The sequence below is a fragment of the Frankia casuarinae genome, from assembly GCF_000013345.1.
Classification (GTDB): Bacteria; Actinomycetota; Actinomycetes; order Frankiales; family Frankiaceae; genus Frankia; species Frankia casuarinae.
Genome location: NC_007777.1, coordinates 4,475,493 through 4,706,178 on the forward strand (window position 1 = coordinate 4,475,493; position 230,686 = coordinate 4,706,178).

The 230,686-nt window shown below is 70.6% G+C and carries 191 protein-coding genes, 2 tRNA genes and 3 pseudogenes (2 of these 196 only partly in view); 86 read left to right on the forward strand and 110 right to left on the reverse strand.

What is annotated here, in order from left to right:
- Positions 1-2,332, forward strand: the 3' portion of a protein-coding gene (locus FRANCCI3_RS18890; RefSeq protein WP_011438115.1) for a putative bifunctional diguanylate cyclase/phosphodiesterase. 50 nt of this gene lie to the left of the window's left edge; only the last 2,332 of its 2,382 coding nucleotides appear in the window; its start codon lies beyond the left edge, outside the window; it ends in the stop codon at positions 2,330-2,332.
- Positions 2,323-3,225 carry a leucyl/phenylalanyl-tRNA--protein transferase gene (gene aat, locus FRANCCI3_RS18895; RefSeq protein WP_023842058.1) on the forward strand — a complete coding sequence of 301 codons (903 nt, stop codon included), beginning with the start codon at positions 2,323-2,325 and terminating at the stop codon, positions 3,223-3,225. The genes FRANCCI3_RS18890 and aat overlap by 10 nt, the downstream gene beginning before the upstream one ends.
- Before the next feature lie 209 nt (positions 3,226-3,434).
- Here aat and FRANCCI3_RS18900 read toward each other — a convergent pair whose 3' ends face one another.
- Positions 3,435-4,658, reverse strand: a complete 1,224-nt coding sequence (locus FRANCCI3_RS18900) for an aminotransferase class I/II-fold pyridoxal phosphate-dependent enzyme (protein WP_308726830.1) — start codon at positions 4,656-4,658, stop codon at positions 3,435-3,437.
- A 785-nt stretch (positions 4,659-5,443) separates the two neighbouring features.
- Here FRANCCI3_RS18900 and FRANCCI3_RS18905 point away from each other — a divergent pair.
- Positions 5,444-6,181, forward strand: coding sequence for a class I SAM-dependent methyltransferase (locus FRANCCI3_RS18905; RefSeq protein ID WP_035729926.1), 738 nt, complete (start codon positions 5,444-5,446; stop codon positions 6,179-6,181).
- 47 nt (positions 6,182-6,228) lie between these two features.
- Here the strand turns inward: FRANCCI3_RS18905 and FRANCCI3_RS18910 are convergent, their stop codons facing one another.
- Complete coding sequence (locus tag FRANCCI3_RS18910) at positions 6,229-9,603, reverse strand: UvrD-helicase domain-containing protein (protein ID WP_011438119.1); 3,375 nt, start codon at positions 9,601-9,603, stop codon at positions 6,229-6,231.
- A gap of 325 nt (positions 9,604-9,928) precedes the next feature.
- Between FRANCCI3_RS18910 and FRANCCI3_RS18915 the strand changes: the two genes are divergently transcribed.
- Positions 9,929-15,013 carry an AAA domain-containing protein gene (locus FRANCCI3_RS18915; RefSeq protein ID WP_011438120.1) on the forward strand — a complete coding sequence of 1,695 codons (5,085 nt, stop codon included), beginning with the start codon at positions 9,929-9,931 and terminating at the stop codon, positions 15,011-15,013.
- Positions 15,014-15,055: 42 nt separating this feature from the next.
- Here FRANCCI3_RS18915 and FRANCCI3_RS18920 read toward each other — a convergent pair whose 3' ends face one another.
- Positions 15,056-16,387: an acetamidase/formamidase family protein gene (locus FRANCCI3_RS18920; RefSeq protein ID WP_011438121.1), complete on the reverse strand. Its 1,332-nt coding sequence runs from the start codon at positions 16,385-16,387 to the stop codon at positions 15,056-15,058.
- A 392-nt stretch (positions 16,388-16,779) separates the two neighbouring features.
- On the opposite strand from FRANCCI3_RS18920, the gene FRANCCI3_RS18925 reads away from it, so the two are divergent.
- The 3 genes from FRANCCI3_RS18925 (at position 16,780) to FRANCCI3_RS18935 (ending at position 22,331) form a co-directional block, all read left to right on the forward strand.
- Complete coding sequence (locus FRANCCI3_RS18925; protein WP_011438122.1) at positions 16,780-17,814, forward strand: thiamine-phosphate kinase; 1,035 nt, start codon at positions 16,780-16,782, stop codon at positions 17,812-17,814.
- A 457-nt stretch (positions 17,815-18,271) separates the two neighbouring features.
- Positions 18,272-22,006 carry a multifunctional oxoglutarate decarboxylase/oxoglutarate dehydrogenase thiamine pyrophosphate-binding subunit/dihydrolipoyllysine-residue succinyltransferase subunit gene (locus FRANCCI3_RS18930; RefSeq protein ID WP_011438123.1) on the forward strand — a complete coding sequence of 1,245 codons (3,735 nt, stop codon included), beginning with the start codon at positions 18,272-18,274 and terminating at the stop codon, positions 22,004-22,006.
- A gap of 145 nt (positions 22,007-22,151) precedes the next feature.
- A complete protein-coding gene (locus tag FRANCCI3_RS18935) occupies positions 22,152-22,331 on the forward strand; it encodes a DUF6104 family protein (RefSeq protein WP_011438124.1) in 180 nt (59 codons plus the stop codon).
- Between the two features lie 45 nt (positions 22,332-22,376).
- On the opposite strand, the gene FRANCCI3_RS18940 is transcribed toward FRANCCI3_RS18935, so the two are convergent.
- A complete protein-coding gene (locus FRANCCI3_RS18940) occupies positions 22,377-23,357 on the reverse strand; it encodes a zinc-binding dehydrogenase (protein WP_011438125.1) in 981 nt (326 codons plus the stop codon).
- Between FRANCCI3_RS18940 and FRANCCI3_RS28360 the strand changes: the two genes are divergently transcribed.
- On the forward strand, positions 23,338-23,793 hold the full coding sequence (locus tag FRANCCI3_RS28360; RefSeq protein ID WP_232234865.1) for a hypothetical protein: 456 nt from the start codon (positions 23,338-23,340) through the stop codon (positions 23,791-23,793). The two genes, FRANCCI3_RS18940 and FRANCCI3_RS28360, sit on opposite strands and share 20 nt — an antisense overlap.
- 205 nt (positions 23,794-23,998) lie before the next feature.
- Here FRANCCI3_RS28360 and FRANCCI3_RS18950 read toward each other — a convergent pair whose 3' ends face one another.
- The gene (locus tag FRANCCI3_RS18950) at positions 23,999-25,225 is read right to left on the reverse strand and encodes an NAD(P)-dependent malic enzyme (RefSeq protein WP_011438126.1); all 1,227 of its coding nucleotides are present in this window, start codon (positions 25,223-25,225) and stop codon (positions 23,999-24,001) included.
- Positions 25,226-26,175: 950 nt separating this feature from the next.
- On the opposite strand from FRANCCI3_RS18950, the gene FRANCCI3_RS18955 reads away from it, so the two are divergent.
- From FRANCCI3_RS18955 to FRANCCI3_RS18970, 4 genes are all read left to right on the forward strand, one after another.
- Positions 26,176-26,799: a dTDP-4-dehydrorhamnose 3,5-epimerase family protein gene (locus tag FRANCCI3_RS18955; RefSeq protein ID WP_011438127.1), complete on the forward strand. Its 624-nt coding sequence runs from the start codon at positions 26,176-26,178 to the stop codon at positions 26,797-26,799.
- The gene (locus FRANCCI3_RS18960) at positions 26,796-27,371 is read left to right on the forward strand and encodes a GNAT family N-acetyltransferase (protein ID WP_011438128.1); all 576 of its coding nucleotides are present in this window, start codon (positions 26,796-26,798) and stop codon (positions 27,369-27,371) included. The genes FRANCCI3_RS18955 and FRANCCI3_RS18960 overlap by 4 nt, the downstream gene beginning before the upstream one ends.
- Before the next feature lie 280 nt (positions 27,372-27,651).
- The gene (locus tag FRANCCI3_RS18965; RefSeq protein ID WP_011438129.1) at positions 27,652-28,188 is read left to right on the forward strand and encodes an anti-sigma factor; all 537 of its coding nucleotides are present in this window, start codon (positions 27,652-27,654) and stop codon (positions 28,186-28,188) included.
- The gene (locus FRANCCI3_RS18970; protein ID WP_011438130.1) at positions 28,185-29,201 is read left to right on the forward strand and encodes a SigB/SigF/SigG family RNA polymerase sigma factor; all 1,017 of its coding nucleotides are present in this window, start codon (positions 28,185-28,187) and stop codon (positions 29,199-29,201) included. Before FRANCCI3_RS18965 ends, FRANCCI3_RS18970 begins: the two co-directional genes overlap by 4 nt.
- A gap of 9 nt (positions 29,202-29,210) precedes the next feature.
- Here FRANCCI3_RS18970 and FRANCCI3_RS18975 read toward each other — a convergent pair whose 3' ends face one another.
- Positions 29,211-29,672 carry a hypothetical protein gene (locus tag FRANCCI3_RS18975; protein WP_023841776.1) on the reverse strand — a complete coding sequence of 154 codons (462 nt, stop codon included), beginning with the start codon at positions 29,670-29,672 and terminating at the stop codon, positions 29,211-29,213.
- A gap of 188 nt (positions 29,673-29,860) precedes the next feature.
- Between FRANCCI3_RS18975 and FRANCCI3_RS18980 the strand changes: the two genes are divergently transcribed.
- Positions 29,861-30,838 carry a diacylglycerol/lipid kinase family protein gene (locus FRANCCI3_RS18980; protein WP_011438132.1) on the forward strand — a complete coding sequence of 326 codons (978 nt, stop codon included), beginning with the start codon at positions 29,861-29,863 and terminating at the stop codon, positions 30,836-30,838.
- Between the two features lie 27 nt (positions 30,839-30,865).
- Here FRANCCI3_RS18980 and FRANCCI3_RS18985 read toward each other — a convergent pair whose 3' ends face one another.
- Positions 30,866-31,639 (reverse strand): glycerophosphodiester phosphodiesterase, encoded by a 774-nt coding sequence (locus FRANCCI3_RS18985; RefSeq protein WP_011438133.1) that lies wholly within the window; start codon positions 31,637-31,639, stop codon positions 30,866-30,868.
- 547 nt (positions 31,640-32,186) lie between these two features.
- Here FRANCCI3_RS18985 and FRANCCI3_RS18990 point away from each other — a divergent pair.
- Positions 32,187-32,435 carry a WhiB family transcriptional regulator gene (locus FRANCCI3_RS18990; RefSeq protein WP_011438134.1) on the forward strand — a complete coding sequence of 83 codons (249 nt, stop codon included), beginning with the start codon at positions 32,187-32,189 and terminating at the stop codon, positions 32,433-32,435.
- A 426-nt stretch (positions 32,436-32,861) separates the two neighbouring features.
- Here FRANCCI3_RS18990 and FRANCCI3_RS18995 read toward each other — a convergent pair whose 3' ends face one another.
- A complete protein-coding gene (locus tag FRANCCI3_RS18995; protein WP_173645812.1) occupies positions 32,862-34,325 on the reverse strand; it encodes a sensor histidine kinase in 1,464 nt (487 codons plus the stop codon).
- Between the two features lie 100 nt (positions 34,326-34,425).
- Between FRANCCI3_RS18995 and FRANCCI3_RS19000 the strand changes: the two genes are divergently transcribed.
- The 4 genes and pseudogenes from FRANCCI3_RS19000 to FRANCCI3_RS19015 all read left to right on the forward strand — a co-directional run.
- Positions 34,426-35,592, forward strand: a complete 1,167-nt coding sequence (locus FRANCCI3_RS19000; protein WP_035729930.1) for an 8-amino-7-oxononanoate synthase — start codon at positions 34,426-34,428, stop codon at positions 35,590-35,592.
- A gap of 30 nt (positions 35,593-35,622) precedes the next feature.
- Positions 35,623-36,339, forward strand: coding sequence for a dethiobiotin synthase (gene bioD, locus FRANCCI3_RS19005; RefSeq protein ID WP_011438137.1), 717 nt, complete (start codon positions 35,623-35,625; stop codon positions 36,337-36,339).
- A gap of 184 nt (positions 36,340-36,523) precedes the next feature.
- Positions 36,524-37,600: a biotin synthase BioB gene (gene bioB / locus FRANCCI3_RS19010; protein WP_011438138.1), complete on the forward strand. Its 1,077-nt coding sequence runs from the start codon at positions 36,524-36,526 to the stop codon at positions 37,598-37,600.
- Positions 37,601-37,758: 158 nt separating this feature from the next.
- Positions 37,759-39,564, forward strand: a pseudogene (locus FRANCCI3_RS19015) (SpoIIE family protein phosphatase); the annotation flags it as partial.
- Positions 39,565-39,596: 32 nt separating this feature from the next.
- Here FRANCCI3_RS19015 and FRANCCI3_RS29180 read toward each other — a convergent pair.
- Together FRANCCI3_RS29180 and FRANCCI3_RS19020 are read right to left on the reverse strand one after the other, a co-directional pair.
- Entirely contained in the window at positions 39,597-39,782 is a 186-nt protein-coding gene (locus FRANCCI3_RS29180; RefSeq protein WP_083503449.1) for a hypothetical protein, read from the reverse strand.
- Positions 39,783-39,850: 68 nt separating this feature from the next.
- Positions 39,851-40,081 carry a biotin/lipoyl-binding carrier protein gene (locus FRANCCI3_RS19020; protein WP_011438140.1) on the reverse strand — a complete coding sequence of 77 codons (231 nt, stop codon included), beginning with the start codon at positions 40,079-40,081 and terminating at the stop codon, positions 39,851-39,853.
- 157 nt (positions 40,082-40,238) lie between these two features.
- Here FRANCCI3_RS19020 and FRANCCI3_RS19025 point away from each other — a divergent pair, with 157 nt between their 5' ends.
- Both FRANCCI3_RS19025 and FRANCCI3_RS29185 read left to right on the forward strand, forming a co-directional pair.
- Entirely contained in the window at positions 40,239-40,946 is a 708-nt protein-coding gene (locus FRANCCI3_RS19025) for a DUF5317 domain-containing protein (protein ID WP_236701520.1), read from the forward strand.
- Positions 40,946-41,020: a 50S ribosomal protein bL37 gene (locus tag FRANCCI3_RS29185; protein WP_369807823.1), complete on the forward strand. Its 75-nt coding sequence runs from the start codon at positions 40,946-40,948 to the stop codon at positions 41,018-41,020. Before FRANCCI3_RS19025 ends, FRANCCI3_RS29185 begins: the two co-directional genes overlap by 1 nt.
- A gap of 104 nt (positions 41,021-41,124) precedes the next feature.
- On the opposite strand, the gene rsrA is transcribed toward FRANCCI3_RS29185, so the two are convergent.
- The 3 genes from rsrA to FRANCCI3_RS19040 form a co-directional block, all read right to left on the reverse strand.
- The gene (gene rsrA, locus FRANCCI3_RS19030) at positions 41,125-41,409 is read right to left on the reverse strand and encodes a mycothiol system anti-sigma-R factor (protein WP_011438142.1); all 285 of its coding nucleotides are present in this window, start codon (positions 41,407-41,409) and stop codon (positions 41,125-41,127) included.
- The gene (locus FRANCCI3_RS19035; protein ID WP_011438143.1) at positions 41,406-42,215 is read right to left on the reverse strand and encodes a sigma-70 family RNA polymerase sigma factor; all 810 of its coding nucleotides are present in this window, start codon (positions 42,213-42,215) and stop codon (positions 41,406-41,408) included. The genes rsrA and FRANCCI3_RS19035 overlap by 4 nt, the downstream gene beginning before the upstream one ends.
- Positions 42,216-42,277: 62 nt before the next feature.
- Positions 42,278-42,907, reverse strand: a complete 630-nt coding sequence (locus tag FRANCCI3_RS19040) for an alpha/beta hydrolase family protein (RefSeq protein WP_308726831.1) — start codon at positions 42,905-42,907, stop codon at positions 42,278-42,280.
- 185 nt (positions 42,908-43,092) lie between these two features.
- On the opposite strand from FRANCCI3_RS19040, the gene FRANCCI3_RS19045 reads away from it, so the two are divergent.
- The 5 genes from FRANCCI3_RS19045 to FRANCCI3_RS19065 all read left to right on the forward strand — a co-directional run bounded on the left by FRANCCI3_RS19045 (position 43,093) and on the right by FRANCCI3_RS19065 (position 48,157).
- The gene (locus FRANCCI3_RS19045; RefSeq protein ID WP_011438145.1) at positions 43,093-43,881 is read left to right on the forward strand and encodes a methyltransferase domain-containing protein; all 789 of its coding nucleotides are present in this window, start codon (positions 43,093-43,095) and stop codon (positions 43,879-43,881) included.
- 210 nt (positions 43,882-44,091) lie between these two features.
- Complete coding sequence (aroA, locus tag FRANCCI3_RS19050) at positions 44,092-45,432, forward strand: 3-phosphoshikimate 1-carboxyvinyltransferase (protein ID WP_011438146.1); 1,341 nt, start codon at positions 44,092-44,094, stop codon at positions 45,430-45,432.
- Between the two features lie 75 nt (positions 45,433-45,507).
- Positions 45,508-46,494 carry a ribosome small subunit-dependent GTPase A gene (rsgA, locus tag FRANCCI3_RS19055; protein ID WP_011438147.1) on the forward strand — a complete coding sequence of 329 codons (987 nt, stop codon included), beginning with the start codon at positions 45,508-45,510 and terminating at the stop codon, positions 46,492-46,494.
- Between the two features lie 101 nt (positions 46,495-46,595).
- Positions 46,596-47,441, forward strand: coding sequence for a histidinol-phosphatase (gene hisN / locus FRANCCI3_RS19060; RefSeq protein WP_035729794.1), 846 nt, complete (start codon positions 46,596-46,598; stop codon positions 47,439-47,441).
- Positions 47,438-48,157, forward strand: a complete 720-nt coding sequence (locus tag FRANCCI3_RS19065) for a glycerophosphodiester phosphodiesterase (protein WP_011438149.1) — start codon at positions 47,438-47,440, stop codon at positions 48,155-48,157. Before hisN ends, FRANCCI3_RS19065 begins: the two co-directional genes overlap by 4 nt.
- A 308-nt stretch (positions 48,158-48,465) precedes the next feature.
- Here FRANCCI3_RS19065 and FRANCCI3_RS24975 read toward each other — a convergent pair whose 3' ends face one another.
- The 4 genes from FRANCCI3_RS24975 to FRANCCI3_RS19080 all read right to left on the reverse strand — a co-directional run bounded on the left by FRANCCI3_RS24975 (position 48,466) and on the right by FRANCCI3_RS19080 (position 53,177).
- Positions 48,466-48,663, reverse strand: a complete 198-nt coding sequence (locus FRANCCI3_RS24975) for a hypothetical protein (RefSeq protein WP_035729797.1) — start codon at positions 48,661-48,663, stop codon at positions 48,466-48,468.
- A gap of 418 nt (positions 48,664-49,081) precedes the next feature.
- Complete coding sequence (locus FRANCCI3_RS19070; RefSeq protein WP_200923112.1) at positions 49,082-50,143, reverse strand: alpha/beta fold hydrolase; 1,062 nt, start codon at positions 50,141-50,143, stop codon at positions 49,082-49,084.
- 177 nt (positions 50,144-50,320) lie between these two features.
- The gene (locus FRANCCI3_RS19075) at positions 50,321-51,751 is read right to left on the reverse strand and encodes a gamma-aminobutyraldehyde dehydrogenase (protein WP_011438152.1); all 1,431 of its coding nucleotides are present in this window, start codon (positions 51,749-51,751) and stop codon (positions 50,321-50,323) included.
- A gap of 31 nt (positions 51,752-51,782) precedes the next feature.
- On the reverse strand, positions 51,783-53,177 hold the full coding sequence (locus tag FRANCCI3_RS19080) for an aspartate aminotransferase family protein (RefSeq protein ID WP_173645826.1): 1,395 nt from the start codon (positions 53,175-53,177) through the stop codon (positions 51,783-51,785).
- Between the two features lie 204 nt (positions 53,178-53,381).
- On the opposite strand from FRANCCI3_RS19080, the gene FRANCCI3_RS19085 reads away from it, so the two are divergent.
- Both FRANCCI3_RS19085 and FRANCCI3_RS19090 read left to right on the forward strand, forming a co-directional pair.
- Entirely contained in the window at positions 53,382-53,870 is a 489-nt protein-coding gene (locus tag FRANCCI3_RS19085) for an Lrp/AsnC family transcriptional regulator (RefSeq protein WP_011438154.1), read from the forward strand.
- Between the two features lie 190 nt (positions 53,871-54,060).
- Complete coding sequence (locus tag FRANCCI3_RS19090) at positions 54,061-54,375, forward strand: DUF6907 domain-containing protein (protein ID WP_023841369.1); 315 nt, start codon at positions 54,061-54,063, stop codon at positions 54,373-54,375.
- Positions 54,376-54,657: 282 nt separating this feature from the next.
- On the opposite strand, the gene FRANCCI3_RS19095 is transcribed toward FRANCCI3_RS19090, so the two are convergent.
- Together FRANCCI3_RS19095 and FRANCCI3_RS19100 are read right to left on the reverse strand one after the other, a co-directional pair.
- Positions 54,658-54,734, reverse strand: a tRNA-Met gene (locus tag FRANCCI3_RS19095).
- 78 nt (positions 54,735-54,812) lie between these two features.
- The gene (locus FRANCCI3_RS19100; RefSeq protein WP_011438156.1) at positions 54,813-57,869 is read right to left on the reverse strand and encodes a UPF0182 family membrane protein; all 3,057 of its coding nucleotides are present in this window, start codon (positions 57,867-57,869) and stop codon (positions 54,813-54,815) included.
- A 102-nt stretch (positions 57,870-57,971) separates the two neighbouring features.
- Between FRANCCI3_RS19100 and FRANCCI3_RS19105 the strand changes: the two genes are divergently transcribed.
- Positions 57,972-58,478, forward strand: a complete 507-nt coding sequence (locus FRANCCI3_RS19105) for a PPA1309 family protein (protein WP_011438157.1) — start codon at positions 57,972-57,974, stop codon at positions 58,476-58,478.
- Between the two features lie 112 nt (positions 58,479-58,590).
- On the opposite strand, the gene FRANCCI3_RS19110 is transcribed toward FRANCCI3_RS19105, so the two are convergent.
- The 3 genes from FRANCCI3_RS19110 to FRANCCI3_RS19120 all read right to left on the reverse strand — a co-directional run bounded on the left by FRANCCI3_RS19110 (position 58,591) and on the right by FRANCCI3_RS19120 (position 60,696).
- A complete protein-coding gene (locus FRANCCI3_RS19110) occupies positions 58,591-59,628 on the reverse strand; it encodes a YlbL family protein (protein WP_011438158.1) in 1,038 nt (345 codons plus the stop codon).
- A gap of 282 nt (positions 59,629-59,910) precedes the next feature.
- On the reverse strand, positions 59,911-60,186 hold the full coding sequence (locus FRANCCI3_RS19115) for a hypothetical protein (RefSeq protein ID WP_011438159.1): 276 nt from the start codon (positions 60,184-60,186) through the stop codon (positions 59,911-59,913).
- Positions 60,187-60,246: 60 nt separating this feature from the next.
- Positions 60,247-60,696, reverse strand: coding sequence for a molybdenum cofactor biosynthesis protein MoaE (locus FRANCCI3_RS19120; RefSeq protein WP_369807822.1), 450 nt, complete (start codon positions 60,694-60,696; stop codon positions 60,247-60,249).
- 228 nt (positions 60,697-60,924) lie between these two features.
- Here FRANCCI3_RS19120 and FRANCCI3_RS19125 point away from each other — a divergent pair, with 228 nt between their 5' ends.
- From FRANCCI3_RS19125 to FRANCCI3_RS19135, 3 genes are all read left to right on the forward strand, one after another.
- Positions 60,925-62,292, forward strand: a complete 1,368-nt coding sequence (locus FRANCCI3_RS19125; protein WP_011438161.1) for a zinc-dependent metalloprotease — start codon at positions 60,925-60,927, stop codon at positions 62,290-62,292.
- A gap of 177 nt (positions 62,293-62,469) precedes the next feature.
- Positions 62,470-63,750 (forward strand): ThiF family adenylyltransferase, encoded by a 1,281-nt coding sequence (locus FRANCCI3_RS19130; protein ID WP_011438162.1) that lies wholly within the window; start codon positions 62,470-62,472, stop codon positions 63,748-63,750.
- Positions 63,751-63,863: 113 nt separating this feature from the next.
- Positions 63,864-65,588, forward strand: coding sequence for an ABC1 kinase family protein (locus FRANCCI3_RS19135; protein WP_011438163.1), 1,725 nt, complete (start codon positions 63,864-63,866; stop codon positions 65,586-65,588).
- Positions 65,589-65,605: 17 nt separating this feature from the next.
- On the opposite strand, the gene FRANCCI3_RS28805 is transcribed toward FRANCCI3_RS19135, so the two are convergent.
- The gene (locus FRANCCI3_RS28805; RefSeq protein ID WP_308726832.1) at positions 65,606-66,559 is read right to left on the reverse strand and encodes an alkaline phosphatase family protein; all 954 of its coding nucleotides are present in this window, start codon (positions 66,557-66,559) and stop codon (positions 65,606-65,608) included.
- A gap of 43 nt (positions 66,560-66,602) precedes the next feature.
- Between FRANCCI3_RS28805 and FRANCCI3_RS28810 the strand changes: the two genes are divergently transcribed.
- Positions 66,603-66,737: a hypothetical protein gene (locus FRANCCI3_RS28810; protein ID WP_023841362.1), complete on the forward strand. Its 135-nt coding sequence runs from the start codon at positions 66,603-66,605 to the stop codon at positions 66,735-66,737.
- A gap of 527 nt (positions 66,738-67,264) precedes the next feature.
- Here FRANCCI3_RS28810 and FRANCCI3_RS19145 read toward each other — a convergent pair.
- The 3 genes from FRANCCI3_RS19145 to FRANCCI3_RS19155 all read right to left on the reverse strand — a co-directional run bounded on the left by FRANCCI3_RS19145 (position 67,265) and on the right by FRANCCI3_RS19155 (position 70,336).
- Positions 67,265-67,555 (reverse strand): WhiB family transcriptional regulator, encoded by a 291-nt coding sequence (locus FRANCCI3_RS19145; RefSeq protein ID WP_011438164.1) that lies wholly within the window; start codon positions 67,553-67,555, stop codon positions 67,265-67,267.
- 110 nt (positions 67,556-67,665) lie between these two features.
- Positions 67,666-67,941, reverse strand: a complete 276-nt coding sequence (locus FRANCCI3_RS19150; RefSeq protein ID WP_011438165.1) for a hypothetical protein — start codon at positions 67,939-67,941, stop codon at positions 67,666-67,668.
- 184 nt (positions 67,942-68,125) lie between these two features.
- Positions 68,126-70,336 carry an ATP-dependent DNA helicase UvrD2 gene (locus FRANCCI3_RS19155; RefSeq protein ID WP_011438166.1) on the reverse strand — a complete coding sequence of 737 codons (2,211 nt, stop codon included), beginning with the start codon at positions 70,334-70,336 and terminating at the stop codon, positions 68,126-68,128.
- Positions 70,337-70,430: 94 nt separating this feature from the next.
- Between FRANCCI3_RS19155 and FRANCCI3_RS19160 the strand changes: the two genes are divergently transcribed.
- Positions 70,431-70,670 carry a mycoredoxin gene (locus tag FRANCCI3_RS19160; RefSeq protein WP_011438167.1) on the forward strand — a complete coding sequence of 80 codons (240 nt, stop codon included), beginning with the start codon at positions 70,431-70,433 and terminating at the stop codon, positions 70,668-70,670.
- A 113-nt stretch (positions 70,671-70,783) separates the two neighbouring features.
- Complete coding sequence (locus FRANCCI3_RS19165) at positions 70,784-71,947, forward strand: GAF and ANTAR domain-containing protein (protein WP_011438168.1); 1,164 nt, start codon at positions 70,784-70,786, stop codon at positions 71,945-71,947.
- Positions 71,948-72,011: 64 nt separating this feature from the next.
- Here the strand turns inward: FRANCCI3_RS19165 and FRANCCI3_RS19170 are convergent, their stop codons facing one another.
- Both FRANCCI3_RS19170 and FRANCCI3_RS19175 read right to left on the reverse strand, forming a co-directional pair.
- The gene (locus FRANCCI3_RS19170; protein ID WP_011438169.1) at positions 72,012-73,358 is read right to left on the reverse strand and encodes a M16 family metallopeptidase; all 1,347 of its coding nucleotides are present in this window, start codon (positions 73,356-73,358) and stop codon (positions 72,012-72,014) included.
- Positions 73,355-74,656 (reverse strand): M16 family metallopeptidase, encoded by a 1,302-nt coding sequence (locus tag FRANCCI3_RS19175; protein ID WP_011438170.1) that lies wholly within the window; start codon positions 74,654-74,656, stop codon positions 73,355-73,357. Before FRANCCI3_RS19175 ends, FRANCCI3_RS19170 begins: the two co-directional genes overlap by 4 nt.
- A gap of 104 nt (positions 74,657-74,760) precedes the next feature.
- Here FRANCCI3_RS19175 and FRANCCI3_RS19180 point away from each other — a divergent pair, with 104 nt between their 5' ends.
- The gene (locus FRANCCI3_RS19180) at positions 74,761-76,248 is read left to right on the forward strand and encodes a helix-turn-helix domain-containing protein (protein WP_011438171.1); all 1,488 of its coding nucleotides are present in this window, start codon (positions 74,761-74,763) and stop codon (positions 76,246-76,248) included.
- 28 nt (positions 76,249-76,276) lie between these two features.
- Positions 76,277-77,068, forward strand: a complete 792-nt coding sequence (locus FRANCCI3_RS19185; protein ID WP_011438172.1) for an endonuclease/exonuclease/phosphatase family protein — start codon at positions 76,277-76,279, stop codon at positions 77,066-77,068.
- Here FRANCCI3_RS19185 and FRANCCI3_RS19190 read toward each other — a convergent pair.
- Positions 77,026-80,418, reverse strand: a complete 3,393-nt coding sequence (locus FRANCCI3_RS19190) for an ATP-dependent helicase (protein ID WP_011438173.1) — start codon at positions 80,416-80,418, stop codon at positions 77,026-77,028. The genes FRANCCI3_RS19185 and FRANCCI3_RS19190 overlap by 43 nt on opposite strands.
- Positions 80,415-83,726 carry an ATP-dependent helicase gene (locus FRANCCI3_RS19195; protein WP_011438174.1) on the reverse strand — a complete coding sequence of 1,104 codons (3,312 nt, stop codon included), beginning with the start codon at positions 83,724-83,726 and terminating at the stop codon, positions 80,415-80,417. The genes FRANCCI3_RS19190 and FRANCCI3_RS19195 overlap by 4 nt, the downstream gene beginning before the upstream one ends.
- Positions 83,727-83,922: 196 nt before the next feature.
- Between FRANCCI3_RS19195 and FRANCCI3_RS19200 the strand changes: the two genes are divergently transcribed.
- Entirely contained in the window at positions 83,923-84,669 is a 747-nt protein-coding gene (locus FRANCCI3_RS19200; protein ID WP_035729824.1) for an SDR family NAD(P)-dependent oxidoreductase, read from the forward strand.
- Positions 84,670-84,684: 15 nt separating this feature from the next.
- Here the strand turns inward: FRANCCI3_RS19200 and FRANCCI3_RS19205 are convergent, their stop codons facing one another.
- A complete protein-coding gene (locus tag FRANCCI3_RS19205) occupies positions 84,685-85,071 on the reverse strand; it encodes an MGMT family protein (protein ID WP_011438176.1) in 387 nt (128 codons plus the stop codon).
- Positions 85,072-85,115: 44 nt separating this feature from the next.
- On the reverse strand, positions 85,116-86,288 hold the full coding sequence (moeZ, locus tag FRANCCI3_RS19210) for an adenylyltransferase/sulfurtransferase MoeZ (RefSeq protein WP_011438177.1): 1,173 nt from the start codon (positions 86,286-86,288) through the stop codon (positions 85,116-85,118).
- Positions 86,289-86,509: 221 nt separating this feature from the next.
- Between moeZ and FRANCCI3_RS19215 the strand changes: the two genes are divergently transcribed.
- The gene (locus tag FRANCCI3_RS19215; protein ID WP_023841357.1) at positions 86,510-86,683 is read left to right on the forward strand and encodes a CsbD family protein; all 174 of its coding nucleotides are present in this window, start codon (positions 86,510-86,512) and stop codon (positions 86,681-86,683) included.
- Positions 86,684-86,804: 121 nt separating this feature from the next.
- Here the strand turns inward: FRANCCI3_RS19215 and FRANCCI3_RS19220 are convergent, their stop codons facing one another.
- Positions 86,805-87,995 (reverse strand): Ku protein, encoded by a 1,191-nt coding sequence (locus FRANCCI3_RS19220; RefSeq protein WP_011438179.1) that lies wholly within the window; start codon positions 87,993-87,995, stop codon positions 86,805-86,807.
- Positions 87,996-88,414: 419 nt separating this feature from the next.
- On the opposite strand from FRANCCI3_RS19220, the gene FRANCCI3_RS19225 reads away from it, so the two are divergent.
- The 3 genes from FRANCCI3_RS19225 (at position 88,415) to FRANCCI3_RS19235 (ending at position 89,993) form a co-directional block, all read left to right on the forward strand.
- Positions 88,415-88,618: a hypothetical protein gene (locus FRANCCI3_RS19225; RefSeq protein ID WP_023841356.1), complete on the forward strand. Its 204-nt coding sequence runs from the start codon at positions 88,415-88,417 to the stop codon at positions 88,616-88,618.
- A gap of 206 nt (positions 88,619-88,824) precedes the next feature.
- The gene (locus FRANCCI3_RS19230) at positions 88,825-89,514 is read left to right on the forward strand and encodes a TetR/AcrR family transcriptional regulator (protein ID WP_023841355.1); all 690 of its coding nucleotides are present in this window, start codon (positions 88,825-88,827) and stop codon (positions 89,512-89,514) included.
- 251 nt (positions 89,515-89,765) lie between these two features.
- Complete coding sequence (locus tag FRANCCI3_RS19235; RefSeq protein WP_011438181.1) at positions 89,766-89,993, forward strand: DUF3107 domain-containing protein; 228 nt, start codon at positions 89,766-89,768, stop codon at positions 89,991-89,993.
- Between the two features lie 84 nt (positions 89,994-90,077).
- Here the strand turns inward: FRANCCI3_RS19235 and FRANCCI3_RS19240 are convergent, their stop codons facing one another.
- Complete coding sequence (locus tag FRANCCI3_RS19240) at positions 90,078-90,866, reverse strand: ferritin-like fold-containing protein (protein WP_369807819.1); 789 nt, start codon at positions 90,864-90,866, stop codon at positions 90,078-90,080.
- Positions 90,867-90,971: 105 nt separating this feature from the next.
- On the opposite strand from FRANCCI3_RS19240, the gene FRANCCI3_RS19245 reads away from it, so the two are divergent.
- Positions 90,972-92,921, forward strand: coding sequence for a DEAD/DEAH box helicase (locus FRANCCI3_RS19245; protein ID WP_011438183.1), 1,950 nt, complete (start codon positions 90,972-90,974; stop codon positions 92,919-92,921).
- A 54-nt stretch (positions 92,922-92,975) separates the two neighbouring features.
- On the opposite strand, the gene FRANCCI3_RS19250 is transcribed toward FRANCCI3_RS19245, so the two are convergent.
- The 3 genes from FRANCCI3_RS19250 to FRANCCI3_RS19260 all read right to left on the reverse strand — a co-directional run bounded on the left by FRANCCI3_RS19250 (position 92,976) and on the right by FRANCCI3_RS19260 (position 94,909).
- Positions 92,976-93,371 carry a hypothetical protein gene (locus FRANCCI3_RS19250; RefSeq protein ID WP_023841352.1) on the reverse strand — a complete coding sequence of 132 codons (396 nt, stop codon included), beginning with the start codon at positions 93,369-93,371 and terminating at the stop codon, positions 92,976-92,978.
- Positions 93,372-93,378: 7 nt separating this feature from the next.
- Positions 93,379-94,359 (reverse strand): ParA family protein, encoded by a 981-nt coding sequence (locus FRANCCI3_RS19255; protein ID WP_011438184.1) that lies wholly within the window; start codon positions 94,357-94,359, stop codon positions 93,379-93,381.
- Positions 94,360-94,534: 175 nt separating this feature from the next.
- Complete coding sequence (locus tag FRANCCI3_RS19260; protein WP_011438185.1) at positions 94,535-94,909, reverse strand: antibiotic biosynthesis monooxygenase; 375 nt, start codon at positions 94,907-94,909, stop codon at positions 94,535-94,537.
- 53 nt (positions 94,910-94,962) lie between these two features.
- On the opposite strand from FRANCCI3_RS19260, the gene FRANCCI3_RS19265 reads away from it, so the two are divergent.
- Positions 94,963-95,595 (forward strand): hypothetical protein, encoded by a 633-nt coding sequence (locus FRANCCI3_RS19265; RefSeq protein WP_011438186.1) that lies wholly within the window; start codon positions 94,963-94,965, stop codon positions 95,593-95,595.
- Here FRANCCI3_RS19265 and FRANCCI3_RS19270 read toward each other — a convergent pair.
- Positions 95,582-96,799 carry a pyridoxal phosphate-dependent aminotransferase gene (locus tag FRANCCI3_RS19270; RefSeq protein WP_011438187.1) on the reverse strand — a complete coding sequence of 406 codons (1,218 nt, stop codon included), beginning with the start codon at positions 96,797-96,799 and terminating at the stop codon, positions 95,582-95,584. The two genes, FRANCCI3_RS19265 and FRANCCI3_RS19270, sit on opposite strands and share 14 nt — an antisense overlap.
- A 126-nt stretch (positions 96,800-96,925) precedes the next feature.
- Positions 96,926-97,773: pseudogene (locus tag FRANCCI3_RS19275) on the reverse strand (RecB family exonuclease).
- A 403-nt stretch (positions 97,774-98,176) separates the two neighbouring features.
- On the opposite strand from FRANCCI3_RS19275, the gene FRANCCI3_RS19280 reads away from it, so the two are divergent.
- The gene (locus FRANCCI3_RS19280) at positions 98,177-98,458 is read left to right on the forward strand and encodes a chorismate mutase (RefSeq protein WP_011438189.1); all 282 of its coding nucleotides are present in this window, start codon (positions 98,177-98,179) and stop codon (positions 98,456-98,458) included.
- A 68-nt stretch (positions 98,459-98,526) separates the two neighbouring features.
- Here the strand turns inward: FRANCCI3_RS19280 and FRANCCI3_RS19285 are convergent, their stop codons facing one another.
- The 3 genes from FRANCCI3_RS19285 to FRANCCI3_RS19295 all read right to left on the reverse strand — a co-directional run bounded on the left by FRANCCI3_RS19285 (position 98,527) and on the right by FRANCCI3_RS19295 (position 102,153).
- Complete coding sequence (locus FRANCCI3_RS19285; protein WP_011438190.1) at positions 98,527-99,138, reverse strand: DUF1003 domain-containing protein; 612 nt, start codon at positions 99,136-99,138, stop codon at positions 98,527-98,529.
- Positions 99,135-100,478 (reverse strand): magnesium transporter MgtE N-terminal domain-containing protein, encoded by a 1,344-nt coding sequence (locus FRANCCI3_RS19290; RefSeq protein ID WP_011438191.1) that lies wholly within the window; start codon positions 100,476-100,478, stop codon positions 99,135-99,137. Before FRANCCI3_RS19290 ends, FRANCCI3_RS19285 begins: the two co-directional genes overlap by 4 nt.
- Positions 100,479-100,671: 193 nt before the next feature.
- A complete protein-coding gene (locus FRANCCI3_RS19295; protein ID WP_011438192.1) occupies positions 100,672-102,153 on the reverse strand; it encodes a TerD family protein in 1,482 nt (493 codons plus the stop codon).
- A gap of 113 nt (positions 102,154-102,266) precedes the next feature.
- Between FRANCCI3_RS19295 and FRANCCI3_RS19300 the strand changes: the two genes are divergently transcribed.
- The 3 genes from FRANCCI3_RS19300 (at position 102,267) to ctaD (ending at position 106,871) form a co-directional block, all read left to right on the forward strand.
- Positions 102,267-102,845, forward strand: coding sequence for a suppressor of fused domain protein (locus FRANCCI3_RS19300; RefSeq protein WP_011438193.1), 579 nt, complete (start codon positions 102,267-102,269; stop codon positions 102,843-102,845).
- 70 nt (positions 102,846-102,915) lie between these two features.
- The gene (locus tag FRANCCI3_RS19305) at positions 102,916-104,772 is read left to right on the forward strand and encodes an alkaline phosphatase D family protein (protein ID WP_011438194.1); all 1,857 of its coding nucleotides are present in this window, start codon (positions 102,916-102,918) and stop codon (positions 104,770-104,772) included.
- Positions 104,773-105,041: 269 nt separating this feature from the next.
- Positions 105,042-106,871 (forward strand): aa3-type cytochrome oxidase subunit I, encoded by a 1,830-nt coding sequence (gene ctaD / locus FRANCCI3_RS19310; protein ID WP_011438195.1) that lies wholly within the window; start codon positions 105,042-105,044, stop codon positions 106,869-106,871.
- Here the strand turns inward: ctaD and FRANCCI3_RS19315 are convergent.
- The 3 genes from FRANCCI3_RS19315 to gabT form a co-directional block, all read right to left on the reverse strand.
- The gene (locus FRANCCI3_RS19315; protein WP_108913333.1) at positions 106,855-107,835 is read right to left on the reverse strand and encodes a diacylglycerol/lipid kinase family protein; all 981 of its coding nucleotides are present in this window, start codon (positions 107,833-107,835) and stop codon (positions 106,855-106,857) included. The two genes, ctaD and FRANCCI3_RS19315, sit on opposite strands and share 17 nt — an antisense overlap.
- Positions 107,836-107,943: 108 nt before the next feature.
- Entirely contained in the window at positions 107,944-108,588 is a 645-nt protein-coding gene (locus FRANCCI3_RS19320; RefSeq protein WP_035941931.1) for a DUF6758 family protein, read from the reverse strand.
- 157 nt (positions 108,589-108,745) lie between these two features.
- Positions 108,746-110,173: a 4-aminobutyrate--2-oxoglutarate transaminase gene (gene gabT, locus FRANCCI3_RS19325; protein WP_011438198.1), complete on the reverse strand. Its 1,428-nt coding sequence runs from the start codon at positions 110,171-110,173 to the stop codon at positions 108,746-108,748.
- A 277-nt stretch (positions 110,174-110,450) separates the two neighbouring features.
- On the opposite strand from gabT, the gene FRANCCI3_RS19330 reads away from it, so the two are divergent.
- Both FRANCCI3_RS19330 and FRANCCI3_RS19335 read left to right on the forward strand, forming a co-directional pair.
- Complete coding sequence (locus tag FRANCCI3_RS19330; RefSeq protein WP_011438199.1) at positions 110,451-111,893, forward strand: aldehyde dehydrogenase family protein; 1,443 nt, start codon at positions 110,451-110,453, stop codon at positions 111,891-111,893.
- A 123-nt stretch (positions 111,894-112,016) separates the two neighbouring features.
- Entirely contained in the window at positions 112,017-112,886 is an 870-nt protein-coding gene (locus FRANCCI3_RS19335) for a PHP domain-containing protein (RefSeq protein WP_011438200.1), read from the forward strand.
- A 58-nt stretch (positions 112,887-112,944) separates the two neighbouring features.
- Here FRANCCI3_RS19335 and FRANCCI3_RS19340 read toward each other — a convergent pair whose 3' ends face one another.
- Positions 112,945-113,463 (reverse strand): MarR family winged helix-turn-helix transcriptional regulator, encoded by a 519-nt coding sequence (locus FRANCCI3_RS19340; protein WP_011438201.1) that lies wholly within the window; start codon positions 113,461-113,463, stop codon positions 112,945-112,947.
- Positions 113,464-113,768: 305 nt separating this feature from the next.
- Here FRANCCI3_RS19340 and FRANCCI3_RS19345 point away from each other — a divergent pair, with 305 nt between their 5' ends.
- On the forward strand, positions 113,769-114,911 hold the full coding sequence (locus tag FRANCCI3_RS19345; protein ID WP_011438202.1) for an Mrp/NBP35 family ATP-binding protein: 1,143 nt from the start codon (positions 113,769-113,771) through the stop codon (positions 114,909-114,911).
- A gap of 128 nt (positions 114,912-115,039) precedes the next feature.
- On the opposite strand, the gene tatB is transcribed toward FRANCCI3_RS19345, so the two are convergent.
- From tatB to sigE, 4 genes are all read right to left on the reverse strand, one after another.
- The gene (gene tatB / locus FRANCCI3_RS19350) at positions 115,040-115,579 is read right to left on the reverse strand and encodes a Sec-independent protein translocase protein TatB (protein ID WP_011438203.1); all 540 of its coding nucleotides are present in this window, start codon (positions 115,577-115,579) and stop codon (positions 115,040-115,042) included.
- Positions 115,580-115,646: 67 nt separating this feature from the next.
- Positions 115,647-117,008 carry a S1C family serine protease gene (locus FRANCCI3_RS27585; RefSeq protein WP_236701545.1) on the reverse strand — a complete coding sequence of 454 codons (1,362 nt, stop codon included), beginning with the start codon at positions 117,006-117,008 and terminating at the stop codon, positions 115,647-115,649.
- Between the two features lie 1,419 nt (positions 117,009-118,427).
- Positions 118,428-119,261: an anti-sigma factor family protein gene (locus FRANCCI3_RS24980; RefSeq protein WP_011438206.1), complete on the reverse strand. Its 834-nt coding sequence runs from the start codon at positions 119,259-119,261 to the stop codon at positions 118,428-118,430.
- A complete protein-coding gene (gene sigE / locus FRANCCI3_RS19370) occupies positions 119,258-120,067 on the reverse strand; it encodes an RNA polymerase sigma factor SigE (RefSeq protein WP_023841759.1) in 810 nt (269 codons plus the stop codon). The genes FRANCCI3_RS24980 and sigE overlap by 4 nt, the downstream gene beginning before the upstream one ends.
- A gap of 165 nt (positions 120,068-120,232) precedes the next feature.
- Here sigE and FRANCCI3_RS19375 point away from each other — a divergent pair, with 165 nt between their 5' ends.
- Positions 120,233-120,886: an O-methyltransferase gene (locus FRANCCI3_RS19375; protein WP_011438208.1), complete on the forward strand. Its 654-nt coding sequence runs from the start codon at positions 120,233-120,235 to the stop codon at positions 120,884-120,886.
- Between the two features lie 152 nt (positions 120,887-121,038).
- Positions 121,039-121,785 carry a hypothetical protein gene (locus tag FRANCCI3_RS23665; RefSeq protein ID WP_011438209.1) on the forward strand — a complete coding sequence of 249 codons (747 nt, stop codon included), beginning with the start codon at positions 121,039-121,041 and terminating at the stop codon, positions 121,783-121,785.
- A gap of 101 nt (positions 121,786-121,886) precedes the next feature.
- Here FRANCCI3_RS23665 and FRANCCI3_RS19385 read toward each other — a convergent pair whose 3' ends face one another.
- The 3 genes from FRANCCI3_RS19385 to FRANCCI3_RS23670 all read right to left on the reverse strand — a co-directional run bounded on the left by FRANCCI3_RS19385 (position 121,887) and on the right by FRANCCI3_RS23670 (position 124,491).
- Positions 121,887-123,614, reverse strand: a complete 1,728-nt coding sequence (locus FRANCCI3_RS19385) for a leucyl aminopeptidase family protein (protein ID WP_011438210.1) — start codon at positions 123,612-123,614, stop codon at positions 121,887-121,889.
- Between the two features lie 124 nt (positions 123,615-123,738).
- The gene (locus tag FRANCCI3_RS24985; protein WP_011438211.1) at positions 123,739-123,906 is read right to left on the reverse strand and encodes a DUF3117 domain-containing protein; all 168 of its coding nucleotides are present in this window, start codon (positions 123,904-123,906) and stop codon (positions 123,739-123,741) included.
- 222 nt (positions 123,907-124,128) lie between these two features.
- The gene (locus FRANCCI3_RS23670) at positions 124,129-124,491 is read right to left on the reverse strand and encodes a DivIVA domain-containing protein (protein WP_063579555.1); all 363 of its coding nucleotides are present in this window, start codon (positions 124,489-124,491) and stop codon (positions 124,129-124,131) included.
- Between FRANCCI3_RS23670 and FRANCCI3_RS26435 the strand changes: the two genes are divergently transcribed.
- A complete protein-coding gene (locus FRANCCI3_RS26435) occupies positions 124,478-124,675 on the forward strand; it encodes a hypothetical protein (RefSeq protein WP_148214919.1) in 198 nt (65 codons plus the stop codon). The genes FRANCCI3_RS23670 and FRANCCI3_RS26435 overlap by 14 nt on opposite strands.
- A gap of 5 nt (positions 124,676-124,680) precedes the next feature.
- Complete coding sequence (folP, locus tag FRANCCI3_RS19395) at positions 124,681-125,493, forward strand: dihydropteroate synthase (protein ID WP_011438213.1); 813 nt, start codon at positions 124,681-124,683, stop codon at positions 125,491-125,493.
- A 15-nt stretch (positions 125,494-125,508) separates the two neighbouring features.
- Here folP and FRANCCI3_RS19400 read toward each other — a convergent pair whose 3' ends face one another.
- The 18 genes and pseudogenes from FRANCCI3_RS19400 to fdxA form a co-directional block, all read right to left on the reverse strand.
- Positions 125,509-126,114 carry a TIGR00730 family Rossman fold protein gene (locus tag FRANCCI3_RS19400; protein WP_011438214.1) on the reverse strand — a complete coding sequence of 202 codons (606 nt, stop codon included), beginning with the start codon at positions 126,112-126,114 and terminating at the stop codon, positions 125,509-125,511.
- Entirely contained in the window at positions 126,111-126,887 is a 777-nt protein-coding gene (locus FRANCCI3_RS19405; protein WP_011438215.1) for a TIGR00730 family Rossman fold protein, read from the reverse strand. The genes FRANCCI3_RS19400 and FRANCCI3_RS19405 overlap by 4 nt, the downstream gene beginning before the upstream one ends.
- Positions 126,888-127,172: 285 nt before the next feature.
- Positions 127,173-127,820, reverse strand: coding sequence for a serine O-acetyltransferase (locus FRANCCI3_RS19410; protein WP_011438216.1), 648 nt, complete (start codon positions 127,818-127,820; stop codon positions 127,173-127,175).
- 150 nt (positions 127,821-127,970) lie between these two features.
- The gene (locus FRANCCI3_RS19415) at positions 127,971-128,723 is read right to left on the reverse strand and encodes a glycoside hydrolase family 16 protein (RefSeq protein ID WP_023841754.1); all 753 of its coding nucleotides are present in this window, start codon (positions 128,721-128,723) and stop codon (positions 127,971-127,973) included.
- A 765-nt stretch (positions 128,724-129,488) separates the two neighbouring features.
- Positions 129,489-130,346 (reverse strand): NAD-dependent epimerase/dehydratase family protein, encoded by an 858-nt coding sequence (locus FRANCCI3_RS19420; protein WP_011438218.1) that lies wholly within the window; start codon positions 130,344-130,346, stop codon positions 129,489-129,491.
- On the reverse strand, positions 130,343-131,641 hold the full coding sequence (locus FRANCCI3_RS19425; RefSeq protein ID WP_237704591.1) for a 4Fe-4S ferredoxin: 1,299 nt from the start codon (positions 131,639-131,641) through the stop codon (positions 130,343-130,345). Before FRANCCI3_RS19425 ends, FRANCCI3_RS19420 begins: the two co-directional genes overlap by 4 nt.
- 354 nt (positions 131,642-131,995) lie before the next feature.
- Positions 131,996-132,970, reverse strand: coding sequence for a glycosyltransferase (locus FRANCCI3_RS19430; protein WP_023841752.1), 975 nt, complete (start codon positions 132,968-132,970; stop codon positions 131,996-131,998).
- A 116-nt stretch (positions 132,971-133,086) separates the two neighbouring features.
- Entirely contained in the window at positions 133,087-134,484 is a 1,398-nt protein-coding gene (locus tag FRANCCI3_RS19435; RefSeq protein WP_011438221.1) for a lipopolysaccharide biosynthesis protein, read from the reverse strand.
- A complete protein-coding gene (locus FRANCCI3_RS19440; protein WP_235463206.1) occupies positions 134,471-135,571 on the reverse strand; it encodes a glycosyltransferase family 4 protein in 1,101 nt (366 codons plus the stop codon). The genes FRANCCI3_RS19435 and FRANCCI3_RS19440 overlap by 14 nt, the downstream gene beginning before the upstream one ends.
- A 98-nt stretch (positions 135,572-135,669) precedes the next feature.
- Positions 135,670-136,314: a hypothetical protein gene (locus FRANCCI3_RS19445; protein ID WP_011438223.1), complete on the reverse strand. Its 645-nt coding sequence runs from the start codon at positions 136,312-136,314 to the stop codon at positions 135,670-135,672.
- Positions 136,311-138,095 (reverse strand): glycosyltransferase, encoded by a 1,785-nt coding sequence (locus FRANCCI3_RS19450; protein ID WP_193359372.1) that lies wholly within the window; start codon positions 138,093-138,095, stop codon positions 136,311-136,313. Before FRANCCI3_RS19450 ends, FRANCCI3_RS19445 begins: the two co-directional genes overlap by 4 nt.
- 271 nt (positions 138,096-138,366) lie before the next feature.
- Complete coding sequence (locus FRANCCI3_RS19455; RefSeq protein WP_023841750.1) at positions 138,367-139,584, reverse strand: glycosyltransferase family 4 protein; 1,218 nt, start codon at positions 139,582-139,584, stop codon at positions 138,367-138,369.
- 208 nt (positions 139,585-139,792) lie between these two features.
- The gene (locus tag FRANCCI3_RS19460; protein WP_011438226.1) at positions 139,793-140,608 is read right to left on the reverse strand and encodes a glycosyltransferase family 2 protein; all 816 of its coding nucleotides are present in this window, start codon (positions 140,606-140,608) and stop codon (positions 139,793-139,795) included.
- Between the two features lie 995 nt (positions 140,609-141,603).
- Positions 141,604-143,217, reverse strand: a complete 1,614-nt coding sequence (locus FRANCCI3_RS19465) for a sugar transferase (protein ID WP_011438228.1) — start codon at positions 143,215-143,217, stop codon at positions 141,604-141,606.
- Between the two features lie 311 nt (positions 143,218-143,528).
- On the reverse strand, positions 143,529-144,608 hold the full coding sequence (dapE, locus tag FRANCCI3_RS19470; RefSeq protein ID WP_011438229.1) for a succinyl-diaminopimelate desuccinylase: 1,080 nt from the start codon (positions 144,606-144,608) through the stop codon (positions 143,529-143,531).
- A gap of 92 nt (positions 144,609-144,700) precedes the next feature.
- Positions 144,701-145,543 carry a 2,3,4,5-tetrahydropyridine-2,6-dicarboxylate N-succinyltransferase gene (locus tag FRANCCI3_RS19475; protein ID WP_011438230.1) on the reverse strand — a complete coding sequence of 281 codons (843 nt, stop codon included), beginning with the start codon at positions 145,541-145,543 and terminating at the stop codon, positions 144,701-144,703.
- A 205-nt stretch (positions 145,544-145,748) separates the two neighbouring features.
- Positions 145,749-146,847 (reverse strand): annotated as a pseudogene (dapC, locus tag FRANCCI3_RS19480) (succinyldiaminopimelate transaminase); the annotation flags it as partial.
- Positions 146,848-146,906: 59 nt separating this feature from the next.
- Positions 146,907-147,230 (reverse strand): ferredoxin, encoded by a 324-nt coding sequence (gene fdxA, locus FRANCCI3_RS19485; RefSeq protein ID WP_011438232.1) that lies wholly within the window; start codon positions 147,228-147,230, stop codon positions 146,907-146,909.
- A 545-nt stretch (positions 147,231-147,775) separates the two neighbouring features.
- On the opposite strand from fdxA, the gene FRANCCI3_RS19490 reads away from it, so the two are divergent.
- Positions 147,776-148,762 (forward strand): transglutaminase-like domain-containing protein, encoded by a 987-nt coding sequence (locus tag FRANCCI3_RS19490; protein WP_011438234.1) that lies wholly within the window; start codon positions 147,776-147,778, stop codon positions 148,760-148,762.
- 55 nt (positions 148,763-148,817) lie between these two features.
- Here FRANCCI3_RS19490 and FRANCCI3_RS19495 read toward each other — a convergent pair whose 3' ends face one another.
- The 6 genes from FRANCCI3_RS19495 to FRANCCI3_RS19520 all read right to left on the reverse strand — a co-directional run bounded on the left by FRANCCI3_RS19495 (position 148,818) and on the right by FRANCCI3_RS19520 (position 155,092).
- Entirely contained in the window at positions 148,818-149,462 is a 645-nt protein-coding gene (locus FRANCCI3_RS19495; RefSeq protein WP_011438235.1) for a flavin reductase family protein, read from the reverse strand.
- Between the two features lie 152 nt (positions 149,463-149,614).
- Complete coding sequence (locus FRANCCI3_RS19500) at positions 149,615-150,055, reverse strand: DUF6113 family protein (RefSeq protein WP_108913429.1); 441 nt, start codon at positions 150,053-150,055, stop codon at positions 149,615-149,617.
- Positions 150,056-150,211: 156 nt separating this feature from the next.
- Complete coding sequence (locus FRANCCI3_RS19505; RefSeq protein WP_011438237.1) at positions 150,212-151,216, reverse strand: S1C family serine protease; 1,005 nt, start codon at positions 151,214-151,216, stop codon at positions 150,212-150,214.
- Between the two features lie 232 nt (positions 151,217-151,448).
- Positions 151,449-152,336, reverse strand: a complete 888-nt coding sequence (gene mshB / locus FRANCCI3_RS19510; RefSeq protein ID WP_023840098.1) for an N-acetyl-1-D-myo-inositol-2-amino-2-deoxy-alpha-D-glucopyranoside deacetylase — start codon at positions 152,334-152,336, stop codon at positions 151,449-151,451.
- 100 nt (positions 152,337-152,436) lie between these two features.
- The gene (gene typA / locus FRANCCI3_RS19515) at positions 152,437-154,299 is read right to left on the reverse strand and encodes a translational GTPase TypA (protein WP_011438239.1); all 1,863 of its coding nucleotides are present in this window, start codon (positions 154,297-154,299) and stop codon (positions 152,437-152,439) included.
- A 289-nt stretch (positions 154,300-154,588) separates the two neighbouring features.
- On the reverse strand, positions 154,589-155,092 hold the full coding sequence (locus FRANCCI3_RS19520) for a (deoxy)nucleoside triphosphate pyrophosphohydrolase (RefSeq protein ID WP_011438240.1): 504 nt from the start codon (positions 155,090-155,092) through the stop codon (positions 154,589-154,591).
- A gap of 173 nt (positions 155,093-155,265) precedes the next feature.
- On the opposite strand from FRANCCI3_RS19520, the gene FRANCCI3_RS19525 reads away from it, so the two are divergent.
- Positions 155,266-155,565 carry a 4a-hydroxytetrahydrobiopterin dehydratase gene (locus tag FRANCCI3_RS19525; RefSeq protein WP_011438241.1) on the forward strand — a complete coding sequence of 100 codons (300 nt, stop codon included), beginning with the start codon at positions 155,266-155,268 and terminating at the stop codon, positions 155,563-155,565.
- Positions 155,566-155,663: 98 nt separating this feature from the next.
- Here FRANCCI3_RS19525 and FRANCCI3_RS19530 read toward each other — a convergent pair whose 3' ends face one another.
- Positions 155,664-156,038, reverse strand: a complete 375-nt coding sequence (locus FRANCCI3_RS19530) for a DUF952 domain-containing protein (RefSeq protein ID WP_011438242.1) — start codon at positions 156,036-156,038, stop codon at positions 155,664-155,666.
- A gap of 140 nt (positions 156,039-156,178) precedes the next feature.
- Between FRANCCI3_RS19530 and FRANCCI3_RS19535 the strand changes: the two genes are divergently transcribed.
- The gene (locus tag FRANCCI3_RS19535; RefSeq protein WP_011438243.1) at positions 156,179-157,336 is read left to right on the forward strand and encodes a heparan-alpha-glucosaminide N-acetyltransferase domain-containing protein; all 1,158 of its coding nucleotides are present in this window, start codon (positions 156,179-156,181) and stop codon (positions 157,334-157,336) included.
- A 150-nt stretch (positions 157,337-157,486) separates the two neighbouring features.
- The gene (locus tag FRANCCI3_RS19540; RefSeq protein ID WP_011438244.1) at positions 157,487-157,816 is read left to right on the forward strand and encodes a DUF6247 family protein; all 330 of its coding nucleotides are present in this window, start codon (positions 157,487-157,489) and stop codon (positions 157,814-157,816) included.
- Positions 157,817-158,004: 188 nt separating this feature from the next.
- Here the strand turns inward: FRANCCI3_RS19540 and ychF are convergent, their stop codons facing one another.
- Positions 158,005-159,081 (reverse strand): redox-regulated ATPase YchF, encoded by a 1,077-nt coding sequence (gene ychF, locus FRANCCI3_RS19545; protein ID WP_011438245.1) that lies wholly within the window; start codon positions 159,079-159,081, stop codon positions 158,005-158,007.
- Positions 159,082-159,269: 188 nt separating this feature from the next.
- On the opposite strand from ychF, the gene rmuC reads away from it, so the two are divergent.
- The 3 genes from rmuC (at position 159,270) to FRANCCI3_RS19560 (ending at position 162,654) form a co-directional block, all read left to right on the forward strand.
- Positions 159,270-160,751, forward strand: coding sequence for a DNA recombination protein RmuC (rmuC, locus tag FRANCCI3_RS19550; protein WP_011438246.1), 1,482 nt, complete (start codon positions 159,270-159,272; stop codon positions 160,749-160,751).
- Positions 160,752-160,867: 116 nt separating this feature from the next.
- On the forward strand, positions 160,868-161,437 hold the full coding sequence (locus tag FRANCCI3_RS19555; RefSeq protein ID WP_369808124.1) for a DUF6542 domain-containing protein: 570 nt from the start codon (positions 160,868-160,870) through the stop codon (positions 161,435-161,437).
- 371 nt (positions 161,438-161,808) lie between these two features.
- Entirely contained in the window at positions 161,809-162,654 is an 846-nt protein-coding gene (locus tag FRANCCI3_RS19560) for a polysaccharide deacetylase family protein (RefSeq protein ID WP_011438248.1), read from the forward strand.
- On the opposite strand, the gene FRANCCI3_RS19565 is transcribed toward FRANCCI3_RS19560, so the two are convergent.
- Together FRANCCI3_RS19565 and glpX are read right to left on the reverse strand one after the other, a co-directional pair.
- Positions 162,558-163,421 (reverse strand): sterol desaturase family protein, encoded by an 864-nt coding sequence (locus FRANCCI3_RS19565; protein WP_011438249.1) that lies wholly within the window; start codon positions 163,419-163,421, stop codon positions 162,558-162,560. The two genes, FRANCCI3_RS19560 and FRANCCI3_RS19565, sit on opposite strands and share 97 nt — an antisense overlap.
- 137 nt (positions 163,422-163,558) lie before the next feature.
- The gene (glpX, locus tag FRANCCI3_RS19570) at positions 163,559-164,614 is read right to left on the reverse strand and encodes a class II fructose-bisphosphatase (protein WP_011438250.1); all 1,056 of its coding nucleotides are present in this window, start codon (positions 164,612-164,614) and stop codon (positions 163,559-163,561) included.
- 386 nt (positions 164,615-165,000) lie between these two features.
- On the opposite strand from glpX, the gene FRANCCI3_RS19575 reads away from it, so the two are divergent.
- Positions 165,001-165,576 (forward strand): DUF4245 domain-containing protein, encoded by a 576-nt coding sequence (locus tag FRANCCI3_RS19575; RefSeq protein ID WP_076804920.1) that lies wholly within the window; start codon positions 165,001-165,003, stop codon positions 165,574-165,576.
- 56 nt (positions 165,577-165,632) lie between these two features.
- On the opposite strand, the gene FRANCCI3_RS23675 is transcribed toward FRANCCI3_RS19575, so the two are convergent.
- Positions 165,633-165,839, reverse strand: coding sequence for a hypothetical protein (locus FRANCCI3_RS23675; RefSeq protein WP_049760991.1), 207 nt, complete (start codon positions 165,837-165,839; stop codon positions 165,633-165,635).
- 434 nt (positions 165,840-166,273) lie between these two features.
- Here FRANCCI3_RS23675 and FRANCCI3_RS19585 point away from each other — a divergent pair, with 434 nt between their 5' ends.
- Positions 166,274-166,543 carry an exodeoxyribonuclease VII small subunit gene (locus tag FRANCCI3_RS19585; protein ID WP_011438253.1) on the forward strand — a complete coding sequence of 90 codons (270 nt, stop codon included), beginning with the start codon at positions 166,274-166,276 and terminating at the stop codon, positions 166,541-166,543.
- Positions 166,544-166,628: 85 nt separating this feature from the next.
- Here FRANCCI3_RS19585 and xseA read toward each other — a convergent pair whose 3' ends face one another.
- Positions 166,629-167,843 (reverse strand): exodeoxyribonuclease VII large subunit, encoded by a 1,215-nt coding sequence (xseA, locus tag FRANCCI3_RS19590; RefSeq protein WP_035940986.1) that lies wholly within the window; start codon positions 167,841-167,843, stop codon positions 166,629-166,631.
- A 193-nt stretch (positions 167,844-168,036) separates the two neighbouring features.
- On the opposite strand from xseA, the gene FRANCCI3_RS19595 reads away from it, so the two are divergent.
- The 4 genes from FRANCCI3_RS19595 to FRANCCI3_RS19610 all read left to right on the forward strand — a co-directional run bounded on the left by FRANCCI3_RS19595 (position 168,037) and on the right by FRANCCI3_RS19610 (position 173,097).
- Positions 168,037-168,996 carry a 4-hydroxy-3-methylbut-2-enyl diphosphate reductase gene (locus FRANCCI3_RS19595; protein WP_035729888.1) on the forward strand — a complete coding sequence of 320 codons (960 nt, stop codon included), beginning with the start codon at positions 168,037-168,039 and terminating at the stop codon, positions 168,994-168,996.
- Positions 168,997-169,274: 278 nt separating this feature from the next.
- Positions 169,275-170,666: a class II fumarate hydratase gene (locus tag FRANCCI3_RS19600; RefSeq protein WP_011438256.1), complete on the forward strand. Its 1,392-nt coding sequence runs from the start codon at positions 169,275-169,277 to the stop codon at positions 170,664-170,666.
- Positions 170,667-171,221: 555 nt separating this feature from the next.
- Positions 171,222-172,634 carry a Si-specific NAD(P)(+) transhydrogenase gene (gene sthA / locus FRANCCI3_RS19605; RefSeq protein ID WP_011438257.1) on the forward strand — a complete coding sequence of 471 codons (1,413 nt, stop codon included), beginning with the start codon at positions 171,222-171,224 and terminating at the stop codon, positions 172,632-172,634.
- Between the two features lie 139 nt (positions 172,635-172,773).
- Complete coding sequence (locus tag FRANCCI3_RS19610; protein ID WP_236701422.1) at positions 172,774-173,097, forward strand: winged helix-turn-helix transcriptional regulator; 324 nt, start codon at positions 172,774-172,776, stop codon at positions 173,095-173,097.
- Between the two features lie 86 nt (positions 173,098-173,183).
- Here FRANCCI3_RS19610 and FRANCCI3_RS19615 read toward each other — a convergent pair whose 3' ends face one another.
- Positions 173,184-173,762 (reverse strand): NUDIX hydrolase, encoded by a 579-nt coding sequence (locus tag FRANCCI3_RS19615; protein WP_011438259.1) that lies wholly within the window; start codon positions 173,760-173,762, stop codon positions 173,184-173,186.
- Positions 173,763-174,333: 571 nt separating this feature from the next.
- Here FRANCCI3_RS19615 and FRANCCI3_RS19620 point away from each other — a divergent pair.
- On the forward strand, positions 174,334-174,894 hold the full coding sequence (locus tag FRANCCI3_RS19620) for a hypothetical protein (protein WP_035958074.1): 561 nt from the start codon (positions 174,334-174,336) through the stop codon (positions 174,892-174,894).
- A gap of 25 nt (positions 174,895-174,919) precedes the next feature.
- On the opposite strand, the gene FRANCCI3_RS19625 is transcribed toward FRANCCI3_RS19620, so the two are convergent.
- The gene (locus tag FRANCCI3_RS19625) at positions 174,920-175,606 is read right to left on the reverse strand and encodes an adenylate kinase family protein (protein ID WP_011438261.1); all 687 of its coding nucleotides are present in this window, start codon (positions 175,604-175,606) and stop codon (positions 174,920-174,922) included.
- A gap of 311 nt (positions 175,607-175,917) precedes the next feature.
- On the opposite strand from FRANCCI3_RS19625, the gene FRANCCI3_RS19630 reads away from it, so the two are divergent.
- The gene (locus FRANCCI3_RS19630; RefSeq protein WP_011438262.1) at positions 175,918-177,366 is read left to right on the forward strand and encodes a hypothetical protein; all 1,449 of its coding nucleotides are present in this window, start codon (positions 175,918-175,920) and stop codon (positions 177,364-177,366) included.
- 35 nt (positions 177,367-177,401) lie between these two features.
- On the opposite strand, the gene FRANCCI3_RS19635 is transcribed toward FRANCCI3_RS19630, so the two are convergent.
- Together FRANCCI3_RS19635 and FRANCCI3_RS19640 are read right to left on the reverse strand one after the other, a co-directional pair.
- Positions 177,402-178,307, reverse strand: a complete 906-nt coding sequence (locus FRANCCI3_RS19635; RefSeq protein WP_011438263.1) for an HAD-IIA family hydrolase — start codon at positions 178,305-178,307, stop codon at positions 177,402-177,404.
- A gap of 141 nt (positions 178,308-178,448) precedes the next feature.
- The gene (locus tag FRANCCI3_RS19640) at positions 178,449-178,697 is read right to left on the reverse strand and encodes a hypothetical protein (RefSeq protein ID WP_011438264.1); all 249 of its coding nucleotides are present in this window, start codon (positions 178,695-178,697) and stop codon (positions 178,449-178,451) included.
- A gap of 698 nt (positions 178,698-179,395) precedes the next feature.
- Between FRANCCI3_RS19640 and FRANCCI3_RS19645 the strand changes: the two genes are divergently transcribed.
- Positions 179,396-179,959 (forward strand): hypothetical protein, encoded by a 564-nt coding sequence (locus FRANCCI3_RS19645; RefSeq protein WP_011438265.1) that lies wholly within the window; start codon positions 179,396-179,398, stop codon positions 179,957-179,959.
- A gap of 366 nt (positions 179,960-180,325) precedes the next feature.
- Here the strand turns inward: FRANCCI3_RS19645 and FRANCCI3_RS23685 are convergent, their stop codons facing one another.
- The 5 genes from FRANCCI3_RS23685 to FRANCCI3_RS19665 all read right to left on the reverse strand — a co-directional run bounded on the left by FRANCCI3_RS23685 (position 180,326) and on the right by FRANCCI3_RS19665 (position 187,442).
- Positions 180,326-180,766: a hypothetical protein gene (locus tag FRANCCI3_RS23685; protein ID WP_023840087.1), complete on the reverse strand. Its 441-nt coding sequence runs from the start codon at positions 180,764-180,766 to the stop codon at positions 180,326-180,328.
- Between the two features lie 1,071 nt (positions 180,767-181,837).
- Complete coding sequence (locus tag FRANCCI3_RS29190) at positions 181,838-182,290, reverse strand: recombinase family protein (RefSeq protein WP_349256624.1); 453 nt, start codon at positions 182,288-182,290, stop codon at positions 181,838-181,840.
- Positions 182,205-182,906, reverse strand: coding sequence for a peptide-methionine (S)-S-oxide reductase MsrA (msrA, locus tag FRANCCI3_RS19655; protein WP_011438269.1), 702 nt, complete (start codon positions 182,904-182,906; stop codon positions 182,205-182,207). The genes FRANCCI3_RS29190 and msrA overlap by 86 nt, the downstream gene beginning before the upstream one ends.
- A gap of 180 nt (positions 182,907-183,086) precedes the next feature.
- Positions 183,087-184,379, reverse strand: coding sequence for a PhoH family protein (locus FRANCCI3_RS19660; RefSeq protein WP_011438270.1), 1,293 nt, complete (start codon positions 184,377-184,379; stop codon positions 183,087-183,089).
- A 1,233-nt stretch (positions 184,380-185,612) separates the two neighbouring features.
- On the reverse strand, positions 185,613-187,442 hold the full coding sequence (locus tag FRANCCI3_RS19665) for a phosphoenolpyruvate carboxykinase (GTP) (protein ID WP_011438271.1): 1,830 nt from the start codon (positions 187,440-187,442) through the stop codon (positions 185,613-185,615).
- Positions 187,443-187,805: 363 nt separating this feature from the next.
- Between FRANCCI3_RS19665 and FRANCCI3_RS19670 the strand changes: the two genes are divergently transcribed.
- Positions 187,806-188,420, forward strand: a complete 615-nt coding sequence (locus FRANCCI3_RS19670) for a PAQR family membrane homeostasis protein TrhA (protein ID WP_041258009.1) — start codon at positions 187,806-187,808, stop codon at positions 188,418-188,420.
- A 40-nt stretch (positions 188,421-188,460) separates the two neighbouring features.
- Here the strand turns inward: FRANCCI3_RS19670 and FRANCCI3_RS19675 are convergent, their stop codons facing one another.
- Positions 188,461-189,012: a hypothetical protein gene (locus FRANCCI3_RS19675; RefSeq protein ID WP_011438273.1), complete on the reverse strand. Its 552-nt coding sequence runs from the start codon at positions 189,010-189,012 to the stop codon at positions 188,461-188,463.
- 216 nt (positions 189,013-189,228) lie between these two features.
- A complete protein-coding gene (locus tag FRANCCI3_RS19680; RefSeq protein ID WP_011438274.1) occupies positions 189,229-191,250 on the reverse strand; it encodes a thioredoxin domain-containing protein in 2,022 nt (673 codons plus the stop codon).
- 275 nt (positions 191,251-191,525) lie between these two features.
- Here FRANCCI3_RS19680 and FRANCCI3_RS19685 point away from each other — a divergent pair, with 275 nt between their 5' ends.
- Positions 191,526-194,720 carry a leucine--tRNA ligase gene (locus tag FRANCCI3_RS19685; protein ID WP_011438275.1) on the forward strand — a complete coding sequence of 1,065 codons (3,195 nt, stop codon included), beginning with the start codon at positions 191,526-191,528 and terminating at the stop codon, positions 194,718-194,720.
- 20 nt (positions 194,721-194,740) lie between these two features.
- Here the strand turns inward: FRANCCI3_RS19685 and FRANCCI3_RS19690 are convergent, their stop codons facing one another.
- Positions 194,741-195,103, reverse strand: a complete 363-nt coding sequence (locus FRANCCI3_RS19690) for a hypothetical protein (RefSeq protein ID WP_023840081.1) — start codon at positions 195,101-195,103, stop codon at positions 194,741-194,743.
- A 222-nt stretch (positions 195,104-195,325) separates the two neighbouring features.
- Complete coding sequence (gene mca, locus FRANCCI3_RS19695) at positions 195,326-196,228, reverse strand: mycothiol conjugate amidase Mca (RefSeq protein ID WP_011438277.1); 903 nt, start codon at positions 196,226-196,228, stop codon at positions 195,326-195,328.
- A 456-nt stretch (positions 196,229-196,684) separates the two neighbouring features.
- Here mca and greA point away from each other — a divergent pair, with 456 nt between their 5' ends.
- The 3 genes from greA (at position 196,685) to FRANCCI3_RS19710 (ending at position 200,769) form a co-directional block, all read left to right on the forward strand.
- The gene (gene greA / locus FRANCCI3_RS19700; protein WP_011438278.1) at positions 196,685-197,167 is read left to right on the forward strand and encodes a transcription elongation factor GreA; all 483 of its coding nucleotides are present in this window, start codon (positions 196,685-196,687) and stop codon (positions 197,165-197,167) included.
- A gap of 123 nt (positions 197,168-197,290) precedes the next feature.
- Positions 197,291-198,730 (forward strand): magnesium chelatase, encoded by a 1,440-nt coding sequence (locus tag FRANCCI3_RS19705; RefSeq protein WP_173645785.1) that lies wholly within the window; start codon positions 197,291-197,293, stop codon positions 198,728-198,730.
- A gap of 44 nt (positions 198,731-198,774) precedes the next feature.
- Positions 198,775-200,769 carry a vWA domain-containing protein gene (locus tag FRANCCI3_RS19710; RefSeq protein ID WP_011438280.1) on the forward strand — a complete coding sequence of 665 codons (1,995 nt, stop codon included), beginning with the start codon at positions 198,775-198,777 and terminating at the stop codon, positions 200,767-200,769.
- On the opposite strand, the gene FRANCCI3_RS19715 is transcribed toward FRANCCI3_RS19710, so the two are convergent.
- Positions 200,689-201,312: a PadR family transcriptional regulator gene (locus FRANCCI3_RS19715; protein WP_011438281.1), complete on the reverse strand. Its 624-nt coding sequence runs from the start codon at positions 201,310-201,312 to the stop codon at positions 200,689-200,691. The two genes, FRANCCI3_RS19710 and FRANCCI3_RS19715, sit on opposite strands and share 81 nt — an antisense overlap.
- A 224-nt stretch (positions 201,313-201,536) precedes the next feature.
- Between FRANCCI3_RS19715 and FRANCCI3_RS19720 the strand changes: the two genes are divergently transcribed.
- Positions 201,537-202,688, forward strand: a complete 1,152-nt coding sequence (locus FRANCCI3_RS19720) for a trypsin-like serine peptidase (protein ID WP_011438282.1) — start codon at positions 201,537-201,539, stop codon at positions 202,686-202,688.
- Between the two features lie 55 nt (positions 202,689-202,743).
- Positions 202,744-203,205: a membrane protein gene (locus FRANCCI3_RS19725; RefSeq protein ID WP_011438283.1), complete on the forward strand. Its 462-nt coding sequence runs from the start codon at positions 202,744-202,746 to the stop codon at positions 203,203-203,205.
- Between the two features lie 43 nt (positions 203,206-203,248).
- Here the strand turns inward: FRANCCI3_RS19725 and FRANCCI3_RS19730 are convergent, their stop codons facing one another.
- Positions 203,249-204,151, reverse strand: coding sequence for an alpha/beta fold hydrolase (locus FRANCCI3_RS19730; protein ID WP_011438284.1), 903 nt, complete (start codon positions 204,149-204,151; stop codon positions 203,249-203,251).
- Between the two features lie 196 nt (positions 204,152-204,347).
- On the opposite strand from FRANCCI3_RS19730, the gene FRANCCI3_RS19735 reads away from it, so the two are divergent.
- Together FRANCCI3_RS19735 and FRANCCI3_RS19740 are read left to right on the forward strand one after the other, a co-directional pair.
- Complete coding sequence (locus tag FRANCCI3_RS19735) at positions 204,348-206,042, forward strand: MBOAT family O-acyltransferase (protein ID WP_011438285.1); 1,695 nt, start codon at positions 204,348-204,350, stop codon at positions 206,040-206,042.
- Between the two features lie 187 nt (positions 206,043-206,229).
- A complete protein-coding gene (locus FRANCCI3_RS19740) occupies positions 206,230-207,279 on the forward strand; it encodes a DUF459 domain-containing protein (protein ID WP_011438286.1) in 1,050 nt (349 codons plus the stop codon).
- Between the two features lie 50 nt (positions 207,280-207,329).
- Here the strand turns inward: FRANCCI3_RS19740 and FRANCCI3_RS19745 are convergent, their stop codons facing one another.
- On the reverse strand, positions 207,330-207,620 hold the full coding sequence (locus tag FRANCCI3_RS19745) for a hypothetical protein (protein WP_236701423.1): 291 nt from the start codon (positions 207,618-207,620) through the stop codon (positions 207,330-207,332).
- Between the two features lie 199 nt (positions 207,621-207,819).
- Here FRANCCI3_RS19745 and FRANCCI3_RS19750 point away from each other — a divergent pair, with 199 nt between their 5' ends.
- Together FRANCCI3_RS19750 and FRANCCI3_RS19755 are read left to right on the forward strand one after the other, a co-directional pair.
- Positions 207,820-208,047, forward strand: coding sequence for a DUF4287 domain-containing protein (locus tag FRANCCI3_RS19750; protein WP_011438288.1), 228 nt, complete (start codon positions 207,820-207,822; stop codon positions 208,045-208,047).
- 173 nt (positions 208,048-208,220) lie between these two features.
- On the forward strand, positions 208,221-208,631 hold the full coding sequence (locus FRANCCI3_RS19755) for a PPOX class F420-dependent oxidoreductase (RefSeq protein ID WP_023840079.1): 411 nt from the start codon (positions 208,221-208,223) through the stop codon (positions 208,629-208,631).
- A gap of 111 nt (positions 208,632-208,742) precedes the next feature.
- Here FRANCCI3_RS19755 and FRANCCI3_RS19760 read toward each other — a convergent pair whose 3' ends face one another.
- From FRANCCI3_RS19760 to FRANCCI3_RS19805, 10 genes are all read right to left on the reverse strand, one after another.
- Positions 208,743-209,501: a Bax inhibitor-1/YccA family protein gene (locus FRANCCI3_RS19760; RefSeq protein ID WP_011438290.1), complete on the reverse strand. Its 759-nt coding sequence runs from the start codon at positions 209,499-209,501 to the stop codon at positions 208,743-208,745.
- Between the two features lie 242 nt (positions 209,502-209,743).
- Positions 209,744-209,818, reverse strand: a tRNA-Leu gene (locus tag FRANCCI3_RS19765).
- A gap of 351 nt (positions 209,819-210,169) precedes the next feature.
- On the reverse strand, positions 210,170-211,717 hold the full coding sequence (locus FRANCCI3_RS19770; protein WP_011438292.1) for an NAD(P)/FAD-dependent oxidoreductase: 1,548 nt from the start codon (positions 211,715-211,717) through the stop codon (positions 210,170-210,172).
- 168 nt (positions 211,718-211,885) lie between these two features.
- Positions 211,886-212,683: a uracil-DNA glycosylase gene (locus tag FRANCCI3_RS19775; protein WP_023840076.1), complete on the reverse strand. Its 798-nt coding sequence runs from the start codon at positions 212,681-212,683 to the stop codon at positions 211,886-211,888.
- A gap of 91 nt (positions 212,684-212,774) precedes the next feature.
- Positions 212,775-213,836, reverse strand: a complete 1,062-nt coding sequence (locus FRANCCI3_RS19780; protein WP_011438294.1) for a Ppx/GppA family phosphatase — start codon at positions 213,834-213,836, stop codon at positions 212,775-212,777.
- 25 nt (positions 213,837-213,861) lie between these two features.
- The gene (locus tag FRANCCI3_RS19785; RefSeq protein ID WP_035941014.1) at positions 213,862-214,488 is read right to left on the reverse strand and encodes a DUF501 domain-containing protein; all 627 of its coding nucleotides are present in this window, start codon (positions 214,486-214,488) and stop codon (positions 213,862-213,864) included.
- 89 nt (positions 214,489-214,577) lie between these two features.
- The gene (locus FRANCCI3_RS19790; protein WP_011438296.1) at positions 214,578-214,952 is read right to left on the reverse strand and encodes an FtsB family cell division protein; all 375 of its coding nucleotides are present in this window, start codon (positions 214,950-214,952) and stop codon (positions 214,578-214,580) included.
- Between the two features lie 4 nt (positions 214,953-214,956).
- Entirely contained in the window at positions 214,957-216,240 is a 1,284-nt protein-coding gene (eno, locus tag FRANCCI3_RS19795; RefSeq protein ID WP_011438297.1) for a phosphopyruvate hydratase, read from the reverse strand.
- Positions 216,241-216,631: 391 nt separating this feature from the next.
- Positions 216,632-218,680 (reverse strand): S49 family peptidase, encoded by a 2,049-nt coding sequence (locus tag FRANCCI3_RS19800; protein WP_011438298.1) that lies wholly within the window; start codon positions 218,678-218,680, stop codon positions 216,632-216,634.
- Between the two features lie 411 nt (positions 218,681-219,091).
- On the reverse strand, positions 219,092-219,535 hold the full coding sequence (locus FRANCCI3_RS19805; protein WP_011438299.1) for a MerR family transcriptional regulator: 444 nt from the start codon (positions 219,533-219,535) through the stop codon (positions 219,092-219,094).
- A 658-nt stretch (positions 219,536-220,193) separates the two neighbouring features.
- On the opposite strand from FRANCCI3_RS19805, the gene mfd reads away from it, so the two are divergent.
- From mfd to mazG, 3 genes are read left to right on the forward strand one after another with little or no spacing between them, the layout of a single operon-like run.
- Positions 220,194-223,820 (forward strand): transcription-repair coupling factor, encoded by a 3,627-nt coding sequence (mfd, locus tag FRANCCI3_RS19810; RefSeq protein ID WP_011438300.1) that lies wholly within the window; start codon positions 220,194-220,196, stop codon positions 223,818-223,820.
- A 56-nt stretch (positions 223,821-223,876) separates the two neighbouring features.
- Complete coding sequence (locus tag FRANCCI3_RS19815) at positions 223,877-224,635, forward strand: SurA N-terminal domain-containing protein (RefSeq protein ID WP_023840073.1); 759 nt, start codon at positions 223,877-223,879, stop codon at positions 224,633-224,635.
- 12 nt (positions 224,636-224,647) lie between these two features.
- A complete protein-coding gene (gene mazG, locus FRANCCI3_RS19820) occupies positions 224,648-225,832 on the forward strand; it encodes a nucleoside triphosphate pyrophosphohydrolase (protein ID WP_011438302.1) in 1,185 nt (394 codons plus the stop codon).
- Positions 225,833-226,127: 295 nt separating this feature from the next.
- Here the strand turns inward: mazG and FRANCCI3_RS19825 are convergent, their stop codons facing one another.
- Positions 226,128-227,711: a glycoside hydrolase family 26 protein gene (locus tag FRANCCI3_RS19825; RefSeq protein ID WP_023840071.1), complete on the reverse strand. Its 1,584-nt coding sequence runs from the start codon at positions 227,709-227,711 to the stop codon at positions 226,128-226,130.
- Positions 227,712-228,520: 809 nt separating this feature from the next.
- Between FRANCCI3_RS19825 and FRANCCI3_RS19830 the strand changes: the two genes are divergently transcribed.
- Positions 228,521-229,375: a sugar phosphate nucleotidyltransferase gene (locus FRANCCI3_RS19830; RefSeq protein WP_011438304.1), complete on the forward strand. Its 855-nt coding sequence runs from the start codon at positions 228,521-228,523 to the stop codon at positions 229,373-229,375.
- Positions 229,376-229,395: 20 nt separating this feature from the next.
- On the forward strand, positions 229,396-230,686 hold the 5' portion of the coding sequence (locus FRANCCI3_RS19835) for a DUF4910 domain-containing protein (RefSeq protein ID WP_011438305.1). Its footprint extends 158 nt past the window's final position; 1,291 of the gene's 1,449 nt are visible here — the first part of the coding sequence; it begins with the start codon at positions 229,396-229,398; its stop codon lies off the right edge, out of view.

Here is a 230,686-nt window from a genome sequence, read left to right on the forward strand (position 1 = left end):
CCAGCTCGTCCTGATTGTCGCCACGGTCTACCTGTCCGTTTCCGCGTTCGTCACCGTGCCCCACATCGGCAACGAGACCGGGTCGCTGCGTTACGGCGTCGCCCTCGGCTCGGGCCTGATCTGCCTGGCGCGGGCGGTGTTGATCCGCGGCGAACGCCTCCCCTGGGCCCTGCTCGGTACCGGGCTCATCAGCTACGGAGGCGCGACGATCTACTACAACGCGGCGGTCGCCGGCCGGCAGGACGACGACCTCGGGCCGTCGCTGGCCGATCTCGGCTGGCTGCTCTTCTATCCGGCGTGCTATGTCGCCGTCATCCTCCTGCTACGCAGAAGAGTGCTCCGGCTGCACACGAGCGTCTGGATGGACGCGCTCGTCGGCCTGCTCGGCGTGGCCGCGCTGACCAGCGGCATCGGCGTGGCGATGGCGAACGCGTATCCGCGCTACAGCGCGTGGACGATGACGGTGAACCTGATCTATCCGCTCGCCGACCTGCTGCTGATCCTGCTGATCGTCACGGTGTTCAGCCTGCTGGGCTGGCATCCCGGCCGGGTGTGGTGGCTGCTGGGCATCGGGCTGGTGGGCTTCGCGATAGCCGACTCGCTCCTGCTGGTCATCGTCACCACGGACAAGGACCCCGGGTCCGGCCTCCTCGGCACGCTGTGGCTGTTCTCGGTGCTCATGCCGGCCCTGGCCGCCTGGCTGCGACCGCGCTGGCACCCACCGGCCAAGATGTCCGGCTGGGGCGTCATCGCGGTCCCACTGGTGCTCACCGTGATCGCGCTCGGTCTGCTCGTCCTCGGCGCCACGGTCCAGCTGCCAAAGGTCACCGTCGGACTCGCCGCGGCCACGGTGCTGACGGCCCTGGCCCGCGCCGCGTTCACCTTCATCGAGGTCCAGCAGCTCGCCGAAAGCAAGGTGCTGGCCCGCACTGACGAGCTGACGGGCCTGGCAAACCGGCGTGGCTTCATCGAACGGCTGACGAAGGCCGAGCAGCGCGCCACCGGGGTGGGCACCTTCGCCCTCCTCCTGCTGGACCTTGACCGGTTCAAGGAGATCAACGACTCGCTGGGGCATCAGGTGGGCGACGCGCTACTGGCGCAGGTCGGAACCCGTATCTCCGACGCCCTGCGTCCCGGCGACCTGCATGCCCGCCTGGGCGGCGACGAGTTCGCGGTCCTGCTCGAACACGCGGACATCGAGGCCGCGAAACGCGTCGCCGACCGGGTGCTGGCCGTGCTCGGCGATCCCTTCGACGTCGGCGGGGTGACCCTGCACGTCGGCGCGAGCATCGGCGCCGCCGTGTACCCCGACCACGCCGAGGACGCCCACATCCTGTTGCAGCGTGCGGACGTGGCCATGTATGCCGCGAAGTCGGGCCGCACCGGCGTGGAGTCCTACCGTCCCGGCTCCGACGTGAACAGCCTCGTCCGCCTCGACATGATCGAGTCCCTGCGCGCGGCGCTCGGCACCGGCCAGCTGGAGGTGCACTACCAGGTCAAGGTCGACCTCGATTCCGGGCAGGCAAATGCCGTGGAGGCCCTGGTCCGCTGGCGGCATCCCAGCCGCGGCCTGCTCGGGCCAGAGGAATTCGTCCCCCTGGCCGAACAGGCCGGTTTCATCCGGATGCTGACCATCGAGGTGCTGGAGACCGCCCTGGGCCAGTGCCGGCAGTGGCACTCCGCCGGATTCGACGTAGCGGTGGCGGTGAACCTGTCCGCCTCGGACCTGCTGGACCGTGGCTTTCCCGAACAGGTCAGCGGCATGCTCTCCGGCTTCGGGCTGAGCCCGACGGCACTCGAGCTGGAGATCACCGAGACCACGTTGATGCTCGACCGGGTCCGCACGGCCGCCGTACTCGGGGAGCTGCGCGACCTGGGGATCGGAATCGCCGTCGACGACTACGGCACCGGGTACTCCTCCCTGGCCAGGCTCTGGGAGCTGCCCGTTGACGTGCTGAAGCTGGACAAGTCATTCATCCAACGCATGGAGGTCGATGGCCGGGCCGAGGCGATCGTCCGTTCGACGGTCGGGCTCGCCCACGCGCTCGGCCTGCGCATCGTCGTCGAGGGCGTGGAGACCGCTGGAGCGATGCGGATGCTGCGGGATTTCGGCTGCGACCTGGCTCAGGGCTACTTCCTCGGCCATCCGGGCCCATCCGAGCAGGTGACCGAGCAACTGCGGCGACGGGCGCCGTCGGCTGGCATGATCGATCCGGAGACGATCGGCCGGACGGAGGAATGTCCCGGCGATCTCTCCCCGACGATGGAGAGTGCCGTGCTGAACGCCCCAGTCGCCCCGGATCGGACGCCGGCGGTCAAGTCGTGGCGCTGACGGCGCCGCCCCGCGATCTCGGCCCCACCGTATGGGACGGGTTCTCGCTGCTGAGCAGCCCCCGCCAGGCCCCGGTCGCCGTCGGCGGTGAGCTGGATCCGGCGACGTTGATCGGCGCCTACCGGGCCGGCGCCTTCCCCTGGCCGGCGAGCGAGGCCGACGGCGGCAAGGTCCATGAGGACGACGAGGCCCACGGGGACGACAGCGACGACGCGAGCAGCGGGACCCGCGGGGGCGGGGGGTGGCTGCGCGAGATCCTGCGGGCGGCGGTGGCCGCCCGACGCATCCCCCATCTGCCCCCGCACCGTCCCGGTGGGCTGGACCTGCCCTGGTGGAGCCCCGACCCCCGGGCGGTGATCCCGATCGGCCGGCTGCGGGTCAACCGGACACTGCGCAAGCGGCTACGTAACTGCGGGTGGACCACCACCGTCGACGAGCGCTTCGTCGACGTCGTCCGCGGCTGCCGCCGCGGCGGTACCTCCGAATGGATCACTCCCCAACTGGTCGAGGGCTACGCCGAGCTGCACGCCCTGGGCTGGGCGCACAGCATCGAGGTCTGGGAGGGCGACGAGCTGGTCGGCGGCATGTACGGAGTGGGCGTCGGCGGCGTGTTCGTCGGTGAATCGATGTTCCGCACCCGGACCGACGCCTCCAAGGTGGCTCTGGCCGACTTCGACGCCCGGTTCACCGCGGCCGGCGGGGTGCTGCTGGACGTGCAGATCGCGACCCCGCATCTGATCGACCTGGGTGCGGTGGAGATTCCACGGGCCGATTTCCTCGCCGTTCTGGCCCGCGTCCGGGATGCCGACGTCCGCCTCGACCGCGACCGGTATCCGGTCGCCCGCCTTGCCCCGCATGGCGCCTCCGGCGCAATGCGGGGACCCCTGGCCTAGGGCGCCGTCCGGGGTCTCCGTCACCTCGCCTCCGGCGAGCTTCCTGGGAGAGCCGTCGGGCGCCTCCGGCGCAATGCGGGGACCCCTGGCCTAGGGCGCCGTCCGGGGTCTCCGTCACCTCGCCTCCGGCGAGCTTCCTGGGAGAGCCGTCGGGCGCCTCCGGCGCAATGCGGGGGCCCCGGTAGGAGCCTGTCTCGGCGAGGTGGGGTTCAGTCGCCGGCGCGGGCCTGCGGGACCGACACCAGGGGAAACCGCTCGACCGCCTCGGCCAGGACGGCCAGCAGATGATCGATCTCGGCGTTGGTGTTGGCCGCGGTGACCTGGATGCGCACCCCGACCTGCTCACGGGGAACGACCGGGAACGGCACCACACTCGCGAAGATCCCCCGTTCGAACAGAAACCGGCCCAACGGCTCGGCCTGCGCGGCGTCGACCAGGGGAATCTCTATGATCGGAAAGCCGCTGGCGTTGAGCGTGAACAGACCGAGCCCGCGCAGGCCGTCGAGGAACCGGCTGGTCAGGCGGTGCAGCCGGGCCCGGATGGCGTCCCCGCGTTCCGCGTTGACCCGCAGCCCGACCAGCCCGGTCGCCAGGGACGCCACCGGCGACGGGCCGGAGAAGACGTACGGGCCCGCGGTGGACTTCAGATACTCCTTCACCTCCGTGGGGCAGGCGACGAAGGCGAGCAGCGACGAGTACGCCTTCGAGAAACCGCCGACCAGGACGAGATCGTCGTAGGTCTCGCCGAGATGGCGGACGATTCCGTTGCCGCGGCTGCCGTAGGGGCTCGACGCGGCGGGATCACGCTCGCCGACGACACCGAACCCGTGGGCGTCGTCAACGTAGAGCAGGGCGTCGTGCGCACGGGTGAGCGCCGCGAGTTCGGCGAGCGGCGGGCCGTTTCCGGTCATGCTGTGGACGCCGTCGACGCACACCACCCGGGGGTGAGGGCTCGTCCGCAGCCGGCGTTCCAGCCGGTCGAGCCGGTCCTCGCGGAAGCGCGCCACGGCGGCGCCATGGGCCGCGGCCACGACCGCGCCGTCATGTGCCGTCTGATGGGCGTGCACCTCGACGAAGAGGGCCCCCTTGCCCACGAGGGCGGGCAGCACCGACAGCTGGATGTGGGTGATGGTCGGGAGCAGCAGCGCGTCCTCGGCACCGAGGAGAGCTGCGAGCGTGTGCTCGATGTCGTCGTACATCCGCGGGCTGGCGATCAGCCTCGACCAGCTCGGGTGGGTGCCCCAGCGGTCCAGGTACTCCGGGACCGCCTCGATGATCTCCTGGTCGAGATCGAGGCCAAGGTAGTTGCACGACGCGAAATCGGTGAGCCAATGATCACCGATCCGTATCCGGCGGCCGTCGATCTCGTCCACCGTCGCGTCGTAAAAGGGCGCGTGGCGGCGCAGGCGGTCCAGTTCGGCCCGCATACCCATAGGCTGATCAAGAACGTGTCGCCAGGCCGGCGATAACGCCGAGACAGGGGACGAAGGCAAGTCGGGACTTTCGTAGGTCTGCGACATCCCCGCGGCCTAGCCCATGCCCTGGGCCACGGCGATCGGCCGGGCGGGCAGGATGATCACTAGCATCCCAAACAGTCCAGATAGTCCAGATAGTCCAGATTCTCGGAAGGCAGTCGGCCCTGCCAGCGGAACCGGGTGCACTACCACCATCACCAGCCCTCAGGATCGCCGGGAACACACGTCGCCGGGTTCAGGGAACGAAGAAGCACCAACGGACCAAAGGAGTATTCAACACGTAAACAATAAACCTCAGGGCCCGGATAATTCCACAACAAGCGTGGTATGCCCCTGATCCGCGCAGCGGAGCCGGGAGATCGGGCGGACGCCGAGGCCACTGCGGACCGGGCGTCCACGCCACGGCCGGGGCGGATCCGACTGGCGGCCCGGGCGGCTCCCGCCGCCCACCGAAGGCCCGCCGCCGTGGTGTTATCGTCCCCGGCATGTCTGACACGGCGGCATCCGCGGCGACCTCCACCGCGTCCACGGCTGCGGCTTCCACGGCTCCCCCCGCAGGCTCGAGGCAGGCCCCGACACCCTCCGCGGCGACCCCGGAACCGGGTGGCGAGTCCCGGGCCGCGGCTTTCGGGACCGCGCCGCCGGCCGGCCCGTCCGGCCCGGTGCCGGCGAGCGGAGCGGGCACGGCGAGCGGAGCGCAGGCGGCGGCCACTCCCCGCGAGCGGACCAAGGAGGGTCCGCTGGTGCGCGCCCTGCCCTATTCCGGGTTCGGACTGTCGCGCTCGAAGACGCTGTTCCTCGCGCACCGCAAGGAGCCCGTCGACCCGGCTGGCTTCTACTCGCTGATCGCCGCGGACTCCGTGCGCCAGCTGATGCGGTACACATCCCTGACCGGCCAGCTCGTCCTCGACGTCGGCGGCGGCCCGGGTTACTTCCGCTCGGCCTTCCTCGACGCCGGCGCCCGGTACGTGTGGGTCGAGCCGGACGTCTCGGAGATGGAGGCCGGTGGCATCGAGGTTCCCGGCCGGGTCCGGGGCAGCGCCTTGGACCTGCCGTTCCTCTCCGGAAGCGTTGATCTCTGCTACACGTCAAACGTGCTCGAACACGTCCCCGACCCGTGGCGGATGTGCTCCGAACTGGCCCGGGTGACCCGCCCTGGCGGGCTCATCTTCCTGAGCTACACGAACTGGCTGTCCCCCTGGGGCGGCCACGAGACCGCACCCTGGCACTATCTGGGTGGTGACCGGGCGGCGGCGAGGTTCGAACGCCGCAAGGGCAAGGCGCCGAAAAACATCTACGGCAAGACTCTATTTCCGGTGTCGGTGGCCGACACCCTCGCCTGGGCGAAGCGGCGGTCCGACGTCGAGATCCTCGACGCGATGCCGCGCTATCTGCCCGACTGGGCGAAGGTGATCATCAGGATTCCCGGTGCCCGCGAGATTGTGACCTGGAACCTCGCGATGGTGTTGCGCAAGCGCTGAGCCGCCGGGCCGCGCGAGTGTCGGTCCAGCGGCTCCGGCCCGGTGGCTCAGAGGAGTCGCAACTGCTTGCCCGGTGCCGGCCGGCGCGACCGGCGCCGCCCGCCCTCGGCCGGGACGCCCTCGGCCGGGACAGAGGACAGCAAAGCCGGCCTGATGTCCGCAAGAAACGGTGAGGGACGGGTCGTCACGACCGACCCGGCGCGCCGCCGGCTGGCCGCCGAGGTGAGGACCAACCGATGCCTGGCCCGGGTGACGCCGACGAAGAAGAGTCGGCGCTCCTCCGCCTCGGCGTCCTTCGTGCCGGCGTCGGCGGTTCCGTCGGCGGTTCCGTTGACGCCACCGCCCGGGATCCCACCGCCCGGCGCCTCACCGGCCGGACCGAAGCGCATCGGCAGCAGCCCGTCCTCACAACCGACGATGATGACCAGGCCGTATTCCAGACCCTTGCTCGCGTGCAGGGTCAGCAGCGAGATCCGGTCCGCCCTCGGGTCCAGCCCGTCGACCTCGGCGGCGAGCGTGACCGACGTGAGGAAACCCGCCAGGTCGTTGCCTGCCGCTGCGGCGGCCGGTGCGAGCAGCTCCACCGCCAGGCGCAGCTCGGCCTCGGTCGGCACCCGTCCGCCGGAGAAGCCGGGAAACCCGTCGGACGGCACGGCGCCGAGCTCGCTTCTCCTCGCCTCGGCGAGATCGGTGGCCCGTGCCGCCGCGTCGCGCAGCAGACCCGACACCGGACGCGGGACGCCGGGACCCGAGGGATCCGTGGTCGTCAGGTCCTGCAGCAGGGCGAGCAGGTCGGCGACCGCGGGAGCGTCCGCGAGCGGGAGATGAGAGCGCCGCTGGAACGGGAAACCGCGGGTGGCCAGCGCTTCCATGATCGGCTCGGCCTGGCGGGCGGTCCGGTAGAGCACGGCGATGTCCGCGAAGGAGAACCCCGCGTCGACCGATCCGTCCACCCCCGAGTCCAACGCGTGGAACGAGGTACCGCCGAGCGCCGCGTCGATCGTGTCGACGACGGCGATCGCCTCCTCGGCCTCACTGCGGTAGCGCCGCAGCAGCACCGGGCCGTCGCCCTCGGCGCCCCGCACGGCGGTCAGGGTCCGGTCCGGGACCAGACTCGTGGGCGCGATCACATCGAGCGCCGTCCGCACGATGGTGCGGGTGGATCGGTAGCCGCGGGTCAGGGCGACCGGGCGGGCACTCGGGTAGTCCTGCTCGAACCGCAGGAAGAACCGGACGTCCGCACCCCGGAAGCTGTAGATAGCCTGGTCCGGGTCGCCGATCACGCACAGGTTGGCCGTGGGGGGACACAACAGCCCCAGCAGGCGGTACTGGAGTTCGTCGGTGTCCTGGTACTCGTCGACCCAGACGTGGCGCCACCGCCGCTGGTAGTGCTCGGCGAGATCCGGGGACGACCGCAGCAGGGTCAGCGGCAGGGTGATCAGATCGTCGAGATCGACCATGTCCCGATCGCGCAGCGCGGCGTCGTAACGGGCGAGCGCCCCGACCAGGTCGTGGTCGCGGATCGCCTGGCCGAGCGCTCGGTGCCGCTTGAGCTCGGCGACACCGGCCGCCACCCGCCGGCGCGTTCGGGCGTCGCCCTCACCGTGCAGTGCCGCGGCGATTAGCTCCACGCGCACCGCGTCGTCCGCGACCTGGACCTGCGGGCCCCGGGCGAGTTTCGCGTGCTGCTCACGGATGATCGTAAGCCCGAGGCCGTGGAAGGTCGTCGCGAGCACCCGTCCCGCGGCGTCACCCAGCAGGCCGGCTAGCCGTTCGGCGAGCTCCCCGGCCGCACGCCGGGTGAAGGTGACCGCCAGGCACTCCCCGGCCGGCACCCCGTGCTCAGCGACCCGGTGTGCGATCGCGTGGACCAGCGTACGGGTCTTGCCCGTTCCCGGTCCGGCGAGGACGAGCAGCGGACCGGACAGGTGCGAGGCTGCCAGCCGCTGCTCGGGATCCAGCCCGTCAAGCACCGACGGGGTATCGCCGGAAACCGGCGTGAACAGCTGGCTGTCGGCCACCGCGGCATCCCCCGGCACCACCGCGGCATCGGGTGCCGGACGCGCCCGCGCCGCGAGCGCCTCGTCGAGGGAGGGTCCCGCATCGATCCGGTCCTGCCCACCAGCCGCGCCGGACCCCAGGTCGAACAGGGTGCCACCGTCCCGGGCGAGCTCCCGGGGTTCGAACAACCGGATGACGCCGTATTCGCCGTCGAACCCGGCCTGCCGGATCACCTCCCCGCGGCGCAGGCGACTGATTGCCTCGACCAGCTCCGGCGATCCGACCCCAGCGATGTCCGTGAGCGGTACGTCGCCGAGGATGTCGAGCTCCGGGCCCAGACGGGAGACCAACGACGTCACCTGGCCCGCGACCGCCTTGCTCTTCGGGCCCACGCCGAGAATCTCCCCGACGACCTCCGGCAACGGAACCAGCGAGGTGACGTCGGGCGCCGTGACGGGGCGGTGGCCGGGCCGCCGGTCGGCCAGCGCCTCGACCCGGTTGAGGACCCCGACGGTGAGGCCACCGCCGCAGGTGGGGCAGCGTCCGCCGACCTCCCGGGTCTGGTCCGGCGTGAGGACCACCCCGCACTTGCGATGCCCGTCGAGGTGGTACTTGCCCTCTTCCGGGAAGAACTCGACGGTCCCCGCGAAGCCGTCCCCGCCGCGCAGCGCGGCCTCGATGGAGAAGTAGTCGAGGTCGCAGGTGAACGCGGTCGCCTCCCGGCCGAGCATCGGCGGGGAGTGGGCGTCAGAGTTGCTCACCAGCCGGTAGCGGTCGAGACCGGAGATCCGCCAGAACATCTCCGGGTCCGCCGAAAGCCCCGTCTCCAGGGCGAAGACCTCGTCGGCGAGGTCGCCGTAGCAGTCCTCGACGGCGTCGAACCCGGACTTCGAACCGAGAACCGCGAACCAGGGCGTCCACACGTGCGCCGGGACCAGATAGCAGCCCGCCCCGCCACCAAGGGTGATCTCCAGCAGATCGCGGGAGTCCAGGCCCAGGATGGGACGCCCGTCCGCGGCGAGGTTGCCGATCCGAGCCAGCGCCGCCGTGATCCGTCCGGCGGCCTCCCGGTCGGGAGCGTAGAGAAGATGATGGACCTTACGGGTCCGGTCGCCCCTCTTGTAGATCGTCGAGATCTCACTAGAGATCATGAAGCGGGTCGCCGTCCGGCAGGAGGCCGGTAACGTGCGCAGCACCTCATGCTCAAGATCGGACCGCAGCCGGAACAGGCCGGGCTCGGCCGGGACCAGCTTCGTCGCGATCTCCTGAGACCAGGCCGGATGGGTGAAGTCGCCGGTGCCGACGACGGCGATGCCCTTGCGTGCCGCCCACCAGGCCAGGTGCTCCAGATCGCAGTCACGACTGCAGGCACGCGAGTACCGGGAGTGAATGTGCACATCAGCGTAGAACCGTGACCTCACGGATGCGTATGTTGTCGCACCCGCCTCACCATGCCGCCGGCGGCACGCCGCAACCTCACCCGAACCCGCACCCGCACCCGCACCCGGCGCACCCCGCGGACGGGCTACCCCCTCCTGTCGCTCCGTCGGAGAGGGGCACGTCATTATGCGTAGGATGCCGGCATCCTGCCGACCTCGCGGACGGGGCGTCACAGATCGGTGGCGCCACGGATCGGGAGAGCGGATCGGGAGAACAGCGCCGACGGGAGGAAAGTCACGTGTCGACAACCGACGGACGGCGTTTCCCTCCCGGCGCGGGCGCCGGGATCTCCAGAGCGAGGTCCTGATGACGACGCAGACCGCCGGCCCCGAGCGGCATGCCGCCCTCGCGGACCGCTGTCACCGGCTGGTGCGGTTCCTCCATGAGGTCGCGGCGGCCCGGTCGGGCCGGATCCGGACCATCGAGGAGCATCCGCTCACGGTGTGGCTCGCCGACATCCCGGCCGGCGTGCCGCTGTCCGAGCACGCCGGGGCCGGCGAGGTGCTGCTGACCGCCCCCGCCGCCACCGTCCTACCCCCACCGCCGCCACCGCCCGCGATCCTCGCCGGCCAGATCGTGCTGCCCGACGCGGCCGGCGCCGATCCCGACCAGCCGCCGGTGTGGAACGGCGCCGCCGCCGAGCAGACCGCCGCCGAGCAGACCGCCGCGGCGGCGGCCTACCAGGCCTGGTTGCCGCGATGGCAGCTCTGGGCGACACGCGCGCGCGTTGACGCGGAGCGACGCAATCTGCACAACACGCTGCACGCGGTCGCGGCCCGGGTGGCCCAGGAGGGTGACGCGCTGGAACTCGTGCTGGCGACCGGCCTGCTGACCTGGCAGCCACCGGGCGGCCCCACCGTCCGCGAGCACCTGCTGACCACCCGGCTGACCTGCGACATCGACCCGGTCACCTCCGATATCAGGGTGCGGGTCCCGGCGGGGGCCACCACGCGCCTCGCCGACGGCCCGCTACTCGACGGCATCGCCGGCTTCCGCCGGGAACGGACGAACGCGCTGCACGAGCGCCTGCGGGGACGACCGTCGGCGCCACTGGGTCCGGACGACATCCGGCTGCTGCGGGACTGGCTGGCGCTGGCGCTCGACGTGCCGACGGACGGCTTCGAACCCGACCTCGCGCCGCCCGCGCCCGACAGCGCGTCACGCCCGCGGGTGACCTTCGCCCCGGCCTTCGTCCTGCGCACCCGTGACCAGGCCGCCCTGCTGACCTACTACGAGCGGATGCTCGACGTCCTGCGGGGTGACGGACCTCCGCCGCTCGGCCTCGTCCAGCTGGTGGAGACCCTCGACGCCGCCGACCGGTTGGCCTGGCTCGAGGCAGAGGGAGCGACGAGCGGCGCCGAACTCGGTGCGGACCCGCTGCTCCCGCTCCCGGCCAGTCCCGAGCAGGCCCGGGTGCTGGAGCGGCTTCGCCACGACAACGGCGTCGTCGTCGAGGGCCCGCCCGGCACCGGCAAGACGCACACGATCGCCAACCTGGTCTGCGCCTTGCTGGCGGAGGGGCAACGGGTTCTGGTCACCAGCCAGAAGTCGCAAGCCCTGCGGGTCCTGCGGGAGAAACTGCCCCCGGACCTGCAGCGGCTGTGCGTGTCGTTCACCGATACCGAGGAGGCGCGCGACGCACCGGTCGACCAGGCCGGGAACGCGGGGGCGGACCTGGACGGCCGGCCCGACGCAGTCTTCGACCCCGCCCCGGCCGGGGCCGAAGACGAAGCGGACGAGCTTGGCGGCATCGGCGTGGGTTCCCCCGAGCTCGCCGCGAGCGTGAGCGCCCTGGCCGCGGAGAAGGCCACCTATCACCCCGAGGCGCTCGACCGGCGGATCGTGCGGGCCGCCGCGCGCCGGCAGGAGGCGATCCGCGCCCGCGATGTCCTGGCGGACCGGGCCCGCGCCCTGCGGTTGGCCGAGCACACGGTGCATCCGGACAGCGAGGTGGCCGCGGGCTGGGGCGGGACGCGGGCGAGCATCGCGGCGCGGGTCCGGGCCGAGGCCGACGCGTCGCGGTGGCTGCCGCGGCCCGTGCCCCGGAGCGCGGCAGCCACCACCACCGCGAGGACCACGGCGACGGGGTCCGGGTCTGTCGGCCCTGCGCCGGTTCCCCCGCCGTTGACCGACGCCGAGGCGCTGGAGCTCCACGCCCTGCTGCGATCCGGTCAGGTGCGATCCGGTCAGGTGCGATCCGGTCAGGACGTCGGCGCGGACCGGTCCGCCGGCCCGGTGGTCGAGATGAGCCGATTCCTACCCGCCGAGCGGTTCGCGGACCTGGTGGCCACCGCCCGCGCGGCCGACGAGGCGGTCCGCCTTGCCCGCGCGGCCGTCCGTCCCGCGACCCGGGGTCTCCTCGACACGCTCGCCGCCGTCGATCCCGCGGTGGTCTCCCTCGATCCGCTACAGCAGGCGGTCGCCAGCCTCTCCCGCGCGCTCGAGGAGCTCGACGGGCGCGGGCAGCGGTCGAACAGACGGCACTGGGTTCCGGCGGCCCTCGACGACGCCCTCGCCGGCCGGGACCGGGTCCTCTGGGCGAAGGTGGCCGCGGCCACGCCGATGATCGCCGAGGCGACGCGGCACGTGACCGAGCTCGGTCTGCACGCGGTCGCCCTTCCGACCTCCGCCTCCCCGGACGGCTCCGCCTCGGCGGCCGACGCCGGCTCCCCGGCGGATCCGGGCTTCGACCCCGCCGCCCTGCTCGCCCGGGGGGAGGCGCTGCGCGAGTACCTCGACGCCGGGGGCGAGCTACGGCGCAGGTTCCGGCCGAAGGTCCAGAAGGAGGCGGACACGCTGCTGACCCGGACGCTGGTGGACGGCGTCGCGCCGACCACCCCGGAGCTGCTCGATCTCGTGCTCGTCCGGCTCCGGGCGGAGGTCGCGGTCGAGGCCGCGACCCGCGGATGGGTCCTGGTCGGGATCGCGCCGCGGCCCACCGATCCCTTCGAGGTACGCCTGTCCCGGCTGGTTGAGGCGCAGGAGGCCGTCACGGAGATCCAGGCGATCGTGGCGGCGCGGAACCGGGTCGTGGCAATCCTGGAGGACATCGTGCCCGGCCGGGCACCGGCGATGGACTCCGCCGAGCGCGTCCGGGATCTCGCGGCCGTCATGGCCGCGCTGCGCCCGATGGCAGCCGCCACCGACGCCGAGCGGGCGCTGGGGGAACTGCGGGAGGGCTACGCCGGGCTTGCCACCGCGGCGGGCACGCCGTCCGAGGTCGCCGAGCTGGCCGGCGCGGTAGCGGCCCGCAATGTGGCCGCGTACACGCGGACCCGGGCCGCGCTCGCCACCACCATGGCTGCCCGGGAGGTGGCGCTGCGCCGGGACGAGCTGCTCGGCCGGCTGCGCGCGGCGCATCCCGACCTCGCCGATCTCCTCGTCTCGACGGCCGGCGCGACCCGGCCCAATGGAGCGGAGATCTGGCCGGCCAGGCTCGCGGCGTTCACGACCGCCTGGTCCTGGGCGGTGGCCGCGAGCTGGCTGACCGCCACGGCCCCCGGCGCCGCCACGGCCCCCGGCGGCCCGGCTGGACCACCTGTCGATCTGGACGCCGAGCTGGACGCGGCGGAGGACATGGTCGCCGCGGCCACCGCGGAGCTGGCCGGCGCCCGCGCGTGGAAACACTGCCTCGAACGGATGGGCGCCGAGCAGTCGGCCGCGCTGCGCGCCTATGCCGACGCGGTGGCGGCCAGCGGCACCTTCGGCGGCCGCCACGCCGAGCGTTTCCGCCAGGCCGCCCGGGAGGCGATGGAGATCGCCCAGACGGCGGTGCCGGCCTGGGTCATGCCGATCCGGGAGGTGCTGTCGACGATCCCGGCGGTGCGCGACAGCTTCGACGTCGTGATCGTCGACGAAGGCAGTCAGGCCGGGCTCGACAGCCTGTTCCTGCTCTGGCTCGCCCCACGGGTGATCGTCGTGGGCGACGACCGGCAGTGCACGCCGCCGGTGGAGGTCACGGACGAGCTCGACCGGGTCTTCGACCGGCTGGAGGCCCTGCTGCCGGAGGTGCCGGCGTGGCTACGCGTCGGGTTCACCCCCCGGTCGAGCCTGTTCACGCTGTTGCGAACCCGCTTCGGCGAGGTGATCCGGCTGCGGGAGCACTTCCGGTGCATGCCGGAGATCATCGAGTGGTCGTCGGCCATGTTCTACCGGGACGCGCCGCTGCTTCCCCTGCGCCAGTTTGGCGCCGACCGGCTGCCGCCGCTGGTGGCCCGGTTCGTTCCCCACGGTTTCACCACGGACGCGGGCCTCGGTCCACGCAATCCGGCCGAGGCCGATGCCCTGGTCGCACAGGTGCTCTCCTGCGCCGAGGATCCCCGGTACGCCCGGCTCTCCTTCGGCGTCGTCGTCCCACAGGGCACCGCACAGGCGGCGCTGATCCGCGACCAGCTGGCCGACCGGATGTCCGCCGCCGAGCACCAGCGTCGACGGCTGCGGGTGGGCGTCCCCGCCGACTTCCAGGGTGACGAGCGCGACGTCGTCTTCCTGTCCCTGGTGGTGGCGCCCGACTCGCGCATCACCCCGCTGACCCGGCTGGAGTACCAGCGGCGGTTCAACGTCGCGGCCTCCCGGGCCCGCGACCAGGTCTGGCTGTTCCACTCCGTACCGGTCACCAATCTTGACCCTCGCGATCTGCGGCACAACTATCTGAGCTACGTGCTGTCCACGACGCACCCGGCGGCCGGCGGCCGCGGCGAGGAGCCCCCGGCACTCGCCGAAGTGCCGACCAACCGTCCGCATCCGGCCTTCGGATCCCTGTTCGAACAGCGGGTCTTCCGGGAGATCGTCGGCCGCGGCTACCTGGTCACCCCGCAGGTGGAGATCAACGGTCGGCGGGTCGACCTGGTCGTCTCCGGCGGTCGGGCCCGGCTCGCCGTCGAGTGCGACGGGGACGTCGGCTCCGGTCCGGACGAGATCGCGCACGAGTTCGCCCGGGAGCGCGAGCTGCGCCGGGCGGGCTGGCGGTTCTGGCGGGTCCGCCAGTCCGAGTTCGAACTCGACGCCGACGCCGCGTTGGCCTCGTTGTGGCCGCGGCTGGCGAGGGCCGGTATCGCGCCCGTGAACACCGGGGCGCGAGGACTGCGGGACGAGGCCGCCACCGGCCTCCCCCGCGTCGAACATTCCACCGTCCGGGCGAGCGCCGACGAGGCGCTGCACCGGTGGCGGCCCATCGCCCTGTCCGATCTGGAGGGCCTCGACGACGCACCGCCGGACGCCGATCCGCGCGGTTCGGCCCGTGATTCGGCCCCTGCCCTCCGGCGAGGCACGGGCACGGCCCCGGGCGCCGGTGGGGGAGACTGCTCCCCGCGTGCCGAACGGGTCGGTCAGGCCGGCGGCCCGGTCACCCCGTCCGGTTCGAACGGCGCCGGCAGGACGTCGGGATCGTGATCGTCGTGGGATGCCTCGACACCTGCTCCGGCGCCCGGCCGGTCACGGGGTGTCCGGGCCGCCGGCTTCCGCGTCGATCGGGGGTGAGGCACCGGCCGGCTCGGCCCAGTGAATCCGCACCGCGCGACCGATCTTCTCGTCGGCCCGATCCGGCGTCTTCTCCGCGGCGTGTTCCGGATCCGTCGGGTCCTCGGTCTCCGAGTCGCCCACGCCGACGATCCGCACGAGTCCGGATCGCGGCAGTCGCGGCTTCGCGATCGGCAGTTCGGTGAAGTCCGCCCGACGGATGCGGCAGAACGCGCTCTGGGTGCCGGTGCCGAGCTGGCAGGCCCCGAAGTCGGCCGCGGCGGACAGGTAGGCGAGCGCCTCGGTCCGGTCGAGCCCGACCCGGCTCTGCAGGAAGACCACCGCCGACCGCGCCGCGCGGCGGACGGACTCGGCGAGGTCAACGTCGAGCCCCAGGGTGACCCAGGCCGTGTCGGTCTCGATGAACGGTTCCCGCAGCGCGCCGAGAACCGACCGGGCCGCCGTGTCACGCAGCACGGTCAGCCGCAGCGTCGCCCGTAGCGGGCCATCCAGGGCGGTGGCACCGATCTTCCCGTCCCCGAGGGCGTAATGCGGATCGCCGACGGCGAACAACGCGCCGCTCACCTGGACCGGCAGGAACAGCCGCGCGCCCGCGCCGAGTTCCCGGCAGTCCAGGGCGCCGCCGTGCAGACCGATCGAGGTGGAGGGGACGATCTTGGTGGTAGTGTCCACGCCGACCGCCATGATGCCCAGGAACGGCGCCAACGGAAACCGGGTCCTGCTGCCGTTCACGCTGGTCAGGGCGCCGAACAGGCGGCCCCGCCGGCGCTCCACCGCACAGAAGGTGGTAACGGTGCGGAAGCGTCGCCAATGGCGGGCGTCGGCGTCCGCGTCCGGCGGCCCCCCCTCGGGGAACTCCCCTGCAAGCAGGCCCGCGCCATGGCGGGTCGAGACGATCCCATACCGTGCGCGGGGATGCAGCGAGACCACCTCAACCCGCAGCACGTCCCCCGGTTCCGCGCCCCGGATGAACACCGGTCCGGTGACGATGTGGGGACCGTCCACCCCGAACCGGTGCGGGATACCCGAAGCGGCGATCGCCCGGGCGTCGGCCAGCACCTCCGACGGCGCGACCCCGAAACCGGCGAAGAAGGCGTCGGGATCGCGCCCCTGGTCGCAGAGGATCCCCTCTTGGCTGACCGTGTCGAAGGTGACCGTGGCGCCGGAGTCGATACTGAGAACCGGCCTGGTCAGGGCGTTCGGCAGCTCACCCCATCTGATGGTCTCGGGGGTGGAGGGCAGGTAGTGCCGTCCCTCGATCCTTCCTCGGCCAGGCTGCAGCGCCACCCGACCCTACCTGGACCGATGCCTGGTCAGCGGACCTCCGCTGGGCCGGATCGCCTGGGCGCGCGGCTGACCGACCCCACGGATCACGGCAGGCCGCGGACAACATACACGCGGACAGGTCTGGCTTCGCACGCGCGTCAGATTTCCAGCAGCATATGTCGGGAAGGTGACGCAGACGTTGCGATCACGGTCATTCCGCTGTTTCCGGGTAGGCGGTGCGGCCAGGGCCGCATCCGGCACGCCCCGGACTCGCCACCATCCACCCGTCGGTGCCGCCTCCGGCCGGAAGCCGCGGGACCGGTTGGTCCGGTCGGTCCGGCGGGCGGCGGGGTCGGGAAACTCCGCCTGAGGATGGAATATCTAGATCATCTAGATATTGGAGGATATGGCGAATGGGAAGTCACGGGAGACCCCCGGCGGGGGCGACGCTGCGCGATCTGGGCGAGTTCGGCTTGATCGAGGCCGTGACGGCGCGTTTCTCCCATGGACGGGACGTGCTGGTCGGCCCCGGGGACGACGCGGCGGTGCTGGCCGCCCCGGACGGTCGGGTGGTCGTCACCACCGACCTGCTGCTCGAAGGACGCCACTTCCGCCGGGACTGGTCGTCCGCGGTGGATGTCGGGCACAAGGCCGCCGCGCAGAACCTCGCCGACGTGGCGTCGATGGGGGCGAGGCCCACCGGCCTGTTCCTCGGCTTCGCCGCACCCGGCGACCTCGCGGTCGACTGGGCCCTGGCGATGGCCGACGGAATGGCCGAGGAATGCGCGCAGGCCGGTGCCTCCGTGTCCGGCGGGGACGTCAGCTCCGCGGATTCGATCATGCTCGGGGTGACCGCGCTCGGTGACCTGCAGGGCCGGCCGCCGGTCCTGCGCTCGGGCGCCCGGCCCGGCGATGCCGTGGTGCTCGCTGGTCGTCTCGGGTGGGCCCAGGCGGGGCTGGCCCTACTCACGGCGGGTTCGGCAGCCGGCGACTCCCGATGGGTCGACGACCCGAGATGGAAGGAACTGATCGCGGCGCACCGCCGGCCCCGGCCGCCCTACGCGCTCGGGCCGGTGCTCGCCGCCGCGGGCGCGCACGCCATGTGCGACGTCTCGGACGGTCTCGTGGCGGATCTCGGTCACATCGCCGTGGCCTCGGGGGTGTCCATCGATCTCGCGTCGGAAGCCTTCCTGATCGACGAGGCGATGCGGTCGGCCGGGGCCGCCCTTGATGTGGACCCGTTGCGCTGGGTACTCGGCGGCGGCGAGGATCACCCGCTGGTCGCCTGCCTTCCCCCAGGAGTGACCCCGCCGGCCGGGTGCATCGTGATCGGTTCGGTCCTGAGCGGCGCGGGATCGGCCGGCGCGGGGGTGACAGTGGACGGGGAGCGCCCCGTAGGCAGCGATGGGTGGGATCACTACGGGCAGTCCGCGACGGACGCATCCTGACTCCGGACACACCAAGGGACAACGACACCAAGGGACAACGACACCAAGAGACAACGACACCAAGGGAGAAAAGACACCGAGGAGCAGAAACATCAGGAGGCAGACGCCGGCCCGCCAGGTCGCCTCACGGGCGTAGGTCGCTCGAAGCGACATTTATTGGGTCCGGGGGCCATGATGCGGGCCGGCGTCACCGAAGCATAACCGACGGCCCGCCCGGGAGTATCCCCACCGCGCGGTGAACGATGGAACGATCTCGCTCTCGCCCTGATTGGCTGTAGCTACCGGACGTTCCCGGCGCCGGTCCGCCCATCCCGGAGAACACGCCGAGCAATCTACTCGTAACCGATCATGGACGGGCCAGGCCGGGATGCCCAGAGCGGGTAGGATAGGCAGACGGTGGCGGAAGGGCCTTATCGGAGGCCGAGAAGCGAGACCGTGGATAGAGGCGAATGGCCCCGTGACAGCACCGACGGTACCTGCGTCAGGACCTGACTTCGGACCCAACGAATGGCTGGTCTTCGAGATCTACCAACAGTTTCTCGAAGATCCGCAGAGCGTGTCGCCGGAGTGGCGCGAGTTCCTCTCCGATTACCACCCCGGCGCGCCGCCCGCCGCCGCGGGCGGCGCCGGGCAGGCCGCCACGGCGGCACCTAACGGGGAGGTTTCGCCGGATGGTGAGGTCTTCCACACTACGCCTGTTCCGGTGAAGCCGAGCGCGGCCGCGCCGTCTACTCCGGCCGCGCCGGTCCCGGCGTCGGCACAGCCCGCCGGGCCCCCGAAGCAGGCGGCACCCGCCGACAGGCAGGCTCCGGAGGCGGCCACGCCGCTGCGCGGCGCCGCCGCCCGCGTGGTCAGCAACATGGAGACCTCGCTGCACATCCCGACGGCGACCTCGGTGCGGGCGGTGCCGGCCAAGCTGCTCGCGGACAACCGCATCGTGATCAACCGGCACCTGGCCCGCTCCAGCGGCGGCAAGGTGTCCTTCACGCACATCATCGGCTACGCGATGGTCAAGGCGCTGGCCGCGCATCCCGTCATGAACGCCTCCTACACGGAGGTGGGCGGCAAGCCGGCCGTCGTCCAGCCGGAGCACATCAACCTGGGCCTCGCCATCGACCTGGTGACCCCGAAGGGCCGCCAGCTCGTTGTCGCCGCCGTCAAGAAGGCCGAGACGCTGGACTTCACCCAGTTCTGGCAGGCCTACGAGGACCTCGTGCGCCGGGCCCGGACGAACAAGCTGACCACCGACGACTTCACCGGCGTCACCATCAGCCTGACCAACCCCGGCGGCATCGGCACCGTGCACTCGGTGCCCCGCCTGATGGAGGGCCAGGGCACGATCATCGGCGTCGGGGCGATGGAGTACCCGGCCGAGTTCTCCGGCGCGTCGGCGAACACCCTGGCGAAGCTCGCGATCTCCAAGATCATCACTCTGACCAGCACCTACGACCACCGCATCATCCAGGGCGCCCAGTCGGGTGAGTACCTGCGCCGGATGCATCAGCTGCTCCTCGGCGAGGAGGGCTTCTACGACGAGATCTTCCAGTCGCTGCGGGTGCCCTACGAGCCCGTGCGCTGGGTCGCCGACATGCCGGTCGTGCACGAGGGCGACCTCGACCACAACGCCCGGGTGCTGGAACTGATCCACGCCTACCGGGTGCGCGGCCACCTCATGGCGGACACGAACCCGCTCGAGTTCGCCATCCGCAGCCATCCCGACCTCGACATCATCAGCCACGGGCTGACCCTGTGGGACCTCGACCGCGAGTTCGCCGTCGGCGGCTTCGCCGGGCACCGGACGATGTCCCTGCGCGACGTCCTGGGGGTCCTGCGCGACTCGTACTGCCGTCGGGTCGGCATCGAGTACATGCACATCCAGGAACCGGATGAGCGTGCCTGGATCCAGGCCCGGGTCGAGCGGGCCGCGGAGCGGCCGGACCCGGCCGAGCAGCTGCACGTGCTGGAGCGGCTCGGGGCCGCGGAGGCGTTCGAATCTTTCCTGCAGACCAAGTACGTCGGCCAGCGCCGGTTCTCCCTCGAGGGCGCCGAGTCGACGATCCCCGCCCTCGACGAGGTTCTCTCGCGTGCCGCCGGCGCGGGGATGGACGAGGTCGTCATCGGCATGGCCCATCGCGGCCGGCTGAACGTGCTCGCCAACATCGTCGGCAAGTCCTACCGGCAGATCTTCGCCGAGTTCGAGGGCTACCTCGACCCGCAGACGGCGCACGGCTCCGGCGACGTGAAGTACCACCTCGGCGCCGAGGGCGTCTACACCGGCCAGGACGGCCGCACGGTACCGGTTTCGGTGGTCGCGAACCCGTCGCACCTCGAGGCGGTCGACCCGGTCACCGAGGGCGTCGTCCGCGCCAAGCAGGACATTCTGGACAAGGGCTCGGCGGGTTTCACCGTTCTGCCGGTACTCGTCCACGGCGATGCCGCGTTCGCCGGGCAGGGGGTCGTCGCCGAGACCCTCAACCTGTCCCAGCTGCGGGGATACCGCACCGGTGGCACCGTGCACCTGGTCATCAACAACCAGGTCGGATTCACCACCTCGCCGGACTCCGGCCGGTCGTCGGTGTACGCCACCGACGTCGCCCGGATGGTCCAGGCACCGATCTTCCACGTGAACGGGGACGACCCGGAGGCGTGTGTCCGGGTTGCGGCGCTGGCGTTCGAGTACCGCCAGGCGTTCCACAAGGACGTCGTCATCGATCTGGTCTGCTACCGGCGGCGCGGGCACAACGAGATGGACGAGCCCTCGTTCACCCAGCCGTTGATGTACGACACCATCGCCAGCAAGCGTTCGGTGCGCAAGCTCTACACCGAGGCGCTGATCGGCCGCGGGGACATCACCCGCGAGGAGGCCGAGCAAGCGATGAAGAGCTACCGCGCGGAGCTCGAGAAGGCCTTCGCGCAGACCCGGGACACCACCCCGGCGAGCTCGTCGCCGCAGCCACGCATCATCACCACCCCGGAGGAGGCCGCCGCGGCGGCCGCGGTCAGCACCGCCGTGTCCGACGAGGCCGTGAAGAAGGTCATCGAGACCCAGGTCAACCTGCCGGAGGGCTTCACCGTCCATCCACGGCTGCGTCCCCAGGTCGAGCGGCGGGCCCAGATGGTGGAGACCGGCTTGATCGACTGGGCGCTGGCGGAGACCCTGGCCTTCGGAACGCTCCTGCTCGACGGCCGCTCGGTGCGGCTGACCGGTCAGGACAGCCGGCGGGGCACCTTCGGCCAGCGGCACGCCGTGCTGGTCGACCGGCACAGCGCCGCGGACCACACCCCGCTGCGGACCCTGCGCCACGGCCTCGACGGCACCATCGTGAACGACGGTGTCGGCACCTTCTACGTCTACGACTCGCTGTTGAGCGAGTTCGCGGCGATGGGCTTCGAGTACGGCTACGCGGTCGCCCGGCCGGACATGCTGGTGCTCTGGGAGGCGCAGTTCGGCGACTTCGCCAACGGCGCCCAGTCGATCATTGACGAGTTCATCACCGCCGGTGAGGCCAAGTGGGGCCAGCGGTCGGCGGTCACCCTGCTGCTGCCGCACGGCTACGAGGGTCAGGGTCCCGACCACTCCTCCGCCCGCATCGAGCGCTTCTTGTCGCTGTGCGCGGACAACAACATGACGGTCTCCGCACCCTCGTCCCCCGCCAGCTACTTCCACCTGCTGCGCCGGCAGGCCCTCTCGCCGGTCCGGCGTCCGCTGGTGGTCTTCACCCCCAAGTCGATGCTGCGGCTGAAGGCCGCAACGTCCACCGTGGCCGAGCTGACCGGCGGCGGCTGGCAGCCGGTGATCGACGACGGGTCCGTCACGGACCCGTCGGCCGTGCGCCGGATACTGCTCACGGCGGGCAAGGTCTACTACGATCTCGCCGCCGCCCGGGGGAAGCACGACGACGCCGAGCGATTCGCCCTGTTGCGCGTCGAACAGCTCTACCCGACGCCCGGGCCGGAGCTCGCGCAGGTCCTGGAGCGTTACCCGAACGTGACGGACATCGTCTGGCTCCAGGAGGAGCCGGCGAACCAGGGCGCCTACCCGCACATGGCCCTCAACCTGACCGAGTTCCTGCCCGGCGACATCCGGCTGCGTCGCATCTCCCGGCGCGCCGCCGCGGCCCCGGCCTCGGGGTCGTCGAAGGTGCACGAGCGCGAGCAGCAGGCCCTGGTCGAGGCGGCGTTCGAGAACTGAGCACGCGGCCGGCGGAGCGTCGCCCGATCCGAGGACCGTCCCGCCGCACCGGTGGTGTTCCCGGGCCGCCGTGCCCGGCAGCGCCACCGGCGTGCGGCGGCCGGTCCGGCTCGCCAGCCATCCGCTCGCCAGACAGGGGGCAGCGATGTACTTCACCGACCGGGGGATCGAGGAACTCGCCGCGCGGCGCGGCCCGGAGAGCCTGACCTACGAGGGTCTTGCCGACTCGCTGCGCGTCTTCGTGGACCTGTATCCCGACTTCGAGGACGCGATCGACCGGCTCGCCACCTGGCTGGCCCGCCCCGAGGAGGACCCGGATCTCTAGCCCGCCCAGCCCCGAGCCAGGAGTCCCCGCACCACGACGAAGGGGCTAGGCGGGGGGGCGGAGTATCAACTTGCCGAAGAACTCACCGCCGAGCAGCTGCTCGAAGGCGGCCCGGGCATCGGCCAACGGGCGCACCTCGTGGATCAGCGGCCGCACCCCGGTCCGTTCCACGAATGCAACGAGATCGACTAGCTCGTCCCGGCTCCCCATGGTGGAACCGATCACCGACAGCTGGAGAAAGAAGATCCGGGTGAGGTCCGCCGGCGGGTTCGGACCACTGGTGGCGCCCGAGACCACGATGCGCCCGCCGGGGCGCACTGCCTTCACCGAGTGACCCCAGGTGGCGGCGCCGACGGTCTCGATGACCGCGTCGACCCGGCGCGGCAGCCGGGCACCGGGTTCGAGAACCTCGTCGGCGCCGAGGGCGGCCGCCCGCTTCCGCTTGGTCTCGTCCCGCGAGGTCACGAAAACGGTGTGCCCGGCGGCCTTGGCGATCAGCAGCGCCGCGGTGGCCACCCCCCCACCGGCTCCCTGGATGAGCACGGTGCCGCCGCCCCCGGCGGGCAGCCCCGCCCGGGAGACGACCATCCGGTAGGCGGTGAGCCAGGCGGTCGGCAGGCAGGCGGCCTCCTCCCACGACAACCCTGCGGGCTTCGGGATCAGGTTGCGCCGCGGCACGGCGACCCGCTCGGCAAGGGTTCCCGGGTACAGCTCGGACAGCAGGGTCCGCTTCGGGTCCAGCGTCTCGTCCCCCCCGCCCGCTGCCGGATCACCGATCACGCTGTGGACGATGACCTCCTGCCCGTCGGGGGTCACCCCGGCGGCGTCACAGCCGAGGATCATCGGGAGCCGATCCGCCGGCAGGCCCACTCCACGCAGGCTGAACAGGTCGTGATGGTTGAGCGAGGCGGCCCGCACCGTGACGGTGACCCACCCGTCGAGCGGCGCGGGTTCGGGCTGCTCCCCGATGGCCAGGCCGTCGAGCGGGGAATCGGGGTGGAGGGACATGGCGGCGGCGGCTAGCACCCTTCGAACCTACGGCTACTGGCGTGCAGACGCGAGCGAGGCCGACCGGCGCGGATCCACTCAGGACAACCGACAGGCGACGCCACGGACGAAGGGGACCATCCGGGCCGGCAACCGCGCCTGCCAGGCCGGTGTGCTGAACTCGACACCGTGGGAACAACAAGGGTGGACACCCAATGGTAAACAGGCCGTGGTGACCCACGAGGACATGCCCGACTCGCCACGCAGAAACGGGTCGAGCCGGCGGCTGGGCTGGCGCCGCCGACACCCCGCGCCCGTCCCGGAGGCACCCGCGACGGTCATCGTGGACGGCATACCGGTCATCACGGTGGCTCCCGCCGACTTCGTGTGCTGCTCTTACAAGGGATGTGGGACCCTGCGCCCGCTCGCGGAGGCGGTGGAGAACCGGCCCTGCCCGGGATGCGGCCGGGTCTGAGACCCACGCGGGCTGAGACCACGCGGGCTCGCGAACGGCCCGGGAACGCGGCTCAGGACCCGTAGCGGGACTCGGGGGACTCGACCGTCAAGGGGGGGGACCCCGCGTGGCACGGGCCCCGTGGAGGCGTCCAGGGACCCCGGAGAAGGTGCACCGGGATCCCTGGACGCCCTTGGCTGGCACGACGGCGATCAGCCGGCCCTCGTCAGCGGCGGGCCACCCCGTCCGCCCGCGCGGCCGCGGCCGTCGCCGCGGCGACGGCCGGGGCGACCCGGTCGTCGAACACGCTCGGGATGATGAGATCCTCGGCCAGCTCGTCCGCGATCACCGCGGCGAGCGCCCTCGCGGCGGCGAGCTTCATGCCCTCCGTCACGCGGCTGGCCCGGACATCGAGCGCTCCCCGGAAGATTCCGGGGAAGGCGAGGACGTTGTTGATCTGGTTCGGGTAGTCGCTGCGACCGGTCGCCACGATCCGCGCGTACTTGTGGGCGACCGCCGGGTCGATCTCGGGATCGGGGTTGGCCATCGCGAAAATGATCGCCTCCGGCGCCATGGTGGCGACCGCCTCCTCCGGGACCTGCCCGGCGGACAGCCCGAGGAAGACATCGGCGCCGGCGAGCGCGTCGGTGATGGACCCGGCCAGGCCGGCACGGTTGGTCTCGGCGGCGAGCGCGGCCTTGCTCGGGGTGAGGTTGTCCCGACCGGCGTAGAGGATGCCGCGGCTGTCGCCAACCGCGATGTCCCCGATGCCGGCGGCCAGCAGGATGCGGGCCACGGCGGCGCCGGCAGCGCCCGCGCCGGACACCACGGCACGCAGATCACCGAGGGTGCGTCCGGTGAGCTTCGCCGCATTCTCCAGCGCGGCCAGCGCGACGATGGCCGTTCCGTGCTGGTCGTCGTGGAAGACCGGGATGTCGACGCGGTCCTGCAGGAGGCGCTCGATGGCGAAGCAGCGCGGTGCCGAGATGTCCTCGAGGTTGATCCCGCCGAAGCTCGGAGCGAGGCGCGCGACGGTGTCGACGATCTCCTCGACGTCCGTGCAGGCAAGGGCCAGTGGCACCGCGTCCACACCACCGAAGCGCTTGAACAACGCGGCCTTGCCCTCCATCACCGGCAGGGAGGCCGCGGGGCCGATGTCACCGAGGCCGAGCACGGCCGTCCCATCCGTGACCACGGCAACGGTGTTAGACCGCCAGGTGTAGTCGTCGGCAAGGGCCGGAGTCCCGGCGATGGCGGTACACACCCGCGCGACTCCGGGCGTATAGGCCAGGGACAGGTCTTCCCGACTGTTCAATGGAGCGGTAGCGTTGATGTTGATCTTTCCTCCGCGGTGCAGGGCGAACGCGGGATCGTCGTCGGACGGCCGCGGGCTGAGCCCGGCGAAGTCCGACGTGGTGGAACCGAGAGTCGGCTGGTCAGTGGTTGCGGTCACGGAGGTTGCTCCTCGAACGAGCCGCCGGCGGACCCCGCGACGATCGCGGTCTCACCTGGGCTGCGGCTACAACGTACTCATACTCCCGTGCGGTGCGTGTTTCGCGGAAGAACAAGCCTGAGCGGTACCGCCTCATCGTGTAAGGCGGGCGATCGACCGGGTGTCGCCCGGGGTTGCTTCCAATATGGCACGCGCGGCCGCCCCTGCTCCCGACGGCGCTTCGCCGACGGCGAACCGACAACGAACGTATCGGCAACGGAAACGAAACATACCGCCACGGAGAGGATGCCGACGCCCGAGGGAAGCATCACGTGATCAGAAGCGGGGGTCTCCCCCGGCTACCGGCAACCCACCGACACGCCCGCCCGGGCCCAAAAGGTAATCCGTGCACAGCGATGCTTTCCGTCGTACTCGGGCGATGCCCATTCCGGCAATGACGGTAGCACTCCTGATGATTTCCGTCGGTGACCGGAACGACGGCTCCGGTGCCCCGGCGACGGCGATCTCCGGCATCCTCCGTCGACGGCTCCGTCCCTGGTCAGCTGCCCAAGGAGGTGCACGACAAGGGCACTCCGACGGTGTGACGACCAACAGTTCTGACGGTATGGCGACCGACAGTTCGTACGCGCTGAACGAATTCGTCGACACCGACGGAAGAACCATCGTCAGCATGGATATCGACCTGGCCTGGTCGCTCGCCGGCCTCCTGGCGGGCGAAGGTGCAACGCGCCCGGATCGCCTTCAATTCGGTTCCGCTATGGCCCGCGTCCGGTTGTTACGACATCGCTATGTCCTCGTTAACCGACACCAAGGAGCGGGAGAAACGGGTGGAATTTGTCACCTGCTTCGCCGCGGCCCCTCCGTCACGACCGGAGTCCGGGGCCGGCTCGGGTCCGACGCGTGGTCCGGCGTCCTGGGAGACGCGGGACCGAACCGGTACCTTCGCACACGTGGAGATCAGCGAACTATCGGTTCCGGACGCCTGGGTGTTCACCCCGCGCCAGCACTCCGACAGCCGCGGGACCTTCCTGGAGTGGTTCCGCTCGGACGCTCTCGCCGAGGCGGTGGGGCATCCGCTCACCCTGTCGCAGGCCAACCACAGCGTGAGCCGGGCCGGCACGCTGCGCGGGGTGCACTACGCGCAGGTCCCCCCCAGCCAGGCGAAGTACGTGACGTGCGTGCACGGCCGGGTGCTGGACTGCGTCGTCGACATCAGGGTCGGCTCACCGACCTACGGGACGTTCGCGGCGGTCGTCCTCGACGACGTCGACCGGCGGGGCCTGTACGTCGCGGAGGGTCTCGGGCATGCCTTCATGGCGCTCACCGACGACGCCGCGATCTCCTACCTGTGCTCGACTCCGTATACCCCCGGGCGCGAGTACGGGGTCCACCCACTCGATCCCGATCTCGCGCTGCCCTGGCCCGACGATCTCGCGCCGTTGCTGTCCGACAAGGACACCGCGGCGCCGTCGCTCAAGGAGGCGGAGGCGGCTGGCCTGCTGCCCGACTATCGCGCCTGCCGGGCCCTGTACGCCGAGCTCCGCTCGGCGAGCGCCGCCGGGGACATCCGGTGATCCGGGTGGCCGGCCCCGGAGACGTCGAGGTCGTCCACCGCCTGGTCACCGAACTCGCCGCGTACGAGAAGGAGCCGGCCGCCGTCGCCATGACGCCCGCCGATCTCGACACGGCCCTGTTCGGACCGGTGCCAGCCGCGCACTGTCTGGTGGCCACCACAGACCACCTTGCCGGCGACCCCACCCCACCACAGGTCGCCGCCCCACCACAGGTCGTCGGCTTCGCGCTCTGGCACCCGACCTTCTCCACCTGGACCGGCCAGACCGGGATGTACCTCGTCGATCTGTTCGTCCGGCCGAACCACCGCCGCCGTGGCTACGGGCAGGCCCTGCTCACCACCCTCGCGACGATCTGCGCCGACCGCGGCTACCGGCGCATGGAATGGGCCGTACTGGACTGGAACGCCCCGGCGCAGGCGTTCTACCGCTCCCTCGGCGCGGGGCCGATCGAGGGCTGGACGACCTGGCGCATGGACGCCGACGCCATCACCACCCTGGCCGGCGTCGGGACCGGCAGCGCCGCGGCCGACGACCGCCTAAGCCGACGACCGCCTAAGCCGACGACCGCCTAAGCCGACGACGGCCAGACAGGCCGGATGCAACAGCTTACGATCACCCGACCTGCGGTACCCAGCGGCGGCTGGGTACGGTGGAGTCGGTGGCCGCCGCCCGGCCGCCGACGGAGCGGAAACCGTCCGCCCATGCGGGACGTCATGGTCGGGAGCGGAATACTCGACCCGTCGACGGGTGGGAGAGGAACCGCCGGCAATATCATTATCTAATCGACCTTGGTCGGCAGGACACCCGCGAGGCGCCGTCCTCGCGCGACGCAGGCTCTTTGGGGGTAGGAACGTGGATCCGACGCCTTCGACCGGCGGCGCGGAGAGCTCCGACACCATCGACAGCCAAACCGCCCACTCGGGCGGCCTACGCGACGTGGTTGCGCTCACCCTGCCCGCCGCGAGCGCCTACCTCACCGTCCTGCGCACGGCGACGGCCTCGCTGGCGGCCCGCCTCGACTTCACTCTCGACGACATCGAGGATCTCCGGATCGCCGTGGACGAGGCGTGCGCCCTGCTGCTCGTCTCGGCCGTGCCGGGTTCCTCGCTGGACTGCACGTTCACCCTCTCGCCGGGGGTGATGCACGTCCTGGTGACGGTCGAGAGCCTGGACGGCGAGCAGCCCTCCGAGGACACCTTCGCCTGGACCGTGCTCAAGGCGCTGGCGGGCGACGTGCAGACCTCGACGGGCCCAGGGTCGCGGGTGAGCATCGCCCTGCAGAAACGCAGGGGCGTGCGCGCCGACCTCGGCGGGCCTCCGGCCGGCCACGTCCGAGGGTCGGGCGCGTCCAGAGAGACTCCACTGGGCGACACGGTAGGTACGTCGTGACGTCGACCGGGAGGACGCCGACCCCACCGCGCACGGTACCTGATCGCGACGTAGCCGATCGCAACGTAGCCGATCGCGACCCGGTGTCCACGGTGGACCCGGTAGCGGCGTTGAGCCAACGGGGATCCGGGCTCGACGACCAGCCGGGGATCGACAGCGATCTCGGCCCCGAGGTGACGACCCAGGCGCCACCGAACCCGGCGGTGGACGGTCCGGCGATCGACGGGGAGAGCGATCGGCCCGAGCGCGCGCACTCGCCCGACCGGGCCCTGGCCCGCACGCTGTTCGTCCGCCTCGCCGAGCTACCCGAGGACGATCCCGAACGCTCCGCCGTCCGCGATCAGCTCGTCCGGATGCACCTACCGCTGGTGGAGTACCTCGCCCGCCGCTTCCGTAACCGGGGCGAGCCGCTCGACGACCTCGTCCAGGTGGCCACCATCGGATTGATCAAATCGGTGGACCGGTTCGATCCGGAACGTGGGGTGGAGTTCTCGACCTACGCCACCCCGACCATTGTCGGTGAGATCAAGCGGCACTTCCGGGACAAGGGCTGGGCCATCCGGGTCCCCCGCCGCCTTCAGGAGCTCAAACTCTCCCTGACGAAGGCGACCTCCGAGCTCTCCCAGACGCTGGGCCGCTCCCCCACGGTGAGCGAGATCGCCCGGCATCTGCAGATGAGCGAAGATGACGTCCTCGAGGGGCTGGAGTCGGCGAACGCCTACTCGGCGGTCTCCCTCGACGCGCCGGACTCCGGCGACGACGAGGCGCCCGCCGTCGCGGACACCCTCGGCGTCCAGGACGAGTCCCTGGAGGGCGTCGAGTACCGCGAGTCCCTCAAGCCGCTGTTGGAGAAGCTCCCTGCGCGGGAGAAGCGCATCCTGCTGCTGCGGTTCTTCGGCAACATGACCCAGTCCCAGATCGCGACCGAGCTCGGCATCTCCCAGATGCACGTTTCCCGGCTCCTGGCCCGGACCCTGGCCCAGCTGCGGCGCGGCCTGCTCGAGGACGGCTGAGCGGATTCGTCACCCGGTCCCGCCGCCGCGCCGAGGCGGGACCACCGGCCCGAGCCCACCGGCCAGCAGCAACGCGACGACGATGACAAGGGGCACGACGAGCAGCGGGATGCCGTAGCCGTAGCGGCCGGACTGCACCAGCCCCCACGCCACCGGCAGGCACAGGATCTGCACGACCAAGGTGGGCGAGCGGAAGGATGCGCCGTTGCGCAGCACGCCCCCCGCGAGGACCGCCACACCGAGCCCGCCGACGATGGCGAGCACCCCACCGCTCTCGGCACGACCCACGTCGTCGATGTCCGGCCCGAAGCCGCGCAGCACCTGCAGGATTCCGAGGGCCAGCAGGGTCAGCGCCTCGATGGCGAGCAGGACGGACGCCACCCGAGTGGGCACGGACGCCGCGCGAGCAGCCTGCCGCAGCGTGCCGAAGCGGCCGGCCGCCGGCTGATCGGGATGACTCGTGGATCCCATATCCCTGACACTACGTTCCCGGGGCCGTCGGCGTTCCCGGGGCCGTCGACCGGTGCCCCCGGGGACCCTCCGGACGGTGTCCACCGCGCCATCACCCGTCGCACTTCGCGAGGTGCCCGCCGGATTCCACCGGTGTGAGAGTTTTCCCAGCCGGCGACCCGGATGACCGGGCGGACTACGGTGGAGGCATGCGAGGGCTGTTGGTCGTCAACCCCGTCGCCACTGCTACGACCGAACGTGTTCGTGACGTCCTCGCCAGCGCGCTCGCCGCGGACCTCGCTCTGGAGACTGTGGTCACCAAGGGGCGGGGGCACGGGGTGGAGCTGGGGGCCAGAGCGGCCGAACTCGGCGTCGACGTGGTGCTTGCGCTCGGTGGGGACGGTACCGTCAACGAGATCATCAACGGACTGCTCCAGAACGGTCCGGTACCGGGCGGCCCAGCGTTCGCCGTGGTCCCGGGTGGCAGCACCAACGTCTTCGCTCGCGCGCTAGGCTACTCCGCGTCACCGGTGGAGGCGACCGGCGAGCTGCTGAGCGCGCTCCGCGAGGGCCGCACCCGGCGGATCAGCCTCGGCCGGGCTCAGTACGGCGACGAACGGCGCTGGTTCACGTTCTGTTTCGGTATCGGCCTGGATGCCCGGGTCGTCGCGCGGGTCGAGGAGAAGCGTGGCAAGGGCAGGCGCAACACCGCCGGCCTGTTCCTGCGGACCGCGGCGGGTCAGATCCTCCACGGCACCGACCGCCGCGGTTCGCCCATCACCCTGACGACCGCCGACGCCGGCTCGGCCCCCGCCCCCGGGACCACCGACCCGGCGGGCGGGCGGGCCGAGGAGCACATCGCCTTCTGCATCGTCTGCAACACCCGCCCGTGGACCTACCTCAACTCCCGTCCCGTCCTCGCCTGCCCGGACGCGTCCTTCGACACCGGTCTGGACCTCCTCGCGCTGCGGCGGGTACGGTTGCCCAGCGTGCTGCGGGCCGCCTCGCGGATACTCACCGACGGCGAGGGTCCGCGCGGTCGCAACGTGGTGCGCCGCCACAACACGTCGCGTATCCGCTTCTCCACGGATACGCCCCTGCCGGTGCAGATGGACGGCGAGTATCTCGGGATGTTCTCCGAGGTGCTGCTGACCCACCAGCCGCACGCGCTGCGCGTCGTCGCCTGACGGCTGCCCGCCCAGGAGAGTGTCCGCTCAGGCGTCGAGCGCCGTGGTGGGGGTCCCGTCCGGCCGGGACAGCGCCTGGTGGATCTCCATGGGGTCGTCGCAGATCGCCCCGGTGACGCCCGCGTCGCGGATCCGCCGGGCGTCCTCGAGACTGGTCACCGTCCAGGTGATCAACCGGATGCCGGCTTCGCGCGCCCGTCCCGCCGCGTCGGAGGTGCCGAGCACCGCGCTGGTGTGCACATGCAGTTCGGTGTGGCCCGCCGACCGTGCGTAGGCGAGGCCGCCGCTCACCGACATCCGGGGCATGGTGAGGAACGCCGTCGTGACCGCGAGGTCGGCGTCACGCACCGCCTCGATGGCAAACCAGTCGAACGACGACACCGTGATGCCGCCGGCACCGGCGTCAAGGTCGGCGGCGTCCGGCCGGCGGCCGGTCCATCCCCGGGCACGCAGCGTCTCGGCGAGCCGGCGCGCGGTCTGCTCCCGGGGGGCGTCGAAGTCCGGCTGCCCGGGCTGGTTCTTGATCTCACAGATGAGCCGACCGCGGCCATCCCACACGTCGAGGATCTCATCGAGCAGAGGGATGCCCCGGGCCCGCAGCGCCACCGTGGTCTGCCGGACCACGGCCCGGCCGGCGGGACGGGACAGCCGCGCGTCGTGCACGCAGACCAGGTCGCCGTCCGCGCTGCGCCGCACGTCGACCTCGACACCGTCGGCGCCCACCCGCAACGCGGCATCCACCGCCTCGACCGTGTTCTCCGGGCCGGGAACCCTGCTGCCACGATGACCGAGAACCTCCATGCCCCAACCCTGCCATCTCCGGCGACGCGAGCGGGTCAGATCGGGCCGGGATGACGGCGCGCACCGGCGCCGGAGCAGCCCTCAGGCAGCCCTCAGGCACCACAGAACGGATCCATGACCGACTGGCATGACACCGGCGGCTTGATCGCCGAGGATCCGGGCCGCCCACCGGCCGCACCGGTGACGATCGATGCAACGGAGCGTAACATCCCCTGGCAATCGGGACTCCCGTGGCACTTCGGCCATCCAGGGAGACGGTCGCCCCCCGTGGTCCGTCTGTGTCCTTGCCGGACAAGTGCAGGCCAGCCAGGCTGTGAAGAGGCTTGCAGGTTCTTGCGCCGCTGCCTGTTCGGGTGGGAGGGTGGCGAATGTCCGAGGTGGATGCACGTGCACCCGGGCTTACCGACACCCGGCAACCCGCTCTACGGCCGCCGTCGAGGCCGAGCAGACATCCTGCTCAATTTATTTTTCACCTCGGCACAACCGTAGCGGCTCACAAAGCGTCTCATGTGCAGTGTGGCCCGAGACGAGAGAGGGAGTTGTACGCATGGACTGGCGCCACAGAGCGCTCTGCCGTGACGAGGATCCCGAGCTCTTCTTCCCGATCGGTACAACCGGTCCGGCGGAACGCCAGGTCGAAGAGGCAAAGGCCGTTTGCGCGCGGTGCGCAGTCACGAGTGACTGCCTCAACTGGGCACTGGACACCGGGCAGGACTCCGGTGTCTGGGGCGGGATGAGCGAGGACGAACGCCGGGCGCTCAAGCGCCAGGTCCGACTCCGGGTTCGAACCGCCTGACCGCAGGACCGTCCCCGACGGCGGGCCGACAGCACCCGAGGAACCGGCACCACGTCCCGGGTCCGAACAACAACACCCGCTCGCGGCAGACCCTGCCCGCCGGAACCGGCACCACCGGATCCACCGGCGGACCGCAGTGGTCGCCGCATGAGGTCATGCCACAACCCGTACCGCGGCACAGGGGTGGCTGGCAGCAGCATCGGCCGTTCTGTCCGCGCGTCCGCCGCAGCAATGCGGCGCGACGCGGACGGGGCGGCCGTAATGTTTTCCGCCCCCGACCACACCTTCCGGCGATCGGGCCCGCTCAGGCGAACCACCGCCCGGGACGGTCCCGATCCGGCCCCCCACGAGCACGCCACATCGGCACGACGGCCATGGACGAGGGACACATCCTGGGGGATACCCCCTCCCGGGCACCCTAAACACTCAACTTTCAGAAAGTGGGATCGACAGGAGCGCCTCCGTCCCGTGCTCTGGACCGGCCTGGAGCCGGATGGTGCCGTGCATCTCGCCCAGCACCAGCTGGCGGACGATCTGCAGCCCCAGCCTTGGCGAGTGCTCGAGCTGGAAGTCCTCGGGCAGCCCGGCACCGTCGTCGGCCACGACCACGTCAAGCCGGTCCGCCAGGCGGCTGACCCGGATCTCGATGGAACCCGCCGAACCGTCGAACGCATGTTCTACAGCATTCTGCAGAAGTTCGGAAAGCACAAGAGCCAACGGGGTGGCGAGTTCGCCGGGAAGCCGCCCGAACGACCCGGTCCGGCGGGTGTTCGCCCGGGCCCCGGTGGAGGCCAGATCCACCGTGACCGAGGTGATCTGGTCGGCGATCTCGTCGAACGGCACGCTCTCCCCCAAACTCTGGGACAGCGTCTCGTGCACGACCGCGATCGAGGTGACCCGGCGCACCGACTCCCGCAGCGCCGAGCGCGCCTCGTCGACCTTCGTCCGCCGCATCTGCAACCGCAGCAGGGCTGCTACGGTCTGTAGATTGTTCTTGACCCTGTGATGAATCTCACGGATCGTCGCGTCCTTACTCAGCAGCAGCGCCTCGCGGCGACGCAGTTCGGAGACGTCCCGGACGAGCACCAGCACCTCCCGGGTCGCCCCGGGGAAGAGCGGGATCGCCCGCAGAAGTACCACCGTGCTCCCGACCGCGGCTTCCACCTCCACCGGCCGGCGCCGGCCGAGCGCGTGCCAGACCGCCGGGGTCGTGGCGGACAGGTTCAGCGCCCGGTGCACGGAGCGGAGGTCCTCGCCCGTGACATTGCCGGTGTAGCCAAGCCGGCGGTACGCCGAGAGCGCGTTCGGACTCGCGAAGATCACCTTCCCGGCGCCGTCGAGCCGCATCATGCCGTCGCCCACCCGGGGGGACTCGGGAAGCTCCGCCGAGCTGCCGCGGAACGGAAAGGCGCCCTCGGCGATCATCAGGGCCAGGTTGTTGGCACCCTGCAGATAAGCCGACTCCAGCGCGCTCGGCGTCCGGGTGGTCGCGAGGTTGGTGTCCCGGGCAAGGACGGCGATCACCTCGTCACCCCGCCGGACCGGGATCGCCTCCGTCCGCACCGGGACCCCACCGTCCCACTCGGGCTCGCCCTCCCGCGCGATCCGGTGTTCCCGCCAGGCGTTCTGGACCACCCAGCGATTGATCACGACGCTGCCGACCTCGTCGTTGTGGTACGCGGTCGGACCGGTGGTGGGACGGACCTGGGCCACGACGAGGAATTCGGCTCCGCTGGCGTGGCCGCCCCGGCTGGCCCCCGAGCCGGAGCGGACAGGCACGAGCAGCAACAGATCAGCGAAGGAGAGGTCGGCGAGCAGAGCCCAGTCCGCGACGAGCGCGTGCAGGTGGTCGATGCCGTCGTCGCTGAGATCCGTGCTCGCGCGCAGCATGTCGGCGAGGGTTCCCACGGCTCGCAGACTGCCAGACCGGCCGGGTTCGTGAGGTGGCGGGCACCCCATCACAGTGGCCGATACCCGTACGCTGGCCGTCGTGACCGTCGATGACGTCGAGGCTGCCGCGCCGCTCGCCTGGCTCACGGACCACGCCCGGGCCCGGGCCGCCGCCGGGCTGCGCCGCGAGCTACGCCCGCGGGGCGGCCCGGATAAACCGGGCGCAAGCGTGCTCGTCGATCTCGCGGGCAACGACTACCTCGGGCTCGGCCGTCATCCGGCGGTCGTCGGCGGCGGGATCCGCGCCCTGCGCGCCTGGGGTGCCGGGGCCACCGGGAGTCGGCTCATGACCGGGACGACCACGTTGCACGGGGAGCTGGAGAACGCGCTCGCCGCGCACGCCGGATTCGCCTCGGCCCTGGTCTTCTCCTCCGGCTACACGGCGAACCTCGCGGTGGTCACCGCCCTGGCCGGCCCCGGCGACCTGGTCGTCTCGGACGCGCTGAACCACGCCTCGATCGTGGACGCCTGCCGGCTGTCCCGGGCGGACGTCGTCGTGACACCGCATGCCGATGTGGCCGCGGTCGCGGCGGCCCTCGCCGGACGCCCCTGGCGACGGGCACTCGTCGTGACCGAGTCGGTGTTCTCCGCGGACGGCGATCTCGCCCCGCTGACCGAACTGCACGAGGCCGCCCGGGCCCACGGAGCGGTCCTGGTCGTTGACGAGGCCCATGCGCTCGGGGTGGTCGGGCCCGCCGGTCGGGGGGCACTCGCCGCCACGGGCCTTGCCGGGGAGCCGGACGTGGTGGCGACGGCCACCCTGTCCAAGGCGCTGGGCGGCCAGGGCGGCGCGGTGCTGGGCGAGGCGGCCGTGCGCGATCACCTCATCGACACCGCCCGCAGCTTCATCTTCGATACCGGCCTCGCCCCGGCGAACGTGGGCAGCGCGCTGGCCGCCCTGGAGTTTCTGGGGGCCCACCCGGAGCTGCCCGGCACCGTCCGGCGCCGGGCCCGTCAGCTCGCCGGCCTGACCGGCGCGCCGGATCCCGCCGGGGCCGTCGTTTCAGTGATCATTGGGGATCCCGAACCCGCGATCGCGGCCGCGACGACCTGCCGCGGGCACGGGGTGGCCGTCGGCTGCTTCCGGCCACCGACGGTGCCGGTCGGGACCAGCCGGCTGCGCCTCGCCGCCCGGGCCGATCTCACCGATGCCGACCTCGCGATCGTCACCAACGCGCTGGCCGCCGCCGGGGTCCTGGCCCGATGACAGCCCTGGCCCGATGACAGCCCTGGCCCGATGACAGCCCTGGTGGTGACCGGGACCGGCACCGGGGTCGGCAAGACGGTGGTGACGGCCGCGATCGGCGCGCTCGCGCACGACCGACACCACGCGGTCGCGGTGGTGAAACCGGCCCAGACCGGTGTCGGCCCCGGCGAGTTGGGTGACGTCGACCTCGTCCGCGATCTGACCGGGATCACCGACGTCCACGAGCTGGCCCGCTACCCCGACCCGCTCGCTCCGGCCACCGCCGCCCGCAGGTCCGGGCACCGGGCCGTCGACCTCGACGAGCTCGCCGCCCGGATCGGCACCCTCGCCGACAGCCGCGATCTCGTCCTCGTCGAGGGCGCCGGCGGCCTGCTGGTCCGCTACGACGCGGGCGGCGCCACCCTCGCCGACCTCGCCCGGGTGCTGCGGGCGCCGGTGCTCGTCGTGACCGCCGCGGGCCTGGGCGCTCTGAACGACACGGCGCTGACCCTGGAGGCGCTGGCGCACCGCGGCCTGGACCTCGCCGGCGTGGTGGTCGGGTCCTGGCCGGCCGAACCGGATCTGGCCTGCCGGTGCAACCTCATCGACCTGGAAAGCCTGGCCGCCCGGCCGCTGGCCGGCGTCCTTCCGGCGGGAGCCGGCCTGCTGGCCCGGCTCGAGTTCCTGGCCGTGGCGCGTGCCTCGCTGCAACCGGCACTTGGCGGCACGTTCCGTGCCCAGGAGTTCAGAGCTCGCTACGAGACGTAACCACCATGCTCGATAGTCTTCGGGGCTCGATGGTGTTCGGGAATCCGGCCCCACATCCGCGCGCCGGTTCGACAATGGATGCGCATGCACCTGGGTGCATGCGCATCAGTCCCGACCACGATGCCCACCGCACCCACGCACCCACGCACCCACCGCACCCGTCGACCCTTGTCTGGAGACCCCTGTGACTGCATCCGTGACCACGTCCGTGACCGCGCACCCCACCGCACCTGCACCTGCGTCGCAGCGGCCGCCGGCGGACCAGGACGGTGCCGACATCCTCACCGTGGCACGGCGCGAGGTCCTCGATGGCGGACGGGGGCTGGACGAGGCCGGCGTGCTCGCCGTGCTCCGGCTCCCGGACGAGACGCTGACCGATCTGCTCGCCCTGGCCCACGAGGTGCGGATGCGCTGGTGTGGTCCGGAGGTCGAGGTGGAGGGGATCGTCAGCCTCAAGACCGGCGGATGCCCGGAAGATTGTCACTTCTGCTCGCAGTCCGGCAAGTTCGACTCGCCGGTGCGGTCCGCCTGGCTGGACGTGCCCTCGCTCGTCGACGCCGCCCGGCAGACCGCGGCGACAGGCGCCACCGAGTTCTGCATCGTCGCGGCCGTGCGGGGCCCGGACGCCCGGCTCATGGCGCAGGTGCGGGAGGGGGTCGCCGCCATCCGTGCGGCGGTCGACATCAACGTCGCCTGCTCGCTGGGCATGCTGACCTCCGAGCAGGTCGACGAACTCACGGCGATGGGTGTGCACCGTTACAACCACAATCTGGAGACGGCCCGCTCGCACTTCCCGAACGTGGTCACCACCCACAGTTGGGAGGAGCGGTGGGAGACCTGTGAGATGGTGCGGGCCGCGGGGATGGAGCTGTGCTGCGGCGCCATTCTGGGCGTCGGCGAGAGCCTCGAGCAGCGTGCCGAGCTCGCCACCCAGCTTGCGGCCCTGGAGCCCGACGAGGTTCCGCTGAACTTCCTCAACCCGCGGCCGGGAACGCCCTTCGGGGATCTTCCGCTGGTCGAGCCGCGTGACGCGCTGCGCGCGATCGCGGCGTTCCGCCTCGCCATGCCGCGCACGATCCTGCGCTACTCCGGCGGACGCGAGATCACCCTGGGCGATCTCGACGTGCAGGGGATGCTCGGTGGCATCAACGCCATGATCGTCGGAAACTATCTGACGACGCTGGGCCGCTCCGCGGAGGCCGACCTGAAGATGCTGGCCGAGCTGAGCATGCCGATCAAGTCCCTGCAGGCCACTCTCTAAGCCGTTTTGACGCTGGTTCGTGCCCGGCTGGTTCGTGCCCGGTGCTGATGCTCCCGTTCGCGCAGGAGGTGGACCTGCTTCACACTTGGATGCGTCTCTACCCGCCCGAGTCTCCGACGGTGACCGGCGGCTCCGGCCCCGGCAGGACTGGTCCCGAGATGAACCCGACGCCGCAGCCCGATGGTCAGGTACGCAGCGACATCTGCGGGCCTCGGCCCGGCCTGCCGGACCCGCCGGCACTCGCCCGGTGGGAAGAGGCGCTGCTGTGTCTGCGGGTGTTCGACACGGCGCCGATCATATTCGCGGTCTTCGACCGCGGCCTGCGCTACCGGGCGGTGAACCAGGCGGCTGCCAGGGCCTCCGGCCTGTCCGCCGAGGAGATGATCGGTGGGTATGGCCCGGAGGTGCTCCCGGGCATAGACCCTCTCGGCTGGGAGCGGCTCCGCCGGGTGTTGGCGACCGGTGAGGCGATCCTCGACGAGGAGATCATCGGAGCGACCCCGGCGGACCCGTCGAATCCGCGCATCTGGCGGGCCTCCTACTATCCCCTGCATGACTCGACCGGGGCCAGAATCGCGGTCGGCGTGACGGCGGTGGACGTGACCGACGAGCGTCGCGCGCAGGCCGAACGTGACCTGGTACTGCGGCGGTTGCGGCTGCTGAGCCGGGCGAGCGGGCTGCTCGGCGCGTCGCTGGACCTGTCGGCCACCTTGCGGGAGATGGTCACGCTGGTCGTCCCGGAATTCGCCGACGCCTGCGAGCTGTACCTCGCCGACGAGCCCTGCCCCCCGGGGGCCGAACCCGACCCGCCGCTGCTTCGCCGAGCCGTGTGGGCACACTCCCCCGACCTGCCCCGACCATCCCCCGACCTGCCCCTCCCCCCACCAGACACAAGAAGCAACCTGACCGGACGCCAGGTCGGACGGGTATTCCTCACCCGCCAACCGGTCCGCCTCGACCTGGACGAACGGCTCCCCGACGCACCCGACGCACCCGACGCACCCGACGCACCCGACGCACCCGACGCACCCGACGCACCCGACGCACCCGACGCACCCGACGCACCCGACGCACCCGCGAGCAGCGTGGCCGCCCTGTTCCGGCATTCCCACCTTCGATCCGCGATCATCGTCCCGCTGCTGGTCGGCCCGCACTGCCTGGGAACCGTCGGGTTCGCCGTCACCGCGGCCCGCCCCTACCGCGAGCAGGACACCCAGACCGCCACCGAACTGGGCAGCCGGATCGCAACCGCGATCGCGAACGCCCACGCCTTCGACCACCAGCGGACCGCCGCCCTGACCCTGCAACGCGCCCTGCTGCCCCGCGACATCCCCACCCTGGACGACCTCGACCTGGCCTGGCGCTACCAGCCCGGCACCAGCGGCACCGAGGTCGGCGGCGACTGGTTCGACGTCATCCCCCTGCCGGCCGGACGGGTCGCGCTGGTCATCGGCGACGTCATGGGCCGCGGCCTGAACGCCGCCGCCGCCATGGGCCAGCTACGCACCGCCGCCCGCACCCTCGCCCGCCTCGACCTGCCCCCCGCCGCCCTGCTGACCGAACTCGACGCCGTCACCCGCAGCATCGACACCATCGCCAGCGTCGCCTACGTCATCCAGGACCCGGCCACCAGCACCCTGACCGTGGCCAACGGCGGCCACCTCCCCCCCGCCCTGCGCCACCCCGACGGCACCGCCGACCTCCTCGACGACCCCCACGGGATCATCCTCGGCGTCACCGAACAGACCTTCACCGAAACCCGCCACCGCTTCCCCCCCGGCTCCACCCTCGCCCTCTACACCGACGGCCTCGTCGAATCCCCCACCGTCGACATCGGCGAGGGCTGCCGACGCCTGCTGCGCATCCTCACCGAAACAGCCGACCTGCCCACCACCGCGGACCGGCTACTGACCCTCCTCAACCGCAACGACGGCAACGACGGCTACGACGACGACGTCACCCTCCTCCTCGCCCACGCCCGGCGGGGTCGGCGAGCTCAGACCGAGAGCAGCCCATGCTCCGCGCACCGGGCCGACCAACCCACCGGGGTGACCTGGACGACCATCCGCCGCCGGCAGGCTCGACAGTAGCGGGGTGGCTCCAGATCGCGGGCCCGCCGGCAGGCCTCGTGGCTGCCCACACTGGCCAACTGACCGCAACGGTCACAAAACGCGGCGTCCATAATGGGCAGCTTAGGACATCGCCCGAGGCATCGGATCTCTCAGCCGCTACCCCGCCGAACAAGGACGATCAGGCGGCGGGGAGCGGCTCGACCACGGCGATCAGGTCACCGTCCTGGACGACGTCGCCCTCCTGCACCGCGATCCGGGCGACCGTCCCGCCGTCCTCGCTGATCACGGGGATCTCCATCTTCATCGAGTCGAGGATCACCAGGGCGTCACCGGCGCTCACCGGGTCTCCCACACCGACGACGACCTTCCAGACGTTGGCCACCATCTCAGCGCGGACTTCCTCGGCCATCAGGCTCCCTTCAGCGGCGGTGAATCTGGCAAGAGCGTAGTGCGCCGAGGCTGTCCGACCAACGTCCCTGGGCCCCGGATGTATCCGGGCCGGCACGCTGGGGCGACGCGACCGCCCGGTGCTGGGACTGTCGCTCATAACACCGCACACTACGCATGTGCTCGTACTTCTGGTGCTGACCCTGCTATGCGGTCTGGGCGTCGGCCTCGCCCGCGGCGGAACTCTCGGCGCCCTCGCCCGCATCGATGTCTCCCGACCATGGCTGCTCGCCGCGGCGGTCCTGGTGCTCGCGATCGGCCGACTCGTGCCCGCCCTGCACAGCCCGGCGTGGATCGCGGCCGCCGTGGTCACAGCCCTGTTCGCCAGCGCGAACAACCGCCTGCCCGGACTCGGTCTCCTGGTCACCGGTCTCATCTCCAACGCCGCCGTCATCACCGCGAACGGCGGCCAGATGCCGGTGTCGCGGTGGGGGGCCGACCACGCCGGTGTACCGATTTCCGACATCTTGACCTCGGCATTTCACACGCCGGCCGGGGATGGTACGGTCCTGCGCCTGCTCAGTGACATCATCCCGCTGCCCCTGCCCTGGACGCCCGCGGTCGTCAGCGTCGGCGACGTGGCGATCGCCGCGGCGCTGGGACTGTTCGGAACGCTGGCCCCCGTGCGGGCGTGGCGCACGTTGCAGGCCCGCCGCCACGCCAGGGCGGTACAGTCTCCGGCCCAGGGGAACCTCGGCGATGGCTCACCGGATGGGTTCGGCGGCGCCGACGAGGACGACGGCCTCGACGGACCCGCCGGTCACCTCCCGTCGGTGCGGACTGGCACGATGACTGCACGTCGAAGCAGAACGGAGGGAGATTCCTGATGGCGAAGAAGAAGCGCAAGCGGCGCGCACGGGCGAAGAACAAGGCCAACCACGGCAAGCGCCCGAACACCTGAGCCACCCGGCGGGCCGTGGCAGCCACGGCCCGCCCCCGGGCTGCCCGATACTCCGTCCGGCCCCAGCTACTCCGGCCGGCCCCAGCTACTCCGTCCGGCCCCAGCTACTCCGGCCGGTACTCGGCGGCGTCGATCTCCACCCGGGCGGCCCGCAGCCGGGCGAGCAGGCTCGCCCGCAGCGACTCGGGCGCCCGCTCCCCGCCGCACTTACGGGCGACGAGCATCTTCACCTCGTGCTCCACCCCGAACTCGCGCAGGCAGGGGGAGCATTCGTCAAGGTGGGCCCGAATCAGATTCTGCTGCCCGCCCTCACACTCACCGTCGAGATACAGAAAAACCGCGTCGAGCACTTTCCGGCAATCGATCTCGTGTGGACCGCCGCAGCTCACGACGCACCGCCCTCGCCGTCGGCGGAACCGGCCGCCACGAGCCCACGGTCCAAGGCGTACTTCTCCAGGGACTTCCGCAGACCCCGGCGACCGCGGTGCAACCGGGACATCACGGTCCCAATCGGCGTACCCATGATCTCCGCGATCTCCTTGTAGGCGAAGCCCTCGACGTCGGCGAGGTACACCGCCATGCGGAAGTCCTCGGGCAGGGCCTGCAGGGCGTCCTTGATGTCACTGTCCGGCAGGTGTTCCAACGCCTCGGTCTCCGCGCTCTTGAGCCCACTGGACGTATGCGACCCCGCCTCGGCGAGCTGCCAGTCCTCCACCTGCTCGGTGGGGCTCTGCAACGGCTGGCGCTGCCGCTTGCGGTACGTGTTGATGAACGTGTTCGTCAGAATCCGGTAGAGCCAGGCCTTGAGATTCGTGCCCGCCTGAAACTGGTGGAAGGCCGCGAACGCCTTGACGAAGGTCTCCTGCACGAGATCCTCCGCGTCGGCGGGATTACGGGTCATGCGCAGGGCTGCCGCATACAGCTGGTCGAGGTAGGGAAGGGCGTCCTGCTCGAAACGGGCGCCTCGCTCCTCGGTGGTCTCGTCGACCAGGATCACTTCCTCACCGTCATGCTCCCCGGCGGCCCACCCCGCGTCCACCACACCTGACCGGGCGACACGCGACCGTCCTTCCAGAGCGGACGATACCCCGGCCAAAGCCGGAGCGCGCATCGGCGCAACGCTCGGCAAAGGCCGGCCGGCGGCGGTCCGCGCCTGCGCGGACCGCCGCCGGCCGGTGCTGCTCCCAGGAGTCATGAAGCCTCCGTGACGTCATCTGGCTGCCGGTTAGCTGTCGGCTGACTGCCCACACAACCGGATCAGCCCGCGGATGATTCCCGCAGCCGGCCCCGCAGCCAGAATGCGCCGACCCGGGCCGCTTCGGCCACGCCCTCGCCGGGCGGACGCGCATCCCGTCGGCGGGTCTGGAAGGAGTGGTCGGCTCCCGCGACGAGATGGATCTCGCGGCCGAGTTCCGGATCGGGCCGCGGTCGCCCGAAGGAGTCCCGCTCACCCTGGACGACGAGCACCGGGACGCCCGCGCCGTCGAGTTCGTCCTGCCGCGACGGCCTGGTTTTGCCTGCCGGCGTGGTTCCCGGTGGCTGGAGCGGGAAGCCGAGGGCGAGCACGCCGCACGCCTCGAGCCCGGCCGCGACCCGCATAGCCACCCGCGATCCCATCGAGGCGCCGGCGAAGGCCAACGGGCGCGGCGGGCCCAGCGCCTCGACCGCGGCGATCGCGACCGCGTCGAGCCGGGCCGGCCGGTCCGGCGCCCGCCGCCCGGCGACGCGGTACGGCATCTCCAGCCGCGCCACCTGCACCCCGACAGAGGTGAGATATGCCGCAAGTTGGACGAAAAGCGGCGTGTCCGTGCCAGTCCCGGCTCCGTGCAGGAAGAGCACCGTCGACTCCGCCGTGCCGGGAACCACCAGCAGCCGTCCGCCGTCCACAGCTGTGGGCGCTCCATCACCCGGGACCTGCCCGGGGTCGGCGGCGGTGGACGGCGAATCCGGTGCGCATCTATCCGCGCGAACAGGGAAGGACACGGCGTGGTCGAGCCTGGAATCTGTCAGACTTCCGCCTTGAGTGTGTGACTTACCTCGCATCATCGCCCCTCGAAGGGTAGGAACGTTTCATGCCGCCTGGCCCCGACGCCGATCCGGGTCCGTCTCGCGGACGAGCGAACACCCTGGTCTGCGAGGCTCCAGCCAACAGTGACGACCCATACTGGGCGTTCTACGAAGAGGTCGCGGCGGTCCAGCTCCGCGAATGGCTGCCGTCCCGGCCCGCGCGGGTGCTCGACGTCTCCGGCCCGCGGGCCCGCTTCGCCCGCCAGATGGTGAGCACCGGCCATCAGGTCGTCCGGGTGGTCACCAGCGCCCTGCCACCCGATCCGGCAAGCGGTCCCGGAACGCTTCTGCCGGTGGTGGGGGACCCCCGCTCGCTGGACTGGTTCGCTCCCGGTTCCTTTGACGCCGTCCTCGCCGAGGCTCGGGCGCTGTCGTTCTGCCTCGCCACCGAGACCATCCTGGAGGAGATCCATCGGATGCTGCGGCCGGGCGGCCAGCTGCTGCTCTGCGTCGATTCCCTGCTGCTCGGACTCGCCCGGCTCGCCGAACAGCACCGCTGGGCGGAGCTGTCCGACGTCCCGCGGGCGGACGTGGTACTCGTGCCGGCGGAAGACGGAACGATCACCCGGTGTTTCTGGCCCGAGGAACTTCGGGCACTGCTGACCAGCGCAGGGCTCGACGTGGACTGGATCCGCCCGCGCACCGTGCTCTCCGCGGAGGCGGTCAAGCGCGCGGTCGCCGAGGACGTCTCGTGCTTCCCCACCCTGGTACGCACGGAGGTGGAACTCTCCGCCGAGCGTGAGGGTGAGTCCATCGGCATCCATCTCATCGCCTCGGCCCGCCGGTCCGCCTAAGATCCGGCGCGGCGGTCGGTCCACGCGGGCCAGGGGGCGAGGCGTTCGAGGACGGCCGCGATTCCCAGGAGCCGGGCCTCGTCCCCGTGCCGGCCGGCGGGAATCGGGTGTCGGGAATCAGGTGGCGGGAATCAGGTGTCGGGAATCAGGTGTCGGCCGGCGCATGTCACGAGGACGCGGTTGACCCGGGCCGTCGTCCGGCATGCTGTCATGGTGAGCATCCTGACGGGTAGCGAAGCCACCGGAACGCAGTCCGATCCGTGGCCGGCTCCACTCGCACGGCAACCGGTCGAGGCCGTCGTCGCGGTGCCCGGCTCGAAGTCCGGCACAAACCGGGCACTCGTGCTCGCCGCGCTGGCGAACGGAACCTCCCGGCTGCGGGGTGCGCTGCGCTCCCGCGACACCCTGCTGATGGCCGGGGTGCTGAGGACGTTGGGTATCGAAGTATCCACCGAGGGTCCCGACTGGGTCGTCCACGGCCACCCGACACCGAGCGCCGCACCCACCGCGCGCGCGGAGTGCGGAAACGCGGGCACCGTGGCGCGCTTCACCCCGGCACTGGCCACGCTGACCCGCGGCGACGTCGTCTTTGACGGAGACGCGCGGATGCGCGAGCGTCCGCTCACCCCGCTGCTCGGCGCGCTGCGCGAGCTCGGCGCCGAGATCGACGGCGACCGAATGCCCTTCACCGTGCACGGCCGAGGGCGGCTGCGTGGCGGCGAGGTGATCGTGGATGCCTCCCACTCCAGCCAGCTTGTCTCGGGGCTGCTCCTCGCCTCCCCGCACTACGACACCGGGGTGACGGTCGTCCACCGCGGGTCCCGGCTGCCATCGGCTCCCTACCTGGACATGACCGTCGCGGATCTACGGGCCGCCGGTGCCACGGTCGAGGTCGACGCCGTGTGCTCCCCCGCGGCCGGCCCGGTGGCGGACACCCGGCGCTGGCGCGTCGAACCGGGCCGGCCGACCGCCGCGGACCGGACCATCGAACCGGACATGAACAGCGCGGCGGCCTTCCTCGCGGCGGCGGTCGCCACCGGCGGGCGGGTGATGATCTCGGACTGGCCGGAGTCGACCGAGCAGCCCGGCCGGCTGCTGCCCGATCTGCTGGTGGCGATGGGAGGCACGGCCCGGCGCACGTCGGCGGGCCTGGAGATCACCGGCGCCGGTGCCGTCCACGGGATCGACGTCGATCTGTCCGACTTCGGGGAAGCCGCTCCGATACTGACCGCCCTCGCCGTGCTCGCCGACTCGCCGTCACGGCTACGGGGCATCGCGCACCTGCGGCTGCAGGAGACCGACCGGCTGGCCGCCCTGGCCCTCGAACTCGGTCGCCTGGGCGCACGGATCACCGTCGCCGACGACGGGCTGGCGATCAGTCCGGCGCCCCTGCACGGCGCCCGGCTCGACCCGCACGCCGATCATCGGCTGGCGATGGCCTACGCGGTGGTCGGCCTCGTGGTGCCCGGGATCGTCATCGACGACATCGCGACGACCGGCAAGACGGTGCCGGACTTCCCCGAGATGTGGACGGCGATGCTGGACCAATGAGCGGCGCGACGCGACGCCCCCCAGGCCAGGCCGGCTGCCCCCCGGGTCCGACCGACAGCGCCGGCGGCTAGTCCGATGGCCCGCGAGCTGGACGAGGACGACGTCCGGGTCCGGCCGAGCCGGGGATCGCGCCCCCGGACCCGGGACCGGCCCGACCATGCCGAGGCGGTCGCGGCGGTGGTAGTGGGTGTCGACCGCGGCCGGTACACCTGCCGGCTCGACACGATGGCCGACCGCCTGGTCGCGGCCGTGCGCGGTGGGTCGATGCGCCGGACCTCCGTGATAGTCGGTGACCGGGTGGCCCTCGTGGGAGATGTCTCCGGGGCGGCGGGCCTCTTGGCGCGCATCGTCCGCCGCGAGGAACGCACGAGCGTCCTGCGGCGCACCCCCGACGACAGCGATCCGGTGGAACGCCCGATCGTCGCGAACGCCGACGTCCTGGTCATCGTCTGCGCGGTCACCGATCCGCCGCCGCGGCCCGGCCTGATCGACCGATGCCTGGTCGCCGCCTACGACGGCGGGCTCTCCCCGGTCCTGTGCCTGACCAAGACGGATCTCGCGGATCCGGCAGCGCTGGTGGACCTGTACCGCCCACTCGGACTCCCCGTCGTGACCACGCGCCCCGGTGGGGACCTGCGCGCGCTGCTGGAGCTGCTGACCAATCGGGTCAGTGTGCTGTTCGGGCACAGCGGGGTCGGCAAGTCCACCCTGGTGAACCGGCTGGTGCCGGCGGCGGACCGGGCGATCGGCGAGGTCAACGCCGTGACCGGCCGCGGCCGGCACACCTCGTCGGCCGCTGTCGCACTGCGGCTGCCCCAGGGGGGCACTGTCGTGGACACCCCGGGTGTCCGGTCGTTCGGGCTCGGCGCGGTGTCCCCGGACCGCGTGCTGCGCGCCTTCGAGGACCTCGCCGCGGCCGCCGCGCACTGTCAGCCCGGATGCCAGCACCTGGCGCCGTCCCCCGACTGCGCCCTGGACTCGGCGGTGCGGGACGGCCATGCCGACGCCGCCCGGCTGGCGAGCCTGCGCCGGCTGCTCGGCACCCGCGGAGCCTCACCTTGATCGCAATAGATCGGGAGATTGGTCACACTAACCCCGCCACCTGGTGTCCGGCGCCCGGGACCACCGACGCGCGGTGGGGCTCGGCTCGTAGTCTCGCAGGCGTGACCCCGCCTAACCCCGCATCCGTGAGCATCGAACCGACCGCGGACTCCGACACCGTCGCCATCGCCGACGATCTGGCCCTCGCGCTCAGCCTCGCGGACGCCGCCGACCGGATCACTCTTTCCCGATTCCAGGCAGTAGACCTGCACGTCGAGTCGAAGCCGGACAACACCCCGGTCTCCGACGCCGACACCGCCGTCGAGTCCATGATCCGCAAACGGCTCGCCGTGGCCCGGCCGGGCGACGCCGTGCTCGGCGAGGAGGAGGGTCTCGTCGGATCGGGCGCCCGCCGGCGCTGGATCCTGGACCCCGTTGACGGCACCAAGAACTTCGTGCGCGGCGTGCCCGTCTGGGGCACCCTGCTCGGACTCGAGGTGGACGGCGAGATGGTCGTCGGGGTCGCGAGCGCCCCGGCGATGAGCCGACGGTGGTGGGGAGCCCGGGGCACCGGCGCCTTCACTCGCGACGCCACCGGCGACACCCGTGCCCTGAAGGTCTCCTCGGTCACCAGCCTGGGTGACGCCTTCCTGTCCTTCGCCTCCGTCGAGGGCTGGCAGACCGCCGACCGGCTGGAGGAGTTCCTCCACCTCGCCGGCCAGGTCTGGCGGACCCGCGCCTACGGCGACTTCTGGTCGCACATGATGGTCGCCGAGGGCGCCGTGGACCTCGCCTGCGAGCCCGAGGTGTCGCTCTGGGACATGGCCGCGCTCCAGGTCATCGTCGAGGAGGCCGGTGGCCGGTTCACCGACCTGGGCGGGCGCCGGGGGCCGGGACACGGCACGGTGCTCACCACCAACGGGCATCTCCACAACGTCGCGCTGCAGTCGTTCAACGGCTCTTCATGATCGGTTTTGCGCATCGTGGTTCTCCCGCCCCCGGCCAGCGGGAGAACTCCCTGCCCGCGTTCCGTCGCGCTCTGGCCGGCGGGGCGAGTGGGCTGGAGTCGGACGTCTGGCTCGCCGCCGACGGCGTTCCGGTCCTGCATCATGACGGTGTGTTCGGCCCGCCCGGGCGGCGTCGGCGGATTCCCGACCTGACCGCCGACCGCCTGCCGGGGTGGCTGCCAACCCTCGCGGAGTTCTACGCGCAGCTGGGTACGTCCTTCGAGTTCAGTCTTGATCTGAAGGGCCCGCCGGGCAGCTGGGCGGACGCGGCGGCGGCCGTCGTCACCGTCGCCCGCGAGGCCGGTGGCGGCGAGGCCGCGAGGCGGCTGTGGCTGTGCGGCGGGCTCACGGACCTAGCGAAATACCGACCGCTGGATGACGACGTCCGGCTGGTGAACTCGACGTCGATCCGCGACATCGTCACCGGCGGCGGAATGACCGCGTACGGCGATGAACTCCGGGCCGTCGGAGTCACCGCCCTCAACCTGCGCGCGCGTGAATGGACCCCACCACGGGCCGGCATCGTCGGTGTTCTCCACGACCTGGGTATCGCCGTGTTCGGGTGGGATGCGCAACGAACAACCACACTGACCCGGCTAGCCGGCTACGGGCTCGATGCGGTCTACAGTGACCATCTACGCCGGCTGGTACGCGTGACGGGTGCCACCCGGGCATAGCCAGCAGAGGTGCCCGGTGACGCGACTGTCGTAGGTGCGCCAAGGTCAGACGAATTGGGTAGTCAACCAGGCGAAGTCGTTGATTCAGTTGTGCGCAGCGTGACGCGACTCCGGCACACCGTCATATCACTGCTGGTTAGGATAGCGCCGTGCAAGCTATAGCCGGCGTCGCCCTCGATCACCAGGGAAAGATCGGTTCCCCGAACCTGCGGATTGACCACGAAAGGGATAACACTCACTCCCGCGCCGGCAGCCGACGATGGCGCATCGTGGCACTTTCTTGACACCGGGATGGCGGGAGGCTGCACTCAGTCCTCCTCGGCGACTTTCAGCATCTGCTCCGGAAACCCGGTGCGTTCCGCCACATGCTCGACGGAGTATCCCTGTCGTAGCAGGTCACGAGCCTGTTCCAGGGTCCAGCCCCGACCGGGGTCGACCCGACGGACAACTACCTCACTCGCCTGGCGCCGTTCCTGGGGCCAGCTGAGTCGTGCACGGCGTGCCAAGGGTCGACCTCCGAGATTTGAGAGGACTTTGGTGTTACGCCACCAAGGATAGGCCATATTGACGTCGGCCTGCCCGTTGAACTCCACGATAGCGGGTGCCGACCAGTTAATGCAGACCCGCGCCGGAAGACAGCGCATCACGCGAAGACTCTGGCCCGAACAGGCGGCACGCCAAGAGGTACGAGAGTCCTTGATCCTCGGCTGGCCGGATCCATCGGTGACCGGGAAGACCTTCCGCGAGAGCGGTTCAGCCGAGAACGGCACCGACGCATCTCACCGGGTGACTTCCCGCAAGGCATGGCTATGGATGGCCAACCGGGTCGTGGATGCATAGCGGCTCCGCTCCGATGCGACGGGTCACCTCGGTGAACGTATAACGGCGGATCCCGGCCCCGCGGTGGCCGGCAGCCGTGCCCGTTTATCGGCTCCGGGTGAGGCCACGACCCGCGGCTTCCGCCGGGGCCGAACGCGCGCCCGACGGCTGGACGGCGGGCGCGGACACTTCCGTGGTCCTGGTCGAGCGGCCGTGCTCACGCAGCATCGTCCGCCACTGCTGCGGGGAGTGACTCGCCGGCCGGGTGGTCGCCAGAAAATCCTCGAGAACCGCCCGGAAGCGTTCGGGGTCAGTGTGATGGGGGAAATGCCCGGCACCGGAAAAGATCTCCAGGCGGCTCCCCGGCATCGCCTCGTGCGCCATCCACGCGTGCTCAACCGGGATGACGGCATCCCGGTCACCCCAGACGATCAGCGAGGGCATCCCGGCGGCGAGGTAGCACCGGTCCAGCATCGTGATGGACTGCCCACGCCCGTCCACCGCCGACCGTAGCGTGCGCAGGAACGCCGCCCGCGCGGTGGGTACGCCCAGCGAGTCGAAGACGTTCAGGAGATCGTCGGCGTCCCGCCCGAGATCGGTGTGCAGCAGGCGCAGCGCGTGCATTCCGGCCCAGCCGGCGACCCGCACCGGCGGCATGCCGATCAGGGAAAGCACCGCCCCGGCTCCGGGCACGGCCGCCGCCCGCAGCGCGGGATGCAGGTGCGGCCCGACCCCGCCGGTGGCGACCAGCACCAACCGCTCGCAGCGCTCCGGGAACTGGTAGGCGAACTGCATGGCCACCCCGCCGCCCAGCGAGTGTCCGACGACCGTGGCGCGCTCGACTCCGAGGATGGTGAGCAGGTCACGCATGCCGCACGCGTAGCCGGCCACCGAGTAGTCACCGCGCGGTTTGTCCGACTCGCCGTGTCCCAGCAGGTCGGGAGCGATGACGGTGTGCCGGCGGGCCAACTTCGGGATGATCGAGGCCCAGGTGCGCGCGTTGTCCCCGATGCCGTGGATGAGCAGTAGAACCGGCCCGCGCCCGGCCCGCAGATAGCACCGCCGGTACCCGTGGACCGTGACGAAGCGGGAGGTCAGCGGGCCCACCCGGGGCACGCCATGGGCACGGCCGCCCCCGGTGCTCGTCGTCCCGTCTGCCGATGCCACGACCGAGGCTGGATTCTTCCTCACTCGCCACCACCCACCCGCGACTCGCCGCCACCCACCTGCCCCCGCTCGAAGCACACCATCCTACTTCCACGGCCTACCCCGGGAGCCGGCCCGGGACTCGTACCCGCCTCCCCGCGCCCGACCGCTTCTGACCTGGTGGTCAGAACCTGATGGTCAGAATTCGATGTTGCTCATCACATGCTTGATCCTGGTGTAGTCCTCCAGGCCGTAGACCGACAGATCCTTGCCGTACCCGCTCTTCTTGAACCCACCGTGCGGCATCTCCGCCACGAGCCGGATGTGCGTGTTGATCCATACGCAGCCGAAGTCCAGCCGGCGGGCGACCCGCAGGGCCCGGCCGTGATCGCGGGTCCAGACGCTGGAGGCCAGGCCGTATTCGACCCCGTTGGCCCAGGCAACCGCGGTGTCCTCCGAGTCAAACCGCTGCACCGTGATGATCGGGCCGAACACCTCGGACTGGATGAGCTCGTCGTCCTGGCGCAGACCCGAGACGACCGTGGCCGGGTAGAAGTAGCCCGCCCGGTCCAGCGGAGCACCGCCGGCGAGCACCTCGGCATGTTCAGGTGCCCGCTCCACGAAACCGCTCACCCGGGCCAGTTGGCCCGCGTTGTTGAGGGGCCCGTAGTCGACGTCGGGCTCCTCCGGCGATCCAGTCGCGGTCTTCCCGGCCGCCTCGGCCAGGGCGGCTGCGAGCTCGTCGTGGACGCCCGGCGCGGCCAGCACCCTGGTCGCCGCCGTGCAGTCCTGGCCGGCGTTGAAGTACGCGGCCTCGGCGATCTGCCGCGCCACCACCGCCGGATCCACGTCGTCGAAGACGATGACCGGCGCCTTGCCCCCGAGTTCGAGGTGCACCCTCTTCAAGGAGTCCGCCGCGGCCCGGGCGATCTCCATCCCGGCCCGCACGCTGCCGGTCACCGAGACCATCGCCGGGCCCGGATGGGCCACCAGCGCGCGTCCGGTGTCACGATCACCACACACCACGTTGAGCACGCCGGGCGGGAGGAACTCCGCGGCGATCTCGGCAAGCAGCAGGCTGGACGCCGGGGTGGTGTCGGAGGGCTTGAGCACGACGGTGTTGCCCGCCGCGATCGCCGGCGCGACCTTCCAGACCGCCATCATCAGCGGGTAGTTCCAGGGCGTGACCTGGGCACAGACCCCGATGGGCTCGCGGCGGACATAACTGGTGTACCCCGCCAGGTACTCGCCGGCCGACCGGCCCTCGAGCAGCCGCGCGGCCCCGGCGAAGAACCGGATCTGGTCGGCGGACGGCCCGACCTCCTCGTCCACGGTGAGCCGCAGCGGTTTGCCGGTGTTCGCGCTCTCCACCGCCGCGACCTCGTCGGCCCGGTCCTCCAGCGCGTCGGCCACCCGCAGCAGTGCCCGGGACCGCTGCGCGGGCGTGGTGTCCCGCCAGCCCTCGAACGCCGCGCTCGCGGCCGCCACGGCCGCGTCGACGTCGGCCGGCCCCGACCGGGGTGCCTGCGCCAGCAGGTCCGCCGTCGACGGGTTCAGGATGGACATTGTCTCGCCATCGACGGCCGGGGTGGAGACGCCACCGATGAGATTGGCGAAGATCGCATCCATGTCTCTGTCCCTCCTGGGGGATCGGGCCGGCTCAGCCGACGAGGTCCCGGGCCATCTGGTCGAGGCTGTCGAGGTAGCGGTCGACATCGGCGTCGGTGTGCTGCACCGACAACGTCCACTCCTCCTCGCGCCCGGGCGCCATGAGGACGTTGCGGTTGGCGTTGTAGAGCCAGGCCAGTTCGGGCAACTCGGCGTTCTGGTGCGCCATGAACGAGGTGTAGTCACGGATCGGGGCGTCGGTGAAGTGCACGCATCCCTTCGAGCTGATGCCGACGGTGTAGCCGGGAATGCCGTGCCGGGTCAGGATCTCGTCGCAGCCGGCGGTCAACCGGCCACCCAGCCGATCGAGGTGGGTGTAGGCGTCGGGAGTGAGCACCTCGAACAGGCTCGCCCGGGCGGCGGCCATGGTCAGCGGGTTGCCGTTGTACGTGCCGACCTGTTTCACCCGGTCCGAGGCCACGGCCTCCATCAGTTCCGCCGTCGCGCCGATCGCCCCGGACGGCAGCCCGCCACCGAGCGCCTTGGCCAGGGTCACCAGGTCCGGGCGCACGCCGAACCTCTCGGTGGCCCCACCGGCCGCCACGCACAGCCCCGTCTTGACCTCGTCGAAGATCAGGATAACCCCGTACCGGGAGGTGATCTCCCGGACCGCCGCCAGGTAACCGGGCTCCGGCAGGACGACGCCGAGGTTCATCATCGCCGGCTCCATGATCACACAGGCGGGCAGGCGTCCCTCGGCGGCGAGCGCGGCGATCCGCCGCTCCATCGCCGGAGCGTCGTTGAAGGGGACCGGCACCGTGAGGTCGACGACCACCCGGGGGATCCCGGCACCGTAACCCAACGAGTTCATGTTCTCGGCCGGACCGATGTCGTCGTACGGGGTCCCGATCGACACCATCACGTAGTCGTGGTGCCCGTGGTACGAACCGAAGATCTTGACGATCGTGTCGCGGCCGGTGACGCCGCGGGCGATGCGGATCGCGTCCATCGTCGCCTCGGAGCCGGAGTTGACATAGCGCCACTGCGGCAGGCCGAAGCGGCGGGCCAACTCCTCGCTGACCACCACGCAGTCCTCGGTGGGCATCGCGAAGTGCGTACCGAGCGCCACCCGCTCGGTCACGGCCCGCACGATCGCCGGGTGGGCGTGCCCCTGCACCATCGAACCGAACCCGTTGTGGAAGTCGGAGTACTCGTTGCCGTCGACGTCCCAGACCTTCGACCCGAGACCGCGGGTGAGGTAGATCGGCCAGGGATCACGCACCTGGTAGGACGACGGCACCCCGGAGGTCATCGACCGCACCGCCCGCGCATGCAGCGCCTCCGAGCCCCGGGTGCGGACGTCGAGGCGGGCGGACTCGCGCGCGGCCAGCTCCGCGACCCTGGCCCGCGCAACGACCCGGGTCACACCGCTCCCGGAGGCAGTCATATTCGACACTAGCCACGCATCCTTTCCACCGATCAGCCACTGAAAGCGTAGCCTGATCGGCAGCTTGACGATGGAATCCGTCGAAGATTGCGTGGATAAGGATCGCTTCCCAGTTCACTCATCGACGGCCATACGATGGCAGCAGGGGCAGGCCAGCGTGAACGGGCGTGGGGAACCGCCACGGAGGACCGAGGAGGACGCCGGGTGCAGTCGCGACGGTCGCCCGGCCAGCGACTTAGCTCCGATACCCTGCTGGACGATGTCAACAAGGCCATCATCGAGCAGCTGCAGCAGGACGGCCGGCGGTCCTACGCGGCCATGGCGGCGGCGGTCGGGCTCTCCGAGGCGGCCGTGCGCCAACGGGTGCAGCGTCTACTCGACGCCGGCATCATGCAGATCGTCGCCGTCACCGACCCGCTCCGGGTGGGCTTCCACCGGGAGGCGATGATCGGGGTGCGGGTCACCGGGGACACCCGCGTCGTCGCCGACACGATTGCCGCGCTGCCCGAGGTCGATTACGTCGTCCTGACGGCCGGATCCTTCGATCTCATCGTGGAGATCGTCGCCGAGAACGACGAGCACCTGCTCGAACTGATCAACGAGCAGATCCGCGCCCTGCCACAGGTCCTCGCCACCGAGACGTTCGTCTACCTGCGGCTGGTCAAGCAGACCTACACGTGGGGAGCACGCTGAAACGTCCGGACGCCGACAGCGCGGGCCGCCGGGCGCGGAGGGGAAGCCGGGCCGGGTCGAACATCGATAGGGCGCAGAACCTGCCGACGGGCCGACGGGCGCGGCGACGCGGGCGGGCATGCGGTTCGGGGGTGTCACCGTTTGTACCGCCGACGGGAACAACCAAGCGGCCACAACAAGAGTCCAACATATGCAACGAACGTCAAATATCTCGGCCCGGACACACGATGGGGTGAACATGGCGCTGGTCCACCATGACCCGCAGGACGGCATTATGGTTACCCGGATCGGGCAGGCGGAGATAACGGTACGTCCCGAGCCACCGGCGAGCGCCGGGAAGGCTCCGGTCATCCTGCTCCGGTTGGATGCGCCCATGCTCGACACCCTTGCCGCGGCCTACCTGGATCCGGACGAGGCCCGCCGGCTGGCCCAAGCGCTGATGCGGGCGGCCGAGGCGGTGCGTCCGGCAAGCCCGTGGCGAACCCCGGGAACCACCCCCCGCTGATCCCGGAACGGGCCCCGCCGCGGGAGAACCCGCCGCCGACGGCCGCCATGCCGGGGCGGCTCCCGGGCCACCACTGTGCGTCCCGGGCTCGGACGACCGCCAATCCGGGCCCCGCGCCGCCGGGCGTCGGCGCGCATCCCGGCCGGGCGCCCGGGTCGCCAACCGGCGGAAGGAGCGGACGGATTCCGATGAAAACGGCCCGTGATACGGCCCGTGATAATGATGCATGCCTGCCTAAATGCGAAAGTACCCTCGGAAAAACTTTCCGAGGGTACTTTCGACTGGTAGCGGGGACAGGATTTGAACCTGTGACCTCTGGGTTATGAGCCCAGCGAGCTACCGAGCTGCTCCACCCCGCGTCGGTGTGTCTTCACTATACAGGGCCGCCATCGGCGGCTGTCAAATCGATGGCGGCCCCAATTTCGGAACTTTCGGGACTAGCCGGGCGCCGGGGCGGCCCGGGCCCCCGGTGGACCGGGAGTGTCGCCGCCGGCCACGGTCGCCGAAGGAGACGGAGCCGGTGGTTTGGCTGCCGGTGACGCGGGGACCGGTGACGCGGGCACCGACGCACCGGCCCGTGTCGCCGTGGCAGCGGGCGGTGTCGCCGCCGGACTCGACAGAGTACGCAGGCGACCCAGCGCATCAGCCAGCTCGCTCTGGGCCTTCCCGTAGGCGGTGAAGTCCGGCGGGCTCTTGCGCAGGGCGTCCTGCCCCGCCTGGTAGGCGCGGTCGGCGTCGCCCACGGCGTCCTGCAGCGCGGTCTGCCCCGGCGGCGGGACGCCGGCCCCGCCCTGCCCGGATCTGGGAGCCGGCGTGCCGTCCTGACCGGCGTCCGTGGTCGTGGCCCCGATGCCGGCCCCGGCCGCCGCGGCACCGGCACCGGCACCGAAGACCTTGTCCAGGGCCTCACCCAGCGAGGCACCGAAACCGATGCGGTCGCCGAAGGCCGTGGCGACCCCCTGCAGGGTCGGGTAGCCGGTGCTCCCTCTGGCCTGGACGTAGTAGGGCTCGACGTAGAGCAGGCCGCCGGCCAGGGGCAGGGTCAGCAGGTTGCCCTCGATCGTGGTCGCTCCCCCGCTGCGCCATAGCGACAGCTGTTTGGCCACGTCGCCGTTGCCCTCGATGGCGTTCTGCACCTGGACCGGACCGTTGATCGTGTTCCCCGCCGGCAGTTTGAGCAGGGTGAACCGGCCGTAGTTGGCGGGGTCACTGGACACCGCCATGTACGCCGCGAGCTTCGAGGACCGGGCGGAGATCAACGGTGAGGTGAGGTTGTAGGACGGGTCTTTGCGCCCGGGAAGCTGGCTGTAGACGTAGAACGGCGGCTGGGGTTGCCCGCTTCCATCCGGCGAGTCGGACACATCCCAGAAGTCCTCCTGGGAGTAGAAGTCCCGCGGGTTGGAGATGTGGTACTGCCCGATCAGATCGCGCTGGACCTTGAACAGGTCCTCCGGATAACGCAAGTGTGCTCGGAGGGACGGCGGGATGTCACTCTTCGGCTTCACCGTGTCCGGGAACGCCTTCATCCAGGTCCGTAGCACCGGGTCGGACTCGTCCCAGGCGTAGAGGGTGACGGTGCCGTTGTAGGCGTCCACCGTCGCCTTCACCGAGTTACGGATGTAGTTGACCTGGTTCGAGGCCTGCCGGGTGCGGTTGCCACTCTGGGTGGTCACCGAGTCGGCGGTCACGTCACCCAGGGTGCGCCGGGCGGAGTAAGGATAGCCGTCGGAGGTTGTGTAACCATCGAGAATCCAGGTCACCCGGCCATTGACGATCGCCGGGTACGGGTCTCCGTCGAGGGTGAGCCAGGGCGCTGCCTTGCTCACCCGGTCCCGCGGGTTTCGCTCGTCCAGGATCCGGGAGTTCTTCGTGATGTCACCGGAGAGCAGGATGTTCTTCTCCCCGAACCGCAGCGCGAACAGCGCCCGACGGAAGGTCGAGCCGATCGAGACCCCACCGTCGCCCTGGTAGGTCGTGGTGACCTGGGTTTCTCCCGGCCCCGGCCCATCGATCTCCATCTGCCTGGTGCCGACGATGGAATACGACGGCGACATCTCCCCGAAGTAGACCCGGTTCTCCTTGATACCGAAGGTACCGTCCTGCGGGAAACCGCTCACGCCGTGATCGAAGTCGGGGCGCCCCACGTCGACGGTGTTCGACGGCGCCGCGACAAATCCCTTGCCGTGGGTATAGGTCAGGTGCTCGTTGATCCAGTTGCGCTGCTGCGTTCCCAGCCCGGCCTGGTTCAGCTCCCGCACCGATACCACGTAGTCCTGGGTCGTCGACTTCTTGTCCGCCCCTGTGACGGTGTACCGGTCGACGTCGAGCGTCGGCGGGAAACCATAGTAGCCGCGGAACTGCTGGAGCTGCTGGAACGTCCGGGAGAGTTTGCTGGGGTCGAGTAGACGGATGTTGGGGACCGTGCCGGTGTCGGCGGCGACCTGCTGGGCGGTGACGTCGGTGCTGGCGGCATAGTCCTGCGGCTCGACGTCCTGGATGCCGTAGGCGGCCCGGGTCGCCGCGATGTTGCGCGCGATGTAGGGCTCCTCGCGGGTCGCCTCGTTCGGCCGGACCTGGAACTGCTGGACGATCGCCGGGTAGATCCCGCCGATCACCACCGAGGACAGGACAAGGATGCCCGCGCCGAGCAGCGGCAGCGTCCAGCCCCGCTGGAAGATGTTGTAGATGAACAGCACCGCGCAGGCCAGCGAGATGAACAGCAGGATCAGCTTCGCCGGCAGCACGGCGTGCACATCGGTGTAGGACGCACCGGTCCCCACCCCGCGCGAGGAGAACACCGAGCCGAACCGGTCGAGGTAGTACGCCCACGCCTTAAGCAGGGCGAGCAGCCCGAGTAGCACCGAGATGTGCGCCTTCGCCGCCGGGGTCACCCGTTCCCCCGTGGTCTGCATCCGGATTCCGCCGAACAGGTAGTGGGTCAGCAGGGTGACGAGCAACGACAGCAGCACCGCGGTCAGCAGGAAGCCGAGCAGGAACCGCTGGAAGGGATAGCTGAACGCGTAATAGCTGATATCCCGGTGAAACTGCAGATCAGGGGTCCCGAAAGACTCGCCGTTCACCCACAGCAGCCACGTCCGCCACTGGCCGGCGGCGGACAGGCCCGCGGCCAGGCCGAACAGCGTCGTGACCGCGAGCAGGATCAGCAGCATATACGGCTCGATCACCGACCGGTAGCGTTCCAGGTTCTGCTGCTCGGTCGACAACGGCCGAAGCGGCGGCCGTAGCCGGTACGCAAGTACGATGTTGGTCCCGACGATGATCGCCATTACCACGCCGAAGAGGACGAACAGCAAAATCCGGGTGTAGAGGACAGTGGTGAACACCCTGCTGAAGTCGATCGAGCGGTAGAACAGCAGGTCAGTGTATAGCCGGGTGAAGATGGCGATGATCGTAATCGCGAGGACGATGACAAGCAGCACCGGCACGAGCACCTTGGTGCGGGTCAGCACCGGGCGGCGACTGGTGGTTGCCACAGGTTCCTCCGTGCGTCGGTGATTCGGTGATTCGGGGCGCGTACCGCCCTAGTACGGCAACCTACGCCAGGGGCTCTGGGGGAGATCGGAGAGGATGGGTCGGTGAACAGCCCGAACATCACGGAGTTGACCTCCGTCGTACTCGAGGTCGAGCGGCACGTCGCCGATTCCGGGTGGGATCAGCCCAGCCAGGTCTACGCGCTGGCCGACACCGCCGACCTGCTGGCGCGAGAACCCGCGCTGGCCCCCCACATCGGAGACTCCCCGCCTGGGTCGCTGACCCCGGTCGAGCAGGAACCGCTGCCGGTGGGGCGGCTCGACGAGGTGCTGGCGGGGATCGGATGGCCGCCGGAGGTGCTCGGATGCGTGCTGGTCACCGAGCTTGTCGTCCTGCCGCCCAGCGCGGAGGAGGAGGCTCCGTACTCCGATCACGAGATCGAGTACTGGGCGGCGAACCATCCCGAACGCCAGGACGTCCGCCTCGCCGTCGGGGTCACCCGCAGCGGGCTGCACGCGTCCTGCCTGCGAGTCCGCGGGGACGACGAACTCGTCATCGATCCGGATCTGGCCGACAACCTCGTCGACGGACTGCTCGCGACCTTCCAGTGAGTCGACCCGGCGGGCGGCGGCGCACGGCAGCCGCCCGCCCTCTTCCGGCGCCACCGGGCACAACGGCGCCACCGGGCACGCGGATGGCGCATGGCACGCGGATGGGGCGCGCTCAGCAGGAGGGCACCGCCGCGGCCGGATTCGTCCGGAGGGCGTCGACGGCCTTCAGCGCGCCCGCCAGCGATTCCACCTTCACCAGGCGCGGACCGCCGGAGCCGATCGCGCGGGCGTCACCGCAGTTCCCCGCGGGGACCAGGAAGATCGATGCCCCGGACGCCCTGGCCCCGAGGATCTTCTGCTGGATACCGCCGATCGGTCCCACCTCACCGGCGGAGGTGATCGTCCCGGTGCCAGCAATGATCTTTCCTCCGGTCAACGCGCCGGGGGTGAGAAGGTCCACGATGCCCATCGCGAACATCAGCCCGGCACTCGGCCCGCCGACATCGGAGATGCGGATACGAACCGTGAACGGGTAGGTCCGCTTCTCCGTCGTGGTGACACCGATCATGGCACGAGCGGGGTCGTCGGTGGCGGCCCGGGTCGTGACGGTGGCCGTGGCCGTCTTTCCGTCGCGCCGATAGGTGACCGTCACAGGATGGCCCGGAGCCACCTTCCCGATCTGCCGGCGCAGCTCCTCCTGGTTGGCCACGGCCATCCCACCGACCTGCACGATCACATCGCCCGGCATCAGCTTGCCGGTGGCCGGGGAGCCCGTGGGGACCCCGGCGACCGCGACCGAACGGCCGGTGGGCGCGATACCGAGCTGCGCGAGCGCTGCCGCGGTCGCCTGGTCCTGTGAGTCGAGCATCGCCTGCGCGTTCTCCTGCTGGATCTGCTCCTGGCTCGAACCGGGCGGCCTGATCAGCTCGCTGGGGACCACCGCCCGGTCGGAGTCGGACCAGTCCCGCAGCGCGGTGACGAGGTTGAGCCGGGGCGTCTCCTCGACCGTGGTCAGTTCGAGCTTGCCGGCGGTCGGATAGGTCCGCCGGCCGTCCACGGTGATCAAGGACGTCCCGTCAACGCTGCCGAGGGTGTCGGTGACCGGCCCGGGGGCCAAGGTGACGAACGGTACCGGCATCCACAGCCCCGCGACCACGAGAACCAAGGCCAGTACCGACGCGACCACGAGGGTCTGGGTGCGCCGGACCATGCTCGCAGTCTATGTATCAGGGCTCACGACCCTCGTCCCGGCGTCCGGGAACCGAGGTTCGCCACGACGGTCCGGGGTTGCGATGATCGACACCGAAAGGCATTCGGTGGCCCGAAAGGCGCGGCGGAAGGCCGTGGCAGAGTCCGGAAGGCCGCGCGGCGGGCCGGGAGGTGGGGAGTAAAGAACGAGATCGAAAGCACGGCCGAGGGACTCGAAGGACCACTCGGTCCTGAACCGCCGTCCGGCGGCCGGTGAGACGCCCCGGCCGCCGGACGGAAACGGTCAGATGGACTCGGGCGGCGGCGCCGTGTGTCTCGCGGACAACGGCGCCCCGGCCGAGGCGGACCGCCCGGGATGACCGGGATGACCGGGTTCGTCAAGGGCGGTAACGGTACGAACCTCGTGCTGGGCGGGGATCGGTCGGGCCAGCGCGGCCATACTGCGCCGATAGCCCTCAATCGTGATCATGGCTTCGGAGGTGCGGTCGGGACGGCTGCGTAGGGTGACCCACGCAAGAGTTATGAGCACGGCGACGGGGGGGATCAACAGGAACCACATGGGAGCCTCGACGTCGAGACGGGCAAGAAGATGACTTATTTCTATCGTAGGGTGCCCCGATCAGCAGGCGCCTACCCATTCCGCCGCGCCATCCGCAAAAATCTGGTGTTTCCAAATGGGAACCTGCTCCTTGATGTCATCGATCAGACGACGACAGGCGGCAAAAGCCTCCGCCCGGTGGGCCGCGCCGACCGCCACGATCACGGCGGTGTCCCCGACGGCGAGGTGACCGGTACGGTGGACCACCGCGACGGCCAGCACCGGTGCGGTCGCGGCGACGTCGCCGGCGACCCGGGCGATCTCCGTGCCGGCCCGGGGATGCGCCTGATACGTCAGGTCGGTCACCCCGCGGCCCTGGTCATGGCCCCGGACAGTGCCCACAAACAGGGCAATCCCCCCCACGCCAGGGGACCGCACAGCGGCCATGCACTCGTCCACCGACAGGACGCCGTCCCGGATCTCCGCGAGCGTCACCCGCGCGACCGGGTCCGGGTCCGGCACGGACGGCACGGACGGCACGGACGGCACGGACGGCACGGACGGCACGGACGACGGAGGTGGCGCGGGCGGGGCGGGCGCGATCGGCGGGGCCCCCGCCGGAGAACACGTCGGTTCCACAGCTACGACCGTAACGGTCGGGGCCAGCGCCGTTTCGCCCGTCGGGCAGAAAACGCATTACCGTGGGTTCATGTGCCAACCGTGCGTGCGACTGCCCGCCTCCCGAGGAGGCTACGGCCGATGAGTGGCAACTTCCCGTTCGGCTTCACGCCCGCTGGCGGCGGCGACGAGCCCCGGCCCCCCTTCGGTGGCGGCGCCCCGTTCTTTGCCGAGCTCGAACGGCTGCTGTCCTGGCATGGCGGTCCGGTCAACTGGGAGCTGGCCCGCCAGGTGGCCGTCAGGTCCCTCGGCGACACCGACTCCGCGGTGTCCACGGCCCAGCGGGAGCCGGTGAGCGAGGCGATACGGATCGCCGACGTCTGGCTCGACGCGGTGACCTCGCTGCCGGCCGGAGCCACGGCGGCGCAGGCCTGGTCGCGGCAGGAGTGGATCGAGAAGACCCTGCCGGTCTGGCAGACCCTCTGCGACCCGATCGCCACGAAGGTCGCCGAGGCGATGCGCACTGGGATCTCCAGCGGGCTGAACCACCTCGGTGGTGGCGGGATCGAGCTGCCGAGTGAGCTGCGCGGCGCGCTGCCCCCGGGACTCGACCTCAGCGGGCTGATGGCCACCGGCGGCCCGATCATGCAGATGATGGACCGGGTCGGCGGGATGCTGTTCGGCGCCCAGGTGGGGCAGGCGATCGGCACCCTGGCCGCCGAGGTCGTCTCCTCCACTGAGGTCGGGCTGCCACTCGGACCGGTCGGGACCGCCGCCCTGATCCCGGCGGGTGTCGTCGCCTTCGGTCAGGGCCTGGAGATCCCCGAGGACGAGGTCCGCATCTACCTGGCGCTGCGGGAGGCCGCGTCCAGCCGGCTGTTCGCGCACGTCCCCTGGCTACGCGCCCACGTCCTGGGCGCGGTGGAGGAGTACGCCCGCGGCATCGCGGTGGATACCGAGGCCGTCGGACGGGTGATGCGGATGGTCGACCCGACGGCGTTGATGAACCCTGAACGGCTGTCGGAGGCGCTCGGCGAGGACGTGTTCAGCGACGCCACCACCCCCGAGCAGAAGGCCGCGCTCGCCCGTCTCGAACTGATCCTCGCGCTGATCGAGGGCTGGGTCGATCATGTGACGGACGCCGCGGCCACCGGTCATCTGCCGGCCGCGGGCAAACTGCGCGAGATGGTGCGGCGCCGTCGCGCCGAAGGCGGTCCGGGCGAGCAGACCTTCGCCACGCTGGTCGGTCTCTCCCTGCGGCCACGCAAGCTGCGGGAGGCCGCCGCCCTGTGGGAGGCGGTACGGGAGGCCCGGGGTCACGAGGGTCGCGACGCGCTGTGGGCGCATCCCGATCTGCTGCCCACCGCGGCAGATCTCGCCGCCCCGGAGGCGTTCGTGTCCGGCGCGTCGTCGAGCGCGCTCGACGACCCGATCGGTGAAATCGAGAAACTCCGCGGCGCCCCACCCGCCGATGGCGGATCCGACGGGCCGGACAACCCGGACAGGTAACCCGGACGGACCAGTGATGATCCACAGTTTCGTCCACAGCACGTCCACAGCGATCCACGGGTGTTCATCCTTCGCCGGTCGGACGTGCCACGCTGAGGATCCGCCGGTCGCCGTGACCGGCCCGTCCTGGTCCGATTCCCCGGCCTCAACCGGCCGGCGGGAACACCCGGAGGATCCATGCGCCCGATCCTCAAGCCGGGCCTGCGCCGGCTCTGGCACAACAGCTCCACCCTGCAGCTCGGTATCGACACCGCACGCGCCGTCATCCTCGCCGACCTGGCCCCGTCGGACGCCGCCCTGCTCGACGCCCTCGACGGCAGCCGCACGCTGGAGCAGCTGCGTCTCGATGGCACTCCCGCCGGCCGGGTCCTGCTCGACCTGCTCGCCGAGGCCGGTCTGCTGGACGACGCCACGGCGCCTCCCGGTGCGGCACCGCTGCCCGCGGTCGAGCATGACCGTCTGTCGCCCGACCTGGCGGCGCTGTCCCTGGTGTCGGAGGATCCGGCCGGTGCCCGCCGGGTCCTCGCCACCCGCCGGGCGATGCGGGTCCTCGTGCGCGGCGCCGGTCGCGTCGGTGCTCAGGTCGCGGCCCTGCTCGCCGCGGCCGGGATCGGTCGGGTCGTCATCGACGATCCCGAGGTGACGACCGCCGCCGACGTCTCCCCGGGCGGCCTGCGCCTCGACGACGTGGGGCGTCCCCGGTCCCTGGCCACCGGCGCGGCGGTGACCCGGGCCAGCCGGCAGGGCGCCGGGCACCGTCGGCCCGACGAGGACCGGTTCGCCGCGGATCTGATCGTGCTGGCTCCGGTCGGTCTGCCGATGATCCACCCTGGGGAGTGCCTCGATCTGGAAGGCCGAGGCACCGCCCATCTCGTGGCCGGAGTGCGGGAGACCACGGGGATCGTCGGTCCGCTCGTCGTGCCGACCGTGACCGCGTGCCTGCACTGCCAGCACCTCCACCGGTACTCCCGGAACCCGGTCTGGCCGGTGCTCGCCATGCAGATGGTCCACCGCCCGGCCACCGGGCCGGACGCCTGCGAGATCACCCTGGCGGGTCTTGTCGCCGCGCTCACCGCCATGCAGGCCCTGGCCTTTCTGGACCTCGCCGCCTCGCCTCCACCCGACCTATCCGCCCTATCTGCCCTATCTGCCCTATCTGCCCCACCCGACCTGTCCGGCGTCACGGGACCCGCCCCGGGCCAACATCCCGATAACTCGGACCATCTGCCACCGACAGCAAGCAGCCATAATGAGACCTTCATTACATTGACTTCCCCGCGCACGGTCCTACCGGTGACCGCGGTCCTACCGGTGACCGCCGACGGCACGCTGGAGTTCACCGTTCCCGGCTGGCGGATTCGCCGACGCACCTGGCCGGTCCACCCCAACTGTCCCTGCCGCACCGCCCGATCGGCGGCCGCGTCGGCGGAGGCCTCTGCGCCGGTGGCACCCGCGTGACCGTTCCACCCCGCGGGCGGTCGCCGCGCCGGCGTCCTGGAGTCATTTGGCGTCCTGGAGTCATTACGCCTGGCCGGCACCCGTGACGACGCGGAACAGGGCACGATGGAGCAGTGTCCGAGATCCCACGGCGGGCCGTCGTCCGCACCGCCAAGCTGGCCACGCTTCCCATCGGAATAGCCGGCCGAGCCACCCTCGGCGTCGGCAAACGCATCGGTGGTCGCCCCGCCGAGGCCGTCGCCTCCGAGCTCCAGCAGCGCACCGCCGCGCAGATCTTCCGGGTGCTCGGGGAGCTCAAGGGTGGCGCCATGAAACTGGGCCAGGCGCTGTCCGTCTTCGAGGCGGTGCTTCCCGACGACGTCGCCGGGCCATACCGGGCGGCGCTGACCAGGCTGCAGGAGGCGGCGCCCCCGCTGCCGGCGGCAGTGGTGCACCGCGTGCTCGCCGAGGAGCTCGGAGCGGACTGGCGCTCGCTGTTCACGAGCTTCGACGACGTTCCGGCGGCGGCGGCCAGCATCGGCCAGGTGCATCGGGCGGTCTGGGCTGACGGCCGAGCCGTCGCGGTGAAGGTGCAGTATCCGGGAGCGGGTCCCGCTCTGCTCGCCGATCTCACCCAGCTCGGCCGGGCCGCTCGGCTGTTCGGCGCGGTCACTCCCGGATTGGACATCAAGCCGCTGGTCGAGGAGCTCAAGGCCCGAATCGCCGAGGAGCTCGACTATCGGTTGGAGGCCGCCTGGCAGGGGGCCTTCGCCGAGGCGTACGCGGACGAGCCGGACGTCGTCATCCCCCGGCCGCTGGCCGGTTCTGGCCGGGTGCTCGTGAGCGAGTGGATCGAGGGAATACCCCTGTCCGTCATCATCGCGGACGGTACCCCGCAGCAGCGCGACACCGCCGGCCTGCTGCTCGTGCGGTTTCTCTATTCCTGCCCGGGTCGCGCCGGTCTGCTGCACGCTGATCCGCATCCCGGCAACTTCCGCCTGCTGTCCGACGGGCGGCTCGGCGTCCTGGACTTCGGCGCCGTGAACCGCCTGCCGGACGGCCTGCCGGCGCCGATCGGCCGGCTGGCTCGACAGACCCTGGCCGGGGACGCCGACGCCGTCGAGCAGGGACTGCGCCGCGAGGGCTTCATCCCGCCGTCGGCCGAAATCCGAGCCGAGGACCTGCTGGATTATCTGGCCCCGATGCTGGAGCCGATCGCGGTGGAGGAGTTCACCTTCTCCCGAGGCTGGCTGCGCAAGGAGGCCGCCAGGCTCGGAGACTGGCGGTCGGCGGCGGCACAGCTCGGTCGCCAGCTCAATCTGCCGCCGTCGTACCTGCTCATCCACCGGGTGACACTCGGCGCGATCGGCATCCTGTGCCAGCTGGGCAGCACCGGCCGCTTCCGGGACGAGATGGAGCGCTGGCAACCCGGGTTCGCCGAACCGGGGACGGCGACCGCCCGCGCGGCCGAGGACGCCAACCGGCCCGGTCGTCCCCTGCCCGCTCTCCCCGTCCAGGACGAGGCCGGAATCGTCCGGCCGCTGGACGGCCCGGTCGTTCTGGCCGGCGGGTTGCCCGGCCCGCGCAAACCCCGCAGACCAGGACGGACCGGCAGGACGACCAAGGCCCGCAAGGCCGGGAGGTCGGCGGCCGACACCGCTCCGGCGACTGCCGACGACCGGGCCACCGCCCCCGCGGCGCTGCCCCTACAGGCCGAGCCGGCCGAACCGAGCCGGCCCTCTACCCCGGCGAACCGCTCCGCCGCGGCTCGACCCGGGTCGGGCCGCAAGGCCGCCCCGCGCCGGGCACCGGACGAGGAGTCGTTCTCCGACCCCGCAACCGTGACCGACGCTTATTGACGGGCTGGCCCGGCGGGTCAACCCCCCGGCTGCTCGACGATGTCAACGATGTCGACGCCGAGGTACAGGAAGCCGTATCCCTCGTCCCGGAAACGCACCCCGGCGGCGCGCAGCGCAGCCCCCCAGTCGCCCTGGCAGGTGGGATCCGCCGCCTCCGAGCCGTGGTCGGCGGTCAGCAGGATCGCGGTCTCGGCCAGCAGATCCCGCTCGGCGAGCAGGTCGAGGAAGGCGCACAACCGGGCGTCCGCGTCCCGCAGCGCGGCGCGGGCCTGCTCGGAGTACGGGCCGCCCCCGTGATGCCCGGTGTCGGTGATGGTGGTGTTCCACCACATCAGGTCCGGGGGCACCGCGTCCGCCGCCCAGAGCTGCTGGACCTGCGCGAGGCCGAGCGCGTCCACCCGGGTGGACCAGGCATAGTCGGCGTTCTCCCCTACCCAGCGGGCGGTGGCGTGCGGGTCGCCGTCGGCCGCAGGCAGGTAGTCCCCCATATCGCCGGCCCCGCCGTGGTTACCGGCGGCCCGCACGAGCCCGAAGGTCGAGTAGTCCGCACCCCGGTCGACCGGTTCGTTCACGCAGGCGCTGGTCGCCCCGGGTCGGTCGCGCGCGAGGGCCTCGAACAGCGTCTCCACCCCGTCCCGAAGCTGATCGCACGCGGAATGCCAGGTCCGCACGTCGTTGACGATGACCTGCTCGCCGGTCGCCCGGTCGAAGTACACGTTGTGCAGGATGCCGTGCCGGCCCGGCCCGACTCCGGTGAGCGCGGAGGTGTGGTTGGTCAACGTGACGCTGGGGAACTCGGCGATCGCGCCGCCGGTCAGGGCCGTCCCGGTGGCAAGCAGACGCGCGACCCCCGGCAGCTCGCCGGCGTGCGCGAGGTGCAGGACGTCGTTGCTGTTGGCCCCGTCCCAGAGCAGGCCGACGACGTGCCGGGCCCCTGGCCCCACCAGATCGGTGAGCGGCGTCCCCTCCACATCCGCCATGGTCACGCCGGCGAGGGCCGCGAGGGTGGGTCCGATGTCGATGACCCGCGCCGGACAGGATCAGCGGAGCCCGGGACTGGCCGGCATCCAACGATCCGTGCTCACCCAGGTGGCCGCCGCGGTCGGGCCAGTAGTGCCGGGGGGTGTGTACGACGATCAGATCGGGTGAACGGCTGGGATCGGCGAAGGCGGACAGCAGTCGCCGTCCGGCGAACGGGTAGGAGTTGCGCTCGTTCGGTGGTGACGGGTCGGCGAGCGCCGCCGCGAGCGGCACGCCGTGCATCGGATCCTCCGACCCGAGCGGATCACGCCCGAAGCGAAGTTCCCGGGGACCGTCCGGATCGGCCACCGGCAACCGCGACGAACCGATCGCGTTCGCCACGTAGAGCCAGCCGGAATCGACCCAGGCCACGAGATCCACGATCGCGGCCAGCTCGGGACCGGTGAGGATGGCAACGGCCAGAGAAAGATCGTCGGATGCGGCCAGTCCCGGCGCTCCGGCCGGACCCGCACCTGTGGACACCGGGTAGACACGCTCGCTGCTGGGCACGCCGGAACAGTACCGGGGCCGCAGGCACCAGCGGAAGAAAAGCGCGGCAACACCGGTGGGCGGAACACCGACGATCCGGTGTCCCGCCCGTGCTGGTGCGGCGATGCCACCGCCGCCCCCGTGTGATCAACGGGTGGCACGGGGGCTCAGGCGGCGACCTCTTCTTCCTTGCGCTCCTTGCGCGGACGGCCGCGGGGCCGCTTACGCGGGACGACGCTGCCGGTCACCAGCAGTTCGCCGCCCCACACTCCCCAGGGCTCGGCACGGTCCAGCGCGGCGGACAGGCACGCCGCCCGGATGGGACAGGTCCGGCAGACGGCCTTGGCGGTCTCCACGTCCGCCGGGGACTCAGCGAAGAACATGTCAGGATCTACGTCCCAGCAGGGCAGGACGAGACGATCCCGCTCGATCCGGGAAACGACCGAGGGGTCGAACACCGATGTCACCTCCGAGACAGGTTGGTCTTCGGGTGGGATGAAGGAAGCGAAACGACAAAGGCCGCAGTCCCCATCGGGATCCGCGGCCTCGGATTCGGCTCCAGTCGGCGCTAGTCCAGGAGCGGATCGTGGGCGGATCCCCGGAAGGTGAAGTGACGGTGTGCATAGCCGGACGCCAGCGCCACGCCCCCCGCCGGGTTCGGGAACGCGGACTCCTGGGCCGACAGATCATCGGCTTGGACCGTGGGGACGGCGGCGGACGTGCCACGGCCTGCGGACGCACCGACGACGGCACCGATGGCGGCACTCATCAATGCCGCGCCGTGCCGGTTCTCCCACGGACGGGTGATCTCGGCGACAGCTCTGTCCATCACGATGCTGAACACGACGAAATCACCTCCTTCTCTGTGGGCTCGGGAGTCCGTGGGCTCGGGAGTCCGTGGGACCCGGAGTCCGTGGGACCCGGACGGGTGTCACTCCACATGCCCGCTTCAGGCGTCCTCGGTAACGGTAGAAGCTCGCCGCGCGAACCACAACATATTTTCTGTGTTGCGCCGCGAACACTTCCAGTTACGAAGCGTCGGGCGGCGTGTCGGACCCCAGTGACTCCACCACCGGCGGCGACCCGACCGGCGGCGTGCGCCCCGCGACGAGGGCGAGTACCTCCTCCCCGTAACGGTCGAGTTTGGCCTGTCCGATGCCGGGCAGCCGCACGAGCTCGGCCACCGTGCCCGGCCGGCTCTCGGCGATCGCCTGCAGCGTGGCGTCGGTGAAGACGACGAAGGCCGGTGCCCCCTGTTCCTTCGCCCGCGCCGAACGCCACACCCGCAGGCGCTCGAACAGCGCGGCGTCGACGTCGCCGGGGCAGCCCTCGCAGCGCCCGACCCGCGCGTGCACACCCGTCAACGACCGGCCGCACGTCCGGCACCGCACCGCCGACCTGCTCCGGGACCGACCCGGGCCGGTCTCCTCCGCCCCGGCCACGGGCCTCGTGCCCTCGCCTCGCCCCCCGTGGCGGACGCCGGCCGCGGACTCCCGGCGCATCGGACGCAGATCGTCGAGGAAGCGAGACGGCCGCCTCGACCGCCGGCCGCCCTCCGCCCGGGACAGCGCCCAGGACAGGACGAGGTGCCTACGGGCCCTGGTCACCCCGACGTAGAGCAGGCGACGTTCCTCGGCGATCTGCTCGGCGGTCCTGGCATGGACGAGGGGAAGCGTGCCCTCGGTCAGCCCGACGAGGAACACCGCATCCCATTCCAGGCCCTTGGCGGTGTGCAGGGTCGACAGGGTCACCCCCTGCACCGTCGGCTGATGCTCGTGGGTCGCGCGGTCGCCGAGCTCGGCGACGAAGGCCTCGAGGTCGGCCTCGGGCGAACGGGCGGCGAGATCGCCGGCCAGCCGGTGCAGCGCGGCGAGGTTCTCCCACTGTTCCCGCTCGGCGCCCGAGCCCACCGTCGGCTGGTCCGCCCGCCAGCCGAGCGCCGCGAGGATGTCGGCGACAGCGGCCGTGAGTCCCTCCGGGCGGTCGGTGTCGGCGGAGCGCACCGCGGCCCGCAGCAACCTCATGGCCGCGACGACCTCGGTCCGCTCGAAGAACTTCTCCCCGCCCCGGAGCAGGTAGGCGATACCGGCCCCGCCGATCGCCGCCTCATACGCCTCGGACTGGGCATTCGTGCGGTACAGCACGGCGATCTCACTCGCCGGCACGCCCTGGTCGAGCAGCCGGCGGATCCGGGACGCCACCGCGGCGGCTTCCGCCGGCTCGCTGTCGCACTCCAGCCACACCGGGGCGGGACCGTCCGGGCGAGCGGCGACGAGGCGGGCCGCCGGGGCCGCCCGCATCAGGGTGTTCGCGAGTCCGACCACCTGGGGGGTGGACCGGTAGTCTCGGATCAGACGCACCACGGCCGCGTCCGGGAACCGGCGCGGGAATCCGAGCAGGTGCTCGGGCGACGCCCCGGTGAACGAATAGATCGTCTGATGGGGGTCCCCGACGACACAGAGGCTGTCGCGCTCCCCCAGCCAGGCGTCGAGGACACGCTGTTGCAGGTCGTTGACATCCTGATACTCGTCAACGACGAAATGGCGGTATCTGGCCCTCACCTCGGCCGCGACCCAGCTGTGCTCCTCGATCATCGCCGCGGTCAGCAGCAGCAGATCCTCCATGTCGATCACACCGGCGTCGCGCTTGACCTCCTCGTACGCGGCGTAGAGCCGGGCGACCGTCTCGGGGGGAGCGGCGGTCTCCCGCCCGCTCGCCGCCGCCATCCGGGCGTAGTCCGCCGGGGTCACAAGCGTCGTCTTCGCCCACTCGACCTCCGAGGTGAGGTCGCGCAGCTCGGCCCGGTCCGGCCGCAGGTGCAGGCGGGCGGCCGCCCGCACCACGTACGGGATCTTGCTCTTCTCCACCTTGGGCAGCGCGACCCCGGCGACCGACGGCCAGAAGTACAACAGTTGCTTGAGAGCCGCGGAATGGAACGTCCTGGCCTGCACTCCATCGACACCCATGGCCCGCAACCGGCCGCGCAGCTCTCCCGCAGCCCTGGCCGTGAAGGTCACCGCCAGGATCTGGCCCGGCCCGACCCCCCCCTGCGCGACCATGTGCGCGACTCGATGGGTGATGGTGCGTGTCTTACCTGTACCGGCGCCGGCGAGGATGCAGACCGGTCCGAGCGGGGCTCCGGCCGCGGCCCGCTGTTCGGGATCGAGCGCGGCGAGCAGATCGTTGCCCGATCGCACACGGGCGGCCTGGGCGGCGAGGGCAGGCGGTCCGGACATCATCCGATACGGTAGTCCCCGCCGCGCGGCGGGAACCGACGGCGCCGCGGTGGGGTTACATGAACCGTTGTGTCACCAGCGGCTTGGAGGCCCTTTCGTGCTCACGATCTACACGACTTCCTGGTGTGGCTACTGTGTTCGGCTGAAGCGCCAACTCGACCATGCCGGCATCGAGTACACGACCGTTGATATCGAGCAGGACCCGACAGCAGAGCAACGTGTCCGCGATGCGAACAACGGGAACGCGACCGTGCCGACCGTGCTCTTTCCCGATGGCACTGTGATGACGAACCCGAGCCTTCGCCAAGTCACAGAGAAGGCCACTTCTGCCGCATAACGGATACGTAGAGCAACGACATCTCGGGAGTTCTTACCTTCCCACTGCACACGCGGCCGGCTCGTGGGACGGTGTCCGTTACTGCCCGTGAAGTTTGTGGGAGAGTTCGGCCTGTGTCGTCAGCACCTTCAGAACAGGCGTGGAGCACCGTCGATGCCGCGCTGCGGGCCGCCAGTGCCCTTCACCGGATGGAGACGGCCTGTTTCGTCGTGGTATCGACGACGACCGCGAGCTATCTCCGGGTAACAGGTCCCTCCCCTGGTCTCGACGAGGGAACGCACTATCCCCGGGGGGACAGCCTGGTCGCCCGCGTGCTCGACGGCACGCCCGCCACGGCGTCCGGTCTTGACCCGACGCACGCCGGATCCGACACGGCCGAATACCGCCAGCTCGGGATACGCAGCCATGTCACGATGCCGGTGGTCCGCACGGACGGTCGGCTGGTGGGCCTCCTCGTCGGCCTGGACCGTAGCAAGGTGATCGTATCGGCCGACATCCTGGCCCTGCTGCGCGGGGTAGCCGATGCACTCGCGGTCACCGGGGACGTTCCCGCGCCGAGCCCGCCGACGGTCTCCGCGAACGGTCCCCGCCCGCCCGGCGGCCCGCCCCCGCCGGGCCCACCGGCGACCCCGCGCCCACCGGGGCGGATACCCACCCCGCAGACCATCGCGCGGGCGGCCCGGCCCGGACCGCCGGGCCGGGCCGGGCCGGACCGGCCCGGACCGCCGTCCGCGGCGGGCGGAACCGGGGCGGGAACCGGCCCCCGCCGGACCCCCTCGGACATGCGCCTTCGACGTACTCCCGCCGGGTGGGTCGTGGAGGGCCCCGGAGCCGAGATCCGGCCGGTCGGCGACCTCCTCTCGGCAATGGTGCTCGCCGATCTGCTGGCCGAGGATCTCGCCCCGCCCGGCCGACCCCGCCGCCCCGATCGTGACCTGAGCGAGGTCGAGCAGCTCCGGCTGTCCGTCGTCCAGCTGGAACACGCGCTGGCCTCCCGCGTAATCGTGGAACAGGCCATCGGGGTCCTCGCCGAACGTAACCACATCCGCCCGCGGGAGGCCTTCGAGCGGCTGCGGCGCACCGCTCGCGGAATGGGACGCAGGGTGCACGATCTGGCTCGGCAGGTGGTCGATTCGGTTGGCGACCCACGCGCCGTGCTACCGGGCGAGCTCGGTGGGCGGGGCGGCAATCCACCGGGCGGTGGACCACCGGCACCGGGCCCCGGCGGCGGCGCGCCCCGCCCCGCGCCCCCGCGTCCCACCTCCACCAGGCGCTGAGCACGCCCCGCCGGGAGCGGGACCCCCGGGAGCGGGACCCCCGGGAGCGGGACGGGCCCGGTGCTCAGGTCGCGACGATGCCCAGTGCCCCCACGGTCGCGGAAATCCTGGCCGCGTCCCCGACGAGCACCGTGATCAGCTTTGCCGGGGCAAGCAGGTCCGCGGACACCGCCTGGATGTCGCCCACGCCGACCTCGGCGAGGGCGCGCGGGTGATCACGCAGGTACTCGACCCCGATCCCGGCCCCGGCCAGCGCCGACAGCGTCGAGGCGAGACCGGCGGCGGTCGCGCTGCCCAGTGCCAACGTGCCAACGGCGTATTGGCGGGCGGCGTCGAGCTCCTCCTCGCTGGGCGGTAGAACCGCCATCCGCCCGAGCTCGTAGAAGATCTCCAGCAACGCGGGCCCGGTCACCTCGGTGGCGACGTCCGCTGCGACGGTGAACCGTGACCCTGCCTGGTAGTGATCGATCGAGCTGCGCGGGGAGTAGGTGTAGCCCTTGTCCTCGCGGATGTTGTTGACCAGCCGGGAACTGAAGTAACCACCGAAGATGGTGCTCGCCAGCCGCTGCGCCGGGTATCCGGCCGCGGAACGGCCCAGGGCCGGTCCGCCCAGCCTGATGTTGGTCTGCACGGCACCCGGACGGTCGACGATGACGATCGGGCCGGTGGTGAGGGCTGGGACCGGCGGGACGGTCCGCGCGGGCCCGCCCGTCCAACCGCCGAGCGCGGCGGAGACCGCCGCGAGAGCACGCGGCGCCGGCACGTCCCCGACCAGGGTGAGGATCGCGCCGGCCGGGGAGATCAGTTCGGCGTGCAGGGCCCGTACGTCCTCGGGGCCGACCTGTCCGACGGTCTCCGGCTCGGCGATGCCGGTGGCGTAGGGGTGGTCACCGAAGAGCCGGCCGAGCAGCGCCTCCCGGGCGATGACCGCGGGCTGGCTACAGGCGATCGCCGTGTCCTCGACGATCCGGTCGCGTTCGCCGGTGACCTCGTCGTCCGGGTAGGTGGCGCTGAGGAGCACCTCGGCCATGATTCCCAACAAGGGTTCGAGGTTCACCGCAAGGGCGGAACCGACGATGGCCAGCCGGTCGGCGTCAACCCCCGTCGACAACGATCCGCCCAGGCGCTGGACCTCGGTGGCCAGGCCCACCCGGTCGAAGCGGTGTGATCCGGTGAACAGCGTCTCCGCGAGCACCTCGGCCCGGGCCTGGTGCACGGCGCCGACGCCGGCGAAGGGGATCCGCAGCCGCACCTCGACCAGGGGCACACTGGCCCGCTCCACCACCAGCACCCGCAGACCGTTGTCGAGAGTGTGGTCGGTGACGGCCGGCAACTCCGCCGGGACGGTCGGGCGCACGGCCGGGATGACCGCCGCCCGGGTGGTCGTCGAGCTCAGCGCGCTGCCGCTCATGAGGCGGCGCCGGCACGCAGCTCCAGGACCGAGCGGCCCTGGTCGAGAAGCGTCCGGGCGGCCGCGGCGACGGCCTGCCCGGTCACCGCGGACAGTTCCGCGGGCAGTTCGTTCACCAACTCGGGACGTCCCCGTTGCAGCTCATGCACGGCCATGGCGAGTGCCCGTCCCAGCGCGTCGTCGGACTCACGCAGCAGCGAGGACGCCACCCGCGCCTGCACCCGCTCCAGCTCGCCGTCCGCCAGGCCCTCGCCCGCCAGCCGCGCCAGTTCCTCGTCGACGGCGGCGAGGACGGCGTCCGCGCTCGCGTCCTCGGACTGGCGGGCCTCCAGGGTCAGCAGCAGCGGGTCACGCTGCTCGAACGGATCCCCGAAGGTGCCAAGGTAGGTGCTCACACCGATGACCGAGCGATCCTTCTGCACCAGGCGGCGTTCGAGCCGGCTGGCGTCGCCGTCGCTGAGGATCTCGGTGAGCAGGTAGTAGGACAGGTAGGTGGACAGGTCTCCGATCGGGTCGGGCACCCGGTAGCCGACCGCCAGGGCGGCGCGCGGCGCGAGCGGGTCGGTCAGCACCGCCCGGCGCTCGGTACTCGGCACCGGCTCGGCGAAACTCACCCGCGTCGGCACCGAGCGGGCGGGGATGTCACCGAAGTACCGGTGGACGAAGGTGAGCGTCTCCTCCGGGTCGATGTCGCCGACGATGGTCAGCACGGCGTTGCCCGGTGCGTAGTACTTGTCGAAGAAGTCCTCGGCGTCGTCCAAGCTCGCGGCCTCGAGCTCGGAGAAATCCCCGTAGCCGTTGTGGGCGTTCGGAAAGGTGTCGAACGCGACCGGCGGCAGCTTGATCCAGGGAAATCCCCCGTAGGGGCGGTTCAGGACGTTGACCCGGATCTCCTCCTGCACCACGGCGATCTGGTTGTCCAGGTTCTGGCGGGTGATCTTCGGCGCCCGCATCCGGTCCGCCTCCAGGAACAGGGCCAGTTCGAGCGCCCCGGCCGGGAGCAGCTCGAAATAGTCCGTGTAGTCCGGGTGCGTCGATCCGTTGAAGATTCCGCCGGCGGCCTGGACGTGCTTCGGATGCTCGGCCTTACCGACGTTCTCGCTGCCCTGGAACATCAGGTGCTCGAACAGGTGAGCGAATCCGGTACGGCCCTCGGGCTCGGATCGAAACCCGACGTCGTAGTGCACCGAGACGGCCACCACCGGCGCGGTGTGGTCGGGGGCGAGCAGCACGCGCAGGCCGTTACCGAGCCGGGTCCGCTCGATCGGATAGGAGGATGCCGGCAGGGCCGACTTCACCGCGGTGGACGCGGCCGGGCCGGGTTCTCTAGGCGGGGACACAGTTGCCAACGCTACTGCCCGGCGGGCCGCGCCGGTGGCGAAGAGGACGCCCATCCCAAGTCATGGCCACGGGAGGCCGTGCCCCGACCCGCCCGGGACCGATTCCGCCGGCCGTCGGCGACGACCACGGGCGGCCCCGCCCAGACGACGAGGTGCGGGAGATTGCGACGGTCGGGCGGCAAACTGTCCTCATGGGACAGTTTCCAGCCGGGCTGAGCGAGATCCTCGCTGCCGAGTTCGACGCTCTGGGTGAAGAGATTATCGCCGCGATCGCCCGGGAGGTTCCCGCCTACGCGCGCCCGCTGGAGGGCAAGTTCGGCCATGGGGTGCGCCGCGGAGTCGACGAGGCGTTGTTCCGCTTCCTCAGCCTGGTCGAGGCCGGTCCCCACTGCACTGTCGACCTCGCCGCCAGCCGGGAGGTTTATGTCCGTCTCGGCCGCGGCGAGGTGTACGCGGGACGGTCGTTGGACAACCTGCTGAGCGCCTACCGGGTGGGCGCCCGCGTCTCCTGGCGGCGCCTCGGGGAGGCGGCGGCCCGCCGCGGCGGGCTGGACGGCCCGGCGCTGGTGTCCCTCGCCGAGATGATGTTCGCCTACATCGACGGCATCTCCGCGGCCTCCGCCGAGGGCTACGCCTCCGAGCAGTACACCGCGGCCGGTGAACTGGAGCGGCTGTGGGACCGGCTGGGCGAGATGCTGCTGTCCGGCGCGGCCGGCGGGGCGATCGCGCAGGTCGCCCGTTCCGGCAACGTGCGGCTGCCCGGCCGGCTGGCCGCCGTGCTCGTCCCCGCCCCGACCGGCTCCGCGGCCACCCACCCGGCTGACGGCGAAGCCGACCACGAGGCCGACCACGAGGCCGACCACGAGGCCGACCCCTGGGCAGGCTCGCTCCCCTCCCGGTTGCCCTCGGGCTGCCCCCGCGCCGTGCAGGGGGCAGACATCTGGGTGTTCGTCGGCTCAACCGAGCGGGCGGCCACCCGGGCGGCACTGGCGAAACAGCTCGCCGGGCTCGCCGCGGTGGTGGGACCGGCCGTGCCGTGGGGTCAGGCGGCGGCGAGCGCGGCGCGGGCGAGGTTCGCCTGCGATGCCCGCAGCGCCGGGCGGCTTCGCGGTATCGCCGCGGCCGACCCCCTGTTCACCGACGAACATCTCAGCGCCCTGCTGCTGGCCAGCGACCCCGGGCTCATCACCGACCTCGCGTCCCGCCGGCTCGCCCCCCTTGACGGGCTGCCCGACCGGACCAGGGAACGGCTGGCCGAGACCCTCCTGCACTGGCTGACCCTGCGGGGGCAGCGCGGGCTGATCGCCGAGCGGTTGCACATCCATCCGCAGACCGTCCGCTACCGGGTCAACCAGCTTCGCGAGCTGTTCGGACCATGTCTGGAGGACCCTGACACCCGCTTCGATCTCGAACTGGTGCTGCGCGCCGGGGGCGCCGAGGACGTGGCCACCGACCCGGTGAGCGCCGCGGTCCGCGAGGACACGGACGAGGGCCGGGGCCCGGGCTCCCGCCGTCCCGCGGCGGTGCGGGGTCGGCCACTCGGGCCGTGACGGACCCCGCATCCGATACGGTCCAGGCGTGCGGCTGGGCTCCTTCAACATCATGCACGGCCTGTCGCTCACGGATGGGACGGTCGAGCCCGCCCGCTTCGCCGCGGCCGTCTCCGCTCTCGGCGTGGACGTCCTCGGGCTCCAGGAGGTCGATCTCGACCAGCCACGATCGGGTGGGCTGGACCTCGCCGCGGAGGCGGCGGCGATGATCGGAGCCGGCGACGACGACTGGCGGTTCGTCCCCACCGTCTTCGGCACGCCCGGCGTGGGCTGGCGGCCGGCTGACGGGCAGCGCCGGGACGACGAGCCGGCGTACGGCATCGCTCTGATCAGCCGGCTGCCCGTCCGTGAGTGGCGAGTGATCGACCTCGGCCGGGCGCCGGTGCGGTCCCCGATCGCGATACCGGGGGGTCCGGACAGGCGGGGACGTCTGATCATGCTCGACGACGAGCCGCGGGCCGCGATCGCCGCGCGGGTGGAGTCGGCCGGGGGCCCGCTGACGGTGGTCAACACCCATCTGTCGTTCGTGCCGGGGTGGAACGCCGTGCAGCTGCGCCGGCTGGCCCGCCGGCTCGCGGACGTCCCGGGGCCGCTGGTCCTGCTGGGCGATCTGAACCTGCCCGGCCGGCTACCGGCCGCGCTCACCCGCTGGCGCCGGTTGGCGGTGACGCCCACCTACCCCGCGCACTCCCCGCGGGTGCAGCTCGACCATGTGCTGGCCCGCGGGCCGGTAGGCAGGATCATCGCCGTGCAGGCCCGCCGCGTGCCCATCTCGGATCACCTGGCGCTGTCCGTCGACCTCGCCGACCCGCGGGCCTGACCCGCGGCGGGCCCGGTGCTCGGACTCGCGAGCAGGTCGGCGAGCTCCTCCTCGGACAACGTCGGGGGCCGGACAACGGCGCCGGTACGCACGTACAGGAAGGCGGCGTCGACCGCACTCGGGTCGACGCCCCGCAGGCGGGCCCAGGCCAGCCGGTAGATCCCGAGCTGAAGATCGTCGGCATCGGACCGGCCGGTCTTCCAATCGACCACCTCCCATCGACCGCCGCCGAGGTCGTAGACAGCGTCGATGCGACCGCGCACGATCCGCCCGGCGAGGCGGAGCTCGAAGGGTGCCTCGATCGCGAATGGCCGCCGGGCACCGTACGCGGTACGCAGAAACGCCTGCTGCAGCGAGCGCAGATCGTCGTCGGTGAGCTCCGCGTCGGCCGCGCCGGGCAGATCCTCGGTGTCGATCAGTGCACGGTAGTCGAAAATCTCCTCAACCCAGGCGTGGAACCGGGTGCCGCGACGGGCCGCGGCCACTGGACGGCGCGGCAGCGGCCGGACCAGCTCACGGGCGAACGCCTCCGGGTCCGCGCGCAGCCGGACGATCTGGGACGCGGTGAGGCTCGCCGGCAGGGCGACATCGGTCCGCGCGAGGCGTGCCGCGCGTTCCTCGGCGAGCAGCAGCCGGGCCTCCCGGTCGAGCTCGGCGAGCAGGACGCGCTCGGCCGCCGTCATCCCGGCCGGACCGTCGACGAACGGTTCCCCGGCCGGTTCCGCCGACGCCCCCGGTACGCTCAACGCGGCCAGCCGCGCCATGACCCCCTCGGCCGCGGCGAGGCGCCGGGCGTACGGCTCCGGCTCGTAGGGGATCGGCCAGGCGAACCGTTCCGGCGTCGCCAGCGCCGGGTTGGTACGCTCCGCCGGCTCCGGCGCCCAGACGTCGACCAGCCCACCGCCGGTGCGGGCGTGCTCGGCGAGCTCGTCGAGGAACACCGAGGCACCGCGTGGGGTCTTCTGGGTGGGCCCCCACCAGTGCCCGCTCGCGAACAGCAGCGACTTCGCCCGGGTGACCGCAACGTAGGCGAGCCGGCGTTCCTCCCGCTCGGCGTACTGACGGGCATCGGCCCGGAAGGCGTCCAGGGCGGCCTTCTCGGCGCAGACCGTGAACGCCGGCAGATCGTCGGCATCGCCGCGCAGCGGGATCGGCAGCACGCCCGGCGAGGTGGTCCACTGGTCGCGCACGGTCAGGTCAGGGAACACCTTGCTGGTCAGGTTCGGGACGGCGACGACCTCCCATTCCAGGCCCTTGGAGCGATGCATCGTCATCAGGGCGATCGCGTCGGCCCCGGACGGGCCGGCGACGTCGAGACCCCGCTCGTGCTCCCGCGCCGCCCGGAGGAATCCGAGGAACGCGGGCAGGGAGTTCGTGCCGTCGGGATCGGTGAAGCCCGCGGCCACATCCAGGAAGGCCGCGACGTTCTCCTGGCGCCGGGCCCGCACCGCCACCTCGGTCGCCGTGAGCTCCACGTCCAGCCCGATCGTCGCGACCACCCGGTGCAGCAGGTCGAGCAGGCCCTCGCCGACGTGCCCACGCAGCGCGGCGATCTCGGCGGCAAGCCGACGCACCCGGGCGCGCCCCGGCGCGGACATCTGCGGCCCGGGGTCGTCGAGGACGTCCGACAGGGCGACGACGTCGGCGGGGTCGACGTCGGCGACCGCCTCGGCAAGTGGATCGGACCGTCCCGGCAGGTCCGGATCGCCGACCGGGTCCGGGACCCGCGCCGCCTCACGCGCGTGGCGGCCGAGCGCGGCGAGATCCCGGGGGCCGAGCCGCACCCGCGGCCCCGTGAGCAGCCGGACGAGCGCGGCGTTCGCCGTCGGCGAGTCGAGCACCTCCAGCATGGCCACGATCTCGGCGACCTCCGGGACGATGAGCAGCCCGGTCAGCCCGACGACCTCGACGGGCAGCCCGGCCGCCTGCATCGCGGTAAACAGCGCGGGGATGTCGCCACGGGCCCGGACCAGCACGGCGATGTCGCCGGGAGCGGTGCCGGCGTCGACCACCCGGCGGAGCTGGCCGGCGATCCAGGCCACCTCGTCGGCCCAGCTGACGTGCAACGCGACCACCGCCTCGCCCTGGTCAGCCACGTCGGGTCGCGGGCGGAGCTCGACGACGCGGTGACGGGCCCGCAGCTGTGCGGCGACGGTGTTGGCGAGGCGGAGCAGCCGGCCGCCGCTGCGCTGGTTCACCGACAGTTCGTAGACGGCCGCGGGCGTGCCGTCGGCCCCGGGGAAGTGCGTGGGGAAGTGGTCGAGGTTCGCCACCGACGCCCCGCGCCAGCCGTAGATCGCCTGGCAGGGGTCGCCGACGGCGGTGACCGGATGCCCGCCGCCGAACAGGCCGGTGAGCATCCGCCGCTGGGCCACCGAGGTGTCCTGGTACTCGTCGAGCAGGACGACAGCGGCCCGCGCCCGCTCGGCCCGACCGACCTCCGGCATGGTCTCGGCGAGCCTCGCGGCACAGGTGACCTGGTCACCAAAGTCCAGGACGTCGCGTTCCCGCCGGGCCGCCCGGTACTCCGCCACCAGGGCGGCCAGCTCCCGGCGCCCCCGGGCGGCGGCCGCGCACCGGCGTAGCTCCCGGCGGACGCCCCGGGTGCCCCGCCGCTGCTCGGCACGCCGCAGCGCCGCGTCGATCTCGGCGAGCAGCGCGCCGTCGAACGCGACGAGGTCCGCCGGATCGACCAGGTGCTCGCTCATCTCGGCGTCCAGCGCGACGAGCTCGCCGACGAGCGCGCCCAGCGAACGTGTCAGCGCCTCCACCTTCCCGCCGTGGGAGCGGGCGACCCGGGCGGCGAGCTGGTAGCGGGCCGCGCCGGAGATCAGCTGGAGGTCCGGCTCCAGCCCCAGCCGCAGGGCGTTGTCGACGACCAGCCGCCCGGCGAAGGCATGGTAGGTGGCGACGGTCGGCTCCCCGTCCACCTCGCCGTCCGCGGCCGGTCCACCCGGGCCCGCCCCAGCCGACGCCTTGCGCAACGCCAGCCGCACCCGGCCGGACAGCTCCGCCGCCGCCTTCGTCGTAAAGGTCAGTCCGAGCACCTGGTCGGGCCGCACCTGCCCGGTGGCGACGAGCCAGACCACCCGCGCGGCCATCACCGAGGTCTTGCCGGATCCCGCACCCGCGATGATGACCCCCGGTTCGAGCGGAGCGGTGGCCGCGGCGATCTGCTCGTCGGTATACGGGACCTCCAGCAGGTCGCGCAGGTCGTCCGGGTCGAGCCGGGGACCGGCGACGCCGCCCGCCGGGTCACCGTCGACGTCGCCGTCGAAACCGGGCAGGAACGGCTGGCGGGGAATCGTCACGTGGACGCCCGCGCCCGGCTGCTCCACCCGCGGGTTCACTCGACCACCTGACGTCCCTCGGGCCGCGCGGGGCAGCTCGTCTGGAAGGTGCACAGCGTGCAGTGGTCGCCGGGCGTCGGCCGGAACGCCTCGGCGTCGATGGTGCGCACCGCCGCGTCGAGCACCTCGTCCATCCAGGTCGCGCCGTGGGGAGGCAGCGCGCTCTGGGCCTGGACCTCCGGCGGGCCAGGCCGCTCCCCCGGCAGCCGCGGACCGGCCGCCGCAGCGCCGGCATCCCGCCGGAGCTGCACGAGCTCCGCCCCGCCGGGCACCGCCCGGGGCTGATCCGCCCCGGGCTGATCCGGCGCCGCGGCCGCGAGCACATCGTCGAGCGCGCCGGCCCGCACGGCGAGCTGATAGCTGCCCAACTGGGGGTGGGTGGCGAGCTCGGCGGGAGCGACCGCGGTCCGACCGGTCTTGAAGTCTATGACGTGGACCCGGCCGGCCTCGTCCAGTTCGAGCCGGTCGATGAATCCGCGCAGCTGGACGTCCCGCCCGGCGACCCGTAGGTCGCAGGAGAACCTGACCTCCGCGTCGATCACGCGCCGACCGCGCTCGGCGGCGTGCCAGTCCAGGAAGCGGGCGAGCGCCTCGCGGGCGGCCGCGCGCTCCTGATCGGAGCGCCAGCGGGCGTCGAAGTCCAACTGCCGCCACACCGTGTCCAGCCGGGCGTCGAGCGCGGCGAGGTCGGCCGGGGTCCGCCCGGTCGTGACCTCGTCCGCCAGGGCGTGCACCACCTTGCCGAATCCCTGCGCGGTCGAGGCCGGGGTGACCGCGTACGCCTCGTGCTCTAGGAACCACCGCAGGGAACAGGCGCCGATGCTCGACAGCGACGAGCCGGACAGCCGGATCGGCCCGGCCACCGGGACAACAGGAACATCCGACGTGGTGGGGTCGAGCAGCCCCCACCAGGTGTCCGGGTGCGCGGCCGGCACCAGGGGCCGGCCCGCCTGGTCCCGTGCGGCGGCGAGCGCGGCGAGGCGGGCCTGCGCGGCGGAGCGCATCACCGGGCTTGAGTCCGGTTCCGTCGCCAGCCGGCGCAGGGTCGCGACCAGGCCGACCAGGGTGAGCGGCCGGGCTGGGCGACCGGGCACGTGCTCCACCGCTACACCCAGTTCCTCAAGGAAGCGGCTCGGCAGGCTGCCGTCGTCCTCGGGGCTGTTCACCGCGGTGACGACCAGCCGGCGCCGCGCCCTGGTCAGGGCGACGTAGAACAGCCGACGTTCATCGGCGAGCAGGTCCTGGCGGGTCAGCGGCGGGCGCAACCCGCCCCGGGACGGCGCGTCGAGCTGCTCCGCACCGAGCAGCGAATGCCGCTCCCGCAGGTCGGGCCAGGTGCCGTCCTGCACTCCGCAGACGACGACGACCTCCCATTCGAGCCCCTTGGCGCGATGGGCGGTCAGCAGCCGCACCCCGCGGCGGCGCACGGACTCCCCGGCCGGCTTGAGGACGTCCCCGGCGATCTGCTGGCGGGTGAGCTCCGCGACCAGGGACGCGACGCCACCGCCCGGCCCACGCCGCTGGCCCAGCCGGGTGACGGCATCGAAGAGCGCCACGACGGCGTCGAGGTCACGGTCGGCCGCGCGCCCGGCGGCGCCCCCGGCCGCCGAGGCATGTCGCAGCCGCGCCGGCCACTCGCTCGCCGACCACAGCGCCCACAGAGCGTCCTGCGGGGCGCCCGAGGAGTCCCGCAACGCCTGACCGGCCGTCCGCAGCAGACCGCCGACCCGCCGGACCGGACCGGCCAGGTCGTCGGGGATCGTCGCCAGCCAGTGGTCGGGCTCGGCGACCGCCGCCCGCAACAGCTCCGCCGACGGCGCCGGATGCTCGGACCCCGCGTCGCGCTCGAGGGTGCGCAGAGCCCGGCCCAGCGCCCGCAGCCCGGCCGGGTCCGCTCCACCGAGCGGCGAGGTGAGCAGGGTGCGCGCCGCGTCGACGGTGAGCGCCCCGGCCGGATCCTCCGCGCAGCGCAGCGCCAGCAGGAGCAGGGCGGCGGCCGGCTCCTGGGCGACCGGCAGGTCGTCACCGTCGGCGCTGACCGGAACGCCGGCGGCGGCCAGCACGCGGCGCAACCGGCCGATCCGCTCGGCCGTGCGGACCAGGACCGCCATCGCGTCCCAGGCGACGCCGTTCTCCAGATGTTCGCGACGGAGCAGGTCGGCCACCGACTCGGCCTCCGCGCCGGTGCCCGGAAACGTGCGGGCCTGCACCTGGCCCGCCCCGGCGTCGGCGCGCCCGACGAGGTCGCGGTGTGCCCGGATCGCGGCCACCGGAAGCCCGGCGGCCGGGATCCGCCGGGCCACGTGCCGGCTCGCCGCCAGCGGGGCCGGGGCCATCCGCCGACAGCGCCGCAGCGCGACGATCGGCGCCGGCTCGCCGTCGAGGCGGGGGAACCGGGCCGGGAAGCCCAGCAGGCCGGCGACCTCGGCCCCCCGGAAGGCATAGATCGACTGGTCCGGGTCGCCCAGCACGACGAGGTTGCCACCACCACCGGCCACCGCCTCCAGCAGGCGTTCCTGAGCCGGATCGGTGTCCTGGTACTCGTCGACGAAGACGTGCCGGTAGCGCCCACGCAGCCAGGCGCCCCCCTCGGCACTCTCGGCGACGACCACGGCCCGGTGGACGAGATCGGTGTAGTCGACCGCCCCCTCGAATCCGAACACGTCGAGGTACATCTCGTAGAACTCGGCGAGGGCGGCCCAGTCCGGGCGGCCGGTACGCCGAGCGAGCTGCGCCAGCGCGACCGGTTCGAGCCCGACCTCGCGGGCGCGGGCCAGCAGCGCCCGCACCTCCTCGGTGAAACCGCGGGTGCGCAGGCAACCCACGAGCGGCTCGGGCCAGACCGGCCGGCCGTCCTCGCGGGAACCCTCGATGAGATCGCGCAGCCGACTGTCCTGCTCCGGGCCGGACAGCAGCCGGAGCCCGCCCGGCGGGGCCGGCCGCTCGTGCGCGCGCAGCAGCGCCAGGCACCAGGCGTGGAACGTCCACGCCCCGGGACCTCCGCCGGCCCCGCCCTCGGCACCGAGCCGTGCGGTGATCCGCTCCCGCAGCTCTCCGGCGGCTCGCCGGCTGAAGGTGAGGACCAGGATCGACCGCGGATCCGCCCCGGCTTCGATCCGCGCGGCGACCGCCTCGACGAGCGTGGCCGTCTTCCCGGTGCCGGGCCCGGCGAGCACCAGCAGCGGCCCGCCGCCGTGCTCGACCACCGCGCGCTGCGCCGCATCCAGGACGAGCGGACGCGGCGGCGCGACCGGGGCTGCGATCAGCCGGTAGCCGGGACGCGGGGCGGGGGCAGGAAGGACGACCACGGGCAAAGCACATCACGTGGGTCCGACAACCCAGCCAACCCGCCGGCTCCGCGGCGGGTCGGCGTCCGTAGCGCGGCAGCGTCCGTAGCGCGGCAGCGATGGGACCGCGGTGTGGCGACGACCGGGACACTCGACGACCGGGACACTCGGGGGGCCTCTCACGCGTGCGCGTCAGGACGTGGCAGTGTCCTTAGTCATGACCGAGTGCAGCGACAAGGTCGCGCTCCTGACCGGAGCGGGATCCGGCATCGGTGCCGCCTGCGCCCGCCGACTGGCGAGGGCGGGCGCCCGGGTCGTCGCCACCGACCTCGACGCGCACACTGTCAAGGAGGTGGTGGCGACGATCGAGGACGGTGGCGGGGAGGCGCTCGCCCTGGAGGCGGACGTCACCGATCCCGATTCGCTCGAACGCGCCGTCCAGGTCACCGTCGGCACCTTCGGACGGCTGGACCTGGCGGTGAACAACGCGGGAGTGAGCGCGGGGCGCGAGCCGGTGGAGACCACCCCGGCGCAGGACTGGCAGCGGGTGCTGGACGTCAACCTCTCCGGCGTCTTCTACAGCATGCGGGCCGAGATCACGGCGATGCTGCGCGGCGACGGAGGCTCGATCGTCAACATGGCCTCGGTGCTCGGGGTGGTCGGGTTCGCCGGGTCGGCGCCCTACGTCGCCGCGAAGCACGGGGTCATCGGGCTGACCAAGACGGCCGCCCTGGACTACGCCACCCGCGGCATCCGAGTGAACGCGGTGGCGCCGGGCTTCGTGGACACCCCGCTGCTGCATGTCGACGGCCGGCCGCGGCGCGGAGCCGCGCTGTTCTCGCCGATCAACCGGCTGGGCACGGTCGACGAGGTGGCCGAGGTCGTCGTCTTCCTGCTGTCCGACCGGGCCTCCCTGGTCACGGGCAGCGTCTATCTGGCCGACGGCGGCATGGCCGCCCGCTGACCGGGCCCGCGGCGGTCAGGCCGGAGAACCGTCCCACCGGGCCGCGGCGAGATCGACCTGGTCGCCTCCGGGGCGCAGCGGCGTCCGGTCGGCGACGAGCCGGCGCAGGGCCTCGACCGGTGCGGCCGGGTTCGGTTCCCCGGTCGCCCGGATCACCCGGTGCCAGGGCACCTCGTCGCCGAATCGGGACAGCACGGCTCCAACCGTGCGCCCCGACCCGGCGCCGACGTACTCGGCCACGTCGCCATAGGTCATCACCCTGCCCGGCGGGATGCGCGCCACCGCATCCAGCACCTCAAGGGCGTGCGGACCCGGCGCGCCGCCGAGCGAGATCCGGGTACCGAGCCCGGCGGAGACGCTCGCCGGCGGCGCATCACGCCGGGCCCGCGGCCTGGGGCTCATCCAGGCTCCGGGGGACTCGTCCGGGCTCCGTGGCTCATCCGGGCTCAGTAGACCGGCAGCGACTTGTCGACCTGGATCGCCCACGCGGTCACGCCACCCTGGACGTGCACGGCAGAGGAGAAGCCTGCGCCCTTCAGCGTGGCGAGCGCGTCGGCCGAGCGCACCCCGGACTTGCAGTAGACGACCACCCGACGGTGCTGCGGCAGTTCGGAGAGATGCGCGGGCAGGTCCCCCTTGGGGATCAGGCGCGCGCCGGGGATCCGGACGATCTCCCACTCGGCCGGCTCACGGACGTCGACGAGCTCGATCGGCTCGCCGGCATCCAGCCAGCTCTTGAGCTCGCCCGCGGTGATCGTCGAGCCGGCGGCGGCCAACTGCGCCTCCTCCGAGACCGCCCCGCAGAACGCCTCGTAGTCGATCAGCTCGGTGATCGTCGGGTTCTTCCCGCACAACGGGCACTCCGGGTCCTTGCGGACCTTGATCGACCGATAGGTCATCTCCAGGGCGTCATACACCATCAGCCGACCGACCAGCGGATCACCGACCCCGGTCAGCACCTTGATGGCCTCGGTGGTCTGGATGGAGGCGATGGAGGCGCACAGCACACCCAGCACCCCGCCCTCGGCGCAGGAGGGGACCATGCCGGGAGGAGGCGGCTCCGGGTAGAGGCAGCGGTAGCACGGTCCGTGCTCGGCCCAGAAGACGCTGGCCTGACCGTCGAAGCGGTAGATCGAACCCCAGACGTAGGGCTTGCCGAGCAGCACCGCGGCGTCGTTGACCAGGTAACGGGTGGCGAAGTTGTCCGTGCCGTCGACGATGAGGTCGTACCCGCTGAAGATCTCCATGACGTTGGAGGCGTCCAGCCGGGTCTCGTGCAGGACGACGTTCACGTACGGGTTGATGTTGCGAACCGAGTCACGGGCCGACTCCGCCTTCGAGCGGCCGACGTCGGACTGGCCGTGGATGATCTGACGCTGCAGGTTCGACTCGTCAACGGTGTCGAACTCGACGATGCCTAGCGTCCCGACGCCGGCGGCGGCCAGGTACATCAGCGTCGGCGAGCCGAGGCCACCGGCACCGACCGCCAGCACCCTGGCGTTCTTCAGCCGCTTCTGGCCGTCCATGGCGACATCCGGAATGATCAGATGCCGAGAGTACCGGCGGATCTCGTCGACGGTCAGCCCCTCGGCGGGGTCGACCAGGGGCGGAAGGGACACGCTTGCTCCTCGCGTTCGGTGTCGTCCTTCGACGATGCCACAGCGCGACGCGGCGTCGCCGGATTTGGGCCATCCGCCGGGAGGTCCCTCATCACGGGTACACGTCGGACATCGCGACGGCCGGCCCTCTGGTGCAGCGCACGGCGCCCCCGGAGTGTTCCCGCGGCTGCCACGGGTAGACCTCTTCCTACCCACCGCACATACAGTGAGGAGTGAGTGCAGTGTCCTTCACTGACAAGGTCAGGAACAAGATGCAGGAGCTCCGCGGGCGGACCAAGGAACAGGCCGGCAAGGCCACCGAGAACCGGGACCTGCAGGCGGAGGGCCGGGGAGAACGCGGCGTCGCCGACCTCAAGAACGCCGGGGAGAAGGCGAAGGAGGCCTTCCGTCACTGACCGCCCCTGTCGTTGACCGCCTTCCGTCACTGACCGCCCGGTATCCACCGGCCCCCGCCACCACCTGCCCCCGGCTCCCGCGCCGGGACCGCTCCTCAGGTCGGTCGTGGGGAACCGCTCCTCAGGCGGATCGCCGCGTCGGGGGCGTCTTCGAGGTCGGCGTCCTCGGGGCCGTCTTCGGGGCCGTCCTCGAGGAGGTGGCCTTGGCCGCGGAGGTCTTGGCCGCGGAGGCCTTGGCCGCGGAGGTCTTCGCGGGCGGCGTCTTCGTGGCGGCGTTCGTCTTCGCGGTGCTCCTCGTCGAGGACGGCGTCTTCCGGGCGGTCGACCGCGTACCCGGGGCCGACGAGGCACCCTTGACCGAGGAGGTACGGCCGCCCCGCCGTCCGTCGGACGCCTTGTCGTCGGACGCCTTGTCGTCGGACGCCTTGTCGTCGGGCCCCTCGTCGGTGACCCCGGCCGCCGCGGGCCCCGCGTCACCATCTGCCACAGCCGCACCACCTGCCACAGCCGCACCACCTGCCACAGCCGCTTCGCCGGGCCGTCCAGCGCGGGCGGCGGCTATGCTCGCGCGCAGCGCCGCCATGAGGTCGCCGACCGCCTCGCTGGCCGGCCCGCCCGGCGAAGCCACAACCTCGCGGCCGGCGACCTTCGCATCGATCACGGCCTGCAGGGCCTCACGGTAGTTGTCGGTGTACCTGGTGGGGTCGAAGTCGGCTGCCAGGGTGTGGATGAGCGAGGCAGCCACCGACAGCTCCTGCGGGCGTACCGCGACGTCCTCCTCAAGGAACGGAAAGTCCGGTTGCCGCACCTCGTCCGGCCAGACCATGGTCTCCAGGACGAAGACGCCGCCGCGCACCCGGAGCGTCGCGAGCTGCTCGCGTTGCCGCAGGGCTATCTTCACCAACGCGACACGGCCCGATGCGGCCAGCGCGTCGCGAAGGAGAACGTAGGGTTTGGCGCCGGTGCGGTCGGGCTCGACGTAGTAGCTCTTCGCGAAGTAGATCGGGTCGACCTGCTCCAACGGGACGAACTCCAGCACGTCGATCGCCCGGGAGGTGGACAGCGGGAGATTCGCGAAGTCCTCGTCGGTGAGTACGACGGTCTCCCCATCCGGCAGCTCGTAGCCCTTGGCAATGTCGGCGTAGTTGACCTCGTCCCCGTCGGCCTCCGCCACTCTCCGGTATCGGATACGGGACCCATCCGACCGTCTAACCTGGTGAAACGCGACATCCCGTTCCTGGGTCGCCGAGTAGAGCCTCACCGGGATGGACACCAGGCCGAAGGAGATCACGCCCTTCCAGGTCGCACGCATGTTCGCCCCTCACGTCACGTACCCCTATGGTGTCCCACCGGAAGCCCACGAGTAAGCCAGACAGGCGAAAAGCTTGAACCTATCAACAGGTGAAGATCTCCAGGACGCCAGCCGCCCTGGAGACACACCGGAGAACGCCGACGACCGGCGGGGGATATATGTGCAGGAGGGCGGAACGTACCCAGGACGGGAAGCCTGGTGCGAGCGGGACACGGAGCCGGGAACGGCGCGGGAGCGGGGGGTGGGATGAGTGACGGACGCCACCGCCACGTCCGTGACGAGGCCGGCCCGGCCGATGGCGCGTGAGGGCCACCCGTTCCGGGCACATCGCGATCCGGACCCCGGACAGGTTCGGATCGTCCATTTCCGGCGCCCGCCCCAGCGGGTCGCCATAACGATGAGCGCAGGAGGACGTCCCCATGGGAGCACCCACCGACCTTCCGGCATCCGATCTTCCGATCGAGGCGCCCGACGCCGACGCCGTCGAGCAGGCCCGGGAGATACGTCCGGCCGGCCCGGCGCCGCGCTGGCTACCTTCGGCGCCACCCGTCGAGGCCGACGAGTACGACGTCGTCGAGCAGAGCATCGTGGTCGAGACCGACGAGGACGACGACTACCGCTGACCCGACCACCAGCGACCCGACTACCAACGACCCGACCACCAGCGACCCGACCACCAACGACCCGACCACCAGCGACCCAGCGCCACCCCGCGCGAGCGACGAGCAGGCCGGCTGGTTTCGTTTCGACGAACGCCGGCCGGTCGGACCCCGCGGGTACTGTTGACCGCATCAACCAGGAGGTGCGCCATCAGCCAGGAGGTGCGCCGGTGACCGCCGAGCCAGCCCCGCCCGACGCACGACCGGGCAGGGCTCCCCGGCTCCCCCGCACCGCGCGCCGCTTCCAGCTTCTGGGAGCCGCCCGCGAGGTCTTCGTCGCCCAGGGCTACCACGCAGCGGCGATGGACGAGATCGCCGAGCGGGCCGGCGTCAGCAAACCGGTGCTGTACCAGCACTTCCCCGGCAAGCTCGAGCTCTATCTCGCGCTGCTCGACGAGCACGCCACCCAGCTGGTGACGAGCGTCCAGGACGCGCTCGCCTCCACCTCGGACAACCACGCGCGCATCGCCCGGTCCATCCGAGCGTACTTCGACTTCGTCAACGACCCCTCTGGGGCACACCAGCTCGTGCTGGAGTCGGACCTGCGCAACGAGCCCGCGGTCCGCCAGCGCATCGAGACCGCCTTCGCCCAGTGCGTGCGGGCCATCGCCGCGACGATCGTCGCCGACACCGGGCTGCCCCAGGACGAGGCCGACCTGCTCGCGGTCGGGCTGGTTGGGCTGGCCGAGACGGCGTCGCGCTGGTGGCTGGTCCGCGGTGCCACCGTGGAAAAGGAACGGGCCATCGAGTCGATGGTGGAGCTGGCCTGGCGCGGCATCGGCGGCTACCCCCGCCAGGAGCACCGGGATGCCGCGCGCACGAACACGGAGCCGCACGAGGAGGTCCCCCCCGCCGGCTGACGTCGTCCGGCACATCGGGTGTAACGGGCGCGCCGGGTGTAACGGGTGTAACGGGTGTAACGGGTGTAACGGGTGTAACGGGTGTAACGGGCGCATCGGGCAAGCGTTTGCCGGGTGAGCGGATGTGCCCGGAGCGAACACGCCGCCCCTGCCGCGGTGGAGAAGTCCCGGAAGCCATAGTGTGGGCGGTGATCCAAGATCGGCGGCGCTCGTCCGCCGACGGTAGGTCCGACGAAGGCGGAGGTCATCGGGTGGAGGTCAAGATCGGCGTCCGGCAGGTCAGTCGGGAGCTGGTGCTGGAGAGCAGCCAGTCCCCGGAGGCTGTCGCCGCGCTGGTGAATGAGGCGGTCAAGGCCGACAACGGGGTGCTGACCCTCGTCGACGACAAGGGCCGGCAGGTGATAATGCCGATCGCGTCGCTGGCCTATGTGGAGATCGCCGCGACCACGACTCGACGGGTGGGCTTCGGCGCCGTCTAGGTCCCGGCCGACCACCGGCAGCGGTCCGCCGGCCGGCCCGCCGGGGAGCCGACCGGCGTCGCCGCGCCGGTCGGCGGGCCCGGATCAGGCGGACAGGCCCAGTGCCGCCATCCGCCGGCCATGCGCCGCCATGATGCGGTTGAAGATCGCCGCCAGCGCCTCCAGGTCGCCAACCCCGACCAACAGCCCGGTGAGCGCGTCGCGATCGACCCCGACCCGCTGGGCCTGCGTGAGCGCCTCACCGACGAGCCGACGGGCCCACAGCGCCAGCCGCCCGGCCACCGTCGGGTTGGCGCTGATCGCCGCGCGCACCCGCTCGACCGCGAAGGCTGCGTGCCCGGTGTCGTCGAGCACCTTCAGAACCAGTTCGCGTGACGGTGACGGAAGCCGCGCCGCGATCTCGCGATAGAAGTCCGCCGCGATGTTGTCCCCCACGTAGGCCTTCACGAGGCTCTCCAGCCAGTCGGCCGGGGCGGTCGAGTTGTGGAAGGCGGTCAGTGGCGCGATGAACGGGGCCATCGCGAGCTCCCGGTCGACGCCGAGCCGGTCCAGCTCGTCGCTGATGGCCTGGAAATGGGCGAACTCGGCGGCGGCCATCTTCGCCAGGGCGATCTTGTCGGCAACGGTCGGTGACATCCGCGCGTCGGTGGCCATGCGCTCGAAGGCGGTCAGCTCGCCGTAGGCGAGCAGGCCCAGCAGATCCACGGTCGCCTGGTCCACGGTCGCCTGGTCCACGGTCGCCTGGTCCACGGTCGGTGCGGGTCCGGCATCCGGGGACGGGGGCACCCGATTGTCAGAGTCACCTACCTGACCGGGGGCGGTGATGGCGATGGGTGTCGCCGGGCCGGTCGGGGTCCGTGTCGTCTGTGCCACAGGCGCGATTCTGACACCCGCCGCAGTCGCTGTCGGCAAACACTCCTGCCAAGGAGCCCCCACCCGGGGTTACACCGGCTATGCTGGGGGCAGCCAGGGGTCGTTATGTCACCTCGGCCGCCGTGTAGCAGGCGTCGCCTCGTCACCTGTGCACCCAGAGTTGCCATCGAGGGCACCGGGGCACATGGATTTTCGGGTCGCGGGCGCCGCGCGGCTCACCGCGAGCGGGTTCAGCGTAGACACCGCTCAGAGAAGACCAGGAGCGTCCCGCTGTCCGTCACAGCTGAAGTACCCACAGATGATCTGACTCCCTACGAGCCACAAACCACCCCCTCCACCCCCGGGTCCCCGGCGGCACCGACCTTCGCGGAGCTCGGCGTGCGCGCCGAGACCGTCTCGGCCCTGACCGAAGCGGGCATCGTGCACGCTTTCCCCATCCAGGAGTTGACGCTTCCACTCGCCCTGGCCCGCAACGACATCATCGGGCAGGCCCGCACCGGCACCGGCAAGACCCTCGCGTTCGGCGTCCCGGTGGTGCAGACGGTGCTGGCGGCCAAGGAGGGTGCCGACGGCCGTCCGCAGGCCCTCGTCGTGGTGCCCACCCGTGAGCTGTGCGTCCAGGTGACCGCGGACGTCACCCGCGCCGGCGCCCGCCGTGGCCTGCGGGTGCTGTCCGTCTACGGCGGGCGTGCCTACGAGCCGCAGCTGTCCGCGCTGCGCGCCGGGGTCGACATCGTCGTCGGCACGCCCGGCCGCCTGCTGGATCTCGCCCGCCAGCACGTGCTCGACCTGGCCGGCGTCGGCACCCTGGTGCTCGACGAGGCCGACGAGATGCTCGACCTCGGCTTCCTGCCGGACGTCGAGCGCATCATGTCGCAGCTGCCGACCGAGCGGCAGACGATGCTGTTCTCCGCGACCATGCCCGGCCCGGTCATCTCCCTGGCCCGGCGGTTCATGAAACGGCCCGTGCACGTCCGCGCGGAACAGCCGGATGAGGGGCGCACGGTCCCGACCACCCGTCAGCACGTCTTCCGCGCCCACGCGCTGGACAAGATGGAGGTGCTGGCCCGGGTCCTGCAGGCCGGCGGCCGGGGGCTCGCCATGGTGTTCGTGCGGACCAGGCGCACCGCGGACAAGGTCGCCGAGGACCTCGCCAAGCGCGGCTTCGCGGCCGCGGCGGTGCACGGCGACCTGGGCCAGGGCCAGCGCGAGCAGGCGCTGCGCGCCTTCCGCTCCGGCAAGGTCGACGTCCTGGTCGCCACCGACGTGGCCGCCCGGGGCATCGACATCAACGGTGTCACCCACGTGGTCAACTACCAGTGCCCCGAAGACGAGAACGTCTATCTGCACCGCATCGGCCGCACCGGTCGGGCGGGCGAGAGCGGGGTGGCCATCACCTTCGTCGACTGGGACGACCTGCCGCGGTGGACGCTCGTCAACAAGGCGCTCGCCCTGCCGTTCGATGGCCCGGTGGAAACCTATTCCACCTCCCCCCACCTGTACGAGGCGCTCGGCATCCCGGCGGGCGCGAAGGGCACCCTGCCGCACGCGGCGCGGACCCGCGCCGGGCTCGCGGCCGAGGACATCGAGGATCTCGGGCAGTCCGGTCGCGGCGGGCGCCGCGGCTCGCGGACCGGGCGTGACCAGGACCGTTCCGAGCCGGCGGCGGTGCCGACCCGGACTCGCGCCCGTCGGCGCACCCGCGGCGGTGGTGCGGCGGCCGCGGGTGCGGGGCTGGCCATCGCCGCGGACCCGGCGGACCCGGCGGACCCGGTCGACGAGGACGGCCGGAAGGCCGGCGCACCCGTGGTGGACGGTGCCGGGCAGACCGGGCTGGTCGAGTTCACCGGGACCGCCCCGCTCACCGACACGGACACCGACACCGCCCGCGTCGTCTCCGCCCTGGCCTCGGAGACGGGCGTCGAGGCCGAGGAGTCGCCGCGCCGCCGGCGCCGGCGGCGCGGCAACCGTGGCCGCGGCACGGGCACGATGCGGGAGGCCGGCGACGGCACCGAGGCCGACGCCGACGCGCCACCCCGAGCCGAGTCGGCCTGACACCCCGGCCCCCGGCCCCGCATACCCGCGGGGGTCGCCGGTCCGCGGGGGTCGTCAGCCCGCGGGCCGAAAATGCAGGCCCAGCCGGACCCAGCTCAGCCGCCGGCACGAGGGACAGCGCACCAAGGAGGGATGCCGGAGCCGGACCAGCGGTAGATGGACGCTCGGCGTCAGGACGCGCAGCGCGTGCCAGGCGCCGAGGGAGCTGGTCTGCCCGCATCGGGAGCAGTTGACGGTCAGGCTGGTGTTCGGCGGTGTCACGGGGCGGACGCCGCTGTACAACGCACGCTTTCCATGCGCGTCGCGACCCACCGTTGATCTCGCGCGAACCGGAGTGACCAGGGGAGACCGGGCGCCACGCGGACGCAGCCGGTCGAACCCGGCCGTCGCCCGGTCCTGCGCCTGCCTCCCGCCCGGCACCCGGCCGGGTGTCCGCCCGAGCTCGTTCACCGTCGGCTCACACCCGCACCTCTCCGGTGCAGGTCGGTTCGCCGACCTGCACCGGAGGGCGGGAATGGTCCCGCATGCCCGCGGGTTGGCCGTCCCCCTCCCGAGGGCGTTGCCGCCGACCGGGCGAGGTGGCCCCCGGGCCGTCAACGGTTTCGGCGGCCTGTCCAACCGCGGTTCCGGCAGGGTCAGCGATGCCAGCGATGCCAGCGATGCCGGCAGCCGTGCCCACCCCCGCAACCCCGGCGATGGCACGGGCATGCGACCGGTAGGCCTCGGCCCCCTTGGAGCGCCGTGCGGTCGTCAGGATGGACCGCCCCGTTCCCGGCGCCTCGGCGAAGCGCACCGAGCGGGCTACCGGCGGCGCCAGCACCGCGATGTCGTACCGGGCGGAGACGTCGGCGAGCACCGCCCGGCAGTGCGCCGTGCGACCGTCGAACAAGGTCGGCAGCACGCCGCGGACCCGCAGGCCGGGATTGGTCAGCCGCTGCACGTCGTGCACCGTGTCCAACAGCTGGCCGACGCCGCGGTGGGACAACGTCTCGCACTGCAGCGGCACGATGACCTCGTCCGCCGCCGTCAACCCGTTGATGGTGAGCACGCCCAGGGAGGGCGGGCAGTCGATGAGGATGAAGTCGTACTCGTCGACGATCTCGGCGAGGGCGAGCCGCAGCGCGTGCTCCCGCCCGGTGCGTGACAGCAGTACCGCCTCGCAACCCGCCAGCTCGATGGTCGCGGGCAGCAGATCGGTGCCGTCCGGTGTCCTGGTGATGATGATGCCGGCGGACAACCGTCCCAACAGGACGTCGTGCACCGACAGTTCGAGGGCATCCGGATCCAGCCCGAGCGAAAAGGTCAGACATGCCTGTGGGTCGAGATCGACCAGCAGGACCCGACGGTCCAGCTCGCACAGCGCGGCACCGAGACTCGACACGGAGGTCGTCTTGGCAACGCCGCCCTTCTGATTCGCAACAGCGAGTACTCGGGCCACACCGATCAGTGTGGGGGCGTGACCGATCCGTCACAACACTTGACGAGCGAAAATCTCGACGCGCCCCCGAGGCCACTCCGCAATCACCCTAAGTCGGACACCGACCAGCCATCCGCAACCCCGGTGGATCCCGGGGTACCACTCGTCTCATCCGGTGTGCGCCGCCGGGCGCGGGTCAGTTCGAGGCGGGGGCGGCGGTCTGCACCACCTCGAACGACCACAGCGTGGCCGCGGTGGCCGCGGGGGCACCCTGCCCCCCCGCCGGGGCCCCGTGGCCCGCCGGAGCGCCCTGACCGGCCGCGGTCTGCTCCGCGGCCTGCCGGTGGCCCTCACCGAACGCCTGCGAGGACTGCCACTTCTGGAAGTCCTCCTCGCTACGCCAACGGGTGTAGACGAGGTAGGTGTCCGTGCCCTCGATCGGGCGCAGCAGCTCGAACCATTCAAACCCGTCGGCCTGCTCCACCATCCCGGCGCGGCCGGCGAACCGCTTCTCCAGGGTGTCTCGCAGCTCTGCGGGCACGGTCAACACGTTGATCTTGACAACGCTCATGTCTTCAACCGTAGTGCGCGGGATCCATCACCGCACCGCTAGAGTCCCCCGACGTGCCAGGTCTTCCCCGTGTCGCCGTCCTCGGTCTCGATGCCGCCGGAGCCGCCGCGACAATCACACTCGCCGACGGTGGGCTGACCGTCACCGCGTTCTCCGAGGGCCCCGCGCCGCCGCCGTCCCTCGCCGAACTCGCCACGCACGATCTGACTGATCGTGTCGTCGCCGTGACTCCCGCTACGTTGCGCCTGGTCGGAGCCGCCGCGCTCGGTCCGCCTTTTGAGGTGCATGGCGCTCCCCAGCCGGATGGCGAAGCCCACCCGCTCGGCGTTTTCGAGGCCGTGGTGCTCACCGGCCCGGCGGCGCGGCTAGGTCCGGCCGGGACGGGCTCGGCCCGTTTCGGCGAGGTCTTCGATCTCGAGGTTCCCTGGCTGTTCCATGTCGCGGGTCCCGCGCGGCTCGCGGCCGCCCAGGCCCGGTGGATCGGGGAATACCTGCGCGGGCGGTACGCGCCGCCGTCGCCCGATGAGATGGCCGCTCGCCCGCGACTGGCCGGCCGATCGCTGCGCGGCGGGACACACGGTCAGCTGACAGCGCTGGACCGGGAGCTGCACGCGGGGCATACCCGGGCGGCCGAAGCCGGCTACCCGATGCCCCAGCCGCCTGGGACAGGCCTCAACCCGGGGTAGCCGGGGTAGCCGCCGGGGTGAGACGGGCAAGCCGCCGCGCCGCGGCCTCCAGGGTCGTGAGCTTCTTGGGGAAGCCGAACCGGATGATGTGGCGGCCGTCCGCCGGGTCCGCGAAGAACGACGAGCCGGGAACGGTGGCGACCCCGATCCCGGTGGCCAGCCGGCGAGCGAAGGCCACGTCGTCACCGGCCGGGTCGAGCGCGCGGGTGTCGCACATCACGTAGTACGCCCCGTCCGGTTCCCGGAAGGTGAAGCCGGTCCGGGCGAGGGCCGCGCAGAGCAGGTCCCGCCGTTCCCGGTACTGCCGGGCGAGATCGACGTAGTACGTCTGCGGCAGGTTCATCGCCGCCACCCCGCCGGCCTGCAACGGTGCCGCCGCCCCGACGGTGAGGAAGTCGTGCACCTTGCGGATCGCCGAGGTGTAGGCGGCGGGCGCGATCGTCCAGCCGACCCGCCAGCCGGTCACCGCGTAGGTCTTGGACAGCGCATTGATGGTGACGGTGCGGTCCTCCAACCCGGGAACGGTGGCCGGCGGGATGTGGCCGCCCGGGCCCAGGTAATGGATGTGCTCGTAGATCTCGTCGGTGAACACGAGCGCGTCGTGGCGCTGGCAGAGCTCGGCGACGAGGTCCAATTCGGCGCGGCGCAGCACCTTGCCGGTCGGGTTGTGCGGGGTGTTCAGCACGATGGCGCGGGTGCGGTCGGAGAACGCCGCACGCAGCTCCGCCTCGTCGATCGTCCAGTCCGGGGCATGCAGGCGGACGAGCTTCGGCCGGGCGCCGGAGAGGATCGCGTCCGGGCCGTAGTTCTCGTAGAACGGCTCGAACATGATCACTTCGTCGCCGGGGTCGACCAGCGCAAGCATCGCCGCGATCATCGCCTCGGTGGAGCCGCAGGTCACACAGATCTCGGTGTCGGGGTCGACCGACCAGCCCGGGTAGGTTCCGGCCACCTTCGCGGCAACGGCGGCGCGGAACTCCGCGGCTCCCCACGTGATGGCGTACTGGTTCACGTCCGCGTCGATGGCGGCCTTGGCCGCCTCCTTGAGCTGCGGCGGGCAGGCGAAGTCGGGGAAGCCCTGCGCGAGGTTCACGGCGTCGTGCGCGAGAGCGAGCCGGGTCATCTCCCGGATCACCGATTCGGTGAAGGTCGCGGCCTTCGCGGAGACCCGCGGCCGGGCGGGCGTGGCGGTCTGGTCGGGCACCGTCTCATGATGACGCCTCTCCCGGCCCGGTGTCCGGCGCCCCGGTGTCCGGGCCGACCCGGTGTCCGGGCCGACCCGGTGTCCGGGCCGACCCGCCGGTCGCCGGCGCCCTGGTACGCCGATGCCTCAGTCCTCGTCGCCCTCGTCGCCGAGGGCGTCCCAGGGCTGGCGTTCGGGGCCGGCCGCCTGCCCCTCGGGGCAGTGGCTGCGGAAATCGCACCACGAGCACAGGGGGCCGGGGCTCGGCGGAAACGCCCGTTGCGGATCCTCACCCGCCCGCAGGGCCTCCGTCGCGCGCACGGCGTCCGCCGCGACCGACTCCGCCCGCCGCACGTGCCGGGCGATGCTCGCCTCGGTGTGCTCGGCGGCCGCGACCCGCCCACTGGGCACGTGGTGCAGCTCGACCCGCCGGCATGGTTGGCGCAGCATCCGCCCGGCGGCCAGGGCGTAGAGCGCGAGCGCCGGGGACGATCGCGCATCGTCGTCGGTGACCGGCCGGCGTCCGGTCTTGTAGTCGACGACGACCAGCTCCCCGTCCCGGTCGTCGAGACGGTCCACCCGTCCGGAGAAGGCCAGCGCCTCGGTACGGGCCGCGACCGAACGCTCGACCCCGCGCGGCTCGGCCGCCGGATCGAGGTGCGCGACATAGTCATGCGCCATCCGCGCGCCGCGCTCGCGCCACCGGTACGACTGCTCACCGTCCCGGAAACCCTCGTCGACCCACAGCAACCGCAACAGCGCCGCGGCCCGCTGTGGGACCCGTTGCTCGATCGGCCCCCCTCCCACCAGCGTCGCAGCGCGTTGTGCACGCTGACGCCGAAGGAGGTGTGCGCCCAGGGCGGCCCCTTGGGCGGCCGCGGCCGGTCCAGATACGTCATCCGGTACCGGCGGGGGCAGTCCTCGAAGGCCGCCAGCCGCGACGGCGTGCAGGAAAAAAGCCGGCGGGGCAGGCCGGTGAGCTCCAGTTGCGCCATCACTCACTCTATAGTCTCTACCGGCCTCGCCTCGGTTACCGGACGCCCGCTCGGGCGGCGCCGCCCGAGTCAAGGCGAGGGGTTAATCAAGGCGAGGGGTTAATCAAGGCGAGGGATTAGTCGGGGTGGGGGTTACCCAAGAGCCAGGGTGGAGGGTACCCAAGAGATCAGGCTCCTGGACGAATCGGCGCGCGGCTGGCATGCTCTTGCCATGCAGTGCAGTCGACTCACGTGCCGCCGACTCGCATGTCACGGCACGTCGCTACGGCTGTTTTATGGGGACCGGGCACGGTCCCCGCTCCGCCGCTGATCTCACGCGGCACAAGCGCCAGACCCAGGCCCGGTCCGCCTCCGGGTTGTCTCGGCCTGGGGTGCGCCGGGCCTCCGACCGAAAGGCCCACTTGTGGAGAACGTCGTCGACGCCCCCAGCACCGCGCCGGCCATCGCCTCGATCGACGAGGGACGACAGCTCATCGATGACATCGATGCTCAGCTGCGTGATCTCGTCGCGACCCGGCGGGATCTGTCCCAGCAGATCCAAGCGCTGCGCTCGGCCGAGGGCGGGCCTCGCATCCAGCACGCCCGGGAGAACGAGATCATCGCGATCTGGGCGGACAAGCTGGGGCCTCGTGGGGTCGAGATCGCGATGGCGGTGCTGACGCTCTGCCGCGGTACCGTGCGGTAGGCACCCGGGTATCCGCCGGTGCGGCGCGCGGCCGCCGTTCGCACCAGCCCGCCGCACCGGCCCGATCATCACGGCGGACGTAACGAACGCTCGCCCCCCCGCCGCCGTCGGCGTTCCCGGTCGCGGTCCTTCGCCCGGTCACCGTCCGGCCCCTCCAGCTCCGCGAGCAACCCCCGCAGCTCCGAACGCAGAAAGTCCCGGGTGGCGAGCTCGCCGATCGTGATGCGCATCGCGGCCAGTTCGCGGGCGAGGTATTCGGTGTCCTCGCGGTTACGGATGGTCTGCTCGCGGTCCTGGGCGAGGTTCGCGCGGTCCCGGTCATCCTGGCGGTTCTGCGCCAACAGGATGAGCGGTGCCGCGTACGCGGCCTGCAGCGACAGGACCAACGTCAGAAAGATGAACGGGAAATTGTCGAACCGGACGGACTGCGGGGCGATGATGTTGTAAGCGACCCACAGCACAATCACGACGCTCTGCGCAACGAGGTACCGGGCCGTGCCGATGAAACGCGCCACCCGCTCCGCGATCCGCCCGAAGGCGTCCGGCTCGTAGGCGGAGCGCAGGGCGGACCGCCGGGACAGCCGCGGCTGATCGAGGCGGGCGCCTCGCGGCCGGCGGCGTCCCAGACCTCCCAGACCTCCCAGACGTCCCAGACCTCCCAGACCTCCCAGACGTCTCATGAGGCGGCCGGGGAGCTGCCCGCCTCACCGCGGGAGCCTGGTTCCACGTCGCCCGCGGCGGGCGGAGTCAGTGCCCCGGGGGTCGCCCGCGCATCCACGTCCGCGTCGAGCTGTCGCTCCCGCCAGTTCGCGGGAAGCAGGTGGTCGAGCACGTCGTCGACGGTGACGACGCCGACGAGCCGGCCGGCGCGGTCGAGAACCGGTGCCGCCACCAGGTTGTAGGACGCCAGATGACGGGTGACCTCGGCCAGCGGGGTCTCCGGCCGCAGCGAGGCGATGTCGACGTCGATCACGCCACCGACCAGGGTCGCCGGCGGCTCACGCAGCAGCCGCTGGAAGTGGGCGAGACCGAGGTAGCGGCCGGTGGGCGTCTCGTAGGGCGGACGCACCACGTAGACCTGCGCGGCGAGCGCCGGGGAAAGCTCGGGTTCGCGGATGCGGGCCAGCGCCTCGGCGACCGTCGCGTTCGGGGCGAGCACGACCGGCTCGCTGGTCATCATGCCGCCGGCCGTGTCGTCGGCGTAGAGCAGCAGACGGCGCACGCCGGCGGCCTCGTCGGGCTCCATCAGCCGCAGGAGACGCTCCGCGTCGTCGGCGGGCAGCTCGCCCAGCAGGTCCGCCGCGTCGTCGGGGCCCATCGCCTCCAGCACGTCGGCGGCCCGCTCGTCGGCGAGTCCCCCGAGCAGCTCGACCTGCTCGTCCTCCGGCAGCTCCTCGAGGACGTCGGCAAGCCGCTCGTCGTCAAGGGCGGCGGCGACCTCCGCGCGCCGTTTCTCGGACAGGTCATGCAGCAGCGACGCGAGGTCGGCGGGCCGCAGCTTCTCGAACGCAGCGAGCAGGTTCGCGGCCCCCTGCCCCTCCTCGGGCAGCGAGAAGCCGGTGACCTCGTCCCAGGCAACCGTCTTCACCTCGCCGCGCCGGCCCCGGCCGACCCGCACCGCCACCTGGTCGAGCACCCAGTCGCCGCCGCGGACCAGTTCGATCGCGGCGTCGACGACGGTCACCTCGACACCGGACGAGATGAGCGTCACCCGCCGGTCGAGCAGCTCGCCGAGCACCCGGGTCTCGTTCGGGCGCTGTTGGAAACGCCGCCAGCTCAGCCGGGCCGAGGACAGCACCACCGCGCCCGACTCCACCCCGGTGACCCGGCTCATCGGCACGAAGATCGGTCGGCGTTGGACCTCGACGGCCAGGCCCAGGACGCGGGGCGGCTCATGCCCGAGTCGCAGCGTCGCGATCACATCGCGCACCCTGCCGACCTGGTCGCCGTTCGGGTCCAGGACGAGCAGGCCCGCCAGCCGGCGGCAGTAGACGCGGGACGGGGCCGGGCGGGAGACCATGCCCATCACCGGGCGATGCCTGCGAAGTGCAACACACCGGCCCACGACGGCGCTGCAGACCTGTTCACGGCCGGAGGTTACCCGGCCCGGGACATCCCACAACCCGGAGAGGTCGGCCGGATCAACACCGTCGCGCGGGCCGCCGGCAAACCGCCCGGCGTTCCGGGGCCGGGGATCGGCCTACAGGCACTGCCTACAGGTACTGCCTCGACGGATTGACCATGGCGCGGACGGTCTTGCCGTCATGGAACTCCCCGATCGCCGTCATCGACCAGGTGGGAGCCCCGCGATCGCGCTGCACCCGGCACATCACCAGTCCGGTGGACGGCTTGGAGTCGGACAGGTCGAACCGGACAAGCTCCTGCCCGGTGAGATCGTCATACAACCGGCAGTAGGCGTTACGCACCTCGACGAAGGTCTGTCCCTGGAAACTGTTCACCGTGAAGATCAGGGTGACGACGTTCCCCGGCAGGGCACCGAGATCGACCAAGATTGTCTCGTCGTCCCCTTCGCCATGGCCGGTCAGGTTGTCCCCGGAGTGGCGCACGGCTCCCCGGGCGCCTTTCTTGGACATGAACCAGACCTTGTCGACGTCCTTGCCGCGCTCGTCGAACAGGATGCAGGACGCGTCGAGGTCGATCGACTTCCCGTGCTGGGCCGGATCCCACCCAAGGCCCATCCGGACCCGGGTGAGCGGCGGCGCGCCGGTCTTCACCAGCGAGACGCTCTGCCCCTTGGCGAGCGATACCCGCCCCTTGTCCAGGTTCACCCGGCCACCCTGCTGACCGGGCGCTCCCGGCGCGGGAGGCGGCGGACCCCACTGCTGACCACCCGGCTGCGACCCCCACTGCGGGCCCCCCGCCGGGGTCGGCGCGGGCGGCGGACCCCACTGCGGCTGAGCGGGCGGGGGCGGCGGCGGACCCCACTGCTGACCGGGCGGGGGCTGCGGTGTCCCCCACTGCGGCTGACCGGGCGCTCCCGGCGCGGGAGGCGGCGGACCCCACTGCTGACCGCCCGGCTGCGACCCCCAGCGCGGGCCCCCCGCCGGGGTCGGCGCGGGAGGCGGCGGACCCCACTGCCGACCGCCCGGGGGCGTGCCGTACGGTGCCGGGGCTGCCTGCGGGTGGGGCGGGGCCACGGGTGGCTGCACGACCTGCGTCGCGGCCTCGGAGGTGCCGGGGTCGTCGACGGTGATGCCGAAGTCAGTCGCGATGCCGGCCAGCCCCGAGGCGTAGCCTTGGCCGACCGCCCGCACCTTCCAGGTCCCGGCGCGCCGGTAGAGCTCGACGAGAATCAGCGCCGTCTCGCTGCTCAGCCCGGACGGATCGAAGCGGACGAGCTCGGCGCCGCCACGCGCGTCCCGCACCACGATGCTCAGGCCGCGCAGGGCGGCGAAGGTGGCCGGCCCGCTGCCGTCGAGACTCCCGGTGACGACCACCTTGTCCATCTCCGGCGGGACCGCGGCCAACGTGCACTCCAGCGCGGACGGCGGTACGAGACGCACCCCGGGACCCGTCGGCTGGTTGAAAAAGACGAAGTCGTCGTCGGTGCGCACCTTGCCGTGGATGGTCACCAGGATCGCCGCGATGTCCAGCGGACTCGACGAGGCGATCTCGACCCGGACGTCGGTAGTGGGCAACGCGGCGTTGCCGCCCTTGGTCAGCATCTGTGCCATGAACCCCTCCAACGTCGCACCACGATAACTCCCGCACCGGCCACGACGGTTCCCGGGATCACTGCCGACCATACGATCGCAGGTATGGAACAACGTGGCGGGGCATCGGCCTGGTGAGCGACAGCGCGATCCTGCGATCGGTCGAGGAGCATGCGGCGGCGCTCTTCGGACCGGACACCGGTCGGGCCGCGGTCACGTTCCTCGGCACCGACCAGATCGAGGTGCTGCGGTTCGGCCCGGACCAGGCGGGCGTCATCCGCTATCTCACCCTGGGTATGTCCCGGGAGCCGATGACGGCGGCGACGACGACCGTGCGCGACCCCGCCGGCCCGCGGGCCGAACTCGTGCTGTCCCTGCGCGGGCGGCGCGACAGCGTGCTGCGGCGGTTGGCCGTGCTGGCCGCCGTCCCGACGGTCGAGGGCCGTCCGGTGGCTCCCGGGTCCGGCCTGGATCTCGGGGAACCGCTCTGGGACGGCGCACCGTTCACCGCGGTGCTCGTCGGCGAGCCCGGCGGGCTCATCCCCGATCTCGCCACCGGGCTCGCACCTGTCCGCTTTCTCCCCCTGCTTCCGATGACCCCCAACGAGTCCGCCTACAAGCGGGTGCACGGCCCGGACGCGCTGCACCAGCGGTGGCTGGCGGCCGGGACGGATCTGCGCGACCCCGGCCGCCGGGAGGTCCATCTCGGCTGACCCCCGGCGTGGGGGTGATCCGCTGTGAACGGGCCGCGAGTTCATCCGTTTCCACTACTCTCATCCAGTTGTGACCCGTGACGCCGCGGCCGGCTCTCCGCGTTCCCGCCGATTCCCGCGGGCGCCCTCGCCGTCAGCCGCCACCGGCTCGCCGTCAGCCGCCACCGGTCAGACTGGTCGACCGGCCGGCACCGATCCGTCGGCACGCGCCGATCCGGGCACCGGTCCTCGCGCCGCCGCCCGGTCCGGCCACGGGACGAACCCGGGGGCCGATCCACGTCGCCGTGCCGTCCTGCTCGGCGGCCTCGGGCTGGCGGGCGCCGCGCTGGGCGGGGCGAGCCTGGCGGCCTGCGGCGGCTCCGGCGGTTCGATCCCGGCCCCCGCGCCGACCCTGCGGGCACCCACCCCGATCGCGGGCGTCACCGACGGGGTCTTCGGGCTCGGGGTCGCCAGCGGCGACCCGTTGCCGGACGGCGTCATCCTCTGGACCCGGCTCGCGCCGAGGCCGACCGAGGGCGGCGGCATGCCCACGCGGGACATTGAGGTCGACTGGCAGATCGCGACGGACGAGGGTTTCCGCGATGTGGTGCGCGCCGGCACGCAGACCGCGCAGACGGCGTTCGCGCATTCCGTCCACGTCGACGTCCGCGGACTCGCGCCGGAGCGTGACTACTTCTACCGGTTCCGTGCCGGCACCGTGCTCAGTCCAGTCGGCCGGACCCGGACGGCCGCGGCACCTGGGAGGGGACCGGAATCGACCGGCGGTGCCCTGACCTTCGCGCTGGCCTCGTGCCAGGACTTCCAGAACGGGTACTGGCCGGCCCTCGACGGCATCGCCACCGACGCGCCGGACCTCGTCGTCCACGTCGGCGACTACATCTACGAGTACGACCCGAAAAGCAACTACCCGGACCGGCGGCACACCACCCCGCAGCGGCCCGGTCTGGACCAACTCCAGACGCTGGCGGACTACCGCAACCGGTACGGCCAGTACAAGTCCGATCCTGCCCTGCAGGCCGCTCATCACGTGGCCCCCTGGGTCGTCACCTGGGACGATCACGAGGTCGAGAACAACTACGCCGGACTGATCGACGAGGCCGGCGACGCCGGGGAGCAACGGCAGGACCCTGCGGTGTTCGCCCGCCAGCGTGCCGCCGCCTACCAGGCGTACTACGAACACATGCCGATCCGCGCGGAGCTGAATCCGGGATCGCCCGACATGCGGATCTACCGGCGGTTCGTGTTCGGGAACCTGGTGACGTTCAACGTCATGGACACCCGGCAGTACCGGACCCGGCAGCCCGGCGACTCCCCGCAGGGCATCGGGCTCGCATCCCTGGGCCGGGACAACACGGCCGGCACGATGGCCGGCGCCGCCCAGGAACGCTGGTTGCGCGACGGCCTGACCACGTCGCGGACCCGCTGGAACGTCCTCGCCCAGCAGACGATGATGGCCCAGCTGAACGGGCAGCTACCCCTCGGCGAGGGACCACGGCTGGCCAACCTGGATCAGAACGACGGGTACGGCCCCTACCGGACCCGGCTGCTGTCGGAGATCCGCGACAGCGGCGTGCGCAACCCGGTGGTGCTCTCCGGTGACATCCACTGCGCCTGGGTAAACGACCTCCGGGTCGATTTCGACCGGCCCGAGACGCCGGTCGTCGCGACGGAGTTCGTCTGCACCTCGATCAGCTCGGCCTTCTTCCTCGTCAGCGAGGACTTCATCCGGCAGAACAATGCCCGACTCAACCCGCATGTCCGGTATTTTCGCGGTGACCGGCGAGGTTACACGCGCGTTCGCGTCACCCCGGACGAATGGCGCGCGGACATGCGGGTCGTCGCCGACATCGCCCATCGCCACTCGCCCACGTCCACGGATGCCACCTGGGTGGTCGAGAACGGGCGGCCCGGCGCGCGGCCGGCCTGAGAGCGAGCGTGCGGCGGCACGCTCCGGCCCTGCCGGCCCGCACTGCCGGCCCGCGCCCTGCCGGCCGATTTCCACCCGATTCATCGGAAAAGGCGCGGGAATTCGACCACCGGGTGGCCTCACTGGCCTGCGCATCGCGAATAAATCCGAAGAAACTCGACGGTTCTACGGCCAGGACACCGGTCGCCACGTTAGCCTTTCCCCGGCCCGTCCGCCGCTTTCCACACGCCTTCTGGCGCCGCGCGGACGACGAACATCGGGAGCCGAACGTGACGATTCTACACCAACCGAGAGAACCGGGCGGAGCGGCGGATACCGGGACGCAGCCAGCGGATATCGTCGCCGCGCACACCAGGCCACGTACCCCTTTGCTCGGCTATCTGCGGACGACGTCCCACAAGGACATCGCCATCCTGTACGCCGTCACGTCGTTCGGGTTCTTCCTCTTCGCCGGTGTCCTGGCCATCATGATGCGGGCGGAACTCGCCCGCCCGGGGCTGCAGTACTTCTCCAACGAGCAGTACAACCAGTTTTTCACGATGCACGGCACGCTGATGCTGCTCATGTTCGCGACCCCGCTGGCGTTCGCGTTCGCGAACTTCCTCGTGCCGCTGCAGATCGGCGCGCCGGACGTGGCGTTCCCGCGGCTGAACGCGCTGTCCTACTGGTTCTTCCTGTTCGGCAGCCTGACGGTGATCTTTGGGTTCCTGACCCCGAACGGCGCCGCGTCCTTCGGCTGGTTCGCCTACTCGCCGCTGAACAGCAAGGTGTACTCGCCGGGGGCCGGGTCGGACCTGTGGATCGTGGGTCTCGCGGTCTCCGGTGTCGGTACCATCCTCGGCGCCGTCAACATGATCACGACGATCCTGACGATGCGGGCCCCGGGCATGACGATGTTCCGGCTGCCGATCTTCTGCTGGACCTTCCTGGCGACCTCGATCCTCGTGCTGATCGCCTTCCCCGTGCTCGCCGCGGCGCTGCTCGCCCTGGAGGCCGACCGGCGCTTCGGCGCGCACGTGTTCGACGCCGCCAACGGCGGCGCGCTGCTCTGGCAGCACCTGTTCTGGTACTTCGGCCACCCCGAGGTCTACATCATCGCCCTGCCGTTCTTCGGCGTCATCAGCGAGATCCTGCCGGTCTTCTCCCGCAAGCCGCTGTTCGGCTACAAGGGTCTGGTCTTCGCCACCATCGGCATCGCAGCCCTGTCCGTCGTGGTGTGGGCGCACCACATGTTCGTCACCGGCGCGGTGCTACTGCCCTTCTTCGCGCTGATGTCGTTCCTCATCGCGGTACCGACCGGGATCAAGTTCTTCAACTGGATCGGCACGATGTGGCGCGGGCAGCTCACCTTCGAGACGCCGATGCTGTTCGCGATCGGTTTCCTGGTGACCTTCCTGTTCGGTGGTCTGACCGGGGTACTGCTGGCCAGCCCGCCGATCGACTTCCACGTCAGCGACAGCTACTTCGTCGTCGCCCACTTCCACTACGTCGTCTTCGGGACCGTGGTGTTCGCCGCCTACGGCGGCACCTACTTCTGGTTCCCGAAGGTCACGGGCCGGCTGATGAACGACCGGCTCGGGAAGATCCACTTCTGGACGGTCTTCCTCGGCTTCCACACGACGTTTCTGGTGCAGCACTGGCTCGGCGTGCAGGGTATGCCCCGCCGGTACGCCGACTACGGACCGAACGACGGGTTCACCACGCTGAACACGATCTCGTCCGCGGGTTCGTTCCTGCTCGCCCTCTCGACGCTGCCGTTCATCTACAACCTCTGGCACTCCTACCGCAAGGGCCCACTCGCCGTCGTCGACGACCCCTGGGGCTACGGGAACTCGCTGGAATGGGCGACCTCCTGCCCCCCGCCGCGGCACAACTTCCGGACGCTGCCGCGCATCCGCTCCGAACGCCCGGCGTTCGACCTGCACTATCCCCAGGCAGCCGGCCGCATCGACTATCATGCGACCCCCGAGATCACACTGACACCCGAGACCACGCCGAGGCCCGAGACCGCGGACCCGGCCGAATCCACAGCGGCCGAATCCACAGCGGCCGGACCCGACCGCCCGGCGCCGGAATCCGGCTTCAGGACGCCGGAATAACCGGCACGAGCAGCCGCAGGGCACCGGGGCGCACGACGATCTCCGCCGGCAACGACGCCAGCGGATCGCCGTCGGCGTAGACGGCGAAGGGCCGGTCGGCCTCGATGCGCACCCGCCGGGCCCGCAGCACCCGCACGTGCCGGGTGTCGACGTGACGCCCGGAGAACACCCGCGGGAACAGCGCCAGGAACGTCAGGCGGGAGGTGCGCGAGATCAGCAGGACGTCCAGCAGCCCGTCGGCGATGTCCGCCCCGGGGGCGAACCGCATCCCGCCGCCGTAGTACGCCGAGTTCGCCGCCGCAACCGTCCACCCGACCAGGTCCCGAGGCGCGAGGTCGTCCACCGTCACCGTGAAGCGCGCCGGGCGCCAGGCGGCCAGCGCCCGCAGCGCCGCGTAGGTGTAGACCTGCTGGCCGCGCAGGAACCGGGTCCGGTTGGCGATCACCTGGACGTCGGAGTCGTAGCCAACGCTCGCGATCCCGAGAAACGGCCGGCCGCCGACCTCGGGCAGGTCGACCCGGCGTTCCCGGGCGTGCGCAAGCCCGGCCGCGACGCGGCACGGGTCGCGGGGCAGGCCGAGACCACGCACGAAGTCGTTACCGCGCCCGCCGGGGAGCACCGCGAGCACGCCGCCGCAGCGGGCCACCCCCCCTGCCACCGAGCCAGCTAGGCCGTCGCCCCCGAGCGCGACCACGACCCGGCCCTGGGCGGTGGCCGCCGCCGCGAGATCGTCCGCGTGGGCGAGGTCGCGGGTCGGGGTGACCCGGACGTCCCGCGCCCAGCGCGCGAGCTCGACGCGGACGCCGTCGAGCATCCGCATCGCCCGCCCGTGACCCGCGCTCGGGTTGACGATCACGGCCAGCCGGTTGCGGTCGACCTCGGCGGGTTCGACCCGCAGCGGCTGCGGCGCCACCGCACCGAGGCTTCCCCGGGAGGGTGTGCGGGGGGCAGCGGCGTCCGTCATGGTGAGCGAGCTTACGGGCGGGTGCGGCAGGTCCCCCAGCGGCCGGGGATGCGGAGCCGGGGATGCGGAGCCGGGGATGCGGAGCCGGGGATGCGTGACCATGGCGGCTCACCGCCCGGGCAGCGGCCCCGCGGACAGGTGCTGGCTCGATGCACCGAAGAACGACCGCTCGCCGAGCTGCGGATCGTCGCGCAGGTCCCGCAGCACGAGGTGTTCCAGCAGGAGCAGGGCCGCGTCGGCCGGCCAGAGCACCAGCCACAGCCACACCCCCCGGGCCTCCCCGACGAACGCCGCCCGATCGGGGGGTACGACCAGCGGCCACAGCGCCGTGGGATGCCCGGCGGCCTCTACCTTCGCCTCCGGTACGCCGGGCAGCGGTTCGGGATCGGGACCGCTGATGCCCGCGAGCCGGGCGCCGAGTCCCACCCGAGGCGCCTCGGCGACGAGCACCATCTCGGCCGGCCCGCCCAACGGAGAGGGCCCGGCGGCGGCGACTGCCGTGGCACGCGGCCCGGTACGCTCGTCACCGGCCCAGCCGACGCCGCTGACGTACCAGTGGACCGGCATCGGCTGCGGCAACCAGATCGGGACCGTCGAGGTCTTCGACAGCGCGTGGAGCGCCTGTTCCCGCGACGACACGGCGGTGCGGTAGGGACTCACCTCCCCGTGATCGTCGCACCGCCACTGGCTGCTCCACAGATCGGGTGGACGCAGCGGTCCGAGACAGCGCGGGCAGGCCGCAGCAATGGTCACCGGGCGCCTCCTGGCGTAGGTGGAGATGTCGCCGAACATCGGCACTCCGGCACCGGTATGCCCTCGGCTTTCCACCCGCAATCGCCCCACCAGGTTCCCACCCGCAATCGTCCGACCTGGGCAGATATGCCGAACAGCCGGGTGCGCCACCCCTCCGTCACCCCTCCGGGCGGGCCGGGGAGGGAGGCTGACGGCGCGCCGCGAGCTCCGCGAACGCCTCGTCGAGGAGATCGAGGCCAGCCAGCAGCAACGGCTCCTCGATCACCAGCGGTGGCAGCAGCCGGAGCACGTTGCCCCAGGTGCCCGCGGTGAGCACGATCAGGCCGCGACGATGGCAGGCGGCGGCCGCGGCGGCGGTGAGGACCTTGTCCGGGCTGTCGTCGCCGGCGCCCCGGACCAGCTCCAGGGCGACCATCGCGCCCCGCCCCCGGACATCCCCGACGAAGTCGTACCGCTCGCGCAACGCGTGCAGGCGGGGCAGGGCGATCTCGCCGATCCGGCGGGCCCGGCCGGCCAGGTCCTCGGACTCGATGAGGTCGATCGCGGCGAGAGCCGCGGCGCAGGCCGCCGGGTTCCCCCCGTAGGTGCCGCCGAGCCCGCCGACCTGGGGGGCGTCCATGATCTCCGCACGGCCGGTGACGGCCGCGAGCGGCAGGCCGCCGGCGATGCCCTTGGCGGTGGTGATGAGATCCGGGACGACGCCTTCGTGCTCGCAGGCGAACATCGTCCCGGTCCGGGCGAACCCGGTCTGCACCTCGTCCGCGACGAACACGATCCCCGCGACCGTACAGAACTCGGCGAGGCGGGGCAGGAACCCGGTCCCGGGGACGATGAAACCGCCCTCCCCCTGGATCGGCTCGATGACCATCGCGGCGACGGACGCGGCCCCGATCTCGTCCCGCACGAGCTCGATCACCCGCTCGGCGGCCTCCTCCCCACAGCGGTCGGGACCGGTCGGCCAGCGGTAGGGATACGCCAGCGGCATCCGGTAGACCTCGGGCGCGAACGGCCCGAACCCACTCTTGTAGGGCATCGACTTCGCGGTCATCGCCATCGTCAGGTTCGTCCGGCCATGGTAAGCGTGCTCGAAGACGACGACCGCGCCCCGGCCGGTCGCGCTGCGCGCGATCTTGACGGCGTTCTCGACGGCCTCCGCTCCGGAGTTGAACAATGCCGAGCGTTTCTCATGGGTACCCGGCGTCAGCCGGTTCAGCGCCTCACAGACGGCGATATAGCCCTCGTACGGCGTCACCATGAAGCAGGTGTGGGTGAACCGGCCGATCTGCTCGCGCACGGCCTCGACGACCCCGTCCGCAGCGTTGCCGACGCTGACCACCGCGATCCCCGAACCGAAGTCGATGAGCGAGTTGCCGTCCACGTCGACCACGACCCCGCCGCCCGCCGCGTGCGCGTAGACCGGGAGGGTCTCACCGACCCCCCGGGCCACGGCGCCGACGCGGCGCGCGGCGAGTGCCCGGGACCGCGGGCCGGGGATCTCGGTGTGCAGACGCGGCTCCTGGGGCAGCCGCGGGCCGCCGGTGGCGGGCAGGCCGATTCCGGTCGCCGCCGGGTTGGGAATGGTCATCGTCGGCTCCTACCTGATCGTATGCGCGCACGTACCTGTCCACGGCCCGGGCCACGCCGCCGCGCCGCGGCCCTGGTCCGGTCTGGGCCGGGCCGGGCCGGGCCGGCCATCGTCCCCCGCCGCCGGGATCCGGCCGGTGGTCCTCGGGCGGGACCGGGCGCGCCGCAGGCGCCCCGCCCGCGCGGGCGCCTAGAATGAGCTCGATGGTGATGACGACGGCAGGCGGCTCGACGCCAGGCGGCCCGGTGGCCGCCCGCGCCGACCGGTCATCCGCGCGATGAGCGAGCCGACGCCGTTCTGGCTGGCAGGCAAGCCGGCCACCGGGTCGGCGACGACCACCGTTCGGCACCCGTTCGACGGCGCGGAGGTCGCCGTCGTCGCGCAGCCGGACCCCGACCAGGTTGAGACGGCCGTGGCCGCCGCGGCGGCGGTCGCCCCGGCGTTCGCGGCGCTGCCGGCCCACGTCCGCGCCGGCGCGCTCGCCGGCGTGTCGAAGGAGATCGCCCGTCGAGGCGACGAACTGGCCCGTCTCATCACCGCGGAGAGCGGTAAGCCGCTGACCTGGTCGCGTGCCGAGGTGGCCCGGGCAAGCTCCACCTTCCGCTGGGGGGCGGAGGAGGCCCGGCGTTTCGCCGGGGAGCTGACCAGGCTGGACACCGATCCCCCCGGGGAGGGACGGCTCGCGCTCACCCGGCGTTTCCCCCGCGGGCCCGTGCTGGGCATCACCCCCTTCAACTTCCCGCTCAACCTGGTCGCCCACAAGGTGGCGCCGGCGCTGGCGGTCGGCGCGCCGATCATCGTGAAGCCGGCCCCGCGCACGCCGCTGTCGGCGCTGTTCCTCGGCGACCTGCTCGCCGACGCCGGCTTGCCCGAGGGGTCGTGGTCGGTCCTCCCGATCCCCAACGACCGCCTCGGCCCGCTCGTCGCGGACCCTCGGCTGCCCGTGGTGTCCTTCACCGGCTCCGGCCCGGTGGGCTGGTCCATCCGCGACACGGTCCCCCGCAAGCATGTGGTCCTCGAACTCGGCGGGAACGCGGCGGTGCTGGTCGCCGCCGACTACGCGACCCCCGCCGATCTGGCCCGGGCCGCCGGCCGCATCGCCCTGTTCGCCAACTACCAGGCCGGCCAGTCGTGCATCGCCGTGCAGCGGGTCTACGCCGACCGCACGATCGTCGACGAGCTGCTCGCCGAGATCGTCGCCGCCGTGCGGGCGCTGCACGACGGGGATCCGGCCGACCCGGCCACCGACGTGGGGCCGCTGATCGACGTCGCGGCGGCGGAACGGGTCGAGGCGTGGATCACCGAGGCCGTCGAGGCGGGGGCGACACTCGTCTGCGGCGGGACGCGCCACGGCACGAGTCTCAGCCCGGCCGTGCTGACCGGCGTTCCGCCCACCGCCAAGGTGGTGAGCGAGGAGGTCTTCGGCCCGGTGATCGTCGTGGCGGCGGTCGACGGCGTTGACGAGGGCTTCGCCCGGATCAACGACAGCGCCTACGGCCTGCAGGCCGGGGTGTTCACCCACGACCTGGCCACCGCCTTCCGCGCCCACCGGGAGCTCCAGGTCGGGGGGGTCGTCATCGGCGACGTCCCGTCGTACCGGGCCGACCAGATGCCCTACGGCGGGACGAAGGGTTCCGGCATCGGGCGGGAGGGGGTCCGCTCGGCCATGACCGACCTCACCGAGGACCGGGTGCTGGTCCTGACCGGTCTGGACCTGTAGGCCTCCCTGCCGCCCGCCGTCGCCCACCACCACGGCCCGCACCGCCGTCTCACCCCGGCCTGCCGCCCCGGCCTGCCGCCCACATCATCGCCGCGCGGCGAAAAGCTGCCACTATGAAGCATTATGGAGCGGGTGGCCATCGACCTGCACACCCATTCGACCGCCTCGGACGGCCTGGAGTCACCGGAGAACCTCGTCCGGCTCGCAGCCGGGCAGGGCCTGTCGATCCTCGCGCTCACCGACCATGACACCATCGCGGGCATCGGCCGCGCGGCCGCGGCCCTGCCTGCCGGGCTGACCCTGGTGCCGGGCGCCGAGATCTCCTGCCAGGTCGAGGTGGCAGGTGCGTGGGTATCCCTGCACGTGCTGGCCTACCTGTTCGACCCGGCCGAGCCGGCGTTCGCGGCGGCCCGGGCCCGGGTGCGGGAACATCGCGCCACCCGGGCCCGTCGGATGGTCGACCGACTCGCCGCGGACGGGCATCCGGTGCGCTGGGAACGGGTCCTGGAGCTGGCGGCCGGCACGGTGGGCCGCCCCCACATCGCCGCGGTCATGGTCGAGGCCGGGCTGATCCCCGAGGTGGCGGCCGCGTTCAGCAACCGGTGGATCGGCGCGGGCGGACCGTACTGGGTGGGCAAGGAGCAGCCGGACGTCTGGGAGGCGCTTCGCCTCATCCACGGCGCCGGCGGGGTGAGCGTGTTCGCGCACCCGTTCGCGAGCAGGCGCGGCGTCACAGTCGGTCCCGAGGTGATCGAGGCGATGGCGAAGGCGGGCCTGACCGGCCTCGAGGTCGATCATCCCGATCACCTACCCGTCGCGCGGCGCCGGCTACGTGGCCTCGCTGCCGAGCTCTCGCTGGTGGCGACCGGTTCCAGTGACTTCCACGGCGCCAGCAAGCCCCAGGGGCTCGGGGCCGAGACCACCTCCCGGGAGGCGTACGAGGCGTTGATCTCCACCGCGCGGGGGGCGGTCCCGATCACCGCGTCCGGATGACCGGCCGCGCGGTGCCGGGCACGCGCTGCCGGGCACGCTGCCGGCAGGCCATGGCCGCTCAGGCGTTCGCGTCGTACCCCCGGCCGTTGCCGCCCGGCCTCGGCGGGCTCAGCCGGCCCAGCAGCTCGGCGAGCAGGTCCTGCTCGGTTCGGCTGAAGTGGGAGAGCACGTGCCGGGCGACCCCCTTGAGGTGGGTGCCCGAGGCCGCCCGCAAGCGGTCGAATCCCTGCGGGGTGAGGGTGGCGAGCGTGCCGCGGGCATCCGACGGGCAGGACCGCCGGGCGACCAGTCCCTCCCGTTCCAGCCGGTCGACCAACCGGGTGAGACCGCTGCGGGAGAGCAGCACCGCCTGGGCGAGTTCGCTCATCCGTAACTCGCCGTTCGGGGCCTCGGCGAGCTGGACCAGCACGTCGTACGAGGCCAGGGGAAGCCGGTGAGCCGCCTCGAGCTCGGCCTCGAGGACCCGGGTCACGTGGGCATGGGCGTGCAGCAGCTCACGCCAGGCCCACATCCCATGTTCGTCGACCCAGTCCTCGCCGGTCTCGGAGCTGGCGCCGAACATCTCTTCGACTGCCATCGCGTCCTCCCGCCTCCGCACGATCAGCCTACGTCGCGGCCCGCCCGCAAAACCGTCCCAAGCAGCCGCCTCCGTCACCGGGACACATACCAGGCACATACCGGGACACAATCACCCCTGGTCATGACGATGGGCACGCTCCGCACCCGTCGTGAAGCCGACAGGGCGGCTCACGCTCCCCGGTCCGCCGAACACGGCGGACCGGGGATCGTGAGCCGGCGCCGTCACGTCCCCCGCGGGCTATCGTGGACCCACAGGCGGCCCGGCGGGCCGCACCTGATACCAACCTGTGACTGAGGTTTCCCTTGTCCCTATCCCGGCCTTCCCCCGACGCGATTCAGTCGGCTCTGGCGACGGTGCACGATCCCGAGATCGGTCGTCCCATCACCGAGCTGGACATGGTCTCGTCGGTTCGCGTGCTCGACGACGGCTCGGTCGACGTCGGGGTCCTGCTCACCGTGTCCGGCTGCCCCATGCGCGACGAGATCATCAATCGGGTCAGTCGAGCCGTCAGCGCGGTCGAGGGCGTCCGCGAGGTCCGCGTCGATCTGCAGGTCATGTCGGACGAGCAACGCGGTGCCCTGCACGCGAAACTGCGGGGGGGCAACGCCCCCAAGGCGATTCCCTTCGCCCAACCAGGCTCGACCACCAGGGTCTACGGCGTCGCCAGCGGCAAGGGCGGCGTCGGCAAGTCCTCGATCACCGTGAACCTGGCCGCCGCGATGGCCCGTTCGGGCCTGTCGGTCGGTGTGCTCGATGCCGACATCTATGGGCACTCCGTGCCCCGCATGCTGGGCATCGACCGCCCGCCCACCCAGGTCGAAAAGATGATCATGCCGCCCCAGGCACACGGGGTGCGAGTCATCTCCACCGGGATGTTCACGCGCGGCAACCAGCCAGTGACCTGGCGCGGACCGATGCTGCACCGTGCCCTGGAGCAGTTCCTGTCAGACGTCTTCTGGGGTGACCTGGACGTCCTTCTCCTGGACCTACCGCCCGGCACCGGTGACATCGCCATCTCCCTGGCCCAGCTGGTGCCGTCCTCCGAACTGCTGCTGGTCACGACCCCGCAGCTGGCGGCCACCGAGGTCGCCGAGCGGGCCGGGACCATCGCCGTGCAGACCCGGCAGAACGTGGTCGGGGTCGTCGAGAACATGGCGTGGCTGCCCTGCCCGCACTGCGGCGAGCGGGTCGACGTGTTCGGCTCTGGCGGCGGGGCTGCGGTGGCCGAGCGGCTGACCAGGGTGCTCGGTCATGACGTACCGCTGCTGGCCCAGATCCCGGTGGACGTCCGGCTCCGGGAAGGCGCCGACAACGGCATGCCGCTGGTCATCGGCGAGCCGGACAGCGAGGCGGGCAAGGCCCTGCACGCGGTGGCGGGCCGGCTCACCTACCGCTCCCGTGGGCTCGCCGGACGCAGCCTCAACCTCACGCCGGTGGGGCGCTGAACACCTACGATCGGCCGTCCGTCCGGGTTCGCGCAGCCTGATCGACGCGAGCCCGGCCCCGGCTGGCCCCGCCCCGGGGCGGGTGCATCGAGCCGGCGGCGACGCCGAACCTCAGGCGACGCCGAACCTCAGGTGGCGTCCGAGTCGAAGGGCACCTCTGTCGCCGGGCCGTCGCTCCGTGCCGGCTGCGCCGGCACGGAGCGGGCGGCGGACGCCTTGCTCGGCGAGACCTTCGACAGCATGGGGGACACCGGACCGGGCGGCGCCGCCGGAACCGCGGCCTCGGCGCCGGGACGAGCCGGATCCTTGGCCGCGGGATCTCTCGGCAGCGAGGACTTGGTCAGTGACGGCGCCGCGGGCGGATCGTCACCGAGGAGCAGCGAGTCGAGCGAGGTCCGCTTGGTGAGGTATGGCGGCAGAACCGGATCGTCCTCGAACAGGTGCTTGCGGACGAAGGTCTTGGGATGCAGGTCCCGGATATCCAGATCGGCGAATTCCGGGCCCAGCTCGGACCTGAGATCGTTACGCATGCCGTTGGCCAGCTGACGCAGCTGACGCAGCACGCGTCCCGCGTCCCTGGCGGCCTTGGGCAACCTGTCCGGGCCGAAGACGAACAGCCCGATCAGAAGCAAGACGACGACTTCACCCCACCCGACACCGTTGAACACGCGCTGAGCGTACCTCTCCCGGTGTTGCGGGCAAGGAGCTCGTGGGCAACGAAAAGATGTCTGCGGCTCAGCGCTGTTGTTCCTGCAGCGTCAGCTGGGTGGTCGCGGTGGCACCGGCGCGTTCGTAGGCGACCGACACCCGGTCACCTACCCGGTGGAGCCGGGCTGCGACGATGAGGTCGTTCATCCCGCTGATAACCCTGGTGTCCACCCGCGTGATGATGTCGCCGACGCGCAGCCCGGCGCGCTCGGCGGGGCCACCGGGCGCCAGGTTGACGACGCGGGCACCCGACGTGGTCCCCATGGCCTTCGCCTGGCCGGCGGTGACGGTCGCGGCTGACACGCCGAGGTACGGGTGGGTCGCCCGACCGGTCGAAATGATCTCCTGAGCGACCGAGCGGGCGAAGTCGATCGGGATGGCGAACCCCACGCCGATGCTGCCGCTCTGGCTCTGGGACTCATGGCCGGGCACCGCGGCGATCGCGGTATTGATCCCCACCATCTGGCCGAGGCCGTCGAGCAGCGGACCACCGGAGTTGCCCGGATTGATCGCCGCGTCGATCTGGATCGCCCCGATGAGCACCGTGGGGTCGGTGCCGCTCTCGGCCGGGACCATGGGATTGCGGTCGAGCGCGCTGACGACGCCGGTCGTCACGGTGCCGGCGAGGCCGAACGGCGCCCCGATGGCAACCACCGGCGCTCCCACGACCAGCGAGCCGGACTGGCCGAGCGTCACCGCCGGCAGGGGCTGCGGGGCCGGGATCCGCAGAACGGCAATGTCAGTCTTGGGATCCCGCCCGACCAGGTCGGCCCGGACCTGGCCGAACTCCTGGTAGCGGCGCACGGAGATCGGAGTTCTGGCGGCGACCGCGGACGCCACGACGTGGTTGTTCGTCAGGATGTACCCCTCCGGGCTAATGATCACCCCGGAGCCGGTACCCGCGGCATCGCCGTCCCCCCCGCCACCGGCGTCGATCGTCACCACACTGGGCAGAGCCGTCGCGGCGATCGACGCGACCGACCTGCGGTCGGAGCTGGGCGCGGCGGTACCGACCGGCAGGGCCGCCGACGCCTGTTGGTCGCTGCCGCGCTCGGTCATCGAGACGAGCAGCGCACCGATCCCCCCACCCAGCAGACCCGCGACCAGGATGCTCGCGAGGAGGACCCGGTGACCGAGAACGATCGGGCGACCAGGAGCGACCAGGCGCCCCCGCGGCGCCGAACGACCAGTCAGGACATCGGCGAACGGCACGGCGAACGGCGCGGCGTTCGAGCCGCCGCTGTCGGAGCCGCCGCTCTCGGAGCCGCCGCCGTCGGAGTCCGCGGGCAGCGGATACGGCGTCGAGGTCGGCGACCACGCCCGCGGGGAGCCCGTCTCGGCGGGCGGTGGGGCCGGCGGCTGCGTGCCGAAGCCACGCACCGCGGTCACCGTCGGCAAGCCTCCCGACGGCTCCCGCGGGTTCCCGTCCGCCGCAGCGCGCCCGCGGTCGGTCGCGGCGGCGCCCGGGTCGCAGCCCGCCCGGGCGCCCGGCGCCCCCGGACCCGAAACGCCCGTCCTCGAAACACCCGCCCCCGGAGCACCCGCCCCCGGAGCACCCACGCCCGGAGCACCCACGCCCGGAGCGGCCCCCTCGACCCGCCCGGAATGCCGGGGGTGGCGATGCCCTCCAGGAGCGGAGCCGGCCCTGTCCTCACCGGGTGGGAGGGTCGGCGGACGCCGGCCGGGCTGACGTACCGGAATCCGCGCCGCCCCGGATTCCGGCGTCGCACCCTCACGGGCCGTGGGCCGCGGCTGCGGCCCCGCACCCGATGGCCCCGCACCCGATGGCCCCGCACCCGATGGCCCCGCACCCGATGGCCCCGCACCCGATGGAGTCCCCGGGGCCGGCTCAGGAGCGCGTGCCGCCGGGCTACCCGTGCCCGGCGTCCCGGCGGCCGTGGGTCGCCGCTCGGGCCGGGTCTCCTCCGCCGGCCCGGTCATCGCGGTGGTGGATGCCGTACGAGGCGATTGCGGACGGCGTGTCCCGGCCGCCGGTTCCGACCCGGACGGCTGCACGGGTCCCGACGGCTGCACGGGGACGACCACCCCGGGCTGTACCCGCGGCCCGGCACCGCCGGCCGTGGTGGGCCGGGGCGTGGCGGGAAGGCGGAGCCGACTGACGGGTATCGTCCCACCGGTCGAGGGGACGGTCGTCTCGTCGCGCGCCGCCGCGACCCGGCCACCGGCCTGATCGGTCCGCGGCTTGCCGTCGGTGGCGGAAGGCGCCGCGCCGGCGGCTCGCGGGACACCAGGGCGGGAAGGATCGGCGCGGTGGCCCGGGCCGGCGGGAACCGACCGCATCGTGGATGACCGCTCGAGACGTCGGGGCCGTACGGGCGGGTCGACCGGTTCCACGCTCGCGACAGGCACCTCGTTGTCGCTGACGTCCACACGTCCTCCCCGACTCGCTCGTCGCACGGCACGGCGGAACGCCGGCGACCGGTTCCGTCCTGGAAAGCACGCGCGACGCGTCCGAGCGGGTAACACGGTAAAGCCTCACATCAGGCCAGACGAGACCTCTCCTCCAGAACACCCAGAAAATGTCTTTCAGGTACCGGAAAGATGCGTCCCGCCGGTTTCCGGCGGCGACCGGGGCGGACAGCCGGACAAAGGCGACCAGCCAGGGCTTGGCGCCGGGAGACGGAGCAGGCGACACCCTGAAACTCACGGCCCCGACCGCCTCCCGGTACCCGGGACGGCCTACCCCGTCCGAATACCCCCGTTCAAACACCCCCGACCGGGTCGATGGGGAACGTGTTCGCCCGGGTCGGCCCGAATTCGCCCGAGTCGGCCCGAACGGGCGGACGATCAACGGCGCAAGGACACCCGGACCGGGGCGAACATCGGGGTGAGCCGGCTCGGGACGCCGTTCGCAACGCCCGGGGCGACGACCGAGGACACCGTCGGCACCGCGACGGGCCCCGGCGTCTGGGTACTCTCCTGGCCGTCGGCGATGGCGGCACCAGCGACGGCGAGCAGCATCAGCGCGGCGGATCCGAGGAGGGTTCGGCGCATGCTGGTCCGGGGGGTGGGACGACGGTGCGGGGCCGGCAGCCGCCGGCGCGGGGCGGGCGAAGCCGGCCGCCGCAGGTGCTGACGCGCGGGCCCCGGCGCGGGACGGCCCGCCTGACCCGGACCGCGCGCAGCCCCGCCGGTGGCTGCCGGCGCCGGTCGAGCGGCGGGCCTGGGCGAGGCGGGACGAGTGCCGGCGCCCGGGCGAGGATCGAAGGGGGGCTGTCGGAGCTCGACGGAACGCGGCAGCAGGGCCGGTACTGTCACCGTGAACGCCCCGGGAAGCCTGACCGGGTCGAGACGGGTAGGCCCCCGCCTGTCCGGCGCAGGACGGAACTGGGAGCGCTGGGATTGCGGGGAGCGCTGGGAGCGCGGGGAGCGCGGGGACGAACCCGGCGGGGGCGCGGGCAGCGCGGTCAGACCGCCCAGGCTCAGCAGCCGGACCGCGAGGCCGCCAGGAAGATCCGGCCCATCGAGAGCAACCAGCCGTGCCTTGACCATCCGCAGGGCCGCCACCTCCCGCTGGCACTCCCCGCAGCGGGCAAGATGCGCGAGCGCGCGATCACGAGCGTCATGATCAAGCTGATGGTCGATGAGAGGCGAGATCCGATCGCCGAGATGCTCGGTCACGCCCGCCGCTCCCGCGGAGCACCACCCTTGCTCCCGGCGGCGACGGGCCCATGCCGTCCCCTGCTTCTGGGCCGCCCGTCGTCGCCTCGGTCCCGACGCGGTCTGGTCGTGTCCGGCGGCGCCACGTCCGCCTCGGCGAGCTCCGCCGCCACCGGCCCGACGGCGGGCTCCGCGGTGAGAAGGGCGTCGTCCGAGACCGTCACGGCGGCGGACAACGCGGCGCCGTCACCAGTACGTGGCGCGCGATCAGCCAGCGCCGCGCGCAACATCGCCCGACCGCGCGAGATCCGGCTGCGCACTGTGCCCAGTTTCACGCCCAACGTCTGAGCGATCTCTTCGTAGGAGAGCTGCTCGATGTCGCACAGCACGACGGCGGCCCGGAAGTCGGGCGGCAGAGCGGCGAGCGCGGCCTCGACGTCCGCGTCGAGATGAGCCTCGGCGTAGACCGCCTCCGGGCTCGCCTCGCGGCCGGCCAGCCGCTCGGTGTCCTCGGGCAGCGCATCGAACCGGATCTTCTGCTGGCGACGCATGCGGTCGAGGAAGAGATTGGTGGTGATCCGGTGCAGCCACCCCTCGAAGGTGCCGGGGGTGTAGTCCGCCAACGACCGGAACACCCGGACGAACACGTCCTGCGTCAGGTCCTCGGCGTCGTGGGCGTTACCGGTGAGGCGGTAGGCGAGGCGATAGACCCGGTTGCCGTGCTCACGGACCACGTCTTCCCAGGAAGGAGGAACCCAACCAGAAGCTTCTGCGGTGGCGGCGACGCCGGCGGCGTCCGAGCCCGCCCCGGGGTCCTGAGCAGCCACGGCCGCCTCTCGGTCGGTTCGCGTCAAACGTACCCGACGAGCCGGCCAGGGAGCGGCGAATCCCGCTGCGGACACCGATGTTTCTCCCCTCGATCCTCGACACGATGCGCGTTGACCAGATGAACGCGCGTCCTCGGTCTCCCGTTCCCGTAGGCTGAGGAAGTCATGCCGGACACTGACATCGGCGAACTCGAGTCCGCCGCCGCCTATGCCGAGGGCTTCCTGCTGGAAGACCCGATCCTTCGCGCTGCCCGCGCCCGAGCCGAGGAGGTCGGGATCGTCCCGGTCAGCCCGGGTACCGGCGCGGTCCTACGCTTCCTCGCCGCTGCCGTGGGCGCCCGCGCGGTGGTCGAGATCGGCACAGGTACCGGGGTCTCCGGTACCTGGCTGTTGCGCGGGATGCGGCCCGACGGAACCCTGACCACCATCGACGTCGAGGCCGAGCACCTTCGGCTGGCCCGGCGCACCTACGCCGACGCGGGGATGACCCCCGGGCGCAGCCGGCTGATCACCGGCCGCGCCCTCGACGTTCTCCCCCGGCTGACCGACGGCGCCTATGACCTCGTGTTCTGTGACGCGGACCGGCGTGAGGGCACCGAGTACCTCACCCAGGCCCTGCGGCTGCTGCGGCCGGGCGGCGTGGTGGCGTTCGCCAGCGTGCTGGCCTTGGCCCAGGGCCAGGCCACCGGCCCCGAGGCGGTGGCGGTCCGCGAACTTGCCACAGCTGTACGTGACGACGTGCGGCTTACCCAGATGCTCCTCACCACCGGCGGCGGCCTCCTGGTCGCCGTGGTCGCCAAGTCCTCCCCGGTCGGCTGACCGGCACCCCGGGCGGGTGACCGGCACCCCGGGCGAGGTGGCCGGTCCGCGGTAACACGATCGGGGCCGGCCGATCGTGCCGGTACCCGGTGGCTCCTCAGTGGGCGCGTAAGGTGCGCTTAAGCGTGACATTCCTACGCCTTGGGGAGTAAATGGCACCGGCCGCGCAGGAGTACCGGCGCTACGACGTCTACGACGACTACGGCGACTACGACAGCCGGGCCAGGGACGCCTACGACAGCCGGGCCAGGGACGACTACGACAGCCGGGCCAGGGACGCCTACGACAGCCGCGCCGAGCCACCGCCCGCCCCACGTGAGAGCCTGCTGCCCTACATCACGTTCGTCCTCGTCGTGGCGGTCCTAGCCGGGATCGCCGGTTACACGCTGAACCGCCTGGTGGGACCGGCGCACGGCGCGCGCTCCGCCCACCCGTCCGCACCGGGCGCCACCCCCTCCCCGACGGCCGTGCCCACCCCGTCGGCCGTGGGAGGCGGCCTCGCCGGCCTTACCGCCGAGCAGGTGGCGATCCGGCTGGCCGGCGCGGGCCTGCCGCTGCACACCACCGTCGTCTACAGCGCGGCCACCGACCCGGATCGTCTCCTGGGCCGGACGAACGGCTACACCAGCAGAATCGCCTTCAGCGATCCGCGGGTGGGCGTCAACGAGGTCTCCGGAAGCCCCGCGGGCGCGATCGAGCGCGGCGGCGCGATCGAGGTCTTCGCGGACGCGGCGAGCGCGCAGCAGCGGGCGACGAAGCTCCTCACCGTCACCGCCGACAACCCGCTCGTCACCGAGTACGTCTTCGTCCAGCGCACCGTGGTGCTCCGGGTCTCCCTGGTCCTCACCGCGGACATCGCCCGGGAATACGAGGCCGCGCTCCTGCGTCTCGCGGCCTGAGATCCCCTCGCGGCCCGGCAACATCCAGGACATCCAGGGGTATCGGGGTATCGGGGTATCGGGGACGTCTGGAACATCCGGGAGTTCCGGGGGCTCTACACTCAGGCCGCCGGTGTCTGGGATGGCCCACTCGACAGCCAGGTCAGCAGGGTACGCACCCCCCACCCGGTGCCGCCCCGGCTGATCTCGCCGTCGTCGGCGTCCGACCGTGCGGTGCCCGCGATGTCCAGATGTGCCCAGGGCCGCCGGCCCGCGAACTCCCGCAGGAACAGCGCCGCGGTGATGGAACCGCCCCCGACGTCCAGCGCCCGGCCGATGTTGGCAAGGTCCGCCACCGGCGAGTCGATCGCCGCCCGGTACTCCTTCACCAACGGCAGCCGCCACACCCGTTCCCCGGCGCTGTCCGCCGCGGCGGACAGCGCCGCCGCCAGCCGGTCGTCCGAGCTGAACAGCCCGGCGGTGCGCCGGCCGAGCGCCACGGCGATCGCTCCGGTCAGCGTGGCGAGATCGACGATGACATCCGCGTCGAGCGCGCCCGCGGCGTAGGCGAGGCCGTCCGCCAGCACCAGGCGGCCCTCGGCGTCGGTGTTCAGTACCTCCACCGTGGTCCCGCCCCAGCAGGTGATGACGTCGCCGGGACGCATGGCAGTCGCACCGATCATGTTCTCCGCCAGACAGAGCAGGCCGGTGACGCGCCCGGGCACGTTCAACGCCGGCAACGCGGTCATCGCCCCGAGCACCGCCGCCGCGCCCGCCATGTCGGTCTTCATGCCGGCCATCGGGACGGCCGGCTTCAGGGAGAGCCCACCCGAGTCGAAGGTGATTCCCTTCCCGACCAGGACCCGGTGACCATCGGTGAAGCGGCCCGCCGGCGAACCATCCGGCTCCGCCGACCCGATGGATCCCGCCGACCCGATGGATCCCGCCGACCCGGTGGATCCCGCCGACCCGGTGGATCCCGCCGACCCGGTGGATCCCGCCAACCCGGCCTCGCCAGAAGTCCACGGTGGCCCGTGATATTCGAGTTTGACCAGGTAGGGCGGCCGCGGGGAACCCTCACCGACGGCGCACAACCCCCCGAAGCCCTGCGCCGAAAGATCGTCGGGGCCGAGCAGGGTCGTGTCGAGACCCGCCGACGCGGCGATGCGCACGGCACGGTTCGCCAGCCACTCGGGTGACTTCACCAGACTCGGCATGTTGACCAGATCGCGGGCGATGTACACCCCGGTGGCCACCGCCCGCGCGGCGCCGACCGCGGCCACCGCCCCGGGCTCGTCCGCCCGACCGGTGAGCACGATGACGTTGCCGGGCGCGCCGTTCTCCGGCCCGGGCCGGCCGGCCGGGTCGGGCACTCCAGCGGCCCGGTCGAGCACTCCAGCGGCCCGGTAGGCGCCTAGCGCCAGGCCTTCGGTGAAGGCCCGCAGGCCCGGATCGCCGGGCTCCGCCACCACCGCGAGCCGGTCCGGTGCCCCGGCGCGGCGGGCGAGCGCGGCGCCCGCGGCCCGCCAGTCACCCGGTTGACCGGCGCCGATGCCGACCACGAGCAGCCGGGTCGGCCGAGCCGTCCGGGCCAACGGCACCACCAGCACCGAACCCGCATCGCCGCGCAGGGACTCGGACTCGACCAGCAGCGCAAGATCCAGTCCGAGATCGGCGCCGACACCGCGGGCAGTTTCGTCGAACACGGGTCCGTTCTCGGACGACGCGAGGACCAGGGCGACGGTCGAGGGCTCGACGTCGGCGACGGTGGCGGACCGTAGGGTAACGCCGGGAGGAAGCCTGATGAGCCCGTCGATCGCCGGGCCTGACGCGGAATCAACGATGCTCATGCCGGCCTTCTCACCGGGACCGCCGGACTCACCGGGACCGCCGGACCACGACGGAACCCGGCTGCCGCGGGACGGACGCGAGGACGGCGCACGCGGACGGACACCCGGGCGGACGCACGGACGGTTAACTGACCGCGGTCTTCAGGGCATCCCCCAGCGCACTCGCCTCGTCGGCGGTGAGTTCCACGACGAGCCGACCGCCCCCCTCCAGCGGGACACGCATGACGATGCCGCGCCCCTCTTTGGTCACCTCGAGCGGACCGTCACCCGTCCGCGGCTTCATGGCCGCCATCGGTGCACCTCTTCCTGCCGTCGGACCTGCATCTGACGACGATTATCCCGTAGACCGGACCGCAAACCGAAACACGTCTCTGCGCGGCATCACAACAGTCGCCCGCCGCAACATCGAGAGGTGGGCGTCGATGTTGACGACAACGCCTGCGCGTGTCCCTGCATAGGCCAGATCGATCGGCTACCAACAGTCGACTGTGATGCCACAGACAGTCGGCGGCGATCACTCGTCGATCTGTGGCGAGCGAGTATCCCGATGCCCGTCCGGCGATGGCGCGGTGTCGACGCGCGCGAAGGCGGCCAGCCGGACCAGCTCCTCGTCCCGCCGGGCCAGCTCCTCGTCCCGCCAGGCCAGCTCGTCGGCGAGCCGAAGCAGGACGGCGTCGACCTCGGCCATCCGGTAACCACGCAGCGCCATCCCGAACCGCGTGCGGGCAACGTCACCGGCTGTCACCATGCCGGCAGGTAGTCCGGTAGGAGCGCCGTCCGGCGGCGCCGGGGCGAGCCGATCGAAGCGACCGACGGCCAGCGCGGCCACCGCGAAGACGACGGCGGCCACGATCACAATCTCGATGACGAGCACCACGCATCCGATCGTGCCACGGCCCGCCGATCGTGGTGATTCTGGCAGGCTGGCCCGGTGCATGCCGACACTGCCCACCCGGCCCCGCAACGACTGGATCCGCAACGACTGGATCCGCAACGACTGGATCCGCAACGACTGGGTCCGCTACGACTGGGTCCGCGGACCTTCGAGCCGACCGAGCTGATCGTGATGGCGATCGTCAACCGCACCCCGGACTCCTTCTTCGACCGCGGGGCGACATACGGTGCGGCCGAGGCCTTGGCTGCGGTCGACCGTGCGGTCGACGAGGGGGCGGGGATCATCGACATCGGCGGGGTGAAGGCCGCGCCCGGCGGCGAGGTGAGCGCGGCCGAGGAGCTGCGCCGTGTGGGTGGCTTCGTCGCCGAGGTCCGGGCCCGCCATCCCCGGCTGGTCATCAGCGTCGACACCTGGCGCGCGCAGGTCGGACGGGTCGTCGCGGGTGAGGGCGCCGACCTGCTCAACGATGCCTGGGGCGGGGTGGACCCGGCGCTCGCCGAGGTCGCGGCCGAGTTCGGCGTCGGTCTGGTCTGCACCCACGCCGGCCATCTGCCGCCGCGCACCCGGCCGCACCGGATGGTCTACGACGATGTGGTCGCCGACATCGTCGCCACCACGGTGGGGCTCGCCGAGCGGGCGGTGTCGCTCGGGGTCCGGCCGGATGCGATCCTCGTCGATCCGGGGCACGACTTCGGCAAGAACAGCCGCCACTCCCTTGAGGCCACCCGCCGGCTGCCGGAACTGGTTGCTACCGGGTGGCCGGTGCTCGTCGCGCTGTCGAACAAGGACTTCGTCGGGGAGACCCTGGACACCGGCATCGACGAACGCCTGGAGGGCACGCTGGCCGCGACCGCGGTCAGCGCCTGGCTCGGGGCCCGGGTCTTCCGGGCGCACCAGGTGGCGGCGACGCGGCGGACGCTGCGGATGGTCGCGGCGATCCGGGGCGACGTCGACCTCGCCGTCGCTCGCCGCGGCCTCGCCTGAGGAACAGGAACGGGCTCAGTCGCCTTCGACGATCTCCCGCGGGGTCGGGGTCGGGGGCGGAGGGGAGGTGACGGTCGCCGCTGTCACGCCCGCCTCCAGGAAGTCCACCGCCTCGCCGATGCCGGTCGCCCAGCGGAGGGTGTCCCGGGCGCGCGGGCGGACGAACCCGCGGTCGACCATCTCGTCGACGAGGATCCGCAGGTGGGCGAAGACCCCGTCGGGGTCGAGGAGCACCACGGGCTTGGTGTGCATGCGCAGGACCCCGGCGACCCAGACCTCGAGCAGCTCCTCGAGGGTGCCCAGGCCCCCGGGCAGCGCCAGGAAGGCATCCGAGCGCGCGTCCATGAGCGCCTTACGCTCCCGCATGGTCTCCGTGACGATGATCTCGTCCGCGTCCAGGTCGCTGACCTCCATCGCGACCAGCGCCCGCGGGATCACGCCGACCGTGTAACCTCCGCTGGCCCGCACCGCCCGGGCGATCGCCCCCATGCACGACACCGAGCCTCCGCCGGAAACCAGGGTGTGGCCGCGCCGGGCGAGCTCGGTGCCGGTCTGGGCCGCCAGCAGGACGTACGAGGGGTCGATCAGCTCGGAGGACGCGCAGTACACGCAGACGTTCACGGAATATCCATACCTGCGGGCCGGGTGTGCCCGGCGGTTCCCTCCAGGATGATGCGCACGGCCTCGTGGATGTCGTCGGTGATCGAGAGGATCTGCAGGTCCCGCTCCTGGACCAGGCCGGCGGGCAGCAGGGTCGTCCGCATCCAGTCGACGAGTCCCGACCAGTACTCGGAGCCGATCAGCACCACCGGGAACCGGGTGACCTTGCCGGTCTGGACCAGGGTCAGCGCCTCGAACAGCTCGTCGAGCGTGCCGAACCCACCAGGGAGGATCACGAACGCTTCGGCGTACTTCACAAACATCGTCTTGCGGACGAAGAAGTAGCGGAAACTGACACCGAGGTCGACCCAGTCGTTGAGCCGCTGCTCGTAGGGAAGCTCGATGCCGAGGCCCACCGACAGGCCGCCGGCCTCCTGGGCCCCACGGTTCACCGCCTCCATCGCGCCCGGCCCCCCGCCGGTGATCACCGCGAAGCCGGCCTCGGCGAGCGCGGCGCCGAGCAGCCGGCCCTGCCCGTAGAACGGGCTGTCCGGGGGAATCCGGGCCGAGCCGAAGACGGTCACCGCCCGTGGCAGTTCGGCGAGCAGGCCGAAACCCTCGACGAACTCGCTCTGGATCCGCATGACCCGCCACGGGTCGGAATGGACGAACCCCGAGGGGCTGCGGGTGTCGAGCAGGCGCTGATCCGTGGTGGAGTGCTCCACCTGGCCACGCCGGGCAATGACTGGCCCACGGAACTGCTCCGGCGGCGGGATGCGGCGCTCGCGCCCCATCGCGATCCCCGTGTCGCTACCGGTCCCGGTCCCACCGCCTGCGGGAGCTCCCGGACGGGCCGAGGTTCCCGGATCGGCAGCGGGACCAGAAGCCCCAGAAGCCGTGGGACGTCCCACGGGCGGGTCGTCAGAAGAAGGCACGGCGCCCTCCTCCTCAGCAAGCGGCGGGGAGGGCGGCTCCGGGCTCAAGGACGGCGTCACCACGGCACCATAGGCCACGGCCCGACAGACACATCACGATGCCCGCACGGTAGTAGGACGACGGTGGACGAGGTCAGGGCGAGGCTATGGCGAGCTGACCAGGCCGAGCGACGCCCTTCTGGCCTCGTCCCGCACCATCCCGAAGTACTCGACATACTCGAAGGCGCCCCGGCTCGAGACCACGCGGGCAGGAGCACCCACCGCGACCGATCGAGCAGCAAGCGATCGGGTTACCACGGCATTGGCGCCCACCAGGGCGTCGTCTCCCACCTCAAGACGACCCAGGATCCTCGCTCCAGTCCCGATACTCACCCGATCGCCGATTGTCGGGCGACCGAACTTCTCGCCAGTACCACTCTTTCCTATCGTCACATCGTGTCCTACGTTGCAGTTCTCACCAATTTCACAGGCACCAATGATCACACCCCCAAAATGGGCGATAAAAAATCCCGGACCTATCCTGGCGGCGGGGGAGATCCAGATACCCGTCACGATCTGCGAAACCCGAGACAGAACGCGGTAGACAACCGTGCCCAAGAGCCGCCCTGCCGCCCCGGCTACGCCTTTCTGCGGACTTGCGACGAACGCACCGAACCGGTAGACGAGGATCGCCTGGAGGCCGGGGTTGTTCAGAACAGCAGCGATGCGACTGGCCCCGATCGAGCGGGGTCGACGGCCATCGTTGTCGTAGTAGACAAATCGGTCAATGTCCCGAAGAACAACATTCTTCAACGAACACTCCCCTGGCAAAAAATGGATGAGAAATGGTCGTCCACTGCCGGTAGATCGTTGATTTCAGCCGGCGGGTATAAGCCACTTCGCAGGGCACTGCCACAGTATCGTCGGGGCGCCAGCCGAAAAAATCTTGGAAGTCCGGCCTTTCTAAGGTCTGCCTGAATAGACACGCACATAGTCTACGAACAGCGTCTGCGGGAACGCGGAGGCCGGCGGAAGCGGGGGGCTCAGCTTCGCGCTGACGGCGACATCCATGATTATATAGAAGTCTTTGTTCCACAGCCAAACCGGCGTGTCCTTCGGCTCGAGATGGCGGATGAGAAGGCCGTCGAAATAGAAGTCGAGCCTGTTCGGCCCCCAGTCAAGAGCATAGTTATGATAGCGATCCGCAAGCGTGCCACCTGGGTAGACATAGTTCTTTCCCCGCCCCCACCAGCCGGCCTCCCAACGATTTCCAGAGCCATCCACTCCAACAATGTTGGTATGGACCGTGGCCGGCTCGTTTGCCGTCGCCTCGACGACATCGATCTCGCCGGAGCGAGGCCAGTCATAAATTCCGTTCGGCCCTAGGAGCCAGAGAGCAGGCAACGTCCCGGTACCGATCGGCAGCCGGGCCCGGAACTCGAAGTACCCATATCTCCAGGAGGCCTTACCGCGGGTCTCCACCCGGCCCGACGAGAAGTGAGTATCCCCACAGGTTTTTACGGGAGATTTCTCCGCAATCGCCGTCAGCTTGAGATGGCCCTTGCCGTCCAGGCCGACGTTACGGGGATCGGCCGTATAACAGGAGACGTCCGTCGGCCCCCATTTCCCCCCTTGCGTGATCAACCACCTGGCGGGATCAACCGAGGCGTTCGCCGGACCGTCAAATTCATCGGACCACAGCAGTCGCGGCTCCATCCCGTCATCCTCTCGCGGAGTCCGCGGACCATTCGGCGGAGAAACCTCTCCGGAGGATCGGGGACTAGAACCTGCCGAGGCGCCGGTCGCCGACGGTGGGCCGGATGGTAGCGCGGAGGAGGTCACCATGCCGCCAACGCCCGGACCAGCCACCGAAGGTCGAGGCGTGGCCTGCGGCGAACCAGATTCCCGTTTCGAGGTTCCACATCCCACGACCAGGCAGACGAGAAGAAGAGCGACCAGTCCTCCGCGTCGACTCAGTCTCCAACGCCTCACCCGAGGTTTCATCCACCACGCCCCACATCTTCCGCCGGCACGACCAGTTGACTCGACGGTAAGCCATCTCATTTTCCGCAGAAACTACCATCCGTCAGAGGAGGTGAGCAAATGGGGATCCCGCCGTCCTGGCGCAGGCATCATCCCACCACAAACCCGTAGGACACCCACAGCGACAACAAGAGAGCCATCGGTCGAGGAACGCCGCGGTCACCGGTCGATCGAAGCCTCGATTCGTGCATGCTACCGGGCTGATCATTAACCGTTACGGCTGCAGGGTGGTGACAGCGCCCTGGCCATACCAAGTGGGCAAGGAGCCTAGACGCCATTAGGCCGGCCGTTCCGCCTGCGGCGAATGGGTATCGCCGCAGCGTGGTTCGACGGAAGGTGACAGGCGATTCACAGCATGTGCTGATCGACTGGCGGGCGCGCGTCGCCACTCCGGGCCTCTGGCGTCAATACGAATCCGGCACGCCCTCCAGGTCCCACTCAGCGCGGGAACGGACGCAACGATACACCGAGTTCCTTGACACGCTCATAGTTCACCACCTGTGGGGCGGGGCGGACAAGACCGAGTATCGAATCCGAACGTACCGGCAGTGGTATCCGCATCGCCTCCAAGGCCACGAGAGAACCGTACAGCGCCTTCCACGGGACGGGGAGGAATCGTGGCGAACGACCCGCCTCGCCCGCAAACTTCGCAACGATGTGCCGGAAGGACACCGGCTCTGGATGCGCGACACCAAGCGGCACCGAAATTTGACTATCCTTGACCAGGATCGCAGCCACCACAGCAGCCAGATCTTCCTCCTCCACAGTGAACTGGTAGGGGTTCCCACTCGGAGCCGGACTCACCGGAAGGCGGGACAACCGGGTGAGCGTGGCGGCCATCCCCCCCGCCCTCCTTCCGTAGACCAGGCCCGGCCGCACTACCGAGGCGCCGAAGGCGAGGGCGTCGCGTTCGATGGCGAGTTTCGCCGTCCCATATAGTTGCGCCGTCCCCTCATAAGCCGACATCGACGAGATGACGACGACCTTCGGGACGAAATTCTGCGCCGTTTCCAGAAGAGCTCGAGTCGGGTGGATGTTTGCCGCCTGAATATCCGGCCAGCGCCGGGCTCTCATGTCGTAGGCACAATGCACAAGCGCATCCAGACCATCGAGAAGGCCGGGGGCGAGAGCTCGCCTGGAGTCATAGAAGCGCCATTCTTCCGTCAGGTCGGCTGGCGGCCGTCGAACCAGTTGCACGGTCGTCCAGCCATCCTTGCGTAGCGCGTCCTGGATCACGCCGCCCACATAACCCTGGGCACCGGTGATCCCCACGGTGCGCGTACCCGTATTCGTCACAACCCTCGCACCTCTGATCCTATTCGGTGTGCATTTGCCATGATCGTAAAAGTGAATGTCGTCGCCGCCACCGAAGGGAACACCGATGCGTCAACCAGGTGAATACGCCGCCACCCCCCTACCCGGCCAAGCATGTCACTTGTATGCCGGGTTCCCGAAACCCCGGAGGAATGCGGGAAGCTCCCACCCCAGTGGTAGCTCTTACCCGGCGCCGAACAGGAAACCATCGGCACCACCGGCCACAGATCGAGGAACGGGGCGGCGGTGACGAGCCGTCGCACCACCTTCCGGAGCAGCCCATTTCCGAGGACGCCGTCACGGGTACCGCTCAGGTGAATTTCCGGGAGATCCGCTTCACCAGCAGACGGGACAGCCTGAACCCGTAGCCGCGGAGAGGCCCACGACGGGAGATAACCCAGACCGACCGTAAGCCGCCGAAGAACCTCGTCACCAAGTACGGAGCCCCAACCGGACTGCAGGACCCGCGGAAGCGCCTCGGTGATCGCGGGATTATAGGGATAAAAGTGGATCTGTGATACATCGAGACCGACGTCATCCAGCACAACAATCATATTGAACTGGTTGAGAGTCATCTCCCCGTCCGCACGCGGATCAGGTGTCCGGCGCCGCGACAGCATGGGAACCGTGAACTGCGCAGATTCGGCGAGCTCGATCCGCTCATCGAACCAACGCAACGAGTTCAGAGCAATCCTCGTGCTGCCCAGGGCGCCCGCGGCGAGAAAGATCCGATCTCCTTCTAGCTCCTGGGTCTGGCCACTCACGGTCTCCCGGGCGAACAGACGGGCCCCGGACTCGGACTCCTCAACCCGGAATACCAGGAGTCCCGGCAGGTACTTGACCCGACCTTCGCTGATCAACTGGTCGAATGTCTGTGCGGAGGAATAGATCAGCCGGTAAGGACAGCCTGTCATACAGAGACCGCAGCGGACACACTCGCCACCCCGGAGGGCCAGGCGAGCCTTTCCGACGGTGATGCCGTCGCGGCGCAGCCGCTCCCGATGCCTACCGTAGTCACCAATAACCTGGCGGGTCCGCGGTGCCAGGGTCGGCAGCGGTCGTGGCTCCCGGAACAATGGAAACAACTCGGCCAGATCGTCGATCGCGCCGGACATCGGGACATGGTCAAGGATTCGGCGGTAATGCGGCTCCAACTCCTGGAGGGTGAAGGGCCAATGGCCGAAAGTCGCCTTGCTGAAGGGCATCAACTGCGAGCCCCACACATTACTGAAACCGCCGTACGCGCTGGAGACTACGGCCCGGTTCGCACCCACCATCGCACTCACCCCGCGGAGCTGCCCCTCGTCCCGGAAGGGGAAGTCGGATCCGTAGACCCGCTTCTCCGGAAGGGCCCGGCGCGAGGTGGGCACCGGCTGACGACTGATGATCTTAACCTGGTCGGAACGCCACTCGTCCGACTCTGAGCGACCGAGCTCGTCGACGATGTTGGCAGCTTCGGCCTCGAGCCGCGTCCCGATGTCCACGACCAGGATTTCCTGGGTCGGGTCCTCGGCCAGTGCCAGAGCCGCTCCCGCGGCAGCGGGACCCGATCCCACGATTATCGTCCGGGACATGTCACTTCCTTTTCCTGGCTACCGGATCGACCACAGCGGCGTACGTTCCCGGGAGAATCACCGACCGGCGCGGTACTGGTGAAAAGTGCCCACGAGGTATCCGCTGCCGGCCGCCGCGACCCCGGCCAGCATGGTGGCCGATCGCAACGCCCCGGAGAGTTCACCCGCACGGACCGCCCGGAGTTCCCGTGCCAGGCCACCACTCAACGTCTGCGCGACGAAACGCCGCTCGGCCGCCATGCTGGCCGCGCTTCCCATGCCTCGGAATGCGGCGACCTTGCCCTTGTTCACCGTGTAACAACGCTTCCAGAAGTACCGCCAGGTCAGCCTCTCCTTCGGCACGTGATGGTGGACCACTGCCGCCGGCTGATACATCACCTTCAGATGAGGCCAGCGGTCTGCCAGCCGATGGCACATATCCATGTCGTCATGGTTGTCGGAGTGGAATCCGTTGATCTCAGCCAGGGCGGAACGACGGACCGACATGGCGGCGCCGATCAGGCGTCGGGTCGGTGCGAGAGTCTTGGGCAGGCCCTCATAACTGCATCCAAAGACCCAGTCGAACTCGCCGGGAAACCAGCGAGGGCGAGGAACGGCGAAGTCCGGAAGCGGCGCGCCGCCGACCGCGACCACGTCGCGACGGCCGAAGACCGCTACGATCTCCGCCAGCCAGGAAGGGTCAGCGCGAGCATCATCATCGAGGAAGGCCAATATCTCACCCGCAGCGATTTCGGCTGCGGTGTTGCGAGCTGATCCCAGCCGTCCCGGATAGCGGTTCTCCACGACCACTACCCGGACATCCGCGTCTCGATCAGAGAATCTCTTGGCGGCCATCTGGAAAAGCTCTTCATTGTGGTCGATGCAGAGAATTATCTCTATCGGACGGTACTTCTGTGCGAGCAGGGAGTCGATCGCTCTGTTCAGCAGTTCCCATCTTTCGAGTGTGTATGCGCATACAATCGCACTCACCGTCGGTTCCGTCGTCGAATGCAAAACGCTTACCTTCCCCCTGATATCCCGGCATTCGTCCATGGGTCTCGCTCGTCGAATCTCCGGCGCCGAGTACAGGTCGTCAGTCGCTGTTCCGTCACCTCACGACCACCCCAAGACGCTTCTGGTCACCGCTCTGTTTCGGGTGCCATGCCAATTCATCCGGGTACCCGCTCGATGGCCACCGATGACGAACCAGACGTCTGCGGCCGGTCACGCCACACGTTCAGGAGGACCGGCGCTACGACGACCGCCTCGATGAAGACGGCGGTGACCCAGCCGACGCATAGACCCGTCGTCCCAAACATGCGGCCCCCCCCGAAGGCCAACGCGATCTCAAGAACCGTTCCGCAGGCAATCACCCTGGCCGCCGCGGCCATGCGGCCCTGTACTCGACGAAGAGTCACATAGTGATCCTTGACGACCAACGATATCGTGGCAAGGATGAGAATCCGGAAGGCGGCGACGGACCTACCATCGGTGTAGGCTTCTCCGAACGGCAGCAGAATCAGACTCGTGACGGATGCCGCGAGTGCGCAGAGCGTCACGCTGATCAGGAGCCCGAGCGGGATTGTCAGGCGCATCTTGGCACGCGCCTCCTCTTCGGCGCGGCCCGTGTGCGCAAGCAGGGCCGTCGGCAGTGCATAAGGAACAACGAAGAGAAAGGAAGCGGCCAGCCGAGCGGTCGAGAATCGAGCGGTGTCCGCCGGTGTCGTCGTCAGGGCGGCGATTACAGGAAGAATCAGAGTCGGCACGGTCAGCGCGAGGCTCAGCACGTAATTGCCGGCTATCTCACCCTTGATCGCCTTCAGCTCGGCGATCCCGGTCTGCCGTTCCGCTCGTCTGGAGTTTCGATAGGGTGGTCGCCTGAAGTACTTGTAGCAAACCGGGAGGGAGACGACCGACGCAATAAGCCAGGTGGCGTAGAGGTCCATGCCGGTGCGCAGGCCCACGATGACAAAGGCAACGAGCAGACCTGCTCTGACGATTGCGGCGAGCAGATTCCGAACAAGCTGGATCGCCCCACTCGCCGCCCGGAGGATCGCGTAGTCGAGAGTGGTGGTCACCGTAAATGCGGCCACTCCCAGACTGAAGGCAGCTATACTGCCTGGACTGCTACCGATTGGCTGCAGAGTGGTCGAGAGCCAGCGGGTACAGAACGCCCACAACAGGCCGAGTAGCAGCCCGGCCACCGTGACCAGCGCCATGCAGGCGCGGACCAGAGTCAGGCGGCGGTCCTCCGGCAGGTCGGGAAGATGCACCATGAGAAGCGTCCCGAGCCCCAGCATTCCGATCGTGCCGAGGACCGTCATCGAGGACACCGCCGCCGCGCCCACCCCAACGGCGTCGATGGAGAGCGTTCTCGCCGCGACCGACCAGAACACAGCTCCAAGTAAAGACGTTCCGAGCTGGGTGCCGAGTAGGGAGCTCACGATCGTCAACAGGCGCGCGAAACCGGCACCGGAAGCCTTCTGCACGGATTCGCTCGGGACGATACCGCTCCCGGCTGGCGTCTGGCGCCTTAAGAAGATCGTCTCCTCATCAGACCGACTCACGATAAATCCTCGCCAAGGCTTCCGCGCAGCCGTCCCAGGTCGGCAGGGTGGAGATTTCGGGAGTCGGCCTCGTCTCGCTCGGTGAGTCCCCAGCGCTGGCGAGCAGGTAGATGCCCAGCGTCTTCGCCACGAGTTGTTCATCGGCCGGATCCGCAACGCTCTGCGCGAGCCCTGCCGCAGCCAGCTCTCCCAGTCCGGCAGTGGGCGCCACCACCACCGGCCTACCCAGGGCCACGGCTTCCATGACCGCGACCGGATGAGCCTCATACTCGCTAAGCAGGGCCACGACACCCGCTCTCGCGATACAGTCAGACATTGCCTGCCGGTCCTCCGGTGGTATCGAGGTGAAACTCACCCGGTCCACCACACCCAGCCGGTCAGCCAGGCGCCTCAACTCCGGCTCATCAGGGCCCCGCCCCACCAGCATCAGCCGTACGTCAGGAACTAGAGTAATCAGACTCGGCAGAGCGCGGACAAGGTGCCGCTGTCCCTTGTACTTCTCCAACCGGCCGACGCAGACGACAAGCGGCTCACTCGTATCGGGTTTGACATGGCCACTCGGTGGAACGATGGACACTCCGTTCGGGACGACCGAGATCCGGTCTGCAGCGACCCCGGCTTGGCGCATGAAGATGTGGGACTCGAACTCCGCGACGCAGATGACGCGGCGGGCGTTCCTGATCAGTGGCCCGAGCAGGCCCCACTGTACTCGGCGCGCCGTGTTCCGGACCTGCGAGGAATGACCGCCGGTATGCGGTGAGACAATATAAGGAATACCCCTCAGGCGAGCCGCCGCCATCGCCACCGGCGGCACGAGATTGTGAATTCCCTGACAATGAACAAGATCATAAGAACCGAATCCGACCACTTTGGCAACGGCCGGCGCCAAATAATAGTCTTTCTCTTGCGGCCACGCCGCGACCCGGTGCACCACCGTTCCCGCGACATTCTCCCTGCTGGGAAGCTTGCCGCTGCGGTCGGTCGTCAATATCTCCACGGTAATGTCACTAGTAGCGTTGAGTCGACGACTCGTCTCGTAGACATGCGTCTCGGTACCACCCATGTCCGGGAAGAATCGTGCCGCCACCTGGAGCACCCTCAGTGCCGTCCCCATTTCCCCCTCCTCAGGTCGACCCATCCTTCCGGGACCGGCTGTCCCGGGGTTCAAGCGCACGTCACCCGCGCCTAATCCTCGATCTCAGTGGAACGGACCACGTAACTACCGACCATCAGTTGAACCGTTGCGACGCGCGGGTCCCCGACATCACGAAGATCAACATAGAGCCGGACGTCATCGTCCCCAAAAAGACGACGAGTCCATACCGACCCGTCATCCCGTACTATCTGTAATATAAAAGACCGCTCATCCTGGTAGCCACGCACCACCTCGATTTCCACCTTGCCGTCGATACTGCGCGCGGCGATTGCTGTGACCGGTCGCCGCGCTACCGATCCCGACTGCCAGGAAAGCGCGATCGCCCCGCAGAACACAGCGACGACAATCGCCAAGAACAGCGCGCTGGACGGTTTCGGCATCGGGATCATGACCAGCCTTGCCGGTCTCCACGGTGCACCAGCCCGGAGAAGAAGTGCCACCACTACGGCAAGAAAAATGTCGTAGCCCACTGCGTGGGTGGCTAACCCCAAAGCGGAGAGAGCGAGAGAGACGAACATCAGGATGCACACGACTGCCAGCGCCGCGCAGGTATGCACATAGAAGCCGGTTAGCTGAGGCCGGCGTTGTAAAACCAGCCAGCGGATCCCCTGATACACGAAGGCGATTAGCGAAGTTCCCACGAGCCCCTCGAGCACGAGGATCAAGACTCTCATCGGCCGGCCCGGACAGCCGAGGTCGAGTCTTCCCAGAGGCCCGAGACGTCATAGATACGGACGGCTCCGTTGTCGTAGATCCGCCGCGATCCAGGCGTGATATCGAACTTGCCGAGTTCTGCATGGGTGAGACGCGTCCCCTTCGGGGCCTCACCATTCACCACGTAGTACGTCTCATGCGGCAACCCCTCGGCCAGCCGCTGATCGATCACATAATACCGTATCTGACCTCTCCGGAGCAGATCCCGCGCCTGGGCATGGAAGGACGGCGCGAAAAGGATCTGTCCGGTGTTCCCACCTCCAGGTACACCGATCACCAAATACTGATTTCCGGTGGCAGCCAAAAGCGCCCCTAGCTCCCGGTCCGCGGCAAAGTGGGCGCCGTCGGGAAGATTCCGGGCCGCCCACTGCGCCGCGGCGTTGGCGGAGCTATCGATGGAACGGCCGTCGGCAACGACGAGGTAGGGGCCCGGTATGCGGTTCCAATCGAGTCCAGAGCCCATCAGGGTGCCCCCCATGAAGGCTATGGTGCCGAAAAGGGCCACCACCCACCGCAGCGGCCTCCGATGGTTCTCGATATACCAGCCAATCGAGTATGCGGTGATGATCGACAACCCGATGAAGATGAAGGTCGATAGACGTACGGATATCTCCGCCGCCTTCGGGGCGATCGTGGCCACCAGGGCGATCGGATACAGGAGTTGTAGCAATCGAAGCGACCGCAGCACCGCACCCGCACGTCCGTCCGCCGCAGGTCTCCTCCGGAATGGGCCCAACGGCATGAGTGTCGCCATCCAGATAAGCAGCGAGAGCACAATGAGAACAGTTTCCCAGCGCGGGTTCCTGGTGCCACTCGAATCTGTCGAAATTTTTCTCGTCTCACCGGTCCCGCTCGCGATTCCCGTCAACTGGAAAACGGCATCGTGAAAAACTGGACCGAGATATCGGTTGAGCAGCGGACCACTGACAATCGCCCAAGACGCGACCAGGACAAGGTCCGCCACTGTGATACCCAGGAATATGGTAGCGGTGCGGCGGTCCCGTCGGGTAAACGCGGCGACCGTCACCATTCCCAATATGGCGACGAACACCCAGCTCGTGGCATGGTGCGAGAAGGTGAGAGCCAGCGCCGCGCCCGCCGCCAAGACGGTTTCAGTGCGGCCCGCCGCCTCGTTCGTAACCAGCATGAGAAGCAGAACACCGAGAGCCACGGCTAGCGTCTGATACGAGTACTGCGCGTTGAAGAAGAAGAACTGCGGGCTACAGCTGTAGATACCGACAGCAATACCCGCGGCGTGGGCGGAACGAGTCACCTGCTCGGCGAGAAGGAACAGGCCGGCGATCAGCAGACCCCGAGAGAGCACGATGACAAGAAAGGCGGAGAGCTGTGGTGGCAGACGGGTGATCTGTGCCACCGCGTTGGTGACCACCTCGAGTCCAGGGAAGCGCGGGCTGACCGGCAAGCCAGAGTTAGCCGTGAAGAGACGACCCGTTTCCCGGATGTCATGCAAGGTCCGGATATGGAGCATCTCGTCAAAGCGGACGAACTGGTGGATCTGGAGTATCAGATACGCCAGCAGGAGGCCCATGCCCAACAACAAACAATCCGTTATTCTCGCCCGCCGAGATGTTGCCGGATCCAAGAGCCCCAGACCGGCCGGAACGAAGATCAGGAGCAGGCCAATCCAGTAGAGCAGGAGGCCCGTGCCACTCTCACCCTGGCGCCCGAGTACGTAGCTACCAGAGACGGCCAGCAGTCCCACCGCGGTGGCTGCCGCCACCGGTAGCGTCTCCCTACAGTACCTCTCGGAATCAGCGCGTAAAAGTAACCCGCCACGATCGCGGTAGTGCAGATCGGTCAACAAACTCGCACTCAGCCCAGCGGATACCACTCTCCGGGTCGCCTCCGGCCCCCGGCCTCGCCCGGTGCGTGCGGTACGAAGATTCCGGGGTATGAGAGTCGTCTCCTCCTCATGGAGGCGGTAGGCCGGCATTCCGCCGACCGAGGATGAGTCGAGTTTCTCGACTGGTGAGGCCTCGTTCCTCCGACGGTCAACGAAGCGATGCACGGACGACCTCGCGATAGACCTCCTCGATACGTGGCACCACCCGACTCGCGGTGAATTCTTTCGCACGCTCCTTCGCGGCAGTGCCCATGCGCGCCCGCCTAGTACCATCCGCCAAGAGATGCTCGATCGCGTCGTGGAGAGCCACCGGGTCGGCCGGGGGAACCAGGACTCCCTCCCGACCGCCAGTGATCATATCGGCGATGCCTCCCATCGGCGTGGAGATTACTGGTGTCCCGGACGCCATAGCCTCGAGGACAACGGTCGGACAGGGATCATGCCAGGTAGATGGCAGAACAGCGAAGCTGGCGTGAGCGAAGGCACGCATGATCTCAGCATGAGCTCGCGGCTCGCTCAGAATCACCCCGGGCGGAAAATAGCTCGGTGAATCTGCCGTCCGACGGCCGACAACGAGCAGCGGCGGACGATGATCCGGAAGCCTCTCGTAAGCCCCGAGTAGTGCCCCTATCCCTTTGTCCAGGCTCAGATCACCGACGAAAACCAGGTAGCCATCGGAGACGAGCCCGTCCGGCGGTCCGCCAGGCTCCGCGCCGATGAGCTCGTCGGGGATAAAGTTCGGGACGACCTCATAGGGAATCCGCCCACTGTCCAGCCGGTTGAGCCGGGCCACGGCGTTGCTCACCGCAAGGTATCGGTCGACGGCCCTGTCGCGCCGTCGTGTGCCACCGCGGTTAGCCGCGAAGGTCAAGGGCCCCACCACCCCGGAGTAGTGGTTTCTGGTGCATCGTATGCATCGTGACAGTGCTGGGCCGGAGCACACCAGCTCCCCCATAAACATCATCCGCTTAGTGGCACAGACATGGCTGTAGTCATGCAGGGTGACGACGATCGGGACGTCGAGGTACCTGCGCAGCGGCAGCGCACTGTTCACGATCCAGTTGTGCGCATGGATAACGTCGGGCTTCACCTCACGCACGATCCTGGCGATCGCCGCTGCTACTAGCGGATCTGGCACCGGCGGCGCATAGACCCGGTCGGTCGTGTAAAGCAATGGAAGACCTGCGGTTGTCGGCCGCACTAGACGCACGTCCAAGCCATCCCGCTTCTCGGCCGCCGCCCGAGGGCCAAAAGTTATCACCGTGACGTCGTGGCGTTCAGCCAGTTGCTTTCCGAGATTGAGGACATGACGTTCCTCCCCACCGACGATCGGCGGAAAGAACTGTGCCAGCAGAATTACCTTCACGATGATCGCGGTCCGGACCCCCGAGGCGGGACTCTTGACGGTTTGGGTGAAGTCATAAGAGGCGGTCTCGGTTCATGTCGTGGTAGGACCGCCTCATGGGTAGGGGAACTATCAGGCTTCTGATACATCGAAATTTGACCATCCGCCACACCGGCGGAACCGCTCCGCACGGCCCATACTCGGGAACAATCGTCCCGGCACAGGGACATCAGGCCGTTTCTTCGAAAGCGGGTAGGGCGCTCACCGTTTCGGCACCCCGCTGGATTGGAAGCGGATCGGTCCTAGGATAGATCGCCAATTCAGCCTTCTCGCTCGACGCGGAAGACTCGACGAAAATCGTGCGCAACACCCGGAAACCATCCGAGAATGCGTTCAGGTTACTGACCCCATGCAGGCGTGGATGTTCAAAACTCGGGACCTCCGCTATGCGAAGTCCAGCCCGCACGGCCCGCATGTTGATCAACGTCTCGATCTCGAATCCGTCCCCCCACTGCTTTTGGGGTCCGGCACCGCCTGTGTCCAAGTCGAAGATGGGGACGACCCGTCGCCAAAAAGCGTTGTAACCGTAGCAGAGGTCGGTGAAGTCCGAGCCAATGAGCATGTTGACCAGGAAGTTCAGGAGACGGTTCCCGAGGCGACGGAGACGAGTGATGTCGGCGCTTCCGCCGTTCGCGACGAAACGCGAGCCCTTGGCAAAGTCAGCACCCGCTTCGAGCGCATTAACGAACGCAGGAATCTCGCTCGGGTCGGCTGAGCCGTCGGCATCGAGCATGACAATGATGTCACCACTTGCCTGGGCGAACCCACAGGCCAGAGCGTTTCCCTTGCCACGGCGATTCTGGTGTGTCACGACTATATCCGGCCGAACACGACGAGCGACTTCGACGGTTCCGTCGGTCGAGTGGCCGTCAACCAGAATTATTTCAGCATCGCCCGGTAGTCGAGCGAGAACATGTGGTAGATTTTTTGCTTCGTTGAGAGTCGGGACGATGATACTGACAGTCGGCGAAATACGGCCTCGCATAAGAGGTCCTCCCGATTTCGATATACTACTGAATTTGGAGTCTTCTCACGCTTCTCGTGCACTAGCGACAGCAAAGCCTGACGGAAATCTGCGGCAATCAGGAATGGACGGAGCAGGTCGCTAGAAGAGACTGCGAGACAGGACTCGATCAGCGTCCGCTCAGCGAAGCAAAGACTCAACTACCACCCCCGCGACGGCTTGCCACTTCTTTACGAAAAAAATTAAGCTGAGTGCCTCACTTCGCCCCCGATCTCAAAGCGTGCCTCACCTCGCCAAGAAGCGCCGTCGCGTGCGGTAAGTGTACCAGGTAACCTTCTACAGGTTACCCCTATGGGCGTCGCCAACAGAGTGTGCACTGCAACACTATACGAAGACACACCGGATCACCGCTCCAACCCCCCTAGATCGCTACTCTCTGTAGGACTCAACTCCCGTTCACCCTCCCGCCGACACCGCGGCACCAGCATTCGAGACGGCCATCGGTGTCTTCATTTTGCTGCCACGACCCTCCACCGCAAGCAAGAAGTTGATGGGGGAGACGGCCAGAGATGGGCCCACGATCTGCTTCGCAGAGCATCCTTTGATGCATCTCCGCTCGGCCAGCGAGATAGAGCCGCCGAGCCAGGTGGGTCTCAGGCCAGGCGCAACAACGCGTCGTCGATCCGGTTAGAGTCCGACACGTCTCCCCGATCGACGGTGGGTCACACAGCTCCTCGCGCGCCCGACACCAATCGTCAGATCGCCCGGCATGCTGAGCTACCGGTCGTTGACGGGTTCCGGCTGGCAGGCTGCACGAGTCCTTGCCTGGGGCAGGACGGGACAAGCCAAAGTGATCATTTTCGGCAAACATCCCGGGACCCGCGGTCCCAAATACTCCCCGAAGGCCCCGGCCAACCGTCCCGGGAGGATCCCGTTCGGGATCCTCCCGGGAGAGAACCCGGACGACACCCAAGATCGCGAATCACGTCAGAGTACTGCCACTACGTGAGGAAGGCTCAGTACGCACCCTCGCGGCGCAGGACCGCGAACACGGTGCGCCAGAGGATGTAGAAGTCGAGGGGCAGCGACCAGTTCTGCACGTACCGCAGATCCAACCGCACCGACTCGTCCCATTCGAGGTCCGACCGGCCGCTGATCTGCCACAGGCCGGTCAGCCCCGGCTTCACCATCAGCCGGCGGTGCACGTCGTCCTCGTAGCGGGCGACCTCCGACGGCAGCGGCGGACGCGGCCCCACCAGCGACATCGTGCCGTTCGCGACGTTGAGCAGCTGCGGCAGCTCGTCGAGCGACCACTTGCGCAGGAACTTCCCGACCTTGGTGATCCGCGGGTCGTCACGCATCTTGAACAGCAGCCCCTCGGCCCGCTCGTTGCGCGACTCCAGCTCCGCCTTGCGCGCCTCCGCGTCGACGTACATCGACCGGAACTTGTACATGGTGAAGTGCTCACCACCCCGGCCGACCCGGATCTGCTTGAAAATGGCCGGCCCACGACTGGTCAGGCGCACCGCCAGCGCCAGGGCCAGGAACAACGGCGCGCACAGCAGGAGAACCCCCGCGGCCACACTGCGGTCGAACAGGCCCTTCATGGCCCGCCGCGCGCCGGTGAGCTCCGGCTCCTCGATGTGCAGCAGCGGCAGCCCGGCCACCGGACGAATCGAGATCCGCGGCCCGGTCACGTCGGTCAGCGCCGAGGAGACCAGCACGTCGACGTCGCTGCCCTCCAGCGTCCACAGCACCCGGCGCAACGTCTCGCCGTCCATCTGCGGACTGATGGCAACCGTGGTGGCGTACGTCGCCCGGATGGCCGTGTGCAGGGTTTCCGAGGTGCCGACGATCGGCACCCCGAGCAGGTCGAACCCACTGCGTTCCGGGGAGTCGTGACTGTGCCGGCCGGGCGAGCGGTCGAGCACGACACCGACGACCGACCAACCCGACGTCGGATCCCGCTGGGCCAGCCGGACCAACGCCGCCGCGGAGTCCCCCGCCCCGACCACCAGCACCCGGTGCAGGCAGCGGCCCGCCCGGCGCATCCGGTGCAGGTAGCCGCGCGCGGTGGCGCGGCCGGCCACGGTCAGCAGCAGCGCCGTCGGGAAGGCGATCAGCACGTAGGCACGCGCGAGCTCGGCCTTGGTCGCATAGGACAGGACGGCCACCACCGCGGTGAGCTGCGCGGCGGCGTTGAGGACCCGGCGGAACTCCTCCGAGCCGCTGCCGAGGAACCGGCTCTCGTACGCCCGGCTCAGGTACATCGACAACACCCACGCGACGGGCAGCAGGATCGACATGGCGACATACGGCGTCGCGGAGACCGGCTTCAGGTCGAACTCAACCAGTCCGCCGAACCGGACCAGGTAGGCCACTCCCGCCGCGACCACGCAGGCGGCCGCGTCGGAACCCACGAGCAGCCAGCCGTACGGCCGTTCCCAGCGAACCTTCGCCCGGTAGTCGACGACACCGTCGGATGTTCCGTCCGCGCCGGGGCCCGCGCCCACCTCGTACCCGTCGTACCGGGCGGGCTCATCGGCCCCGTCCAGCGGTTTCGGGATGGCATCCGTGCCCGGCCCCGCGGCCAACCCCACCTGTGCATGGCTGAAGACAGTGTCCGTCACCTGGCAGACCCCCCACGGCCGCAACATCTTCGGACCGACGACGACGGGGGGAGCGCTGCTTGGCGCCGACCACGCGTGTCACCTGCGTATCGACGTGCCCAGGCCTGGTGCCGAGCCCCCGAACCCGCCGCACCACCGGCCATCCGGACCCCCCATCCGACCGGCACCGCACATACGCGAGTAACTCTAACGTGCCGAGATAGGAGGATCCACGACGTCAACCCCGATGACTCATACGCGTAACAAAAATCGCGACTAGGCGGTCAAGGGACACGACAGTCAGGAGACACAACAGTCAGGAGACACAACAGTCAGGAGACACCGGACAGGTACGCCCGTAGCAGCCGCTCGGCCTCGTCGATCGCGGCGAGCTCGACGTACTCGTCCCGGGCATGGGCCAGGTTGGGATCGCCCGGCCCGTAGTTGAGCGCCGGGATCCCGAGCTCGGCGAAGCGCGCCACGTCCGTCCAGCCGTACTTCGCCACCGGCACACGACCGGTGGCGGCGACGAACGCCGCCGCGTGCGGGGCGGCGAGCCCGGGCAGCGCCCCGCCGACGAGATCGGTGACCTCGACGTCGTAGCCACCCAGCACCTCGCGAACATGCGCCACCGCCTCGTCGGGGCCCCGGTCCGGAGCGAACCGGAAGTTCACCGTGACCTGGCACCGGTCGGGGATCACGTTGCCCGCCACCCCACCGTCGATCCGCACCGCGCAGAGCCCCTCACGGTAAGTGCAGCCGTCCAGCGTCACCGTCCGCGCCCGGTAGCCGGCGAGGCGGCGGAGCAGATCGCCGGCCTTGTGGATGGCGTTGTCCCCGAGCCACGACCGGGCCGAGTGCGCCCGGGTGCCGGGAAGCGTCACGACCACCCGCAGGGTGCCCTGGCAACCCGCCTCGATCTCGCCGGAGGTCGGTTCCATCAGGATGGCCAGATCCGCATCCAGCCAGTCCCGGTGCCGGGCGGCGAGCCGACGCAGCCCGTTGCGGGCCGCCTCGACCTCCTCGTGGTCATAGCAGACCCAGGTGACGTCGTGGCTCATCGCGCCGGGCGTGGCGACCGGGAGCGTGGCCGCGAGCCGCAGCGCGACCGCGACCCCTGCCTTCATGTCCGACGTCCCGCAGCCGTAGAGCCGCCCGCCCACCACACGCGAGGGCAGGTTGCCCGCCAGCGGAACGGTGTCCAGATGGCCGGCAAGCAGGATCCGGCCGGGCAGCCCCAGCTCGGTCCTGGCCACCACGGCGTCACCGTCCCGGTCAACCCGCAGCCCGTCCACCGCGGTGAGCGCCTTCTCCACCGCGCCCGCGAGGGCGGCCTCGTCCCCACTCACCGAGGGCACGTCAACCAGCGCCCGGGTCAGCTCGCCGACGGGCGCCGTGAGGTCGAGGCTCATGCCGTCACACCCTACGGTCACCGGGCCAGCGGATCGTTAACCGGCGATAAGATCATTAACCGGCGACAGGACGCCAGCCGGCAACAAGATCGTTAGCCGGCGACGCCATGCTCCCGCAGGATGTCGTTCAACGCCAGCTTGTCGTGGATCTCGCCCTCGGCGAGCGTCCGCAGCACCAGGATGCAGGGCATCGCGAACTCTCCGCCCGGGAACGACTTCACCCGGTTGGAACCGACCGCGACCGCCCGCTCCGGGATCTCCCCGCGCGGGTACTCCGCGCCGGTCGTGGCGTCGAAGACATGGGTGGAGGCGGTCAGGATCGCCCCGGCGCCGAGCTTGGCCCCGCGGCGCACCCGCGCGCCGTCCACCACCATGCAGCGACTGCCGACGAAGGCGTCGTCCTCGACGACGACGGGGACCGCGTTCGGCGGCTCCAGGACCCCGCCGAGCCCGACCCCACCGGACAGGTGCACGTTGCGGCCGACCTGGGCGCAGGATCCGACCGTGGCCCAGGTGTCGACGAGGGTGCCGGCGCCGACGTAGCCGCCGATGTTGGTGTAGCTCGGCATGAGGACGGCCCCGGGCTCGACGTGCGCGCCCCAGCGCACGATCGCGCCCGGTACCACCCGCACGCTGTCGAACCGGGTCTTGAGCGGCACCCGGTCATGGAAGTGGAAGTCGCCCGCGGACGACTCGACCATGGCGAGAACCTTGAAGGACAGCAGGATCGCCCGCTTGGCCCGCTCGTCAACGGCGACCGAGCCGTCCACGGTGACCGTGGCGACCCGGGCCACTCCCGCATCGATGGCGTCGACGGCGGCCACCACGATCTTGCGGGCGTCGGCGTCGGCGGGGGTCAGCTCCGCCCGCCGTTCCCACAGTTCGTCGACGGCGGGATCGATCGGAGAGTCGAGGGATGTGTTCGAGGCGCTCACAAGCCCGACCCTACGAGGTGACCCCGGCCGCACGAGATGGCGGGGCCGCGGATCCGGGCCGGGTGCTAACGGATGTCCGGCTCGGCACCCCCATAGCTGCCCTGAGTGACCGGCTGACCGTAGTCGGGCCGAGCGCCATGGCCGGGCCGAGCGCCATGGTCAGGCCGAGCGCCACGGCCGGGCCGAGCGCCATGGCCGGGCCGAGCGCCATGGCCGGGCTGCCCCGTGGCGGCGACCGGCGACAGCATCGTCATCCGCTCGGGAACAGTCGCCACCTGCGAGTCCGCGGCGGTCAGGGCGATCCGGACGTGATACCGGCCAGCCTCCCCGTAAAACGTCCCGGGCGCGACGAGTATCCCGACCTCGGCCAGCGCGTCCACCGTGGCCCAGGCCTCCTCACCCCGGGTTGCCCACAGGTAGAGGCCGGCCTCGCTGTGATCGATGGTGAAACCCGCGACCGCGAGCGCCGCCGCGAGGACGGCCCGCCGGTTGGCGTAGCGCGCCCGCTGATCCGCCACATGCATGTCGTCGGCGTACGCAGCCGCCATGGCGGCCTGCACGGGCGTCGGCATCATGAAGCCGGCGTGCTTGCGGACCGCGAGGAGACCCTCGACCAGGGCCGGGTCACCGGTGACGAACCCGGCCCGGTAGCCCGCGAGGTTGGACCGCTTCGACAGCGAATGCACCGCCAGCAGTCCCTCGTGGGAGCCGCCGCACACGTCGGGGTGCAGCACCGAGACGGGCCGGCTCTCCCAGCCCAGCTCGATGTAGCACTCGTCGCTGGCGACGATCACACCGCGCTCCCGCGCCCAGGTGACCACGGCGCGCATCTCGTCGACCGTGAGCACCCGCCCGGTCGGGTTCCCCGGCGAGTTCAACCAGATCAGGGTCACCCCGTCGGCCGGGCCCGCCACCGGTTCGCAGCGGGCGAGCAGCGCGCCGACCTCGTAGGTTGGATAGGCCGGGGTCGGCACCCACACCCGGTCACCGGGTTCGAGCCCGAGCTGACCGGGGAGCTGGGCCACCAGTTCCTTCGTCCCGAGCACGGGCAGCACCGCGCCCGGGTCGACGAGCACGCCGAGCCGGCGGGCCAGCCAGCCGGCCGCCGCCTCGCGCAGCTCCGGGGTACCCGCGGTCAGCGGGTACCCCGGAGCGTCAGCGGAGCCGGCCAGCGCCTGCTGCACGACGGCCGGCGTGGCGTCGACCGGAGTACCCACCGAGAGGTCGACCAACCCATAGGGATGCAGCCGGGCCTTCTCCTTGAAGGAGACCAGCTGGTCCCACGGGAAGTCGGGCAGTCGCACCCGGGACCGGGCCGGTGACCGCGGGACTCCGGAGATGTTGCCGGGTCTCCCAGGGCCGCTCAGGACTCGCCCTGAGGAGCCAGCGCGGCGACCGTCGGCGGGTCGAAGTCCAGGGCGCCGACCTTCGATGCGCCGCCAGGCGACCCGAGCTCCTCGAAGAAGTTCGCGTTGGTGTCGGTGTACCCCTTCCACTGATCGGGAACGTCGTCCTCGTAGTAGATGGCCTCCACCGGGCAGACCGGCTCACAGGCACCACAGTCGACACACTCGTCAGGCTGGATGTAGAGCATCCGTCCGCCTTCGTAGATGCAGTCGACCGGGCACTCCTCGATGCAGGCCCTGTCCTTGACATCGACGCAGGGCTCTGCGATGACGTAGGTCACCGGTTTTCCTCCTCGGGCTCACGGGCGACTGAGTCCTTAGTATCGACCTGGACAGTTCCGTGTCGACAACAAGGGCGTGCGCTGGTGGTGTATGTCGTCCGCATCACTCCGGCCGATGTTGGCGCGCGAGTTATGCTCCGCCACCGCATCCCCGGACCGGTATCCCTCAGTGATGTTCTCGGAACGTTGCGGTCATGGTCATCGGGCGTGCTCACGGTTGTCACTGCCGAGGGCACACTCGTCCAGGTTACCGAGGATGCCGTCGTAGCGGCACGCGTCATCCCACCCCGCCCACCGACACGACGTACGCGGAATGTCCCGGATGCGACGGCTCTCATGGAGATTGTCCCGAATACGACTACCCTGAATACGACTACCCCGAAGGCGACTATCGCGGGGGCGACTGTCCTGGGGACGACCGTCCCGGACACACCCGATCCGGACACGCCCGATCCGAAGGTGCCCGGCCTGAAGGCTGCTGCCCCACCAGGGGCGGCTGCCCCGGAGACGGCCGCCCCTGGCGTGAACGCTCCGAGCGAGCTCTCGTGAGCACCCGCAGCCGCGGCAGGTTCGCCGAGGTCGTGCGCCGCGAGCCGATCGACCTGGCGGTCGCCTGCCATCTGCTCGCCGCCGAGGTCGACCCGGCAGCCGACGCCCCCGATGCCACCGCCACCCTGAGCGCCCTCGACGCATTCGCCGCGCAGGCCCGTCCACTGCTCGCCGCGCGGACGACCTCGAGCCGACGGCCCCGGTTCCCCCGGGCCGAGCACGGTACGCCGGTGGCACGCCAGACCGGCGCACCGGGACAGGCACAGCCGGGACAGGCACAGCCGGAATCCGGATCCGAGGCGGCAGGGCGCCTGGAGGGGTTCGGCCCGGGAGCGGGGAATTTCGATCCGAGGATCGCCGCCGAGACGCTGCACGAGTCCCTGGGGCTCGCCGCCGGCTTCGCCGGGGCCGAGGACGACTACACCGACCTGCGCTCCTCGCTGCTCCCCGATGTGCTGCGCCGGCGGCGCGGCCTGCCGATCCTGCTCTCCGTCGTCTGGCTGGAGGTGGCCGCCCGGCTCGGGGTCCCCGCCTATCCTGTCGGGCTTCCGGGGCACGTCGTGGTCGCGGTGGGTTCCCCCCAGGACCACGTGCTCGTCGATCCGTTCGCCGCCGGTCGACTACTGACGGTGCACGACGCCGCGGAGAAGGTACGCGCGGCCGGGTTCGCCTTCACCCGTGCCCACCTCGCCCCGATGAGCGCGCAGGACGTGCTCACCCGGATCCTCGGCAACATCCGGATCCTCGGGGCCCGCTCGGACGCGCCGCACATGCGGCTGTGGGCCGTCGAGCTGTCCCTGCTGCTCCCCCACCACCCGGCGAGCCTGCGCCGGGAGCGCGGCGAGCTCCGCGTCCGGTTGGGCGACTTTCTCGGCGGGGCCACCGATCTGACCGCGTTCGCCGACACGGTGGCCGCGGTCGAGCCAGCCGCCGCGGCGGCCGCCCGCCAGGCCGCCGCCGCGGCCCGCGCCCGGCTCAACTAGCCCCGGAGACCGTCCGCCCGCCCGGGAACCGTCCGTTAGCTCTGGGAAGCGCCTGTTAGCTTCGGGAACCGTCTGTTTCCCTCCGCGCCTCTGTTCCTCCCGTATCCGCACCGACCGGGTCGAGGTAGCGCCCGTCGTAGAAGACGAGCGGTCCGACATCGTCCCGCGGCTGGGCGAACGAGACGACCTCACCGAGGACGAGGGTGTGATCCCCCCCGGGATGGGTCGTGACCGTCCGGCACTCGAAGACCGACAGCGCGCCGTCGAACAGGACCACTCCGGTCTCCGGCCCGATCGAGTGCTCCCATCCCGCGAACATGTCGCCGGGCTGGTCATACGCGCGTTTCGCAAAGCAGCGCGACGTCTCGGCCATGTCCTCGGCGAGCACCGAGACTCCCCACACCCCCGAGGCCATGAGCGGACCGTGGAAGCGGGCGTCCCGGCGGATGCTGGCGAGCACCAGCAGCGGGTCGAGGGAGACCGAGACGAACGAGTTCGCCGTCATGCCGAGATGGCGACCGTCGGCGACGGTCGTGAGAACCGTCACTCCGGTAGCGAACCTGCCGACCGCCCTGCGGAAGTCCGCCGTCCGCAGGATCGACCGGTCGGCCTGGGAGACCTGGAAGACCGGAGAGACCGGAGAGACCGGGGAGGCGGGCGCGCCGGCCCGGTTCTCTCCACGGTGCGCAGGGCTACCCACCCGGCCACGCTACCCGCTCCGCTCACCACGTGGGCGACAGTCCCCAAGGGCCGGTGACATCTCCCACATCACAAGAGCCGGTGACATCTCCCAGGGCGAGACAGGCGACCCGGTGACCGGGTGACCGGGTGACCGGGTGACCGGACCGGTGCTCAGCAACCGGGAGGAAGCGCCGTGAGCCCCCGCCGTGCCCCGGCGAGGACGGCGACCGCGATCGGGCTCAGTGCCCCGAGCAACAGGAACGCGTAGCCAGATCCGCTCGCCCGCAACAGCAGGTCCCCCTCGGGGCGGGAGCTGGCGAACAGCAGCACGACGACGGCCCAGCCGATGAGCACGGTCGTGGGTCCCAGCCGGGTGCCCGTCAGCCACCGCACCAGCAGCGCGGCACCCCCGTTGCCCACCAGCGCGACCAGTACGCCGAGCGACAGCAGCATCCCCCCCGGCCGCGGACCGGCGGGAACGAGGAAGACGCCGTAGAGACCCAGCCCGACCCCCAGAAACACCCCCAGTGTGTAGGAGGCGGTCAGAAAGGCCCTGCCGGGTTGCGGGTCCGGGGACGGTTGCAACGACGGCCGTGCCGGCTGTCGTTGCAACCGGGTTGAGGGCGGCGTCCGGCGGGGACCGGCGCTGGGACGGGGCATTCTCCGACAGTAGGACATCGTCCGCCAGGCCCGCCCGGTCAGGCCGACCAGCCCCGAGGCCCCAGCCCCGAGACCCCCGTAGCGGACCCCGGTGGCAGATCTCGGTCCTCAGGCGATCACCAACTCGGCAGGTACGACGATCACGTCCACCAACGCGCCCCGCCGCCACACCGTGAGTTCCACTGGCCGGCCGATCGTGCCCTCGGTCAGCAGCCGCTGGAGATCACCCGGAGCGACGACGGGCGTCCCGGCCACCGACAGGACGAGATCCCCGGTGAACAGCCCGGCGATCCCGGCCGGACTGCCGACGACCACCTCGGCCAGCCAGACACCGTGGCGCTGCCCGATCCGCTCGGCCACGGCGGGTGGCAACGGAACACCCGCCCCCGCGACCCCCAGGTACGCCCGGCGGACCCGGCCGTCGCGCATCAACGCGGCGAGGATCTTCCTCGTCGTGTCGTTCACCGGGACAGCCAGCCCCAGGCCGACACCGGCGACGGCGGTGTTCACTCCCACCACCCGGGCGTCGGCCGTGACCAGCGCCCCGCCGGAGTTACCCGGGTTGAGAGCCGCGTCGGTCTGGATCACCTCGTCGACCACCCGCACGGCCGAGCCCGAACGGGTCGGCAACGACCGGCCGAGGGCGCTGACGACCCCGGCGGTCACGCTGCCGGTGAGCCCCAGCGGGTTGCCGACGGCCACGACGAGCTGGCCGACCCGCAGACCCGCGGCGTCCCCGAGGACGGCAGCCGGCGGGGTCGTGCCCCGGGCCCGCAGCACGGCCAGGTCCGAGAGCGGATCGGCACCCACCAAGTCGACCTCGCGCTCGGTGCCGTCCGCGAACTGCGCCAGCCCGACCGATGCTCCGGAGATGGCCCGATGCCCCTCGACGACGTGCGCGGAGGTCAGCAGGAACCCGTCGTCGGTGAACACCACCCCGGAGCCGGCTCCCGCGCCGCGCCGGGTACGCACCCGTAGGCTGGCCACTGACGGGGTCAGCGCCGCGGCCACCCGGGTCACGACCGCGGAGTAGGCGTCCAGCGGCTCGACCGGCAAGGAACCACCGGGCCGCGTCGGGTCGGGTCCGTCTCCCCTGGCACGTCTGGTCCGCATCCGACCTCCTCGGCCGACGCCACACTTACATTGATTACAGCGTTACGAACACGGGGCCGTCCAGAACATTCCCACCGAGGTGCCTGTGCCACCGCGGCGAGCGGGCGAGCGGGCGGGCAGGCGAGCGGGCAGCAGACGATCGGCCAGCGGGCAGGCAGGCGGGCAGGCAGGCAGGCAGGCAGGCAGCAGACGATCGGGCCGGGGCGTCAGCGGGCCGGGGCACCGGAGCCGATCAGGGCTCGCACACGAGACCGGCGAACAGGTCCCGCTCCCGCCCGTCCGGACCGTCCCCCGGCCCCCGGGCGCCCTCGGCCAGCACGAAGTGCTCGACACTCCAGGCTCGCTGGCCGATGCCGTCGGCGAGCGCGAAAAAGAACCCGTCAACGCTCATCTGCGTCCGGTGCGACCGCATGGCGGCGATCTTCGCCTCGAAGAAGTGGGGAGCGGAGAGCTCGGTCGTGATGTCCGCATCGTCGACAAGCGTCACCCCCAACTCGTCCACGGACGTCAGACCCGCGAACGGGTTGCTCTCAGCGGCGGAATCGCGGAAGTACTCGAAGCCCGCGACGGCGCTCGATCGCGCCAGCGCCGTCTCGTAGCGCTTGGCGACCTGCCAGACCGAACCGGCCTGCGGGGCGAAGGACGGGTCGGCGGCGTCGGTGAAGGCCCGCCGGGTGAGTTCGTGGGCCCGAATGTGATCGGGGTGCCCGTAACCACCACGGGCGTCGTAGCTGACGAGCACCTGCGGCCGGACCTCGCGCACGATCCGCACCAGCTCCGCCGCGGCCTCGTCCAGGTCCGCCCGCCACAGGCAGCGGGGATGGTCGTTGGCGGGGGTGCCGATCATCCCACTGTCCCGCCAACGCCCGGGACCGCCAAGAAAGCGCTGGTCGGTGATGCCGAGCGCGGCGCAGGCACCGGCCAGCTCGCCGATCCGGTAGCCACCGAGCTGGTCGCCCCGATCCGCCCGCAGATGGATCAGCTCGGGCACCAGTACCTCCCCCTCCTCCCCCAACGTGCACGTCACGAGGGTGACGTGGGTGTCGGGGGAGGCGGCGTACGAGGCAAGCGCGATCCCCGTCGAGATCACCTCGTCATCGGGGTGGGCGTGCACGAACATCGCCCGCCGGGTGGGAAGTGGCGCAGTAGAGGGTGATGATGGGGTAGCTGTCGTCACATTGACGACCCTATGGGTAGCTTTGCCGCAATGTAGGGACCGCTCAGGCTCGGCGGCGGGAGCGGATCTTCTCGCGCTCGGCGGCGGTCAGCGCCACCTTGCGCAGACGCACGAAGCCCGGGGTGACCTCCACGCACTCGTCCTCGCGGCAGAACTCCAGCGCCTGCTCAAGGGTGAGTATCCGGTGCGGGGTGAGCCGGACCAGCTCGTCGCCGGTGGATGAACGCATGTTGGTGAGCTTCTTTTCCTTGGTCGGGTTGACGTCCATGTCGTCCGCCCGGGAGTTCTCACCCACGATCATGCCCTCGTAGACCTCGGTCGTCGGCCCGACGAACATCGTGCCGCGTTCCTGGAGGTTGAACAGGGCGTATGCGGTCGCCACCCCGCTGCGGTCGGCGACCATGGAGCCTGTCGCCCGGGTGCGCAGCTCCCCGAACCAGGGCTCGTACCGGTCGAAGACGTGGTGCAGCAGCCCGGTACCGCGGGTCTCGGTGAGGAACTCGGTCCGGAACCCGATCAGCCCGCGGGCCGGGACCAGGTACTCCAGCCGGATCCAGCCGGTGCCGTGGTTGACCATCTGCTCGACCCGGCCCTTGCGCAGCGCGAGCAGCTGGGTCAGCGTGCCGAGGAACTCCTCGGGCGCGTCGATGGTGAGGCGCTCCACCGGCTCGTGGATCTTACCGTCGACAGTGCGGGTGACGACCTGCGGCTTGCCGACGGTCAGCTCGAAGTCCTCGCGCCGCATCAGCTCGACAAGCACGGCGAGCTGCAGCTCCCCGCGGCCCTGCACCTCCCAGGTGTCCGGCCGCTCGGTGGGCAGGACCCGGATCGACACGTTGCCGACGAGCTCGGCGTCCAGCCGGTTCTTGACCAGCCGCGCCGTCAGCTTCTTGCCGGAACGGCCGGCGAGCGGGGAGGTGTTGATGCCGATCGTCATGCTGATGGACGGTTCGTCAACGGTGATAACCGGCAGCGGCCGGGGATCATCGGCGTCGGCGAGGGTCTCCCCGATCGTGATGTCGGGGATGCCGGCGATGGCGATGATGTCGCCCGGCCCGGCCGACTCCGCCGGTACCCGCTCGAGCGCCTGCGTCATCAGCATCTCGCTGATCTTGACGCGCTGCTGGCTGCCGTCGGCCCGGCACAGCGTCGCCGGCTGACCACGCTTGATCGTGCCGTTGTGCACCCGGCACAGCGCGAGCCGGCCGAGGTACGGGGACGCGTCGAGGTTGGTGACCAGGGCTTGCAGCGGCGAGTCAGGATCAAACGACGGCGCCGGCACGGTCTCCAGCAGAAGGTCGAACAGCGGCTTGAGATCGGGTGAGTCCGGGCTCACCCCGTCGGCCGGGCGGGTGGTGGAGGCACGACCCGCCTTCGCGTTGCAGTAGACGATCGGGAAGTCGATCTGGTCCTCGTCGGCGTCGAGGTCGAGGAAGAGCTCGTAGGTCTCGTCAACCACCTCGGCGATCCGGGCGTCCGACCGGTCCACCTTGTTGATGACGAGCACCACCGGCAGCCGCGCCGCGAGCGCCTTGCGCAGGACGAAGCGCGTCTGGGGCAGCGGGCCCTCGCTCGCGTCCACGAGCAGCAGGACGCCGTCGACCATCGACAGGCCACGCTCGACCTCACCGCCGAAGTCGGCGTGACCGGGCGTGTCAACGATGTTGATCGTGATGTCGCCGTAACGGACCGCGGTGTTCTTCGCGAGGATCGTGATGCCCTTCTCACGCTCCAGGTCCATCGAGTCCATCACGCGGTCGGTGAGCTCGGCATGCTCGCCGAACGCGCCGGACTGGCGCAGCATGGCGTCGACGAGGGTGGTCTTGCCGTGGTCGACGTGGGCGATGATTGCCACGTTTCGAAGATCGGCACGAAGAGACACGGTGATGCGCTCCGGGGCGGACATGGGGTTCGCGACCCCGCAACAACGACGACGTCACCGCATGAAACGACGGTAACGCATGAACCGGTGACGCGAACGTTCTGGCGAGTGTCCGCCATGGTGTCGGCGCCGCGGCACGACGATCTGCCCGTCACGCGTACACCGGCAACGGTCGCACCGCCACTCATGGTACGGGTGCACCCATGGCACGGATGCACCCATGGCACGGATGCCTCGGCCACAACGAGCTTCACCGGTCCGGGGCTTCACCGGTCCGCGACCTCCCGTCGCCGACCTTCAGAAGAGTCGACGTTCAGAAGAGCGATCCGGGAGTCGACAGCACGCGGCGCAGCTCCGCCACCAGGGGACCGTCGGCCGGCATCCACCGGACATCGTCCAGTTCGGCCACGCCGAGCCAGCGCAGCTCGTCATGTTCGACGAGCCGGGGCTGCTGGCGCGTCACCCGGCCGAGCCACACCCGCAGCACCCATCCGGGGCTGGACAGCCCGACCTCACCGAGCGGCGGACCGACCTCGATCTCGACGTCGAGCTCCTCCCGGCACTCCCGGACGAGCGCGTCGAGCTCGTGCTCGCCGGGCTCGACCTTGCCGCCCGGAAACTCCCACATCCCGGCGTAGGGATGCGGTTCCCGGCGCCGGGCGGCCAGCACCCGGCGATCATCGTCGAGCAGCGCGACGGCGACGACCAGACGTCCCTTCACCACCGGGGAGTCGGTGCCGTCCCGGTCCTCGGGTGTTCCACGCCGTCGTCCATGGGTAGAAGGGAGGGCATCCAAGCCCTCCACATCCGCGTTCATGGTGCCGGACTCTCCCAGAGTCCGGCCAGCCGTGGATCCGTTCCCGGCGGATCGTGTCTGATGACCCTTTCGGGTGGCTCCACCAAGACGGCTCGCCGAGCGGCGGGACGCGGACCGCAAGCCAGAGAATCCAAGCCAGAGAATCAGAGAATCACCAGCCGGAGGGAATCGGTATGCCGAGCAGACTGGACACCACCGAAGTCGCCGGGGCGCTGGCGGCACTACCCGGCTGGATCGGCGACGCCGACCGGATCCAGTTGGAGATCATGCTGGACGGGGACGAGGCCGACGCGATCGTGGCCGAGGTCATGCAGGCAGCGGACGTGATGAACCATCATCCGGTCGTCGAGCGGGGCCCGGGAACAACGACCTTCACGGTCTGGACCCACTCGGTCGGCGGCGTCACCGAACTGGACGTGGCCCTGGCCCGCAGGATCTCACAGATCCTGCGCTCTGCCGGCGTCTCGTACTGAGCGCTCGTACCGAACAGATGTCTCGTACCGAACAGATGTCTCGTACCGAACAGACGTCTCGTACCGAACAGACGTCTCGTACCGAACAGATGTGGAGATCACCAGAGACTGGGCAGCACCCGGAAGACACCATCCGGATCAGGCGGGAACGGTACGACGATCGTCACCGCTGCGGTGTCGATCGTCCCGTAGAGATGCGGGAAGAGCTCCCCTGGCGCGGGCGTGCCCCCAGCGGGCGCCTGGCCGGCGGGCGTCACGGGCGCCGGCGGCTCCCAGCGCAGCTCCGCGCTCAGCCGCTCCGGGTTGACGACGACCAGCAGCAGGTCCGCACGCCCGGCGTAGTACCGGTTCGCGGTTGCCACGGCCTGCTCCGGGGCGGAGAAATGGATGAACCCCTCGGATGCCAGGCTCGCCGGGCGGTACCCGTCAGCCCCGGCCGCCCACTCGGACCGGCCCACCAGATGGCAGATCACGCCATCCTCCTCTCCTCGCCACTCATCGGTCGTTGACTGCCGAGCCACGGTCGCGGTGCCCGTGTCGGCCCGGGAACGCTCCCGGCGGGCCGGACGAAACCCACCTCCGCCCGAAGACCAGTCTGAAGGGCGTGCCCGCGATGCTTCAGCCCCGTCACCCGCAGGCCGCCGGGGAAAGCCGCCTACGCGGAGTCGACGCGGCGCGGGGCCTCGCCCTGATCGGCATGGTCGCGACGCACATCTATCCCGCGGTCGGGGATGACGGGGCGGTGACCCCCGCGCATCTGCTCGCCGCCGGCCGGGCCTCGGCGGCCTTCGCGGTACTCGCCGGGGTGGCGCTGGCGCTGTCGACCGGCCGGCTGCCGGCGCCACAGGCGCGCGCGTCGACCGTGGCACGAGCGGTCTGCATCGGGACGATCGGCCTCGCCCTCGGCTACACCCACTCCGGCATCGCGGTGATCCTCTGTTACTACGCGCTGATGTTCATCCTGGCCGTGCCGCTGCTGCGGGCTCCGGTCGCAGCGCTGGTCGTCGTCACGGTGCTGGCGTTCGCGGTCGTCCCGGCCGCGGGCCTCCTCAGCCGGGACCATCTGCCGCCCCCGACCCTTGCCGACCCGACCTTCGGCCGGGCGTTCACCCACCCGGTGAACCTGACTCTGGAGATGGGCTTCACCGGCTTCTATCCGGCGCTTGCCTGGCTCGGGTATCTCTGCGTGGGACTCGCGGTCGGCCGGCTGGATCTACGGTCCACGCGGGTCGCCGCCGCCCTGCTCGCGGGGGGTGGCACGATCGCCGCGGCGGCGTCGCTGGTCTCCTGGGCCCTGCTCCGGCACGCCGCGGGCATGGCCGCACTCGAATCCGTCGATCCCGTCGAGGTCGCGGGAGTCGGGCCGCTGCCGGTGCGGTCCATCCTCGACGCCGGGCTGTACGGCAGCACCCCGACGAACACCTGGTGGTGGCTGGCCGTCGACACCCCGCACTCGTCCACGCCCGTCGATCTGCTGCACACCGGCGCGGCCGCGGTCGCCCTGCTCGGGTTCGTCCTGCTCCTGAGCCGGCTGCTGCCGCCCCTGATGCTGATCCCGCTCGTCGCCGTCGGATCGATGACGCTGACCCTCTACTGCACCCACGTGATCGTGATGTCCGCCTCCTTCCTCCCCGCGGATCCGACGCCGTCCTTTCTGCTCCAGGCGGCCGTAGCCCTGACCGTCGCCACCGCCTGGCGGGCGAGCGGGGCGCGAGGACCGGCCGAGGCGATCGTCGCCGCGGCCACCCGGGGCACCCGGCAGCTCGTTTAGCGCGGTGACCACGGCCGCCGGAGATCTTCAGGCCGCGGCCACAGCCTCGCTGTAGAGGCGGACGTTGATCCCAAAGCTACTTCCGGACTCGTATTCCTTCGCGGTCCGGCCATAGCGGTCGGGAGGCTGCGCCGGGCGAGAATCAATCTCATGAGTGCGGATGTCACGATCCCCTCGTACGGGGTACGCAACCGGGTTGAGCGCACCGGTCCGGCGGTCCGGGCCGCGCTCAGGCCTGACCATCGTGCCGAGTTCGAAGCCGAGTTCCACGCGGCGGCTGTCGAGGCCGACGACGCCCTTGACCTGGCGCCGCTGCACCGGGTCATTGACCGCTGGTGGCCTCAGGCCGTGCTTTGCGCCAACCCGGAGATCCAGGCGGGCATCGACGAGGACCGACGCCGCATTGCCGCCGGCGATCCGACCGTGATCGCCGAAATCTGGTACCCACCCGGCCATCCGCACCCGTCACGCACGGTCTGATGACTGCCTAAAACGTGACGATCAGTGGATAGCAACCTTCGGTGACGGTTGGAGACTCATCGTCTATACCATTGAAGATAGATAGATCATTATCACCGTGCTTCGCGTGATCTGGTTGAACGGCCGCGGTCTCAACAGGCATGTCGCCACGCGGTAGGTGCTTCTCATCACACGGGAACGGCCCCTGATCAGACGTTGAAGCGGAACTCCACGACGTCGCCGTCGGCCATCACGTAGTCCTTGCCCTCCATGCGCACCTTGCCGGCCGCGCGGGCGGCGGCCATCGAACCGGCCGCGATCAGGGCGTCGTACGAGACGATCTCGGCCTTGATGAAGCCGCGCTGGAAGTCGGTGTGGATGGCCCCGGCGGCCTCCGGCGCGGTCGCCCCGGCTCTGATGGTCCAGGCCCGGGCCTCCTTCGGGCCTGCCGTCAGGAACGTCTGGAGCCCCAGGGTGTGGAAACCGATCCGGGCCAGCTGGGCAAGGCCGCTCTCCTCCTGGCCGAGCGAGGCCAGCAGCTCCGCGGCGTCGGCCTCGTCGAGCTCGGCCAGTTCGGCCTCGACCTTGGCGCACAGCACGATCGCGTCCGCGGGCGCGACGGAGCCGACAAGTTCCTTGCGCCGACCGGGATCGGCGAGGACGTCCTCGTCGACGTTGAAGACGTAGAGGAAGGGCTTGGCGGTGAGCAGGAAAAGCTCCCGCAGGGCGTCGCGATCGATCTTCGGTTCCGAGGACAGCGTGCGGCCGGCGTCAAGCACCTCGCGCGCGGCCTTCACCGCGGCCAGCAACGGCTGCTTCGCCTTGTCGGCACGGGCCTCCTTCTCCAGCTTCGGCAGGCGCGCGTCAACGGTCTGCAGATCGGCGAGGATCAGCTCGGTGTTGATCGTCTCGATGTCGTCGGCCGGGTCGACCCTGCCCTCGACGTGCACCACGTCGGGGTCGGAGAACACCCGGACGACCTGGCAGACCGCGTCGGACTCGCGGATGTTCGCGAGGAAGCGGTTACCCAGGCCCTGCCCCTCGGACGCGCCTCGGACCAGACCGGCGATGTCCACGAAGCTGACCGTGGCCGGCACCGTCCGGGCGCTGTCGTAGAGCTTCGCGAGCTCGCCGAGACGCGGATCGGGCACCCCGACCACGCCCACGTTCGGCTCGATCGTCGCGAACGGGTAGTTCGCGGCCAGCACCTCATTGCGCGTCAGGGCGTTGAACAACGTGGACTTGCCGACGTTGGGCAGCCCGACGATCCCGATCGACAAGCCCATGGCCGGTCAGTCTACGGACCTCACGGCTACGGACCTCACGGCTACAGGCCCCACGGCTACAGGCCCCACGGCTACTAGGCCCCACGGCCGCTCGCCGGGAAGGGCCCGGCCGGGCAGCTTCCCGGCCGGGGACCGTCTCACCGCGAAACCGCGCGAAACTGTCGGAGGGCCGTGATTGCCTCTCTCCCGTGGACACGACCAGCGCGCTGCTGGCCCTGATCGGGCTGGCTCTCGGCGCCATGGGCGGATTCGCCGCCGCGCGCCGCTTCGCCGAGCCGCGGGTTGCCGCGCTCACGGCTGCGCACGCCACCGCCGTGCGGGAGCGCGACCAGGCCCGGGAGACCGCCGCCGCCGCTGCCGAGCGTGCGATGCTGGCCGAGTCGGACGTGTCCAGCCTGCGCACCGCGCTGGAGTACGAGCAGCGAGCGGCGGGCGAGCGGGTGGCGCTGGTCGAGCAGAGCCAGGACCGGCTTGCCGAGAGCTTCCGAGCGCTGTCCGCGCAGGCTCTGGAGGGCGCGAGCCGTCAGCTGGTAGAGCTGGCCTCCGCCCGGCTGGACGAGGCCGGCGCCCGCGCCCGCGGCGACCTCGACGCCCGTCGTTCGGCGGTCGAGAGCATGGTGACGCCGCTGCGGGAGGCTCTCGGGCGGATGGAGGACCGGCTGCGGGAGCTGGAGACCGCGCGCACTGAGGCCTACGCGGCACTCGTCGAGCAGGTGCGGTTCGCCCGCGAGGCGTCGGAGAACCTCCGGTCGCAGACCGCCGCGCTCGTGACCGTGCTGCGCCGGCCCCAGGCCCGCGGTGCCTGGGGCGAGATGCAGCTGCGCCGGGTGGCGGAGGTGGCCGGCATGCTCAACCGCTGCGACTTCACCGAGCAGATGACGATCCAGGGCGACGACGGCCCGCAACGGCCCGACATGGTCGTCCACCTTGCCGGTGGCCGCAACGTGGTCGTCGACGCGAAGGTTCCGCTCAGCGCGTTCCTGGAGGCCGCCGACACGACGGACGAGGAGCATCGCGCGCGCCGGATGGCCGCCCATGCCCGCCATCTGCGTGCGCATGTCGACGGCCTCGGCGCCAAGTCCTACTGGCGGCGGCTGCCGTCATCCCCGGAGTTCGTGGTGCTCTTCGTCCCCGCCGAGGCGTTCCTGGCCCCTGCCCTCGATCACGATCCCGGCCTGCTCGAACACGCCGCAGGCAAGAAGGTCATCATCGCCACCCCAACCACGCTGATCGCTATGCTGCGGACCATCGCCCACGCTTGGACTCAGGATGCGCTGACCGCACGGACGAAGGAGATCTTCGAGCTGGGTCGCGACCTCTACACCCGCCTCGGCACCCTGGGCGAACACGTCGATCGCCTCGGTCGCTCGCTCGGCCGGGCGGTGGGGGACTTCAACGCCACCGTCGGCTCGTTGGAAAGCCGGGTGCTGACCCCCGCCCGCCGGCTCGCGGCCATGGAAGTCGTCGAGGCGGGGCTCCCCAGTCCGGTTCCGGTAGAGACCGGCGTGCGGCCGCTGTCCGCCGCCGAGCTCCTGAGGAGCACCGGGGAGGGCGCGACGACCGGGCGGGGTGGCGCCATGGAGGACCCCGGAATCGATGTCGGGTACCAGACCCCTGACGGCGCAGATCCGGCCAGATGGGACGCGAACGACCAGCATAAGGAGGATTAAGCAACGGAAAGCAGTGAGATCGACACCGAAAGCTCAAATGCGAGAGCCGATGCGCATGTCTGGTGCATCGCCCTGACGCATTGGAAATCTGCGGGCGGTACCTTGCCTTCGTGAGTGTGCCGCCTCACCGGCAGTCGGCCGGACCGCCGGGCAGATCCGCACGCGCTCGCGGGCATGATGATCTGTACGCTCGCAGCTCGCGCGGTCGGGCGAGTGGGCCGCCACCCACGCTGTTCACGGGCAGCCGCCGGGGCCTCACCGCGCTCGGCACCGGCATCCTCGTCCTCGTCATCGGTGGGCTCGGTGCCATCGCGGACTCCGCGATCTTCGGTTCCCTGAAGTTCGCCTTCGGCGTGCTGTTCATCGGCTCGTGCGTCCTCGCCGCGGTCCGCGTGCATGCGGATGACCTCATCGGCGTGGTGATCATGCCGCCGCTCGCCTACGCGCTCATCACCCTCGGCGTCGGCTACCTGAACCCCGCGGCCGGGAACGGCGGCTCCGGCCTGCGCAACAAGGCCATCGATGTCGGCTCGGAGATGATCCTTCACGCTCCGATCCTGCTGACGGCCTTCATCCTGGTAGTCGTCATCGCGCTCTTCCGGGGTCGCCGCGCCCAAGTGGCGCGCCGCGAGCGGCAACGTTCCCTCGCGCAGTCGTCCGCCGAGCGCCGACGCCGGCCGCTGTAGCCCGGACCGCCGCTTCCCCACGCCGCTTCCCCACGCCAGGTCGGCCGTACCGCCACAACCACCCCACAAGCAAATCCATGCCATCAATAAAAACAATAAAAGGCATGTAGATGGAACGGCCGACGACAAACACCGGCAACGCGACGGAACCTATTGCCACAGCTCGTGCTAGATTCCATGCCGCATCACGCACCCACCGTTCAGGTGCACTTCCACTGGCATATCGGGTGCCGCATCCCCGGAGGCGGCGGACGTAGGGAGGCCCGCTTGTCGTGCACGTCTCACGCTTTCTCCGGCGAGCACGTCCCGTCCGTTGGTGAGCCGGTCGGGCCCCGGTGACCGCCAGTCCCTGCTCAGCGGGACGAACGCCGATGATCCCGATGTTGCGCTACCGGTCTCTCGACACGCAGCCGCCACGCGGCCCGCGACGTCGGCTAATCCCCTTCACGACCTTCATGCGGCACTGCGCCCTCATCGCCGCCTCCGGCCGGCAGGCGCTCACCGTGTCGAAATATGCCGCGTCCCTGCGCGCGGCCACCGCGCCGGCCAACCCGGTCATCATCACCTTCGACGACGGCGGCGTGGAAACCTTGAAGGCTCTCCGCCGACTGGCCGAGACGGGTCTGACGGCGACGGTATTCGTGACCAGTTCACGGGTCGGTGATCCGGGCTATTTCAACCGGACCGACCTGCATCGAATACGGGGTCTCGGGATAGAAATCGGCGGGTCCGGTCACACCGGACGGCGGCTGGACGAACTGGCGCGGACCGACGTGATCGCCGAACTGACGCTGTCGCGTCGCCGGCTGGCCGTGGCGACCGGGGACGAACCTCGCACGTTCGCCTACCCCCTCGGCGGATACGACCTGTCCGTACGCCAGCTTGTGATCTCGGCCGGCTACAGTTCGGCCTGCGCGGTACGCGACGTCCTCTCGCATCCCGCCGACGACCGCTTCGCCCTCGCCCGGTTGACCGTCGAGGCGAACACACCCGACAGCCGGCTTCGCGCGTGGTTGGAAGGCGTCGGGCGGCCCGCGCCGCCTCCCACGGTGCCACGGACCCACACCCATCGGCTTCGGCGCGCGGCCCGCCCGCCTGGTCTTTTCACCCCCAGGCTCGGTCAGCCCGATCCTGGCCCGGTGACCGGCACCGGGGACCCGGGCGGCCTCGCATCCCCCGACCTCAGCTGGCCATCACCGGCCCTGCCGGAGCACTGAGCAGTCCGAACAAACTGAGCAGTCCGAACAAACTGAGCAGACGGGGTGGCGGCAGGACGGCTGGCTGCGGTGGTACCCCGCCCGCGGGCGGTCGGCGAGAGTGCCACGGCGTCCCGCGGCGGATCGGTGCGCAGGGCCAGATCACCGAGCGGACTGGTCACCCCGAGCCAGTACCGCTCGTTGCGGTAGTGGTGCAGACGATGCCCTCGCCACAGCCGCCGGTAGTAGGCCGTGCGCGGGGGGACCCGGGTATGGATGAGGAAATGCGTCCAGTCGTAGACGAGCGCACCCATCCCGAGGCAGAGCGCGCCGGTCGCCGCCCATGGCGGCCCGAGCAACGCAGGCGCCGCGACGGCGACGGTTCCGCTGATCACCTCGCGGGGGCGCAGGAACATCGTGTCGAGGTTGGTCGGATCGCGATGATGCTGCTCGTGCCCGTATCCGGCAAGTTGGTAACCGATCGATCCCAGCCGACCGCCCGGCCGGGCGTGGAGCAGTATCCGGTGCACACTCCACTCGACGAAGGGCTGCGCCGCCACGGCGGCCACCGCGACGCCGGTGTCCCGGATCCGCCACGGGCCTCGGACCACCCGCAGGACGGCAAGCGCCCCCACGCAACCAAGCAGAACGGGGGGCCGTGGATGGCGCAGGAACCTGTGTGCCGCACCCACCAGCGTCCGGACCTCCGCGGCGCTGCCGTGCGGTCCCGGGGGGTCGAGGCGCGCGAACACCCTCGCGGGGACGGACGGTCGCGGGTAGTGCACCATGCGACCACCTCCCGACCAGATCGGAGTCGGAACGGACCAGGAACAGCATGGAAACTGTACGGAACTCCGACCGGACCGGCGACTTGGATCGAAGCTGCGACCGGGACAGCGGCGGCTCAGAACGGGACAGCGGCGGCTCAGAACGGAACGGTGGAGTACGCCTGCAGCTTGGTGAGCTGATGCTGGCTGTCCACCCGGCGGATGGTGCCCGAGCGTGACCGCATCACCAGCGAGGACGTGTTTGCCCCGCCCGGCCGGTACCGCACCCCGGCGAGCAGTTCGCCGTCCGTGATGCCGGTCGCCACGAAGAAGACGTTGTCACTGTCGACGAGGTCCCGGGTGGACAGTACCCGGGCCGGGTCGCCCCCGAGGTCGGCAACCTTGCGATACTCCGCGTCGTCCCGCGGCCACAGCCGGCCCTGGATCACTCCACCCAGGCAGGTCACGGCGCAGGCCGTGATGATCCCCTCGGGAGTGCCGCCGATCCCCAGCAGCAGGTCCACGCCGGTGTCCGCCGAGGCAGCCATCACCGCTCCGGCGACGTCGCCGTCGGAGATCAGCTTAACCCGGGCGCCGGCCGCCCTGATCTGCTCGACCAGTTGGCTGTGCCGGGGCCGGTCCAAGACCACCACGGTGACGTCCCGCGGGAGGATCTCCTTGGCCTTCGCCACGGCGCGGATGTTGTCCTCCACCGAGGCCGCGATATCCACCACCCCGGCCGCCTCCGGGCCGGTGACCAGCTTCTCCATGTAGAAACACGCGCTCGCGTCGTACATCGAGCCACGCTCGCTGACCGCCATGACCGAGATGGCGTTATTCATCCCCTTGGAGGTCAGCGTCGTACCGTCCACGGGATCCACGGCGACGTCGCATTCGGGGCCCTCGCCCGAACCGACCACCTCGCCGTTGAACAGCATGGGGGCCTCGTCCTTCTCCCCCTCGCCGATCACGACGACCCCGCGCATCGAGACGGTGCCGACCAGTCGACGCATCGCGTCGACGGCGGCCCCGTCCGCGCCGTTCTTGTCGCCACGGCCGACCCAGCGCGCCGCGGCGAGCGCGGCTGCCTCGGTTACCCGGACGAGTTCGAGCGCGAGGTTGCGATCCGGAGCCTGCCCTTGCACGGCCAGCGTGTCGGGCACGGACGAGGCGTCGGAAGGCCTGGAGGCGGAGGATTCAGCAGTGGAAGACACGGCCCCGAGCCTAGTTCGGGAGCCCCGTCGGCGCCCGAACTAGGCCCGGAGTGACGCCGAATATACCTCCATGACCCTATCCCGCCGCGAAGGTGCGCCCGCGGCCGTCCGGCAAATCCGGCCTGTCGTCGACACGACATCTCGAATCCGCCGAAGAGGCACGCAACCTTCAACCCGGTGCGCGCGTCCAACGGAGCATCGGGCAGCCGTCACGCGGAGGGGGCGTGACGGCTGCCCGGCAGGCCCCGATCTGGCCGGTTTCTCGCCCCGCACTCCCCGATAAGGCCCTCCAGCCGGGCGAGAGTCTGAACACACCACCACCCCCGCGAGCCGCCCAGACGTGGTCCGGGTGCCCATTCGGGGGTTCGGACCTGGAAGATGGGGACGTGGCACGACGACGCGGTCAGGAAACGATCAGAGACATGGCGCTCTCTCTCGCCGTGGTCATGGCGGGTGTCCTGCTCTTCGTCGTCTTCGTCATGCCCCGCGGAGGCGACGAGCCCGCGGTCAAGGTCGTCGCGACGAGTGAGCCGATGGCGGCGTTCGCCCGCCAGGCGCCCTACTCCCCGCTCGGGCCGGCTGGCCTGCCCTCCTCCTGGAAGCCGACCTCCATCCGCCTGACGCTGCCCACCGGTGGTGGCGATGGTGGTCCCGCCGAGGCGACGATCGGCTACGTCGTCGATCGGCCCGACCATCGGACGTTCGCCCGCTTCGTCGAGAGCAACGCTCCCACCGCGGTCCAGCGGATCCTGGGGAACCGACCGGCCAACGGCACGGTCGATGTGGAAGGCGTCGCCTGGCAGCAGCGCCGGGACGGCGATGGGCATCTCGCGCTCACCCGAACCGACGGCGACGTCACCGTGATCGTGGATGACGGAGGCGGCAAAGGCGGGGCGAATCAGGCCGATCTGGTCACCCTCGCCGCGTCACTGCGACCGGTCGTTCCCGCCGCCACGAACTGATCGGGCCGCCGGTACGGGCCCGGTCGATGCAAGCCGCCCGGTCAGCGCGAACCCGGTCAGCGCTGGACGGCGGCCGCGATGACGGGAGGCCGTGCGGGCGCGACGGCCGTTGCGGCCGGTGGCTGGCCCCCACCCTCCAGAGCGGTGGCGGCGGGGATGAGAATCGCCATGCCGATGACCAGCCCGGCCGCCCGACGTAGCAGCGGGCCCGTCGCCGGCATCCGCCATCCGAGGTGGGCGCCGCCAACCCGCGTCCCGATCATCCCACCCCTCGGCACGGCGCCCACGGCGGCAACCGAAGGCGGAGCGTGCTCTCGGGCGAGGTCGCCGAGAGGTCTGCGACGAGGCGTCGGGCGTAGCGCGGGCATTGCTACCTCCGGACTGGATGTCCTACGGGTAACGGCCGGTGTGCCAGGCCGGTCTGGTCCGTCTCGGACCGCGACCGGCCTGAAACGCCATGCAGTGACCTTGTACTATGGATCTCCACCGGACCGGCCGGGTTCAGCCATGATTGTTCCTTGTTGGATATCATGTTGGTCAGGCGGAGGGGAAATCGCCACGCCGGCGCCTCCTAGCCGCCGGGTCGCCCAACGGTGGATGCCGGGTCGGGACCGACCCGAAACCGCGCGGTCACGGATTGAGCGGACATCGTTATAGAGGATTGTGGAAGATAGAGGGTTGTGGAGGCGGCACGGAGGTGGCCATGCCCGAAGCATTCAACGACGGCCCTACCGGTCACACATCGGGCTCCGCCGATGTCCTCCCGCCGGGCGTCCCGGCCCCACCGGTCACCTACGAGGTCGCGCGGGCCGAACTCGAGGAGGTCGTCCGCCGGCTGGAGGCCGGCGGGGTGAGTTTGGAGGAGTCACTGATCCTCTGGGAACGGGGCGAGGGGCTCGCCAAGACCTGTCAGGCACTGCTCGACGGCGCCCGCGCTCGACTGGCCGCGGCGACTCCACTCTCCTGAGCGTCTCCTGATCTCCTGGACGTCTCCTGATCTCCTGATCTCCTGAGCGAGCGGCCCCTCCAGCCGACCGGGCCGCCGGGCCTGCTCAGCCGTCCACGACCGTCGCGCGCAGCGTTCCGCCCGCCACCCGGATGGCGAGCCCGTCCCCGGCCGCAACCTCGGCAGGTCCGCGCACAACCGCACCATCCACGGTGCGCTGCACCACGGCGTACCCGCGGTCGAGGGTCGCCGCCGGCGACAGCGCGCGCATCCGGGCGCGGGTGGCGGCCAGATCGTTCCCGGTCACATCTATCACGTGGCGGACGCAGCGGCGCGAACGGGCGAGGAGCGCCGACACGTCGTCCGCTCTGCGGTCCACGTCGCGCGTGGGCGTTGCGAGCACGGGGCGTCCCCGGGTGTCCGCCAGCCAACGTTCCTCCCGGTCGAGTCGGTGCTCGACGACCCGCCGGGCCCGGGCCCGCAGCTGGGCGACCGCGATCGCCTGCTCACCGACGTCCGGCACCACCCTCTTCGCCGCGTCCGTCGGCGTGGAGGCGCGGACGTCGGCGACGAAATCGAGCAAAGGGGTGTCCTGCTCGTGTCCGATTGCCGACACCACCGGGGTACACGCGGCCACGACAGCCCGCAGCAGCGCCTCGTCGGAGAAGGGCAGCAGATCCTCCAGCGACCCGCCGCCACGAGCGATGACGATCACTTCCACCTCGGCGCGCGCGTCGAGTTCCCGCAGCGCGTCGATGACCTGGGCGACCGCGAGAGGCCCCTGGACGGCCACCTCTCGTAACACGATGCGCACCGCCGGCCAGCGACGGCGCGCGTTCTCGACCACGTCCCGCTCCGCCGCGCTGGCCCGCCCGGTGATCAGACCGACGGCCGCCGGGAGGAACGGAGGACGCCGCTTACGGGACGCGGCGAACAGCCCCTCGGCCGCCAGCGTGGCCTTGAGCTGTTCGAGCCGGGCCAGCAGCGCACCGGCGCCGAGCGGGCGAATCTCAACAACCGCAAGGGCCAGCGTGCCTCGGCCGGGGTGGAACGACGGCTTGCCCCACACCACGACGCGGGCCCCGTCGACGAGCGCCGGCCCCACCGCGTCGCACACCGCGCGCGGGCAGGTGACCCGCAGGGACACGTCGGCGACCGGGTCCCGCAGGGTGAGGAAGACCGTTCCCATCCCGGGACGGCGAACGATCCCGGTCACCTGCCCCTCGACCCACACCCGCCCCAGCCGGTTGATCCAGTCTCCCAGCGCGCGCGACACGCTGCGGACCGGCAGCGGCTGTTCCGGGGACGATGTCAGTGCCACCCGGGCACCGTAACCTCGCCCACAACCACGCCCCACAACCACGCCCCACAACCACGCCCCACAGCCTCACCCCACAGCCTCACCCCACAACGGTCGGCGGCCCTCCCCACGGCCGGACCGGACGATGTCGCCATCGGGTGATGCATCGCCTAGCCGACTTCCCGGCCGCCCGCCGCCGCGTAGACTCCCACCCATGGGCCGGGTCCTTCTTGCCAAACCGCGCGGCTACTGCGCTGGTGTCGATCGAGCCGTCGTGACCGTGGAGAAAGCACTAGAGCTGTACGGTTCACCGGTCTACGTACGCAAACAAATCGTTCACAACCTTCATGTCGTGAAGACGCTGGAGGCCAAGGGCGCGATCTTCGTGGACGAAACCGACGAGGTGCCGCACGGCGCCACCGTCGTGTTTTCAGCCCACGGAGTGGCACCAACGGTGCACGAAGAGGCGGCGGTGCGCGAGCTCCGCACAATCGACGCCACGTGCCCTCTGGTCACCAAGGTGCATTCTGAAGCCAGGCGGTTCGCCCGTGAGGACTACGACATCCTCCTCATCGGCCACGAGGGCCACGAGGAGGTCGTCGGCACCACCGGGCAGGCTCCGGACCGCATCCACCTCGTGGACGGGCCCGAGGACGCCGCCGGGGTGAAGGTCCGCGATCCGGAGCGGGTGGCTTTCCTCTCCCAGACCACACTGTCCGTCGACGAGACGATGACGACGGTTGACGCGCTGCGCGAGCGCTTCCCGCATCTGCAGGGTCCACCGAGCGACGACATCTGCTACGCCACGCAGAACCGCCAGGTCGCCGTCAAGGAGATCGCCGGCGCGGTCGACCTGGTCATCGTCGTCGGCTCGCGGAACTCCTCGAACTCGGTCCGGTTGGTCGAGGTCGCGCTCGACGCCGGCGCCCCGGCCGCCTACCTCGTGGACGACTCCACCGAGGTGGACCTGAGCTGGTTCGATGGTGTCGAGACCGTCGGGGTCACCAGTGGCGCATCGGTGCCGGAGGAACTCGTCACCGGCGTGATGGCCTGGCTCGCCGAGCGGGGCTTCACCGATGTGGAGGAGGTCACGTCCGCGGACGAGCACCTTCTCTTCGCGTTGCCGCCGGAGCTTCGCCGGGAGATGCGTACCCGCGAGCGCGCCGCCGGCTGAGCCCGGACCGCCCCTCACACCAGACTCGTCGGAGCCACCCTTCCCCGCATTGCGCCGAAGCCCCGACGTTCCCCTCAGGAACCTCGCCGAAGGCAAGGTGACGGAGACCCCGAACGGCCCCCTATAGCAGGGGTCCCGACATGTCCTAAGGTCGGCCCTGGGGCCGCGTCCAGGCGGCATCTCGCCGGGACGCGGCCCCAGTATGCGGTACAGGGCACGTGCGGTACAGGGCACGTGCGGTACAGGGCACGGGCGACGAGCATCGGGAGAACGGGCGCATGAGCGAGCAGGAATACCGCATCGAGCACGACAGCATGGGTGACGTCCGGGTACCGGTCACGGCCCGGTGGCGGGCCCAGACACAGCGGGCGGTGGAGAACTTTCCCGTCTCCGGCCAGCGGATCTCCCGCGCGCACATCGCGGCGCTCGCCCGGATCAAGGCCGCTGCCGCGACGGTGAACGCCAAGCTGGACGTGCTCGACGCGGACATCGCCGAGGCGATCGTCGACGCGGCCACGGAGGTGGCCCGTGGTGACTGGGACGACCAGTTCCCCTTGGACGTCTTCCAGACCGGCAGCGGCACCTCGTCCAACATGAACACCAACGAGGTGCTGGCCTCGCTCGCCTCCGAGCGCCTCGGCCGCCCGGTTCACCCGAACGACCACGTCAACGCCTCGCAGTCCTCGAACGACGTCTTTCCCTCATCGATCCACATCGCCGCCACCCAGGGCATCGTCGGGGACCTGATCCCGGCCCTGGAGCACCTTGCCACCGCGCTCGGTCGCAAGGAGACCGAGTTCGCCGACGTCGTGAAGTCCGGCCGGACCCATCTGATGGACGCGACCCCCGTGACGCTCGGCCAGGAGTTCGGCGGGTACGCCGCCGCGGTCCGGCTCGGCGTCGAGCGCCTGCAGGTGGCACTGCCCCGGATCGGAGAGCTGCCGCTCGGTGGGACAGCCGTCGGGACCGGCATCAACACCCCGCCCGGCTTCTCCGCCGCGGTGATTGAGGAACTGTCCGCCAGCACCGGTCTTCCCCTGACCGAGGCACGCAACCACTTCGAGGCGCAGGCCTCCCGGGACGGCCTCGTCGAGGCGTCCGGCGTGCTGCGGGTGATCGCCCTCTCGCTCTACAAGATCGCTAACGACCTGCGCTGGGCCTCGTCCGGCCCGCGAGCCGGGCTCGGCGAGATCCGGCTGCCCGACCTCCAGCCCGGATCCTCGATCATGCCCGGCAAGGTCAATCCGGTCCTTCCCGAGGCGGTCTGTCAGGTCGTCGCCCAGGTCGTCGGCAACGACGCGGCGGTCGCGTTCGGCGGATCAGCCGGGAACTTCGAGCTCAATGTCATGCTGCCGGTGATCGCACGTAACCTGCTGGAGTCGATCCACATCCTGTCGACGATCAGCCGGCTGTTCGCCGACCGTTGCATCGACGGCATCGTCGCCGACGTCGAACGCTGCCGCCGCTACGCCGAGTCCTCCCCCTCCATCGTGACGCCGCTGAACAAGTACATCGGCTACGAGGAGGCCGCGAAGGTCGCCAAGATCTCGCTCGCCGAGGAGAAGACCATTCGCGAGGTCGTTCTCGAGCGCGGTTACGTTGCGGCGGGCCAACTCACCGAGGCACAGCTCGACGCCGCGCTCGACGTGCTGTCGATGACCCACCCGTAGCCGAAGCTCGTCGGGCGGCCGCTCCCGACCGTCGCGTCTCCCGGGCACCTCCGTGACCCACGGAGGTGTTCCGTCCCGACGGCGCAACCCGACAGCGGCGCCCGACGGCGCGGCGGGGGCCGTGGAAGACCCCCCAGACAGCCTCCACGACCCCCGCTAGAGGTTTAACGGGTCGGCGGCGGGTTGGTTACGGGTGGCGGGTGCCCCAATTTCACCTGCCGGCACGACGGCCCGGCACGACGGCCCGGCGGCGGGGCCCGGCGGCGGGGCCCGGCGGCCTGGCGTCGCGACTCCTCGACGGGTTCCCACCAGCTGGACTCGAAAAGCTCTCAGCCGGAACCACACCGGCACATATGGCGGACGTGGCGGCACGCCTCGGCCATCACGGACGGGTTCGCGACACCTACCTCAAGTGATAACCCGCAGGTAAAGCGACTCCCGAGAAATTTCCCAGAAGAAATGGACGTAACAAGCACGGCCAACATGCCGATCCGACCCGTCCGGCCGGATAGCCTCGGGTTCACCGGAGACCGATAGATTGCGGGGGATGTGACGATGTTCGACTACGACGTCCTCGTCATCGGATCCGGGCCGGGCGGGCAGAAGGCCGCGATCGCAGCGGCCAAGCTCGGCCGACGGGTCGCGATCGTCGACAAGCGGGAAATGATCGGTGGTGTCAGCATCAACACTGGCACGATCCCGTCCAAGACGCTGCGAGAAGCGGTCCTTTATCTGACCGGCATGTCACAGCGTGAGCTGTATGGGTCGAGCTACCGGGTAAAGGATGACATCACCGTCGGTGACCTCTCGGCGCGGACCAGACATGTCATCAGCCGCGAGATCGACGTGATTCGCAACCAGCTCAGCCGTAACCACGTCACCCTGCTGACGGGCCTGGCCAGCTTCGTCGATCCGCACACCGTGAACGTGCGGGCGGGCGGCGAGGACACCGAGGACCGCCGGATCCAGGCGGAAAGAATCATCATCGCCACGGGAACCCGCCCGGCGCGGCCGGACACGGTCGACTTCGACGGACGGACCGTCGTCGACAGCGACCAGATCCTGGCCCTGGAGAAACTGCCCCGGTCGATGGTCGTCGTCGGCGCCGGTGTGATCGGTATCGAATACGCCTCGATGTTCGCCGCGCTCGGCACGAAGGTGACCGTCGTCGAGCGCCGTGACCGGATGCTCGACTTCTGCGACCTCGAAATCGTCGAGGCGTTGAAGTATCAGCTCCGCGATCTTGCGGTGACCTTCCGTTTCCGCGAGTCGGTCGTCTCCGTGGAACGCCACAACGGCGGTACCCTCACCCTGCTCGAGAGCGGGAAGAAGCTCCCGGCGGACACGGTGATGTATTCGGCCGGGCGGCAGGGGCTCACCGACATCCTCAATCTTCCGGCGGCCGGCCTCTCCGCGGACAACCGCGGCCGGATCAAGGTCGGCTCGGACTTCCGCACAGAGGTCGATCACATCTACGCGGTCGGCGACGTGATCGGATTCCCCGCTCTCGCGGCGACGTCGATGGAACAGGGACGCCTTGCGGCGTACGCCGCCTGCGGCGAGGACGTCAACGCCATGCGGGCCGAGCTGATGCCGATCGGGATCTACACGATCCCGGAGATCTCCTATGTTGGCAGCACCGAGGACGAACTGACCGAGCAGGCCATCCCGTTCGAGGTGGGCATCGCCCGGTACCGGGAGCTGGCCCGCGGAGCCATCCTCGGTGACTCGTACGGGATGCTGAAGCTACTGGTCAGCCCGGACGACCGGCGCCTTCTCGGGGTGCACGTCTTCGGTACGGGAGCCACCGAACTCGTCCACATCGGACAGACCGTGATGGGCTGCGGTGGCACCATCGACTACCTTGTCGACAGCGTCTTCAACTATCCGACGCTCGCCGAGTCCTACAAGGTCGCGGCCCTGGACGCAATGAACAAGATGCGCGCGGTTGCCCGCTTCAGCGGCTGACCGGAGCACCAGACGGCGCATCGGGCCGGGGGCGGCCGCGAACCGGGCTCCTCGCCCCACGACGTCATGAGCTGACGAAAGGTAAGCCGCTATCACCGGATCGGGCCGGCTAATGGCGGGCAAGCATAGGCTGATCAGGGTGGAGCTGTCCTCGTTCTGCCCGCGCTACCACCATGCCGTCGAGACCATCGGGCGGCGCTGGACCGGGGCCATCGTACGCGCGATGCTGGCCGGCGCAACCCGGTTCTCCGAGATCACGACGGCGGTGCCCAACCTGTCCGACCGGCTCTGTTCCGTACGGCTGAGGGAACTCGAAGCCGAAGGGATGGTCAGACGCACCGTCGTCCCGGACACGCCCGCGCGGACCGAGTACCACCTGACCGCGAAGGGAGCGGACCTCGCGGACACGGTCGCGGCTCTCTCCCTCTGGGCCGAGACCTGGCTCCCCGACCCGTCCTGCTGACCCGTCCTGCTGGCCCGTCCTGCTGACCCGTCCTGCTGGCCCGGGGTTGCCCGGCACCCCAGCGGATCAGGCCCGCACGGGTCCGGTCAGCGCACCAGCCCGGCCTGCTGGGACGCCCTGGTCAGCTTCGCGCCCAGCTGGCCGGAAATCCGCTCGGGCGCCACCCACCGAACCTGCGTCGTGGCGCTCTCCCGCACCGCGAGGCTGCGGTCCTCGACGTGGAAGAGATAGGTCATGTCGTAGTGCACGTGCTCGGGTTCACCGAGGATCGGCGCGGCGTCGACGATTCTGACCTCCACGTCGAACGGGAGGATCCCGCCCGGGATCACCGCGTCGGCCTCGACACCGGCCCGGCGCGCAGCGAGCCCGAGCGCGGCGCCGAGCAGCGAGGAGTCGTCGGCATCGACATGACCGCCGGGCATCCGCCAGACCGCGGTGGACGGCTCCAGGATCTCCAGCACCCGCCAGTCCGGGGACACGATCGCGGCTCGGCACGTGACATGGGCCGGCATCGTGCTACGGGCTGTGATGGATGGCCCGTGCAGAGCCAGCACGACCAAGGACCGCATGAGGTCCACTTCGTCCGGATTTGCCTCGATGTAGCCCAGGGCCACACCGATCACCGCGTTGTTGGTGACCGCCACGCTTAAGGAACGTACAGGCATCGGGCGCCGATCACGACCCACTGAGACGGGACACACCGAAACTCGTATCGCACCAGCATACTCACTTACAGTGATAAAAAAGGTAACAGAACGGACCGAATCGGAATTCCGGCAGCAAGGAAGGGAGCTCCGCCTACGAGGGGATCCACCGTCGGCCGCGGAACGGCGGAAGCTGGAAGCAGTGGCACCAACACCCCGTGTAATCGTCACCCCCATGCGGCCCATCCCCCTCTTGTGACTACGGAAGGTAATTGTTGGTACCGGCGCGCCGCTCGACCGCCCCGACGCGCGACCCCGGCCCCCGACCCAACGTGAAGCTCAGGTGTGCTCCCCCGGGTGGCGACGCGCCGACGCATCCCCACGCGGGCCACCCCCACTCACGCGGGCCATCCCACGCGGGCAATGACGCCGAGCCGACACCGCCACGCGGCGTGCACCGTCCGCGACTAAGGTCGACGGCATGGATCCGAAAGATCCGGGAATCAGACACCTGGACAGATCCACAGTGATGATCTACCGTCCGCCCGCGGGACCCCCGTTCCGCCGGTCGGACCGAGCGGGAGGACCAGCCGTGCGGGAGAACCTCACCCTCGACGAACCACGCCGAGGGATCCGGTCCGGCCGAACCATGACGCTGCTTCCGGGGCTGGTCCTCGCGGGAATGGTCGCGCTGACCGCCGGTTGCGGGGGGTCCGACGACATCAGCGTGCCGCCCTCCGTCAGCACACCGACCCTGCCGACGTCGCTGCCCACCGCGCTGCCGAGCGGGCCGCCCACCGCGCTGCCGACCTCGCTGCCGGGGGTGGGAAGGATCGACGCCGTCAGCGGCGCGGATGCCCTGCGTGGCACGAATGTCCCCCCCGATTTCCCGGTGCCGCCCGGGGCCACCGTGAAGGTCGGTACGACCACCGGGAAGACGTCGACGGTGACACTGGGCGGGGTGTCCAGCGACCGGGTGGCCACCTTCTACCGGCAGACCCTGCCTGGCGCCGGCTACAAGATCACAACGGATGTGGGGATTCCGGGGGTCGCCAGAGCCATCCAGTTCAACGGGCACGGCGTCAACGGGAGTATCGGGGCCGCGGGGATCGGCAATACCGACGGCGTCGCCGTGGTGTTCACCAAGCGGTAGTCCCCCCGGGGAATCACGGCCGGGCTCACCCGGGCACGACCGGCCGTTGCGGAAAATCAAGCTGCGAGCGATCGAGCTGTGGAAGATCGAAATGCCGACGGATCTCCGCCTGCACCTCGCGCGGCGGGTGCCGGGCGTCCACGACGGCCACGAACTCCTTACGCTGGAAGATCTCCATGACCGGTCGGGTCTTCTCGTGGTACTCCCGCAGGCGGACGGCAAGTGCCTGCGGGTTGTCGTCGGCCCGGGTCAGCAGCGGCGCTCCGCACACGTCGCAGGTGTCCGGCACCTGCGGCCTACTGGCGATCAGGTTGTAGTCCAGGCCGCACCGTGAGCAGAACCGGCGGGCGAGCACCCGCCGATAGACCTCGTCGTCGGGGAGGTCGAGGTAGATGACCCCGTCGATGTCGTAGCTCTCCAGGAAGAACTCGGCCTGCCGGGCGTTGCGCGGGAACCCGTCGATGATGAACCCGTAGTTCCAGTCGTGCTCGGCCAGCCGGGAGCGCACCACCGACTCGACGAGGTCGTCCCCGACCAGGTGACCGGCCGCCACGATGCGTTTGACCTGGGCACCGAGTTTGGTGTGGTTCTGCACGTTCCAGCGGAAGACGTCGCCGACGCTGATGTGGACCAGGTCGAAGTCCCGGGCCATCATCGTCGCCTGGGTTCCCTTGCCGCTGCCCTGCACGCCCATGATGACGAACTTGCGCACGCCGACTCCCGATCGTTCCTCCGCCCCGGAGGCCGGCCGACGCGCGGCCGCCTCGGTGGCCCGCCCCCAGCTGTCCCACCGGCCTCTCCGTCGCGACGTTATCCGCCATGGAGATCACTAGGGGTTTCCGCGGCCCAGCGGTGGCGGGTACGTCATGACACCCGCACGGCCGACCGGCGGGCTATCCGTGGCCCAACCCGGACCGATGCACGCCGACAATGCCGTAAAGAGCAGGATGTCAGGATGTATGGGGATCGGGGGAGCGCGGAACGGGCCGCGGCTGCGATCCCGGATTCTAGGAGGGAACGCGGGTGTCAAGGGGACTGCGTCAGACGCTCGGCGCCGGCCTGGCCGCCACCGTGCTGGCGGTGGGGCTCACAGCGTGCGGTTCCGGGGACAGGGCACCGGCTCCACCCGCGGAGATCGTCCTCAATCGGGGGCAGGACTCGTCGATCCCCTTCCGCACCGAGGCCGACGGCGAGGTGCTCCTGGACGTCACCACCACCGCCCCGGGGGTCTCCTGGGGCTCCCCGGGCGGCGAGTCCGCGGTGCTGTCGCTCTACGTCGACACCGCCTACGCCACCGATCTCGTGATCCCCACGTCCTTCCCGATCAAGCGCAGCCTCGCGCTGGGTCACCTGGCCGCCGGCAAGCACACCCTGCGGACGCTGTTCGCCGCGGACCGGTCGCCCCGCAACGCCGCCACGGCGCGCCTGACCGATCTGACCTTCCGCACCGTCACGCCGCAGGACAACGGCTACCAGGCACTGGCGCACGCCCCGGTGATCTACGGCCGGACGGCGCCGGCCGCCGCCGCGGACCCGATGGCCGGCGGGCCGTTCCAGAACGCCGTCACCGACACCCCACTGCTCGCCTTCCACTCCGAGGCGCCAACCGCGATCGCCGGTCATCGCCTGCTGACCTACTCGATGGTGTGGAGCAACGAGGACGAGGGCACCCCGACCCCGGCCCTGATGGCGTTCTGGGGGCGGACCACCGACATCGAGTGGACCTACCAGGTAGAGATCGACGCCACCGGCAACGCCATCCCCGGCAGCGCCGTGATCCAGGGGCCGGAGCACACGTCGCAGCCGTTCACCGGCCGGTACGAGAGCACGCACCCGCTGCTCGGGACCTGCACGCGCAGCAACAGCATGTGCCAGAACACCGACGGCCCGATGCGGTTCGCCCTGTCAGCCGCGGACACCCTCGACCCGAACGCCGAGGCCCCTGAGCGGGAGATGGACCGCAACCCGTGGACCTACTGGGTGATGTCCCAGGAGGTCGCCCGGGAGGGCAAGGTCGCCGACGCCCCGGTCCCGGACCCACGCACCCGGATCAGCGACCCGCGTAACTACCTGTACCTGATCGTCCGGAAGAACACGGTCGGCACGCCGAACACCGCCGACGCCTGGGTCGGGCTGTCGGTCGGGGTGCGGCTCGCCGGCAACCCCGAGACCTACCGATCGAACAAGACCTACCCTGCCTGGTCCATCGAACGGGACGCGCCGGCCGCCACGGCCGTCGAACTCCCACCCGGGACGGTCGCGGAGGACATCGCGTCCATCCAGGCGACCCGGGTCGTCGGTGCGGGTGCCGACACCGGTGCGCGCGTCCAGGTCGACTCGATCGAGCGGGCGTTCCTGCTGGGTCCGGACGGCCTGCCCCAGCAGTCGTTCCTGTTCACGCCGACGAAGGTGACCCTGACCGCCGCCGCGCCGACCGCGACCCTGTTCCGCCGTTCGCAGGGCGGCTCCTGATCCCGTCCGGGGTTCCCTGATTCCGCGGTGGCCCTTCACCCACGTGTGGTGGACCCCGAGGTGTGCACCGGTCCCGGGCTCCGACCGTGCGTCCCGGTGCGATCGGGAGCCCCGGCTGGCGCCGGGCGGACGGCGGCCGTCGGCATGCTGTCGAGCGTCCGCACATCCCGACCGACGGGCAACTGGGCGATGCTGTCGACGATGGCGGTCGGTCGGTAGGGGAACCGGTCGACGTCGGTGATGGACGTGATGCCCGACAGCACCAGCACGGTGTCCATTCCGGCCTCCAGGCCGGCGACGACGTCGGTGTCCATCCGGTCGCCGATCACCACGGTGGTCTCGCTGTGCGCGGACAGCGTGTTCAGCGCACTGCGCATCATCAACGGGTTCGGCTTGCCGACAAAGTAGGGTGTGACGCCGGTCGCCCGGGTGATCATCGCCGCGACCGCCCCGGTGGCGGGCAGGAGACCCTCCACCGAGGGACCGGTGGGATCGGGATTCGTCGCGATGAAGCGTGCGCCGTCGCGCACCAGCCGTACCGCTTTGGTGATTGCCTCGAAGCTGTAGGTCCGGGTTTCCCCGAGGACGACGTAATCGGGTGACCGGTCGCTGAGGACGTAGCCGATGTCGTGCAGCGCCGTGGTCAGGCCCGCTTCGCCGACGACGTACGCCGATCCCCGGGGGCGTTGGGTATGTAGGAAGAGCGCGGTGGCGAGGGCCGAGGTCCAGATCCGCTCCGGCGGGATCGTGAGTCCCGCGCCAGCCAGCCGGGCGGACAGGTCGCGGGCCGTGTAGATCGAGTTGTTGGTCAACACGAGAAAACCCAGGCCTGCCTCGCCGATCCCGGCCAGAAAGGCATCCGCGCCCGGAATGGGATGTTCCTCATGGACCAGAACACCGTCCATGTCGATGAGATAGTTCTCGATCAGATGTTCCGCCATGACCCCCGATTCTCCCCGCCTGCGCTCGATGCCGTCTGCCGGGTGGTCCCCACTCGGCACCATGATGGGGACCACCCGGCCCGAACGATCCGGCGGGTTCGGTCACCTCACCTCAGCTCACCGGGTTCGGGTGATCCCTTCTCACAGCACCGCGATGGCGGCGATCTCCGGTTCGGTGGGCGACATCAGATACAGGGATGGGACGATGAGCCAGTCGGCGAATCCCCCGTCGCAGGCGTAGGCCTGCGCATGGCCGGGCGACCGGAACGGGCCGATGACTCCCTGCACCTGCCGGGTCCCCTGCTCCAGAACGACGATCGCCCAGCTACCCGTCCGGTCCGGTGCGGGTGTCCCCCACTCCGACTCCGACAAGTCCATCACGTAGTCCATCTGTGCCCCTTCGCGAACGTCCCTCACCGGTATCCACCGAGCCGCGGGGTGGTAAAGAACCCGGGATATCTTGGCGCTTTCGCGCGGCTTTGCGCATCGAAACGCCGGAGGTCGACCTGGGTCGGTCCAGGATCCTCCGCCGGCAACGGCCGGGCGCGGCCCGTTCGTACATCCGTGAGTACATCGCCGAGCCGGCCGGGAGCGGAACGCAGAGGTGTGTGACGAAAATCGAAGTTCCCGCGTGGGGATCCCCTTGGGAGGGAGTAGAAGACGGTGCATTTTCCCGCGCCGACGTTCGGGTGATGTCGTAGGCCGGTACTTTGTCCGCTGCCCGTGCTCTCGGTCGCGCGGCCGCATCTACCGCCGCGCATACCGCCGGTCCGGCGTATCGCTACGGCGGTGGTCGGGATAACCGCCGCAGAGCCCCGGAGCCGCAGAGCCGCAGAGCCCCGGAGCCCGTTTGGTGGCGCCCCTTTGGTGGTGCCCCTCGCGGTGTGCCCCTTTGTGGTGCCCCCCGCGGGGCCTCTTCGGTGCCCCCGCGGCGCCTCGGCGCCGCGGGGGGAGGTTGAATCGGGTAGGTGGGACGCCGGGCGTCGCGTCACCGGCGCGGTCGGGAGTCGCTCCCGACGCAACGTCAGGATTGAGCTGTGCGTCTGCTTTGTCGCTGACTTCTTGCTATCTGGCTATCTGGGGGATCCGTGAGCCGGCGCCGGAGCGACTACCGCACCTGGGAGGAACTGACCAGGGAGGAACGTCGACGCGGGCTGGCGGTTCTTTCCGTGGCCGGGGTCGCGGCGGTGGTCGTGGTGTTCCTCGTCGTCGGGTCCGGTGGCGGGTCCGGTGGCGGGGCCGGTGCGGCGGCACCGCCCACTACCGACGTCAAGGCCCGGCTCACGTCCTGGTACGCCACCACCGCCCAGGTCCGTTCGGAGGTCGTGCGGGCGGTCAACGCGGTACGGGCCGACATTCAGGCGGCGGACGGCATGTCGCTGAAACCGGCCTGCGCCGACCTGGGGCGGGCCGTCGACCGCATCGGACCGCTGGGCCTCCCGCCCGTCGAGAGCGTGAGCAGGAACTGGACCGAAGGCGCCGGTGCCTACGCCCAGGCGGTCACGGCGTGCGGGAACCTGTTCGACGGCACGCCCGTCCCCCCGCCGGTGCTGCTGCAGCGCACGACCGACGCTCTCAACGCCGGTGACGGGCGCTGGACCATGATCGTCGCCCAGATCGGGGCCCCGGCGCAGATCGTTCCCACCGGCTGAGCACCGGCCGGCCGCGATTGCCCGCGATTGCCCGCGATTGCCCGCGATTGCCCGCGCTCGGGCAAGTACGGCCACGCGGCACCCTCGGCTGCCAGAAGGTGATGATGATCGCACAGTCCTTCTTGACGATCGCGGTCGGCGGGACCTCGGCGTCGGCGGTCAGCGAGATCGCGGTGAGGGTCGGGCCGGCCTTGCGGTCGGTGTCCCAGGTCCGGATGTGATCGCAGAGGCGTTCAGCGAGGGCCTGGCCGTCAGCCCCGTGGCCGTGGGCGCCGATCTCGTATACCGGATCGGGGCCGTCGAGGCGGCGCTTGGCGAGGTAGGCAAGCGAGGAGCCGGCGACCAGCGCGGGGCTCAGGTTCGGGATCAGCGGGACGCACAGATCGGCCTCGACCGCGCCACGGCTGGCGTTGATCCGGCAGACGGCCGGGTCGGTGGCAGTGGCGCGCAGCCAGATCCCGTCGATCGGGTCCTGCGGCCCGATGGTCGTGCCCGACCAGGCGGCGACCCGGGGGTGGCGAAGACGCCGGTGAGGTGGTCCGGGTCGATGTCCTGGTCGACGTCGTAGTGGATCTGGACGAGCGGGTTTTCGTGGAGCGCGGCGACGCGTTCGACGTCCTGACCAATCATCGGGACGAAGCCGCGGAGGAACACCGCGTCCGAGCGCAGCACGTTGTCGCCGCCTTTGACGAACGCGACACCCCGGGTCTGGCCGCGCCAGCGCAACGGCAGGACCATCCGCCCACCGGGGACAAGCTGGCTGAACCAGGCGGGGGTCAGACCGGGCCCTCCGGCCGCGTCTCCCACCCGGAGCCCTCCGGCGGCTCCGACCCGGGCCGAATCCCGGCGCCCACACGTCCGGGATATGCGGGCAGCGCGTCACCGGCGGCTGGAGAGTCAGGCTGGGCAGCCCGTCGCGCATCCGCGCCCCGCGCGCGGACCGGCGCAGATGCTCCGCGCGCGCCCTCCGGCACTCGCCGCAGGACGGGAACAGCGCGTGCACCTCGGGTTGGGGGCCCGTAGGCCCCTCCTCGCCGCAGCTTTCCCCTGCACTCACTTTTTCTGAACCTTCCCAGAGCCGCCGCATCGCGGGCACCGGATCATGCTGGCGCCATCGAAATCCTCGCCCTCGTGCCGCTCAGCGGCCGGGTTGCCCACCTGCCCGCTACTACTGCCCCGCTTGTCCGCGTTCCGCCCGAAGCCCATCCTCCCTCCATCTCCGCCGTCAGCTCATCCGGGAGGGTAGCCCGGCAGATGCGGGCAGGTAGCAAACGTGCCGGATCCGTAACCGACAGGCGGTTCACGCTGATGCCGGTGGCTTTGCTTCCAACGCCCGCCGAGAATGATCGATAACCTCTCCAAGATCCTGAACGGCTGCGATCTTCGGCCACCGGTGGTGCATTTCCCGCCACATCTCGCCTGATCGCTGGATCACGCCACGCGTAGGCCGCCCGTCGAGCACGTCGAGCACGTCGAGCGCGTCGCGAGCCGATGCCGCTGCGGCTATCGGATCGGGGTCGGCGCGATAGAGGAGGGTCCGTGCCAACGTGTTATGGGGTCCGGGTCACCGTCCACGCCACGGTCCTCGGCCACCCGCAGAGGTCCATCTGGCATTGCCCGTGGTGCGCCGGCACGGCCGCACCCCGTGGGCGCCGCCGGTCTGACCGTGAGACATCTGGATATACCCGAGGAGATGTCATGCCGCCCACAACCATGCCCGCGCTCGACTTTGTCGCGTTGGAGATCACTGGCCGGTGTCAGCCTGCGTCCACTGCTACGCGGACTCGTCCCCGCTCGGGGACCACGGGACGTTGAGCACCGCCGACTGGAGTGCGGTGATCAACGACGCCGCCGGCCTCGGTGTCGGCGTGGTCCAGCTCATCGGCGGGGAACGTCCACTCCGCGCCGCTCGACGCGATCCTGTCCGGGGATGCGTTCGGCGCCCAAGTCGAGCATCTCGACCAGCTTCGCCACCCCGGCTCCGGACCAACGGCGTGCCAGCCGAACCCGAAGTGCGGCCCGGCGTCGTCCCGCAACTTCGCGGGGCTGGCGGGTCAGCCGGTCGATGTGCCAGCAGACGATCGCCTGGAGGCGGCCTGCTTTGATGTCGTCAACGAGCCGGTCCCACTCCGGGCGTGGCCGTCCGGAATGGGCACCGACATCCTTGTCCGTAGTAGACGTCCTCGACCGCCCAGCCCTTACGGTCGCAGAGGGGGCGGCAGCCCGGCCTCCTGACGTGAGACTGCTAGCCCTGCGCCTGTTCGGTCCTGGCCGGCTCTGACGTAGATTCCCGCTCTGACCATGGGCCACATATTGACAGGCCCGTGCCACCCAGGCCGCAGTAGCCGCCGGGGTTCTTGGCGTCGGAGAGGTACTGCTGGTGGTATTCCTCCGCATAGTAGAACGGACCAGCCGGGGCGATCTCGGTGGTGATCGCCCCGAGGCCCGCGGCGGTCAGCACCTGCTGGAACGCCTCGCGGCTGGCAGCCGCCGCGGCGGCCTGCCCGGCAGTGGTGGTGTAGATCGCCGAACGGTACTGGGTGCCCGTGTCATTGCCCTGCCGCATGCCCTGGGTCGGGTCGTGCCCTTCCCAGAACACGCGCAGCAGCTCCTCGTAGCCGACCTTCGCGGGGTCGTACACCACGAGGACGACCTCGGTGTGCCCGGTCAGCCCGGAACACACCTCCTCGTAAGTGGGGTGCGGGGTGTGCCCTCCGGCGTAGCCGACGGCGGTGGTGTACACCCCGGGAACCTTCCAGAACGCGCGCTCGGCCCCCCAGAAGCAGCCGAGGCCGAACACGGCGGTCTCCAGCCCCGCCGGGAACGGGCCGGCGAGCGGGGTCCCCAGCACGGTGTGCGGGACGTCGCCCGCGAACACCGGCCGATCCCGGCCGGGAAGGGCCTGCTCGGGCGTGGGCAGTGTCGTCTTGTGACGACCGAAGAACATGGGAAGCCACCTCCGGTGGTTGTCTCCTCGCACAACCGCGCACCGCGGCCACACGTTCCCGCAGCCCGGGACCCTCGGACGCCCCCCAGATACTCTCCAAATGTTCTCCGGAGGTTCTCCGAAGGTTCATCGAACGTTCGCCGGACGATCGGGGAGCACGCCGCCAGAGAACAAGATCGCTCAGAGAACGAGATCCTCCAGCATCGTCGTGACCAGGGCCGCAATCGGCGATCGCTCGGAACGGGTGAGCGTGACGTGCGCGAACAACGGGTGGCCCTTCAGGGTCTCGATCACCGAGGCGACCCCGTCGTGCCGGCCGACCCGCAGGTTGTCGCGCTGTGCCACGTCGTGCGTGAGCACCACCCGTGACCCCTGCCCGAGCCTGGACAGCACGGTCAGCAGCACCCCGCGCTCCAGGGACTGGGCCTCGTCGACGATCACGAACGCGTCGTGCAGGGACCGGCCACGGATGTGCGTGAGCGGCAGCACCTCCAGCATCCCGCGATCCACGATCTCCTCGATGACCTCGGGGGAGACGAGCGCACCGAGAGTGTCGAACACCGCCTGGGCCCAGGGCGCCATCTTCTCGTTCTCGCTGCCCGGGAGGTACCCGAGCTCCTGGCCACCGACGGCGTACAGCGGGCGGAAAACCACCACCCGGCGGTGCGCCCGGCGCTCCATCACAGCTTCGAGCCCGGCGCACAGGGCAAGCGCCGACTTACCGGTGCCGGCTCGACCGCCGAGGGAGACGATCCCGACATCCGGATCGAGCAGGAGGTCGAGGGCGACCCGCTGCTCGGCGGAGCGACCGTGCAGGCCGAACGCGTCGCGGTCGCCGCGGACGAGCCGGACCTGCTTGTCGGCGGTCACCCGGCCGAGCGCGGAGGCACTCCCCCCGGTGGTGGTGAGGACCAGGCCGGTGTGGCAGGGCAGGTCGGCGGCCTCCAGGATCTCGGTGTACTCGCGGGAGTAGAGCCGGTCGAGGTCCTCCTGGGTGACGGTGAGCTCGGCCATCCCCGAGAAGCCGGTGTCCACCGGGGACAGCGCCTGGTACTCCTCGGCGGGCAGCCCCAGCACCGACGCCTTGACCCGCAGCGGGAGATCCTTCGTGACCAGTACGACGTCGGCGCCCTCGCGGGCGAGGTTCATCGCGACGCACAGGATCCGCGAGTCGTTCGTGTCGACCCGGAACCCCGGTGGAAGCACCGCCGCATCGGTGTGATTGAGTTCCACCCGTAGCGTCCCGCCGTTGTCCAGCGGGAGCGGTTGATCAAGGCGACCATGCCGGATGCGCAGATCGTCCAGGATGCGTAGTGCCTCCCGGGCGAACCAGCCCAGTTCCGGATGGTTCCTTTTGCCTTCCAGCTCCCCTATGACAACGAGGGGGAGCACGACATTGTGCTCCGCGAACCGCAGCAGCGCGCCAGGATCAGAAAGCAGCACGCTTGTGTCGACGACATGCGTTCGTGGCACACGCCCACCCGCTTACTCGGAGGTAGTCCGGGACCGACCCCTGCAGGGGCCGGGCACCGGCCTCCTGGTGTAGTCGCGCTTGCGGCACCGAGGGGCCTCCCGAGAGGTCCGGCACCATGCCGGACCACGGCTTGAGACGCTAGCGCTCCCACGGTAACCGCAGCCCTCGATGATGGCGACCCACTTCCGACAACACGTTACGTTAAGAACTGGAAACGTCTCGCACCCCGGAGTTCCCGTCGCACCCCGATCGGTCACATTGCGTCCGGATCATGACGCGGAGCATCAGCCGCCGCGCGCGGCGCCGTCGGAGGCCGGACCACGAGCGTCCGCCCGAGGAAGCCAGGTCACCGCTCCCTGCTCGGTTCGGAAGCCCCGGGACCTGCGCCGACTCCGGCGACGGGCACCGACCGGGGCAACAGTCACCGACCGACCGGGGCAACAGGCACCGACCGGCCGCAGGTCGCCACCGGATCCATGAGCCCGGCGACCGACGAGAGCCGGATGACCGCGGGCGTGCCGGCCAGAGACACGGTGGGCCGAAACGCGACAGGCCAGAACGTGACAGGCCGAAGCGTGATGGCCGGTGAGGGGTCACCCGAAACGCGACGACCGAGAGGTGACGGCATGAGGCGCGCCCACGGGGGAAACGCGACGGAACACCATGGAACACCCGGGCTATGGAACACCGCGGGCCGATGATCGGACACTCGTTGTCTCGACATGTCATCGAGATCGGATCGAACCAAACCGGGCCCGAAAGAGGGCGCCGACTGGCACCGTCGGGCGGGTCGGAGGAAATTCAGCCAACCGGCTGGGGAATTCCCGGAAATTCACCCGGGGGAGGGATTGATCCCCGGCGAACATGCGGGATCCGCGGGGTGGTCATTATCGGATGGTGCTCCGCTCAGGTGAGCCGTACCGCGACACTCGGTAGGAACGCGGCCCGCCGACGGCGGAACAACGGACGCGACGCGGAGTTACGAACGAGTCCGGCGCCGGGCTGGCCGCCGGGCCGGCGAAGGAGGGCCGAACCCTGCCGACCGGTCGCCACGGGCCGGGCCGGGAGCCCGCCGAGCGGCTCGGCCCGTGGCCGACCCGCTCGGGGGTATCACACGAAGTGGTGCCACGGATGCCCTGCGCTGCCACGGTTGCCTTGTGAGGCGCTGCCACGAAGTGCCGTGCCGGCGGTGCGCTCCCCGGACGGAGCTCGCGGTTGGGTGCGTCAGCCGCTCAGTCTGCGCTGTTCAGCCGCTCGACAAGCGCCTCGTGCTCGGTCCACAGGGCGGCCGGAAGCCGTTCCCCGAACGTCTGGTAGTGCTCGGGGATCAGCTGGGCCTCCTGTTTCCACACCTCGACGTCCACCGTGAGCAGGGTCTCGAGGTCCTCCTCGGCGATGTCGATGCCGTCAACGGGTAGGGCGTCCTTCGTCGGCAGGACGCCGAGCGGCGTCTCCACCCCGGCTGCCGTGCCCTCCAGGCGACCGACGATCCAGGCGAGGACACGGCTGTTGTCGCCGAATCCCGGCCACAGGAACCTGCCCTCCGGGCTCTTGCGGAACCAGTTCACGTAGTAGACCCGCGGGAGCTTCGTCTGGTCGGCCTTCTGCCCGACCTCGAGCCAGTGGGCGAAGTAGTCGGCCATGTTGTAGCCGCAGAACGGCAGCATCGCGAAGGGGTCCCGGCGCAGCTTGCCGATCGCTCCGGCCTGGGCCGCCGTCGTCTCGGAGGCGACGATCGAGCCGAAGAACACCCCGCGCCGCCAGTCGGGAGCCTCGGTGACCAGCGGCACCGCGGTCGCCCGGCGCCCGCCGAACAGGATCGCCGAGATCGGCACGCCGCGCGGATCCTCCCACTCCGGGGCGATCGTCGGGCACTGGCCCGCCGGGACGGTGAAGCGGGCGTTGGGGTGTGCGGCGGGCTCGCTGGACTCGGGGGTCCAGTCGCGGCCCTTCCAGTCGATGAGGTGCGCCGGCGGCTGCTTGGTCAGCCCCTCCCACCAGACGTCACCGTTATCGGTCCTGGCCACGTTGGTGTAGATGGCGTTGCCCCAGAGGGTCCTGACCGCGTTGGGGTTGGTCTGCTCGCCGGTCCCCGGGGCGACCCCGAAGAACCCGGCCTCCGGGTTGACCGCGTACAGCCGGCCGTCCTCACCGAAGCGCATCCAGGCGATGTCGTCACCGACAGTCTCCGCCTGCCAGCCCGGCAGGGTTGGGATGAGCATCGCCAGATTGGTCTTTCCGCAGGCCGACGGAAATGCGGCGGCAATGTAGTGGACCTTGCCGGCGGGAGACGTCAGTTTGAGGATGAGCATGTGCTCGGCGAGCCAGCCCTCGTCGCGGGCCATGACGGACGCAATACGCAGCGCATAGCACTTCTTGCCGAGCAGTGCGTTTCCGCCGTAACCCGATCCGTAGGACCAGATCTCCCGGGTTTCCGGGAAATGGGTAATGTACTTCGTCGTATTGCACGGCCACGGAACATCGGCCTGGCCGGGTTCCAGCGGAGCGCCCAGGGAATGGACGGCCGGGACAAAGAAACCGTCCGTTCCAAGCTGCTCGAGGGCGGGCGTTCCCATCCGGGTCATCGTCCGCATGGAGATGACGACGTAAGGCGAGTCGGTGATTTCGACACCGAGGGCCGAGATGCGCGAGCCGAGCGGACCCATGCAGAACGGGACGACGTACATCGTCCGACCCCGCATGCACCCCGCGAACAGGCCCCGGAGCGTGGCCCGCATCTCGGCAGGGTCCAGCCAGTTGTTGGTCGGACCGGCGTCCTCCGCCTGCTCGGAGCAGATGTAGGTGCGGTCCTCCACGCGGGCCACGTCGCCCGGGTCCGAAGCGGCGTAAAAGCTGTTCGGACGTTTCTCGTCATTCAGCCGGACCAGGGTCCCCTGCTCGATCAGAAGGGAGGTCAGCCGATCGAACTCCGCCTCTGATCCATCGCACCACTCAACCCGATCCGGCTGAGTGAGTTCGGCAATCTCGCGCACCCAGGCAACCAGCCTGGCGTGCCTCGTGGGGGCCACGTCCAGCCCCGAAACCTGTGCCGCGGTTGTCACAGCTCACACCTCCGGTCGAGTCGAACCTGCCGCGCTCTCTTCCCATATGCAGGTACCCACTTGAGAACTCGAACGTACTCGTGGACGTTCAGACAAAACCCACAATATAGGGGAAGTTCGAGGCCACGTTCAGGATCATTAGACTGTACCGCGCGTTCCGTCCGCAGTCGCGCGATAGCGAGTGCGCAGAAGCGTCGGATCCATCACGCACCGATACGGACCGACCGCTGCCGTCCAGCTCCGCTTCGTGACGGCGGCAACCCTCGGGTTATCGTTCTCGGCGTGGCTTCCCTCGTACAGCAGCCAGCCGGGCCTCCGCAGACGGACATCGCCTCGCACCCGCGTGACCTGGTGCGACCGCGCATGCGGGGATGGCTACATGCCGGCGCGTTCCCGATCAGCCTGACACTAGGCGTCATTGCGGTGGCACTGGCTACCACGCTGCGTGCCCGGCTCGGTGTCGCGGTTTACGCCCTGAGTATTGCGGCCCTCTTCGGAACGAGCGCCCTCTATCACCGGACGATGTGGTCGACATCACGTGCCCGGGCGCGCATGAAGCGTCTCGACCACTCAATGATCTTTGTTTTCATCGCCGGGACTTACACCCCCTTCGCCCTGATCGCGATGCCGCCGACGACCGCTCGGGTGGTCCTGGCGGTGGTGTGGGGAGGGGCGGGACTCGGCGTCGCCATCCGGATGCTGTGGCTGCACTCGCCGCGGTACCTGACCGTGCCGCTCTACATCGCGCTCGGCTGGGTAGCCGTCTTCGTGATCCCGGAGCTCGCCCACCGGGCCGGGATCGCCTCGATGGTACTTCTGCTCGTGGGGGGGGTCTGCTACAGCCTCGGCGCCGTCGTCTACGCCTGCCGGCGACCGGACCCGGCACCCACGATCTTCGGCTACCACGAGGTGTTCCATGCCTTCACCCTCGTCGCCGCGACCTGCCACTACATTGCGCTGCTCTTCGCCATCTACTAACAGCCTTCCCCCGCACGGCGGCTACCGGGGGCTCCGGCGGCTACAGCCGAGGGCCCACCGAGCGGATCTTCTCCACCTGTTCCATGGCCTCCCGGAGCTGGCGCAGCCAGCTGTCGGCGTTCTCGCCCACCAGACGTACGCACCAGGCGAGGGCCTCGCTGCGGCTGCGCGCCACCCCCGAGTCGACGAGGGTGTCGAGCACCTGGCGTTCCGGCTGGCGCAGCCGGGTCATCACCGGCACGGACAGCGCGGTGAACAGCTCGGTGGTGTCACCGACGGTCGCGCCCCACGCCACCTTGCGGTTGTACCGATGTTCGGCCTTCGTGGCGATGGCGATCCGTTCCTCACGGGTCTGCTCCCGGAACCGCCGGATCCGGGCCCCCGTCGCCGACGGCCCTCCTCCGGGCGCGACGCCGCCGGCCGCGAGTACCCCGATGACCGTGATCTCGTCCCGGTCCACGACCACCGTGGGCATCCCGGCGAACCACCCGGCCGGGATGTGCTCGGCGAACCAGGCTGCGGCGTCGTCCGCCGGAACCACCTCCGCCCGCTCCCCCGGTCTGCCGTACCCCCGTCCACGCGGACCGGACATGACGTGTCCCCTCGATCTCCGATCGGGACCCGCGCGCGGGCCCGGCCTGCCGGCTGATCCGGACCCGGAGGCCCGATCTGGCACTCCAGAGCGGATCCGAAGAACCCCTCGTGACAATTACATGCTTACCGCATCACCAGTCTTACCGCATCACCAGCCTTACCGCATCACCAGTGCAACATGCTTACCGCATCACCAGTGAAAGAAGAGGGACGGTCAGCTGGCCACCTTCACCCCGAGTTGGCGGCGCACCTCGGCTGCGGTCCGGGCCGGCAGCTCACAGACGAAATCCCGGCACACGTACACCCCAGCCGTTTCCCGGCCGACGGTCAGCGGTCCGCTGGTCACCACGACCGCACCGGGCGCCGTGCCGAGGCGGGCGAGCCGTTCCAGCGCCGGGCTGTCCACGACCGCGACCTCGGCCGGCCCGGCCAGCAGCGCCTCGGCGACCGCACCGGCCCAACCGGCGAACCGGGCATCCCGGGCCAGCAACGGAGCGACGCGCGCCACCGTCGTCTCGGCGGCCGACCGGTGTTCGGTGGAACCGGTCAACGCCGCGTAGCTGACCAGGGCGCCGGCGACAGCCGCCTGGCCCGACGGGGTCGCCGAGTCCGAGTCGTCCCGCGGCCGGCGCAACAGCACCTCCGCGTCGTCCGCGGTATCGAAGAACCCCCCGTCAGAGGCCGCGAACCGATCACGGACGATGTCCAGCAGCGTCCCAGCGAGCGCGAGCCACTCCGGATCGCCGGTGACCTGGTGCAGGGTGAGCAGTCCCTCGGCGACGTCGCCGTAGTCCTCCAGTACCCCGGCGTTCACGCCAACCCGCCCGTCCCGGCTCGTCCGGCGCAGGCGTCCGTTGACGAGATGCACGTCCCGGAGCAGGACGGCGGCCTGTTCGGCGGCCCGCACCCAGTCCGGCTCGTCGAACAACGCGCCAGCCTCGGCCAACGCCGCGATGGCCAGGCCGTTCCAGGCGGCCACCACCTTGTCGTCGCGAGCCGGCTGCGGCCGGGTCGCCCGTGCCGCGGCCAGGGCCGCGCGGACCGCCGCGAACCTCGCCGGATCGTCCGGGTCCGCCGGCAGGCGCAGCACCGACGTACCACGTTCGAAACTGCCCTGCTCGGTGACGCCGAAGACGCCGGCGGCCCACCGCCCGTCTTCCGGCCCGAGGACGGCGACGAACTGGGCGGGTGTCCAGGCGTAGCTGGCCCCCTCCTCGGGGTGCGCTCCCGCCGGGGCAGCGCTCGCGGGAACGGCATCCGCGGGAACGGCATCCGCGTCGAGCGCCGAGGCGAACCCCCCCTGGGGGGTGCGCAGATCCGCAAGCAGGAAGGCTGCCGTCTCCCGGACCACCCGTTCGGCCAGTGCCGACCCGGTGGCCCGCCACAGGTGCAGGTAGACCCGCAGCAGCAGCGCGTTGTCGTAGAGCATCTTCTCGAAGTGCGGGACCGTCCACGTCGCATCGACGCTGTACCGGGCGAACCCCCCGGCGAGCTGGTCGTAGATGCCCCCACGCGCCATCCGTTCGCAGGTCACCGCGACCATCTCCAGGCTGCGCGCGTCCCCCGTGCGGGCGGAGTGCCGCAGCAGCATCTCGGCGACCATGGACGGCGGGAACTTCGGCGCACCGCCGAATCCACCGTGACGGGCGTCAAAGCGGGCCGACAGCCCCGCCACGGCGGTGTCGAGCAGAGCCGGGGTGATCTCGGCTGCGAGACCGGACGCCGGACCACGCGTCGCCGCCTCGGCGAGCCGGCGGGCGATGTCCGCCCCCGACTCCTCGATCTCGTCCCGCCGGGTCCGCCAGGCCTCGGTGACCGCCGTCAGGACCTGGCGGAACGACCCCATGCCGGGCCGGGGACGCGGCGGGAAGTAGGTGCCGGCGAAGAACGGCTCGGCGGTAGGGGTGAGGAACACCGTCATCGGCCAGCCGCCGTGCCCGGTCAGGGCGACGGTGACGTCCATGTAGACGGAGTCGACGTCGGGCCGCTCCTCCCGATCCACCTTGATGTTGACGAAGTGGTCGTTCATGTACTCGGCGGTCGCGGCGTCCTCGAACGATTCGTGCGCCATGACATGGCACCAGTGGCAGGATGCGTAGCCCACCGAGAGCAGCACCGGCACCCCCCGCCGGGCCGCCTCGGCGAAGGCCGCCGGGCTCCAGGGCCACCAGTCGACCGGGTTGTCCGCGTGCTGCAGCAGGTACGGAGACGTCTGCTCCGCGAGCTTGTTAGGCACCCGAACTCCTCATGATCTGCGTGTCCGCCAGGCCCGCGGAACCCCGTAGGCCTCTGGATATGCAACCAAAGGCGCGCCCAGGTAGTCCGCCCTCATCTCCACGCCGCGCCGACGTGATCGGCGCGCTTCCTCGACCGGCCCGCCGCGCCGACGTACCCGGCGGATAGGCTCGTGGGACCGCACGATCCCCGCCGTCCGCTCGCCCGACCGCCGTCCGTCAGGCCGCCGTTCCCGCCGCGAGAGCGGTGAGAGGGTCGACGTACCAACGAGTTTGGATGGCACGAGCGATGAGTGAGACGGCCGAGCCCGGCGCCCGGACCGGCGCCGCGGACACCACGGTGGCACCGACCGGTGCGTCTGGCGGGATCATCCCGGCAGCCGCGGGCACCGCGGGCGGCGCCCCCGCCGGGACCGGGAGCGTCGAGCCGAGCTTCCGGTACGACGCCCGGCTCGCCGCCGACATCGAGCGGCGCTGGCAGCGCCGGTGGGCCGACGAGGGCACGTTCAACTCGCCGAACCCGGTCGGGCCGCTCTCGACGGGCTTCGAGAAGGTCGCCGGCCGGGAGCCGTTCTACATCATGGACATGTTCCCCTATCCGAGCGGCTCGGGGCTGCACGTCGGGCACCCGCTGGGGTACATCGGCACCGACGTGTTCGCCCGCTATCTGCGGATGTCCGGCCGGCACGTGCTGCATCCGTTCGGATACGACTCCTTCGGCCTGCCCGCCGAGCAGTACGCCATCAACACGGGCCAGCATCCCCGCGACACCACCAACGCCAACATCGCCAACATGCGCCGCCAACTCTCCCGGCTGGGGCTGGGCCACGACACCCGCCGCGAGATCGCGACGACCGACGTGGGCTACTACCGCTGGACGCAGTGGATCTTCCAGCAGATCTTCAACAGCTGGTACGACCCGCAGGCCGGCCGGGCCCGGCCGATCGCCGAGCTGATCGAGGAGTTCGCCGCGGGCACCCGGGCGCCGGTAGCCGGCCCCGCCGGGGGGAACACGGCCGTGTCGGTTGACGCGGTCCGGGCGGCGAACCCGGCCGGGCTGGCGTGGACCGAACTCGACGAGGTGTCCCGCCGGAAGGTCGTCAACGCGCACCGCCTGGCCTACATCTCCGAACAGCTGGTCAACTGGTGCCCGGGGCTGGGCACCGTGCTGGCGAACGAGGAGGTCACCGCCGACGGCCGCAGCGACATCGGGAACTACCCAGTGTTTCGCCGGCCGCTGAAGCAGTGGATCCTGCGGATCACCGCCTATGCCGAGCGGCTGATCTCCGACCTCGACCTGGTCGACTGGCCGGACTCGATCAAGCAGATGCAGCGCAACTGGATCAGTCCGAGCGAGGGCGCCAGCGTCGAGTTCACCGTCGTCGCCCCCGGCGAGGAGGCAGGTGCGTCCGATCCGTCTGGCTCATCGACCGCCCGGCGTATCGAGGTCTATACCACCCGCCCGGACACCCTGGCGGGGGCCACCTTCCTGGTACTCGCGCCCGAACATCCCCTGGCCGACGCCCTGATCGCCGACACCTGGCCGGCGGACACCCCGGTGAGCTGGCGCTTCCCGGCGGGACGGCCGGGCGGCGGCACGGAACCGGCGGACACCGCCGGGCCGGAGGCGGGCGCCGATCCGGCGTGGACCCCGCGAGCCGCCGTCGACGCCTACCGGGAGTTCGCGGCCCACCGCAGCGACCGGCAGCGCGGCGAGGAGGTCATCGACCGCACCGGCGTGTTCACCGGCTCGTACGTGCGCAACCCGGTCGGTGGCGGGGTCATCCCGGTCTTCCTGGCCGACTATGTGCTGCTGGGCTACGGCACCGGGGCAATCATGGCGGTACCGGCGCACGACAGCCGGGACTTCTCCTTCGCCCGCGCGTTCGACCTGCCGATCCCCGCCGTGCTGGAGCCGGACGCGGACTGGTACGCCGCGCACGGGGTAGTGCCCGCGACTCCATCAGCGCAGTGGCCCGAGGCGTTCAGCGGTGCGGGCGAGTATCGGCCCGGTCCGGCCAGCGCCCCGGTGCTGGTCGGCCTGTCGAAAAGCGAGGCGATCAAGGCCACGGTTCACTGGCTGGAGGAGATCGGCGCCGGCAGGTCGGCGCGGTCGTACCGGCTGCGGGACTGGCTGTTCTCCCGCCAGCGGTACTGGGGCGAGCCGTTCCCGATCGTCTTCGATGTCGACGGGCTGCCCCACGCGGTTCCCGACGAGCTGCTGCCGATCGAACTGCCGGAGATGACCGACTTCCGGCCCACGGCGATGGCCGAGGACGACGCGAGCGACCCGGTGCCCCCCCTGGCCCGGGTGGCCGACTGGGTGACGGTCACCCTGGATCTCGGCGACGGGCCGAAGCAGTACCGGCGCGAGACGAACACCATGCCGCAGTGGGCCGGTTCGTGTTGGTACTACCTGCGCTACCTGGACCCGACCAACACCGAGCGCTTCGTCGACCCGACCGTCGAGCGCTACTGGATGGCCAGGCCGGGCGCGGTTCCCGGCGACGGCGGCGTCGATCTGTACGTCGGCGGTGTCGAGCACGCCGTGCTGCACCTGCTCTACGCCCGGTTCTGGCACAAGGTGCTCTACGACCTGGGCCACGTCTCCACCAAGGAGCCGTTCAAGCGGCTGTTCAACCAGGGATACATCCAGGCGGATGCCTTCACCGACGCCCGGGGCATGTACGTCCCGGCGGCCGAGGTGACGGCGACCCCCGACGGCCGGTTCCTCTTCCAGGGCGCCCCGGTCAACCGGCGCTCGGGCAAGATGGGCAAGAGCCTGAAGAACAGCGTCAGCCCGGACGAGATGTACGACAGGTTCGGCGCCGACACGCTGCGCGTCTACGAGATGGCGATGGGCCCGCTCGACGCTGACCGGCCATGGCACACCGACGACATCGTCGGTTCGCACCGGTTCCTCCAGCGGCTGTGGCGCACCGTCGTCGACGAAACCACCGGGGCGGCCGCCGTCGTTGACGAGCCGTTGGACGACGAGGCTCTTCGCGTCCTGCACCGGACGATCCTCACGGTCACCGCCGAATACGCGGGGCTGCGGTTCAACACCGCGGTCGCCCGGCTCATCGAACTAACCAACTTCGTCAGCAAGAGCTACGGGAAATCCCCCACCCCCCGCGCGCTCGCCGAGCCGCTCACCCTGATGGCGGCCCCGCTGGCCCCGCACATCGCCGAGGAACTGTGGTCCCGCCTCGGTCACGAGGAGTCGGTCAGCACGGTCGCCTTCCCGATCGGGGATCCGGCGCTGGCCGCCGAGTCGGTCAGGACGATCCCGGTCCAGGTGAACGGGAAGGTCCGGTTCACCATCGAGGTTCCGGACGGTTCAGCGGAGCAGACGGTTCGCGATCTGCTCGCCGCACATCCCGAGTTCGCCCGGCAGACCGATGGTCGGACGATCAAGAAGATCATCGTCGTGCCCGGTCGGATCGTGAATATCGCCATCTCCCCCGCCTAGCCGGGGTCTGCGGCAGCCGCCTACCGATCGCTCCCCGCGGAGCCCGCGGGGGGTCCAGGCTGGGTCGGCAGGTCCAGCTGCTCGCCGCCACCCGCCAGGCCCGCCGTGCTACCGGCGCCGGCGGTGCCGGCGGTCTCCTCGACGACCTCCCCGTCGATAACCGGCCCGTCTCCACCGTCCAGCCGGCGCATCGCGTTCGGATCAGGGTCGACGCCGGCGAACTCGCCGCTGGCGACGTTCGACCGCATCCGGCGCAGGCTCTTCGAGAGGAAGAAGAAGATCACACTGGAGGCCGCGATCAGTGCCAGGACGACGAGGAGCCCGACGGCTCCGGCGTCGATCTTCCTCTCGACCAGCACGGAAGCGGCGAAGACCTCGTTCACGGGCACGTCCTCACACCTGGTGTCCTCTGGTGTCCGCCACACCTGCTGTCACCGCCCGCCACGGGGACACTCCACGACGGGCGCCGATTCCGACCCTACGCCCTGCCGTACGAGTCCTCCGCCTCCGCGGTCACGCACCGTTGACTAGATCACATACTGTTCGAAAAGTCACATGCCATCCGAAAAGTCACATGCCACCTGAAAGGTCAGGTTACCGGAGAGTCACACGCCGTTGAACAGATCGTCTTCGGGCAGCATGCCGACCTCGATAAGAGAACGGGCCAGCTGGTAGTCCTCTGTCGGCCAGGCGTCCCGCTGCACCTCCAGGGGTATCCGGAACCACCATCCGGTGGGGTCGACCTGGGTGGCGTGGGCGATCAGTGCCCGGTCGCGGGTCTCGAACCAGTCCGCGCACTCCACCTGGGTGGTGAGCCGACCGGTGTCCTCGGCGCGGTCGACCCACTCGGCCAGCCGCTCGGCATAGGGGGACTCCAGACCGCGGGCCATCATCTCCTCGTGGAGAGCGAGGACGCGCTCCTTGTGGAAGGTGAGGTGGTAGTAAAGCTTGAGCGGCTGCCAGGGTTCGAGGCCGGCGTCGACACCGACCTCGGGATAACGGTCGGGATCACCGGCCGCCTCGAACGCCTCCACACTGACCCGATGGGTCATGATGTGGTCGGGATGCGGATACCCGCCCGACTCGTCGTAGGTCGTGATGACCTGCGGCCGGAACTGACGGATCAACCGGACCAGCGGACGGGCCGCCTCGCCGAGCGCGATGGTGGCGAACCGCCCGTCCGGAACAGGCGGCGGCGGATCGCCCTCAGGCAGTCCGGAGTCGACGAAGCCGAGCCACTCCTGGCGGACCCCGAGGATGAGCCGGGCGGCCTCCATCTCCTGCCTGCGGATCTCCGCCATCCGGGCGGCGACACCCGGCTGGTCCATCGCGGGGTTGAGGATGCTGCCCTCCTCTCCCCCGGTACACGTGACCACGAGGACGTCGGCGCCCTCGCTGGCGTAACGTGCCATGGTGGCGGCGCCTTTGCTGGACTCGTCATCGGGGTGGGCGTGGATGGCCATCAGGCGCAGGCCATGCCGATCGTGGACCGCGGGCATGCGGCCCATTGTTCCTGATGCCTCGACGTTGCTGATGCCTCGACGTTCCTGATGCCTCGACGTTGTTCCGGGCTCACCGGTCTGGGTGATCCGACCTCGTCCGAGGAACCGCCGGGGCCCGCCCCGCGTTCGGTCTGGAAAAGTCACCCAACGCCGTGGCACAATGCACCGTCCGCGCATGCTTCGACGGCAGGCCTGCCGTCGACCGGCGCACCGACATCGTCGTCGGCCCGGTCCGGAGGGCCGATGGACGACGGCCGGTTCCGTCGTCCTCCCACCCCTGCGTGAAGCATGCGTGGTCGAGGTCGAAGGCAAGGGCTGTCGGATCACCCGTAAGGGCTGACCCGCCGGTCCGGAGCTTCCGGGCGGTCCAGACGCCGCCAGAGCCACCAAGCCCGACATCGGATTCCTTGATTCATTTTGGTATGATGACCCTTTTGATGTTCACCGAGGAGCGTGACCCGCGTGACGCAGCAGACTTGGCTCACCCAGGAGGCATACGACCGGCTCCGCTCCGAGCTCGACTACCTGACCGGCCCGTGGCGTACGGAGATCGCGACCAAAATTGAGGCTGCCCGCGAGGAGGGCGACCTCAAGGAAAACGGCGGCTACCACGCGGCCAAGGAGGAGCAGGGCAAGCAGGAGGCCCGGATTCGCCAGCTCACGGACCTGCTGCGCGACGCCCAGGTCGGCGAGGCACCCGCGGCGACCGGCGAGGCCGGCCCCGGCACCGTCGTCGAGGTGCGCTTCTCCGGCGAACGGGAGACGGAGAAGTTCCTCATCGGCTCGCGTGAGGACCACAGCACGCCCATCGAGGTCTTCTCCCCGGCGTCCCCGCTAGGCGGCGCGGTGAGCGGGCACAAGGCGGGCGAGACCGTCTCCTACACGCTGCCCAACGGCCGTTCGGCCAAGGTCGAGATCGTCTCGGTGTCGCCCTACTCGGGCTGACTACGCCAGCAGCGGACGAGCGCCGGCCCGGCTGCACGGGTGGCGGCGTCGGCGTACCGTCAACGGGTGGAGGATCTGCCGGCACAGCCCAGTCATTCCATACCACCGACCGTGCCCCCGACCGTGGCATCTGCGGTCCACCCGCCGACGGCCGCCGCCCCGCAGTTCACCACCCTGGGTGGGCTGCGCCGCAGCGGGCACGCGCACCGCCCGGTGCGGACGGAGCTGCGCGACAACCTCGTCGCCCTGATGCAGGGCGACGGCCCCCGGTTCCCGGGCATCGTCGGTTTCGACGAGACCGTCCTTCCCCAGGTCGAGCGGGCCATCCTGGCCGGTCACGACATCGTCTTCCTCGGCGAGCGCGGGCAGGGCAAGACCCGGCTCATCCGCACTCTGGTGAGTCTGCTCGACGAGTGGTCGCCGGCCGTCGCCGGCTGTGAGATCAACGACCACCCCTACGCGCCGGTCTGCGGCCGATGCCGGGCGCTGGCGGCCGATCTCGGTGACGCGCTGCCGGTGGTCTGGCGGCACCGCGGCGAGCGGTTCAGCGAGAAGCTCGCGACCCCGGACACGAGCGTCGGCGACCTCATCGGCGACGTCGACCCGGTGAAGGTCGCCGAGGGCCGCACGCTCGGCGATCCCGAGACGGTCCACTACGGGCTGGTGCCACGCACCAACCGCGGGATCTTCAGCGTCAACGAGCTGCCCGACCTCGCCGAACGGATCCAGGTCGCGCTGCTCAACGTGCTGGAGGAGCGGGACATCCAGGTCCGCGGCTACCTGCTCCGGTTGCCGCTGGACCTGCTGCTGGTCGCCTCGGCCAACCCCGAGGACTACACCAACCGGGGGCGGATCATCACGCCGCTCAAGGACCGGTTCGGCGCCGAGGTCCGCACCCACTACCCGCTGCACCTCACCGACGAACTGGCGCTGATCCGCCAGGAGGCGGTGATGTCCTGGGCGGGGTCCCCGCTCGGCGCACCGGAGATACCCGATCACCTGGTGGAGATCGTGGCCCGGTTCACCCGGCTGGTGCGCGACGCCCCCCAGGTCGACCAGCGCTCGGGGGTGTCGGCCCGGCTGTCGGTGGCCGCGGCCGAGACGGTGGCGGCTTCGGCGGTCCGCCGCGCGGCGCTGACCGGCGAGGAGACGCCCACCGCACGGGTGGTCGACCTCGCCGCGATCGTCCCGGCGGTACGCGGCAAGGTCGAGTTCGACCAGCTGGAGGAGGGCCGGGAGGACGAGGTCCTCGCGCTGCTGTTGCGCCGCGCGGTGGCCGAGACATTCCGGGCAAGGCTGGCCGGCGCGGACCTCACCGGCCTGCAGGCCCGCTTCGACGCGGATGGCCCGGTCGAGACCGGCGACCTGGTAGCGGCGGCCGAGCTGCTGCGCCGGGTCGGGCCGGTGCCCGGGCTCGCGGCGATCCTGACCAGGCTCGGCGTGGACGGGGCGGAGTCGCCGGGGCTCGCGGCGGCCGCGCTGGAGCTGGCGATGGAGGGACTGCACCTCAACCGCCGGCTGGCCAAGGAAGAGCTTCCCGGACGGACCGTCTACGGCACCTGACCCGGCGGCACCTGGCCTCGGCACGGAAGCTTCCAGGAGGAACAGTGAATTCCGGAACATTCCGGTATGGCCCGTGGGACGGCGGACCCGACCCACTCGCCTCTCCCTTCACCGCGTCCGACGCCCTGGATGAGATGTCCCGCCAGATTCTGGAGGGACGCACCCCGCGGGAGGCTCTGGAGTCGCTGCTGCGCCGGGGCATGCCGGGCCGGCGTGGTCTGGACGACATGCGCCGGGCCGTCGAGCGGCACCGGCGGGAGGCCCGATCCCACGGCCGGATGGACGGGACACTCCAAGAGGTCCGCCGGCTGCTCGACACCGCCGTGGGCCAGGAACGGGCGGCGCTGTTCCCCGACCCCTCCGACGACGCCCGGCTGCGCGAAGCCGAGCTGGACGCGCTGCCCGCGGACCCCGCCCGTGCGGTGCGCTCGCTCGCCGAGTATGACTGGCGGTCCCCGCCGGCCCGCGAGACGTACGAGAAGATCTCCGAGCTGCTGCGTCGCGAGGTCCTCGATTCCCAGTTCAAGGGGATGAAGCAGGCCCTGGAGGGGGCCACGCCCGAGGACTTCGCCCGGATCCGGGAGATGGTCGGCGCGCTCAACGCCCTGCTGGAGGCGGACGCCCGCGGTGAGGACACCGACGAGGCGTTCGCCCGGTTCATGCGGGAGTTCGGCGACTTCTTTCCGGAGAACCCCGGCTCGCTGGAGGAACTGGTTGACGCGCTGGCCCGCCGGGCCGCCGCCGCCGCGCGGTTGCTGGCCGGGCTCACCCCGCAGCAGCGCTCCGAACTCGCCGATCTGATGTCCACGGCGATGGAGGACCTGGGGCTCGCCGCGGAGATGTCACGACTGGCGCAGGCGCTGCGCGCGTCCCGACCTGACCTCAACTGGGGTGGACGGCTGCGGGGGCGGGCCGGCCGGTTGGGCGACGGCCTGAGCGGCGAGGAACCGCTCGGTCTCGGCGACGCCACCACCGCGCTGGAGGAGCTCGCGGAGCTGGACGAACTGGCCGCCGCGCTGGGGCAGGACTACGCCGGGGCCTCCCTGGAAGACGTTGACCCCGAGGCGGTGGCCCGGGCGCTGGGCCGGTCCGCCGTCGACGATCTGCGAGGGCTGCAGGAGATCGAACGGGAGCTGGAGCGGCAGGGATTCCTCACCCGCCGGGCCGGGAGCCTCGAGCTCACCCCGCGGGCGGTGCGCCGGATCGGGCAGGCCGCACTGGCCCGGATCTTCCGGCAGGTCTCCGCCCGGGGCCGCGGGGATCACAGCGTGACCGACGCGGGTTCCGCCGGGGATCTGCTGGGCACCTCCCGGGCCTGGCAGTTCGGCGACACCCAGCCGATCGACGTCGTCCGCACGGTCCGCAACGCGGTGCTGCGCGGCGGTCCGCCCGGCCGGGGCCACCCGATCCGCCTGGCGGTGGCCGACTTCGAGGTCGCCGAGACGGAGCGCCGCGCCACGGCGGCGGTGTGCCTGCTCGTCGACCTGTCCTACTCGATGGCGCTGCGGGGCACCTGGGGCATCGCGAAGTCGACGGCACTCGCGCTGCACACGCTCGTCAGCACGTCGTTCCCGCAAGACAAGATCCACATTGTCGGCTTCTCGGACTACGCCCGGGAGCTGCGGCCGGTCGAGCTCGCCGGGCTCGACTCCGAGATGGTGCAGGGCACGAACCTGCAGCACGCCCTGCTCATCGCTGGCCGGTTGCTGAGCCGCTACCCGCAGTCGGAGCCGGTCATCATGGTGGTCACCGACGGTGAGCCCACCGCGCACCTGCTGCGCGACGGTACTCCCTCGTTCTCCTGGCCGCCGATGCCCGAGACCCTGGAGCTGACCCTGGCCGAGGTCGACCGGCTCACCCGGCGCGGCGTGACCGTCAACGTGTTCATGCTCGACGACGAGCCACGGCTGGTGCAGTTCGTCGAGGAGATAGCCAGACGCAACGGCGGGCGGGTTCTCTCACCCGATCCCGCCGCCCTCGGCAACTACGTCATCCGGGACTACCTGCGGGCCCGGGGCAGGCACCGCACCGCCCGCTGACCGCCGCGCCACCCCGCCCGGCTCGGCGGCGAGGCGTTCCCAGAACTCGACCGCGAGCTCCTCGTAGCCGAGCCCGAGATCGAGGGTCCGGCGCAGCGACCAGGCCAGGGCGCCCGCGGGCAGCGCGATCAGGGAGCGGTACACCTCCAGGTGAGCGCGATGCGCCGCCGCCTGGGCCCGCGCGAGCCGGCTGACATCACCCGGCCGGCCCAGATCGGCGAATGCCAGCTTGAGCAGGCCGGGATCGCGCAGCTCGGTGCGCCCGGCCTCCGGGACGGTGAGCCACGCGGCCAACCTGCTCCGGCCGGCGTCGGTCAGGCGAAAGATCCGCCGCCTGCGGCCGGACTCCTCCCGTTCCTCCGAGAGGAGTCCGGCCGCGGCAAGGCGGGGCGGCTCCTTGTAGAGCTGGGCGTGCGGAAACGACCAGAAGTTACCGATCGAGCCGGCAACCGCGACCTTGAGCTCGTACGGAGTGGCGCTGCCACGCCGCGCCACCTCCCCCAGGACCAGATACGACACCGGCGTCAGCGCGATTCCAGCCATGGTCTCGATGATATGGCTTGAATGATACGGGTTGAATGATACGGGTTTATAGGTACCGTCTCTTCCGGACTATCTAGCACCTAGCCGTCTTACCCCTACAGCCCTCTCCAACCGGCCCATGGAGAGGGGTCGACAAGGGCGGGAGGCGCGGCCCGCCGACCCACCCGTCCCACAACGCCCGCGAGCCGCCACAGAAGGCGACAGTACTGCTACTCTGCGCTGTCGTGACGTCACGGAGTGCAGACCAGGAGTCCGAGCGACGGGCGGACGCGGCACGCCTCCGCCCACTCCCGCCGGCGGATGTACCCGGCGCCACCCGGGCCCGCCCACGCCCGCCGGCGCGATCGAGGCTCACCGTCGCGATCCTGCTGACGGCGGGCGTCGCGCTGGCACCCGCGGCCCTTCCGGCCAGCCCCGCCCAGGCGGCGTCGGACACCGGGCGAGGGGGCGCGCCGATCGCCGCCACGTACCCGGGATCCACCGCGGGACAGCTCCTCTCGGCGCCGGGGGCGGTGACCCTCGCCGAGCAGCGCGAGGTCGAACGGTACTGGAGCGCGCAGCGGCGGGCCCGAGCCTTCGGGGCCCGCACGAACGACCATGCCGATGCCGCCCCCCTCAGTCCCGGGCCGGCCCCGCCTGCCGCCGGCGACTCCGAAACGGCCGCGAGCGACGCTCCCCCGCCCCCGAGCGCCGGAACGCCCTACACCCGGGGCGGGCTGGTGACCACGACCACCGGCCGGTTGTTCGCCACCATCGGCGGCAGTGACTACGCCTGCTCCGCGAGCGTCGTGTCCAGCCCCAGCCGTGACCTCGTGGTCACCGCGGGGCACTGCGTGCACGGCGGTAGCGGGGAACAGTTCGCGCGGAACGTCATCTTCATCCCCGGGTTCGACAACGGCGCGATGCCCTACGGCATCTGGACCGCCCGCCGGCTTACCGTGACGTCCGGGTGGGCCCGCCAGGACGACTTCGACGTCGACACCGGCTTCGCCCTGTTCAACCCGTCCCCGTCCCGCGGCCGTCATCTCGAGGACACGGTCGGATCCCAGGGCATAGCCTTCGATCTTCCGGGGACGTATCCGCAGTACACCTTCGGCTACCCGCGGCTGCCCCCCTACGACGGCAGCCAACTCGTCTACTGCGCCGGCCCCGGCTTCGGCGACCCCTACGGCAGCCCGTCGATCGGCGTCGCCTGCCGCATGACGGCCGGCGCCAGCGGCGGGCCACTACTCACCGGCCTCGGCCGGCTCGGTTCCGGGCACGGCTGGGTCGACGGGGTGGTCAGCTACGCCTATGCCGGGGTCAACGACAAGCTGTACGGAACTCACTTCGGCGACGTGGTGAAGTCGCTCTACTACCAGTCCTACCGGCTCTAGCGGATCGCCGTCCCCCGGGATACGGCCGACGGACGACGATCGATACCTTCTGCGCATGCCGCATTCGGGCAGCTTCGGGCTCCTCCTGACCGTGCACGTCGTTCTCGGGGTCTTCGTCATCGGTCCGCTGACGCTGATCACCGTGGTCACCCCGCGCCTGCTGCGGTTGGGGGCCGGTGCCCTGCCGATCCTGCGCCTGTGCGTGCGGATGATCCGGGCTCTCGCGCTCGCCTCACTGCTCATCGTCGTGACGGGCCTCGGGCTGGTGCATCAGGGATCATTCGGCAGCGTGCGGTCGCTGGGCGACCCCTGGCTGTCGGGTGCCCTCGTGCTGTGGGTGGTGGCCACCGGGATCTCGCTGGGCATGATCGCGCCCGGGCTCGCCCACGCCGTCAAGGAGATCGACGCGGGCGGTGACACGCGTCGGCGTACCCTTCCAATCATGGGGGGTGTCGCCGTGAGCACCGCCTGCTGGATACTGATCATCGCTTTCATGGTCATCAAGCCCGGGACCTGACGCGGCCGGGCCACCGCGACGATCCGGGCAGGCGGGTCGTCGCTCAGCTCGCCTGCGCGAGCGTCCCGCGACGATCGACTTCCCCGCGATGCACGACATCGTCAAGCTTGTCCAGGATGCGACCCCAGACCTGGCGGGGGAGCTCATGCCCCATCCCGTCGATCTCCAGCAGCTCCGCGAGCGGGATCGCCGCGGCCGTCAACCGACCACCGAGGACCGGGACGAGCGGGTCCGCGTCACCGTGGACGACGAGGGTGGGGACCGGGAGCCGCGCGAGCCCGGGGGTGCGGTCGGGCGCCGCGAGCACGGCGGCGATCTGGCGCATGACCCCGACCGGGTTCGGGCGACGGCCCCATTGGATCTCGGCCCGCCGCCGCAGCCACGCCACGTCCGGCGCGAACAACGGCGAGCCCAGGACCTCCTGCGCCTCGTGCCCGGCGAGGACGAACTCCTCCAGGTCGGCCGGCGCCGGCCGCAGGAACAGCGCGATCGCCTCGGCGGTCGGCTGCACCCGGTGGTCACCCGGATGGGACATCATCGAGGTGAGGCTGCGCACCCGCTCGGGGTTCCCGAGGGCCACGATCTGGGCGATCATGCCACCCATCGAGCTGCCCATCAGGTGCGCCGACTCGATCCCGAGGGCGGTCAGCAGGCCGACCGCGTCCGCGGCCAGGTCCTCGAGCCGGTAGGGAGCGAGGTCGAAGCGACCGCTCAGGATCGCCGCCAGGTCGGGCCGACCGAGCTGGTCGAGATGAGTGGACAGTCCCACGTCCCGGTTGTCGAAGATGATCGTTCGATAACCGCGACGACCGAGCGCGGCCAGCAGGTCCGGGTGCCAGCCGACGAGCTGCTGCCCGAGGCCGCCGATCAGGAGCAGCGGCAACCCGTCCTCGTCGCCGTGGATCTCGTAGGCGAGGTCGATGCCGTTGACTGAGACGATGCCCATGGTCGGAAGGTAGCCATCCCATGGCGCCGGCGCACGAGTTCCACCGGCAATCGGCCGGAGGCTACCCGAAAGGGCCAGGCGGATGCCGGCAGCGCGGCCGTCGAGCGGCGAACACCCCACCCATCAACTACTTTAGGTAGTCGCTCGACTTCCTAAAGCGATTATCCTGCTGGGCGACCCCACCGGACGGGCACACATGATCTTTCCGACGATCGAGTTTGCGGCGTTCCTTGTCGTGGTGCTGGCGATCTCCTGGCTGCTGATGCCCCGGCCGAGGCTGTGGAAGCCGTTCATCCTCGGGGCGTCGTATTTCTTCTACGGCTTCGCGGACGCACGCTTCGTGCTGCTGATCGTGGCCTCCACCTTGATCAACCAGGGTGCCGCCGTCGCGATCCACCGCTGGCGCGACCGCCGCGTCCTCATCGCCGCGATCGTCTGCGACCTCGGCCTGCTCGGCTGGTTCAAGTACTACAGCTTCTTCGCCCTGTCGGTGGACCGCGCGCTGGCCGAGATCGGTCTCCCCACGGCGCTGCCCCTGCTCCAGGTGGCGCTGCCGATCGGGATCTCGTTCTTCACCTTCCAGGCGCTGTCCTACGTCATCGACGTCCATCGCGGCACCAGCACACCCGCGTCGCTGCTGGACTTCGCCGTGTACGAGGCGTTCTTCCCGCATCTGGTCGCCGGTCCCATCGTGCGTGCGCGCGAGTTCATCCCCCAGCTCGCCACGCCACGGGACCCGAACCAGGTCCAGGCCACCCGGGCCGTGTTCCTGATCGTGGGCGGCCTGGTCAAGAAGGTGGTGCTCGCCGATCTGATCGCCTCACGCCTCGTCGACCCCGTCTTCGACGCACCCGGCCAGCACTCGTCGCTGGAGATCGCCACGGCCGGCTACGGCTACGCCGTGCAGATCTACTGTGACTTCTCGGCGTACTCCGACATCGCGATCGGGATCGCCCTCCTGCTCGGCTTCCGCTTCCCGGACAACTTCGACCGTCCCTACGCGGCCGTCACCCTGCAGGACTTCTGGCGCCGCTGGCACATGACCCTGTCCCGATGGCTACGGGACTACGTCTACCTACCGCTCGGAGGGAACCGGAAGGGGCAGCGGCGCACCTACCTCAACATCATGATCACCATGACTCTGGGTGGTCTCTGGCACGGCGCCGCCTGGACGTTCGTCCTGTGGGGAGCGCTGCACGGCGGTGGGCTGGTGACCGAACGCCGGATCCGGGCCCGACGGGCGGACCGGATCCGGGCGACGGAACGGGCCCGAGCCACGGGACAGGAGCAGATCCCGGGACGGGCCCGAGCCACGGGACAGGAACAGATCCCGGGACAGGCCGAATCGGCGGGGCTCTCCGCGATGCCGCTACCCCGGCCGGGATCGGAGAGCCCCGCACCGCTCCTTTCCGCTGGCGGATCCGGCGCCGTTATTGGTCCCGGTCCCGCTGCCGGCTTCGGCATCGCCGGCAGTTCCGCGGGGACGCCAACCACGGCGAGCCGCCGGACGATCATCGCCGCACAGGCCGCGCTTCCCGAAGCGGTCCCCAACCCGGTCCGCGCCTGGGCCGGCCGGCTGGCCGTCTTCCACTTCGTGTGTGCCACCTGGGTCCTGTTCCGAGCGCCCGACCTGGCAACGGCACGCGAGCTCGTCGTCCGGCTGTTCACCGCGAGCGGACCGGCGCCGCTGGTCACTCCGACGGTCCTCGCCGCCATCGGGGTGGGACTGGCCACCGCAGCCGTCCCGCGCGTCTGGTGGATCCACGCGCAGGCCGCCTTCACCCGACTGCGCCTTGGCGCCCAGATCGCGCTGCTCACCCCGAGCATCATGATCATTTATGCGATCGTCGGCCCACAGGACGTCGCGCCGTTCATCTACTTCCGCTTCTGAGTCACGCTCGCCTGCTCTCCCCAGCCCAACCCCGGTCCCGGAGCCTGAGTGTTACCCCGGCCGGGGTAACACTCAGGCCGGACGATACGAGCAACGGCGAGAGGGACTTTAACTTAGAGTAATCTAATAGCAACGCCCGATCACATTCCGGGACATCTGTGACCTGCGTCAACGAAGCCGAGGGGCGATGACTGAGCGTGAAGATTCGGCGCCACCGGGACCCCCGGCGACCGCACCCGCGGCGACCACCGGCGTCGTCCGGGTTCGGCAGGCCTTCCTGCTGGTAGCCGTCACCCTGGGTCTGCTGGCGGTGCTCCGCGCCTCGGCGATGGTGCACGCGGGCGAGGGCATGCGCCCAGGACTCACCCGCACGCTCGTGCTGGGCGTGGCCCGGCCGACCGAACGGATCACCCGGACCGTCCATCTCGACGAACCGGACCGGTGGTTGTCGCGCGCGTTTGGTCACGACGCCAAGTCCGGCGGCACCTTCTCCGAGCTGGCATCGGCGGCCAGCCGAGCTGAAGCCGAGCCCGATCGCCCCGGCGCCCTCGGGCCGGGCGCCGCCGGTTCCCACCGCTCCCCGCTGCCACCGCGCCACCCGACCGCGGCCGATCCGCTGCGCGTCCTGGTCACCGGGGACTCGCTGACGGAATCACTCGGTCCGAGCATCATGAACAGTGCGCCCGCCACGATCCGGGCACAGACCGAGACGCGGTTCGGCACGGGCCTGGTGCGGCCCGACTTCTTCGACTGGGCCACCCATGCCCGGGCGCAGATCACGCAGCGCAACCCAGAGCTGGTGATCGTCGCAATGGGCGGGAACGACGGCCAGGGCATCACGCTTGCGGACGGAACCGTCCTGCCGGCCGGATCGGACGCGTGGACCGCCGAGTACCAACGGCGTGCCATCGTCGTGATGCGGATCTGGAGCGGCGACGGAGCCCGCCGAGTGCTGTGGCTCAGCCTCCCGCCGGCCCGGTCGGACCAGCTTAACGGCTACTTCCGCCGGCTGAACGAGGCGACCCTCGACGCCACGACCAGGGTGGTCGGAGCCCGATATCTCGATCTCACCCCGTGGTTGTCGAAGAACGGCGCATACAGCGACTACCTCACCGGCACGGACGGTAACACCGTCCTGGCCCGAGCCCGTGACGGCGTGCACCTGAGTCTCGACGGCGCGCGGATCGCCGCGGGACACGTTCTGGAAACCGTGCGCAGCACGTGGAACCTGCGGTGAACGACGATCGGACCGACCGACCGAACTGGACGATCAGACCGACCGAACGCTCAACGGGGGCGGAACCCGAAGCCCGCGCCGTCCAGATCCCGGCGGGCCTCCAGGACGGCGGCCCGGGCGGCGGCCAGGACGTCGCGACCGGACGGCGCCGCCGCACCGGACACCGAGATCGCGCCGACGAGCTCGTCGGCGAGGACCGCGAGCTGGTCGGTCAGGGCATGCGGCGCCAGCCGCGGCGGACGAGCGCCGGCCGGCGCTCCCGTGCCGGCCCGCTCGCCGAGCGACGCCAGTTCGTCGAGCAGCCGAACGGCCCGCTCCGCCCTGGTACCACCGGATTCCACCGGAACATCCCATGATGACCCGGACCAACACTGAAGGCGGTGAATCAGCAGGCCGACCTCACGGGTGAGATCACGGACCTCGTCGGACATCCGAGCAGGTTACCTGACGATGACGGGAACGGGTCTTGCTCTCTACTGTGGTATAGGGCACCCTCCAGACATGGTCCGTTGACGTCGGGTTTCACCTCAGGAGGCGCGCATGTCGCTGAACCGCTCCGCCCAGACCCACCAGATCCTCATCGAGCGGATACCGAAGGCAACCGGCCACGACGTGAACCACTGGCTCGATCGGCTCGACGACGGACCCGGCCTGCTCCGCTTCGCAGAGCGCGTCAACTGGCTGCGGGCCGAGCACGACCTGCCGCACTGCTATGCGGCGGCCCTGGTCCATGAGGCCGATCTGCGGCGGCGGGCGATCCGCGCGTAGACACTCGGCGGCCCGGCCGCGCAGGCCCGGCCGCTCGGTGGGGCGTCGAGGTACGGCCCGGCTTCCCGCAGCTGTCCCCCGCCCCATGGCGCCGGGTACCCGGCGCCATGGGGCGGACATGGTCCGCATCGTTGACGCGCCCGGTCGGCCACCGGACACATCACAATGACTGCATGAACCTCGACGCAGCCACTGAGTTCGTACGCGATCACCACCGGGCGGTGCTCAGCACCACCCGCCGGGATGGCACGCCCCAGATGTCACCGGTCACCGTCGGGGTGGACACCGACGGCCGTCTGCAGATCAGCAGCCGGCTCACCGCCTACAAGGTCCGCCACATCGAGCGGGATCCGACCGTACGGATCTGTGTGTTCCCCGATGAGTTCTTCGGGCCCTGGGTGCAGATCAACGGAACCGCCGAGATCGTCCGGCTACCGGCGGCGATGGACCTCCTGATCTCCTATTACCGAGACATCGCGGGTGAGCATCCCGACTGGGACGACTACCGGGCGGCGATGATCCGCGATCAGCGATGCATCATCCAGATCACTGCGCGGTCGGCGGGGCCGGACGTCTCGGGCTGAGGACCAGGCTTGAGGACACCCGCTATGCGCGCGCCCTGACCACGCGCGCCCTGACCCTGCCCGCCCTGACATGATCATCGGCAGGACCCGGCCCCACGACGGACCCGCGCGCTACTGCCGCAGCTTGGAGAGCAGGCGCAGCGTGTCCAGGTAGACCCAGACGAAGCCGATCAGCAGGCCGAATCCCGCCCGCCACGCCTCGGAACGCGGCGCATGGGACGCGATCGCCCGCTCGATGTAGTCGAAGTCGAGGATGAACTGCAGGCTCGCGACGCCGAGCACAAGCAGGCTGAACAGGATGCCGAGCGGCGTCGCATCGTTGATCACCGGCAGGTGGCTTCCGCTGGTGGCCCTGATCACGAGGTCGGTCAGGCCGAGGAGCACGACCCCGAGGAGCACGCCGAACACGATACGGGCCATCCGGGGGGTGGCCCGTAGCCGACCACTACGGTAGGCGACCAGCATCGCGACGAAGATCAGACCGGTCCCGAGCAGGGCCTGCGGGATGATGCCGTTGAAGGCGTTCTCGTAGTAGCGCGAGACCGCCCCGACCGCCACCCCTTCGATCAGGGCGAAGGCGATGATGAGCGGCGGACTGATCAGGTTGCGAAACGAGACGAACAGGCTGATCGCCAGGGCGACGAGGCCGGCCCCCAGCGCGATGCCGGGCGAGTCCGGCGCGAGGGCCCAGCCGACCGCGCCACCGACCGCCAGCAGCGCGAACAGCCCCAGCGTGTGCACGACGACGTCGTCGATCGTGAGGGTGGTGGGCTGGCGGTAGTGGCTCGCCAGCTCCTCGGGGGTCGGCGTGGGAGGAGACGCGAACCCACCGCGACGGAACGCGGGGTTCGAGGAACGAAGGTCGGCCATGGAGCCGGCTCCTCTCGGTCGCCTCCGGGGAGGCATCACCCTCGGTGACTACAGCCTACGTCACCGTCTGGAACGTTCCTTGGGATACGGGAGTTCCCGGCGCACCGGGACACGGTGGATGGCGACAAGGCATCGCGGCGCACGTCCACGCGCGCATCCTCACAGCATCCCACAGCGACGAAGCCTTCCCCTCCTCGGCCGCGGTTCATCGGTCAGATGCCCGGATGACCGAGAAAGGATTGTGCCGGTGGTCGGAGTCGAACCGACACTCGAGCTGTTTTTAGGACAGCCTCCTCTACCAGTTGGGATACACCGGCTCGTCTACATCGCTGATGTTTCTACCACGCTACGTAGGGTCTGGGAATAACACATGCGGAAAAAGTGGTCCGGAGATGGCGGCACGACCGAAAGCGTGACTCATCGTGACGAGGATGCCAACTGTTCGCCATCCCCTTCGATCGGTGGACAGCTCAGATCGCTAAAAGGCGGGTCCACCGTCGGGTTTGGTCCTGACGGCCAGAGCGGAGACGCGGGAAAACACCCCCACCTAAGTGCCGTGAAGCCACGAGGGCCGGTGAACCATCGCAACCGGGCGACGATTCACCGGCCCGCAGGCTCCCGGCGTCCCTACCGTCACACGCCGGCCATGGTGCCGCCGGGCGCTCAGTTCACGTGCCGCGCGGACCGGGCGTCCGGCTCCGGCCGCGGGAGATCCTGCCGGTCGGTGCGGCCCGGACGACATCCTCACCCGGGGACGCGGCCTCACCACCCTCGGCCTCACCGCCCTCGGCATCGCCGGGCGAGTCGGCTGCGACGGCGGACGCGGGGGCGCGAGTGGTCCCGTTCCGCCCGGTCGTCGTGACCGGAGTGCCGGGCGTGCCTGGGGAGATGGCCGCGGCGAACGCGGACGGCATCGCCGCCCGGCGGAACTCGGCCCGGGGATCGGCGAAGGATCCGAGCGAGACGATCTCGCGGCGGAAGAACAGTGCCAACGACCAGTCCGCGACCACCCTGGTCTTGCGGTTGAGGGTGGGAACCCTGCTCAGGTGGTACGTCCGGTGCATGAACCAGGCGGGCCAGCCGCGCAGCTTGACCCCGTAGACCTCGGCGACACCCTTGTGCAGGCCCAGGGACGCCACGCTGCCGGCATAGCTGTGCTCGTATGGTTCGAGGGGCTCGCCGCGCAGCTCGGCGAGGATGTTGAGGGCCAGCCGGCGAGCCTGGCGGACGGCGTGCTGGGCCGAGGGACCGGTCGTGACATCCTCGCCCCTGGTCAGGTCGGGCACGGCCGCGCAGTCACCCGCGGCCCACGCGTCACCCACCCCGTCGATCTGCAGGAAGACGGTCGCGCGCACCCGGCCTTGATCGTCCAAGGGCAGATCCGTGTCGGCCAGCATCGGGTTCGCCCGCACCCCGGCCGTCCACACGATGGTGCCCGCGTCGAACTCCTCACCGTTATTCAGCACAACCCGCCCACCGACCAGGCTCTCCACCCGCGTGTTCAACCTGACGTCGATGCCCCGGTGCTCGAGCTGCCGGAGGGTATAAAGCCCCATTCCGGGTGAAACCTCGGGAAGAATACGGCCGGCGGCTTCAACGAGGACCCAACGCATATCCGTCGGTTTCAGATCAGGATAGAAAGAACACGCATCGCGGGCCATGTCCTCCAACTCGGCAAGAGCCTCTATTCCGGCATACCCTCCGCCGATGAAGAGAAAGGTCAGCGCCCGGCGCCGGACCGCGGGATCGGTCACCGAGGCGGCCGCGTCCAACCGGCTGATGACCTGATTACGGAGATAAATGGCCTCGGCCGCGCTCTTGAAGCCGATGCCCTGCTCCGCGAGCCCTGGGATTGGCAGGGTTCGCGCCACCGATCCCGGACACATCACCAAGATGTCGTACTTAAGATCAAATTTCTCGCCAAGGGATGGTTTGATCACGGCGGTCCGTGTCCCATGCGACACCTGAAGCGCGCTTCCGCTGACAACCCGACAGCCCTTCAGCACCTTACGTAGCGGCACCACCACGTGCCGTGGCTCAAGGTTGCCGGCCGCCGCTTCCGGGAGGAAAGGCTGATAGGTCATGTACGAGTTGGGCTCGACGACTGTGACCAATGCCTCGTCCTGGCGCAGCTTCCGCCGCAGCCGCAGGGCCGTGTACATGCCGACGTATCCTCCGCCGACGATGAGGATGTGCGGTGGTTGCCCGTAGCCCATGGCAAAAACGTACCCACGAGGGCCGTGTTACACCCTGGTCCCGGGCTGGCCGCCCAGCTTTTTTCGTGACGCAGGACACGAATACCGGCGGTCTTCGGCCCGTGGTGCCGATGCGTGGGGACCGTGTTCCGGCTCACCTTCTGTGTCGACGGCCACAAGGACAAAGACTTACCCGGCCCGCTCAACCACTTCCGCGAGCTCCGCCGCCGTGCCAAAAATCGTGTCAAGCATCACTTCGGTGACCCGACCGGTGAAGGTGTTCTGCTGGCTTGGGTGATAGCAACCAACGACCGACACCCCGGATACGGGAAGTTCGACCCGCACGCCGTGCCCGAACGACACCCGGCGCGGAGGAACCGGGAATCCGGCCTGGACCAGGGCGGGCCACAGGGCGGACCAGGCGAATCCACCGAGGACGACGATGACCCGCAGGGTGGACCGGACAAGCTCCAGGTCACGCACCAACCAGGGCCGACAGGTGTCACGCTCCGTAGTGGTCGGCTTGTTCGCGGGCGGAGCGCAACGGACGACGGCGACGATGCGCGTGGCCGTCAGACGCTGACCGTCCCCGGCGGACACCGAGGTCGGCAGCGCCGCCAGCCCGACGCGGTGCAACGAGGCAAACAGCCAGTCGCCGCTGCGGTCCCCGGTGAAGATGCGTCCGGTGCGGTTCCCTCCGTGGGCCGCGGGCGCCAGACCGATGACGAGGATCCGGGCGTCGCCCGGGCCGAACGAGGGCACCGGACGCCCCCAGTAGGCCTGCTCGGCGAAGGCCGCCCGCCGCACCGCCGCGACTTCTTCCCGCCAGGTGACCAGGCGCGGGCAGGCCCGGCAGACGGACATCCGGGCATCGAGCTCCCGGGTGCCCGTCGCGTCGGCGGCCAACGCGCGGACCTCGCCCGGCGTGGCTGCGACCGGTGTGTCGGCGGCGGCGAGGTCCCCCGGCCAACCGCTTCCCGGTCGCACCGGACCCCCTGACCGCACCGGGCCCCCTGACCGCACCGGGTCACCCGTCCCGTCCGTCACCCCGCCCCACCGGTCCTCCTACAGCTGGTCCTCATACCGACGGGCCGGCGGTGACGGGCGGCGCCGCCCGCCCGGGCCCGGTGGCCGGGGCGCCCGGCGCGGCGGCCAGGGCCAGCGCTATCCCATCGAGGATGTCGCGTTCGCTTGCCACCACCGCCGCGGCGCCCGTTCGCTCGACCAGGGTGCGCAGCACGAGCGCGCCGGCGGCGATGACGTCCACCCGACCCGGGTGCATCACCGGCAGGGCCGCGCGCTGGTCGTGCGTCATCCTCAGCAGCCGGTCCGTGACCTGCGCGACCTGCTCCGCCGTCGTCACGGACAGGTGGATGCGGGTCGGGTCGTACTCGGGGAGATCAGCCGCGAGGGCGGCGACCGTGGTGACGGTCCCCGCGACGCCGACCAGCGTCGCCGCCTCGGTCAGGGGCACGGTACGGGCGGCGAGGTCGAGTGCCGCGTGCACGTCGGCGACGATCGCCGCGGCCTGCGCGCCGGTCGGCGGATCATCGTGCAGGTGCCGCTCCGCCAGCCGCACGCATCCGACGTTCACCGAACGGGCGGCCCGCACCCCGCTCACGTCCCCGAGGACGAGTTCGGTCGAGCCGCCGCCGATGTCGGCGAGCAGGATCGGCGTGGCGACCGGCCCCGTCGGCGCGCCCTCGACCGAACCGGCAGACGAACTGGCGTCGAACGAACCGGCGTCAAACGAACCGGCTCGGCCGACGAGGTCACCGATGGCGCCGCCGAAGGACAGGGCCGCCTCCTCGTTCCCGCTGATCACCTCGGGGTCCACACCGAGGATCGCGCGGACCCCGGCGACGAGCTCATGGCGGTTGCGCGCGTCGCGGGTCGCGCTCGTGGCGACCATCCGCACCCGTGAGGCTCCCAGCCGCTCGATCTGCTCGGCATAGTCCCGCAGCGCGGTGAAGGTGCGGGCGAGCGCCTCCGGCGCGAGCTCACCGGTCCGGTCGACCCCGGCCCCCAGCCGGACGATCTCCATCTGGCGGGTCAGCTCGTGCAGGGTCGATCCCTCGACGTCCGCCACCAGCAGACGGATCGAGTTGGTTCCACAGTCGATCGCGGCGACCCGACTCACGGTCTCTCCTCCCCGGTCAAATCCCCTATCGGATCTCTTTCGGATCCCCCGTCGGGTCCCCTGCCGGATCCCCTGTCGAACGACTGCCGGTCGGTCCGTCGCCCGCCGCCCCGCCGCCCGGGGCGGGTCCGGGCGCCTCGGCCTCGTCAACGCCCGGACATCGGCCACCGGCCACGCACGGCCCCCGCCGACCCCAGTCGGGAACAGCCGCAAGGGCCTCGTCACCGAACGGATTGACTCCCGGACCCACGGCGAGACTGTGCGCTACGAGGACGTGCAGGCACTTGACCCGATCGGGCATGCCACCCGCGCTCGGAGCGGCGGGCAGCACCTCGTGCGCGTCGCGCCGGGCGAGGTAGTCCCGGTGGGCGACGGCGTAGGCGGCGGCGAGCCGCGGATCCTCCGCCAGCCGGGCTGTCATCTCGCGCATCACCCCGACCCCCTCCAGCCGCGAGATCGCCGACGCAGCCCGGGGGCAGGTGAGGTAGTACAGGGTCGGGAAGGGGGTGCCGCCGGCAAGCCGCGGTGCGGTCTCGACCACGTCGGGAAGACCGCACGAGCAGCGATGGGCCACCGCGAGGACGGCTCGCGGCTCGCGGGAGAGCTGACGGCGCACGATCTCGAGATCCTCGGCCGTCACCGCCGGTGCCATACTCACCCCCTCGCCGTCATCGCCGTCATCACCGTCCGCCAAGCCCGTTCCTTCGCCGCACCGGGGTCGGGGCTCCCGCCCCGTGACCGCTACGGCGTCGAGATCTCCGACCAGAGTCGGGCGTACCAGGCCGAGCCCCCGGACGACCCGCCGCGGGTCTCGTCGCCGTCCTTGGTGGGTGCCGGTTTGATCGGCATCAGGTACGCCCGCTCACCGGGCTTGACGTAATGCAGCCGACGGCGCGCCTCGTCCTCGACCCAGGCCTGGTCGTCGTAGCGCTCGACCGTCGCCCGCAGCTCGTTGACCCTCGCCTGGGCCTGCGCGTTGGTCCGGCTCAGCTCGGAGAGCTTGGCCTGCTGCTGCAGGTACAGCCGCAGCGGATAGGCGAGGGTCAGGACCAGCACGCAGATCACGACGGCGAGCAGGGTCGCCCTCGTGGTCAGCGCGGTGTTCCGCGGCGGCATGGGATCAGCCGGCTTGCCTGCGGCGGGGGAACGCGGCGGCGCCCGCGTACCGGGCCGCGTCGTCGAGTTCCTCCTCGATGCGCAGCAGCTGATTGTACTTCGCGACCCGCTCCGAGCGCGCCGGGGCGCCGGTCTTGATCTGACCGCAGTCGACCGCGACGGCGAGGTCGGCGATGGTGGTGTCCTCGGTCTCGCCGGACCGGTGGGACATCATTGCCCGGTAGCCGCTACGGTGGGCCAGGTTCACCGCGTCGAGCGTCTCGGTCAGCGTGCCGATCTGGTTCACCTTCACCAGCAGGGCGTTTGCGGCCTTCAAGGCGATCCCGCGAGCCAGCCGCTCCGGGTTGGTCACGAACAAGTCGTCCCCGACGAGCTGCACCTTGCCACCGAGCCGCTCGGTGAGCGCCACCCAGCCATCCCAGTCATCCTCGGCCAGCGGGTCCTCGATGGAGACGATCGGGTAGGCGGAGACGAGCTCGGCATAGTAGTCGCTCAGGTACTCGGCGCTACGCGAGTTGCCCTCGAAGGTGTACGACCCGTCCGCGTAGAACTCGGTGGAGGCAACGTCCAACGCCAGGGCGATGTCCGTCCCCAGGGCGAAGCCGGCCTTGTCGATCCCCTCGGCGATGAGGTCGAGAGCCTCCCGGTTGGTGGGCAGGCTCGGCGCGAAGCCGCCCTCGTCGCCCACGCCGGTCGCCAGGCCCCGCGCCTTCAGCACGCTCTTGAGCGCATGATAGACTTCCGCACCCCAGCGCAGCGACTCGGCGAAGGTGCTCGCGCCGATCGGAGCAATCATGAACTCCTGAATGTCGACGTTGGTGTCGGCGTGCGCACCACCGTTGAGGATGTTCATCATCGGCACCGGGAGCAGGTGCGCGGTCGGACCTCCCAGGTACCGGAACAGCGGCAGGCCGCTCGACGCCGCCGCCGCCTTGGCCACCGCCAGGCTGACCCCGAGCAGGGCGTTGGCGCCGAGGGCCGACTTGCCCGGGGTGCCGTCGAGGTCGATGAGCGTCGCGTCGAGAAGACGCTGCTCGGTGGCCTCCAACTCCATGATCGCCGGACCGATCCGGTCGATCACCGCGGCCACGGCCTTGGTCACGCCCTTGCCGCCATAGCGGTTGTCCCCGTCGCGCAGCTCGACGGCCTCGAAGGCACCGGTGCTCGCCCCGCTGGGCACCGCGGCGCGGCCCAGCGTGCCGTCCTCCAGGACGACCTCGACCTCGACGGTGGGGTTACCGCGCGAGTCAAGGATCTCGCGGGCTCCGACGGCCTCGATAGACGGCACGGCTTCGACCTCCGGTATGCGCTCTGACACGGAACGATGACGCGGTGGCAGCAGCGGACCGCCACAGGCCGGTGACCGGAAGCCACCACCCCGCGGCAGGCCACCGGGGCAGACCCTGATGGCCTGCCGCGGATCGTGGCGCGGGACGAGCGGTGCCGTCCGGACGAAACCGGTCGCTGCGAGACTACCGTCGCCCCACGGCGACGCGACGCCGGTCCCGGCCCGGCGCGGCGCGTCCATTCACCCGCGGCGGGTCCGTTCACCGGCCACCCGACGGTCATTTCACCGCCTGCCTGGCCGTCGGGCACCCGGGCGTCGATCCTCCCGCGGACGGCGGTGTCACGCATCCCACAGGCCGGCGAGTTCGTTGTGGGCCACCGGTGCGGACCGGCTAACCGATCCGCCCGATCGGCGGCATGACCAGCGGACCGGCCGAGGGCAGACCAAGCCGCGCCGCCAGCGGTGCCAGCGCCCCCCAACCCGGGACGAAGCCGGCACCGGGACCAGCGCCGAGCAGGCCCAGGGCGGACCCGGCCACCGACCCGGCCACCGACCCGGCCACCGACCCGGCCACCGACCCGGCCACCGACGCGGCGGCCCCGCGGTCCTCGCTGGACTTCGGCGACCGGACCCGTTCCAGCACCGACGGCTTGGGCGTCAGCCGCACCCGCGGAGTCTCACCGGCCGGCAGACCGGCGCGCGACCAGGCGAGTTCGATCGCCTGCGCCAACCCGCCGAGGACGTCCACCAAGCCGTGCGCATGGGCGTCCGCGCCGGTCCACACCCGGCCGCGGGCCAGCTGGTGCGCCTGGTCCCGGGACAGCCCGCGAGCGACCGCCACCTTGTCAACGAAGTCGGCGTAGACCCGGTCCAGGAACTCCTCCAGTTTCTCCCGCTCCCCCGGGGTGAAGGGCCGCCGCGGCGACATCATCAGCGCATGCTCGCCCTCCGCGACGGCACCGAAGCCCACTCCCACCTTGTCGAGCAGCCCGCTGATCACCTGCTTGCCGGCGAACACCCCGATCGAGCCGGTCAGCGTGCCGGGGTTCGCCACGATCGCATCGGATGCCAGGGCGACGAAGTAGCCACCAGAGGCCGCCACGTCACCCATCGAGACGATCAGCGGCCGGCCGCTGGCCCGGAACCGCTCGGCCTCCCGGCGGACCAGGTCGGAGGCGACGTAGGAACCCCCAGGGCTGCTCACCCGGAACACCGCCGCCGCCACCGCGGGATCACGCGCGGCGGAACGGAAGGCCGCCGCGGTGGCCTCCGCTGCGAGCACCGGCCCGGAGAACGGACCCGGGGCACCGTGTCCGAGGACGACCGGCCCGGTCCCATGGATGAGCGCGATGACCGACTTCTTCGGGTCTCGATGTGGCGCCGTCACGGAGGGGGCCAGCGCACTCGTCCCGCTGCCCGCGGCCTCGTCCGGGTGGAGGTGGGCCTCCCCGGCGCCGTCGGGACGGGAGCCGTCCCGATCATCGGGAACCTCGCGGAAGAAGAAAGCCGCCGGACCGCCGGCCGCCAGCGCCGCCACGCGAAGCGCCGGGAACTTCTCCCGCCGCTCGGCGGACCGCCGGTAGGCGGAGGCGTACATCAAAACCGGCTCCGCGCCGGACCCGCGGCGCGCATCCTCCCGGCCCGCGCCCTCCCCGTCACCCCCGAATCCGGCCGACGGCCCCCGCGTCACCCGTTCCCGTGCCGCCGCGTACACCTCGTCGCGGTAGCCGAGACGGTCGACGAGACCGGTGTCGAGCGCGACGGACCCGGCCAGCGGTCCGAGATCGATCAGACGCCGAACCCGGTCGGTGGACAGCCCGCGTCCCTCGGCGATGCCGGCCACGATCTGGTCAGAGCTGGACTCGATGATCCGGCTGACCGCCTCCAGGTGCGCCGGGGTGAAGTCCCGCTCCACCAGCGTGTTGACGGCGTTCTTGTACTCGTACCGCTGGCCGATCTCGACGGAGATACCGAGCCGGTCGAGCGCTCCCCGCAGGAACGGCGCCTCCATCCCGAGACCGGTCAGGCCGCAGTCACCGGGCGGGGCGAGCCAGATCTCGTCGAACGCGCAGGCCAGATAGTAGGGCGCCGTGCCGCCCCCGAACTCCCCGAAGGTGTCCGCGTAGGCGATGGCGGTGCCACCGGCCGCACGAAACGCGGCGATCGCGGCGCGAATCTCCTGGATACGTGCCAGCGGCATCCCGCAGGCGGCGATATGCGCGACCACGATGGACACCCGGGGATCCTCGGTCGCGTACCGTAGGCCTTCGACGACATCCCGCAGGGTCGTCCGACGCCGGGCGAGCGCCAGGGTGATCGGGTCGGTGGGGACGCCTTCGATCGGGTCGACCGTCAGATCGAGTTCAAGGACGATCGGAGCCGTCCGCCGCGCCGCGATCTGGCGGACGTCGGCCAGCGCCTTACGTGGGATGGCAGCCATGCCCTCAGAGGCTAGCCTTCCCCCGCACGGCGCCTCCGGCGCAGTGCGGGGACCCCTGGCATCGGGCGCCGTACGGGGTCTCCGTCGCCTCGCCTTCGGCGAACCTCCTGGGACAACCCTCAAAGAACCCACGGCGCCTCCGGCGCAAAGAACCCACAGCGCCTCCGGCGCAGTGCGGGGACCCCTGGCATCGGGCGCCGTACGGGGTCTCCGTCGCCTCGCCTTCGGCGAACCTCCTGGGACAACCCTCAAAGAACCCACGGCGCCTCCGGCGCAAAGAACCCACAGCGCCTCCGGCGCAGTGCGGGGACCCCTGGCGCCGCCGGAAAATAACTTCAAGTTTTGATCTTGGTCTTGCCGGTGCGATGCGCGAGGCCCGCCGCGGTGGGTGCGGTGATCGGTATCCGCGGATCAGACGGTTCCTCCCGACCGTTTCGCGTCGTCGTGCAGCCCGCCGACGAACGACTCCGCGACGCTGACCTGCTCCCGAAGCGTGGAGAGTTTTTCCTCCGCGAGTACCACCCAGGTGCCAAGCCGCTCCTGGAGCTCGGCCCGGACGCCCGCGGCGAGGTCGGGCTCGGCGAGCTCATCACGAAGGGCCAGCAGCGACCGTATCTCCTCCAGGGTGAACCCCAACGGTTTCATCTTCTTGATGAGGAGCAGCCGCTCGATGGCGTCGTCGTCGTAGAGACGAAATCCCCCTACGGTCCGACCTACCGGCGCGAGGAGCCCTGACTCCTCATAGTAGCGGACTGTTCGCAGGGAGAGGCTGACCCGCTCCGCAACGTCCCCGATCTGGTAAACGTCGCCACGGGTCGTGTTCGATCCCGAAACACCACGGCGCTTGGTGGACAACTCGGCCCTTACGTTAGGGTAGATATTGGACGACCGGACCGGACGATTTTGGGCAACCGGACCGGACGTCAGGCAGTCGACTGTACGTCGCTCGGCGATGTGGCGCCCCCTTCGCCGAAGCGGGCGGGACGGGGGAGTGCGGGGCGCCCGAGCGTGCCGTCCGTCGTCCGGTACCGACCGGACCGCGTTGCCGGAAACGTGAGATGCGTCACGTCGGAGCCGTCGCGCTCGCCGATGCGGCCCTGCGGCCGTGTCCACGGCGTCCACCCGGCCGGCCCCGCGTTCGTATGGACGCGCACGTTACCGCGGCCCCGACGAACATGGCGCCGGTCCGAACGGGAGGAGGGTGGGTTGCCGGGGCGGGTGGGAAGGTTGTCGTAGGCTGGACATATCGTCTGTGCCGACAGGGCTGAGCCGATCGAGGTCGATCCGGTATCAAGGTTGACCCGTATTAAGGTCGGCTCGGCATCAAGATCGATTGGGTATCGAGGTTGACCCGCTGCCGGCGCCTGCGGACCGGGGCATCGCCGGGCGGAAGCGTCGTGTGGAGCGGGGCCGGGCCGGACGGTAGATCAGGGCCGGATCGGCCTCGCCGTGTCACGTCGTCGGATCCCAACCATCGGATCCCAACCAACCGAGAGGCACAGGGACGCACCCCATGACCCTCGCGCCGTTGCTCGACGCGCTGATCGCCCGTCCCGGCGGGGACCCTGCCCTGGGCCGGGCGATCGGCGCGGTCGGTGAACCGGTCCTCGACCTCGCTGGTCCCGCGGCGTTGCGGCCCTTCGCCGCCGCGGCCCTGGCGGTCGGGGCCGACCGGCCGGTCCTCGCTGTCGTGGCTACCGGCCGGGAGGCCGAGGATCTGGCGTCGGCGCTCGGCAGCCTGCTCGGTCCCGATGTGGTCACGGTCTTCCCGAGCTGGGAGACCCTGCCCCACGAGCGGCTGTCCCCCCGGGCTGACACGGTCGGGCAGCGCCTCGCCGTGCTGCGCCGGCTCGCGCATCCGGCGAGCACCGGTCGGCCGCCACTGCGGATCGTGGTCGCGTCGATCCGTGCGGTGTTGCAACCCCAGGTGGCCGGGCTCGGCGAGCTCGCACCGGTCACCCTCGCCGAGGGCGATACGGCCGACCTCGACGGCGTGGTGACGCGGCTGGTGGACATCGCTTATCACCGGGTGGACCTGGTCGAGCGGCGCGGCGAGATCGCCGTGCGCGGCGGCATCCTCGACGTCTTCCCGCCCACCGAGGAACATCCGCTGCGGGTCGAGTTCTTCGGCGATGAAGTCGAGGACATCCGCCGGTTCTCCGTGGCGGACCAGCGGGCGCTACCGGAGGATGATGGCGCGACCGGTGGTGGCCGTGTCCTGTTCGCGCCGCCGTGCAGCGAACTGCTACTGACCGCGCAGGTGCGGGCGCGGGCCGCGGACCTCGCGACGCGCCACCCGGAGCTGCTGGACCTGCTCGACAAGATCGCCGACGGCATCCCCGTGGAGGGGATGGAGGCGCTCGCCCCGGTACTCGTCGACGCCATGTCACTACTCCTGGACGATCTGCCGGCCGGCACCCACGTGCTGGTCTGCGATCCCGAACGGGTCCGTTCGCGGGCGAGCGAACTGGTGCGCACGAGCCAGGAGTTCCTCGACGCGTCGTGGAGCGTCGCGGCGCTGGGTGGCGGCGCGCCGATCGATCTCGGCGCGGCCGCCTACCGATCGATCATCGAGGTCCGCGAGCGTGCGGAGGATCTCGGCCTGCCGTGGTGGTCGGTCACTCCCTTCATGTCGACCCCGGCAGGCAGCGACCGGGAACCGGCGGGCACCGGGCTGACGGGCGCCGCCTACGACGGGACCGAGTACGGCGACAACTACGGCGACAACTACGGCGACAACACGGTGGTCGCCAGCCTCCGGCCCGCGCCGATCTACCACGGGGACACCGCGGCGGTCATCGCCGACGTCAAGGGCTGGCTCGCCGAGTCCTGGCGAGTGCTGCTGGTCACCGAGGGGCACGGTCCGGCGCAGCGCCTGGTGGAGATGCTGCGCGACGCCGACCTGGGCGCCGGCCTCGCCGAGGAGGCCACGCTCACTCCGGGCGTCGCCATAGTCACCTGCGGTCGGCTCGCCACCGGCTTCACCAGCGATACTTTGCGCCTCGCCGTTCTTACTGAAAGCGACATCGCGGGTGCCCGCGGGGTGAGCACGAAGGACATGCGGCGCATGCCGAGCCGGCGGCGCAAGGGCATCGATCCGCTCGCCCTGCTCCCCGGGGACATGGTGGTCCACGACGCGCACGGCGTCGGCCGCTACGTCGAGATGGTCACCAGGACCGTCGCGGGCGCCAAGCGGGAGTATCTTCTGCTGGAGTACGCCCGGGGCGACCGACTGTATGTGCCGACCGACCAGCTTGAACAGATCACCCGGTATGTCGGGGGTGACGCGCCGAGCCTGGACCGCATCGGCGGCGCCGACTGGGCCAAGCGCAAGAGTCGGGCCCGCAGGGCCGTCAAGGAGATCGCCGGTGAGCTGATCCGGCTCTACAGCGCCCGGATGGCTGCTCCCGGGCATGCCTTCGCTCCCGACAGTCCCTGGCAGCGTGAGCTGGAGGACGCCTTCCCGTTCCGAGAGACACCCGATCAGCTCGCCGCCATCGACGAGGTCAAGGCCGACATGGAGAAGCCGGTCCCGATGGACCGGGTAATCTGCGGCGACGTCGGCTACGGCAAGACCGAGATCGCGGTGCGGGCCGCGTTCAAGGCGGTGCAGGACGGCAAGCAGGTCGCGGTGCTGGTGCCCACGACGCTGCTGGTCCAGCAGCACTTCCAGACCTTCTCCGAGCGTTACGCCGCATTCCCGGTGGTGGTGAAGGCGATGAGCCGGTTCAACTCGCCCGCCGAACACAAGGCGGTGCAGGAGGGGCTCGCTACCGGCAGTGTCGACGTGGTCATCGGCACCCACCGGCTGCTGTCCGGGGAGAACCGCTTCAAGGATCTCGGCCTGGTGATCGTCGACGAGGAGCAGCGCTTCGGTGTCGAGCACAAGGAGCAGCTCAAGAAGATGCGCACGGCGGTGGACGTGCTCACGATGAGCGCCACACCGATCCCCCGCACGCTGGAGATGTCGATCACCGGCATCCGGGAGCTGTCGACCATCGACACTCCGCCCGAGGAGCGGCACCCGGTGCTGACCTCGGTCGCCGCCTACGACGCCCGTCAGGTGGCCGCGGCGATCCGCCGGGAGCTGCTGCGCGAGGGGCAGGTCTTCTTCATCCACAACCGGGTGGAGACGATCGACCGGGCCGCCGCCCGGCTGCGCGATCTGGTTCCCGAGGCGCGGATCGCCACCGCCCACGGCCAGCTGCACGAGGACGCGCTTGAGCAGGTCATGGTCTCCTTCTGGGAGAAGAAGTTCGACGTGCTGGTCTGCACGACGATCGTGGAGTCGGGCCTGGACATCTCCAACGCCAACACCCTCATCGTCGAGCGGGCCGACGTGTTCGGCCTGTCCCAGCTGCACCAGCTGCGCGGCCGGGTCGGGCGGGGCCGGGACCGGGCGTACGCCTACTTCCTCTACCCGCCGGACAAGCCGCTGACCGAGACCGCCCACGACCGGCTCGCCACGATCGCCCAGCACAACGACCTTGGTGCCGGAATGGCCGTGGCCATGAAGGACCTGGAGATCCGGGGAGCGGGCAACCTGCTCGGCGGCGAGCAGTCCGGGCACATCGCCTCGGTCGGGTTCGACATGTACGTGCGGATGGTCGGCGAAGCGGTGGCCGAGTACCGCAGGGAGGGGGTCGAGGAGCCCCCGGAGGTCAAGGTCGAGCTGCCGGTCGACGCGAGCCTGCCGCATGACTACGTGCCGAGCGAGCGGCTGCGGCTGGATGCCTACCGGCGGCTGGCCGGCGCCGCCACGGACGCCGACATCGACGAGGTGCGTGGCGAGCTCGTGGACCGGTTCGGTCCGGTGCCCGAACCGGTCGAGAACCTGCTGGCCGTCGCGGGCCTGCGGGTGCTTGCCCGGCGCTTCGGCGTCACGGAGATCATCACCGCCGGTCGCCAGATCCGGTTCGCTCCGCTGGAGCTGCGGGAGAGTCAGACACTCCGGCTGACCCGGCTCTACCGGGGCGCCGTGGTCAAACCGGCGGTGCGGACCGTACTCGTTCCCGCGCCGACCGAGACGGGGCGCATCGGTTCCCGGCCATTGCGGGACCGGGCCCTGCTCGTCTGGGTCGGCCAGCTCCTGCATGCGGTCGCGGGCGACTCGGTCGCCGCCGCGGCGGCCTCGATCTGACTCCTGGCGTAGGGCGCCGTACCGTACGCCACGCTGAGCGGATACCGTCTCGGCTCGTGAAGCTTTCCCGTCTCCTCGCCGGTGTCGGGCTCCTCATGCTCGTCGGTACCGGGTGCACGACCCATGCCGGGGCCGCCGCCCAGGTCGGTTCGCAGACCATCGGGACCTCCCAGCTGCGCGGCATCGTCGACCGTGGGCTCAAGGCCGCGCAGACGGTACCGATCCCGCAGACCTCGCAGTCGGCGTCGCAGAGTCTCAACCGGGGTGAACTCCAGCGACGAACCCTGACCACGCTCGTGCAGCTCGAATTGATCTCCGGTGAGGCGAAGCGGCTGGGGATCTCGCTGACCGGCCAGGACATCGCGTCCTACTACCAGGCGTACGCGATCCTGCAGTTCGGCAGCGTGAAGGCGTTCGAGCAGCGAGCCGCCGCGGCAGGCTTCGCCCAGCAGGACGTGGCGACGATCGTCCGCTCGGGAGCGTTCGAGTCGGCGCTCGGGGACAAGATCAGCCCGGGTGTCCTCGCCTCCGACGCGGACACCCGCGCCCAGTACGACAGCATCGTCGATCAGATCGGGAAGATCCCTCTCAGCTACCGGCAGGCCAAGCCCTACCTGGCTCGGTTCCTGGTGGCGGACAAACGGGCGACGAAGGTGCGTCCGCTACTCGCGCAGGCCGAGTCCCGGGATCCCATCTCGATAAACCCACGATTTGGTACCTGGGACACGAAGCAGTTCGCCGTGGTCGCCGCTGAGGGCTCGATCGCCAGCAAGCCCGCGCCCACGCCGATCCTGGACCTGACCACCCGATCCTGAGCGGACGGCGACATGTTGATGCGGATCACCGTGGTCGTCACCAGCCCCCGGGTGGCACCGGGAATTCTCACGGCCCGGGCGTGGGATGTCGTGCGCACGGTGCCCGTCCTGACCGCGAGCCCCACGCATCCTCAGCTCGCCGCGCTGCGGGCGGCCGGTGCGACCGTCCTGATCGTCGATCCCGGCGATCCCGGCGATCCCGGCGGTCTGGCCGGCGCGGTGACCCTCATCCGGGCCGCCCTGCCTGATCCCGCGGCGGCCGAGGTCGCCTGGCTACCCGATCCGCTTGCGCCGAACATCCTCGACTGCCTCCTCGGCGAGGCGAGTGGATCCGGGGAACGCAACGATGCCGGCGTCGACGGGGTGACCGGGGTCGAAGTGACGAGCCTCGTGGCCACCAGGGAGCTGCCCGGCTCGAGCCTGTTGGACGCCGTCGCGGTCATGGACCGCCTGCGGTCGCCGGGCGGCTGCCCCTGGGACGCCGAGCAGACGCACACCTCGCTCGCACCGTACCTGGTCGAGGAGACGTACGAGGCGTATCAGGCGATCGAGGACGGCGATCTCACCGAGCTGCGCGAGGAACTCGGCGACGTGCTGATGCAGGTGCTCTTCCACGCTCGGATCGCCGCCGAGCGCGCCGACGACGGCTGGGACGTCGATGACATCGCGGCCGGTCTGGTGGCCAAGTTGATCCGCCGTCATCCGCACGTGTTCGGTGACGTGGTCGTGGACGGTCCGGCGAACGTCGTCGCCAACTGGGACGCGATCAAGGCGGTCGAGAAGGGGCGCGTCTCGGTGACCGAGGGTGTCCCACTCTCCCAACCGGCGTTGTCCCTCGCGGCCAAGCTGCTGAAGCGGGCGGCCGGCATCGGCGTCCCGGCGGATCTCGCGCTGACCGGGACGGCCGCGTGGGGTGTGACCGACGCGGGCGATCGGGTCACCGAGATCGCCGCCACGGCCGCCGTACTGGCCCGGTCGGGCACGGCGGGGGACGACCTGATCGGTGATCTGCTCTTTGCCGCCGTCGCGCTCGCCCGGACGGCCTCCGTCGATCCGGAGCGGGCCCTTCGGGCGACCGCCCGTCGCTTCCGGGACCGGCTGGCCGCCGTCGAGGGCACAGTCCGTGCCGAGGGCGCCGATCCGGCTTCCCTGTCCGACACCCGCTGGCGCGCAATCTGGCGGCAGCTACCCGGGTAAGCACCGATCACCGGCGCCCGATGCCAGGGAGTACCGGGTTGGCGAGCCTGATCGTGGGCGGGGCGTCGTGGCGGGTGCCGCGCTGGCCGGGCTTCTTGACCGGGTACTGGTTGTGGCGGGCGCGGCGGACGCGGCGGACGACGCGGGGTCTAAGATGCCCGTCTTCACCGCCGTGCCCATCGTGCTGAGGACTGCTGTCCGCCCCACGCAAGACCGTGTCCTGCGACACCCCCGCAGCCCGGGCCACCAGGCGAACAGGGACGAGCCAGCCCCGGCAGGGATCAGCCCCCAGGGATCAGCCCCAGAGCCGCTGGTACATCGCCGCCGCCGCGGGATTGATGGTGGGGTCGACCAACGAGGAACGGACGTTGTTCGGCACGGCATCGGGGAAGTACGCCTCGTAGGCGAGAATGTCCGCGTTACGCACAAACGTCTCGTGCATCTTCTCTATATAGACGGGGTTGTCCCCACCCGCGGCCCCGACCCGACCCGCCTTGGTGCCCTGCTGGCTGACCACGCCCCACTCCGGCACCGAGAACAGCTTGTGATGGATCCGCGCAAAGATGATCACCTGACAGAGACCGCCGGTCTCGTTGCACTGGTTGTCGAAGTCAGCGTAGGTCGGGCTCGGCGGGTACTGGTCGTAGCTGTCGACCCCGATGACGTCGACGTACTGGTCACCCGGGTAGAGATCGAAGGCGCCGACCGACGTGGTCGAGCCGTGGGCGTTGAGGTTCCAGTCGATGCGGACCCGCGGACTGGTAGCCTTGATCGCCGATGAGGCGTTACGGAAGCACTGCACCCACTGCTGCGGGTCCGTGGCCGCCCACGCGAACCACAGCCCGTTGAACTCCCAGCCCAGCCGGACGAACGAGTCGCCCCGCTCCATGCTCACCAGCCAGCGGCCGAACTGCCGCCACTCGGCGTCGTAGCGGCCGGCCGCGCAGTCGGCGAGGTTGCCCTTCTCCGGCCCCTCGTCCGGAAAGAGCGGCTGGCTGATGACCCATGTGCCGGAGAACCCGGCGAAGGTCGAGGCGCCGCGACCGATCCAGGGCTCGACGATCGCCCGCCAGCTGGACCGCTCGGTGTACATGACGACGACGTCGTTGGGCCGGCCACGGAATTCCGCCCAGCGGTTCGCCTGCGCCAACGTGTGCGCGGCGACCCCCGTGGGAAACTCACCGGTCGTGGCGGCCCGCTGCACCCGGGGCACGGTGACCGGCGGCTGGACCCCCGGTGCGGGCGAGGGGCCGGAGCTCGGCGACCGCGCGGGTGGCGACTGCGGCGGGGGCTGCGACTGCGGGGCGGACGTCGGGCCGCCGGCCACCGTGTCCGTGGGGTGTCCTCCGGAGGACACCAGAACCCAGGCGGTCAGGGCGGTCACGACCGCGATCGAGACCGCGACAAGCGGGAGACGCGGGATTCGGCCGGCTCGGCCCCCCGGGCGCGCAGCGATCCAACCGGCGACGCGAGACAGACGACCCGGGCCAGGTTCACCGCCGCCGTCCGCCCGAACACGCGCGTCCGGCACCGGCCCGTCCCAGACCGGCACGTCCCGGGCCAGAACGTCCCGGGCCAGAACGTTCGTGTCCGGCGTGTCCAGCCTCTTCCCGGCCGGGGCCTGCCGCCCGTGCCAATGGAACACGGTCGTGGTGGCGCCGTCCGGACGTGCCCGCACCGGGTCCGGCCGGTCCCCGCCGGGGGCTGTGACCGGGCCGCCATCCGCGTCGCGAGGAGCGCCGTCGCGGCGGATGTGGACCAGCTCGGTGGGGGAACCCTCGCTAGGGGAACGGAGGATCCGCGGCGTCGTGTCGCTTCGGCGACGGCGCAGCGGGAGCAGCCGGGCGTCCGGCCACTCGCCCCGGGACGGGGTCGGCATGCCGGCGCTCCCACCGGCGGGCCGCCGATCGGCCGAACGGGGCGGGTCCGTCTCGGAGTGATGCACCGTGCCGTCCTGGTCCGAGGATGGCGATCCGGCCACCGGCCAGCGACCAGCGGCCGGAGGGTCATCCGACCAGGAGCGCCCGCGCACCCGCATCACCCCAGTCGTACATTTCTATCTATAAAGTCATTTTTACTCATGTAGTGCAAAAGTGCGGCCAAGCGCGACACTCTCCCCGATCCGGTGGCTCGCAACGAGGTCCGCCATCACCGTCGACACCTGAGCCGAGGCTCGTTCGGTAATCCGAGAGTGATCGCTAAACAGTAACAACCACCGACGAAGTGCACCTTCGGCGGCCTCGGCTTATCACGCAGTGCAACGATCAGCCATCCGTAGACCAACCCTCCCGCTCCGAGAGAATTGTTCGACACGCGCACCCGACCCACCGAAACCGTCATCCGGTCCCGGAGCCAGGGAAGTCAGGGAAGTCAGACGCGTGGGAGGCCCGCGGGGCTGTGGGGTCTATGCCGCATACGCGGGTTCGTAGGGACACCGCCAGCCGGCAAAGGACCATACGGTACCGTTGCCACGGGTCACGCCCGCACGCACGTTCGCGGGCGAGCAGCGACGTCCTCACCCGCGTGGGAACGCGCCGCCCGCGCAGCCGGACCGCCCGGTGGCTGCCCCCACCGGTCACGACCAGCCGGCCCGCGGGACGGCTGCCCCGGATCACCCGGAGCGCGTCGCGGTCCCGCAACGACCAGGCCATTGACGCCCATCCGCCCCGAGTGCGTCCGGACCGGGGCATGAGCACGGGAGACGCAACAGCCTTGAGCATCGAGATCGCCCAGACCAGCGAGATTCCCGACGTGGCGGACATCCCCGTCGTGATCCTGTGCGGCGGGATGGGAACCCGGCTGCGGGAAGCCAGCGAGAAACTACCCAAGCCGCTGGTGGACATCGGCGGCAAGCCGGTGCTGTGGCACATCATGAAGACCTACGAGCACTATGGCTTCCGTAAGTTCGTGCTCTGCCTCGGCTACAAGAGCGATCTGATCAAGAACTACTTCCTCGCCTACCGTGCGCAGGTCGCCGACTTCACCCTCACGCTCTCCGACGACCACACCCCCCAGTTCCACAACACCGTGGGCGACGAGGCGTGGGAGGTGACCTTCGCCGAGACGGGCCTACTCACCGGAACCGGAGCCCGGCTGCGCCGGGTCGCCCAGTACCTGACCGGCCCGCGGTTCATGCTGACCTACGGCGACGGCGTGGGTGCCGTCGATGTCGGCGCGGTGCTCGCCGACCACCTGGCGTCGGGGCGGATCGGGACGGTCACCGGCGTCCGGCCGTCGAGTCGCTACGGCGAGCTGACCACGGACGGCAACGCCGTCACCCTCTTCGCCGAGAAGCCGCCGCAGACCGGCTGGGTGAGCGGGGGATACTTCGTCTTCGAGCGCGAGTTCATCGACAAGTACCTCGACGACGACCCGGCGCTGCTGCTGGAGCGTCACCCGCTGCAGCAGCTGGCCCGGGACAGCGAGCTGACCCTGCACACTCACGACGGGTTCTGGATGGGTATGGACACGTTCCGCGACTGGACCGAGCTGAACCAGCTCTGGGATTCCGGTGCCGCGCCCTGGCGTGTCTGGGCCGGCTGAGGTTCCGGACGGGTCCAGCGATGAGCGATTCCTCCCGCGGCTCCGGCGGTCCCGAGCCGAACGCTTCCCCCCTGAACGCTTCCCCCCCGAACGGTTCCGAGCCCGCCGACGCCGGCGAGTACGCGGCGACGGCAGGCGCCGACCCGGGTACGTGGCTGCACGACCTGGTCGCCACCCTGCTGCCCCCCATGCGCAGCATCACCGGGGACGGTGTCCGCACGACGCTCGCCACCGTCGCGCGGGCGCTCGGCCCGGAGCCCGCGCTCACGGTGCACGAGGTCCCCAGCGGGACACCGGTCCTGGACTGGACCGTGCCCCGGGAATGGAACGTCGCCTCGGCCCGGTTGACCGGCCCGGACGGCAAGACCGTCGTCGACGCCGCTGACAACCCGCTGCACCTGCTGGGGTACAGCACACCGGTCCGCGCCCGGCTGTCCCTCGACGAGCTGCGCCCGCACCTGTTCTCGATGCCGGACCGCCCGGACTGGGTGCCCTACCGGACCTCCTACTACACCGAGAACTGGGGCTTCTGCCTGACCGACCGGCAGCTCGCCGCGCTGCCCGACGGCGAGTACGACGTGGAGATCGACACCACCCTCACCGCGGGGTCGCTGACCTACGGCGAGATCGTGCTGCCCGGGACCACGGACGACGAGTTCCTCATCACGACCCACACCTGCCACCCGGCGATGGCGAACGACAACTGCTCGGGCATCGCCACGGCCACCCTGCTGGCCCGCACCCTGGCCGGGCTGCCCCGCCGGCACACCTTCCGGCTGCTGTTCATCCCCGGCACGATCGGATCGATCACCTGGCTCGCGCGCAACCGCGACACCGTCGGGCGCATTCGGCACGGGCTGGTGCTGACCGGCCTGGGCGACCGGTCGGACCCGACCTACAAGCGCAGCCGGCGGGGTAACGCCGCCGTCGACCGGGCCGCGGCGGCGGCGCTCGCCGAGACCGGGCGGCCGCACCGGGTCGTCGACTTCTCCCCCTACGGCTACGACGAACGGCAGTTCTGCTCCCCTGGCTTCGACCTGCCCGTCGGCCGGTTCGGGCGCGGCCAGCACGGCGACTATCCGCAGTACCACACGTCCGCGGACGACCTCGACTTCGTGACCCCGCAGTCACTGGCCGACTCGTTCGCGATCCTGCTGCGGACGATCGACATCTGCGAGCGCGACCGCATCTGGCGCAACACCACCCCGTACGGGGAGCCGCAGCTCGGCCGGCGGGGCCTGTACCGCGCCATCGGGGCCACCATGAACCGCCAGGCGATCGAGATGGGCCTGCTGTGGGTGCTGAACCTGG

Coding starts and splice junctions, on each gene's coding strand:
- FRANCCI3_RS18900 (WP_308726830.1), bottom strand. CDS start 4,658: ATGGGTATGCGGGCCGAACTGGACCGCCTGCGCCGCCACGCGCCCTTT.
- FRANCCI3_RS18915 (WP_011438120.1), top strand. CDS start 9,929: ATGACGACGCAGACCGCCGGCCCCGAGCGGCATGCCGCCCTCGCGGAC.
- FRANCCI3_RS18925 (WP_011438122.1), top strand. CDS start 16,780: ATGGGAAGTCACGGGAGACCCCCGGCGGGGGCGACGCTGCGCGATCTG.
- FRANCCI3_RS18935 (WP_011438124.1), top strand. CDS start 22,152: ATGTACTTCACCGACCGGGGGATCGAGGAACTCGCCGCGCGGCGCGGC.
- FRANCCI3_RS28360 (WP_232234865.1), top strand. CDS start 23,338: ATGGCGGCGGCGGCTAGCACCCTTCGAACCTACGGCTACTGGCGTGCA.
- FRANCCI3_RS18975 (WP_023841776.1), bottom strand. CDS start 29,672: ATGGGATCCACGAGTCATCCCGATCAGCCGGCGGCCGGCCGCTTCGGC.
- FRANCCI3_RS18980 (WP_011438132.1), top strand. CDS start 29,861: ATGCGAGGGCTGTTGGTCGTCAACCCCGTCGCCACTGCTACGACCGAA.
- FRANCCI3_RS18985 (WP_011438133.1), bottom strand. CDS start 31,639: ATGGAGGTTCTCGGTCATCGTGGCAGCAGGGTTCCCGGCCCGGAGAAC.
- FRANCCI3_RS18990 (WP_011438134.1), top strand. CDS start 32,187: ATGGACTGGCGCCACAGAGCGCTCTGCCGTGACGAGGATCCCGAGCTC.
- FRANCCI3_RS18995 (WP_173645812.1), bottom strand. CDS start 34,325: ATGCTGCGCGCGAGCACGGATCTCAGCGACGACGGCATCGACCACCTG.
- bioD (WP_011438137.1), top strand. CDS start 35,623: ATGACAGCCCTGGTGGTGACCGGGACCGGCACCGGGGTCGGCAAGACG.
- FRANCCI3_RS29180 (WP_083503449.1), bottom strand. CDS start 39,782: ATGGACGCCGCGTTTTGTGACCGTTGCGGTCAGTTGGCCAGTGTGGGC.
- FRANCCI3_RS19020 (WP_011438140.1), bottom strand. CDS start 40,081: ATGGCCGAGGAAGTCCGCGCTGAGATGGTGGCCAACGTCTGGAAGGTC.
- FRANCCI3_RS19035 (WP_011438143.1), bottom strand. CDS start 42,215: ATGACTCCTGGGAGCAGCACCGGCCGGCGGCGGTCCGCGCAGGCGCGG.
- FRANCCI3_RS19045 (WP_011438145.1), top strand. CDS start 43,093: ATGCCGCCTGGCCCCGACGCCGATCCGGGTCCGTCTCGCGGACGAGCG.
- aroA (WP_011438146.1), top strand. CDS start 44,092: ATGGTGAGCATCCTGACGGGTAGCGAAGCCACCGGAACGCAGTCCGAT.
- rsgA (WP_011438147.1), top strand. CDS start 45,508: ATGGCCCGCGAGCTGGACGAGGACGACGTCCGGGTCCGGCCGAGCCGG.
- FRANCCI3_RS19065 (WP_011438149.1), top strand. CDS start 47,438: ATGATCGGTTTTGCGCATCGTGGTTCTCCCGCCCCCGGCCAGCGGGAG.
- FRANCCI3_RS19075 (WP_011438152.1), bottom strand. CDS start 51,751: ATGGATGCGATCTTCGCCAATCTCATCGGTGGCGTCTCCACCCCGGCC.
- FRANCCI3_RS19080 (WP_173645826.1), bottom strand. CDS start 53,177: ATGACTGCCTCCGGGAGCGGTGTGACCCGGGTCGTTGCGCGGGCCAGG.
- FRANCCI3_RS19090 (WP_023841369.1), top strand. CDS start 54,061: ATGCAACGAACGTCAAATATCTCGGCCCGGACACACGATGGGGTGAAC.
- FRANCCI3_RS19110 (WP_011438158.1), bottom strand. CDS start 59,628: ATGGTCCGGCGCACCCAGACCCTCGTGGTCGCGTCGGTACTGGCCTTG.
- FRANCCI3_RS19115 (WP_011438159.1), bottom strand. CDS start 60,186: ATGTGGTTCCTGTTGATCCCCCCCGTCGCCGTGCTCATAACTCTTGCG.
- FRANCCI3_RS19125 (WP_011438161.1), top strand. CDS start 60,925: ATGAGTGGCAACTTCCCGTTCGGCTTCACGCCCGCTGGCGGCGGCGAC.
- FRANCCI3_RS19130 (WP_011438162.1), top strand. CDS start 62,470: ATGCGCCCGATCCTCAAGCCGGGCCTGCGCCGGCTCTGGCACAACAGC.
- FRANCCI3_RS28810 (WP_023841362.1), top strand. CDS start 66,603: ATGTCGATGACCCGCGCCGGACAGGATCAGCGGAGCCCGGGACTGGCC.
- FRANCCI3_RS19155 (WP_011438166.1), bottom strand. CDS start 70,336: ATGATGTCCGGACCGCCTGCCCTCGCCGCCCAGGCCGCCCGTGTGCGA.
- FRANCCI3_RS19170 (WP_011438169.1), bottom strand. CDS start 73,358: ATGAGCGGCAGCGCGCTGAGCTCGACGACCACCCGGGCGGCGGTCATC.
- FRANCCI3_RS19180 (WP_011438171.1), top strand. CDS start 74,761: ATGGCCACGGGAGGCCGTGCCCCGACCCGCCCGGGACCGATTCCGCCG.
- FRANCCI3_RS19200 (WP_035729824.1), top strand. CDS start 83,923: ATGACCGAGTGCAGCGACAAGGTCGCGCTCCTGACCGGAGCGGGATCC.
- FRANCCI3_RS19205 (WP_011438176.1), bottom strand. CDS start 85,071: ATGAGCCCCAGGCCGCGGGCCCGGCGTGATGCGCCGCCGGCGAGCGTC.
- FRANCCI3_RS19220 (WP_011438179.1), bottom strand. CDS start 87,995: ATGCGTGCGACCTGGAAGGGCGTGATCTCCTTCGGCCTGGTGTCCATC.
- FRANCCI3_RS19225 (WP_023841356.1), top strand. CDS start 88,415: ATGGGAGCACCCACCGACCTTCCGGCATCCGATCTTCCGATCGAGGCG.
- FRANCCI3_RS19245 (WP_011438183.1), top strand. CDS start 90,972: ATGTCACCTCGGCCGCCGTGTAGCAGGCGTCGCCTCGTCACCTGTGCA.
- FRANCCI3_RS19260 (WP_011438185.1), bottom strand. CDS start 94,909: ATGAGCGTTGTCAAGATCAACGTGTTGACCGTGCCCGCAGAGCTGCGA.
- FRANCCI3_RS19285 (WP_011438190.1), bottom strand. CDS start 99,138: ATGAGACGTCTGGGAGGTCTGGGAGGTCTGGGACGTCTGGGAGGTCTG.
- FRANCCI3_RS19290 (WP_011438191.1), bottom strand. CDS start 100,478: ATGGTCTCCCGCCCGGCCCCGTCCCGCGTCTACTGCCGCCGGCTGGCG.
- FRANCCI3_RS19295 (WP_011438192.1), bottom strand. CDS start 102,153: ATGGCACAGATGCTGACCAAGGGCGGCAACGCCGCGTTGCCCACTACC.
- FRANCCI3_RS19315 (WP_108913333.1), bottom strand. CDS start 107,835: ATGACGGACGCCGCTGCCCCCCGCACACCCTCCCGGGGAAGCCTCGGT.
- gabT (WP_011438198.1), bottom strand. CDS start 110,173: ATGACCATTCCCAACCCGGCGGCGACCGGAATCGGCCTGCCCGCCACC.
- FRANCCI3_RS19330 (WP_011438199.1), top strand. CDS start 110,451: ATGAGCGAGCCGACGCCGTTCTGGCTGGCAGGCAAGCCGGCCACCGGG.
- FRANCCI3_RS19335 (WP_011438200.1), top strand. CDS start 112,017: ATGGAGCGGGTGGCCATCGACCTGCACACCCATTCGACCGCCTCGGAC.
- FRANCCI3_RS19340 (WP_011438201.1), bottom strand. CDS start 113,463: ATGGCAGTCGAAGAGATGTTCGGCGCCAGCTCCGAGACCGGCGAGGAC.
- FRANCCI3_RS19375 (WP_011438208.1), top strand. CDS start 120,233: ATGCCGGACACTGACATCGGCGAACTCGAGTCCGCCGCCGCCTATGCC.
- FRANCCI3_RS23665 (WP_011438209.1), top strand. CDS start 121,039: ATGGCACCGGCCGCGCAGGAGTACCGGCGCTACGACGTCTACGACGAC.
- FRANCCI3_RS19385 (WP_011438210.1), bottom strand. CDS start 123,614: ATGAGCATCGTTGATTCCGCGTCAGGCCCGGCGATCGACGGGCTCATC.
- FRANCCI3_RS24985 (WP_011438211.1), bottom strand. CDS start 123,906: ATGGCGGCCATGAAGCCGCGGACGGGTGACGGTCCGCTCGAGGTGACC.
- FRANCCI3_RS26435 (WP_148214919.1), top strand. CDS start 124,478: ATGACGAGCACCACGCATCCGATCGTGCCACGGCCCGCCGATCGTGGT.
- folP (WP_011438213.1), top strand. CDS start 124,681: ATGGCGATCGTCAACCGCACCCCGGACTCCTTCTTCGACCGCGGGGCG.
- FRANCCI3_RS19405 (WP_011438215.1), bottom strand. CDS start 126,887: ATGGGGCGCGAGCGCCGCATCCCGCCGCCGGAGCAGTTCCGTGGGCCA.
- FRANCCI3_RS19415 (WP_023841754.1), bottom strand. CDS start 128,723: ATGGAGCCGCGACTGCTGTGGTCCGATGAATTTGACGGTCCGGCGAAC.
- FRANCCI3_RS19425 (WP_237704591.1), bottom strand. CDS start 131,641: ATGGTGGGTGCGAACCGGGCCGTAGTCTCCAGCGCGTACGGCGGTTTC.
- FRANCCI3_RS19430 (WP_023841752.1), bottom strand. CDS start 132,970: ATGGACGAATGCCGGGATATCAGGGGGAAGGTAAGCGTTTTGCATTCG.
- FRANCCI3_RS19445 (WP_011438223.1), bottom strand. CDS start 136,314: ATGAGAGTCTTGATCCTCGTGCTCGAGGGGCTCGTGGGAACTTCGCTA.
- FRANCCI3_RS19460 (WP_011438226.1), bottom strand. CDS start 140,608: ATGCGAGGCCGTATTTCGCCGACTGTCAGTATCATCGTCCCGACTCTC.
- dapE (WP_011438229.1), bottom strand. CDS start 144,608: ATGAGCCTCGACCTCACGGCGCCCGTCGGCGAGCTGACCCGGGCGCTG.
- FRANCCI3_RS19505 (WP_011438237.1), bottom strand. CDS start 151,216: ATGCGGACCAGACGTGCCAGGGGAGACGGACCCGACCCGACGCGGCCC.
- mshB (WP_023840098.1), bottom strand. CDS start 152,336: ATGTTCGTGCACGCCCACCCCGATGACGAGGTGATCTCGACGGGGATC.
- typA (WP_011438239.1), bottom strand. CDS start 154,299: ATGTCCGCCCCGGAGCGCATCACCGTGTCTCTTCGTGCCGATCTTCGA.
- FRANCCI3_RS19520 (WP_011438240.1), bottom strand. CDS start 155,092: ATGAACGCGGATGTGGAGGGCTTGGATGCCCTCCCTTCTACCCATGGA.
- FRANCCI3_RS19525 (WP_011438241.1), top strand. CDS start 155,266: ATGCCGAGCAGACTGGACACCACCGAAGTCGCCGGGGCGCTGGCGGCA.
- FRANCCI3_RS19535 (WP_011438243.1), top strand. CDS start 156,179: ATGCTTCAGCCCCGTCACCCGCAGGCCGCCGGGGAAAGCCGCCTACGC.
- FRANCCI3_RS19540 (WP_011438244.1), top strand. CDS start 157,487: ATGAGTGCGGATGTCACGATCCCCTCGTACGGGGTACGCAACCGGGTT.
- ychF (WP_011438245.1), bottom strand. CDS start 159,081: ATGGGCTTGTCGATCGGGATCGTCGGGCTGCCCAACGTCGGCAAGTCC.
- FRANCCI3_RS19560 (WP_011438248.1), top strand. CDS start 161,809: ATGATCCCGATGTTGCGCTACCGGTCTCTCGACACGCAGCCGCCACGC.
- FRANCCI3_RS19565 (WP_011438249.1), bottom strand. CDS start 163,421: ATGGTGCACTACCCGCGACCGTCCGTCCCCGCGAGGGTGTTCGCGCGC.
- FRANCCI3_RS23675 (WP_049760991.1), bottom strand. CDS start 165,839: ATGATCGGGACGCGGGTTGGCGGCGCCCACCTCGGATGGCGGATGCCG.
- FRANCCI3_RS19595 (WP_035729888.1), top strand. CDS start 168,037: ATGGGCCGGGTCCTTCTTGCCAAACCGCGCGGCTACTGCGCTGGTGTC.
- FRANCCI3_RS19600 (WP_011438256.1), top strand. CDS start 169,275: ATGAGCGAGCAGGAATACCGCATCGAGCACGACAGCATGGGTGACGTC.
- sthA (WP_011438257.1), top strand. CDS start 171,222: ATGTTCGACTACGACGTCCTCGTCATCGGATCCGGGCCGGGCGGGCAG.
- FRANCCI3_RS19615 (WP_011438259.1), bottom strand. CDS start 173,762: ATGCCTGTACGTTCCTTAAGCGTGGCGGTCACCAACAACGCGGTGATC.
- FRANCCI3_RS19635 (WP_011438263.1), bottom strand. CDS start 178,307: ATGGCGGAACATCTGATCGAGAACTATCTCATCGACATGGACGGTGTT.
- FRANCCI3_RS19640 (WP_011438264.1), bottom strand. CDS start 178,697: ATGGACTACGTGATGGACTTGTCGGAGTCGGAGTGGGGGACACCCGCA.
- msrA (WP_011438269.1), bottom strand. CDS start 182,906: ATGTTCTTCGGTCGTCACAAGACGACACTGCCCACGCCCGAGCAGGCC.
- FRANCCI3_RS19670 (WP_041258009.1), top strand. CDS start 187,806: ATGCGGGGATGGCTACATGCCGGCGCGTTCCCGATCAGCCTGACACTA.
- FRANCCI3_RS19675 (WP_011438273.1), bottom strand. CDS start 189,012: ATGTCCGGTCCGCGTGGACGGGGGTACGGCAGACCGGGGGAGCGGGCG.
- FRANCCI3_RS19685 (WP_011438275.1), top strand. CDS start 191,526: ATGGCACGAGCGATGAGTGAGACGGCCGAGCCCGGCGCCCGGACCGGC.
- mca (WP_011438277.1), bottom strand. CDS start 196,228: ATGGGCCGCATGCCCGCGGTCCACGATCGGCATGGCCTGCGCCTGATG.
- FRANCCI3_RS19715 (WP_011438281.1), bottom strand. CDS start 201,312: ATGGCTGGAATCGCGCTGACGCCGGTGTCGTATCTGGTCCTGGGGGAG.
- FRANCCI3_RS19725 (WP_011438283.1), top strand. CDS start 202,744: ATGCCGCATTCGGGCAGCTTCGGGCTCCTCCTGACCGTGCACGTCGTT.
- FRANCCI3_RS19730 (WP_011438284.1), bottom strand. CDS start 204,151: ATGGGCATCGTCTCAGTCAACGGCATCGACCTCGCCTACGAGATCCAC.
- FRANCCI3_RS19735 (WP_011438285.1), top strand. CDS start 204,348: ATGATCTTTCCGACGATCGAGTTTGCGGCGTTCCTTGTCGTGGTGCTG.
- FRANCCI3_RS19740 (WP_011438286.1), top strand. CDS start 206,230: ATGACTGAGCGTGAAGATTCGGCGCCACCGGGACCCCCGGCGACCGCA.
- FRANCCI3_RS19750 (WP_011438288.1), top strand. CDS start 207,820: ATGTCGCTGAACCGCTCCGCCCAGACCCACCAGATCCTCATCGAGCGG.
- FRANCCI3_RS19755 (WP_023840079.1), top strand. CDS start 208,221: ATGAACCTCGACGCAGCCACTGAGTTCGTACGCGATCACCACCGGGCG.
- FRANCCI3_RS19760 (WP_011438290.1), bottom strand. CDS start 209,501: ATGGCCGACCTTCGTTCCTCGAACCCCGCGTTCCGTCGCGGTGGGTTC.
- FRANCCI3_RS19770 (WP_011438292.1), bottom strand. CDS start 211,717: ATGGGCTACGGGCAACCACCGCACATCCTCATCGTCGGCGGAGGATAC.
- FRANCCI3_RS19785 (WP_035941014.1), bottom strand. CDS start 214,488: ATGGCACCGGCGGTGACGGCCGAGGATCTCGAGATCGTGCGCCGTCAG.
- FRANCCI3_RS19790 (WP_011438296.1), bottom strand. CDS start 214,952: ATGCCGCCGCGGAACACCGCGCTGACCACGAGGGCGACCCTGCTCGCC.
- FRANCCI3_RS19800 (WP_011438298.1), bottom strand. CDS start 218,680: ATGGCTGCCATCCCACGTAAGGCGCTGGCCGACGTCCGCCAGATCGCG.
- mfd (WP_011438300.1), top strand. CDS start 220,194: ATGACCCTCGCGCCGTTGCTCGACGCGCTGATCGCCCGTCCCGGCGGG.
- mazG (WP_011438302.1), top strand. CDS start 224,648: ATGTTGATGCGGATCACCGTGGTCGTCACCAGCCCCCGGGTGGCACCG.
- FRANCCI3_RS19825 (WP_023840071.1), bottom strand. CDS start 227,711: ATGCCGACCCCGTCCCGGGGCGAGTGGCCGGACGCCCGGCTGCTCCCG.
- FRANCCI3_RS19830 (WP_011438304.1), top strand. CDS start 228,521: ATGAGCACGGGAGACGCAACAGCCTTGAGCATCGAGATCGCCCAGACC.